The sequence below is a fragment of the Vibrio methylphosphonaticus genome (assembly GCF_023634655.1).
GTDB lineage: Bacteria > Pseudomonadota > Gammaproteobacteria > Enterobacterales > Vibrionaceae > Vibrio > Vibrio methylphosphonaticus.
Window position 1 is genome coordinate 115,344 of record NZ_JAMKMS010000005.1, and the last position, 208,974, is coordinate 324,317.

Sequence of the window (208,974 nt, forward strand, 5' to 3'; positions counted from 1 at the left end):
GCATCTTGTCCTGTCCAAACTCGACCTTGCGCGACGTTGTCTACACCATCAACGGTCATATCGCGGTTATTCGCGACCAAAGTGATGAAGCGTTTATAGCCATTTTCAATGCCCATTTGGAATGCGGCAGACGCGCCTTCGGTTAACCCTGTTGTCACTCCGACACCAGAAAATGGCGATGTTCCTACGCCATCGGTATTGATACCGATGTTATTGAGTCCTTTTTCAAAGGTAGTAACAACACTAAATATACCAATAGAGCCGGTAATCGTTGTAGGTTGTGCAATGATTTTGTCGGCGCTCATTGAAATCCAATAACCACCAGAAGCGGCGAGACTAGACATAGAAACCACGACGGGTTTGCCTGCCTGTTGTAGCGCCTCGACTTCATTACGAATCACTTCTGAGGCAAAAGCGCTACCCCCAGGGCTATCCACTCGCAGCACAACCGATTTCACCGTGTCATCTTCTCGTGCTTGTTTTAGTAAGCCCGCAACAGTATCACCACCAATGGTTCCTCTAGGCTGTTCGCCATCCATAATGGTACCGCTAGCTACGACAACAGCAACGCTATCTTGTGGCGGTTGAACATCAAATGGAAGCGTCATTTGGTAGTCATAGTAGCCAATGGCATTAAAGCCGCCATCACCATCACTACCAAAAGCATCGATCATGGCTTGATTGACTTGCTGCTTTGTAGCCAGTTCGTCTACCAACCCGAGCTTTTTAGAAAGTGCGGCTAGATCACCATCGACTGATTTCAACTCGGCTAGGAAGGTATCCATAGTAGGAGTAAGTACATCCGTCGCCAGCTCTCTGTTGGTCGCGACATCGTCAACATACGCATCCCATAGCTGAGAAACCCAGCGAGTGGCTGACTCTTTTGCTGCCGCTGACATATCGTCACGTAAAAAAGGTTCTACGGCTGATTTGTAGGTTCCTACACGGAAAACATGTGTCGTCACATCGAGCTTTTCAAGTAAGGTCTTGTAGTACATAGAGTAAGCACTATAGCCTTTGATAAGCACTGCGCCATCGGGAGCTAGGTAAACTTTATCCGCATAACTGGCTAAGTAATACTGGCTCTGATTGTAAAAAGAACCGTATGCGAGCACAGGCTTACCCGTCGCCTTAAATTCATTAATAGCTTTAGCAATGTAGCGCAATTTAGTTAGGCTAGTTTCAGGCATATCGCGCAGAGAGAGAACCAGTCCAGTGACATGGTCATCCGTTGATGCATGTCGAATTGTGTCAACAATATCAAACAACACATTCTCTTTCGGCATGTCTTTGCCAAACAAGGAGCCCGTCACTGAGTCCATTGGGTTAACATAACTGCTTTGCTCAACGATTGGACCTGCAATGTTAAGCACTAACGCCGACTCTTTTTTTACCGGCGGTGTACTGGAATCAACTTGAGTAAAGCCGAAGTACAGCATCGCAATGACGGCAAAGAAGATCAGGTTCACAATCGCCAATCTGGTAAAGTTAATGACTTTCCAGATCCCCTTGAAGACTAAACCAATAAAGCGCACTATTTTTTTCATCATCTCTCCACATCACACGAGGTGAGTGTTTGTATCCCTAAATGTCTACTCTAAGTCTAGTGTTACGACCATGAATAAGCTGTATGAATATTGTAATTGTACGTGAATGTGACGACTTTCACCCAAACAAAACGCATCGTCATAAAAACTAAAGACTTATCATCATCGATGAAGTTCAAATAATCAAAAATTATTTTGCTTAATGTTGTAAAAATGTAAACGGTAGTTTGATTTATTAACGTCAGTGTAATAATCTGGTCAGACCACAATTATAAAAGCAAAGTGAAGTCTGCCATGTACCCAAATCTATTAAAACCGCTCGACTTAGGATTCACTCAACTGCGAAATCGCGTCTTGATGGGCTCAATGCACACAGGTCTCGAAGAGCACAAAGAAGGTTTGCAAAAGCTCGCCGCGTTCTATGAAGAGCGAGCCAAAGGTGGGGTTGGACTGATAGTTACGGGCGGGTTTTCACCGAATCTACGTGGTCGCCTTGCACCATTCGCGGCTGAATTTAGTAAGCCCAAGCATGCAAAAGCTCACAAAGTCGTGACAGAAGCGGTACATAAACATGGCGGCAAGATTGCGTTGCAAATTCTGCATGCAGGTCGCTATGGCTATCATCCTTTTACGCAAAGTGCCTCGAAAATCAAATCACCGATTTCTCCTTTTACACCAAGTGAAATCAGTAGTCGTCAAATCTGGAAAACCATTGATGCTTACGCTAACAGCGCTGCTCTGGCGCAAAGCGCTGGCTACGATGGTGTGGAGATTATGGGCTCTGAAGGCTATTTCATTAACCAGTTTATCTGTAAGCGGACGAATGTACGCTATGACGAGTGGGGTGGTAGTTATGAAAATCGCATCCGCTTAGCGGTAGAAGTGGTTAAGGCTGTACGAGCGGCAGTGGGTGAAGAATTTATTATCATTTTCCGCTTGTCGATGCTTGATTTGGTCGAACAAGGCAGTACGTTTGATGAAGTTATTCAGCTTGGAAAAGCGCTCGAAGAAGCTGGTGTCACCATTATTAATAGTGGTATTGGTTGGCATGAAGCAAAAGTGCCTACCATTGCGACACAGGTTCCAAGAGCCGCGTTTACTTGGGTGACGGAGAAAGTACGCCCTCACTTAAAAGTGCCTGTCATCACAACCAACCGTATAAATACGCCAGAAGAAGCGGAGCGTGTGCTGGCCGCAGGGCATGCTGATATGGTATCGATGGCGAGACCGTTTTTGGCGGATCCGAATTTTGTTAAAAAGGCTGAGCAGAACCAATCGCAGCTGATCAATACCTGTATTGGTTGTAATCAGGCTTGTTTGGACAATGCTTTTAAAGGGAAGCGCGCAACGTGTTTGGTCAACCCACAGGCGTGTTACGAAACCGAATTAGTGGTAGGCAATGCGCCTACTTCAAAAAACATTGCGGTTGTGGGCGCAGGTCCTGCAGGCCTTGCTTGCGCCACAATGTTGGCAGAAAAAGGACATTCCGTTGATTTGTTTGAAAAGAGTGACCGTATTGGCGGGCAGTTCCGCTTAGCGATGCAGATACCAGGCAAAGAGGAGTTCCGTGAAACCATTCGTTATTTTGCTAACCGAATAGAGCAAACCGGGGTGAAATTGCATTTAGAAACGGAAGCCAACGCTGATTTACTCAAAGAATATGACGAAGTGGTCATGGCTTCTGGGGTGAAACCGAGAATGCCAAAAATGGAAGGTATTGATCATCCTGAAAAAGTCATTGATTACCAAACTCTGATTCGCGACAAAGTCTACGCGGGTGAAAATGTGGCGATTATGGGCGCTGGTGGTATTGGTGTTGATATCGCTTCAATGTTGACAGAGCCAGTCGGTCACACTTTAGATGATTGGTTGCATGAATGGGGAGTAGACACTCAAGTTGAACACCCTGGCGGCTTGTATCCTTTCCCCGACACCGTATCTGACATCAATGTTTGGGTTATGCAGCGTAAACCTGGTCGAGTGGGTAAAGGACCAGGAAAAACAACGGGTTGGATCCATAAGAAAACTCTCGAGAAGCGTGGTGTAAACCTACTAGCAAGTGTCGCTTATGAAAAAATTGACGATGAAGGGCTACACATTACCGTCAAAGGTGAAAACAAGCTGATTCCAGCAGATAAAATCATTGTATGTGCCGGTCAAGAGTCGGTTAAACCCTTTGAAGAACAGTGGCCTGACTTTGGTGATAAGCTTCATGTGATTGGTGGTGCCGATTATGCGGGTGAATTGGACGCCGTACGAGCCATCCGTCAAGGGGTAGAACTGGCAGCGAAACTGTAACGTTCGAGTATGTGATAATCGTTATCAATAGTGATGTTAACTCGTTGACTATTTGTTATTATTAATCGATATGAAATGAATAACATTATCATCAAGGATGTCTTATGGACGCTTTAGAATTGCTGCTTAACCGACGCTCGATTGCTCGATTGAGCGATCCGGCTCCAGAAGGAGCGGCATTAGAGAACATCATCAAAGCGGGGCTTAGAGCTCCGGATCATGGCGGGCTAACCCCTTGGCGTTTTGTTCTTGCTCAAGGAGACAGTCGGGCCAAGTTGGCGAAGATTTTAGAAGACGCCGCAGTGAAGGCTGGTCGTGAAAATGCAGTGATTGAGAAGGCGAAAACCGCCCCTTTTCGCGCTCCGCTTGTTATTACTGTTATTGCCAATGTCACGGAACATGAGAAAGTCCCGGCTTTTGAACAACACCTTTCTGCTGGTTGTGCAGTACAAGCCATGCAGATGGCTGCAGTAGCACAGGGGTTTCAAGCATTTTGGCGTTCAGGAAAGTGGATGTTTGACGATCATGTTCGACAAGCATTCAATGTTAAAGGGCAGGACCAGATTGTTGGGTTTCTTTATGTCGGCACACCTGGTTGCACGCCAATGAAAACCCCAGAACGTGACCTTTCCAAGTTCGTTGAGTTTCTTTAACTGTCTATCTATACAGTTTTTCTTGATTAATAAAGGTAAGCTTAGTTAAGCTTACCTTTTCTTTTACCAGTATATTTCTTATGACACGTCTATTTATTGCAGAGAAACCCAGTTTAGGTCGCGCAATTGCAGCGGCTTTGCCTAATCCCCAGAAAAAAGGCGAGGGCTTTATTCAGTGCGGTAATGGTGACGTAGTAACGTGGTGTATCGGGCACCTACTCGAACAAGTCGAGCCAGATGTTTACGACGACCGATACAAAAAATGGAATATGCTCGACCTGCCTATTATTCCTGAGCAATGGCAATTGCGGCCAAGAAAGTCAGCCGCCAAACAACTCGCCGTGGTTAAAAAACTGGTCAAGCAAGCGGATTCATTAGTTAATGCCGGTGACCCAGATCGAGAAGGGCAATTGCTTGTTGATGAGGTGATCGATTACTGCAAGGTTAGCAAAGCGAAAAAAGCGGATGCGCAGAGACTATTGATTAGTGATTTGAACTTACCTGCGGTTAAAAAAGCCATTGGCGCTATGCGCATGAATAAAGAGTTTGTGCCGCTGTCGGTGTCAGCGTTAGCGCGTTCGAGAGCTGACTGGCTGTATGGGATGAATATGTCTCGAGCGTATACTTTGCTTGGCCAAAAAGCAGGCTATCAAGGCGTCTTGTCTGTAGGACGTGTGCAAACGCCAGTATTAGGGCTGGTGGTTCGCCGGGATGACGAAATTGCTAACTTTATCCCTAAAGACTACTTTACTCTGCATGCATTAATCCCTTTTCAAGACAGCCAAGACTCGTTTGATATTCGCGCTCGCTGGAAACCAAGTGAAGCGTGTAAGCCATGGCAGGATGAAGAAGGGCGGGTATTGAACCGTAAATTGGTCGAAAATGTCGCTAATCGTATCCAAGGCCAACCAGCAAAAGTGGTGAAGTCTGAACACAAATCAACTAAGCAAAATGCACCGTTACCCTTTTCCTTATCAGCATTACAAATTGATGCGGCAAAACGTTATAACATGAGTGCGCAACAAGTGTTGGATGTCTGCCAGGCGTTGTATGAAAAACACAAATTGATCACCTACCCACGTTCTGATTGTCGCTACTTACCTACCGATCATTTCTACCAAGCTAACGATGTGTTGGCTGCAATTAAAAACAACAGCAAAGCTTACGCCAGCAGTGTCGATGGCGCGGACAGCAGTCGAAAGTCCAAGGCATGGAATAACAGTAAAGTCGATGCCCACCATGCCATCATTCCGACGCCGAAAAAGACGAGCAGTGTGCTTTCCAGTTATGAAGAAAACGTTTATGGCTTGATTGCCCGTCAGTATGTGATGCAATTTTATCCGCCAGCCGTTTATGCAGAAGCGATGCTTGAGTTTGATATTCAAGGCGGTCATTTTGTTTCCAAAGGAAAGCGCCTTCAAGAACCTGGGTGGAGAGTGTTACTCGGCAAGCAATCGGATGACAAAGAAGACGGCGTCGATGCGGTGCCACCACTGCCGGTTGGAACAGAACTTATCTGCAGAGAAGGGCAAATCTTAGAGAAAAAAACTGAACCACCTAGGCACTTTACTGAGGCCACTTTGTTGCAAGCGATGACAGGAATCGGCCGGTTTGTTGTGGATCCTTCTTTGAAGAAAATTCTTAAAGAAACCGATGGTATCGGCACGGAAGCAACAAGAGCCGGTATTTTAGATACGCTATTCAAAAGGCAGTTACTCAAAAGGGAAGGGAAGTCAGTCCTCGGTTCTCCTGCTGGTAGAGGGTTGGTGTATGCCCTACCTGATGAGTCAACTTACCCTGATATGACCGCACATTGGGAACACCAGTTACAAGGCATGGCAGAGAGAACGCATTCCTATTCGCCGTTTATGTCCGGCTTAACGGAAAAAATGGATCAGTTGATGCAGCGTGTGAAAGAAGGGCCAGTGCCAGAGTCACTAAGAAATCTACCTAAAGTCGAAAGGCCCGCTTATAAGAAGCGCCGTAAAGCGACCACGAGAAAAAAAGCGAAGTAACGGTATGACTTCGCTTATTGCTCCGTTATTTGTAGGGTGACCTAAAACTATTTGAATCACAGTGTGAAGGTTATCAAGGCTATCAAGGTTATCAAGGTTACCAAGGTAACGGGTTACCATCAAAGTTGAGAAATCGCCCAGAGTCAGTGGTTTGTGCCGATTGAATAACAGAAAACAGCCCTTGAGCGGAGGTTTGCGTTGAAATCAGAGCATTGGGCCCGCCCATCGCAGTTTGCACCCAACCGGGATGCAGTGCCAATACGGTAAACCCCTGACTGACTAGGTCGTTGCTTAGGCTTTTGACTACCGAATTGAGCGCTGCTTTTGATGAGCGATAGATATAGCCACCACCTGACGTATTTTCCGTCATGCTGCCCACTTTGGATGATAAACAGATGATTTTTTTAACCGAAGAGGCTTGCAGCTTAGGATAGAGCAACTCGACTAGTCTAAGAGGCGCGATGGTGTTGACTTCAAGAACGCGACGCCATTCCTCGGGGTCAGTATGCCCAAGTCCAACTTTGTTTGTTGTGTCTTTTTTGGGACCATAATAGCCGGCATTGTTGATGACGATATCTATCGTAGGGAGTCCATCAGCAAAGGTGGCTACATCGTTGTATTGAGTGACATCTAACCGATGCAGTTGTAAGCTTTGTTGCTCTTGCGCAAGGTGCAATAACTCTTGTGATGTGGATTCGGAACGATAGGTGGCGTGTACTTGGTAGCCTTGTGCGACAAATTGCTTGGTCAGCGCCAAGCCTATCCCTCTATTTGCACCTGTAATGAGTACGGTTTTCATCTGCTTCTCCTAGCGTTAAGATATGACTATTACTTTGTAGCTAACTAACGATGCCGAACATGCCAGTTCCTTTAATTTATCATCATATCTATTCTGACTTACCACTACCAGAAGGGCATCGATATCCAATTAATAAGTATCGCTTGTTATACCAAGAGATTGAATCGTGTTATTTACGAGAAGACGCCTCATCCTTTGAGTTATTCGAGCCAATAGCGCTCAATGCAAGCCAGTTAATTAAAGTGCATTGCCCTGTTTACGTTGACGCATTATTGCAGGGAACGCTTCCAGCGGCAAAAATGCGCCGTATTGGCTTTCCATGGAGTCAGGCTTTGATTGACCGTACCTTAACGTCGGCTGGTGGAACATGCTTAACGGTTGAAAAAGCATTGGAGTACGGTGTCGCGATTCATCTTAGTGGCGGATATCATCATGCACACTATGATTATGGAAGCGGTTTTTGCTTAGTCAACGACCTAGCGTTAGCAGCCCAGCATGCATTAAACGCTGGAGCAGAAAAAGTACTGATTATTGATAGTGATGTCCATCATGGAGACGGCACGGCGACGCTGATGGCAGATAACGCACAGGTCGTGACCTTGTCTTTTCACTGTGAGAAAAACTTCCCAGCACGTAAGCCAGCCTCTGATTTAGATGTCCCTTTGATAAAGGGTCTTGGTGATCAGGCATTTTTAGCGACCTTTGGAGAAGTCGTCGACCTAGCATTGCGACTGCATAATCCAGATTTTATTATTTACGATGCGGGTGTTGATATTCATATTGATGATGAGCTTGGGTATTTGAGTGTCACAACAGAAGGTATTGCGAAACGTGATGAGTGGTTACTAACTCGTTGCCTAGAAGCGCATATCCCCGTTGCCTGTGTGATTGGGGGTGGCTACCGCAGCCAACATAGCGACTTAATTCCAATTCATATGAATCTAATCAATGCGGCTAAAAGCATTTGGGGACACAAGGGATGAAACATCGTATTCGCGCAGCAGGCATTGCCATCAACAAAAATAAAGTTCTATTGCTCCGAGTAAAAGATCCTTATTCAGGCGAATATTGGATACCGCCAGGAGGTGGTCTGGAAAGCACGGATCAAAGCAGTAAGCATGCCCTCATTAGAGAGTATAAAGAAGAAACAGGGTTGGATGTCGATGTAGGTGAGTTGCTTTTCATCCGAGAGTTTCTTGAAACCTCACGTGATACTTATCATGTTGAGTTGTTTTATCAGATTCGCCGTTGGGAGGGTGAGTTGAGTTTATCAAACTTAGATGGTCTCAATGACCAGTCTTATATCCATGTGGTTGAATGGGTGCCGTTGTCTAAGCTAGCGTCGTTGAAAACCTTCCCAAATGATATACATGAGAAAATTTTGCCCATGATTGAACAACAGCTTCATTCTTATCACCTTGGCAGTTTTGTTCAAGGGTGTGATGATGGAGTGAATCGACTGGATTAAGTGAGAAGAGGGCGCTATTATGCTTCGCTTCATAATATAGACGAGTACCGCTGCGATGAACCGTAAGAAAAAGATCAACCAAATACATAAAGCTAGAATGAAAAAAGCCAACGCAAAGAAGCATACTAGCAATAAGCCTCGTTATATTTCTAAAGCTGACCGCGCAAAAATGGAAGCGGAACAAGCAGCACTAGACGCAGCGCAAGCTGAAGGCTCTCAAGTGCAAGGAACAACGGAACAAGGCGTGACTGCTGTTGAACAGGATAGTACGGCTGAGTCATAACGAACAATGCGTTACCCTGCTAGTAGGCTTTATGATGATGCCTATAGCCTGCTTACTGCTTACTGCTTACTGCTTACTGCTTCCGCTAACTGAGTGTCATTTAGCTTGTGGGGCAGCCCCGACTAATTCTGTAGTTGTTAGCAGTCAATCTCTTTTGTTTCAACCTCGTCAATACTAGCGCATTATTGCTCAGCTCTATGCTGAGCAATAAATATCGAGGCCTCTTCTATGAGTTCGGTTACGTCCGCTGCTTTAGTTTCTTAACGGCTTACAAAAAGCCGCTTTTCTTTGTCGGCATCCATCTGTACTAAGGTTATGAACATAACGAGCGGTATGGACGAACACGTTATCAAAAGTAATGACTTTGGTGTTTGCACTCTGTGTGGAGATTAACGCATCAGGAAGGCGATAATAAGTGGGGCTAACCGATCTAAGTAGGGCTAACCTATCATTGATGGATGAGAGGTAGGAACGAATACTGGCCAACAAGTATGAAGCGAACTGGGGGACAAAAAGAGATGACCCTGAGACAACTTCATCGCAATGGACGGTGTGGTAGGCATTAAACGGTTGTATCTGGCAGAGGCTGTTTTGATTGTTTTACGGTGAGTTGTCTAAATTAAAAATACGCCAGAAAGCAAAAAGCCCGCTGAATTTCAGCGGGCTTTTCTAATGTGGCGGAGGGATAGGGATTTGAACCCAATCGCTCGGAGCTTAATCTTTGTAAGCCTTTGTTTTATCAGGGTAATTCACGTCTTTAACTGCAAATCTTAAAACGTATGGGATAGTCACCTGACTGACTATGAGTCTTACATTTGTATCACTTTAAGTCAAGTTTTCTGTTTGAAATTTAAGCTGCAAGGTTGATGTTAAATCTGGGACCGTGAATACTAGTAGAGTATGTACAACAGGGAGGTTGATGATGGGAATCGGGGGTGATATTACTTCTGAGCAGCGCTCAACAGCACTTAAGGCGGGTTTGAGAATTCTAGATAAGTGGCAATTCAGTGACATTGAGAAGCTACGTTGCTAGATCTGGATTATAATCGAGATGATAGTGACGTTAGTGAAGATACACTTGAGAGAATCAGCTATATCCTCGGTATTCACAAAGCGTTACGGCAGACTTTTGGAAGTGATGAAACTATCTATAATTGGATACGTAAACCCAATACTCATCCAACTTTGTCTAATGCTTCGGCTATTGAGTACATGTGGCAGGGGGGGTTGAGTTATCAAAGGTTGCTAGGATTATTATCGGCTATAGCGTACAGTGAAGTAACACCAGATACTACATATAAAAGCCACCAGAAGAATGGTGGCTTTTTAGACTTACATTAAACTATTATTTTGGAAATTTTGAAAGTTCTTCAGTTAAAGCTTTATATAGATTTTCTGAAGCTTGTTTAGCTGAAAAATCGACATCAGATTTATAATCACTATACTCAGCATTACCTTCCGATTTGATAAGTTTAGACCAAACCACTTCTTTCTTTTCGTTCAATGCTTCCATCTTTAACGTAATAGAAAATTTTGTAGGAGGCCAATGTAAGGCGCTACTAGAATATGAAGTTGTTTCGATAGTTGGTGTGAATATATATCTTATATTCGCTAGGTCTTTATCATTATCTAGAGATTTTATATAACTTACATCTGCGAAATGCAAAGACAAAGCGCTGTAAATAACAGAGTTAAGATCTTTATATGGGCTGTAGGTGACAGAATCACCTCCACCAGCAGGCGATGTAACTACAGTTTCCCTTTTTTCTGTAGATAGGTAATAAGCTACAGGCTCATCGCTTTGTATAAATTCTTTGGTTTCATGGTTTATAATTTCAATGTCACCATAATCAGGAGTTAGGTTTATATTGTGAGAGCAGCCTGACATTATAACTGTGATGCAAAATATTGATATTATTGATGTAAGTCTCATTTGTTTTTTCCATTACCAAATAACAACGGGAATTCTGGGTGGGTTATGATCTTTGTTATTAGTTCTTGAACTGTTGGCGCAAAAGCCTTTGGCATGTTATCACCACACGCTAGTCCACCAACGAAACTTGCGTTGTAATTGCGCTTATGAACTACAGAGAAAGAATCACCATTACTATTTGAAATCGTCATATCAAATAACCAATATGCAGAGGAGCCAATTGATGAAGAAGCATCTGTTCTGTTCAAGTGACCGTGAATTACCACATCAGACTCTTTATCATACATGTTTGCTATCTTCAGTTCTTTCACCAAGGAATTTTGGATGTATTCTTCGAACATCTCTTTTTTAGGAGTTTCAACATTATTAGCAGCTCGACAGTAAATACCATATTCTTTATTAGTTGAAGTAAATTCTTTAACGTCAAATTTAATATTTATTTTTTTTAATGTTTGAGTATTTTCAAGATCTGGTTGATAAGTTTGAACAGGAACAGCACACCCTGTTAATAGAAGTGTAGAAGTAACTAAGCCTAAGATAAGTGAATTTTTAAACATTTGTATTGTCCTTAAATGGTGCAGGTATATTGCAAGGGGATAATGAAAGTGTCTCGAATGTCGATATGGCTAGCCCGTGATTAGGTGTAATACAAGCAGTCATATCGAAGACGGTTTATATTTTAGAAGTAATACTCGGCTCCTAGCGTAGCCATAAATGATGAGTCATTTATGTCAATATCTCCATATGTGGTTTTAATTGGAGTCCACACTCTGTACTGTACATCGACACCTGCACTTATTTTAAAGCTATCTGTAACATAGTATCCTAAACCAGCGCCGACTTTACCACCAATTGCTGTTGCGCTGCTATCAGAATAACCTGTAACGCTCATGGTGCCAACTCCCAGGCTACCTCTAATATATGGAGCTAGCCCATTGCTGAATGGAAATTCTTTATTGTAGCCTAAGCTTAAGTAATGAAGAGGGTTATTGTTAACGTCGTATATTCCGATATCAAAATTTTCATTCTGATATGCTATAAACCATTGACCATTGTTACTCTTGTTAAAACCCAAACGTAAGCCAAAAGCATTGCTGTTATTAGATTCAGTGTATGATTGGCCACCTAATTCTCTTGTGAAGGAGTTTGAGCTATTAATATAGTCTATAGCTAATGACATTTTATTATTAGACGTATCTTCACTCTCTGAAGCATAAGCACCAAGTGAACAAAATAATGTAGCGAGTATAATTTTTTTCATTTAAATCCGTTTTATAATTTTTAGTTGATGTTTTCATCAGCGGGAAATTATGAACTAAACCAGATGTTCAGTATAATATGACAAAAAAATCAAAACGACCCCATTTATCTGACGGGCGAATGTTTTGGTGGTAAATAATTGAAAAATAGTCTTAACCCCTTTTTGTTTGTGGCTAATCATGTTGAAATTATTTGGTTAAAATACACATATTTGTGACGTACTTCACGGTTGGTTGTTATAGCTAAGGGGAAATAGCAAATTTGTTCCGCTGATATTTTCTATACTAAGGAACATGCCCCCTGTGTCGTGCTAGTGAACAAATGATATGGCAAATATTCGACCCTAGGCATCATCGTGATACCAAGGCAAACGCACAATCAGTAGGAAGCACCTCAGTTGTAAGATAGACCCGTAGCAAATCCTTATTGAACACTGTTAGTATATATTTAGGAAGTTTTGACAATATTAGCTTTAGCTTTGGTTGTGTGACTTTAGGTGCTGAAGATGTAGGTTTATATCGGTTCCGACACGTTTAATGAGATGGTTGGTGGCGAGAATAAACATACCTACTTTAAGTATTGATGCCCTGCATTGTTAGCGCGATACGTTGGAAAAAGTTGCAGAGAAAAAGGCTCACGTGGTTGTTCAAGTGAAGAACAACCAGCCTAAACTAAGGGCGGCTGTTGTGGATCAATTTCAAGCTGTCTTTGATGCAGGAAAAGAGAAGATAGTTAGTGAAATCAAAGATAAGCACCATGTTCGCATCGAAGAACGATACGTATTCCAGTTAAAGGCCAAGTTACCTAAAGAGCTTGCTGATAAGTCGCCGACGGTATGAAGCATCATCGCGGTGGAACGGCATCGAGTGATCAATGGAAAAGGCAGCGTAGAGACGTCATACTACATAAGGTCTATGTCGCCGAATCACAAAATGTTAGGCCACTATATTCGTCAGTACTGGCGTATTGAAAACAGCCAGAATTACGTTTTAGATGTTGTTTTTAAAGAAGATAGCTCACGGATCACGTTAGATGGCGCAGTAGAAAACATAGCGTTGTTTAGACGCTTTGTGATGAACATGCTGAAACAGTGTGATTGTGGTGCGCCAAGCCAAAAAGTGAAGTTGAAGAAAGCGGGTTGGAACGACGATTACAGGGCTCGAGTCTTCTTTGGGTTATAAGTTAATCAAAGTGTGCTCGCGCCCTGATACTCATCCAACATTGTCAGGGACTCCAGCCATAGATTTCATGAAGCATCGGGGCAACTGTGGATTATCGACGGTGATGAATCTTGCTGTCGATTTCTCATCTTAGAGTTGTGATAAGAGTGACGTAATTCCTCATTAATTAGACCCAAGATGGGGTAAAGTCCAAGCCGAAATCTATGGTAGCGTAGCCTGAGAGAAGAAATCAAACTCCTGAGTCTTAGAAATAATTCAACTGTTAAGGGTTTCTAACTCTAGTTTTTGACCTACGGTAGTTGGTTATCAATACAACTAACATTCAGTTAACGCGGGGGCGTGTAAAAATTAACGTGTCGTGTGAGTGAACGGTATACAAGCAAGTTTTAATAGTGATTAGCGTCACAATTTGACTTGTGCTTAACAAAAAAATACCAGCGTAATTCTAATCAATTACACAAAAAGACAAGCATAATCAGATGGTTTGAGTTTATTCATAGCTTTGGTGGATGTGTTGCTTGGTGTTATTTCCTGTCCTTAATTGTTATTGGGGGAGTTATATTGTTATAGTGTCAAATATCAGAATGCTTTAAATAAAATGCAAGAAGTGGAGCTAGGGTTTATTAGCTTGGATCTTTGATGTAGAAACTATTGAGCTTTTAAGCTTCATTAACGCACTGGTAAATTGATGAGCAAAGTATGCAACCGACACTACACTACTCACAAGCATCTGAAAATATTTTATTTAATTATTAAGTTTAAGGATAATCTTAACATGAACTATAAACTCGCTATTGCTGCGCTGTCTATTGCTGTGTCTTCAGGGTGCTCAAGTATCGTTTCTGAATCTCAATATCCTGTTTCTATCGATTCTAGTCCATCAGGTGCTAGCTATGAAATAACAAATGAAGATGGTTTAATTGTACATAGTGGTACAACGCCTTCTTCAACAACATTGAAAGCAGGCTCAGGATTTTTTGACGGCGAGACATATACGATTAAAATCATTAAAAAGGGCTATTATGATAAGTCCTATACAGTAGATAGTTCAGTGGATGGTTGGTACTTCGGTAATATATTATTTGGAGGTATTATTGGAATGTTAATTGTTGACCCAGCTACTGGGGCCATGTTTAGCTTACCTGAATCTATAATGATTGATATGAACTCTGACGATTCAATTAATGATGATAAAGAACTTAAGATTACATCAATTAATGAGTTAACTGATGAGCAAAAGAAAAAGTTAGTTAGGCTTTAATTGGTTAACCTACCAATGTTGCTGGCTAGTATATTGCATTGATTTTTGATTGTAATTAAAATGTAGCCTGTTCAGGCCGCTCTATAATATCTTATAGCTTGAAAGCCTAGTTATTATTGGTGAATGCTCGATAAAGTGTAGTGGCTCAATGTTATTAGCCACTACATTAACTTTGGAGCAGGCTAGTGATCTAAACTCCTATCACGTCGGTTAGGTTGCTCATGGTTAGCCTGCTCCAACGCAGCATCCACGATCTGCCTGAAAGAATGATGCATGTCGCTTGATAGCTTCTCTGCAATAGCGTCAGTAAAGCGTCTGGCTGAGCTGTCAAACTTCTTATCCTTAGCTAACATTAGCATATAAGCATCTACAATCATTGAAACAGCGATGCGATTACTATCTTCATTCATCATTCTTAACTCGCGCTCTCGTTTCTCTAGTTGATGCTCTACATGCTCGAGTTCATCTTTTCTTTGTTCCAAGCCTCTGTCGATGCTCAAATACTGGTTAGCCAAGTATTCTGTATCGCGTCTAAGTTCCTCGATTTCTTGTTCTTTACCTTGAAGCTCAGAGTGCTTTTCGCGGAGTTGCTCTTCAAAGTGGAGTATGTTGTTTATCACATCATCCATACTGTAGTGGGTCAGTAAATTTGGCCACACAATTAGATAAGGAAAAGTAAGTCAAATATCGCTTTGGTGAAGTGTGTGTCAAATCAGTTGAAACTAGCAATGGGGCAATTTAGAGCTTGGCTAACTAGCGGGGTAGTGCATACTGGCTTTAACCAAAGTCAGTATGCACCGCACTTCAATCTCTGTTATTTCGTTTACTGAGTTGCTGTACATGCTTTTGGGGTCGTATTCGGTTGAGAGTGCGATCCAAAGTGCTTTTTGGTGTGCTGGCGGTGCGCGTCTCAGAGTCGATTAACTTCTTAGTTAGTTTCATTTTCAGTTCTGGTTTAGAAACTAAGATGTCAAAAGCTCTAGCAAGTTTGAGATAGATGTGTCGCTGTCTTTCTGCAATGTTTTCAGCATGCTCAAGCGATGCTCCAACTTCTTGATTTGCTGTCGAGTGGATACGGATACTTCGTTTGATGTCGTCGATAGTTGTTCTAAGGTTTGTATTGAGTCTCGGTATTCCTTTTGAATCAATTGATGGGTCTGAACGATATCTGTCAATATTGTCTTTCGTTCTTTCTGATATTCCGCTGTGATTTGTTTGATCATGTTGAGGTAGTATTCGTTCTGTGCTTTCACTAAGCCAAGCAATTGCTCGTTCGAAATCTGCTGATCTTTCGTCAATGTAGTGAGTTCTTTTGCTAACTGTTTCTCTATGTGATTCATATTGTTTTTCTTTTTTTAGTAAATGAATAAGGTCTTTAATGAGTTTTAGCTGTCTATCGTGTTGTGATTTCTGTGCTTCGAGTGCAATTTGTTCAGCGATAAACTTTCTTCGTTCCAACTGAATCACCATGTCCCATCCCGTTAGGTTTTTATTAAATTCAGGCATGCTTGTGAAGTCATTGCATGATTGACTAACTTGGATAGATGGGCGTTTAGCTGAGAGAGTTTTCGGCTCCAACGAATCATGTGTATTTAAGTCTTTTTGAGGCTGTGAATGCTCTAAGCTGTATCTGTTTTTGTTGTACGATGCTCTTTTTGCAATCGCTTTGTTCAACTTTTCTTTCAGCTCTAGTAGCCGAACCTCCTTGCTTTTAATCGGCTCTTGCGACTGACTCAATGATTCCTTCGAAGTGAAGCCCCGAGTGAAAACAAAGCCTTTCAAGCGCAAGTTCTTTTTATCCTTAAAGTGAACACGCAGAAAATTGTCAGACTCGCTTATATGAGTGATACCAAATGCATGTTTCACCTTTTCATGACTTAGTGCTTCTACTATTTGAAAGCGACTATTTATTCGATTGTTACAAACCATATCCGTAACCCAGTTATTGATTTTTTGTTTTAGTTTGTAACGCTTCTGAACCTTAGACCCGTCCAGCGTAAGTCGCCTGTGTATTGCATCCAGCGGACTAGCTAAATCGTGCTTTAGGTTTAAGTAGTCACGAAGCAAGTTAAAGTCACTCTCATGACCTGGCGGAGCTGGATTAAAAGACAACCCCGTACCAAGGTGGATTCGTGGTATTAGAAAGTGATTTTCAATGTTGCCTTGATGCGTGTGACGAACCCAATCAATAAGCCTCTGATCCTTTGGAAAACCTGCAAAGCACAGTTCTTCAAACAGCTCTCGCCATTCAGCTTCTACTTCAGGATTAGTTTGCAGCTTTTCTGTGTCTTCTAAAGCATGAGCAATAACACCACTAACGTACTTGTGCTTGTGTTGATTATGCTCAATTGCATATTCCACCGCTTTTCGGTTCCCGTTGATTGATTCTGGTAGCGGTTCTCTGCGTTTCCCCTTTTGTTGTTGAAGAATGTAGTTAGCTTCCCACTCTGTCTGTATGTCATGTGTCTCTTTGGCTAACTTTAGCAATTGGTATGCATCACTGTATTCTTTCTTTTGTTCATCCGTGAGGCTGCACAGAGAACCATACAAGTAGTTTGTAGCCGCTTGTGGGTCTACTTGACCAGCACCGCTGGTTTTAAAAATGGAAATTACTGCCATACTTCGACCACTAATGGATCAACATGTGCAACACGGTATTTATAGTCAACTTCGGGACTAGCAAGAATATTCATTACTCGCAGGTCATGCTGTTCAAAGGCTTTGTTGAGCTGATTCAGTTCGAGTAAAACTTGAATGGTCTCTGCACCAGACTTATGCGTGTTACACCATCGCACGGTTTGATTAAGCAGTGAGTTAAAGCGTACACGTTCATTGATGACATCAAGCATTTCCTTTCTTGTTTGTTCTGCAAATGGAACGATAATTTTAGTTTTATGCAGTGATTCAGAAGTGATTTGAGAGACCGTTTTCCCAGCTTGCTCTGCTTTGTGTTTCCAAGTTTTTTTATCTAAAAGCGTGCAGTTCATCTCGATACGAGTGTTCTTTGCCTCACAGTAATGGTGATAGAGAGCATCCACTTCCGCTGGCTTGAGTTTCGTCTCTTTCTTCATGCGGGTTTTGGTAATTTTAATATTGTGTTTAATACAGTAATCAAGCTTTACTTCAAAAATAGAAGTGAGCTTTGAGTTGCTAAGATAGTGATCTTCTATCTGTTTTTTCTTGTATTTCTTGGTCATAGTTTTGCCTATTAAAATAGATCTGATTATGTGTAGGGGAGGTTGTTTCGGGGTTTGGGCACAGCCCAAGCGTTTCTAAGCAGCCGCTTAGCTCCCCAGTCCGATGAAGAATTCATACGGGACTGGGGTAACCTTGCTCTTTTGTTTTGCTTGTCAATTTCTATTGAGAATTAATCTTTCAAAAACTCTTCGTCAATGAAGTCATCGTATGGGTAACCGTCACTTCCATTATTGAGCGCAATAGCTTCTCGTTTTTGAAACTTTGTAATGACGTCCAATAATCGTCTGTTTTCATCGGTTAAACGTTTCTTATCTTCTTCGAGTGACTCATTGTATTTACCAAGCATTTCATTACGTGACTTCGTGTTAGCTAACTCGCTGTTTATGAGAAGCAACGACTTTAGCTCACTTTGAGACGAATCGTATTTGTCACGTAGCTCAGAATAAACTTGCTCGACACGAGCAAGTTCGGTTTCTAGTGCTTTATATTGATTTCGGTAGTACTCGATGTCTTCTGCGTGCCTTTGTAGTTCATCAACCAATTCAGCCAGTTCTTCATTTTCTTTATCCAACATAGAAATTTGATGCAGAGACTCTCGTGTGCGTATGTCCACCAAGTTCTGTACCTCAGTATCAAACGCTTGCCAAACCAGCATCATTTCGTTTTCTAGTGCAGTATTTACTCGTCGCTCTGCGTCAACAAACCAAGTCGACTTATCGCGTATAATAGGAAGTGGTCTAGTTGCTTGAACCAACAGTTTAAATGCGATGCGTACTCGTTTGAAATCGCCACCAATCAAAGCTTGGAGCGCTTTAGCAGATTTTGGTGCCTTTTCTGGGTCTTTAAATGCACGAGCATATTCTTCTATCGTTTTGCCTTTTTCGATAGAGCAGCCACAATTTTCAAGTTCAAGCATCCAATTGTCTTTCAGTGATTTTGCCAAACTTCCTTCCTGCCCCGTCGGGGCAGGAAGTGAGGTAGGGCGGGGAGGAGTAACATCCATGACCACTACTCCTTGTCCAATGTTTGTGAGATAACTTGGATTATTTGCTCTCTGTGCTCTTCACTTTCTGTGCTTCGGGCTAGATTAAGCATTGTCTTGATAAACTCTTTGTCAATAGCATTTACCGATCTGGTCTTAGCTTGAACTATCTCCTGAGGGACCTTAATAGTGTTTTCGTCACTTAACTTGAAGAGGTCGGAAATTGTGTTTTCTGCTTTCTTTTGTTCTTTTTTTAAACTGACTTTATTGCGCTTTGCGTAGTGTTGCTCAACGATGCTTACATCTTTGTGTCCCAGTAAATCAGCAATCCAAGCGACACTAGTGCCATTGTTATAATGAATCGATGCACAACTGTGACGCAATTGGTTTGGGCCGCGATGAGGGACATCGGCTTTGGCCAAAAATTTGGTGAAAAACTGCTTCGCGAACTGTTTTGAGTTTACCCATGGTCGGCCTGTTCGATCATTGATAAAGATGAACCTGCGTTTGTCTTTCCGCACAGTGATATTGTCTCGCTCTACGATATCTATTGAGATAGGTGCTTTCATACCAGTGATTGGTTGTAAACGTCTTAGAATCTTCGCAGCTTCTGAAGATAACTCTATCATTCGGGTTGATTCTTTTGTCTTCGTAACTTTGTACTGATTGATCGGCTTAGCTAAATCAACAAAGAGTCGGCATTTCTCAACGGCTTCCTCGACATAAAACTCAACGTTCTCCCATGTTGAACAAATAAGTTCGCTGATACGTAGCGCTGTCAAAAGACCAAAAACAGTCATGTCCTTTGATACCTGACCATCGGTTTCAGTTAAGAGCAGCTTTCTCACTTCTTCTTCATTGAGAGGATGCGGCTCTTCATTGACTATCTTTAGATTTTTAAATGATTGCATGAGGTCGTATTTTTGGTGACCTGATGTTCGTGCTTTCGAGCAAATCGCTCGCAGTATTGTGTAACAGCTGTTTATGACTTTCGCTCTACAACCCGCCTTTAGTAGAGTTGTCCTGAGAATTTCAATATCTTCTATGCAAAGTTCATCAATGGATTTTGTACCAAGCTGTCGAATGATGTGCCTGGCATGTGTTTTCATGCCAACGAAGGTGGATTCAGCTAAGATCGGCTCTTTGGTGCTTAATTCATGACAAACTGCTCTAGCAACTGAAGATTGCTCGTAGTCATCAACATTAAGAGATACATCGGAAGATCGCGTGCCTTTGCGCTTTTTCGCAGTTCTGGCTTTTAACTTTCTTCGTTTTTGTGGGGCTTGCTTTGTTTCTTGTTTGTCAGACTTCATATCATCGACCTTTAAAGTTTAAGGCCATCAAAATAAGTTGCTCTTCTTGCGGAGCGTACATTCTGTACTAGTTATTATTATTTTTGAATGGTCATTAGTGAATGTGCTTATATAAAACCACAGACCAAAGGTGATCGCAAGTGTATGATATTTATAGCTTTGTTGACTTTTGGTGGTGTTGATATCTAATGGCTCGGGTATATTTTCAGTGTGTATATTTTAGTCGATTTAAGTGTCTGATTTATAAGAACTAGCTAGAATAGGCAGAAATTACTCAGTGATTAATAAATTTTGAAGAAAAATCAATTTCTGAGGAGAAATTGTGATGTATGTCTCGTTGTTTTATCGTTTTTCAAGACTTTAGCAAGGAGAAGTTCTTCAGAAACTGACGTTGAGATTGATGATTTGTGAAGTTCCATCTCTGTGTTTAAGACCTCATATCCTAAATCAAAAATGCCCCGAGATGAGTCAGAGTCGGATTAAACCTAGTATTAAGTCCAGCAATATGACGTACTTTCCCTCATGCTTAATAACTTAATTGTAATGAACAAACATTGAAACCCTCAGCTCTTTAATATTATCTAGCTCATGATGTAAATTGAGCCCATGAGAACTGTGATTTTGACGAATTTAGAATAGTCTGCTTATCTTATGTAGTTACAAAAGTAACAACAATAAGGCTTAATTAAGGAAAAATCATGAATTCTAATAAGTTACTAACAATATTGTCCTTGGCTATTCTTGCTGGTTGTCAGTCGACAACAGCAGAAACCCCACTTACAGCTAGTTTGTGTACAACAGGCGATACCTCCTCAACGGGGCTAAACGAAGCTACGTTTGACAAAGCAGTATTGGATTGTGGTGGGTATGAAATATTCACTGACGATATGATAATTGATCAACAGCTTGTTTTCTCATTTAGTAATGGCAAAAAACAACGTGAGTTGGTTCTTATGGAAAACGGCACAGGTAAATACACAAAGTTGGAAAAGGGAACTACTGAAGCTATTCGTTGGAAGCTTGAAGATAGTGGTAATTTGCGTTTAGAATTTGAAGATGGCTACCAATGGGCTTGGAGACTCCTTGAACAAGAGGGGGCACAAATGGCGGTGAAGTCTTATGGTTACACTTCTGATGGTAATCATCACGATATTTTATCTATGGTTGTTACAAACAAGACGGAAATAAATGTGACTAAAGAGTAGGTTATATTCCAATTGCTTTTTACTTATATTGGCAAATATACACTAATAAAGGGGCGAACTTTCTTTTTCCCCCTTTAAATTATCTAGTTAATAAGCTTCCCCATTGCTCTTCTCCAGTGACACTGGAAACTCAAATAAGCGAGTTGCCGTACCTCAGTTAATTCATGCTCTACTAAATTAGAGAAAACGTAACTCGGAATTGTCCAGATCCTTGCTGGCGGGGCACTGAACTCAGAATTGCCCCAAACTTAGTTACGATGGGTAAATTTCCCCTTCATCAAAGCTGAACTTGATTTACTTTTACTCATGCCAATAAAGTTTCAAAAGAATAAGAGAACACCTAACGATGCATTCAGGATATATAGGGGAGAGTAATGCTAAGTCAATATTGAATTGATTAACTTCGTTGTTGTAATACTGAATCTTGAATTTTATCAAGCCGATCCAATGTTGGAGCCTCTCCATATAGTGTGAGAGGTTCCACTATTTCTGCTTTATAGACTTGGTAGTCATAGTCAGTAACTCTCCTCCCATGAAGAAGGACTACAACACCGACATGAGCATCACCAACTTGGACAGTCATTGTGTAAGGAGCCACAACTTCTTGTTCAGTTATATACTTATCGCTGTATGGCTCTTTTCGTGCTTTAAAGCGAATAGCTTCAACTTTGTTTTGGATGATAGCCGCTAGGCCATTTAACGCATGCCGACTATTATAAAGATCATCTAACGTAGTAAGTGAATTACCGTCAATTTCAAAGCTATTTTTAAGAACTTTAATGGATTCGACGACGCATAATGTGTCTGCAAATGGGTGATTAATTGCAACTTCAGCGCTAATTGTTCTTTTCTCTTTCTTGAGTTCAGTATCAAGAAAGAGTGTCTTATCTTTGTTTTCTTGAGAGAAAAGAGTAAAAAATCGTAATGCTTCATCTAGTGGTACTTCTTTTTCTGTTGTGAAATGCAATAGACTGTCAAACTGGTTTTCAGATACATTAACTAACTCTATGGAAAAAAGCTCTGTTCTGAAGTAGAGCGAATTTATACTAGTAGTTAATTGTGGCATCTTTACAAATTGACCATCAAAGATAAGAGCAGGAGAGTATTCACGTGTTTTGAAGCGCAATTGGCATTCGTCAATGATATTAGGAAGCACTTCAATTTTGGCTACATCTGATTTCTTTTCAACTATTGCACCGTTTGGTAAGTCAAAGCGGTTATCTTTCAAGATAGTATTCTTAATCTCAACTTGTGAGGATAATCCAACAGCTGCTTCAAAGAAGTGTTGAGCCACTTGTTCCGTAGAGGCTTCGAATTGAAAAATAAAGCCATTAGCTCCATACCCAACGGTTTCTGTTAATTCGTCTTTATTTTTCTGGTATTCAGCCATACCATCAGGAACTAAGCTGATAATTCGTTCACGTAACGCAATACCATCATCTGAGTTCAGTTTGTGTTCTTCACCATATCTAATCCATAGCTTGATTTTGTGTAATGGTTCAGGATTGTCTTTAATATGCTCTTCACGAATTCGCTTAAGAACTCGTGAAATGATATTTTTATCTATGTGGACGAGATAGGAGTTGTCAAGCGTGGGGGCTTCTTTACCTTTGAATTCGTAGAACAGTATAAAAGCGGGGGAGGTATAATCAACGAGTCTTTTTAATGCTGACAACTTGATTCGAACGCCACCATCTTCACGGAACGTTGACTTAACTTGAATCTTGCATTCTATTGGCTTTGGCTGCTTATCTTTAGGTTTATCGGACTTGAGGTAAGGGAACTCAATAAGATGATCCCAACCCATTTTATCTTCGTGGAGTGATTCGTTTGATGTTAGTCTTGCTGCATCACACCACTCGGTTAGTTTAGTTTCACCCAAGTTTCCGATATTCACATCACCTTCTTCGAACTCGTAGTCAGCCATTATTATTCTCCGATCCTAGTCAGATATTCATTCTACGCCTAATTATATGATTTGTTTATTGAAAAAATCATCCATAAGCTACCTTATTGTTGATTAATTTGATCTTCCCAAGCCATAGCCTTAAACCAGTAATTATGCCATTCTTGTAATCAACCATAATTTGTTACGGTTTATATACACTCATCAACTAACTTCTTGCTCTGGCCTGGTGGTGAGTTACCCGTCTGGGTCGGGTCTTGATTCTTAGCCTTCATCTTACTTTTTCTAATCGAACTAACTAAGCCACAGCATTCCCTCTAAGTGATTTTTGTCCACAAGTGTGCTGAGACTTTTGACTGCTGTTCACTACAAACCTAGTTAGTTATGATTTGAGTAGCCTTATCTTATCAGTCAGCTCGTCCGTTACGCCCGCACCGTACCTACTAGATAAATATCTATCACGATAGTCAGCTAGCAGTTCATCACCAGAAAAGTCGCCACAAACCCACCAATGTGAGACGCTCAAAGCATGCGCGTGCGCTCTTAAATGACGAACAGGGTGGGAGTCATCAAGACGCGAGCTACGACTCGTTGTTGAGTCAGGAGCGAGAATGTTGCTATCAAAAACCTTGTTCTCGACAAGCCAACCACGCGTGTACTTACTTAATGTTGGGTATAGCATCAAATTGGCTTCTTCTGCCGCTTTAGCAAGCTTGTGCGCAGATTCAATGTCTATTGAATCTGATTTTGAGCGAAGCAGACTAAAGACATCGATGTAAAGTATTCTCATGCAAACTCCTCATAGTTTCAGGGGATGAGGTGGGGACTAATTTGACGCCCACCTCGTGGTGCGTGGATTGAGTGTCAGAGTTTCATCACTTTCAAAAGTTCGCGATTAGCTCCGTTTCCGTGTTTCATTGAAAAGTCGCCTAGTTTAAGAATTTTAGTCGATGAACGAGAACAATAATCGCACTCAGGGATATCATCAATCAAGCAGACAGAAATCGGAGTTTGCTGAGTAAGTTGAGACGCGAAGATCTTTACTTCGACATTTAGACTGCAATGTTCCGTTTCTGCGGTTAGTGTGTTCGTCTCGGAATCAAACGTCATCGACTTATACCGCCCAAATCTCGAAAGGATTATGTAAGCGGCCATTTCGGTGGCATCCTTGGGAAGTAGAAGGCTCGTTCCACATTTGAAAATGATCGATCTGGCGGAGTGCCCTCCAAGTTCCACTTCAAAGTCTGAACTGAGCATCAATCCACTCATATGATTAGTTCTTATTTCTTCAACGAAGTGTTGGTAAATGAAGTAAGGCAGTTTGATAGGGGCTTCATACTGAAGCCCGTTATCTACTATCCAGTTTTGAAGCGTATAGTCCCCGAGATTTAAGAGCGATTTAAAGTGACTGATGCCGCCTAAAATGCGTTGTATGCTCTTATAGCTGTAACCAAGGTTTTCAAAGTCAGGGTCTGTGAGATAAGGTGATTCATGAAGCAACTGAATTGAAGTGTCGATTAAGCCGATTTCCGACTCTGTAACTCCTCTTTTTAAAAACTGTTGCATGTCGATACTATCTCGATACGACGAACCTTCGAGCAGCGCAGTTATGATATCCATACGCATTTGGTCAGTTAACTTAATCATGAGATACCTCCACTTTCAGATCAAACTTAGCTACAGCTTCAAGAAGTCGATTAACTTTTAACTTCTTACCGTACCGTCCAAATGTCATGTTAGGGTTGGTATGTCCAACAAGTTCAGCGACGACATGTTCCGCTTCGTCTGCAACTTTCAGTTGATCAATGAAGGTATGACGTAGTCCATAAGCGGTCGGTCGTTGTCCTGGCTTCATACCAATTTCAGTTTGTACTCGACCAAATTGAGTTCGATATGTCTTTGTCCAGTCTTTATCGGCGGACAGTGGGTTATATCGAAAGAGAGGGCGGTTGATACGCTTACTTCGACTACGAACAAACGCAATGAAGTCCTCGCGAATATGCGGATGAATAGGGATATAGCGAACAGCATGGGAGTTTTTTAGATGTTGATATTCCGACTTATCATTGACGTGCAGACACAAGATTCCTTCAATCTCAGTAATATCATTCGTATAGAACTGACACGCTTCTCCTGTCCGCAGTCCATGATAAAGCTGGAGACGAGTAACCCATTGAAAGTCGATTGATTGACTAAGAAAAGCCTTGCTAGTTAAAATCTTCCTAAGTTCTGATTCAGTCCATCGATCCCGCTCGGTGCTAGCGTGTCGCTTAGCTCTAAACTTGGGTGAGACTTTATCTGCTGGGTTATGAGATATGTAGTCCATCTGATACAGCCACCCGAAAAACTGCGTCGTTGAAGCAAAGTAGTCTTTGTTTGTCTTCATTGAGCGCTTTTCACTGTGAAGCTGAGTTACATATTGCATGAATGTAGCTGACGTAATGTAGATAGTGTTATTACTGTGAGCAAAAGACAGGAAATGAGATATGCGCTGTTCGAGTTGATGTACAGTCAGCGCTCTGACGTTCTCTACACGCTTTGATGCTAAGAACTCTCTGAGCAAGCTCTCTACACTGTAGAGCGATATGGGATGCTGGTCAGACGGGGGATAAGGTTCTAACGTATGAAAATCGATATGATCGAGTTCTGGGAAGTCAGAATACCCAGAAGTTTTTTGCTCTTGAATGGAAAACTCAGTCTGTTGATTTTCATCATAGTTATTGCGTATCGATCTGACTTGCTCTCGTAGCGCGAAGGTAAAAGTTTTTGCGCTGGGTACAGTGCTTTTAGATGCTGTATGGAAAGCTGCTCGGATGCACTGAGCAATCTCGAAGTTACGCTCGATTGCTAATTGTCTATTTCGAGTGAGTAAACTGAATTTGAAATCGTATGGATAGCCATGAGAGCGAAGCTTTTTCGGAGCGCAGATGCGGGTTTGATATACGCCATTGGGCGCTTTTTGTAAGTACATTGTCTCACCTCTCTGTGGGATAGGTGATTTGCAGTACGATAGATACGAAAAAGCCCTTGTAAAACAAGGGCTTAATGCGTAAAGAATAGTGGCGGAGGGATAGGGATTTGAACCCTAGAAGGGCTATTAACCCTTGCCGGTTTTCAAGACCGGTGCTTTCGACCACTCAGCCATCCCTCCGTTGTTGCTGCGTATATTAATGTGCATCTTACTCTTTGTAAACCCTTTTTAATTCAAAAAATACCAATTAATCATCGTTGGGTTAAGAAGTGAGCTGAGATGTCTATTACTTATACAAAAGTATCTAAAAACCCCAAGTATTACTACTTGGGGTTAAATAATGGTCGGATATACTGGATTCGAACCAGTGACCCCCACTCCCCCAGAGTGGTGCGCTACCAAGCTGCGCTAATATCCGATGGGAGTAATTTAAACGATCAGTTATACGATGGTCAATACTGTTTTATACATAAACCGTTGTTTTACTGACTTTTAGAGTAGAAACGTTGTAGCTCGGTAAACCCTTGCATCAGTATTGGTAAGCGAGGGTTTTTATCGTCTAGTTTCTGATAATCTTGATTATAAAGGCTGTAATTGCCAAATTTGTCGACGACCGTGGTTTCCTTAGCGGTGATCAACGCCAGTTCTCTGGTATCTCCGGCAATGATCCACTTGCGCTTTCTTTCATCAAACAGGTTACGTCCACTACTGTAGTTCTTAGCATTAGTGGAAACACCGCTTAAATCCTGCATGATGGTCACAGGGACATCAAGATGGCTAGTCATGTGAGTGTAATCAGCGGCTAGCTTTCCAGGCCAGTGTATGACTAAAGGCACTTTCAATTGATACTGGCTGTAATTGGTATTTGATCCCCAACTGCGGCTTTTCGTTTCGTTAAACTCAGTGCCATGGTTGGAAGTGAGAACTACAATGGTATTGTCCAACAACTTTTGGTCGACCAGTGTTTGCAGTATTTTGCCAAATTCAAAGTCAGCGGCAGTTGCTGCGGCCGAATACGCGGCAATAAACTGCTGTTCAGGCGACAGGTTTGCTTTCACAGGTTGATAATTGTCAAAGCTATCAACCGTGGTCAGTTCTATATAACTAAACCAGGGTTCACTTCCATCATTAATGAGGGATTGCTGCCATTGTTCAATGGCGGCATTATCGTTAATAGGGGTTTCTGAGGCGGTGCCATCGGCATTCTTAGAGAGATCGCCCCAAGGGTAGTTCCTAAAAATGGTATCGCGATAAAGGTCATCTTCGAAGTTGTCGCCGCTAAAAAGCTTGAACGCATACCCTTGCTTTCGAAGGGTCGACAAAAATAACGGAGCCGTGCCTTGCGATTTAATGCTACTCGCATAGCTGGTTGGAATACCATACATCAGGCCAAATACACCAAAATCATCGTTACTTGAACTGTAATGATTCAAGAAATTTTGGTTATTGAGTGAAAAACCATAACTGACAGGCATTACTTGCGGTGACAGCATGTCACTTCGTAAATTATTGATACTGACGAACAGTACATTGAGGTTTTCAGAGCGACGATTGAACTCAATTTCAGACAGCGGGTAAGAGACGAGATCGACAGCGCCTTCGTTGTCTTTTAATTTCTGTAAGTACTCTTCACGATCAAGCAGACCGTGTTTCTCCATAAATGACTTGGCGGTCATAGGATAAGAAAGTGGGAAATTTGCTTTTTGCACAGTAATCGGGTTGTAAAAATAGGCATCAGCCCAAATGAAAATCAGATGACTGGAAATAAAACATAGGAAAAATAGCGCCGAAATAGGGCGACCTACATGAGTATGCGAGAGCTTCCTCTGTTTGCGCCATACCCATTCTGAAAGCGCAAGTTGGGCGAGAAAAATAGGCGGTAAAACAATGAAGAGGTGCTGCAAGTCACTGCTTACAGGGCTACTTTCATCCCCAAACAACAGTTCCCAAACCACAGGGGACAAGTGTAAATTGATCGTTTGATAAGCTTGCGTATCAATGAGCAAAACGGTTAAGCCGAATGTGGCAAAACAAACGGAAATTAATCGGAACAGTTTTCGAGACGGAATAACAAAAGTTAGCGGGAATAGTATGAGCAAATAGAGCGCAAATACTAGAAAGCCAAAGTGCCCAATCCATGAGGTCAGAAGATAAATCTGACCAAATAGAGTGTCCGGCCACGGAGACGCAGAAATATAGCGAGTACCTACTAGCATCGCTGCAATGATATTGAAGAACGCGAACCAGTGTCCCCAACCTACGAGTCGGGAGACGCGCTCACCGTATGAATTTCCGCTATCTACCATTTGCCGTTATTAATTCCGTGCCTAAATTAGTATTGTTCTTACGCTTCTACCGAAGAAATCAAAGCTTTAGAGAATTTTTCCGCAATTGCAGCTCGTTGTGAAGGCGCAACATCGTTATTTAAGACATTGGTTGCGATATTTCCTGCAATCATTAATGAAAGTTCGGCGCCAGCGCCGTGTTTGTCAAGAACTGCTGCGATTTCGGTTAAAATTTGTTCTACTTGTTGGTCGGTGTATTTCGATGTAATTGGCATAAAGACTCTGCTAATGATAATGAAAGCGGCTTATGATACCCTACAATGCATCACAAACGAACCAGCAACGATAATAATTTCACTATGAGTTTGAACCTATCTAACGTTATTTTACACCAGTTAGCGATAAATGAGCAGGAAGAGCTAACTGTTCACTATCGCGATGAGCTACTTCCTAATGATAGCTCAACGGAAAACCTTGTGGCTGAGCTGCATCGTGTCTTTAATGCAAAGGCGGGGAAGGGCTTTGGTGCATTCAAAAATGATAGTGATTTTCAGGTATGGCTAAACGAGCTAAAAAATGGTGAAAAAGATTTTTATACGTTCTCTCAAGACAGTGCGCAACGTCTAAAAACCGAGCTTGCCAAGTACCCATTTGCCGATGCGGGCACGCTAGTAATGGCGCAATATCAATCGCTTGCCACAGAGTATTTGTTCATTGGATTATTGCCGTCGTATAGCAGTTTGCAAATAACCGAAGGTTTGAACATCGGTGCTATCGATTATCTAGATATCGGTAAGATGGATATCGTTGCTCGTATTGATTTGACTAGTTACGACGTCGATAAAAACTCCAATCGTTATTTGACGTACATTAAGGGTCGTGTTGGTCGTAAGGTCGCTGATTTCTTCTTGGATTTCTTGCAGGCTGAAGTTGGATTAGATACCAAACAGCAAAATACAATTTTGATGCAAGCGGTGGAAGACTTTTGCGCTGACGCGCAACTTGATAAAGAAGAGACCGTTAGTTACAAAAAACAGGTGTATGAGTACTGTAACGATCAGCTAAAAGCGGGTGATGAGGTACAGGTTCGAGAATTGTCGGGAGAGCTCCCTGCCAATGAAGGTTCTTCATTTCTTGATTACACGCAAGAGCAAGGTTATGAATTGGAAGAGAGTTTTCCAGCCGACCGCTCAACCGTGCGTAAGCTAACTAAGTTCGTTGGTGCGGGCGGTGGCTTGAATCTCAGTTTTGACAGCCTTTTATTAGGTGAGCGTGTTTTTTATGACCCAGAAACAGATACGTTAACAATCAAAGGCACACCACCTAATCTGCGAGATCAGTTGAGTCGTAATCGTTAACGTTCTAACATTGTTTGTATTAAGCGTTACTGTTAGGTAACGCTTTTATTATTCGTCATACCAAGGAAGGGCTGTCGTTGTTGAACTACCGTAAGTCTTTATTTCGTTGCACTATTTTTACTATATTGGCGTGGGCTGTTATCGTTGCGACCGTCCTACAAGGATCGTTTAAAGAAGAACAAGCAACAAAACTAGTTGATGAAATTTCAATTAGCATCGATAAACTCCGTCAAGTCCTATTTATTTCCCAACCCTATCGCGCCAAAGTGACCCAGCAGATTGAGCTAGACCTACAGCTTATTCATGCTCAGACCATGCAGTTAAAAGGCGTTGTTCAGTCTGGTATGTCAACCGACCTTACCCATACTGTTTATCTTCTAGAGCGTTTTGTTGAACAGGCACAGCAGCTTTCTCATGACGAGACCCGCTTACAACAATTTGTCCATAATATTAGCGTGGGATTACCAAACCTGACGGCAAGCGGGCAAGTTCTGAGTAATGAGTTGTCGTCTATTGTGTTAGAAACCTTGTTTAATGATTCACTTGAAGCTCGTCAAGTTTATCTCAAGCTGGAGAGCATTCAGAGAGCGGCTTACCAGCTACCCCCCCAAGATAAGCAAGCCCTGTTATTACTGAACTCTCAAGCGTCAGTGCTGCTGGGTAAAACGGCGAATACTGCATTTTTGCTCGATCGTGTTGTCAACCATCCAGTCCTTGCTGAACTAGCGAAGCAAAGACAGCAATCTGAGATGTACTTAGGACGGCAATTAGTGAATTTGTCTATTGTGAGTTTGGCAGCTTTATTTATTTTAGCGGTGATTAGCGCAAGGATGGTTAGGGTTAAAAAGCGAGACTTACTAAGCATGCGTTTGAGCAGGCAAAAGACAAGTGAGCCGCACTTGCAAGCAAAGGTGACCAAAACGCTTTCAACTGACAACGTCGAACCCAAAGGTAGCTCTTGTCGCACAGAGAATGCATTTGAGATTGAGCAAGCCCCATCTAGGGATGTTGATAACGAGCAGGCAGTCGAGGACGTTCTTGATGTGGTGAAAAATCCACGGATGCCATCAAAAAAACCGACGTCATCTAAAGACATTGGGGGTGTCCCCATTATTAACTTTGACACGATGTTAAGTACTTTAGATGGCGATAAAGAGTCAGTATTGATGCTTCTTGAAGTGTTTATTAATGAACACCGAGATGATGTAGAACGATTACAGAATTTGCTCGAGCAGGATATTCAGTCTGCAACTCGAATAGCTCATACCTTAAAAGGCGTCTCCGGGAGCATCTACGCGGAGGCATTGCATCAAGTCTCTACTGAGGTGGAGAAAAAACTAAAACAAGTGGAAGTGGTCCCAAGTGAGCTCATTGAAACACTTAGAGAAAAGCTGAGTAGTGCTGTCGAGTCAGCCGAAGCTTACATTAAACGGGAACAATCCTAAGATTGTCGTCGCAACACACAAAAAATCGGTGATAAATATCAATAGCTAACGTGAATCTTACGGTACTAGGTTATAATTAATTCTCTATCTAAATGTGTTTTTATTGTTGAGGTTGATTCATGGGCATTGTGCGGTTTATTCGCAATGTAGGGCTTTATGTCACGCTTATTTTACTCGCTGGTTGCTCACTGTTAGAGGTGAAGCTAGACAGTCAGACGACACCTTTAACTAAGCAAGAGCTTAATATGAGGCTGATGACTCGAGAGTACAGTCGTGAGTTTTTCACTCAAGTAGAAACAACCGCCGATACGCTAGCCACTCTGTATCCTGAGTCTGACGTGATCAACCAGTCTTATATTTTACTTTGGAAAATACACGCAGAAGAAGGATTGCAGCAGGCTGCATTTCAAGTGTCGCCAACCGCAGGCTTGATCGATTCTTGGGTGTTTACCACACAAATGGCACATTTTTTTACCGATGGTGAAGGTCAATCGCTTTTTGCTAGTCAAGATGCCATGACCGCTTCACAAGCGTTAAGCCAAAGTATTGATCAGCTAGCTCAATCATTGTTTAAGGGCGAGGCCTATCAAAGCAGTAAAACGTTTGTCGATAAATTTGCCCGCTTACACCCCTTTGAAACCCTGTCTTTTGCCAGAACGCCAGCGTACCGAGATTGGCTAAAAGCCCAAGGTATTGACGAAAGTGAAGTCGCATCAACGTTAGGTACCATGCCTGAAGCTCTCGCGGATGTGTCAGACAGGCTGGCACTGATGTCTGAGCAAACACCGAAACTTATGACATGGAAAGCTCAGCTCATTGCCCTGAACAGCAATGTGAGCGGAAATGACATTCGTGGAGCGTTGCAAAGCTTTCAGATGAGCGCCGACGCTTTTCAAGACTTTGTGAACAACAACCCTGAGTACATGCAAGATCTTGCGCAGAAGATGGCGATTGAGCTCCAGCCTCTATTGAATGATTTTGATGCTAAGACTCAAGATAAGTTAACGCAATTAAGTGCGGAGCGTCAGGCACTGGATGTGATGGTCGCTCGAGAAAGAGACGAGCTCATAAAAATGGTCGAGCGTGAGCGTAAAGCGCTCGAGGTACTGGTGAATACAGAACGTCGCTTGTTTGCCGAAGACTTAGATAAAATCTCCCAAGACGTGGTTGCGCTTGCGGTGGATAAGCTAATTCAACTCATTAAGAGCACGATCATCTACTTCATCTTGTTCATATTCGTCATTTTCTTCGCGCCATTAGGTTTAGGTTACTTCTTAGGCAAAAAAGTACAACAGAAGAAAAACAACAGTTTAGAGTCTTAAGTGCAGAGCCGCCTGGCGGCTCATGCGTTGATACTCTGTTTTGCTGATATGGCAGTGTTTTGTGTAAAATCACCATTAAACTGGTTGGGTTTGTTAAAAAATTACTCGGATATTGGAAATTGCGCTTGTTTTCTTGTCTCGAAAATTTTATAGATGGGGGAAGCATTTTAAATATCACATGGAGAGTAATTGGATGAGAGTTGGTTTAGTCGGTTGGCGTGGCATGGTTGGGTCGGTATTGATGCAACGCATGGTCGAAGAAAAAGACTTTGATGTAATCGAACCCGTATTTTACAGCACTTCTCAAATTGGTATCCCTGCGCCTAATTTTGGTAAAGATGCGGGACTACTTCAAGATGCCTTCAATATTGATAGCCTCAAGCAGCTAGACGCTATCATTACCTGCCAAGGTGGCAGCTACACTGAAAAAGTATACCCTGCGCTTAAGCAAGCGGGTTGGAAGGGCTACTGGATAGACGCCGCTTCAACGCTTCGCATGGAGAGTGACTCTATTATCACTCTAGATCCAGTTAACTTGACACAAATTCAAGAAGGCATCCACAAAGGTTTAAATACCTTCGTTGGTGGTAACTGCACGGTAAGCCTAATGTTACTGGGTCTTGGTGGCCTGTTTGAGAAAGGACTGGTTGAGTGGACCAGTGCCATGACTTATCAAGCGGCTTCTGGCGCTGGCGCAAAGAACATGCGTGAGCTGATTGGCCAAATGGGTGTGGTGAATGACGCGGTGACTTCAGAACTGGCAAACCCTGCGAGTTCAATTCTAGATATTGATCGTAAAGTTGCTGACACTATCCGTTCTTCTTCTTTCCCAACCGAACAGTTTGGTGTGCCACTTGCTGGTTCATTAATTCCATGGATTGATGTGAAACGCGAAAATGGACAAAGTAAAGAAGAATGGAAAGCCGGTGTTGAAGCGAACAAAATCTTAGGTTTTCAAGATAACCCTGTCGCGATCGATGGCACGTGTGTAAGGATAGGCGCGATGCGCTGTCACGCACAAGCCCTGACGATTAAACTCAAGCAAGATGTCCCAATGGATGAAATTGAAGAGATTATCGCGACTCATAATGATTGGGTTAAAGTCATTCCTAACGAGCGCGATATTACGGCTCAAGAGCTAACGCCGGCAAAAGTAACAGGAACGATGGCTATCCCTGTTGGTCGTCTTCGTAAAATGGCAATGGGTAACGATTTCTTAAACGCTTTCACAGTGGGTGATCAACTGTTGTGGGGTGCTGCTGAGCCTCTAAGACGTACGCTGCGTATCATTTTGTCGCAACGATAATTTCCTTGCTACACACTACTCATAGATTAAAAGCGCCGTAAGGCGCTTTTTTTATGGTCATTATTTAAAAAGAAACGCTGTCAATTACTCGTCAGGGTTGATGATCCTTTTCTCGGGCTCGGCAAGTTCACTGCCGCAATGTTTGCAGTACAGTGCGTCACTTTCATGACCCGAATGGGAACAGTTAGGGCATTTAACGAGATTTCTATGTGCATGCATTTCGTTATTAAGCTCCGCGGTAATAATGCCAGTTGGAACGGCGAGAATCGAATAGCCGAGCAGCATGGTGAGTGATGCAATGGCTTTACCTAATGGGGTGGCGGGCACTAAATCGCCATAACCGACAGTAGTGATAGTCACAATAGCCCAATAGATACTTTGCGGTATGCTAGTAAAACCGTTTTCAGGTCCTTCAATGACGAAAATCAACGATCCAAAAATGGTGACCAGGATGGCGACACAGCTAAAAAAGACCAATATCTTTCGTTTCGCCATCAAAAGAGAACGCAATAAGATATTGGAATCTTTGAGGTAGCGAACCAGCTTCAGGACTCTGAAAATTCGCATCACACGAAGTAAACGCAGTACGCCCATGAAGGAAGCGCTTGGGAATAGTAACGCAAGATACGTAGGTAATATTGACAGGAGGTCAACCACACCATAAAAGCTTTTGGCATAAGCTTTGGGTTTCGGGGAACAATAGAGTCTTAGTAGGTACTCAATCGTAAAAAGTGCAGTGAAGGCATACTCTAGTTTTTCTAATGTTTCTCCCCACTCTACCGCGACATTAGGAAGGGAGTGCACGACTAGTACGGTAAGAGACATCAAAATAGCGATGATCAGTGCGACATCAAATGCCCAACCCGCTTTAGTGTGCGTACCAAATATGATGATGTAAAGCTTATGTTTGAATCTATGGTCGGTCATTAGCAATGTAACAGGCTGAAAAGATTACCTACTATTATATACCGCTCTAACGATAAAAGGTATTTGGCTCACTAATCAGACGCGATTAGCGAGCCACCTCAATCATGCTAACCCAGGGAATAGGGCGCGCAGCCCGTTTGCCATGAACTCAATGCCGAGTGCGCCAAGGATAAGACCCATGATACGAGTAATGACGTTGATACCCGTTTGTCCTAAGAAACGAACAATCAAAGGCGCTGAACGAAACAATAACCATGAACACAGTGCAAATAGTGCAATGGTAATAATAATGCCTATCGTCTCTAACATGTTGGGATAGCGAGATCCATAAACAATCGTCGAGCTAATGGCACCAGGGCCCGCCATCAATGGCATCGCCAGTGGCACCACGCCAATTTGCTCTTTACTAATATATTCTGACTTTTCTTGTTTGTTCTGCTTATCTTCGCCTAATTTTCCCGACATCATCGAAAATGCAATGCTAAGTAATAACAGACCGCCAGCGACTCGAAATGAATCTAATGAAATGCTGAACATGTCCAGTAGTACTTGCCCTGCAAGCAGGGAAACAATGAGGATAATCGCGACAGCAATATTTGCCGTTGCGGCGGTTTTATTTTTCTCCTCCGGGGACATGTGTCCTGATAGAGAGACGAAAATAGGCATGATGCCAACAGGGTTAACCGCAGCAACCAGACCAAGGAAAAACTGTAAGTAGATAGCAAATTCGATGTTATTCATGTGGATGTTCTTCGAGGAAAGAGGTTTAAACCTAGCGCTTGACTCAGCACCAACTCAGCACGCGCTAATGTACGTCAACCACGGCTTTTTGGCGAATGAAAAATACTAACGGATCGCATAAAAAAAATGCCAAGAGTCGCATTCATTTTTCTTACGTATAAGTTATGACGGATTATGAAGAGTTATGTCTATTTTTATGGGGGCAGATAAAGAAAGTGTGCGCGAAGTGTTAACAGATACTCAGATTTTAATAAAACTCTAATATCTTATGGATGAGTTGCCTTGTGTGTATATACTATTTGTAGCACGGATTCGGTGGTTTACTTGATGAAATCGTACGAAAATGAAACTTTTTTACATTTTTATGAAGATTTTTTTAAAAAACTGTTTGATTGCTACTTTTTTAATCGCTCTGTTTTTAGGGTTTTATTTGTTTAAAAACAGTAAGTTACTGGCTATTACACTTAATGGTTACTACTAAGTGGGTAAATTACTTTTCAGAACTGATCTGAGTCAATTTTTTTCACGTCGCGAAATATTATACTCAGCCATGAAAGCAATTTACTAAGTAGAGTTGAACTGCCAATGGGTAATTCATTAGTTTGAGCAGCTAACTTACTAAAAAGTTTTTAGTTTTTTATTTTTTATTTTTAGGAGATTCATTATGCCTGTAACTAATTTAGCGGAACTAGATGCTCTAGTAGCACGTGTTGAAGCCGCGCAAAAAGAGTTCGCAACTTACTCTCAAGAGAAAGTTGATGCGATCTTTCGTGCTGCATCATTAGCGGCGAACCAAGCGCGTATCCCGCTAGCGCAACAAGCTGTAGCAGAGTCTGGCATGGGTATTGTTGAAGACAAAGTAATTAAAAACCACTTTGCCTCTGAGTTTATCTACAACAAGTACAAAGATGAAAAGACGTGTGGCATTCTTGAAGAAAACGAAGAATTCGGCACAATGACTATCGCTGAACCTGTTGGCATCATCTGTGGTATCGTTCCAACAACGAACCCAACGTCAACAGCAATCTTCAAATCTCTTATCTCTTTGAAGACTCGTAACGGCATCATCTTCTCACCACACCCACGCGCTAAAAACTCAACGAACGACGCAGCAAAACTTGTTCTTGATGCAGCAGTAGCGGCAGGCGCACCAAAAGACATCATTGGTTGGATCGACCAACCTTCTGTTGAGCTTTCTAATGCGCTAATGAAGCACGATGGTATTGCACTTATCCTTGCTACTGGTGGTCCAGGCATGGTTAAAGCTGCTTACTCTTCTGGTAAGCCAGCAATCGGTGTTGGTGCTGGTAACGTTCCTGTTGTTATCGACGAAACAGCTGATATCAAGCGTGCTGTTGCTTCTGTTCTTATGTCTAAGACATTTGATAACGGTGTAGTTTGTGCTTCTGAGCAAGCTGTTATCGTTATGGACGAAGTCTATGACGAAGTGAAAGAGCGTTTTGCTACTCACAAAGCTCACGTATTAAGCAAAGCAGATGCAGACAAAGTTCGTAAAGTCTTGCTCATCGACGGTAACCTAAACGCGAAAATCGTAGGTCAACCTGCAACGGCTATCGCTGAAATGGCTGGTGTTAAAGTGCCTGCAGATACTAAGATTCTTGTGGGTGAAGGCATTGGCGAAGTATCTTACGATGACGAATTCGCTCATGAAAAACTGTCTCCAACTCTAGGTATGTTCCGTGCGTCTTCTTTCGAGAACGCAGTTGAGCAAGCCGTAACAATGGTAGAAATTGGCGGTATCGGCCACACATCTGGTCTTTATACTAACCAAGACACTAACGCAGACCGTATTCGTTACTTCGGTGACAAGATGAAGACTGCACGTATTCTTGTAAACATCCCAACGACTCACGGCGGTATCGGTGACCTTTACAACTTTAACGTCGCGCCTTCTCTGACTCTTGGTTGTGGTTCATGGGGTGGTAACTCTATCTCTGAGAACGTAGGTCCTAAGCACCTTATCAACAAGAAAACTGTAGCGAAGCGAGCTGAAAATATGTTGTGGCACAAACTACCTAAGTCAATCTACTTCCGTCGTGGTAGCCTTCCAATCGCAATGAGCGATCTAGAAGGTAAGAAGCGTGCATTCCTAGTGACTGACCGTTTCCTATTTAACAACGGCTACGCAGATGAAATCGTTAAGCTACTTAAAGCTCAAGGCATTGAAGTTCAAACTTTCTTTGATGTAGAAGCGGATCCAACACTGTCTGTTGTTGAGAAAGGTGCTGAAGCAATGAAGAGCTTCCAACCTGACGTTATCCTAGCACTAGGTGGCGGTTCTCCAATGGATGCGGCGAAGATCATGTGGGTAATGTACGAGCACCCAGAAACTCACTTCGAAGAGCTAGCAATGCGCTTTATGGACATCCGTAAACGTATCTACAAGTTCCCTAAAATGGGTGAGAAAGCTGAACTAGTATGTATCACAACAACATCTGGTACAGGTTCTGAAGTAACGCCATTTGCCGTTGTAACTGACGACAAAACAGGTGCTAAGTACCCGCTAGCGGACTACGAGCTAACGCCAAACATGGCTATCGTTGATGCCAACCTAGTGATGAACATGCCTAAGTCTCTAACAGCATTTGGTGGTTACGATGCAGTGACTCACGCTCTAGAAGCTTACGTTTCTGTTCTAGCGAACGAATACTCAGATGGTCAAGCGCTTCAAGCACTTAAGATGCTTAAAGAGTACCTACCATCAAGCTACGCAAACGGCGCAGCAGACCCAATCGCTCGTGAGAAAGTACACAACGCGGCAACTATCGCTGGTATCGCGTTTGCGAATGCTTTCCTAGGTGTGTGTCACTCAATGGCTCACAAAGTGGGTGCAGAGTTCCACGTACCACACGGTCTTGCTAACGCGCTGCTTATCTCAAACGTTGTACGTTACAACGCGAACGATAACCCAACGAAGCAAACAGCATTCTCTCAGTACGCAAGCCCACAAGCTCGTCGTCGTTACGCTGAAGTTGCCGACCACCTAGGTCTAAGCCAAGTTGGTGACCGTACTGCTCAGAAGATTGAACGTCTACTAGCATGGTTGGAAGAACTGAAAATTGCTCTAGATATCCCGCTATCAATCCAAGCTGCTGGTGTTCCAGAAGCGGATTTCCTAGCGAAACTGGATCAACTGTCTGTTGAAGCGTTCGATGACCAATGTACAGGTGCTAACCCACGTTACCCACTAATCAGTGAGTTGAAAGAAGTACTAACGGCTTCTTACTACGGTAAAGCATTTGTTGAAGGCGAAACATTCGAAGGTACGACTGTTATTAAGAAAACAGAAGACCAGCCTGCAGCTAAACCTGCGGCAAAAGCGAAAAAGCAAAAAGCTTAATTTCGAACGTAGTTTTCGCTAGCACGGATACTGCATCAAAATAAGCAAGATCGGGAAAAGATTAAGCCCCCTCTTCGAAAGAAGAGGGGGCTTTTTTATCAATGGAAGGCGTCTTTTAAATACGACAGCCTTGATACTACTACCTTGATACTATTGCCTTGGTACTATTGCCACATTACTCTACTGGTTAGGCCTCTGTACTGACAACTCGGCCGCTGAAGTAATCATTGGTGACTATGTATTCTGTTGTACGGGTCAGCTCGTCTTGTATCTCCGCCCAATGCCCGGAAATATTAAAGTTGTGGCTCTTCATGGGAATGACGCCACCAACGCGCACATTATGAGGTTCAAGTTCTTTCGCCCAGCTTTTAGTAAATCCAGACACCATGGACATAGTATTGTCTAAATCACTTAGGTTTTGATTAGGTTCTTGAGCGACGACATTCACAATGACGCCAGACTGTCCCTGAGACATTCTTTCCGCGGCAACTTGCCCAAACATGAATAAACTGGATGCCAGTAACGAGAACTGCGTAATGAACTGCCGCCCTGAAAGGGTATCGGTTAAAGATTGCCTCGGTAGTGAAAGCCAATGATTGACGAGTACATCAGGTACTTGCCCCGATTTTTGTTCAACCACATCAAATAGACATTCGATACTAGGTATAGAAATGTCACTAATTTGAATCTTTTCGACTTGATGCGTCATATCTTTGCAGCGGGCATAGGTGTTTTGCAGTTTGGAAGCATTAGTGTCACACAAAAAGACACGGGCTCCTAAACGAGCAAAATGGATCGCTAACATGGCGCCTAGCGTAGTTCCAGCAGAGGTAATCAGCACTACCGAGTCTTTGATTATCATAGAATCTCCGAAAATTGGTTTCGGGCAACCTAAAAAGGCTACGTCAGTGATGTAATAACTTGGTATACAAACTGTGCATTAGTTGTGAATATCGTCAAGATTTTCTATATGCATGAAGATTGATTTGGTTAAATTTGCAGCAAATCACATTGCGTAGTGCATGAATGTTGATTGTTGCAGCCAATAATCGTATTCACTAAGACTTTACAGGCGAACGGAGATTTGATCTTTACGGTAGGCGGTAGAGAGCTTGTTATAAAGTACATCGACTTGCTGAGGATTAGGCTTACCATTGCCTAGTTGTCTTCGAGTGTGCCCAGATAGGTTTTGATAGACGTCTTCTGACAAACCCTGGGTATGTGTTGGTTGAAAGCTTAGGGGCTCTGGAGAGCTATAATGGTGAAGTTTAGCACTGGCGAGACCGCCTTGATGAAATTGATGTGCAATGGCCGCTGAGTTGTCATAGTCATCTAGGCTCCCTGTTAGCTTTTGTGCAGTAGGGACATCAAATCTTTTCTTCAATAGCGCTTCATCAGTGGTGGAAGAGTCAATCTCTTCCATAACGGATGTTTCTCGAGAGTCACTGCTCAGCATAGAAAGTAACAAGGCAAAATCTGCACGTCTACCTTGGACCACAGCACGGCTAAGTGATGTACCACATTGTAGTTCGTTGATTAAGTGTGCTTTGTCTAACGTATGAATTTGCATAGTATCCTCGATGGTCAATAGAGTTATCGGCAAGTCGAGGGTTCACTTTAGTGCTTTCTTGCGCAAGTGAGTGTTTTCTTACGTGAATACAAAAAAAGCCTGCGTGAGCAGGCTTAATATCTTTAGTCGTATAGTATTAGCGGTTAATACTACTCACTATCGATGTCAGATTATTGAGCTAGGTTCTTCTCAACGAAAGACCAGTTTACCAGAGCCCAGAAACCATTCATGTAATCAGGACGCACATTGCGGTAGTCGATGTAGTAAGCGTGCTCCCACAAGTCAACCGTCAATAGAGGTGTTACGCCGTCTTCAGTAAGCGGTGTAGCAGCGTTAGATGTATTAACGATATCTAGTGTGCCATCTGCTTTTTTCACTAACCATGTCCATGAAGAACCGAAGTTGTTGATCGCTGAATCAGTGAACTTTGCTTTGAATTCTTCAAAAGAACCGAACGCAGCATTGATTGCGTCTGCAACAGCGCCAGTTGGTTCGCCACCTGCATTTGGAGCAAGACAGTGCCAGTAGAATGTGTGGTTCCAGATCTGTGCAGCGTTGTTGAAGATACCGCCAGTAGATGTCTTAACAACTTCTTCTAGTGTTTTGCCTTCAAACTCAGTACCAGGAACAAGGCCGTTAAGCTTAACAACGTAAGTGTTGTGGTGCTTACCGTAGTGATATTCCAGAGTCTCTTCTGAGATATGTGGTTGTAGCGCGTCTTTCGCGTACGGTAGTGCTGGTAGTTCGAATGCCATTGCTCGCTTCTCCATTGAGTGAAATAAGGGGCTAACCCTATGATTGCTTCCAATTTATTTTATATATGAGTCAATGTGTTGACTGACTGTTGGTTATTTTAGCAAGTTTTTACTTTATTAAAAGAGTTATGTCCGATTTTCTTGCATTGCATTTGTGTCTGCCAGATACCCAACGCACCTTTAATACCAAAACGAGCTTGATAACGTCACGAATTGTGAACGTCATTATAACCTTATAATTATTGTGCTTTTTATTCTGCGCCGATTCGCTAGAATGTGAACACATCCGCAGTACTAGTATTTCGAGGAAGCAATGGAAACTATCGATAAAATCAAACAGCAAATTGAAGAAAACACGATCCTTCTTTACATGAAGGGCTCGCCAAAACTACCAAGCTGTGGTTTTTCTTCACAAGCATCACAAGCACTAATGGGCTGTGGTGAGAAGTTTGCATATGTTGATATTCTACAAAACCCAGATATTCGCGCAGAATTGCCAAGCTATGCACAATGGCCGACTTTCCCACAATTATGGGTTGAAGGTGAGCTGATTGGTGGCTGTGACATCATCATGGAAATGTTCCAGAAAGGTGAACTTCAACCTTTGATCAAAGAAGCAGCAGCACGCAACGCTGGTGAAGCAGAATAATCTGTTTTTTGTCTTAAGCGTAATATGTTTAAGGTAATATGTTTAAGATAAATAGTAAAAAGGCTTGGTTATTGACCAAGCCTTTTTTATGACATTTATTTCTATTGAATATGGCGCCCTCTATCGTTAGAGCACACCACACATAGTATCTTTACAGCACCATTGCCGCAATCCATCCAAAGATGATAAGTGGAATGTTGTAGTGAATAAATGTAGGGACAACCGTTTCCCAAATATGCTCATGCTGACCATCAGCATTTAGACCAGACGTTGGACCCAACGTTGAGTCAGAGGCTGGCGAGCCTGCATCACCGAGTGCTGCAGCGGTGCCGACAAGCGCTACGGTTGCCATTGGTGAAAAGCCAAATGCGAGTGCCAATGGAACATAAATTGTGGCGAGGATTGGAATGGTTGAGAATGAAGAACCAATACCCATAGTGACGAGTAGTCCCACAATGAGCATCAGAAGTGCAGCGAGTGGTTTATTATCACCAATACTCGTTGATAACGCCTCGACCAGAGACTCCACGCCACCGGTTTGCTTCATCACTGCAGCAAAGCCTGCCGCAGCAATCATAATAAAGCCGATCATTGCCATCATGTGAACGCCTTTTGTAAACACGTCGTGTGTCTCTTTCCAAGCAATCACACCACCAAAGGTAAACACCATGAAGCCAGCAAGCGCACCAATAATCATTGAGCCAGAGGTAAGCTGTACGGCGAGTGCCATGACAATACCAACTAACGCAACATAGATGTTTTTCTTGTTAATATGAGTCGGTTCTGGGTCAACATGAGTCAGTTCAGTCTCTTGATATTGGCGAGGCTTACGATAGCTAAAGAATACTGCGGCAAGCAAACCAGTCATCATGCCAACGGCAGGAAGAACCATCGCCATCGGAACTTGAGCGGCAGTGATTGACTCAAGTCCATTGTCGTGCAAATTCTTTAAAAGAATATTGTTTAAAAAGATGCCACCAAAGCCAACAGGTAGGATCATGTATGGCGTGACCAGTCCAAAAGTTAACACACAAGCCACTAAGCGGCGGTCAAGTTTCATTTTAGCAAACACGCCCAATAGAGGTGGAATCAAAATTGGAATGAAGGCGATGTGTACAGGGACGATATTTTGCGATGACACGGTTACCAAAATAAGGGCAATGAGGACCGCATACTTTAAGCCAGTAGCGGAAGCCGCATTTTCTTTACCATGGATTCTTTTGATGACGCTTTGCGCCAATAGATCAGTTACCCCTGATTTTGAGATAGCAACAGCAAAGGTACCAAGCATGGCGTAGCTAAGTGCGATAGTGGCACCGCCACCTAAACCGCCTTCAAATGCGCTGACAGCGTCAGTGAGTGACATACCAGAAACGACACCGCCAACAATGGCACTAAAGGTCAACGCAACGACAACGTTGACGCGCATTAGTGCTAGCAGCAGCATGATGCAAACGGAAATAACAACAGGATTCATATTAAGCTCTAAAAGTTGTGTTTGTATTATTGTGAATCATCGTCAGTGAGTGGCCAGCCACCTAGGGCTTTCCACTTATTAACGATCCGGCAAAATAGCTCAGCGGTTTTCTGAGTATCGTAGAGTGCCGAATGGGCTTCTTTATTATCGAATTCCATCCCTGCTGTTTTACAAGCTTTTGCCAAAACGGTTTGGCCGAAGGCAAGACCGCTTAGAGTAGCGGTATCAAACGTTGCAAAAGGATGGAATGGGACACGTTTCAATTTTGAACGTTCATTCGCAGCACTGACAAAACTATGGTCGAAGTTAGCATTGTGCGCGACCATGATGGCACGGCTACAATCATGCTGCTTCTGTTCTTTACGAATGACTTTGTAGATTTCTTTTAGCGCTTCTTGCTCTGAAACAGCACCTCGAAGTGGGCTAAAAGGGTCACGAATACCAATAAAGTCTAACGCTTCTTTTTCTAGATTGGCGCCTTCGAATGGTTCAATGTGATAGTGCAAAACACTCGCAGGGACAAGATCCCCGGCATCGTCCATTTTTAATGTGATGGCACAGATTTCGAGTAAAGCATCGGTCTTGGCGTTAAATCCAGCCGTCTCTACATCGACAACTACAGGAAAATAGCCACGGAATCGCTTTTTTAAGGTGAGAGCTTCGTTTTCTACAGTCATTTTAGATTTATCAATGGTGACGAAGGTTGCATTATTGCAGATTCTTCGCCTATAACATACCTGCTACTGCATTTAATTTAGCCAATATTAGTGACTATTTATTGAATCTATTCGTCAACTGTCATGCTAACGCTCATTATGTATATTTAGTTAGTGCTAATGTGCGCATATCAAGACGATAAAAATGTGTTGATTGTACGGAAACCAACCAGCGTTTGTTACTTAGGCGTAGTACCAATGAAACTGGCTAGATTTTTGCAAAGTAAACTGGAGTTAGAATTAATAGACAAGATAGCGGCAATCACATGCCGCTGTGTTGTAAGAGTCGAGTTATTTATCTTTATGAAATTAAAAGCCTTATTCACCTTGCCATTGTTATCTTGCTTGCTGGCGCCTCAGGTTGAAGCGGCAATCGAAAAGCGCTACGTGGCCACGCCGACTCAATCTCAATGGGAAATGGTGATGAACACCCCACTGGAATGCCAGTTGGTGCACCCGATCCCTAATTTTGGAGACGCGCAGTTCACCGCTAAAGCGGGTAAGAAAATGAATCTCGACTTTGAACTCAAAATGTTACGTTCAATGGGACAAACCCGAAATGTTAGCTTGGTTTCTCTGCCACCACCATGGCGCCCAGGTGATAGCGCAGATCGAATTTCTAATTTGCAGTTTTTCCGACAGTTTAATGGCTATGTGGGTGGGCAAGCCGCGTGGAGTTTACTTAGCGAACTAGAGAAAGGGCGCTATCCGACGTTTAGTTATCAAGACTGGCAAAGCCGCGATGAACGTATCGAAGTGTCATTGTCCTCCGTGCTGTTTCAAGCTAAGTACAATGTATTTAGTGACTGTATCGCCAACCTATTGCCGTATAGTTTCGAAGATATCTCGTTTACGATCCTGCATTATGATGCCAATAGTGAGCAGCTAAACAAAACATCTCAACACCGGTTGCAACAAATTGCTGAATACGTTCGATATAACCAAAACATCGATTTGGTTCTAGTGTCTACGTATACGGACGCATCGGAAACAAAGAGTGAGAGTCAGAGTTTGTCGGACAAGCGTGCCACAATACTGCAAGATTATTTCCAGTCGCTTGGCTTACCCAAGGACCGAATCCAAGTTCAAGGTTATGGTAAACGCCGCCCAATTGCCGATAATTCATCGCCAATTGGTAAAGCAAAAAACCAGCGAGTCGTCATTTCTTTTGGCCGAACGAACGTCTAATCGTCGCTGTTTCGCGCAGTGAATTGTATGTGATGTACAGTATGGAAAAAAGAAGGCGCACTGAGAAGTGCGCCTTTTTGTTAATAGTTGATAGCTAACAGCTTAAAGATCAGAGCGGCTAAGTTAATTAACCTTCTAAGCCAGCACTTGCTTGCTTGTTTTGAATAAGCTCAATCATGTAGCCATCAGGATCTTTTACAAATGCGATCTGAGTTGTGCCACCCTTGACCGGCCCTGGCTCACGAGTGACATTGCCACCTGCTGCTTTAATGGCATCACACGTTGAATAGATATCATCGACACCAATGGCAATGTGTCCATAAGCAGAGCCTAGATCGTACTCAGTCACACCCCAGTTGTAAGTGAGCTCAATAACTGCACCTTCTGATTCATCACCAAAGCCTAAAAATGCGAGTGTGTATTTATACTCGGTATTTTCATTTTTACGCAGTAGATTCATTCCGATCACATCGCTGTAGAATGAAATAGATTTATCCAGATCTCCCACGCGTAGCATGGTATGTAAAATACGACCGTTTGACATGACATTGCTCCTTAATTGTCTTTGCATAGCCAATACTCGTGTGTATAAACACGGTGACGAGTAATATTGCTTGGCCTATACGTCGGTTTTTTCTTTAAACTCACATAAATCTTCGATGATGCAGCTGCCGCAACGTGGCTTTCTAGCTACACAGGTATAGCGACCGTGTAGAATTAACCAGTGGTGAACGTCTAGTTTGAATTCTTTCGGTACGACTTTTAATAGTTTGGTTTCGACGTCATCAACCGTCTTGCCCATCGCTAACTTGGTGCGATTCGATACGCGGTAAATATGGGTATCAACGGCGATAGTAGGCCAGCCGAAAGCGGTGTTGAGTACCACGTTAGCCGTTTTTCGCCCAACCCCCGGTAGAGCTTCTAGGGCTTCTCGGTTTTCAGGAACCACACTGCCGTGCTGTTCAATCAATATGCGGCAGGTTTTAATGACGTTTTCAGCTTTTGAATTAAATAAGCCAATCGTCTTTATGTACTCTTTTACGCCGTCGACACCTAAAGCCAAGATCGCTTCTGGTGTATTGGCGATAGGGTAGAGCTTGTCTGTTGCTTTATTGACGCTGACGTCGGTGGCTTGTGCTGACAGAAGCACTGCAATCAATAACTCAAATGGACTACTCCAGTTGAGTTCTGTTTCAGGTTTAGGGTTATTCTCTCGAAGCCTTTCTAGGATTTCTCTTCTTTTTATATTGTTCATGACTTGCTAACTTTTTCTTCCGGTGAATAAACGCTCTGTGCTATCTATATTTTGAATTATACATATGTTTTGAATCATACATATACGCTGAATTATATCTATAGTCTTTACAATAATGCCCCAAAACTGGGGCATTATTAGGCGCGATTAATTGGTGACTCTTGCTCGTTCAATCGTTGGCTTTTCTTGTGTCGGTTGACGCATTGCTATTTTACGATCGATGACGTTTTTAAGGGCAATGAGAAAACCAACGCCGATGAAGGCGCCCGGTGGAAGCAGGGCGAGCAAGAATTGGCTATCGAATTGGAATAGTTGAATTCGAAGCGCTAACGCCCAGTCACCCAGTAGTAAGTCGGCGCCGTCAAACAAGGTACCATTACCTATAATTTCGCGCATTGCGCCTAAAACAACAAGAACAGCTGTCATGCCGAGCCCCATCCATAACCCATCGAGCGCAGCTGGCAGTACTTCATTTTTTGACGCAAAAGCTTCGGCGCGCCCAATGATGATGCAATTGGTTACGATCAACGGGATAAAGATACCAAGAGACAAATACAAGCCATACGCATAGGCATTCATGAGGAGTTGCACACAGGTAACGAGCGCCGCGATAATCATGACAAAAACAGGGATTCTGACTTCTTTTGGTACGTAATCACGGATGAGCGAGACAGTGACGTTAGAGCCGACCAGTACCGCAAGTGTAGCCAGTCCTAAACCAAGCGCGTTAGTGATGGTCGAAGAGACCGCTAGTAAGGGACAGAGTCCTAGCAGTTGAACTAAAGCCGGGTTGTTATCCCATAAGCCATTTTTGGCGAGTTGTTTTGATGTGCTCATGATTCACCTCCACAGTTTAGTGGTTGCTTTAATAGACGCGCTTGGTTGGAATGGACAAAACTGACAGTGTTTTTTATCGCTTTGACCACCGCTCGTGGCGTAATCGTCGCACCGGTAAAGGAATCAAATTGTCCGCCATCTTTACGTACAGCCCACTCGGACTCATTATCTTGGGTGACTTGCTTTCCAGCGAAACCCAATATCCAATCAGTGATTCTTAAATCAATTTTATCACCAAGTCCTGGGGTTTCTTGATGCGCCAAGACTCGAGAACCCAAAATGATCCCGTTAGTATCAACGCCAACAATAATACGAATGGCACCATTATAGCCGTCCGGCGCGACGCTTTCGATGGCCATTGCGGTAGGGACACCTGCTTTGGTCGCGATATAAAGTGGCTGAGCTGCGTCACTACCAAGCAAGGGATCGCTTACTAGCGTACAAGAAGCATAGAGCTCGTTGTCGTGAAGATCATGTGGAATAACCTCATTTAACGTTGCCTGCAATTGCGCTCGCTCTTGCGCTAAGATTTGATCTTTTGTGAGATATTGCGTCAATGCGACGACACCGGTAGAGGCGCAAGCGAAGATTGCAAGTATTAGCCCATTTTTACGAATCGAATTTAACATAGTCATTAATGTCCGTAAGTTCTAGGTTTGGTGTAGTAATCAATCAGCGGCACGCACATGTTGGCAAGAAGTACCGCGAATGCGACGCCATCTGGAAAACCACCCCAAGTACGTATCACAAAGACCATCATGCCAATAAAAGCACCGAATATTAATCTTCCCTTGACCGTCGTAGACGCTGAAACTGGATCCGTGGCAATAAAAAATGCCCCAAGCATTGTTGCGCCGGATAATAAGTGCAGTAACGGTGAGGCGGATTCACCCGGAAAGACCAGAGCAAATAAGCCACTAATTATTACCAATGCACCGAGGAAGGCAACGGGGATGTGCCATTGAATAATGCGTAGCTTAAGCAGCACAAGCCCGCCAGCCAGATACGCCAGGTTCACCCACTCCCAACCGATCCCCCCTAAGCCAGAAAAGATCGGTTGCTGAAAAATTTCCGTCGCGGTGTACCCATTTTTGAAGCCAGTTTTTAATGCATCCAGTGGCGTTGCCATTGTAATGCCATCAATCCCAGTTCTAATTTGTTGTAGTGAGTAGCCGTCTACATCAAAGCCGGTAAAGATCAGCGAAAACGTATCTAGGAAGGTGATTGATTCTCCACTTAGCGAGAGGGGGGTAATCCAGCTGGTCATTTCGACGGGAAATGAAATAAGCAATACGACATAAGCGACCATCGCAGGATTAAATGGGTTTTGTCCCAATCCGCCATAAAGGTGCTTCGCGATTACAATAGCAAAAATTAAACCGATAACGACCACCCACCATGGTGACATTGGCGGGATTGCAATCGCTAATAACCACGCAGTGACGAAAGCACTGTAATCGGTAAGCGCTCGTTTTGGAGAGCGTTTACGAAGTAGCATTACCAATGCTTCAAGCGTTAAGCCAACGAAAAGGGCTAAACACAGTTGGATGATAGTACCCCAGCCAAAGAAGTAGCTTTGGGTCAGTAAGCCTGGTAACGCACAAAGTGCCACGCCTTTCATTAGGTCGGGGGTACGTTTGCGATTGTGCGCATGTGGAGAGCTAGCAATAAAGAACGCCACTAGTTGTTCTCCTTATCTTGTTGTTCATTTTTAATCTTACGTGCTTTTGCACGAGCAATTGCAGCGGCAACAGCGGCTTTTTTAGGGTCACTGCTAACGGCTTCTGCGTTGTCAGGATCTGGCAGCGTCTCGTTTGGCGCGATTGGTTCTATGGTCTTTTCAGCTTGCTGCGCTTTACGCGCTTTAGCGCGAGCAATGGCAGCGGCGACGGCGGCTTTTTTAGGGTCACTGCTAACGGCTTCTGCGTTGTCAGAATCTGGCAGCGTCTCGTTTGGCGTGACAGGCTCGACAGTCTTTTCCGTTTGCTGCGCTTTACGCGCTTTGGCGCGAGCAATGGCAGCGGCGACAGCGGCTTTTTTAGGGTCACTGCTAACGGCTTCTGCGTTGTCATGATCTGGCAGCGTCTCGTTAGGCGTGACAGGCTCGACGGTCTTTTCAGCTTGCTGCGCTTTACGCGCTTTAGCGCGAGCAATGGCAGCGGCGACAGCGGCTTTTTTAGGATCACTGCTAACGGCTTCTGCGTTGTCAGAATCTGGTAGCGTCTCGTTAGGCGTGACAGGCTCGACGGTCTTTTCAGCTTGCTGCGCTTTACGCGCTTTAGCGCGAGCAATGGCAGCGGCGACGGCGGCTTTTTTAGGATCACTGCTAACGGCTTCTACGTTGTCAGAATCTGGCAGCGTCTCGTTTGGCGTGACAGGCTCGACGGTCTTTTCAGATTGCTGCGCTTTACGCGCTTTAGCGCGAGCAATGGCAGCGGCGACGGCGGCTTTTTTCGGATCACTGTCAGTGACCTCAGACGGTGCTTTTTCAGCTGCGCTGTCACTTTGAGTTGTCTTGCGTGCTTTTGCACGAGCAATAGCGGCTGCCACTGCGGCCTTTTTGGGATCTGTGCTGGTGGTTTGTTCTGATAGTGACGGCTTTGTTTCAGTGTCAGATGCCTGTTGCGCCTTACGGGCTTTTGCTCGTGCAATAGCATCCGCAACAGCTGATTTTTTATCATCGGATTGTGGCGCATTATCGGCTTCAGATTGGTTTGCTTTTCGCTCACGCGCGAGGCGTTTACGCTCCTCTCTTAACTTCGCCATTTCACGGTTATCTGGCTCTGCGGTATCAGAAGCCTTTGCGGCTGCTTGCTTGGCTTTAGCGCGAGCAATTGCTGCCGCTACGGCAGGTTTTACTTCGTCGTTTTTAGGCTGAGCTTTTTGTGCTTTTACTCTTGCAATTGCTGCGGCAACCGCATCATCACCACTTGAGGTCGCCATTTGTTTACGACGATCATCGGCAGCTTTCTTAAAGCGATTTTCTCGTTCTGCTTTATCTCGCTCCAAGCGAGCTTTTCGTTCTTCAAACCGCACTCTTGCTCGCTCTGCGGCTTCGGCTTCTTTAGCTCGAGTTCGAATCTCGGCTTTTGCTTGGCGGTAGTATTGAACCAGTGGGATTTCACTTGGACAGACAAAGGCACACGCGCCGCATTCAATACAGTCTTTGAGGTTAAGCTCTTCACATTTATCGAACTCTTGTGATTTTGCATACCATTGTAACTGTTGCGGTAACAGTGAGGCTGGGCAGGCTTCCGCACATTGGCTGCAACGTATACACGCCATTTCATCTTGGCGTGGGTCAATCTCTCGAGAGGTTGGCGCTAAGATACAGTTCGATGTTTTGGTTACCGGTACACTTGCGTGCGGAAGAGTGAATCCCATCATGGGCCCCCCCATAATCAAACGCGGGGCTTTTTTGTCGGCTTTATAGCCAAATTCGTCGAGCAGCGCTTGTACCGGTGTGCCGATTCTAACCCAAACATTTTTGGGTTGTTTAAAGGCTTTTCCGGTCAGAGTCACTACGCGCTCCAACAGAGGCTCCCCATCGCAGATAGCGCGCTTAATCGCGTACGCTGAGCCAATATTCTGCACCAAAAGGCCAATATCTGCTGGTATACCACCAACCGGAACTTCGAGATTGGTCAGTATTTTAATTAATTGTTTTTCGCCACCGGATGGGTATTTTGTTGGGATCACGCGAATGACGATATCATCACTTTTAGCGGCAACTTCTAGCGCTTTAATCGCATCCGGTTTGTTGTCCTCAATGCCAATGATAGTCAGTTTCGGCTTTAAAATATGCTTGAGGATTCGGATGCCTTCAATCACATCCTCAGCATAGTCTTGCATGAGTCGGTCATCGGCGGTGATATAAGGTTCACACTCGGCGGCGTTTAAAATCAGTATGTCAGTTCTTTGTAAGCCGGATTGAATTTTCTTTGCTGTGGGAAAGCCTGCTCCCCCCATGCCAGAGATGCCCGCCTGGCGGAGTGTTTCAATAAGTTGCTCAGGCTGCGATGAGTGATAGTCGGCAGTCGGCGCACGCTCAATCCACTGATCTTGGCCATCGGGTTGAATGATGACGCATAAATCAGTCAATCCAGAAGGGTGGGCAATGGTTCTAGGTTCTATTGCAATCACTTCACCTGATGTCGGCGCGTGTACAGGCAGCATAAACGCCGCATTCACTTCACTCAGTGGTTGACCTTTCAAGACCTGACTGCCTACTTCAACGAGCAAGTCGCCGGGTTTACCGATGTGCTGCTTAATTGGAATAACCAATTCAGCGGGGATTGCCGCTCGAGAGATGGCCTGCTGGTTGGATTGCTTTTTATTTTCAGCTGGATGGACTCCACCAGGGAAGTCCCATAATGAGCCAGATTGAATTTGTTCAATTAGTGACAACATACCCTACCTACTGCTTATTTGGCTGAGTGTTTGGAGCGGTGACATTAACCACCGGAATAGCATTTAATTGCCATTTCCAAGAGTCGACGGTGGTTTGGACAGGAATCATTTCAATACAATCCGTTGGGCAAGGTGCAACACACAGGTCACATCCAGTACATTCATCCTTGATCACGGTATGCAGCGCCTTTGTGCCACCAACAATGGCATCAACCGGACAGGCTTGAATACATTTAGTGCAGCCAATGCACATGTCTTCATGGATAAATGCGACTTTTTTCAGTGATTTTTCATCGTCGTGAGCAGAGCTTTCAGCTTCAACACCCATTAAATCGGCGAGTTTTTCAATCGTCGCTTGACCACCCGGAGGGCACTTATTGATAGCATCGCCGTTGGCGATAGCTTCGGCATAAGGCTTACATCCTGGGTAGCCACATTGTCCACATTGCGTTTGCGGCAAAATGGCATCTATTTGTTCCACAATAGGGTCGGCTTCCACTTTGAATTTGATGGAGGCGAAGCCAAGGATTGCACCAAAAAAAGCGGCGAGAACGACAATTGCCGTTACTGCAATAATTATCGCTGTCATTACAGTTTCACCAAGCCAGTAAAGCCCATAAAGGCAAGAGACATAAGCCCAGCTGTGATCATAGCGATGGATGCGCCTTTAAACGGGGCGGGTACATCGGCCGCGGTGATGCGTTCACGCATGGAGGCAAACAGAATGAGTACTAATGAAAAACCGACGGCCGCACCAAAACCATAAATAATGGATTCCATGAAGTTATGGTTTTCATTAATGTTGAGCAATGCAACACCCAATACGGCACAGTTGGTCGTAATCAGCGGTAGGAAGATACCTAATAGGCGATACAAAGTAGGACTGGTTTTGTGGACGACCATTTCAGTAAATTGCACAACAACGGCAATGACGAGAATAAAACTCATGGTTCTCAGGTATTGGATACCGAGAGGAATGAGTATGTAAGTTTCGACAAGGTACGCACACACAGACGCCAAGGTAAGGACGAATGTCGTCGCCAACCCCATGCCGATTGCGGTTTCCAGTTTTTTTGATACACCCATGAATGGGCATAAGCCAAGAAATTTTACCAGTACAAAGTTATTGACGAGGACAGTGCCCACAAGCAATAGGAAATATTCGGTCATAATAGTAAGTGTAAAGAGCTCCGATCTGGTTATTATCGTGCTTTGTGTAGCTAATAACAACCAATGAAAGATAAGGTTTTATTGGATTGTCGTAAATTTATTGCTTTCTAGCCTATTTATTGGGTTGCTAGGCAGCATTGTGCGCTTCTTGCAGGCAAAATGAGTGATGCATAGATTTAGCGCTGTAGGTTAGTTTTACGCAAGTTTGCCCGCGTTAGATGTGAAGAAGGGGCCAAGTAGTCAAATTGATGACAGCCAGAACGAAAAAAGCCGCATCCAATGATGCGGCTTTTCGAATTTGGCTCCCCCTGCAAGACTTGAACTTGCGACATACGGATTAACAGTCCGCCGTTCTACCAACTGAACTAAGGGGGAATTGCTTTAGCGCGGCGAATATTAGCGATAGCGAGGTTTTGAGTCAATGGTTTTTTTAAAAAAACAAAAACAAAATATTCTCAGAAATATCTTTACTTTCGTGGATGCCTTATCCGGCAAGAGGTGTTTTTAGTTATCCACCAAAATTGTGGATAAGGGTGTTAATTGTCCGGTACAAAAGTCATCAACTGATAGAAATGAAAACAAGCCATGTGAATAACTTTCAAAGAGGGTGTTCTAAGTTAATGATTTTATTGTTTGTTATTAGGTATTGAAAATAATTGAGAGAGTTGAATTATTCTCATAGTTGAGAGTGTTACGAGAATTTGGGGACAAACCGTGGATGAAATTTATTATCAATACACGGGAGCTTGGCACGAAAGGGCGATTAATATACCTAAATTTTCTGATAAAAGCGAGCAAAGAGTTGCAAAAGTAGCAGAGTAACAGCGACAATATGAGCGAGATAAACAAAGGACTCGGTATCATGGCAAAACTCTTCGAACTTGTTTCAGACTATCAGCCCTCAGGCGATCAGCCTGCTGCCATTGAGCAGCTATTGGAAGGGCTTGATTCTGGTCTCGCGCATCAAACCTTGTTAGGGGTTACGGGGTCGGGTAAGACGTTTACTTTGGCGAACGTTGTTGCAACGGCTCAGCGACCGGCCATCATTCTTGCTCCAAATAAAACACTGGCAGCGCAATTATATGGGGAGATGAAAGCATTTTTCCCGAATAACGCTGTAGAGTACTTTGTTTCTTACTACGATTATTACCAACCTGAAGCGTACGTACCGACAACGGACACGTTTATCGAGAAGGACTCTTCCGTTAACGCGCATATTGAACAGATGCGTTTGTCCGCAACGAAAGCCTTACTCGAACGTAAAGATGCCATTATTGTCGCGTCAGTCTCTGCAATTTATGGTCTGGGTGATCCGCAGTCGTATTTAAAAATGATGCTACATGTGACCAGAGGTGATGTGTTGGATCAGCGAGACATTATCCGTCGTCTTGCTGAACTGCAGTACTCTCGCAACGATGTGGCATTTGAACGTGGTCAGTTCCGTGTTCGTGGTGAAGTCATTGATGTATTCCCTGCTGAATCTGATCAAGAAGCCGTTCGAATTGAAATGTTCGATGATGAGATAGACTGCATTAGTCTCTTTGACCCACTAACGGGCGTCGTCGTTCAGCGTGACCTTGCTCGCTATACTATTTATCCCAAAACTCACTACGTAACGCCAAGAGAGCGGATTTTAGAAGCGATCGAAGATATCAAAGTAGAGCTGAAGTCCCGTCAGGCTTACTTAATGGACAATAATAAATTACTTGAAGAGCAGCGGATTTCCCAGCGCACTCAGTTCGATCTTGAGATGATGAATGAGTTAGGTTTTTGCTCGGGTATTGAAAACTATTCACGCTATTTGAGTGGTCGTAGTGAAGGTGAGCCGCCCCCAACGCTATTTGATTATTTACCAGCGGATGGCTTACTGATCATCGACGAATCGCACGTGACGGTTCCGCAAATCGGGGCGATGTATAAAGGCGACCGTTCTCGCAAAGAAACGCTCGTGGAATACGGCTTTCGTTTACCGTCGGCGTTGGATAACCGCCCGATGAAATTTGATGAATTTGAAATGCTCGCGCCACAAACGATCTATGTTTCTGCCACGCCCGGCAATTATGAAATGGAAAAATCAGTGGGAGCCGTGGCGGATCAAGTGGTTCGTCCTACTGGCTTGTTAGATCCAGAATTAGAAGTGAGACCTGTGGCGACACAAGTGGATGATCTTCTATCGGAAGTCAAAATACGAGCGGCGAAAGATGAGCGAGTGTTGGTGACGACGTTAACGAAACGTATGGCGGAAGATTTAACCGAATATTTGAGTGAGCATGGCGTGCGTGTTCGTTATTTACATTCCGATATTGATACCGTGGAGCGTGTTGAGATTATCCGCGATCTTCGTTTGGGTGTGTTTGATGTTCTGGTTGGCATCAACTTGTTGCGAGAAGGTCTTGATATGCCAGAAGTCTCGTTGGTTGCGATTTTAGATGCCGATAAAGAAGGCTTCCTTCGTTCTGAACGTTCGTTAATTCAGACTATTGGTCGTGCTGCAAGGCACTTGGAAGGGCGTGCTATTTTGTACGCCGATAAGATCACTAAGTCGATGGAAAAAGCGATGGGCGAAACCAGTCGACGTCGTGAAAAGCAGCATGCCTACAATGAACTTAATGGACTGGTTCCAATGGCATTGAAAAGAAATGTTAAGGATATTATGGAGCTGGGCAGCGCGACGAAAGCCCGTAATAAACAGCCGTCTAAGCAAGTGCCACTATCAAAGGTAGCAGAGCCATCCCAGACTTATGTCGCGATGTCTTCTCAAGATATAGAGAAGAAAATCCTGACACTAGAAGCAGAGATGTATCGTCATGCTCAGAACCTTGAATTTGAGCAGGCAGCCCAAAAACGCGATGAAATAGAAAAACTTAGAGCACATTTCATTGCCAACAGTTAACAAAGCTCATCATCTTTGTTAATTCGCTCAAAGATTGGGCATTGAAGTATTTAGCTCTGATTGGAATGAGCATAGATTGGAATGAACATAGATTGGAATTAGCATTAGACGTGTGCTGAATGTGCCCTCGTCTTTCACAATATTAGTTAGGAATTATGCAGCAGATTATTAGTGAGCCAAAATCTCGTTATCTCTTAATGGTAGAAGATACCGCTTCCGTTGCCGCGCTCTATCGCTCATACCTAACTCCGCTAGGTATTGATATCAATATTGTCGGCAATGGACGAGACGCGATTCACAGCCTAGCTCACCGCACCCCTGATTTAATACTGCTAGACTTGCGTTTGCCAGATATGACAGGAATGGATGTACTCGATGCCGTTCGCGAAGTGAACCCTAATGTACCGGTTATTTTCATGACGGCTCATGGTTCTATCGATATTGCCGTAGACGCGATGCAGCATGGCGCGCAAGACTTCTTAATTAAACCTTGTGAAGCAGACCGCTTGCGTGTCACGGTGAATAACGCGATTCGTAAAGCGTCAAAAATGCGCGATGAGCTTAATGAGACGGGTAGCCCCAGTTATCAAGGTTTCATTGGTAGTAGCCAGACAATGCAGGCGGTGTATCGCACCATCGATTCGGCCGCGACCAGTAAAGCCAGTATTTTCATCACCGGTGAAAGTGGTACCGGCAAAGAAGTGTGCGCGGAAGCGATTCACGCTGCGAGTCGACGCGGCGATAAACCATTCATTGCGATTAACTGTGCTGCCATCCCTAAAGACCTGATTGAAAGTGAGTTATTTGGTCACGTGAAAGGTGCGTTTACGGGAGCGGCTACCGATCGACAAGGTGCGGCAGAACTGGCCGACGGTGGCACGTTATTTCTTGATGAACTGTGTGAAATGGATTTAGAACTGCAGACGAAATTGCTGCGTTTTATTCAAACCGGTACCTTTCAAAAAGTAGGGTCGTCACGAATGAAAAAAGTCGACGTCCGTTTTGTGTCTGCGACGAACCGAGATCCTTGGAAGGAAGTAGAAGAAGGGCGTTTTCGTGAAGATCTGTATTACCGCTTATATGTGATACCGCTGCACTTGCCACCGCTTCGGGAGCGAGGCGAAGATGTGATTGAAATTGCCTATTCACTACTCGGGTTCATGTCACACGAGGAAGGAAAGAGTTTTGTCCGTTTTTCTCAGGATGTCATTGATCGGTTTATTCAATATGAGTGGCCGGGCAACGTGAGACAGTTACAAAATGTTCTACGTAACGTGGTGGTACTTAATCAAGGCAAAGAGATTTTATTAGGTATGCTTCCGCCGCCGCTCAATATTCCCGTTGAAGCGAAGGTTGTGACCATTGAGCCAGCGGCTAACACGGCTTTTCGACCGCAAGACATTGTCCCACTTCATCAAAGTGAACGAGCGATCATTGAACAAGCGATCGAAGCTTGTGACGGTAATATCCCTATTGCCGCGAGGTATTTAAGTGTTAGCCCGTCTACCATTTATAGAAAAATCCAAGCATGGACTGCCAGTGAGAAAAATGCATGAATTATATGAATCACGATACAGTAACAAAATTAGGCTCTGAGATTGGAATGGACAATTTACCTATTTTACTGGGTATTTTTACCGGGGAGCTCGTGACCTATCAAGACCAGTTAACCGCGGGGACACTGAGTGAAAAAGTCGAGTGCATGAAAGAAATCTCCCATGCATTAAAAAGCAGTGCGGCCAGTTTTGGTGCTGAGGCGTTATGTGATTTTGCGCTTGCGGTTGACAGTGATGCAAAGGGAGAAGGACTGCAGAACGACCAAAATCGTGTTGATGCGATGCTTAGTCACTTGCACGCAACGCATGAGCAATACGTCGAATTTTTAAACGGTTTGGATTGAATCGAGAATACCTTAGGCTGAATTGAGAATACTTTAGGCTGAACTGAGAATAAACCTAGGGGGTCGGTACCTAGGTTTGTTGCCATTAATTACAAGCTAACCATCATGATTTTACTTTGATGAAAGTAGTGAGGTGATGACGTGTTTAAGTTTTTCACGGTCATGGCGCCAATCTCGATTCGGCGAAGCAAGCGGCCGTGTGATGCATGGCCAGTCATCCATTAGCTCCGGATGTGCTTCTTCACCAAGAATAATATCTAGTTTGCGCCCTTGTAATGCGCGTTCGCACCATTCTAGTTTTTGCTTCAGCGTCATTCTTCCTGCCGGTCCGTATTCAGGTGACAGGTTCTCAACAAAAACAATTTTGGCGTGCTTGTTTTGATTCATTGCCTTGCTAATGTCTGCCAGCAGTAGCGGAGGCATAATGCTGGTTAGAAAGCTGCCTGGGCCAAGAATAATGCAATCTGCTGCCAATATAGCTTCTACCGCTTCTCTTGTTGCGGGCACGATAGGGTCTAAATCTAAGCGTTGTAAATCTTGCTCCATTTCGTCGACGGAGGTTTCACCAGTGACCCAGCTGCCTTCGACCGAGAGCGCAGTAAGATCAGAAGGGTGTTCAGACATTGGAATAATATTCACGTCTACATTAAGCATACTGCGGATCAAATCGATGGCCTCTAAAGGGCGAACCGACAAGTTATCAAGTGCCGTGAGCATGAGGTTGCCAAGGTTGTGACCGTTTAGTTCTCCAGCGCCACGAAAGCGGTATTCAAACATCATGGAGCTAATCGAAGGCTCGGTGATCAATTGATTGATACAATTGCGAGTATCGCCCCAAGCGATTCCACCTTGGCAATCACGAATACGGCCCGTAGAGCCACCATTATCTGTCGTCGCAACAATCCCAGTTGCGTTTGACCCAAAATCAGCTAGAGCGGCCAACATACGCCCGAGCCCATGACCGCCGCCAACTGCTACGACTTTGTTTGATGAATATATGCTCATCTTATTCTTCTTTTATGATTTATTTTATCTATACAAGATAAGGGAATTTGTTCAACTGATATACTCAGCTACAATAAAAATGATGAATATGTAAGGTTTTTTTACATTAGAGCTAGAAAACCATACTGGAATTGAGTATTTTACTCGTAAAGCTGTCCTCGTGAAAATAGCGAAGATTGCCATAACTCCGAGCTCTACACGCTAAGTCTTCGCTGGTATAAGCCAAGATACGCCTTTAGAGCCAGTGACAAGTTGTCACCAGGGCAGGATTGGAAATGATTTTGCCTCCCGTATTTGGAAAGGTGTTCCGTGGCGCAACAATTTGAAGATAAATTCCATCGCAAGTTTTATTACTTGCGCTTGTCTGTTACCGATGTGTGTAACTTTAAATGCACTTATTGCCTGCCAGATGGCTATAAGCCGCCCGGTCAAAAACGACCGGCTTTTCTGACGCTTCCAGAAATCAAACGCGTAGTGACTGCGTTTGCTGACTGTGGCACGTCTAAAGTTAGGATCACTGGTGGTGAGCCTAGTTTAAGAAAAGACTTCCCTGAGATTATCGAGACCGTTGCTAATACCCCAGGTATTGTAAAGGTTGCGACGACGACGAATGGCTATCGAATGGCTAAACAGGTCGATCAGTGGCAAAGCGCCGGTTTAACGCATATCAATGTCAGTGTTGATAGTCTCGATCCTCGGATGTTTTATCAAATCACCGGTGAAAACAAGTTTACCGACGTGATGCATGGGATCGACCGCGCGCTTGAAATTGGTTACAACCAAGTCAAAGTCAACGTCGTATTGATGAAAGACCTTAATGCTAAAGAGCTTCCCGCCTTCCTTCGTTGGATCAAAGATCGTCCTATTCAATTACGATTCATTGAGCTGATGCAAACGGGTGAGATGGATGACTTGTTCCAAAAGCATCATGTATCTGGCGTCGACATCCGAAATCAACTTATCGCTAATGGCTGGATTTTAAAAGCCAGAAGTGAAAACGACGGTCCCGCACAAGTCTTTGTACATGCGGATTATCGTGGTGAGATTGGTTTGATCATGCCGTATGAAAAGAACTTTTGTGAAAGCTGCAATCGTCTTAGAGTCTCCGCCATGGGCAAGCTGCACTTGTGTTTGTTTGGCGAGCATGGTGTAGAGCTGCGAGATTTGTTGCAACAAGACACTCAAGAACAAGCATTGATCGAGCGTATTCAAGCGCAACTCCAAACTAAATCAGTGAGTCATTTCTTACAGGATGGAAATTCTGGAATGACACCTCACTTAGCTTCAATTGGCGGCTAGCGCTTAGCCGCTCCATAAATTACAAATAAATTTTGATAGGGTGAACAAATCATGGGTCACGCAGAAAGCAAATTTGTGCCTGCTAACATTGCAGTGTTAACCGTTTCTGATACACGTACAGAAGATAACGACACATCGGGACGCTATTTAGTTGAGAACTTGCAAGATGCAGGTCATACCCTTGCTGACAAGAAAATTGTTATTGATGATATTTACCAAATTCGAGCCATTGTTTCTCAGTGGATTGCCGATGAATCAGTACAGGCCGTGATGATTACAGGTGGTACGGGCTTTACGTCTCGCGATAGTACACCAGAAGCATTGGTACCGTTATTTGATAAGCAAGTGGAAGGCTTTGGTGAGCTATTCCGTCAAGTATCTTATGAAGAAATTGGCACCTCTACCATTCAATCTCGCGCCATTGCCGGTTTTGCTAACCACACGGTGATCTTTGCGATGCCAGGTTCAACGGGCGCTTGTCGCACGGGCTGGACGAAGATTATTAAGCAGCAGATGGACGCGAGTCATCGCCCTTGTAACTTTATGCCACACCTGAGTATCTAAGGGAGCAGGAATGTCAGAATTTACTCATATTAATGCCTCAGGCGAAGCCAATATGGTAGACGTCTCTGCCAAAGCAGAAACCGTGCGCGAAGCGCGTGCAGAAGCGTTTGTTCACATGGCACCAGACACACTAAAGATGATTACTTCGGGAAATCATCACAAAGGTGACGTGTTTGCGACCGCTCGTATTGCTGGTATTCAAGCGGCGAAGAAAACCTGGGATCTTATTCCTCTATGTCACCCTTTGCTTCTTTCTAAAGTAGAAGTACAGCTAGAAGCGATCGAAACGGAAAATAAAGTACGTATCGAGTCTGTGTGTAAGCTAGCGGGTAAAACAGGTGTAGAAATGGAAGCGCTGACGGCGGCGTCTGTAGCCGCTTTGACCATTTACGATATGTGTAAAGCAGTACAAAAAGACATGGTTATTGAAAACGTTCGTTTACTTGAAAAAACGGGCGGAAAATCAGGACACTTCAAGGTGGAATCATGATTAAAGTACTTTTTTTTGCACAGACTCGCGAGCTGATCGGTAAAGACAGTGTGGAGCTTGAAGGCGAGTTTATTACCATTGAAGATATTCGTGCTCACCTTGCTGCCCAGCAGGGTAAGTGGGAGTTAGCTCTTGAAAGTGGTAAGTTGCTTGCTGCACTTAATCAAAATATTGTCGCCCTAGATGAAAAAGTTCAAGACGGCGATGAAATTGCTTTCTTTCCTCCAGTAACGGGAGGCTAAGATGACTTTAAGAGTATCCGTTCAACACGAAGACTTTTCAGTCGGCGCTGAATACGATGCGTTAGCTGAAGGTACCGCGTCGGGTGCAATTGTCACATTTACTGGCAAAGTTCGCGATATGAATTTGGGCGATAATGTCACAGGTTTATCGCTAGAGCATTATCCGGGAATGACAGAGCGTTCGTTAGAAAAGATCTGTGATGACGCAGAAGCGCGTTGGATGCTGAATGGTATTCGTGTGATTCATCGTGTCGGTGATCTGGATGCAGGCGACCAAATTGTATTTGTTGGTGTGTCTAGTGCTCATCGTGGTTCGGCGTTTGAAGCGTGCGAATTCATAATGGATTACCTTAAAACCAAAGCGCCGTTTTGGAAGAAAGAACGAACCACTGAATCCACTCGTTGGGTTGAGTCTCGAGATTCCGACACCGAAGCTGCTGCGCGTTGGCAGGAAAAATAATCTCAATGAAAAGAGCATGTCGATGACATGCTCTTTTTTTATTACTCGATAGTGGCTAAATATTTGTCCACCACTTTCAACACACCAGCTTTGTCGTTGCTTGGTGCTATAAAGCGGCTCAGTTTCTTTATCTCTGGATGAGCGTTGTCCATAGCGTAAGAGTGGTAGCTCTCTTTTAACATTTCGACGTCATTGAAATAGTCACCGAAGCTCATCGTTTCCTCAAACTTAAATCCTAAATGCTGTTGTAAGAAGCGAATAGCAGCGCCTTTTGAGGCTTCTTTATTCATCACATCCAACCAAATTTTGGCACTCACGACCACTTGATACTCATCGCCAAAACGATCATTGATGGTGGGAAAGACATATTGCTCAGCGCCTTCAAAGTTACAGATAGCCACTTTGATAAAATCGTCTTCGACAGAGAGCAGGTCATCTACATATTCGCATCGATGGTAGTACTTACGGATCTCTTCAAGGGCTCTAGGGTCTTGCGTTTCAATATAGGCGGAATGCTTTCCGCACAGAACCATATAGGTGTTATCTAAAGCTCGGGTGGTTTTGATGATTGCTTTCGTCGCCGCGGTATCTAAGATGCAGCTGTAAAGCTCTTCATTATTGTGCATGACCAGCGTACCGTTCTCGGCAATAAAAATCAGTTCATCTTGAATACGAGAAAATATGTCTTTCAGGCTGTAGTACTGACGACCAGACGCGGGTGCAAAGTAAATCCCTTGCTCTTTAATACGTTCGTAGAGAGGGAAGAAATCCGGAGTCAGTTGGCCATTAGGGTCTAACAGGGTGCCATCCATGTCGGTTGCTATAAACTTGATTGTGCTGTGCATAGGATATCGCTTGTTCAAATGGTAAAAGACGTTTTCAGTATACGTAAATCCAGCCGGCGGGGAAGTAAATAACTAGAAACAAAGTGAAGAATCACTATATTGGTGCAACCGCTTGATGATAGGTCACGACATGTCGGGTTAACGCAGAGTGATTGTTGTTAATTTATTGATATATATTGAGTTTTAATTTTGGCAATATTCTTGCAATCACTTTGATACCTCTAAATAGAGACCTGACACTGAGTGTCTCACTAATAATAAGTTGGCGATGGTGCGTTCTCATTCATTCGAGGCGCACCTTTTTTCTATTGAGTGATGGGATATGTTGTGGCAGTGGACTGTTCTTAGATTACAATGGCTTCAGTCAGTACATATAAAAAGGATTAAGTTTGTCGATTATTAAAGAGTGTATTCGCACAGTTGGACGTGGGTCTCGTGGACGTGGTCCGTTAACTCAAGAACAAGCTAAGCAAGTGATGGAAGAATTTGTTGCTGGACAAATTGGCGATGATCAAATGGCAATGTTGATGATGCTCATCCGCGTGCGCGATGAAACCCCAGAGGAAATAGCGGGCTTCGTAGAAGGTATGAAGCCTCATTACTCAGAAATCAATGCTGATTTTGACTGGCCCTTGTATGCTGGCAAAAGAGTGGGGCAATCATCGGGGAAACCTTGGCATCTGATCGCGGCGAGCATTTTGGCTGAACATGGTGTGCGTGTGGTTTTGCATGGTGATTTAGATAAAGAAAGTGACCGATTACATGCAAAAGACTGTTTGAGCGAACTGAATATCTCTAAGGCACAAGATTTAGCGCAAGCGCAACAGCTTCTTGACCGCGATAATATTGCCTATTTACCGTTAAATCACTTCTGTCCAATTGCTAAAAAAATGTTGGATTGGAAGCATCGCTATGGTCTAAGAACACCAATCAATACCGTTATACGAGCACTTAATCCAGCGAATGCACCTTTTGGCATGCGAGGAAGTTTTCACCCAGGCTTCCAAGAACTTCATGCTAAAGTCGAGCACCTTCTCGCGCGACACGCGCCAGATAATAATGATTATCAACGAATGCTATCGTTTAAAGGTCAAGGTGGCGAAACGGAGTACAATCCGAAAGTGAGCCAAACCGTGTGGTGGGTTGAAGCCGATACGATTCATTCTGAATACGTTGAAGAGAGTATGGCTGAGTTAGCGCTTCCGCAACGTTGTCCACTGCAGACACCGCAAGAAGAAATGCAGTTGATGGCAAACACAGTTGTCTCCACATTGACCGCAGCGCTGTTTTCAATTTCAGGAAACTGGCAACAAGCGTCTGAGAAAGCGAAGCAGTACTGGAATGAGTATTGTCAGACGCCAAGCACTAGTTGTTAAGTAACAACCAGGCGCAGTCATTGACTGCGCCTGTTTTATTAAACCGCTATTAACCGGTTAAGACGTTGTCTTCGGGGTACTTCAATAGCGTTGGTTTTGGTCTTGCTAACATGTACGCTAGCGTTAATGGCCCGATACGACCAATGATCATCACAACAATCATAATCCACTTACCTTCAGTATTGAGCTGAGCGGTTAACCCTGCTGTTAGTCCCACGGTAGCGAATGCCGATATGGTTTCAAATAGCACTTGTTCAAACTTTGCTTGTTGGGTGACCATAAGTAAAAACATAGCGATGGTCAAAATAGCGCCGCTCACTACTATGATTGCCAAGGACTTAGTAACCGTTTGCCAACTAACTGTTTTATTAAAGATTTCCACATATTGCTTTTGTCTTAAGAATGCCCATGTAGCATAAAAAGCAACGGCAAATGTCGACACCTTGATTCCACCGCCTGTCGATGTGGAGCCTGCACCGATCAGCATCAAGATGATCATAATCAGTAGGGCGGGTTGTCCAAACTGCGCGATGTCGACACTATTAAAGCCAGCGGTACGAGCACTTGCCGACTGGAAGAAAGCCGAGAGCCACTGTCCACCAGGAGGTAAAGCGCCCAGGGTTGCAGGGTTGGTACGTTCCAGTAAAAAGAAAAATAGTGTGCCGCCCAATAACAAGATTGGTGTGGCAGTAAGCATAATTTTCGTATGCAGCCCGAGCCTAGAAAAGCCTTTTTTACCATTGATCGCAAGATCACTGACAACGGTAAAACCCAACCCACCGAATATGAATAATCCAGATAAAACGAGCAAGACAATCGGTTGTGAGGCGAAACTCATCATGCTGTCTGAGAACAAAGCAAAGCCGGCGTTATTGAACGCGGAAATGGCATGGAATATGGCGTAAAACACGCCTTGAGACCAGCCCATTTCGGGAATCCAACGTATCGCTAGGATGGCCGCGCCAATCGCTTCTGCAACCAAAGCAAAAATGATGATTTTCTTTACTAACCCTTTGATATTAACTCGACGATCTTGGCCAAGCGCCTCTTGAGCCAAGGCTTGCTGTTTCAGGCTTAACCTAACACCAAACATATAGAGTAAAACCGCTGAAAGCGTCATTTGCCCTAATCCACCAATTTGCATCAACAGCATCAGCAACACTTTCCCCGAAGTCGTGAAATGCTGACCGGTATCCACCACGCCAAGTCCTGTAACGCTGATAGCGGATGTCGCCGTAAAGAAAGCGTCGGTAAAGCTCAACCCGGTTACCGAAAATACGGGCAGTGTCAGCAATAAAGCCGAGGGCACTAACACTGCCATAAAGCTAGCCAGAATAAGGTAAGGTTCTGACGGTATCGCTGATTTCTTGTTGAGTTTAAGCGGATAAATCAGACCTTTTTGGAAGCGGCGGCTCATGACAATCTGATCTTTTCGTGTAAATCTTTTTCTGGGCCAGCAACAATAATCATGTCACCCATTTCTAATGTTTGGCTCATTTTGGGGCTGGCATCCAGTTCTGGCCCTCGTTTGAACCCAAGCACCTTAATGTTACTTGCTTGACAAACAGCGACATCAGCCAAGGTTTTACCCATGAGTTTGTTGCCAACAACGATTTCGGTTAACGCTAAGCCACTTCCCAGTTCATTGAAAGCAATCACTCGGTTATCGAGCATCCTCTGCGCCACTCGGATCCCCATATCTCTTTCAGGCATAATGATTTTATCCGCACCTATCTTTTGCAAGATTTTGTATTGGAATTTATCATTCGCCTTAACCCACACTTTTTTCACTTTGGCTTCTTTCAATACGAGCGTGGTCAGAATACTGGCATTAATGTCATTACCAATGGAAACCATCACCATGTCGAACTCGCTAAGTCTCAGCTCTTCAACGGTTTCTTCTATGGTGCAGTTGGCAATGATGCCTTGTGCAACGATCTTGGACACTTCCTTTACACGATCTTCATTGATGTCGATAGCAAGAACTTGAGCACCAGCTTCAGATAACGCTTTACAAATACTCATGCCAAAGCGCCCTAAACCAATGACGGCGTATTGTTTGGTCACTGCTTTCATATATCTACCTGCTTACTTTGTATTTATGCATTCGGAGCTTCACGCTAGGTGGCGATCGTTTTAAATATAGTATGAATTATCGGATAAAAATTTCAGTGTTATCTGATAATGACAACTGAGCACCTAAATATGCATCAAACGCTTAAAATGTAGACAGGTCAACGCGCTATTCGACTTGGCTAGGTTGTACGAGATCGGCTCTTCTCATAAATTGGCTTTCCAGATTGTCGTCGACTGGTTGCTCGAAAAGAGACGTCAGCCAGTCAAGGTCGTGCTCTTGTATCGTTGCTTTGACGATAAAGGCACGCTGCATGATATTGGCGCTTATCACGGCCTTTCGATGTTCGGAATCTGTGATACCGCTATCAAATGACAGTGTTTTGTTGTTGTCCATAACAATGGTGTTAGTGAGCTGAACGATCAGTGACATGGCATCACTTTTTGAAGCGATGCGATACAAGTAGCCAGATTCAACTTTCTGTTTTACCCAATAATCCATGTCACTGAGGTTTAACGGAGTGCGGCTGATGACCAGTGCTTCACACTGCTTTGACCAAGGTTTTATGGATACTGGCGTATGTTTGAACTCAGGTTGACCTGAGAAAGGGTCGGTATAAGGCGAAATGAGCTGGCATGCTTTCGCATTACTGGCTGTTGCGAAGTTCCAATGAATAGGAACAAAGGCTTGATTGGGAGTAATGCCAGAGTCTATCGTCACTCGCATATGAATGTTGGCGTGAGGGTTGGATAGCTCAGCGATATCTCCGGAATTGAGCCCCCACATGAGTGCCGTATCAGGGTGCAGGCTAACAAACGGTTCTGGGGTGTGGGAGGCAAGTTGGGGTGACAATCCAGTGCGGCTCATGGTGTGCCAATGGTCGCGCGTCCGGCCACTGTTAAGCAAAATAGGCCGTGTCGTATCGGTTGCTTGTTGTGGGGGTTGATATTCCGTGGCGATAAAGTGTGCTTTTTGGTTGGTCGTATAAAATTGATGTTGCTTGAACAGCCGTTGATTGACGACTTCGGTTTGTAACGCCAGCACAGGCCATTGTTGCGGAACCAGCGTGTTGTATCCTTTGTCATCTAATTGGGTTAAGCCCGTTAATGTCAGATCGCGCTGTTGACCGTTTTCATTATCTAAGGTCGTCATTCGAGCATATTCATTGAAAATTTGCCCCTCATGTAAGTAATCAAACGCGTCGGTAAAGCCCATTTTCATTGCCACTTGGCTCACTATCCACCAGTCGGGCTTTGCCATGCCAGGGCTAGGAAGTAATCGTCGCTGCCTCGAAATACGGCGCTCAGAGTTGCTGACTGTTCCCGATTTCTCGCTCCAGCCTTGCGCGGGTAAAAGTACATCGGCCAGTTGGGCGGTTTCGGTCTCTTTAATACAATCAGAGACCACCACAAATGGACACTTTTGTAGCGCCGATTTTATCTTTTCTGAGTTGGGCAGGCTCACCATAGGGTTGGTTGCCATGATCCAAACGGCTTTGATTTTTCCTTCTTCGATTGCGTCAAACAAATCGATGGCTTTAAGACCAGGTTTGGTGGCTAGGGTTGACGTTTGCCAAAACTCACTAATCAATGAGTGATGCATTGGATTATCAAACTCCATATGGCTCGCGAGTGTGTTCGCCAGTGCACCCACTTCTCTTCCTCCCATCGCATTGGGTTGCCCTGTGACAGAGAAGGGGCCCATTCCTGGCTGTCCTATTCTACCTGTAGCCAGATGGCAATTTAGAATGCTGTTAACTTTGTCAGAGCCACTCGTGGACTGATTAACACCTTGAGAGTAAATGGTGACGGTTTTATCGGTGTTGGCAAATAGGGCGTAAAACTCATCAAGTTGCGATTGAGTCAACCCGGTGATGGAATCAACATCGCCGATCTGCTTCGCTGCTGCTAGCGTGTTATCAAATCCTTGCGTATGGTGTTCGATGTAGTGAGTGTTGAGGTGTTCCGTTAGCGCGAGATGATTTAACAGGCCATTAAACAGCGCAACATCACTGCCAGAATCAATGGCGAGGTGCAGATCGGCAAGCTCACAAGTCGCGGTTTCACGAGGGTCAATAACCACCACTTTCATATTTGGGTTGTTCTGTTTGGCTGTCTTTAAGCGTTGAAATAGAACCGGATGACACCATGCCAAGTTAGAACCTGTAATGACGACCAAGTCAGCCAATTCGATATCTTCATAGACGACGGGGACAGTATCGCTGCCGAAAGCACGTTTATGGCCCACGACGCTCGAAGCCATGCATAACCGAGAATTACTATCGATATTACCGCTACCAATAAAGCCTTTCATGAGTTTGTTCGCGACATAATAGTCTTCAGTGAGCAGCTGACCTGAGACATAAAATGCGACGGACTCAGGACCATATTGTTCGATGGTCTTCTGAAACTGTTGAGCCACGAGCGACGTCGCCTCATCCCAAGTTTTAGACGTCTCCGTGACCGCGTCTAAGGTGCGCGTGCGATGAGTGGGTGACAAAAGGCGGCCGTCAGTAATGACCGTATCACCTAGCGCGATTCCTTTTGTACAAAGTTTGCCATAATTAGAAGGATGAGCCTTGTCCCCGCGTATCTCCAATCGTCCTTTAGACGTCGGTCGAGCCTCAATTCCGCATCCTACTCCGCAGTATGGGCAGGTTGATTTTATCCAGCCATCTTCATGCATACACATTCCCTCGTCGCTCAGCATTTATTTTATTATTGTTTAGAGAGGCAATTTCTACGCCATGTTGATTAAAAGCGCCAAAAATCAATATTTTAAAATTAACTTATTATTTATCAGGAACTTAGAGAGGCTACCACTAAAGTGGTAGTTGGTGTTTGTTGTGGCTATTGCGTGCGAAGAGTGGTTGTGTGCACTGTTTTGGTGGTAAATGCACTAAAAACGCTCAAAAAATGCAATCCGAGATTGTTTTTTGACTGATCGTTAATTCTTTTTATTTGATATATTTCATATTAACTATTTGTTTTTGATGGTTTTTTGTCTTTATTTTCCACCGTGTTTTTAGTGTTGGCACTGTCCTTGCTGTGTCATAGTCAGACAAGAAAGATAATGAGTCATTGAATGACCATGGAGCGCCATATGAAAGGAATCAGTCATCAAAGCAATGTGACGTTAATTGGAGCCGGCCCAGGAGATCCGGATCTGTTGACGATTAAAGCAATGAAAGCCATACAAGCTGCCGATACCATTATATTTGATAATTTGGTTAGCGAGCCCATTCGAGCATTATTCCCTAGCACCGCTACGTTAATTTTTGTTGGCAAGCAGAAAGGTTGCCACAGCGCTTCACAAGACGACATTAATCAAATTTTGTTAGAGCAAGCAAAAATAGGCGGTCGAATTTGCCGAGTTAAAGGCGGCGATTCATTTGTGTTCGGTCGTGGTGGTGAAGAAATGCTGTGGCTTAGCCAACATGGCGTAGACGTTGAAGTGATCCCTGGGATTACGGCGGCGTCCGGCTGCACGACCTATTCCCAGATTCCTCTCACCCACCGTGGTCTAGCGCAGGGCTGTACATTTATTACAGCGCATGCAGAGCGTGATCTAGAGGTGCATTGGGATGCGTTAGCCAAGTTGAACCAAACATTAGTGATTTATATGGGCTTGACCAAGACCCAATTAATATCCGCATCGCTAATTGAAGCAGGCATGGACTCAAATACGCCGGTGGCATTAATTGAAAAAGGCTGTTGCCCGGATCAGCGCACGCTTATTGGTACGTTGGATGAGTTGGATACGTTGAAACAGCGCCATAGCGTACAGTCTCCTGCTCTTATCGTAATTGGTCAGGTGGTGACTGTTGCTGAAAAAATGCAATGGTTAGCGCAACGCTCAATGAGCCCTGTATTGGATGAACCAGCAGTCGAAACTGAACTGCGAAGATTAAAACTGACAGCTTAATATTTTAAAAGGAATGAATTATGAGCAAGCAGAAGATTATCGTTGTTGGCAACGGAATGGTCGGTCACAAATTCATTGATTCGATAATTTCGTCTGGAACGGAAGAATATCAGGTCATCACATTTTCGGAAGAGCCAAGGCTGGCTTATGACCGCGTACAACTTACCAGCTACTTTGATGAAGACAAAGGGGCGAGTGATCTGGCACTAACGGACGCCAGTTACTATGAAGAAAATGGCATACAGTATGTATTAAATGACAAAGTGGTATCTCTGGATACAGACGGAAAAACAGTTGTCACGGAGAGTGGTCGACGTGAAGTGTATGACAAGCTGGTATTAGCGACAGGGTCATTTCCGTTCGTTCCCCCAATTCCAGGTAATGATCAGGCTCATTGTCATGTATATCGAACCATTGAAGACTTGGATGCTATCGAAGCCTCAAGTAAAACCGGCAAGAGCGGCGTTGTGATTGGCGGCGGGCTGTTAGGTTTAGAAGCAGCGAATGCGGTTAAAAACTTAGGTTTGGAAACACACGTCGTAGAATTTGCCCCTCGTTTAATGGCGGTGCAGTTGGACGATGGTGGTGGTGCATTGCTAAAGCGAAAGATTGAAAATCTTGGCGTGACTGTCCACACACAAAAAGCCACGACAGAGATTATTGCAGGCAGCGACTCGCGTTATCGAATGAACTTTGCTGATGGTACGCATCTGGAGACGGACGTCATTGTTTTCTCGGCGGGTATTCGTCCACAAGATGAATTGGCAAGGCAGTCAAATATCGCCATTGGTGAGCGTGGTGGCATTGTGATAGACAACAGCTGCCAGACCAATATCAAAGATGTCTATGCCGTAGGTGAATGTGCGTTATGGGATAATAAAATTTTTGGTTTAGTGGCTCCGGGCTACCAAATGGCAAAAGTAGCGGCGTCACAAATTTTGAGTGATGGTGAGTCGGATTCGTTATTTACTGGCGCGGACATGAGTACCAAGCTCAAGTTGTTGGGTGTCGATGTGGCAAGTATTGGCGAAGTGCACGGGCAAACACCGGGCGCGCAGTCTTACACGTACAATGACGAAATTGAACAAGTCTACAAACGCTTAATTGTCTCTGAAGATGGCAGCAAGATTGTTGGCGCAGTATTGGTTGGTGACGCAGATGCTTATGGAACACTGTTACAGCTTAAGCAAAATGATATGCCATTACCAGATAACCCATCTGTGCTGATTTTACCAAATGTGGCGGACGATAGCTCGACGGGATTAGGCGTAGATGCATTGCCAGACTCGGCCGTCATTTGTTCTTGTTTTGATGTCACCAAAGGGGACATCAAACAAGCGGTCGCCAGTGGTTGTAATACGATGGCTGCGCTTAAAGACACAACGAATGCATCGACTGGCTGTGGCGGCTGTTCTGCCCTTGCCAAACAAGTCTTAGATAGTGAACTACTGAACCTAGGCGTAGAAGTTAACAATGATATTTGTGAGCATTTTGCCTATTCGCGTCAAGAGCTGAGCGACATCGTTCGAGTTAACCAAATCAAGACTTTTGATGATTTACTCGAAACTCACGGCAGCGGGTTAGGATGTGAAATCTGTAAACCGACAGTGGGTTCTATTTTGGCTTCATTCTGGAATGACTACATTTTGGAAGAGCAACATATGGAGCTGCAAGACACTAACGATATCTATCTCGGCAACATGCAAAAAGATGGTACCTATTCGGTGGTCCCGCGCATCGCTGGTGGTGAAATCACGCCAGAGAAATTGATTGTCTTAGGGCAGGTTGCACAGGACTTCGATTTGTATACCAAGATAACGGGTGGTCAGCGAGTCGATTTGTTTGGAGCGCAATTGAACGAGCTACCGTTGATTTGGAAGCGATTAGTCGATGCCGGTTTCGAAACGGGTCATGCCTATGGAAAATCCGTTCGAACAGTGAAATCTTGTGTAGGCAGCACTTGGTGTCGATATGGGGTGGCCGACAGTGTTGGTTTAGCCATTGACATTGAGAATCGATACAAGGGCTTACGTTCTCCGCATAAGCTTAAGTTTGCAGTCTCAGGCTGTACCCGAGAGTGCGCAGAAGCTCAATCAAAAGATATTGGTGTGATTGCCTCAGATAAAGGTTGGAACTTGTATGTGTGCGGCAACGGAGGGATGCGCCCTCGTCATGCTGACTTATTGGCAACAGACCTCGATGAAGAGACCTTGATACGCTACATCGATCGAGTACTTATGTTCTATATTCGCACCGCGGATCGTCTGCAACGTACTTCCGTCTGGTTAGAAAATTTAGAAGGTGGCATCGATTATCTCAAGCAAGTTATCGTCGACGATAAACTTGACCTTGCCGATGAGCTTGAAGCGGATATGGCAACCAATGTCGGGAAATATCAATGTGAATGGAAAACGACCCTCGAAAATCCAGAGAAGCTTAAACGATTCCAGCACTTTGTGAATACTGACGAGCTAGATAGCAATCTTCAGTTCGTTAATATTCGTCAGCAACGATTCCCAACTAATAATAAGAAACAAGCGCTCATTCTAGAGCAGCGTATTGATGTCGTGGAAGTGTAACCAACGCATTGATATCAGAAGAGATAAAGATTTTAATCGTTAAGGAGAAGACTATGAGTCAGTGGTTAACGGTCTGTTCAACAGATGACTTAGTTCCGCACACCGGGGTGTGCGCTAAGGTAGAAGATAGACAAGTGGCGATTTTTTATTGCCAGCGTAGTGATGAACTGTATGCGCTTTGTAATTACGATCCTTTTGGTCACGCCTATGTGATGTCTAGAGGCATTATGGGTTCATTTGATGGGCAACCTTGTGTGGCATCACCTCTCTATAAGCAGCACTTTAATTTGCAGACCGGCGTCTGTATTGAAGAGCCCGCGGTTAAACTCACACGATTTGATGTGAGAGTGAGCGGTAGCCAGGTTCAATTGAAGTTACCCATGGCTGCTTGAATGGCTAACAGCAGCTTAAAGACTTAAAGCAGCTTAAATGACTTATAGCGGTTACATGGATTAATAGCGGTTTACATGAGTTATAGCGGTTTACAGTTTTATGGCTGCTTAAGTTATTGATAGCTGATTAAATTAGTCGTGTGACATGGTCGGTTTTTGAGTAAGGAACTCTGGTTGGCTCGTAGACCAGTTAAAAAGGATTTTATTATGGAAAGTACTAAGTTCAATCTGTTTTCATTTTCAGGAAAGATGAAAACGCTCCATCTGAGTTGGATGGCCTTCTTTATCACCTTTGTGGTGTGGTTTAACTTTGCACCATTACTGCAAATGGTAAAAACGTCCCTTGGACTATCAACGGAAGAAATAAAGACGTTGCTGATTTTAAACGTCGCGCTGACCATTCCGGCTAGGGTGGTTATTGGTATGCTGACGGACAAATATGGACCAAGGCTGGTTTACTCCGCCTTGCTGGCGGTGTGTTCTATACCGTGTTTTGTCTTCGCGCTGTCAGATTCGTTTATTCAAGCCGCGATAGCACGTTTCTTGCTGGGCTTTATTGGCGCAGGCTTTGTAATTGGCATCCGTTTGGTTTCTGAGTGGTTCCCTCATGATGAGTTGGGTACTGCGGAAGGTATCTATGGTGGTTGGGGTAATTTTGGTTCCGCCGCCGCTGCGTTTACACTTCCAACACTTGCCTTGATGTTTGGTGGTGAAGATGGCTGGCGCTACGCTGTGGCGATCACTGGCTTGATGAGTCTATTGTTCTCGTTTGTTTTTTATCGCAGTGTGCAAGACACACCGAAAGGCTCAACTTACTTTAGACCTAAGCACTTAACGGCGATGGAAGTGACGTCAAAAGGCGATTTCTTCTTCTTGTTGATTATGAAGATCCCGATGTATGCGGCACTTGCCTTGCTTGCGTGGAAATTGTCACCATCAAACATCGGTATGCTGAGTGAAACCTTAGTGAACGCGTTCTACCTTGGCTTATTTGCACTGTATGTGTACGAAGTCTCTCAAGTGTGGAAAGTGAATAAGTCTATATTTTCCAAACCAGTGCCAGAGATGCACCAGTACAAGTTTAAACAAGTTGCCGTTTTGAATGTACTTTACTTTGCTACATTTGGCTCAGAGCTTGCCGTAGTCTCTATGCTACCGTTATTTTTCTCGGAAACGTTTGAGTTAACCCCTGTTCTTGCGGGTATGGTCGCGTCGGCTTATGCCTTCATGAATTTGATGTCTCGACCCGGTGGTGGTTGGATTTCGGACAAGTTTGGTCGTAAATCAACGTTGCTTATCCTTACCGCAGGACTCGCTGCTGGTTACTTCATGATGGGTCAGGTCAACAGCGAATGGCCACTATGGGTAGCGGTTTGCGCGGCGATGGCATGTTCGTTCTTTGTTCAGGCGGGGGAAGGGGCGGTATTTGCTACAGTGCCACTTATTAAACGTCGCATGACTGGACAGATAGCAGGTATGACTGGAGCCTACGGTAACGTCGGCGCAGTGGTTTATCTAACGGTATTGTCATTTGTTGATTACCAGACATTCTTCTATGTGATTGCAGGCACCGCCGTTCTTGGTTTTGTCACGCTTATGTTTATGGAAGAGCCAAATGGACAAATTGCAGAAGTCAATGAGGACGGCAGTGTAACACTGATTAATGTTTCTCATTAATACACATCGGGAGAGAGGGGATTGGCTTATCAATTCTTGAAATAATGCCCTCTCGTTCAAAGGCCTCGCTAGCACGAGGCTTTTGTTCATAATGCAATTTTATCATCCTATCCAAGCAAGGATTGAGCTAGGGTGGGGTAATGATGGAGAATCCCGATATGGAAAATAAAAAGTCACTATTACTTCGTTATGGTGGCGCATCTTTGACAGGGATACGGGCAGAAAATCAAGATGCCTTTGTCGTTCGCCATCCTAGTGAAAAATCAGAGCAAGAACTTAAGGGAAGCATTGCCTGTATTGCAGACGGTGTGAGCTGCAGTGATCACGGGCAAAAAGCCAGTCATACCAGTGTGATGCAATTTGTGTCTGACTATTATGCGACACCAGACAGCTGGAGCGTGCAGCATTGTGCCAGCCAAGTGCTGAAATCACTGAATGCTTGGTTGTATGAATCGGGCGCGAAAGAGGCGCTTCGTCATAATGGGTTAGTGACCACATTTAGTAGTGCAATCTTTAAGTCCAATACCGCCCATATTTTTCATGTCGGTGATAGTCGAGTTTATCTATTTCGAGCTGGCGTATTGCGCTTGCTTACTCGTGATCATCAAAGAATGAATGGTGGGAAAGGCGCCTATTTGACCCGTGCTTTGGGCATGGACACTGCGCTTGAAGTTGACTACCAAACAATAGAGCTACGTACGGGTGATCAGTTCTTGTTCACAACCGATGGTGTGCATGATGTACTTGATGACACCGCTCTTTGTAAGGCGATGCAAGAGACGAAGGTGGTTTCCGGTGCTGAGACGGATTTTGAACTTCGGGCTAATCAATTGTGTCAGCAAGCGATTAAGGCGGGTGGTCAAGACAACGCGACGTGTTTATTGGTGTCGGTGGAGGCGCTGCCGCAATTGACATTTTTCGAGTTTCAACAACAGACCCTTAACCGCGTCATACCACCTGCACTTAAGGTGAATAACCGTATCGACGGTTATCGAGTGACAAGAGTGATGCACTCTGGCAGTCGCAGTCATGTTTATGAAGTGATAGAAGAAAGTACCCAGCAACGTTATGTGCTTAAAGCCCCTTCACAACATTATGCCGATGATACTGATACGCTCGTGTATTTTAGCAATGAATATTGGGTGGGAAGTCGGGTGAATAATCATCGTATTATGAGAATTCATCCGCAGGCTGAGTCTTCTCCTTATCTCTATCACCTTTGTGAGTGGATAGACGGAATAACACTACGACAGTGGATGTATGACAATCCTCAGCCAACGCTGCAACAAGTTAGAACGATAATTGACGAACTGATTAAAGCGGTTCGGGTATTACAACGCCTTGATATGGTTCATCGAGATCTCAAGCCTGAAAACGTAATGATAAATGCGGATGGAGCGGTAAAAATCATTGATCTAGGGGCTGTATCCGTTAAAGGGTTGGAAGAAAGCCAGACAAGTACACGCATTGAAAATCCTCTGGGCGCAGCGAATTACATTGCCCCAGAATACTTATCTGGAGAACCGGCAACGACGGTGTCGGATCTGTTTTCCGTGGGAGTGATCAGTTACGAGATGCTTTGTGGGGCACTACCATATAAAGAGGTGACGGCGCTGTCAGTGCAGCAAGCCAGGCATCAAAAATGGCAATATCGAAGCATGGGCGAATTGAGAGAAGACGTACCATTATGGTTTGAGCTGGCAATACAGAAAGCTTGCCATCCACAACCGACCTCTCGCTACCAAGTGCTTGGAGAATTTGTCACCGATATTACCTTACCAAATACCATGCTTTTGAAAGGCGCGGAATCCAGACCATTAATGAAAAAAAGTCCGGTACTCTTTTGGAAAGGCATTGCGGTACTGTTTGCCCTTATTGCCTTTGTTGAGCTGTTGATTCTGCTGAAAGAATAGCGGATTACGCTTACATGGTAGAGCGGACTAATTAGCAAGGAGAAACGACAAAGCCAGGACGAGCTAATTAGCAAGGACGAGCTAATGATTAGCGCAAGTTAACTAGGCGCACGGGTAAGCATCGTTTGTTATTTAACCCGCATTAGCTGATGTTGAGTTTGACCAAAATTGAATACAAGAACTTGAGAACGTTTCATGCCCTCTACTTGTTCCAGCATCGTGGAGGTGTACCCTTTACGTTTCATCCACGCTAAGGAGGTATCGAAGCCGTCTTCATTGACCACGTACGACTGATCTTTTAATAACGATTCCGATACGTGAACCACCCAAATTCGAGAGCGATATTCAACGGCATCGGCGAGTACAGCGAGTATTTTCTTAAACAATGACAATAATCCTAAGGGTAAAACAGGGAAACAGCGTTGAGATTGTTACAAATTTCTTAAAGGGAAGATAGGCAAAGCTGACGTTTTCGTCTTACGCTTAGTAAAAAGGAGCGGAATTGAGTGAGACCTGATAGGTATTGTCTATGGATAAAATCACTCGTTCCAATTTAGCAAAATTAAATAATTAGACGACAATGAAAATAACGAAGTAAGTTGTTGGGGATAAGGAGAACATCATGGAATCTTTAAAAGTAAGAGATTATATGACTCAAAGAGCAATTACGTTTACCGTTGATATGCCATTGAGTGCGGCTTTAGATAAGGTGATGGAATCAAAGCACTTAGGTGGTCCCGTTATTGATGAAAATGAAAAAGTTATTGGCTTTATTTCAGAGCAGGATCTACTAGAAAAATTGGTGAAAGTGACATACCACTGTCAAGATACCCACACGGTTGGGGATTGTATGTATAAAGAAGTGCTATCAGTAACCCCTGAAATGTCGATCATTGAACTGGCTGATATGATGAAAGTTGGGAAGCCTAAAGTGTACCCGGTTATCGACAACGGGCGTTTAGTTGGCATGATTTCACGTCGAGATGTGTTGCAGGCGATTGGTAAAAACTTGAAGGCTTGCTTTAAAAATCCGGTATAGCGCGTCTCGTCGTCTAAGCGATGATAAGTATTGAGTAGGCGCGAAAGCGCCTTATTTTTTGGTCACGAGATACAAAGGATTGTCATGACAGAGCCATCAGCAAAGTTTCTTGAAGGATCAACCATGCGTCACATCCTCGTGATGTCGGGTGCCGGCTCTATTGGCTTAATGTCGTTATTCGTCGTTGATCTTCTCGATATGCTTTTTATCAGCATGTTAGGTCAAGTTGAGCTAGCGGCTGCGGTTGGTTTTGCTGGAACATTAACGTTTTTTGCCACCTCTGTTTCTATTGGTACGTCTATCGCGATGGGCGCACTCATGTCGAAAGCGATTGGTGCCAAAGATACTGCGTTTGCTAAACAAATAGGCAGCAGTGTCTTGGTGATTGCTTTCGTCATTAGTGCCATTATTACCGCGATCATGTGTGCGTATATTCCTGAGCTGCTCACCGCAATAGGCGCTGAAGGTCGTGCCCACGAACGAGCAGAAGCGTACCTTTGGATTATCATGCCAAGTAGCCCATTGATTGCACTAGGTATGGCAAGTGGCGCAGGTCTGCGCGCCGCCGGTGATGCTAAGCGCTCCATGTGGGCAACGCTCTATGGCGGTATCGTCAATGCTATCTTAGACCCGTTATTTATCTTTGGTTTTGGCTGGAACGTTGAAGGCGCCGCCATTGCATCTGTGATTGCGCGCTTTACGGTATTTTATTTCTCTTTCATGCCTTTATTACAAGTGCATAAACTACTTTCCGCGCCGCGAATCAATCAAGTAATCAAAAATAGCCGAGTCATATTAGCGATCGCGTTACCCGCGATCATTGCCAACACCGCAACGCCCATAGGCAATGCCATTGTGACCACCTCTATCGCCCAATTTGGTGAAGACTTTGTCGCGGGTTATGCAGTAATTGGCCGCCTTACACCGGTTTGTTTTGCGGTTATTTTTGCTTTGTCTGGTGCGGTAGGGCCCATTATCGGACAAAATTTTGGGGCGCTTAGGATTGACCGAGTAGAAGAAACCTTGCGCAACTCATTGATTGTGACTACCACCTATACGATAGTCGTTTGCCTTATTCTTTATCTTGTCAAAGATTACGTCATCTCCGCTTTCTCTTTGACGGGGGATGCGGCTCTAATTGTGGTGACATTTGCCACTTATGTCGCCATCACGTTTATTTTTAATGGTGCGTTATTTGTGGCGAATACTTCGTTTAATAACCTTGGTCGACCACTCTATTCAACGGCGTTGAATCTGGGGAAAGCGACGGCAGGCACTTTACCGTTTGTTTATTTAGGGGCTCATTGGTTTGGCGCATTGGGCGTTCTCTATGGACAAGCCATTGGTAACATCGTATTCGGCGTGCTGGGGTTGATTGTTCTTAAGTATCACATTGTGGAGCTGCGAAGAACGGGGCAATGCCAACAAAACAAAGACCCGAGTTTGACCAGTGTAAACTCCCAGCCTTTCTGTACTCATGATGCGGTGTTAATTGAAGATGTGGCGAAAAACAAACCAGGAACGTCACCTGTTTCGATGACCGACTAATTAATCCTTGACCTTGGAGTTAACTCCAAGGTGTAGACTTGCATTAACAGATACAGGTTTATGTTAATCAAGGAGAACCTCATGTGTAATAAACATGATGCGTGCCGTACTCAAAAAATCAATGCTATTCGCCCTGTGGGGACAAGTTGTAGCGCGCCGACTATCGCGGCGATTTCATCGACTGAAGAAACCTCATCAAGTTGTTGCTCGACACAAGGAGAGTGCAGCGCTAGTGAACCAGAGGAACCCCTTGTTAGTGGAGAAAGCCTAGAAACAAACGCGTCTATGCATTCTTGGAAAGTGATTGGCATGGATTGCCCATCTTGTGCTCGTAAGGTCGAAACGGCGATGAGTAAAATTCCAGGTGTTGTGAGCGCCAAGGTCCTTTTTGCTACCGAGAAGCTGGTGGTTCGAGTCAATGACCCAGCGTTGGTGTCAGAAGTTGAATCTGCGGTACTGAAAGTCGGTTTTACATTACAGTCACTCAATGGCAGTTCATCATCCCATACCGCTCAACAACCGATGCCATCAGGCTGGCGTAAAACCGTATCAGAAAATGCCCATATTTTAGCCATTTCAGCCGGAATGCTCATTGCGGCGTTAAGTCGTTCTTCTTTTCCTCAATTGAGTGAATGGCTGTTTGTTCTCACCTGTTTACTAGGGTTAATACCCATTACTAAGAAAGCGTTTCAGTTAGCAAAGTCGGGCACGCCCTTTGCGATTGAAACACTCATGAGTGTAGCTGCAATTGGGGCACTTTATTTGGGAGAAACCGTTGAAGCTGGCATGGTCTTGTTACTGTTCTTGATTGGCGAACGCCTTGAATCCTTTGCAGCATCGAAAGCAAGAAGTGGCGTTCAAGCCTTAATGTCGTTAGTGCCTGAAGATGCAACCGTGGTAATAGATGGGGTACGTTCGAAGAAAAGTGCCTCAGAGTTACAGCCTGGCGATATGATTGAAGTCGCCCCAGGTGACAGGTTGCCTGCAGATGGTGAATTGGTTTCGACCAGTGCTAGTTTCGATGAAAGTGCCTTGACTGGTGAGTCTTTGCCTGTTGAACGCCTGGTTGGCGACAATGTGATGGCTGGTGCGGTGCTGACTGACAAGGTGGTGATATTAAAAGTCACCTCGAAGCAAGGTGAAAATGCGATTGATCGAATCTTACACCTCATTGAAGAAGCGGAATCTCGTAAAGCGCCGATTGAACGATTTTTAGATAAGTTTAGCCGCTGGTATACACCGTTGATGATGTTAGTGTCTCTTGCTGTCATCATTACGCCACCGTTGTTGTTTGCCCAACCATGGGAGACATGGGTATACCGTGGATTGGCGCTGTTATTGATTGCCTGTCCATGTGCATTGGTCATTTCCACTCCTGCTGCTATTACCTCTGGTTTAGCCGCGGCAACACGACGTGGGGCGCTTATTAAAGGTGGCGCGGCGTTAGAGCAGTTGGGTAACGTGAAAGCTATCGCCTTTGATAAGACTGGCACGTTAACGTTAGGTCGACCTCATGTAACGGACATTATGCCATTAGCGGATTTTGATCAGGAGTACGTACTTCAGGTTAGCGCTGCGATTGAGTCGGGATCTCACCACCCTCTAGCAATATCTCTGGTTCGTTATGTGGAAGAACAAGGCATTTCTATCCCAGAAGCAACAGAAAAGAGGGCATTGGTCGGGATTGGAATCGAGGGAATTGTTGCGGGTCATCATTATGCATTACTTGCGCCAAGTAAAGTGGTATTTGAGCTAAAAGCTGAGACACTGGCGCACATTGCTTCGTTAGAAGACCAAGGTAAAACGGTCGTGGTATTAACCAATGAAGGGCGCGCCGTTGGTTTGATAGCGTGGCGAGATGAAGTGAGGGCAGACGCCGCAGAAGCCGTACAGAAACTGGCTAAACTGGGTATCAATACCATCATGTTAACCGGTGATAATGCGCGCAGTGCTCACGCGATTGCGACGCCGTTGGGCATGGACTATAAAGCAAGCTTGTTACCTGCTGACAAAGTGACGTATGTCAATGAGTTAGCCCAGCACCAAAGAGTGGCAATGGTTGGTGATGGTATTAATGACGCCCCAGCGATGAAAGCGGCGAATATTGGTATCGCGATGGGAGGGGGGACAGATGTCGCATTAGAAACTGCGGATGCTGCGCTCACTCACAATCGTTTAGCTGAACTTCCGGTGATGGTTGAGTTGTCTAGAGCCACGCTAAATAACATCAAACAGAATGTGACATTGGCGTTAGGGTTAAAAGCGGTGTTTTTAGTCACGACCTTACTTGGGATGACGGGCCTCTGGGTTGCGGTGCTTGCTGATAGTGGTGCGACTGCGATTGTCACCTTGAATGCTTTAAGGCTACTTAGACATAAATCTAAACTGGACTAAGCTAGAAAGATAATTAGGGGAATGCCTACTTCATCGTGAGGTGGGCGTTTAATTTTTATGCTAATTATTGGGCCATCTTAATAAAAGTGTGATGCCAATCGGTTTTATGTGTAATTTTGTGCAATCACCTTTCTTGAAGTGTGATCTGTGAGCGGAAAGACTCACGGTTATCTTATAAGCTTGATCCCATAACTAAGAAATAAGAGGAACCACCCTATGTCCCAAGCTGTTTTCCATTTAGGCGTAAACCAAGACGATCTTCAAGGTGCAACATTAGCGATTATTCCTGGCGATCCAGCTCGCGTGCAAAAAATCGCTGAGTTAATGGATGAGCCTGAATTCTTGGCAAGCCAACGTGAGTACACGGTGTATCGTGCTAAGTTAGACGGTAAAACGGTGGTCGTATGTTCTACTGGTATCGGTGGCCCTTCGACTTCTATTGCGGTTGAAGAATTGGCGCAACTCGGCGTGCGTACTTTCCTTCGCGTAGGGACAACGGGCGCGATTCAACCAGATGTGAATGTGGGTGATATGATCGTCACAACAGGGTCGGTTCGTCTTGATGGCGCAAGCTTACATTTTGCCCCAATGGAATTCCCAGCAGTTGCTGATTTTGATGTAGCTACAGCAATGAAGCAAGCGGCTATCGAAGCGGGCTCTGCTGTTCATACTGGCGTAACGGCTTCAAGTGATACCTTCTATCCTGGTCAAGAGCGCTATGATACGTTCTCTGGACGTGTTGTTCGTCGTTTCCAAGGCTCTATGGATGAATGGCAACAAATGGGTGTGCTTAACTTTGAAATGGAATCGGCAACCTTGTTGACCATGTGCGCAAGTTCGGGTCTGAAAGCCGGGTGTGTGGCAGGTGTGATCATCAACCGTACCCAAAAAGAAACGCCGGACCATGACACCCTGAAGAAAGCAGAAACGCGTTCAATTAAGATCGTGGTTGAAGCGGCGCGTAAGCTGATTTAGCACGTTATCTAAATCGCAGATTCTAATGAAGAACCTCCGTTATGGAGGTTTTTTTTTGGTTGGGAATAGGTTTTTGGGGGTTGGAAATAGTAGGTATAAAAAAACCTCTCACCGAAGTGAGAGGTTTTGTTTTCTATCTAATAAAACTTATGCTTTAGCTGTTTTCTTTTTCTCGATCTCAGCTTTTGCTTTTACAAAACGCTCTGGAAGAATTTGCGTGGCAAATACGTCTTCAACGGTTTCAGCGCGTTTGATTAGCTCAGCTTCGCCGTCTTTAACGAGTACCGTTGCAGGACGTGGTAGAGAGTTGAACTGGCTAGCCTGAGACTCTGCGTAGTGACCCACATCCATGATAGCAAGTACGTCGTTTGGTACGAGTTTAGGCATACGTGCGCCACTTTCCCAGATTGATGGGATGCAGATAGGACCAGAGACTTCAGTCGTAAGCTCCACAAGTGGTTGAGTCATCTTGTTTGCAGGAAGTACTGGGTTCTTAGACTCTTGAGACTCAACTAGCGTTGCTAGGTAAGTAGAAGCATCAACCATGGTGTACGTGTAGTCCATCTCTTGGTCATCTTTAACTACGTAGACAGAAGTCAGTAGCGTACCGATGTTACCTGCGATGTAACGACCAGGCTCGAGCCACAGTTGTGGGATCTCGAAACCTTCTTTGTTGAACTCTTCTAACATACCTTCACATACGATCTTCGCGTAGTCTTCGATAGTGTTTGAGTTCATCATGTGCTCTTTACTACGACACTCTGGCTCACGCTCACGTGGCCAACCGCCGCCTAGGTCACATTGGAAAGGTTGAACGCCACATTCGCGAGAGATCTCCATGATGTCACGTGCGTATTGACGGTAAAGCGCATCCCAACCTTCTGGCTGCTTAGAGAAACGACCTAGGTGAGTGTGGAAACCGTAGAATTCAAATACGTCGATTTCTTTCACGCGGTTAACAATCTTCTTCGCTTCTTCTTTAAGAAGACCGAATTTGATCCATTTCATTGCGCCGATGAAGTTCGGGAACGGGTATGCGTCTGGTTCGAAGTCGTTAAAGAAATCTTCAGGGATTACTTTTAGACGAACCGCGATGCGAACTTTTTCAGCAGGCTTCACTTCGCGAGCGATGCGCTCAACGATTTCAATTTCTTCGTAAGAATCTAGGTGAACCGCGTAGCCGTATTCAATCGCTTTGCGGATAGCAAGCTCAGGCTTAACCGTACCGTTAAGAGCGATTGTTTTTGGATCCGCGCCCGCATAGTGCGTTGCTTCCACTTCACCAGGACCGAAACAGTCGCCGCCGACACCTTCTTCGTTACAGATAGCACGAACCGCGAAGTTAGTGTTTGATTTGATAGCAAACATCACGTTTACCGGCTTAGGCCAGTAGTTACCGAATGCGTTTTTAACACGACGTAGGTTGTTACGTAGCGTGTCTTCGCTCAGTACGAAAAGCGGGCTACCGTATTGCGCGATAAGGTCGGTTGCTTTACAGCCACCGATTAGCAGGTCGTCACCTTGAGTCGTTAGTTCGTCTGTAGGAGTAACAATGTTCTCTAGACGCTCTGCGTAGTTCATCGTTGCTTTGTGCTCTTCAAGCAATTGCTTTTGCTCATCAAGAACAGTGCTAAGGCGATTAACGCTTTCTTCTAGACGGTGTTGATATTTCATCTTCGACCCTTACTGGTAGTCAACTTTATATGTCATGAGATTCAGGCTGTTACGCCGAAAGCTCTTTATTGGTTTGTTGGAATTAAGTCTAGACAAAAGGAGAATTTAAGCATTTCACTGAGCGTCAATAAATCTTACGCTAAATCGTTAAATTTAGTTGCAAATAAGTATTGAGTTATTCACTGAGTGAATGTTTAGGTTGTTTGATACTGGGGTCGCGTTGATAAAACGAGAGTTCATCATAGGTGTTAGCGGTAATAAAGCGACAAAATAAGTAGTCATCGCGATAAATAAACCCATCAAGTTACTGGGTTGTTACTTTTGATTATAGGTAACTTACCACCAGTGTTATTAGTGTTACTGGATCTAAATATGTTTATTCAGTTTTGATAACTGATGACTCAGGTCGTTTAAATTCAATAATAATGTGACCTAAATAACGACACATAAGACTGATCAATGTTGATTTACCTGAATTATTACGGTTCAAGTGAAGTTACAGTAAATCGTTCAAAAAAATTGACTCTCAGTGAAGTTAAAACCGATATCAAGTGGGCTAAATTAATTCCATCCTTTGAAAGGAATAAAAACAAGCCGATATATTGCTCCACAGTATTAAGCGCTTTATTCCTGATAAGAATCTATCGAAATAGATAAATAGAGAGCTACATATTGAGCTCATCTATCTAATTAAAAGGTATCGCCCCTATGTACAATAAAGACTTCTTTATTAAGCAAGCTCAGAAATTCGGTAAAAAGCAACGCATGGTTGTTGCAGCAGCTCACGATGATGCAACATTAGATGCAGCAAATAACGCATTTAAAGAAGGTATGGCTGACGTCATCCTTGTTGGTGAGCGTGCGCTAATCAATGCCGCAGCTGAAAAAGCGAACGTTGACTTGGCTAATTTCGAAATCATTGAAGCTGACGGCCTTGAAGCAACGGCAGCAGCAGCTGTGACAGCAATTGCGGAAGGCAAAGGCGACTTACTAATGAAGGGTCTAATCGACACTTCAATCCTTCTAAAAGAAGTGCTTAAAAAGGAACACGGCCTACGTACTGGTAATGTTCTTAGCCACGCTGGCGTACTTTTCAAAGAAGGCGGCGATAGCTTCCACGTATTTACTGATGCGGCAATGAACATTGCTCCAACACTTGAGCAAAAGAAAGGCATCATTAAAAACGCAGTTCAACTAGCACACTCTGTTGGCATTGAAGAGCCAAAAGTTGCGAACCTATGTGCGAAAGAAAAGCCATACGACAAAATGCCAGCAACGATGGACGCCGCTGAACTTCAAAAGATGAACCAGAATGGTGAAATTGAAGGCTGTATCGTTTCAGGCCCTATCTCTCTAGATATCGCAGTATCTCAGTATGCAGCAAACCTAAAAGGTTGTACCGATGCGGTTGCTGGCCAAGCTGACATCCTAATGGTTCCAAACATCGAAGTAGGCAACGTATTTGCTAAAGCACTTCAGTACATGGCTGGCTTTAGCATGGCGGGTGTTCTACTTGGTGCTCGTATCCCAGTTGTTCTTGTTTCGCGTGCAGACGGCGAAGCTGAGAAAACCGTTTCTATCGCGCTTGCGTGTTCTGTTGCTGCTCTAAGCCAACAGAAAGAAGCTGCAGAAGTCTCTGCGTAATTACAAATAGAAAGTCACTAATTCAGGTTAACGAAGAAATGAAAATTCTAGCTATCAACCCAGGTTCTACCTCTACAAAAATCGGTGTTTTCGAAGGCACTACTGAGCTTTTCGAAAAAACGCTACGTCACAGCGCTGAAGAACTAGCGCCATTTGGTGCGGTTGTTGCACACCAAAAAGCGTTCCGTAAAGAAGCGATTTTAGCGGCGCTTGAAGAAGCTAGCGTTAAAGCATCTGAGCTTGCAGCTGTAGCATGTCGTGGTGGCGTACTTAAGCCAATCGCTGGTGGTACTTACAAAGTTGAAGATGCAGTAATCGCAGACCTTCTAGAAGCTCAAATCCAACATCCAGCGAGCCTAGCTGCGATCATTGGCAAAGAAATTGCTGACGAGAACGGTATCGACGCGTTCTTCACAGATGCGCCTGTTACTTACGAACTATCTGAACTTGCTTCTTTCTCTGGTCACAAAGCGATTAAACGTAAGGGTCGTTTCCACGCTCTTAACCAAAAAGCCATCGCTCGCCAGTTCGCTGAAGAGCAAGGTAAGAAGTACGAAGACGTAAACGTAATCGTATGTCACATGGGTGGCGGTATCACTGTTGGTGCTCACATGGGCGGCCAAACTGTTGATGTAAACGACGCAGTATCTGAAGGTCCTTTCACTCCAGAGCGTTGTGGCGACCTACCTACTCGCGAACTTATTGACCTTTGCTTCAGCGGCGAGTACTCGCACGCAGAGATGAAAGCATTCATCCAAGGTAAAGGCGGCGCATTTAGCTACACAGGTAGTATCGACATGCGTGAAATCGAAGAAAAAGCAGAAGCTGGCGACGCTGAGTTCAAGCTTGTGACTGACGCAATGGCTTATCAAGTCTCTAAGCAAATCGCTTCTATGGGTGCAGTGTTCGGTGGCGAAGCTATCGACGGTATCTTGCTAACTGGCGGTATTGCTTACAGCAAATACATCACGGCTGAAATTGCAAAACGCGTTTCATTCGTAGCTCCAGTTAAAACGTACCCAGGTGAAGTAGAGCTAGAAGCTCTTGTACTAGGTACGTTGCGCGTAGTGAACGGCGAAGAAGCTGCTCAAACTTACGCTTAATAAAAACTGACGCTTAATAAAAACTTACGCTTAATAAAATGGCGGCGCTTAATGAATGAGCGACGCCTAACTAAATAAAGATTAGAGCAGGCTCTAGTGCCTGCTCTGCGAAAGTGGACAACCACTTAATACTTTACAGAGGTAATAAACATGTCTTTTGATATCGATAATGCACAAGGTGTATTCACAACTGTTGAAGCTGCAATCGCTGCAACTCATAAAGCTCAAGTAGAATTCTACGCAACTTCAACTAAAGAAGGCCGTGAAGCAATCCTTACTGCTATGCGTGGCGCAGTTCTAGCTAAAGCTGAAGACTTCGCAAAAATGGTTCGTGAAGAAACTAAACTTGGCCGTGTTGAAGACAAAATTGCTAAGCACCAACTTACTGCTGCTAAAACTCCAGGTACTGAAGTTCTAGAAACTAAAGTATGGTCTGGCGACAACGGTATCTCTCTAGAAGAGCGTGCACCATACGGTGTTATCGGCGCAGTTACTCCTGTAACTAACCCTACTGAAACTATCGTTAACAACGCTATCTCTATGCTAGCATCTGGTAACGCAGTAACGTTCAACGTTCACCCATCTTCAAAAGTTGTTTCAGCTGTTATGATTGACATGCTAAACAAAACTATCGTTGAAGCAGGCGGCCCAGCTAACCTAATCACTATGGTTAAAGAGCCGACTCTAGAAACGCTTAACGAAATCGCTAAATCTCCACTAATCAACATGCTTGTTGGTACTGGTGGCCCAGGTCTAGTTAAAGCTATCCTACAATCTGGTAAGAAAGGCATCGGCGCTGGCGCTGGTAACCCACCAGTTATCGTAGACGCTTCTGCTAACCTAGACCTAGCGGCAGCTGGCGTATACGGCGGCGCATCTTTCGATAACAACCTACTTTGTATCGGTGAGAAAGAAGTATTCGTTGAAGACGCAGTAGCTGACGAGTTCCTAGCTAAGCTAGAAGCAACTGGCGCATACGTGCTTTCTGCTGAAGAAGCTGAGAAGCTAACAGCACAAATCCTTACTATGGACGAAATTGACGGTGCTAAGCCTTGTACTGCTCAAGAAATCGCTCGCGTATGGCACCCAGTTAAGCAACACGTAGGTCAAGACGCTGGTGAAATCCTTAAGTCTATCGGTGTTGAATCTGATACACGTCTAGCGGTAATGGTTGTTGAGAACGATCACCCACTAGTACACGTTGAGCAAATGATGCCAGTACTTCCAGTCGTTCGTTGTGCAAACATCGAAGAAGCGATTGAGCGTGCAGTAGCAGCAGAGCGTGGCAACAAGCACTCTTCTTGCATCTACTCTGGTAACATTGAGAACGTGACTAAGTTTGGTCGTGCAATCAACACCACTATCTTTGCTCACAACGGCCCAACACTTTCTGGTGTAGGTTACAACGCTGAAGGTACTTCAACGTTCACAATCGCAGGCCCTACTGGCGAAGGTATCACGAACGCACTGTCTTACACACGTGCACGTCGTTTTGCTATCGCTCAAGGCGGTCTACGCATCGTTTAATCAATTTACCCCGATTGATGACAACGAAAAAGCCGAAGCATTTTGCTTCGGCTTTTATCGTTTTAACAGGGAAAGAATGGGAAAGAGCGGTGCCTAATTCCTAGGTGGTGTAATCTAGAACAAATCGTATATGCCTTCTTCTATTCCGTCGATCAGTGATTGGCGTGTCTCCACGGTGTGATCATTGGGACGGGACATCTCGCCAAAACTTTCGAAATACATTCCGTTAGGGTGTTTCACCACGACTAAGTGCTCCTGCCTTAATTGATGCTTCACCAGTGTTTCTGGAATAATCGCCCAACCTAAGTTATCAACGACGGCTTCTAATACCTCTTGGTGGTTTGAAAAGCTAATTGTGCTACTTGAAATTGGTCTAAAGTCTTCGTGGATCTCTTCAAATAAATGCGACAAAACGATCTGGCGATGGGCACTAATGTCAGTAGACGTGACGTTATTTAATTGTGCTAATGCGTGTTTAGGAGAGCAGACCGCCATCATTCGAATTCGGTGCAACGAGCGAACTTTAATTTGTGGGTCATCACCAGAGCTAAAGACTAACCCGTAGCCAAGTTCAACATGTCCATCTTTTACTAATGTTGGAATATCGGCGCTTGACGCTTTTATTGCGGTTAGTGACAAATGAGGAAAGTTGTCCGATAGGGCAACGAGCTGCTGACGCCAAAAGGTAGAGGGTAGCGTGTCATCATAGGCAATACGTATTTTGTCGCTGTCCCCTTGACGAAACTGCTCCGCTTTTGAGTATAGGCTTTCTGCCATATTCAATATATTACGACAGTCGGGAAGTAAGGCTTGTCCTGCATCGTTGAGCACAAGCCTATTGCGAGTTCTTTCAAATAGCTCAACACCAAGCTCATCTTCTAGACTAGATAGAGCCATGCTTAGTGAAGTGCGGGTCTTGCTCATCATGGTGGCGACTTTGGTTAACGAGCCATGTTCGGCAGTTAATGCAAATACGCGCAGTTTAGTTAGGTTCATAAGGTAGGATCCAGCCTTCAATGTAGCGATATTCTGATCCGCTACTATTATTTTTATCATCTCTTTTTAGAGTATAGCAATGTTGGCACTGAGTGAAGCGTTATGTTGACAGTGGCGTCCGGACCCTATATCACTTTATAGGTAGAGTCATTATGATGAATTTGATTAATAAGCCTACCAATTGAATGGCTAATAATTTGGCTTTGATGATAACGATAAACGCCGGATTATAAGGTCAAATAACGAAATTGTTAAGCTTACTTATAAAGTGTAAAAAATGGATTTTTTTTGCGGTTTATTTTTGTCTATTCACATTACATAGTGATTTACCTACGAGGTCTGTAATATGTTGAAAAAACTTGGCTTAGAAGGCTGGTTCTCAGCGCATTTTGCTTATGGCATAGTTCAAATCGTATTTATACCAATGATGGTGCCGTCTTTTATTCTTGCTCGTACGGGGAGTGCGACTCAAGCCGGTCTTGCAATGGGGTTATTTGGGATTGCGGGGTTATTAGCGCCGTTAATTGGTTTAATGGCTGATAAATTTAAAGCACACCGACTGACACAGGCATTAGGCTTGATTGCTTATATGCTAGCTGGCGGTTGTTTTGTTATTGCTGGTGAAAACTTCACGCTAATGGCTGCTGGTTCTGTACTTTTTGGTGCAGGTTCAGCGATTATGCTGATGTTGAACCCGGTATTTATTACTTTTGCTGGTCACGATGCTAAAACAGAAGCCATGAAGCTGGGTCGTATGTCTCAGGTTCTGATTGTTGGCTCTTTACTCTCTGGTATCGGGCTTGCGGCAGTAACCGATGCAGGTTGGACTTACGAAGCACGCTTTATTGCTATGATTGTTGCGGTTGCTGTTCTTTTTGTTATCACAGTTGCGACCAATAAATCTGCAGCACAGCGTATTATTGATAATGCCGATGCGATGGCAGCGGAAGCAGCAAAAGAAGATGCGCCTAAAGTCAGCTTGTTTAAAGTGTTATTTTCAAACTTTGGTCTGTTCTTGGTTGCTGTTGGTATTCTGTGTGCGGGTCAGGGGGCTTTTCAGGCTCAATATCCAAACTTAATGGAAAATGGCTACGGTGTTGCACAATCTTTATCTGCGGCTACTTTGTCTGTTGCAGCGGTTCTAGGCTTGTTTGTTCTTGTATTGGCAGAGAAATTTGTTGCGAAATACGGCTCAATCAGCTTGTTTAAATTATGTGCTGTTATTTCTATCGCCGTTATTGCTGCGCTTTACTTTATTGCTGAAGCAGCCTTGGTATTACCATATCTAATTCCTCTTGCGTTGGTGCTTGTCTACCTGCAAGGCATTACTATTACCGACATGATTTCACCTGCTATCGCTGCGCGCTTAACACTGGTTGGTGGCGGTTATACTCAAGGTCTTATGATGTTCTTCATCTCATTAGGTTTTGGTCTAGGGAGTGTGGTAAGTGGCATTGCTGTTGATGGCTATGGCTGGTCGGCACTTCCACTGGCTATTTTGGGTCTGACTGTCATTTCTTATGTTTGTATCTTGATTGTTGCAAGCAAACAAAAGAAGCTACTGGTTAAAGACCAAGCGAGCAACCAAGCTACAGCTTAATAGCTCATGCATGATGGCTTAATGCTTAATGCGAGAAAAGCGTGGTCCTGACCACGCTTTTTTTGATCTCGAATAAGGTTAAAGCGCTATACTGAGTTAATAAGTCGTTTCGGATGTAGTGCTATAGCTAGCTGGTTGTTAACACTTGTTGTGCTGTGGTTGTGACTTATGTAGGTAACATACTAATCGTACTAGCGCGCTTCCCCCGTGTTACTTCTATGGATAATAAAGATAATTATAATCGCGATCATTTAGAAGATGGACCGCTTTTATAGTGGGTCTGAATTAGTATTGTTCGTCATTTTTGTTGTGCGGCTTATTCGCGGCTAATTGAAAGTGAACAATGACATTAGAGGTCGTAACATGTTGAAAAAACTCGGTCTAGAAGGGTGGTTTTCCGCTCACTTTGCATACGGTATTGTTCAAATCGTATTTATTCCCATGATGGTTCCATCATTTATTCTGGCCCGGACCGGTAGTGCGACTCAGGCTGGTCTTGCTATGGGCTTGTTTGGTCTAGCGGGTCTATTTGCTCCTCTTATCGGTATTCTTGCTGACAAATTTAAGGCACACCGTTTAGCGCAAGGTTTAGGTTTAGTTTCTTACCTACTTGCCGGTGCCGCATTCTTAGCCGCAGGTGATAACTTCGCATTTATGGCTGTGGGTTCGGTACTATTTGGTACAGGCTCTGCTATTTTGCTGATGCTTAACCCTGTGTTTATCACGTTTGCTGGCTACGATGAAAAAACGGAAGCCATGAAGTTAGGTCGAATGGCGCAAACGCTTATTTTTGGCTCTCTGATTTCTGGAGTCGCGTTGGCTGCCGTAACAGGCATGGGTTGGAGCTTTGAATTACGTTTCATTGCGATGATGGTTCTTGTTGCGGTATTGCTGGTTGTAACAATGATGAGCAACAAGCAAGCGGCTCAGCGTATCGTTGATAATGCGGAATTGGTTGCTCAACAAAATAGTGAAGATGATGCTGAAAAAGTTGGTTTCTCTAAAGTCCTATTTTCTAACTTTGGTCTGTTTTTATTAGCGGTTGGACTGCTATGTGCAGGTCAAGGTGCCTTCCAAGCTCAGTATCCGAACTTGATGGAAAATGCATACAGCGTTGCACAATCTATGTCGGCTGCGAACCTTTCAATTGCTTCTGTCCTTGGCTTGATTGTTTTGGTTGGTGCAGAAAAATACGTAACTAAGTTTGGGGCATTGAGCTTGTTCAAGCTTAGCTGTGTGGTATCGATTGTGGTAATCGCGGGTCTGTACTTTATTGCAGAAACAGGATTGTCTCTTGGCTTTATTATCCCACTAGGTCTTGTTTTGGTGTACTTACAAGGTATCACTGTGACGGATATGATTTCGCCAGCTATTGCTGCTCGTCTAACGTTTGTTGGTGGCGGATTTACCCAAGGGTTGATGATGTTCTTCATCTCACTTGGCTTTGGTTTAGGTAGTGTGGTAAGCGGTATTGCTATCGACGGCTGGGGCTGGTCGGCGTTACCTTTTGCGATACTTGCGCTTACGGTCGCCGCTTATGTTTGTATTCTTATCGTCGGCATCAAGCATAAAGCGACAGCAAAAGTAGAATCTTAAGGTAGCCTATTTAAGGCTTAGCCGAGAATAGATGCTTAAAAGTGAAAAAGCTTGGTGATATCACCAAGCTTTTTTTCATTTGAATCGATGACAATATTACGACAATGCCGTTTGTTCGTCTGCGCCACCTGCGCCTTTAAACCATAGGCTTAAATGGTGCTTAAGTGATTTGAGTTCGTCTGGTCCAATAAGTGCTAAACCAAGATCTTCAGCTCGCGTGATGTCGTTATGTCGTAATGGACGAAAGCTCACCAGCATGGCTCGCGCTTGCAACCCACCTAATAGATCCCGTAATGATTCAAGTTTATATAAAGTGTCATCGCCATCATCGCGCATGCCTTTGGTCTTACATTCAATGATGTGTAGTTTGTTATTGACCACTGAGGCGACATCAAGCTCATTACGAACTTCTCGCTCACCGAGCTGACGATAAACCTGAACGTTGAGCGAACGGTCTTGAATAGTTGGCATGTCGTCTTGAATCTGTTTTACAGTGCTGTGTACTAAGTTTTCAAGCCACTCTCCGTTAGAAAAACGTCTGGCATCTTCACTGATAAAAGTCAGTACACCATTATCATAAGAGGCGATCTCTAGGTCAACTAGGTCACTGATGAGCATGTTGAGTTCACGGTAGCCTTGTTGTTTATCAGAGAGCTCGACATCCAGTTTTTGTTCCTTTCGACATGTCGTTGCCAGGTAGTTCAGAGTTGCTAAGCCAGGACCTAACTCTAGCGCATTTCCCGCCCAGCGCTCACCAAGAGCATAAAGTTTTTTATCTAGCTGAGGTGGGATGTCGTATTCGGTGAACTCGCCGCGAGCACCAAATACAGTGAGGTAGTCTTTGATAGTGATATGATCTTGTACCTGCGCGTCTTCTGCGCCTTCAGGGTAGAGCCAACACATACGATCGCTACTTGGCTCGACAACAAAAATGGGCCAATGGTAGGTTCGAAATACTTCGTATACAGATAGAAGCCTGTGCCTTAGCCCACAACTGGCATTGAGTTTTACTTCGACATTTTTTTCTTTCAATGTCCTGGCGAGTCCAAGCACCGACTGCTTGATCGCAGAAGTGTTAGCAACACTCGGAATTTCGAAAAACTCAGAGGTGATTTCGCGCTGTTCTAATACGGAATGCAGTCGTTCAAACATGTCAAATTGCGACTTATCACCAATAAATATGATGTGTCGACTTACCGTTCTATCATCTAAAAGTGGGGTGACAAGACGGATAGGGTCTTGATCAATGATACCAACATGAACAGCCATAAAAATTCCTTCAACGTTTGGCTTGCTGAAGAAGTAGGAGAGAATGACACTTAAGTCATTAAAAAGTATAGCAAGCCATACTCAAGATATAACGTCGCTTGCTGTAAAAAACAAGGGCAGGCTTGTATGAAAGCCTGCCCTAGAACAATATTTAACGTATTTCTTACCTAAAACAGCGCGGTGTTAGTACCAAAAACCTTAAATGGTCATTAACCACCGATGCTGAGCGTAGGTTATCACTACAGTTTAAAGCGATGAACAAGTTCTCCTTGTTGGTTTGCAAGGCTTGTCAGGCTTTCACTGGTAGAGGCAATTTCTGACATGGCATGATAGCTTTCATCGGCAATATGGTTAATCTGTTCGATGTTTTGCGCAATATCTGCCGTGGTTTCACTTTGCTCCGCCGCCGCTTGAGAAATATGGGTGCTCATTTGGCTAATTTCTATAATCAGCGCCTGAATTTCTTCCATCGCACCATTAGCGCTTGAGGCTTGTTCAACAGACAGTTCCATATCTTGCATACAGCTTTCGATGACCTTTCCTGCGCTTTTTGAGCTACTTTGCAAGTTGCTGATCATCGTTTCAATCTCGCTGGTAGACTCAGTTGTTTTTTGTGCGAGCACTCTGACTTCATCTGCAACAACGGCAAAACCACGACCTTGTTCTCCTGCTCGCGCAGCCTCGATTGCGGCGTTGAGTGCGAGTAGGTTGGTCTGTTCGGCAATATTACGGATGACATCTAAAATACTGCCAATATGGCTGCTCATTTTTTGCAGTTCACCAACCGCTTCAACTGACTCGTTAAGTCTGACTTCAAGTTGATTAATGGTGCTGATGTTAGTACTCATAATTTGACGACCAGACTCCGACGCCGTTTCAACTTTGTGTACTTTTTCCAATGAGCTTTGTGCGCTGTTTGCCACTTCTTGTACCGAATGTGACATCTCTGTCATCGCGGTTGCAACGTTAGCGGTTTGTTGCCGTTGAGCGCTTAATTTACTTTGTGCATTGCTTGATGTGTTTTGGTTGTCACTTGCTGTCACGGTAAGGTTATCTGAGGCATCGTTCAATTTAACCAACACATTATGTAGGCTGTCCGCAAGAGTATTAATGTGATCGCCTAAACGACGAAACTCATTGTTGTACTTCACGTCGATACGTTGTGTCATGTCACCTTCCGTGAGGCTCTCAAGCGCTTTTAATGTGCTGTTGAGCGGTTGACGAACACTTTGCGCAATATGGTAGCCAATACCAATAGCGATGAGAGACACCAGTACACCAATGCCGATGGCTTTGAGAACGCCTTCATCGTATACCGTTCCTGCTTCTGACAACGAGTGGTTTAGGTTGGTGGTAGCGGTATCGGTAAAGCCATTAAGCGTGACCATTGCACTATCGACTTCCGAAGCAAGGTTTTCAATATTTTGATACAGCCCTGAGCGAGCAATCAGATAGTTATTGTGTTGGTCAAGTACGCCACCTTTTTTCCCCACATCGGTACTAAATTGTTCAACGGACTCATCAAAGACTTTTTTCAGTTCTGGCATTTGAGTTACGAGTCCGCGATAGGCGTAGTTGAGATGGGTGACTGCTTTGCGGTTTTTGTCCACGGCAGATTGGACAAATTCGGTATCATTGCTTGCTAGCGCATCGGACGTAATCAGTTCGGCGTCTTTTAATTTAATAAAGTAGCTTTTTGCCATGACTTTAACGGAGATACTTGAAACGTCGTCAACATACTCTTTCATGCCAACGGATAAATCGGAATGAAGTTTTTGGAAACGACGGGTTGATTGCTGAACTTGTTCCTGAGCGATAAACATCGATTGATAGTTATCCATCGCTTCTTGTGCTTCTTGTCCATAGCGAGTTTGTACTTCGCGTAACTCACCCACTCGCGTTTCTAGCTCGGGAACATTAGTGCTGGCTTGTGCAAGTTGGTCTAGTACTGTACCAAAGGCGTCCATTGATTCGGAAAATTCGCTACGTCGCATTGCCATGCGCTCTGTATTTTGTGTGGTGAGAAAGTCTTTGAACGACTTGTCAGCAGAGAGTAGCTGTACACTAGTTTGATTGGAAAGGGACACCAACGGCAAGGACGTATTGGATACGGTACCAAAATATTGATGTATTTGACTCATTCCATTGAGCATTATCGCGATCGTTATAACAAAAAGAACGACGATGAGTGTAAACCCAGCGTACATCCGTCTAACAACTGAACCTTGCATACCTGTTCCTTTTTAGTGTCTTGCAGCAATATAAAATAAACAACCTTGGACGCGTTACCCGATGTTCGGTTCTCGATTTAACAGGTACTTGTCTCTCTGACTCTTGATATTGTTATCGTTAGAAATAACAAAAACTGAAATATAAATTAGATGCGGTGCTACGTTTTATGACGCACATTGCAAAAATATAACAAAGTGTCACTTTGTTTACGTTTATTGAGGAATTTGGTTAATAAATTAGCAGGTTGGAAGCGAACGAAATACAGTAAAATCTATTCGCTATTGAATCGCTTAAAATTGTGATTCTAGCGCCCATAGTGCATACTTCGGTGTGACGGCAAAAATGATAAGCCGAAGCGGCATAAACAGTAATCAATTTGGAGCGTCTTCATGGCTGAAGAAACGATTTTTAGTAAAATAATTCGCAAAGAAATTCCGGCAGATGTTGTCTATCAAGATGACCTTGTCACAGCCTTTCGTGATATCAATCCTCGAGCTCCAAGTCATGTATTGATCATCCCCAATAAACTTATTCCAACGGTTAACGACATTGACGCTGACGACGAAGCAATGATGGGGCGTATGTTTACCGTTGCGAAAAAAATTGCACACGATGAAGGGATTGCCGAAGATGGCTACCGTCTTATCGTGAACTGTAATGCTCATGGTGGGCAAGAGGTTTATCATATTCACATGCATTTGGTCGGCGGTCGCCCGTTAGGTCCATTGCTACTGAGCTAACCCTTTTCGCCTAAAAGGTTGTGGTGCTTGTTATCTTAGCGATTAAGAAGACAAGCACTTGTTGAAATCTAAACTTCATTTGAACGTGTCTATGCTAAAACGTCGTGTTAAACACACTTTGGTTGTTCTCCTCTCTATTAGTCTCACTGCCTGCGCTGGTCTTAGTGCTGGTAATTTATTTAGCCACTACTCCCAGCAAAATACGGTGGTTTACCAATCGATAAAAGCCGGGCAATACCAAGATGCCCAAGCCGCGTTACCACAAGATATTGTCGCTGGCGATATTCTTGATAATTTTGAAAAAGGTCGCGTCGAGTTTCTAAATGAAGCGTATCCGCAAAGTAAGTCTGCCCTCGAAGTTAGCGACAAAGCTGTGCGTGTACAACAAGATAAGGCGCTTGTTTCGATTTCTGATGCTGCGACTAGTGTGGGTGCTTTAGCCGTTAATGATAATATTACTGAGTATGTGCCACCTGATTATGAGTTGGGTTTTTTGCATCTTTACTTGGGATTAAACTATATTCAAAAGAATGATTTAGAAGGCGCTTTAGTGGAAGTACGCCGTGCAAATCAAGTGCAAGAGCGTGCTAGGCAGTCAAGAGAAAAAGATCTGAGATCGGCTGAAAGCGAACTTAAAAGTAAGGGGTTATCGCCAAACCTTGGCTCCGTTCTTTCGCGTTATCCCGATGCAGGCAGTAAACTACAAGCCGTACAAAATGGCTATCTACTGTATCTTTCTGGTCTTTTATATGAAGCGTCGAATGACTTAAACGGCGCTTACATTGATTATACAAGGGCGTTAGCAGTTGCGCCGGATAATCAAGCGGTGGTTGACGCTGTGATGTGGGTAGCAAAGCGCGCAGGCAGAAATCAAGCATTAGCTAAACTGGAAAAACAGTACGGCAAACAAGCGTCCATTAAAAATGGCGAAGGTCGAATCGTAGTGCTTGAAGAGCGTGGCGTTGTAGCAGCAATGAGAGCTTGGAATTTGTCCTTGCCTGTTTATGACAGTCAAGGCAACACAGCAATATACAGTATTGCTTTGCCTCATTACGTTCCTACGGTGCGAACTAACTATTCGTCAATGAGTATTGATGGTCAAGCTCTTGATGGTGACCAATTAGTTGATGTTAACCTGATGGCTCAGCAGCAACTGACAGAAAATATGCCAAGCATCTTGTTGCGCCAAGCTTTGAGAGTGTATGCCAAAGATCAAATTCGTAAGAGTACGGCGAAAGATGACGATGTGGGTAATTTGTTGTTTAATGTATGGAATACGCTAACGGAGCAGCCCGATACACGAAGTTGGCAAACATTGCCAAGTACGGTGAATAGTCATAGTCGCTTTGTTAAAGCCGGATCGCATACCATGGTTATAGATGGGCAAGACTATACTTTTGATGTAAGAGATAAACAAACCACACTTGTTTGGGTGTCACGCCAAGGTGGAAATGCCACTATTTGGCATAAGCAATTAGGAAGGTTGTAATGAAAAAATGGCTATTAAGCATGGGTATTTTGCTGGTATTGGTAGGCTGCTCATCAAGTAAAACCGCAGGCATTAAAATCGAAGGGCAGACTCAAGCTGTGCTCTACGGCGATGAGGCTATGGGTAGCAAGTTTTCGATTGATGACATTTCAACGATTGATACCAACGGGCATGCTCGTGGTATCGTTAAGCTTGCCAATAAAACATCAACAGATCAGAACATTCAATATCGCTTTTACTGGTACGATGAACAAGGTTTAGAGGTCAATACGAAACAAGCACCTTGGAAGCAGGCAATCCTACGTGGTGATGAAACCATTACCCTTTCAGAGGTGTCTATTAATCCAAATGGTAAAGAATTTCGCGTGCAATTGCGCGGAGCAGATCAATAACGTAACCCTATTTCATTAACGGCTAGCTTGGTAACGGCTAGCTCAGAGACTAGTAGGTATGCGTTGAAAAAGTAGCAAGACTAAGGAAAAAACATGAAAAAAAGTATTATTGCTTTGTTGGGTTTAGCCGTGATTCTTGGCGGTTGTTCAAATAAAGTAAGCTATGGTGACTCACAGGCAACAGAAACAACAACGATTGATTTTGGTTCAACGGATCTGCAAAAGATTGCCGGTGATATGGTCGACAGCATGTTGATGTCCGGTTCCGTATCTGCAATCACAAGAGATTCACGTCCGATTGTTTTTGTTGAAAGAATTAAAAATAAAACGACTGAGCACATTGATACTGAATCGATTACTGACAGCATTAGCACTAAAATGTTGAATTCAGGTAAGTTCCGTTTTGTTGATATGGACCGCGTAGAGTCAGTTCGTGAACAACTGAACTTCCAAAACAATGACGAATTAGTCAACCAAAGCACGGCGATTCAATTTGGTAAGATGGTCGGCGCCCAATATATGCTTTACGGAAACTTAAGCAGTATCGTAAAAGAAGCAGGTAGCGACAAAGACGTTTACTACAAGATGACGATGCGTTTAATGGATCTGGAAACAGGTCTAATTGAATGGGCTGATGAAACTGAGATCCGTAAGCAAGAGTCACGATCGGTACTTGGCTTCTAGATCGCTCTCTTGTCGATGTTAGATTGGCAGCAGGCTTTGCAGCAACAGCCAGAGCTTGCGTATGCGCAACTCGTGCTTAATGAAGTGCCCTTAGGGGCACTTCGGCTTTCTGGCGGGTTAACCAACCGAACATGGAAGATAGCAACAAAAACGCATGGCTGGACGGTTTGGCGGGGTCATACGAAAATCAGTGCTGCATTTGATATCTGCCGAGTCAATGAACGGAACGTACTGCAGGCTGTACAAACATTGCTCCCCACCAGTGAAGTCCTTGGTAACAATGAGCACGGAGTGTTGTTGTCGTGGTTAGAGGGAATCCCTGTTTCCTGTACTGACTTGTCCGCAGAAAAGGTTATTTCGCTGTTAGCTCGTATTCACCGCTTTCGTGTTAATCGTATAAGTGGTGCTAGCGCAGGTATCCGTCGTTTTGATTACACGAACAAAGTCGATCACTACTGGGATCAACTCAATCCGAGTATCGAAAAGTCGCGTTACCAAGAGCTATACCTCAAGTTAAGGACCCCTCCAAAGCTTCATTGCAATCATAGTGCATTATGCCACTTTGATTTCGCTCACCATAACCTCATCCATTCTCATCATTCCATTGCTGTGATTGATTGGGAGTATGCGGCAATCGCAGACCCAAGGCTCGATCTCGTATTGACGCTTGATATGTTGAATATGGATTATCGCCAAGGTCTTAATATCTACTTGCAGATGTCGAATCTTACTGACCAGAACACGTTAATTGATAGTGAAGCATGGCTAATTGATAGTGAACCATGGCTAAATGATATGAATGCATGGTCTACGCATGCGCAAATGATGGCTATGCTTTGGTACGTGTTAGCCGCACAGCTCTGGGGTGATGACGACTTTTTAATCGACGCAGAGTCGATTTACCAACGATTATGCAGAAGTGATCACTGTTTGTAATTTCTCTTTTCTTAAACACGGGAAATTCACTTTTAAATTAGGGTGGAAGTGGTAGATTTAAGGAAAGCGTACCATTAAGGAATGATTGAGAGGTACTATGATTATTTATCTTCATGGCTATGATTCAAGTAGCCCGGGCAACCATGAAAAAGTGTTACAACTGCAATTTATCGATGATGACGTACGATTTGTTAACTACAGTACATTGCATCCTAAGCACGACATGCAGCACTTGCTTAAAGAAGTGCATAAGTTGGTTGAGCAGTCTGATGACAATGCGCCATTGATTTGCGGTGTCGGGCTGGGTGGTTTTTGGTCTGAGCGCATTGGTTTTTTATGTGGTATTAAGCAAGTTATTTTTAACCCTAATTTACGCCCAGAAATCAACATGCAAGGTCGTATAGACCGCCCAGAAGAATACGAAGATATTGCGACGAAATGTGTCGAAGAGTTCCGCACTAAAAACAGTGGTCAATGTTTAGTGATTCTTTCTAGAAATGACAGCATTCACGATAATCAGAAATCGGCTGATGAATTGCAAAGCTACTACGATGTGATTTGGGATGAAAACGAGCCACATAAGTTTAAGAAAATATCACAGCACTTACAGGCAATGAAGGCATTCAAAGCGTCTTAGTGCTCAGTAGCACATGATGTTTGACGATTATAAAGCAGCGTTCTTCGCTGCTTTTTTGTACCTATTGGGTGGATAAAAGCGACTAAATAGTTCGAAAATTGCTGACTAAGCCCGCATCGACACCTAACTGATTAATAACTCAGCGAATAGAGGCGGAATTGAAAAATAATTCCATTCAATAGTTGCGGACATTAATTTGCTCTATATAATAAATTCACTCTACATTTGTTGATAAATGTCAAAAAAAGTTTAGAGCAAGAAAAAAACTTGCCCAGAAAAACCCGTTCTGTTAAATCATTACCCCAAAACGTGAAGTGAAACGGCTGTTGTACCGAATTAGGGTCGCTGAAGACCGCGAGCAATTCGCTCATAATGAAAGAATTTTTAGTCGTTCGAGTGACTCGGGCGACTCACCCCATTTTTTCACTTTTTAGAGGATAGTCATTTTGACGAATATTGTTGTTGTAGGCGGAGGCGCTGGCGGATTAGAGCTTGCGACTAAATTAGGCCGCACACTTGGAAGAAAGCGACGAGCGAACATCACGTTAGTGGATCGTAAAGCAAGCCACTTATGGAAGCCGCTTTTACACGAAGTTGCAACTGGCTCACTCGATGAAGGAGTGGACGCATTGAGTTACCGTGCGCATGCAAAAAACCACCACTTTGACTTTCAAATGGGTAGTTTAAAAGCCATCGATCGTGAACAAAAGCGTATTGAGTTAGATGAGCTAAAAGACGAACATGGTGCGTTACTGATGCCGGCTCGTGAGATTGACTACGACATTTTAGTACTTGCGATTGGCTCTAAATCCAACGATTTCAATACGCCGGGTGTGCGTGATAACTGTATTTTCCTTGATAGCCCAGAGCAAGCACATCGTTTCCGTACGGAAATGAATAACGAATTCTTAAAGTTACATGCAAAGAATGGTCAAGGCACCGTTGATATTGCGATTGTCGGTGCGGGTGCAACGGGCGTTGAACTATCAGCAGAACTGCATAATGCCGTGAAAGAGCTACGTACATACGGTTTTGGTGATTTAGACTCGAGCAAACTTAATGTTAACCTTGTTGAAGCAGGCGAGCGTATTCTACCGGCCTTACCGCCTAGAATCTCATCAGCAGCTCACTCAGAACTAACCAAGCTTGGCGTGACCGTTCGTACTACAACCATGGTGACACAAGCTGATGAAACGGGTTTAACGACCAAAGACGGCGAGCATATCCCAGCGCAGATTATGGTTTGGGCTGCAGGCATCAAAGCACCAGACTTTATGAAAGACATAGCCGGTCTTGAAACAAACCGAATTAACCAGCTTGTGGTGAAAGATACTCTACAAACCACGCGCGACGACGACATCTTTGTGATCGGCGATTTAGCACAGTGTACTCAAGCTGACGGCTCATTTGTCCCACCTCGTGCGCAAGCTGCGCACCAAATGGCCAGTCACGCATTTAGTAACATTGTGGCTAAGCTTTCGAATCGTGAATTAAAAGCGTATCAGTATAGCGATCATGGTTCGTTAGTTTCTCTGAGTCGTTTCTCTACAGTGGGTAGCTTGATGGGGAACTTGACCAAAGGCTCTATGATGGTTGAAGGCCGTATCGCACGTGTGGTTTATATTTCATTGTATCGCATGCATCAGGTGGCGTTACATGGAGTGATCAAAACAAGTTTGATGATGTTAGTCGGTCGCATTAACCGCGTGCTTAGACCTAACCTCAAGCTACACTAAAATTGTCGCTGCGATTAAACTTGGCGTAGCATAGACTTATTGCGTGTTTATCCGTTGGATTTATCTACGTTAGACACGCAGTAACATGGCGATATCGATAAGGCAATCAGTGCACCAATGCATTGGCTGCCTTATTTTTTTGGCGGAATAATGGCGTAGACCTTACCTTGTTTTGGTTGACCGTTAAAAATAAATCGATTGTCGGCAAGGCATTCGTAAGTGGCGCCGACGCTTATCGCTAATGCCTGACTCGGCTCATTATTAGGGTCGCAGACAATTTCTAAGCGCGTCAGTAGTAAGCTGGAAAAGCTAAACTCTATCAGCGCTTCAAGCCCTTCCTTAGCGTACCCTTTAGCATGCGCACTATCTGCTATCCAGTAGCCTAAGCTACCCATATTAAAGGTATGGTAAAACTCGTTAAGAGCGACCATCCCTACAAATCTATCCGTTTCTCTTTCAAAAAGACCAAAACCAAAGGCATTGGCTTTTACCCAGTTCAGCCTAGTCGCGCCTATAAATTCGAGTGCTTCGTTATCACTAAATTCTGTATGACACCAGTCTATCCATTGATGCAGAGAAGGGGAGTGGCGAACGACGTTGGCAAACTCAGTGGCGTCAGCTAGGGTAAGTAAACGTAGGGCGAGACGAGGGGTATAGATGGCGTAGTTTGTGTTCATAAATTAGGTACGTCATAAATAATAAAAGGCCCAATTATTGGGCCTTTTTTTAGTTAATTGGCGACTCGTCTTACTTGAATAATCATACCCAAAAGTGGGTGATCCAAATAGTGAGTTTCGTTACTGCGCATGCGGCGTTTTTGATCAAGGCGATAGTCTTTCAAAAAGGTCTGCACTTCTGTTTGAACAGCAACGTCTTGTAAGTGACCAGCAATGACATTCGCATCATCAGCGTTGGCACCGTTTTGTTCAGTCGTCGACCCTGAGATAGCGTTAGTATCAACTGCAACCGCATCACTATCGAGTGTGCCAGATGCAGCCAAAGGATCGGTGTTTTGTGTCGGCGCAGTAATCACGACTTCTTTGCTGCTCGGTGCTTTTAAGTCAAGTTGCGTTTCCGCGTAGAGATAATGCTGAACATAGACTTGTAGTTTACCATCGAGCTCGTACAGAGGCTTATCAATCGCCACTTCTGTTACACCGTCCACCGGAGAAGAATGATTGTCGTCATTGCCTTTTTCTGTGCCATCAACATTAAAGGTTGAAGAATAGTCTTTACCAGCGCGGATATGGAATGTGGGAGCATAGGCTTTGCTTTGATCACCCTGGCGCCAAGCTTTATGGAAGAGCACGGAGTAACCCGCGTGCTTTTTAAGCTTTTCTACTTCGCCTGTTAGCTCATAAGCCGAATACGGCAACATTTTTACGCCCTTTGACCCACGATAATTGGCGTCACTCATTGCACCACTGCGTTTAAAGTCGATTTGTGCAATGTCATTAGGCCAAGATTCATTCACTTTTTCAGGATTCACGGCACGCTTGAAAATGATCACTTCAATATCAAATTGTCTCTGTGCCAGGCTCGGCATCGAGACTAATAGGAGCAGCAGTGGTATCAACTTTTTCATTCTTTCTCCATTGATTAACGCTATTGTTGCGTTTAATCACATTATATCAACTAATGTAGGGTGTTGCCGAGACAATTCATGGCTCGTTTGCACACACCCATTAGGCCTCTAGTGATTGACTTGTATATCAATCGAATCAGCGCGTTATAACTAGCGACTAGGGGCCCGATTTTTCTCAAATTCTTCCAACATATTATTTAGGAAATTTAGTCGTTTACGGCGATCCGTCAAGCTTTCTATGAATTTGAACTTGGTTGGCCCTTCCATGGCAAACTTATTGGGCTGTGCTTGCAGCAGTTTAACCAAGAAGGTCGGGTCTATGTCAGCATCAGGATAAAATTCAATGTAACCGCCTTTATCATGGGCTTCCAGTTTTCTGACTTTAAGTTCAGCGGCACGTAATTTCATTGCTGAGATCGCGAGAAGATGCTTGGCAGCGTCTGGCAGTAAGCCGAAACGATCGATCAGTTCGACTTTCAGTTCACTTAGCTCTTCATTATCAGACACGCTGGCGATACGTTTGTACATAGAAAGGCGCATGTTGACATCTGGAATGTAGTCATCAGGTAGTAGTGCCGGAATGCGAATTTCGACTTCGGTCTGCTCACGGAGTAAATCGTCCAGTGAAGGCTCTTTCCCTTCCTTTAAGGCTTCTACGGCTTGTTCAAGCATTTCCATGTATAGCGAGAAACCTACCGATTGAATTTGTCCGCTTTGTTCATCACCGAGAAGCTCACCTGCTCCTCGGATTTCTAAATCGTGGGTAGCAAGGGTAAAGCCTGCTCCCAAATCCTCTAACGATGCAATGGCATCTAGGCGTTTAATCGCGTCTTTGGTAACGGCTTTAGGGTGCGGTGTCAGTAAATACGCGTAGGCTTGGTGGTGGGAGCGTCCCACTCGGCCACGCAGTTGATGCAATTGAGCTAACCCCAGATTGTCTGCCCGATCCATGATGATGGTGTTGGCGGTAGGCACATCGATACCCGTTTCAATAATGGTCGTACATACCAGCACGTTAAAGCGCTGGTGGTAAAAATCGTTCATAATACGTTCGAGCTCACGCTCGCGCATTTGACCATGAGCAACAGTAATCCGTGCCTCAGGGATTAACTTGGCTAAATCTTCGGCAACTTTATCGATGGTTTCGACTTGGTTGTGGAGGAAATAGACCTGTCCGCCACGCATGATTTCACGTAAAGCCGCTTCACGAACGGTACTGTCATCCTTTTCTCGAACAAATGTCTTAATGGCTAAGCGTCGTGCTGGTGGTGTCGCGATAATAGACAGGTCACGCATGCCACTCATTGCCATATTGAGGGTTCTTGGAATAGGCGTTGCGGTTAAGGTAAGAATGTCGACATCGGCACGCATCGCTTTAACTTTTTCTTTTTGGCGTACCCCAAAGCGGTGTTCTTCATCGACGACTAACAGCCCAAGATCATTAAACTTAATGTCGTTCGACAGCAGTTTGTGTGTGCCGACTAGGATGTCAATTTTGCCTTCTTTGACCTCTTCAAGAATCACTTTCTGTTCTTTAGCCGTTTTGAATCGAGACAATACCTCAACACGAATGGGTTGGTTGGCAAAGCGGTCACGGAAGTTTTCAAAGTGTTGTTGGGCAAGCAGTGTCGTAGGCACTAATACGGCAACTTGTTTATTGTTGTCAGTACAGACAAACGCGGCGCGCATTGCCACTTCCGTTTTACCAAAGCCAACGTCACCACACACCAGTCTATCCATGGCTTTGGGCTGGCACATGTCAGACATCACGGCGTTAATCGCTTGGGCTTGGTCTTCGGTTTCCTCGAATGGGAAGCCCGCTTTAAATGTTGCGTATTGATCTCTATCGAGGCGGAACTTATAGCCTGGTTTCAATTCACGTTTGGCATAGACATCAAGGAGCTCAGCGGCGACGTCACGGACTCGTTCAGCTGCTTTGCGTCGCGCTTTTGTCCAAGCTTCGCCACCCAGTTTGTGAAGAGGTGCACTTTCTTCTGCTCCGCCAGAGTATCGTCCAATTAAGTTTAGTGACGCGACTGGCACATAGAGTTTAGCTTCATTTTGATACTCTAGAGTCACGTATTCAGTTTGAATACCGCCAGCTTCAAGCGTTTGTAGCCCAAGGTAGCGACCAATACCGTGATCAACGTGCACGACGGGCTGACCGGGTTTTAACTCGGCAAGATTACGTATGATGGTGTCACTGTTGACCGAGCGTTTTTCTTTTTTGCGGCGCTGAACAACGCGATCACCCAACATATCGCTTTCACACACTAAGGCGAATTGCTGACCTTGAACAAAACCGTACTCACAATGACCAATGACGAGGGTAAATTTGTCATTGCTGTCCAATGCGGACTGAAGGCTATCGTGCTCTTGAGGGCGCAGTTTGATGCGATGCAATAATTCGTTTAGGGCTTCTCGGCGTCCTTCTGACTCCACAGAAAAGACCACTTTACCCGCGTATTGCTCAGTAAATTGACGCACTTGCGCCATAGGTTCTTTTAACTGGTGCTGAACGCTAATGTCTGGCAGTGGCGTAATGTCTGCATTTTGGCGTCCCGCTTTGACGGTGATGGCGTCATGACAACAAAGTAGTTGAGGATACTGTTTAAGGTGCGAATAGAATTCGTCCTTTTGTTGCCATAATGAAATAGGCGGCAATAACGGGCGTAATGGATCGACCTTTCTCTGCTCATAGCGCTGCTCAACATCGACAAGGAAATGGTCGATAGAGGCGTCAATGTCTCCAACCATAATGAGTTGAGAGTCTTCATTGATGTAGTCAAATAGGGTCTCGGTATGATCAAAAAATAGCGGCTGCCAGTACTCTATACCAGCAGGCCAAACCCCTTTAGAAACTTGACTATAGACCGACTCTGGTTCTCTTCTTGCTTCAAATTGCTGACGCCACCTCACTCTGAACGCTTCAATTGCGTCTTTTGTGGTAGGGAACTCATGAGCGGGCAATAGGCGAATTTCATCGATATCATCAATGGAACGTTGATTCTCGGGATCAAAAGTGCGGATCGTATCGATCTCATCATCAAAGAAGTCTATTCGATATGGGGCGGAACTTCCCATTGGATAGAGGTCCAGAATCGATCCTCGGCTAGCGTACTCGCCGGGACCAAAGACTTGATCTACTTGACGGTAGCCAGAGCTTTCAAGCTGTATGCGGAGCTTCTGTAAAGAAAACAGATCGCCGACTTTGACCATCAGCGTGTACTGAAGTAGAAAGTCTCGTGGCGTTTGTCGTTGTAGCAATGTGCTTACAGGAACAATAGTGATACCTGCATTCTGTTGTGGCAGGGTATAAAGCTTGGCAATACGATCCGAAATAATATCTTGATGCGGAGAGAAATTGTCGTAAGGCAAGGTTTCCCAGTCGGGAAACACTCCAACACTTCCCGAGAAAAACTGCTCTATTTCGCCTTGTAACTTAATGGCGAGCTGAGGGTCGGGCACCACTAGTAGCGTATGGCTATTATGCGCTTGTGCATGTTCGCTGATCGCGAGGGCGAGAGACGCACCACGAAGATTACCGAGCGTTTTTTTGTCGCCAGCACCTGACGGCATGTTTAGGGGAAGTATAGGAGTCTTGGTCATAGTGATTAGCTTTTGTCTCGATCAAGTGAGCGCTGTCTTAAGAGTTTTTGTTGGTGGTACAATGCGGCTTTAATGAGCATGTCTTGATGCTCCTCAAGAATGCGAACGAACGTCAGAGTGATAGTGTAATCTGAATTTGAGCCTTCTGAGTCCGAAAGTTGTACGTCAGTGACTTCGCCGTAGCAATAAATGCCGGCGGGTGGAGCATCTAAAAAAAGTTTTATTATTACGAACTGCCCCATAGTGAGAGGGCTTTGGCTGCGGTAGACGATCTCTCCTGCGCCAAATCGAGTGGTGATCTGGCGGAAAGCAGGCTCATCTTGTTGAGCGATCATGTAATTAAGTAGCAGGTTGAGCTTGGTATTTTGTTGGTCTATGAGTTCAGCAACGTGTTTAAGGTTTTGCTGTTGCAGCTCATGTTTTGCTGCTTCTCTTTGCTGGTTGAGTTGGCTAAATTCACAAGAGGCCACAAACGGTGCAGGGATCTGTGCCAGATAACTGTCTAAATCGGGTAGTGCCGTGCCAATTTCCATCGGCTCTATATTGGCTCGAATTGCGCCGTTTACGGTAAAGAAGTCATTCTGTGACATAGGTAATCCCTGATTAATAGCCTTAATTATCTCTGTGTATCACCGAGTTATCAAGAAATTGCCCTATCAAATCGTTAAAAGTCTGTCATTTAAAACGAAAATCACATTCAGGGCTACAACCTCAGCGCGTTTCTCGTTACATTAGCCTTAGATTTCATTCTTTGGTTGTGTCTATGTTTCACCCATTACCCGTTTTTATCGGATTACGCTACTTACGAGGTCGGTCTGGCGATCGCTTTAGCCGCTTCGTGTCTTATATATCAACTGCCGGAATTACCATCGGTGTGCTGTCTTTGGTGACGGTGTTATCGGTAATGAATGGTTTTGAGGCGCAACTTAAGGGACGTATCTTAGGGGTACTCCCTCAGGCGGTTATCACCCATTCAAGTGGCACGATAACCTCAGAACAGGCACCGCCAGCCTTTCTTGGTGAATACCCAACGAGCCAGCCTCCCGTGCCAATTGTACGAAGTGAAGCTGTGGTTCAAAGCCATCAAGGGTTGGCGGCAGTAATGATGTTGGGCATTGAACCTGGAAGTAACGATCCTATTCGCCATCGAATGGTGAGTGGCAGTGTGAATCAACTGAAAGCCGGAGATTATCGAGTGTTGCTTGGCCATTCTTTGGCACGAGAGCTTGATGTAAAGGTCGGTGATAAAATTCGCTTGATGGTGACCAGCGCTAGTCAGTACACGCCATTAGGTCGGATCCCGAGTCAGCGGATGTTTACTATCGCTGGCTTGTATAGTACAGGTTCGGATATTGATAGTTCATTGGTCGTCACTCATATATCGGACGCGGCTAAACTTATGCGCTTTAAGCCGGGAGAAGCCAGTGGCTGGCGACTCTTTTTTCAAGACCCATTTGTTGTTTCCAGTTTAAGTCAAACAGATCTTCCTGAATCTTGGAATTGGAGCGATTGGCGTGAACAGCGCGGAGAGCTATTCCAAGCGGTCAAAATGGAAAAGAATATGATGGGGTTGATGCTCGGTTTGATTATTGCTGTCGCCGCTTTCAACATTATCTCAGCTTTGATTATGGTCGTCATGGAGAAACAAGCAGAGGTCGCCATTCTCAAAACACAAGGTATGTCAGATAGGCAAGTGCTTACGATTTTTATGGTGCAAGGCGCAAGTAGTGGCGCGATTGGCGCGGTCGTAGGGGGCATTTTAGGTGTGCTAATGGCGCAGAACCTAAACGCATTATTGGACGCTATGGGGGTGGCGTTGTTTAGCTTTGGCGGTCAGCTACCTATTATGATTAACCCGAACCAAATTATTATTGTTGTGGTGGGCGCAGTGCTACTAAGTCTGTTTGCCACTTTATTTCCTTCTTACCGCGCGTCGTCCGTAAAACCAGCTGAGGCTTTAAGATATGAGTAGTCCTTTAATCGCTTGCCAGAATATTCGCAAAACTTATCACGATGGGGCAGTAGATACCGAAGTCTTAAAAGGAGTCAGTTTTGAGATTGCAAAAGGGGAGCTCGTGTCTATTATTGGCTCATCTGGGTCGGGAAAGTCGACGCTGTTGCACGTGCTGGGCGCATTGGATGATGCTTCTCATGGGCAAGTGGAGTTCTTAGGCCAATCCTTATTAACGCTAAGTAGCAACCAACAAGCTAAAATCCGCAATCAGCATTTGGGTTTCGTTTATCAATTCCATCACCTATTAAGCGATTTTACGGCGTTAGAAAATGTGGCGATGCCGTTGCTTATTGGCGGCATGAATGTGAAACAAGCCAAAGCAGAAGCGCATGATTTATTAGAACGTGTTGGCTTAGGTCACCGTGTGACTCACCGTCCGTCTGAACTGTCTGGGGGGGAGAGACAACGTGTCGCGATTGCCCGTGCGCTGGTCAATAAACCATCACTGGTGCTAGCGGATGAACCAACGGGTAACTTAGACCATAAAACAGCGCTCGCTATTTATGACTTGATGCGTACATTGAATAAAGAGTACGGCACGGCCTTCTTAGTGGTGACTCATGATAATGAATTAGCGGAAAAGATGGATAAACAGCTTCACATGCAAGATGGTTTATTAATTGATATCGCGCAGAAGTAAGGAATAGACGTGTCATTATCCTTTTTTATTGGTAAACGGTTTAGCCAAGCAAAACAGCGCAATAGAATGGTCTCTTTTATTTCGATATCGTCAATTGTTGGCATTGCTGTCGGGGTTGCGGTGATTATTGTCGGCTTGTCTGCGATGAACGGTTTTGAAAGAGAACTCAAAAACCGAGTACTGTCCGTGATCTCTCACGGTGAATTTGAAGGCGTCAATCAACCGATTGAAGATTGGCAAAAGATGGTCGAGGTTTCAACTAAGCATGAACGCGTAGAAGCTGCGGCGCCTTATATTCGTGTCACGGCCCTCGTTGAAAAAGGCACCCAACTCAAAGCTGTCGAAGTTCGTGGGGTTGATCCTCAATTAGAGCAAACCGTGTCCTCATTACCGAGCTTTGTAAGCAAGGAAAGTTGGCAAGCGTTCCGTGCTGGAGAGCAGCAAGCCATTCTAGGCAAAGGGGTGGCGGAGGAAGTTAACGCGAAGGTAGGGGATTTTGTGACGTTAATGATCCCATCGACGAGTGATGCAACAAAAGTACAGTCACCGAGGCGGGTACGAGTAAAAGTGACGGGGTTACTTGAACTCAATGGTCAAATAGATCACAGCTTAGTGATAGTGCCGTTACAAGATGCTCAAAACTACGTAAGGATGGGGGATAAAGTTAGTGGTGTATCGATAAAAGTTGATGACGTGTTTGATGCTCCATTGATTGTCAGACAAGTAGGAAACGCTTTGTCTGAATATGTGTATTTACGAAGCTGGAAGCAAAAATACGGTTTTCTTTACCGTGATATCGAGCTAGTTCGCACCATTATGTACTTGGTCATGGTATTAGTTATCGGTGTCGCCTGTTTTAATATTGTTTCGACGCTGATGATGGCGGTAAAAGATCGTTCTGGTGAAATTGCGATTTTACGAACCATGGGCGCAACCGACAGTTTGATACGGAGAATTTTTATCTGGCAAGGCGTATTTTCTGGTGTGGTGGGGAGTATTGTCGGCGGATTGGCAGGGGCTTTGCTCGCGCTCAATCTAACACCAGTCGTCTCTGCGCTTGAGTCGCTTGTTGGGCATCAGTTTTTATCCGGTGATATCTATTTTGTTGACTTTTTACCTTCGCAGTTAGTGTGGAGCGATGTGGCACTGGTGTCCGGAACGGCTATTGCGTTGAGCCTTGTTGCGACTTGGTATCCCGCATCGAAAGCGAGTCAGTTGAATCCCGCGACGGTGCTAAGTGCTAAGTAGTCATAGCTAAACAGCTAAGATAATGGCTAATAAAAAAGGACCCTCGGGTCCTTTTTTGCTAACTGATGTACTTAACAGTTTCACGCTTTTGCTATTTGCCTCATAGGTTGTTACTGAGATCTTGCGTCCGTATCCATAACGCTCTAATTTAACCAACACATGATGCAATAATAAGTACGCTTGTAGGGCTAGCGTAATGAGCGTTGCTGCCAACTTCTGACGACGGAATAGCGCCATAAACCACGGATACCAAAATACCCAGCAATTGACGCGATCGCCGCACAAAGTAGACATCCTAATAGAAATGGAGGCCCTATGGTCGACATTTGCTCAGAAAGGTACTGCCAAGACAATTCAAAATGAAAAGGTTGCGTGGGTGTGCTTAAGCAAAACGCGCCAACTTTATAAGCGAAATAAAACAATACAGGCATAGTGACTGGGTTACTAATCCAGACCAGCGCGACCGATAAAGGCAGGTTAACACCGAATAGAATTGCAAGACCCGCCGCCATGATCATTTGGCTCGGTAGTGGAACGAAAGCCATAAACAAACCAACGGCAAACGCACCCGCTGCCGAACGGCGGTTTAAACACCATAGGTTGGGGTTATAGAGGACATTGCCGAATATTTTCAAAGCCTTTTGTCGCTTGATCACTTCGTGATTTGGCATGAAACGTTTGATGAACTTTCTTGGCATAGGGAAACATGACTCTCTTTACAAGCATCACTGTACCTTTGGTTTACACCCTAACTTTAATAAGTGCAACCTTTTGGCCTGTGATGCCGACTATCTATTGGTTGATGCCTATATCCTTAATCAGTTTCGCCTTGCTGATAAAGCGTCGATTTATATTGTTGACGGGATTCATCGCACTATCCGTGGCATTAATTCAAGGGAATCTTCTCAAGAGCCAAACGGAGGCGCTTTTTCGATTCGGCACCGATATTACCATAAAAGCGCGAGTTGACAGCTATTTTAAACAAATAAGTCAAGGTTATGAGGCGGACGTGACGGTTTTTAGCGTTAACGGTGAACCGATAAATCTGGTTTATAAACCGAAAATAAAACTGAAGTTATCCATGCCGGTAGACGTTGGGTCATGGGTGGTGGCACCCGTGAGATTAAAGCGCGTTATTGGTGTTAAGAACCGTGTTGGCTTTGACAAAGAAAAGTACTACTTTGCTCATGGTTTACTTGCGCAAGCACGGGTTCATGACTCAGCTCATACTATGGTGTTGAGTAAGCGTCACTGGAAGTCTTTCATTTATGATGGTATTTACCGTGCGACATCGACAAGTCGATATCAAGGTTATTATTTAGCGCTGATATTTGGTGACCGTTCTAAATTAACAAGCGTAGATTGGACTAACTTACGAGAAAGTGGTCTGTCGCATTTAATGGCAATATCAGGGCTTCACGTAGCCATTGTTTTTTCCATTGGGGTCTTTGCCGGTCGGGCCGTGGTCCTGTTGAGTGCTTTGCTATCTCGCCAAATCCGGCATTCAACTGGAAAGAAGCGATGGTTTGCCCAAATAGCGATGTTTATTGCTTCACAACCTTGGCTATCCGTTCTCAGCGGATTTGTTTTTGCTGGTTTCTATGGTGCGTTAGCCCATTTTCCTATCCCGACGGTCCGAGCACTGCTGATGCTCTTAATTCTCTATCTTATTTATTCTCGAAGCATTAAAGCGGACGCTGCCGCTATGTTGCTGCTTAGCGCAGGTCTTATCCTCACGGTATTACCATTTTCCTCGGCAAGTATGAGCTTTTGGTTGTCATATTATGCGGTGGGTGCATTAGTGGTACTGGCAGCTTATTTAAGACAGCCTCAGTATGTTGATGCAGGGAAGATACGCACGGGTTTGTTTTTTCATATCGGACTGGCGGTATTATTTTTACCATTGCTGATTATTGTGTTTAACGGCGCCTCAATGGGGAGTGCGTTATACAACCTTATCTTTGTACCTTGGTTTAGCATTATTGTTATGCCTGCGTTATTGGTGACGACGGTATTTAGTGTTGTGGCATCAATGATGGGCCTCGATGAATTTGGGCTCTATAGCATGGTGATGGACCCACTATTGTCCGTGGTGATTAAGGCCATGTCCTATTCCAGTTGGTTCTGGGTAGAATTAGAACCTCATTATGTACTGCCTATTTTATTTGTTATTGCAGCGGTTTTTTTCTGGCAATGGATGATGGTGCGTTGGGTATCCATCATTGCATTGGTTGCTCTGTTTTTATGGATAGAAGCAGAGAAAAATCATCATTTTCGAGTGGTTGTGTTGGATGTTGGTCATGGTCTGGCGGTCATTATTCAGCAAGGTGATGAAGCGGTGATTTATGATACAGGCATGGAAGTCGCTGGATTTAGTATCGCTCAGCGTTTAATTACCCCCACGCTTGCTCAGTTAGGGGTGAACTCATTAGAAGGTATTATTTTGAGTCATGCTGATAATGACCATGCTGGTGGCGCGGCGTATTTGCAACATCAATGGCAGCCTCTGTGGGTACGAAAATCTGATGCCAATGTAACTGAACTACCCTGTATTGCTGGAGAGCAATGGCGATGGAATGAGGTGACGTTTGAAGCGCTTTGGCCGCCTGAGCTGGTATCGCGTGCTTATAACCCACATTCTTGTGTTGTACTCATGACATACTCTCCGAAGGAACAATCTCATAAACACCAATTGCTATTGACTGGTGACATTGATCAGATTAGTGAAATATTGCTCGCTCGTCATCTCCCTTTACTGGATCTAGATGCGATGTTGGTTCCACATCATGGCAGTAAAACATCGTCTTCGAAATGGTTGCTTAATCGAATCAGGACAAAGCATGCTATTGCGTCGACACGTTTTGCTGGGCGATGGAATTTGCCTAATCCGGATGTGAAGGCTCGTTACTTAAATAATGGCGCAAAATGGTACGACACGGGTTCATCAGGACAGGTGAACCTGTCATTTAGTGCACAAGAAGTGAGCGCTTTCACTTTGAGAGGCGATAAGCTTGCCCCTTGGTATAGGCAGATGTTAAGAAGCGGAGTAGAATAAAAGAAAATTAAGATGAAAATGATTGAAGAATTATGTCACTAAATCAAGATGAAACAACACTGCAGACCTTTAAGCGTTTGTGGCTGTATATCCGTGAATATAAAACGGGATTGACGGTTGCCGTTATCGCTCTGGTCATCAATGCTGCGGCAGATACTTACATGCTTTCTTTGCTTAAACCACTTCTCGATGAAGGGTTTGGTGATGTTGAATCTAACTTTCTCAAAGTGTTACCGCTGATTATTGTAGGCATGATGTTGATACGGGGCTTGAGTGGTTTTGTATCGACGTACTGCTTAAGCTGGGTATCCGGCAATGTCGTCATGCAGTTACGTAGAAAGATCTTCAGTCATTTTATGCACATGCCGGTTTCCTTTTTCGATAAGGAATCAACGGGTGGGTTACTTTCACGTATTACTTATGACTCAGAACAAGTCGCAGGTGCAACGAGCCGCTCTTTGGTGAGTATTGTGCGAGAGGGCGCCAGTATTATTGGGCTGCTGTTCTTGATGTTCTGGAGCAGCTGGCAACTATCTTTAGTACTGATTGTCGTTGCCCCTGTTGTGGCCTGGGCTATTGGGTTTGTATCGAAGCGCTTTAGAAAAATCTCCCGTAGCATGCAAACCTCTATGGGAGAGATGACCACATCAGCAGAGCAAATGCTAAAAGGTCACAAAGTTGTCTTGACCTATGGTGGTCAAGAGGTGGAAGGCAAACGCTTTGATAGCATGAGTAACCAAATGCGTCAGCAGACCATGAAAATGGTGGCCGCTTCAGCGATTGCCAACCCCGTGATTCAAATGATCGCGTCGTTAGCTTTGGTGTCGGTATTGTATTTAGCAAGCTTTGATTCGGTACGCAGCGAGTTAACACCGGGTACGTTTACGGTTATCTTTTCCGCGATGTTCTCTTTGATGCGCCCACTAAAAGCGTTAACGGGTGTGACAGCGGAGTTTCAACGAGGTATGGCCGCCAGCCAAACGCTATTCGCGTTGATCGATCTCGATACAGAGAAAGACAATGGCACGACAGAATTGAAGGCCGTTAAAGGTGATATTCGCGTAAACGATATTACCTTCACCTATCAAGGTACCGAGAAGCCCGCGCTGCGTAATGTCAGCTTTGACTTGCCAGCAGGTAAAACCATTGCATTAGTGGGACGTTCAGGTTCAGGTAAAAGTACTATTGCTAATCTTTTCACCCGTTTTTACGATGTTGATAGCGGACACATCGCACTTGATGGCCACAAAATTGACGACATTAAGCTGACTAACTTGCGTCAACACTTTGCGCTTGTCTCGCAAAACGTGCACTTATTCAACGATACGATTGCGAATAATATTGCTTACGCGGCGCAAAGGAAATATAGCCGTGAAGAAATCGAACACGCAGCAAAACAAGCTCATGCTATGGAGTTTATTGATGGTTTAGAGCAGGGCTTAGATACCGTGATCGGTGAAAATGGTGCTAGCCTTTCTGGAGGTCAACGTCAACGAATCGCGATTGCGCGAGCGTTGCTCCGAGATGCGCCAGTGCTGATTTTAGACGAGGCGACGTCTGCCCTTGATACTGAATCTGAACGTGCGATTCAATCGGCTCTCGATGAATTGCAAAAGGACAAAACGGTATTAGTTATTGCTCATCGTCTTTCAACCATTGAAGAAGCAGATGAGATTCTGGTGGTCGACGAAGGCGAAATCATAGAGCGCGGTAATCACGCGACATTGATCGAGCATCAAGGCGCTTATGCTCAGTTACATCGTATTCAGTTTGGTGATCATTCGTGATTGAAAAACTGTGGTTCGAACGGCATCCGCTACGTTTTGTTTTTTGGTTGCTGTTATGGCCATTAAGCCAATTGTATGGGGCGATCACGGCGCGGAGAAGACGGGCTTACCGTCAAGGTAAGAAAGCGGTTTACCGTTCATCCTTACCTGTTATCGTGGTAGGCAATATTACTGCAGGCGGAAATGGTAAAACACCGATGGTGATCTGGCTGGTAGAACAGCTTGTGAAACTTGGTTTTAAACCAGGCGTCGTGTCTCGCGGTTATGGTGCCAAGTCCCCGCAATACCCTTTAAGTGTTGGTAAGCAAACGTCTACACAGCATTGTGGTGATGAACCAAAGTTGATTTTTGAACGCACAGGTGTGCCCGTTGTCGTTGACCCAATTCGCTCAAATGCCGTGCAAGAATTAGAAGCCTTGGGTGTGGATGTGGTTGTTACTGATGATGGTTTACAGCACTACGCCCTAGACAGGGCGTTTGAAATAGTGGTCGTTGATGGACAACGTCGTTTTGGTAATGAGGCACTATTGCCTTTAGGGCCCTTACGAGAGCCTCTGTCACGACTGCAAGACGTTGATTTGATAGTGACCAATGGTGGCGGTTCACAACAGCCGAATGAGAAAGTCTTTATCTTAGAGCCTACGTTGGCGGTCAATTTACAATCAGGAAAGAAAATGGCAGTGAATGAGTTGGGTACTTTAGCGGCGTTCGCCGGTATTGGACATCCACCAAGGTTCTTTGCTACGTTAAATCAATTGGGCGCGAACCTAACGAGAGAACAGGGGTTTGCTGACCATAAAGATTTTGATAAACAACAGCTTGTCGCACTAGGGCAAGGTGTTGATAACGTCATTATGACAGAAAAAGATGCAGTTAAATGTCGACACTTTGCTCATGATAATTGGTGGTACTTGCCCGTATCTGCAAATTTTAACGATCACGACAGCGAAGAAATACTGATAAAAATTAGAAAGGTTATAGAGAGTTATGGATCATAGACTTCTGGAAATTGTAGCGTGCCCTATTTGTAAAGGTAAGCTGACGTTCGATAAAGATAAGCAAGAACTGGTTTGTAAGTTAGACCGATTAGCGTACCCGATTAAGGAAGGCATTCCAGTGTTGTTAGAGCCAGAAGCACGAACAATGGCGATGGAAGAGGGGCGATAATGTCATTTACAGTCATTATTCCTGCGCGTTACGAGTCCTCACGATTACCAGGTAAGCCGTTAGCGGATATCGCAGGTAAGCCGATGATTCAGCATGTTTTCGAAAAAGCGATGCTATCCGGCGCCGAGCGAGTGATTATTGCCACCGATGACCAGCGCGTTGAGCTTGCTGCAAAAAGTTTTGGCGCTGAAGTCTGCATGACTTCTCCGACTCACGAGTCTGGGACAGAGCGTTTGGCTGAAGTGGTTGAATTAATGGCAATAGACCCAGAGCATATTGTAGTTAATGTGCAAGGGGATGAGCCGTTAATACCTGCAGAAATTATTGCGCAAGTCGCGAATAATTTGCAGCAAAGCACAGCACCAATGGCGACGCTAGGGGTTCGTATTGAGTCCGAACAAGAAGCATTCAATCCAAATGCGGTTAAGGTGGTCACCGATGAAAAGGGTTATGCGCTGTATTTTAGTCGCGCCACTATTCCGTGGGATCGCGACGCTTACGGCCAAGATCCAAAACAATCGCCGGCCCATCCACTACTCAGACACATTGGTATTTATGCCTATCGCGCCGGGTTTATTAATACTTATGTTTCTTGGGCGCCAAGTGTACTAGAGAAAGTGGAGTGTTTGGAGCAACTGAGAGTGCTTTGGTACGGTGAAAAAATTCATGTTGATGTGGCGTTGCAAGCGCCTCCGGCAGGGGTCGATACACCGGAGGATCTTGAGCATGTTCGTCAGTTAGTTTCTTCGCTAGCAGGGGATGACTCCAACTAATCGCTTATATAGTCACAGCGCTATGAGTTTCTTCACGATGCCGCCACTAATTAGCAGTTAATAGATAGTAGTTAGCATCAGGTCAGTTAACGGGTTAGTGCTGGGTGATCGGCGGCAAGTAGTTGCCATTCACCCGGTTGCAAATTATTCAGTGTAAACTGCCCCATAGAAGCGCGAATTAAGCGAAGTGTAGGGAAACCAATATTAGCCGTCATTCTACGAACTTGGCGGTTTCGCCCTTCAATTAAAGTAATCGAAAGCCATGTTGTCGGGATGTTCGCTCTAAACCTAACAGGTGGGTTACGGTCCCAGACGTCGGGTGCATCCATACGAGCCACTTTAGCGGGAAGTGTCGGTCCATCTTTAAGTGTCACGCCATCTCTTAGTTTTTGAATATCATCTTCTGACGGGTCCCCGTCAACCTGAACCCAATAGGTTTTTTCCGACTTCGAATTTGGTTGAGTTAAGCGAGCCTGCAAGATACCGTCGTTGGTTAAAATGAGTAATCCTTCACTGTCGCGATCAAGCCTACCTGCAGCATAAACATCTTTGATTGGGATAAAGTCAGCTAAGGTTTTTCTCCCGTCGCCATCAGTGAACTGACTGAGTGTATCAAAAGGCTTGTTAAAAATGATGACCTTTCGATCTGCAATAGACACTTTTGGTTTGACGTCTTCAGTTTTTCTACGACGCGATGGTCGACGATTAGAAGGGGTCGATTGCCCTGTAGACTGTTTGAAACGTGTTGATTTAGCCGAGGCACGTGACGTAGATGATTCACGTGTTGTTTTAAATGTCATGTTAACTACCCTGCAAAAATGTAAACAAACTGTGTGGTTTAGTTTTGTCTACCGCTGTTTTGAGCTATTATGACCGCGCTCAAAAACAGGATTAATGCACAAGATAATAGACTAATTGCTCATTTTTGTTTAATTATAGTTGCTCAGGATTTCGTTTAACTGCACTAAAAGCTTCTGATTGCTTATTTATGCGCCATATTGGGTGCAGTATGAAGCTTCTTGGTACAGTGACAACGTTTACGCTGCCTTTTTCGGTATGCGTTAATTGATAAGGGTAACCTTGCCCAATTAGAACGATAGGGAAATTTCATGCCTACAGAAAAGCCGACCATTATTTACACGATTACTGATGAAGCGCCAGCGCTTGCGACGTACTCACTACTACCGATTATTCAGTCATTCACAGCATCTTCTGGGATTGACGTTGAAACGAGAGACATCTCATTAGCAGGGCGCATTATTGCAAACTTCCCTGACTACTTGAAAGAAGAACAACGCATTGGCGATGCGCTGAGTGAGTTAGGTGAATTGGCGACAACGCCAGAAGCAAATATTATCAAATTGCCTAATATCTCGGCTTCTATTCCGCAATTAAAAGCGGCGATTCAAGAGCTACAAGCCAATGGCTATGCACTGCCAAATTACCCGGAAGAGCCAACCTCTGCCGAGCAAGAAGCGATTAAAGCAACCTACGACAAGATTAAAGGTAGTGCGGTAAACCCAGTACTTCGTGAAGGTAACTCAGACCGTCGCGCACCGTTATCAGTAAAGAATTACGCAAAGAAAAACCCACATTCAATGGGTGCATGGTCAAAAGATTCAAAATCTCATGTTGCGAGCATGGCAGATAAGGATTTCTTTGGTAGCGAAAAGTCAGTCACGATTAAGCAAGCAACGGATGTCAAAATCCAGTTCACCTCTGCTAACGGTGAAGTATCGGTTTTAAAAGAGAAAGTATCCTTACTCGCGGGTGAAATTATTGATGCCTCGGTATTAAATAAGAAGGCATTGGTTGCGTTTTTTGAAGAGCAAATTGCAGAAGCGAAACAGCAAGGCGTTTTACTGTCTCTGCATTTGAAAGCGACAATGATGAAGGTGTCGGATCCTGTTATCTTTGGTCACGCAGTTGAAGTGTATTACAAAGACGCATTTGCTAAACACGGTGCGTTATTCCATGAGCTAGGCGTGGATGTCCGAAATGGTATCGGTGATGTGTATGCGAAGATTGCTTCGCTATCAGCGACGCAAAAGGCAGAAATTGAAGCAGATTTAGCCGCGGCCTATGAGACGCAGCCACCGCTAGCGATGGTAGATTCTGACCGAGGTATCACTAACCTTCATGTACCGAGTGATATTATCGTTGATGCTTCTATGCCAGCAATGCTTCGCTCTTCTGGTCAAATGTGGGGGCCAGATGGTAAGCAGCAAGATACTAAGGCGCTTATCCCAGATCGCAGCTATGCAAGCATATATCAAGCGGTAATCGATTTCTGTAAAGAGAATGGAGCGTTTGACCCAACGACTATGGGTAGCGTGCCAAACGTTGGCTTGATGGCGCAAAAAGCAGAAGAGTACGGTTCGCACGACAAGACGTTTATTCTTGACGGTGCAGGTACGGTGGCTGTGGTTGACGCGCAAGGTCAAGTATTGATTGAGCAAACTGTGGAAGCTGGCGATATATTCCGTATGTGTCAGGTTAAAGATGCGCCGATTCAAGATTGGGTTAAGTTAGCGGTGACACGTGCACGTGCGACCGGTGTCCCTGCCGTATTTTGGTTGGACGAAGCTCGTGCCCACGACGCTGAGCTAATTAAAAAGGTAAACCAATACCTTCCAGACTACGATATGAATGGCCTTGATATCCGTATCCTTGCGCCTCTTGAAGCGACCATTTTCTCTCTTGACCGAATTAAGCTAGGACAAGATACCATTTCAGTAACGGGCAACGTGTTACGTGATTACCTAACAGATTTGTTCCCAATCTTGGAACTGGGTACGTCTGCGAAGATGTTGTCTATTGTGCCTCTAATGAATGGCGGTGGTTTATTTGAAACCGGAGCCGGTGGTTCTGCACCTAAACACGTTCAGCAGGTAGAAAAAGAAAACCACCTACGTTGGGACTCTTTAGGTGAATTCCTCGCGTTAGCGGCCTCTCTAGAGCATTTAAGCACAGTGACTGGTAACGAGCGTGCCAACATACTGGCTAAAGCGTTAGATCAAGCAACAGGCCAGTTCTTAGATATGAACAAGTCACCATCACGTAGGGTGGGTGAGTTGGACAACCGTGGTTCACATTACTATTTAGCGCTTTACTGGGCTCAAGCATTGGCACTGCAAACGGAAGATGCAGCGCTGGCGACTGAATTTGCGCCAATTGCTGAACAGTTGGCTTCTAATGAGAGTGTGATTGTTTCTGAGCTTAACGCCGCTCAAGGTGTTGTTGGCGAGTTAGGTGGGTATTACTTACTTAATGATGCATTGGTAGCGCCACTGATGCGCCCAAGCACAACGTTGAATGCTATCATTTCGTAACGATTCAAGTAGTTAGTGTTTATTAAAAAAGCGGTTCCTCTTCATGACAGGGGAACCGCTTTTTGTTTATAGAGGCAAGACTGCTCTCCTATTACGTGCTTTTTCTTTTCTCAGCGCCAGGAAAGCGAGATAGATAAAGTCACCTCAATTAGATGCTCGAATTGTAAGCCTCGCGCTTCGGACAAGTCGCCAGGATCTCTCGTCGTCCAGATTCTTTTACTTCCTCTAAAATGACATCAAAGCCCCAAAGTCGATAGAGGTGTTTCAGCACTTCGTCATACCCTTTATCTAATGGAATTCGATTGTGGGGGACATGCTGTAGGGTAAGTGAACGATCACCACGCACATCGACATTATAGACTTGGATGTTAGGCTCTAAGTTACTGAGGTTGTATTGCGCTGCTAACTTTTCGCGTATTTTGCGGTACCCCGATTCATCGTGTATCGCTGAGATTTCAATGAAGTTTTTTCTGTCATCATCAAGAATGGAGAACAGTTTAAACTCTCGCATTAATTTTGGTGATAGGTACTGGCTAATGAAACTTTCATCTTTAAAGTTGTGCATTGCAAAGTGTAAGGATTCAAGCCAATCACTGCCTGCCAAATCAGGGAACCATTCCTTGTCTTCGTCCGTTGGCTCTTCACAAATACGTTTTATGTCCCTAAACATGGCAAATCCAAGGGCATATGGATTGATGCCGCTAAAGTAAGGGCTGTTATAGGCAGGTTGTGCGACCACACTTGTGTGGCTATGCAGAAATTCTAAAATGAATTTGTCACTGACCAAACCCTCGTCATAAAGGTGATTGAGAATGGTGTAGTGCCAGAACGTAGCCCAGCCTTCATTCATGACCTGCGTCTGTTTCTGTGGGTAGAAGTATTGACTTACCTTTCTGACGATACGAACAATTTCACGTTGCCATGGTTCCAGTAATGGTGCATTTTTTTCAATAAAATAGAGGATGTTCTCCTGTGGCTCACTAGGGAAGAGAACCTTTTTCTCAGATTCCTTTTCACGGTTTTTAGGCACAGTTCGCCACAGTTCATTTACTTGAGACTGCAAGTACGCTTCACGTTGTTGTTGTCGAATGGTTTCTTCGGCCATCGATATTTTTTCCGGGCGCTTATAGCGATCAACACCAAAGTTCATTAGGGCGTGGCAAGAATCGAGCGTTCTCTCTACATCCTCAACCCCATATTTTTGCTCACATTCAGAAATGTAGTTCTTAGCAAATAGTAGATAGTCGATAATGGAACTGGCATCTGTCCAAGTTTGAAAAAGGTAGTTACCTTTAAAAAATGAATTATGACCGTAACACGCGTGTGCCATCACTAATGCCTGCATAGTGACTGAGTTTTCTTCCATTAAGTATGCGATACATGGGTCAGAGTTAATGACAATTTCATAGGCTAAGCCCATTTGACCATGTTTATAGCCCTGCTCGGTTTGTATGAACTTTTTACCGAATGACCAATGGTTGTAGTTGATAGGCATACCAATACTTGAGTAGGCATCCATCATTTGCTCAGACGTGATGACTTCTATTTGATTAGGGTAGGTATCAAGTTTATATAAAGCGGCGACGCGCTTGATCTCAGTATGATAGCGTTCGAGCAAATCAAACGTCCAATCCGGACCGTCTGGCAACACTTTTGATGATGTTTTAGCTTTAGTTGTCATAGACACATCTCCCTATGTTGTCTCTTTTTGAAACAATTCCCTAAACACTGGGAAGATATCTTCAACAGAGCGAATATTTTTCATTGCGAAGTTGTCGAAGTCATTTTCGAGTTTTTCGTATTCATGCCACAAGGTTTGATGCGTGCGGCGAGTGATCTCGATATAAGAGTAATACTGGCAGGCTGGCAGTAAACTATTGACCAGTAGCTCTTTACAGCGTGGCGAATCATCTGCCCAGTTGTCCCCGTCAGAGGCTTGAGCTGCATAGATATTCCACTGTTCGGTAGGAAAGCGCTCTTGTACGATTTGTTGCATGAGTTTGAGCGCACTTGAAACGATGGTGCCCCCCGTTTCTTGAGAATAGAAAAACTCATGCTCGTCGACTTCTTTCGCTTGCGTGTGGTGGCGAATGAACACGACTTCAACGTTTTCATAAGTGCGCGTCAGAAATAAGTAGAGCAACACATAGAAGCGTTTAGCAATGTCCTTTGTGGCTTGATCCATCGAACCTGAGACATCCATCAAACAGAACATGACAGCTTGGCTAGAGGGGATTGGGCGCTTCTCATAGTTTTTAAAGCGCAAATCGAAGGTATCAATGAAAGGAACACTTTCAATTTTCCTACGAAGTTGAGCGATCTCTTCTTTGATGCGGCGCTCTTCGATAGGCTGAGCTGGCTCGCTCATTTGAATGTTATCTAGTTGTTCGTTTAATTCGTTGATAAGGCGACGCTTACCCGCGGTCATTGCTGTGCGTCTTGCCAGAGACTGTTGCAAGGAGCGAACGATGGCAATGTTAGAAGGCATCCCAGCCGTTTGATAGCCTGCGCGGTGTGTTTTCCACTCCTTAATTTTGTTGATTTGATTCTTTTTAAGGTTAGGTAGCGCTAAGTCTTCAAAAAGAATGTCGAGGTATTCATCTTTGGATATTTGGAAGACGAACTCATCTTGCCCCTCACCATCTTGGCTTGCATCACCCTGTCCTGCGCCTCCGCCTTGTCCACCTTGTGGTGGGCGCTCTATTTTATCGCCGGTAATAAACTGGTCGTTTCCCGGATGAACACGCTCTTTTAAGCCGCCTTGACCTTGATGAAAGCTTGGCTCGTTGATATCTGTGTTAGGAATGGAGACATCTTCGCCTGTTTCAGTGTTGGTAATTGAGCGGCGGTTTACCGCGTCTGTGACGGACTCTTTGATTTTTTGTTTATGTCTGCGCAGGAATCGTTGTCGATTCACCGCACTTTTATTTTTACCATTTAGGCGTCTATCGATAAATTGCGACATGAATTTGTACTCCCTGTATTCCTCTCACCAAGCAGAACCCGAGCTTTAGCTCGGGGCTGCGTCATAGAGCTCGGTGTATTTAAGAGGACTTACGAACGCGCAAGTACCACTCAGATAGTAACCTTACTTGTTTCTCGGTGTAGCCTTTTTCCATCATGCGATTAACAAAATCATCGTGCTTACGTTGATCATCTGATGACGTTTTGGCGTTGAAAGAGATGACGGGAAGGAGTTCTTCGGTATTAGAGAACATTTTCTTCTCGATCACAGTGCGTAATTTTTCGTAACTGGTCCAAACTGGATTTGAGCCGTTATTATTTGCGCGTGCACGCAGAACAAAATTCACGATTTCGTTACGGAAGTCTTTCGGATTACTTATCCCAGCGGTCTTCTCAATTTTTTCAAGTTCTTCATTGAGAGAAGAGCGGTCAAATAATTGGCCCGTTTCAGGATCGCGATACTCTTGGTCCTGAATCCAGAAGTCTGCGTAGGTTACGTAGCGGTCAAAGATATTTTGTCCGTATTCCGAATAGGACTCCAAATAGGCCGTTTGAATTTCTTTTCCAATAAACTCGACGTAACGGGGAACTAGGTAACCTTTCAAGAACTCGAGGTATTTTTCTCCGACTTCTTGTGGGAATTGCTCTCGTTCGATTTGTTGTTCAATGACATAAAACAGGTGAACAGGGTTGGCCGCTACTTCTGTTTGATCGAAGTTAAATACACGCGATAGAATCTTAAATGCGAAACGTGTGGACAATCCTGACATGCCCTCATCCATACCAGCGTAGTCGCGGTATTCTTGGTAGCTTTTTGCCTTTGGATCCGTGTCTTTTAATGTTTCACCATCGTAAACGCGCATTTTAGAGAACAACGATGAGTTTTCAGGGTCTTTTAAGCGAGAAAGTACGCTAAATTGACCAAGTAGTTCAAGCGTGCTCGGAGAACATGGCGCTTTAGTGAGCTCGCTGTGTTCCAGAAGCTTCTGATAGATCTTCACTTCTTCAGATACTCTCAAGCAATACGGTACTTGAACGATATAAACCCTATCTAAAAACGCTTCATTGTTTTTGTTATTTCTAAACGTCTGCCACTCAGACTCATTGGAGTGAGCGAGAATCATCCCATCGAAAGGCAGTGCAGATAGTCCCTCTGTACCGTTATAGTTGCCTTCTTGAGTTGCGGTTAGCAAGGGGTGAAGCACCTTGATTGGTGCTTTGAACATTTCGACAAACTCCATAAGTCCTTGGTTTGCTCGACATAAAGCACCGGAATAGCTATAAGCGTCGGGGTCATCTTGCGAAAAATGTTCAAGCTGTCGAATATCGACTTTACCCACTAGTGAGGAGATGTCTTGGTTGTTCTCATCCCCTGGCTCAGTTTTGGCGATAGCGACTTGATCAAGGATAGAAGGGCGCACTTTGACCACTTTGAATTTGGTGATATCGCCACCGAAATCATGTAGGCGTTTGGCCGCCCATGGTGACATGATCGAGCGAATGTAGCGTTTTTCAATACCGTATTCGCTCTTTAATAGTTCGCCGTCTTCATTGACGTCAAACAGGCAAAATGGATGGTCATTCACCGGACTACGCTCACCATTTGCAGATAAAACATAGATCGGCATTTTTTGCATCAATGCTTTGAGTTTTTCTGCAAGTGAAGATTTACCGCCACCAACTGGACCGAGTAGGTAGAGGATTTGTTTACGTTCTTCTAAGCCTTGAGCAGCATGTTTAAGGTAAGAGACAATTTGCTCAATGGCATCTTCCATCCCATAAAAATCTTCAAACGTTTTGTAGCGTGATATGATCCTATTTGAAAACAGGCGACTTAAATGTGGATCTTGGGCGGTGTCGATGACTTCAGGCTCTCCAATTGCAAGCAATAGACGTTCAGCTGCGTTGGCATAAGCACTTTTGTCGTCTTTACATAGACCTAAGAATTCCTGGATTGATAGCTCTTCATCTTTTGCGGCTTCATAGCGCGATTGATAATGGTCGAAAATACTCATAGCTGATTCCCCTTAAACCTGCAAAACTGACCCATAACACATGATTAATGCGACTCCATGTCAATTTAAAGACTAGTAGGCTTTTCAGATTTTTGCTTTGCAATTATGTGTTTATTTGTAAATCCGCGATGATATTGGCAGCAAATGAATGAAAGTCTCAAGTTTGAACACAGGTCTTGATTGTGGGAATGAAAGCTAGGATCGGGGAACGTAAAATGCCCAGAAATAGGCTTTCTGGGCATTGAAGTGGTAGATTATATCATTTAAATATCGGGCTAAGCGTTGAAAATTTGTTTGAATTCAGCGCTAGATAAATGGTATTGACGAGGACAATTTTTCCACGTTACCAGCATGCGACGGTATTTTTCCAGCATCGGCATCTGGCTGTTAAAGTGGTGATCGGCTTTATCAAATTGTGGGTACAGCCCTTCAGAATCAACCAAAAAGCGAACGTAGTTTACAAGCTGCGCTTCGCTCGCGATATCGAACCCTAAGAACTGTAGGCGGCGTTGGTCAACCTCTTTACGCTCATTTTCTGCGAGCATTTTGTTTGACTCTTGCATCGCATGGTACATTTCCATGATATCGATGATTTCACGACATTCATCTTCAACTAAGCAACCGAACTCTTTGTCCATCTCACGCATTTGCAATGCATAACCACGTTCAACGATAGTTTGCAGTCTCTTGTACTTGTTCTCACTCTCAGGGCTTAGTTTTGCCATCAAGTAATATTGGTTTGATAAAATTAGACGTTGAGCATTAGTCATTTCCATCTTGGAGCCTCACTAGAATTTGTCTTTATTATAGGTGGTTAACGACAATAGTTGTCAGTTTAATCGCCACATTTGTATGATTGTTAGATTACCAGTTTCCCCCCAAAGAGGAACATGATCTGAGCACGTAATTGAGACAAAAAACGCGCTTTACGCGCGTTTTTATTGGATGTGGTAATGGGTTAGTACTTAACCACATCGGTGTATTGCAAAAGAATACTTTGGATATTATCCATGACTTCTTTTGACGGTGGCTGGGTACCTTCAAGCGGATAGTCATAGCCCAGCGCTTCCCACTTATGCGCGCCGAGTTTGTGATATGGCAATAACTCAACTTTTTCGATGTTATCCATATCTTTAATGAATTCACCTAATAGATGCGCCGCCTCTGGATCGTCAGTATAGCCAGGGACAACAACGTAGCGAATCCAAGTTTTTTGGTTGATTGTCTGTAAGTAACGAGCAAAATCCAGTGTGCGACGGTTGGAAACACCGATGAAGTCTTGGTGTATCTCGTCTTTCATGTGTTTGATGTCGAGCATGACAAGGTCGGTAGCCTCTAGGACTTCGTCAACTACGTCAGTGTGTTTACGAATATAACCGTTAGTATCTAAACAGGTATGAATGCCCTCTGCTTGTGCGGCTTTGAAAAAATCACGAACAAACTCAGGCTGTAACATCGCTTCGCCACCAGAGCAGGTAATGCCTCCGCCTGATGCATTCATAAAGTGACGGTATGATTTAGCTTCGGCAATCAACTCATCAACCGATACTTCTTTACCACCGTGTGTGTCCCATGTATCCCGATTATGGCAGTACATGCAGCGCATAAGACAGCCTTGTAAAAAGACAATGAAACGGATTCCCGGACCATCGACCGTGCCACAGGATTCGTATGAGTGAATGCGACCAGTAGTTGACATATGCTCTCTCTAATAACTATTTTTACCCGTTATTTTATTACAAAACCCACTCTCACAACAGAAAAACTGGCGATGACATTCATACTCTTGATTGATGAGTGGATCTGCTTGTTGCTCATTGAATAGATATGTTATAGCGTTGTTAATGAAAATGTCAGTTGTGGTCGCTGTTATCCAACAAGAACAAAATATTCAGGATTTACCAAGTGTTATACAGAGCACCACCTCAATAAACGGTTGCTGTAAGGGGAATAACATGGAAGTTGCTTTATCTCAAAAACAAAAAACGTCGCTCGCAATGCTGACTCTATGGGCGGGGTTTATTATCTTGGTGAGCTATATCTTTTATGCGCTTACTAGCTTAAACGACAAATATGACAGTCGCTCTGGCATGGAACGGGCGAGTACACATTTGGCGTCGACCCAAATTCTGCTACTCGATACGGTGAATAGGCGTGCCACTTTGACTGCGGAGGGTAGAGACGCGTTTCAAACGAGTCTAACGATGCTTGAACAAAGCGCGGATGTGGATAGAGAATTTTTACAGCGTCATGGGTTTACAACCCAAAATCAGGTCATGACGGACGCATTGACGCGTTTTATTCAAGATCTCACTCCGTGGATAACCTTAAAGTCAGAATTTGGTTTCTCTATGGATGACGGTTTACTTGGTCAGATGAACAATCACAACGTTAAGATTGACGCCGCGATTAAGGAAACAGGCATGGTAACGTTGACCGCAGACTTTCAAAAAGTCGTGACCAGCATGCAGGAATTTCTTATTCAAGCCAATGCGGATAATGAAAAAGGTTTCAAGCGAGCACTGGCTGGTTTTATTAATGCATCGAACGCTTATGCCATGTTGGAATTGTATGAAAAGGACGTTCAAGCACTTGAGCTTAGCTTTACACGCATTGTTGAATTGTCTTCACGCTTGAGTCAGTTGGAGGGGCAGCTAGGTATCGCTCAAGTCTCGACATTAACGGCTTTCTCAGATGCAGCCCAACTACTTGGTCAGCAAGCAACCCGTCTTGCCAATGAAGCGGATCAGGTATCGGGCATGACGCGCATGTCTGTCGGTATTGCTTGTGCGCTGCTTGCATTATTTACGACAGCGATCTTTCTTGCCTTAACGACCTCTTTATCTCGCTCACTTAAGCAAACATTATCCGCACTTAAACTTATTGAGCAGGGAGATCTAACCACTCGGTTGACGATTACTCGTAATCATCGCGACGAGTTCAACCAACTCAAAAAAGCCATCAATATTAGCTGTGATAATCTCGGCAACCTAGTGGAAGGCGTAAAAGATAATAGTCAGTCATTATCCGCGAGTTCGGAATTGCTCGACAGTAGTATCACGCAGCTTGGGCAACATCAATCTCAAGTGATGGAGCAAACCCAGCAGCTTGCATCGGCAACAGAAGAGGTGAGTGTCACAACTCAAGAAATTTCGGGCTCTTTAGAGTATGTTGCTTCGATTAGCCGATCATCGGCAGAGTCCGCTCAGGCTGGTGGCGAAGTGATTGTAGAAACGATTGCTTCTTTTGAGCAGGTGGCAAGCATACTGGACGAAGCGGCGGCACATATTGGTCAGTTAGAGCAGGCGTCACAAAAAATAGATTCAGTGATGGATATCATCAACGGCATCGCTGAGCAAACTAATTTATTGGCGCTCAATGCCGCTATTGAAGCGGCAAGGGCTGGTGAGCAAGGGCGAGGTTTTGCTGTCGTCGCAGACGAAGTCAGGAGCCTTGCGGTGAGAACCGTCCAAGCGATCGAAGACATCTCAGGCACCATCAATACCATGAAACGCGAAAGCTCGGAAGTCATTCAGTTTATCGCACAATCTGGGACGTCAATGAAGAACGGGCGAGAGCAAGGTAATCAAGCAAAAGCAGCACTTGAAGAGATCATGAATAAAGCGCAAGAGGCGAGCGCTCAGACTGAAGTGATTTTCTCGTCTGTAAAAGAGCTAGCTATAACATCTCAATCAATGGCAAGCAACATGTCACAGATTAGTGAGTCGATGGGTGAATTGGAGCAGAGCAATCAGCATCTTAAGCAAACCAGTGACTTGGTGGATAAACGTTCTACCGAGTTATATCAAGATTGTGAGCGCTTCAAGACAGGATAACTAAGGCGTATAACTAAGGCGTATAATTAAGCGTCATTGCTAAGCGTCATTGCCGTTATTGAAATAAAATGAACACGCACAACGTTGCGCGTGTTCATTTTTTTATTAGAAAAATGCGAATAGAGAAACCCCACCATTGCCATAAATCGATTTTTTCGCCTCTTTGTACTCGGCAGATTTGGAGGCAATAAAGGTACTAACTCCAACATATTGGTTATACCATGCTATGCCTAGCGTCGCCTCAGCCTGCCATGGTTGCAGCGTGACGTCGTACGCCTCACTAGGCTCTGGAATACCAGGCCGATTTCCCTGAATCGTCATATCGTTGAAACGATATCGTGCTTTTATACCAAAGTAGCTAAACCACCCCCGATTTGACGCGCCAATCATGCCAGCTTTAAACGGATTCTCAGAATGAATGTTGGCTGAGCCAAAGTTTCCACCTAAGTCAGTTCCCCAACGAAACATAGCACCTGTGGAAATGTCACTTCTAAAATTCCCTATATTGGCTTCTGTTACGTTGGATACCTCCCAAGAAGTCGAGCCAGTGGCAGGCGCTCGCTTTAAATTTAGGTGAGTCAGGTAACCAAGACTTGCCGCAAAACTATCTTCAATTTGATATTCCCAGCCCCTCGGCTCAGTGGAACCCACAATAGAGTGCACAAGTTGTTGAGCTTGATCGGCAAATGAACTTTCACCCGTTGCACCAACAGTGAGGTTAACGCGTTGCGCTTGCTGAGGATGAAGGCTGATGTAGTTTAATTCGGTGTGGAAATAACCCGCATAGGGGCGATCATTTGCAATGGGTTCTGTGGCATCAATATCTGATGGTGTCCACATTTTGTGTCCGAGTTGCACTTCAAATTTATCTAGCGATGATGCGCCCCAATAGCTAAGACTAAGCGGACGAAATAGAGAATACGGCGTAATGGCGCCACTGGTATAAGAGAGGAAAATACCATTAGTGTAATCTTCGTCGGTGCCAAAGACACCGTCGTTATCGATAGAAAATGAAACGGTTGAGCGTTCGGAGGAAAGCGCATGAGTGCTGACCAATAACGGAATGCTCGCAGTAAACAATACAAGAGGGATGGCTCTGAGGTACTTCATAATCGGTTACTCTCTTCAAATACGACGTGTAGAGATGTAATAAGTTAAGACGATAGTGACACGTTTGTGAAGGGGCGGTCAGTGATCACGTAGTGAAAACGTTATCAGTGACATGGACGAAATTGTAAATAATCCTTACTCAATGAGATTTCCCGCTCTTATCGAAGTTGAAATGACAGACATAAAAAAACCTCGCCGAAGCGAGGTTTTTATCTCAATCAGTATAACACTTGTCTATACGGGGTTTGCCGAACAGACAGGGACTGAGTTATAGAGATTCAGTGAACGTACGTGCGATTACGTCTGCTTGTTGCTCTTGTGTTAAAGAGTTAAAGCGAACGGCGTAACCAGATACACGAATAGTTAGCTGAGGGTATTTCTCAGGGTGCTTAACTGCGTCTTCTAGAGTACCGCGGTTAAGAACGTTCACGTTAAGGTGTTGACCACCTTCAATGCCAGCTTCGTGGTGGAAGTAACCATCCATTAGGCCTGCAAGGTTAGCACGTTGGCTGTCTTCTTCTTTACCTAGCGCATTAGGAACGATAGAGAAAGTGTAAGAGATACCATCTTGTGCGTCAGCGAACGGTAGTTTACCTACAGAAGTCAGTGAAGCTACCGCACCTTTTTCGTCACGACCGTGCATTGGGTTTGCACCAGGAGCGAAAGGAGCGCCAGCACGACGACCATCTGGAGTGTTACCCGTTTTCTTACCGTATACCACGTTTGAAGTGATAGTCAGGATAGACTGAGTAGGGATTGCATCGCGGTACATCTTAAGTGCACGGATTTTGCCCATGAATGTAGAAACCAGTTCACATGCGATGTCATCAACACGCGCATCATTGTTACCAAATTTAGGGTAATCGCCTTCGATTTCGAAGTCAGTTGCGATGCCGTCTTCGTCACGTACTGGCTTAACAGTAGCGTACTTGATAGCAGACAATGAATCAGCAGCAACAGAAAGACCTGCAATACCACATGCCATAGTACGACGAACGTCACGGTCATGTAGAGCCATTAGAGACGCTTCGTAGCTGTATTTATCGTGCATGAAGTGAATGCTGTTTAGCGCAGTCACGTATTGCTTAGCTAGCCAATCCATGAATGTGTCTAGGCGACCCATTACGTCATCGTAGTTCAGTACTTCGTCAGTGATCTTGTCGCCAACTGGACCAACTTGCATCTTAAGCTTCTCATCAACACCACCGTTGATTGCGTAAAGCATAGTTTTTGCAAGGTTAGCACGAGCGCCAAAGAACTGCATTTGCTTACCAACGATCATTGGTGATACACAACATGCGATTGCGTAGTCATCAGAATCTAGGTCAGGACGCATTAGGTCATCATTTTCGTACTGGATTGAAGAAGTATCGATAGATACTTTCGCACAGAACTTCTTGAAACCTACAGGCAGTTGCTCAGACCAAAGAACCGTGATGTTCGGCTCTGGCGAAGGACCCATTGTGTATAGGCTGTTTAGGAAACGGAAGTTAGTACGTGTCACTAGTGTACGACCGTCGATACCCATACCACCCATTGATTCTGTTGCCCAGATTGGGTCACCAGAGAACAACTCATCGTATTCAGGCGTACGTAGGAAACGAACCATACGTAGCTTCATTACGAAGTGGTCAATCATTTCTTGTGCTTCAACTTCTGTGATCTTACCAGCAGCGATATCACGCTCGATAAAGATATCTAGGAAAGATGAAGTACGACCAAGAGACATTGCCGCGCCGTTTTGTGATTTAACTGCAGCTAGGTAGCCGAAGTAAGTCCACTGAATCGCTTCTTGAGCAGTTTGAGCTGGCTCAGAGATATCGAAACCGTATTTTTCAGCCATAACTTTGATTTGGCCAAGTGCACGGTGTTGCTCAGAGATTTCTTCACGAAGTTGCATGGTTGCTGCAAGGTCTTCGCCGTTTTCGAAACGCTCTTGAAGAGAAGCAAATTGAGCTTGCTTATCTTTCATTAGGAAGTTGATACCGTAAAGTGCTACACGACGGTAATCACCGATGATACGACCACGACCGTATGCATCAGGAAGACCAGTCAGAACACCAGATTTACGACATTTCAGGATATCAGGTGTGTAGATATCGAAAACGCCAGCATTGTGCGTTTTACGGTATTCAGAGTAGATTTTTGAAACCATAGGGTCAAGAGTACGACCGTATGCTTTACAAGAACCTTCAACCATACGCACACCACCGTTAGGGATGATTGCACGCTTTAGTGGTGCTTCAGTTTGAAGACCAACGATAGTCTCTAGGTCTTGCTCAATGTAGCCTGCATCGTGTGCAGTGATGGTAGAAATAACAGAAGTATCGAAATCTACAGGTGCTTTAGTCGCGTTTTCCTGCTTGATACCTTCCATTACTTTAGCCCAAAGCTTGTTAGTTGCTTCAGTACCTTCAGAAACTAGGAAGTCTTCGTCACCTTCATAAGGTGCATAGTTCTTTTGGATGAAATCACGAACGTTTACTTCGTTTTGCCACTCACCTGCCGCAAAACCTTCCCAAGCTTTAGCAAATTGCTCTGCCATGACATACCTACCTTGTTAGTAGAAAAAACACGTACTGTTCTCTGATAATCGAGTGCTCTCCGAATGGGGAGCCAGTACACACATTAATAAAAATATTTATGGTCAATCATAGTACCAATTAATCATAAATATTGTTATTCATCAGGTTGAATTCAAGACTACACTAAAAATTTATTGTAAAACTTAAACTAAATCAATAAAACTTAAAAAAGTTTGATAAAAATTTGGGTAGTGACGCTCACTACCCAAATAAATCACTACATTTTTACAAGAATGCAGGGATTCCGTACTGACCTTCTAGCATACCGACAGCAAGCATTGCTACCAAACATACGACGAAGACGCCTACAGGGATCACGATTTTGTCTACAAAAGATAGACGAGATGCACGCTCTTTGTCACCTATTAGTCCATTATTATCTAGGAACATGGTCAGCGCCCAGGCTAGAACTGGGTTAGCAACGACGGCGGCAAAGATACAGATACCTGCAGCTTGTGAATCTTTGGTTTCTCTTACCATCTGCATACCCGCTTCAAGCAGTGGAAGGAATACACCGACCAACAACGCAACACGCATAACAGGAGGCCATACCGCAACGTCCATTGGGAAGCCAAGAATTGCCACAATGATACACAAAGAACCAAGTAGAATCGCACCTGCTGGAATAGGACGCTTAGCGATAGCGGCAGGGATCATATATGTACCCCAAGACGATGTGATGTTACCACCACCAACCGCAGTACCGACCATTTGACGAACAGAACACATAGTCATTGTGTCATCAACGTCCATAAGTACTTTTTCAGTCTTACGTGGGTAGTTTAGCTCTTGGAAGATACGGTGACCAAGGAAATCAGGAGACCACATCGCAACGGCTAGGATTGCAAATGGAAGAGATGCAATGAAGTGCTGCAGATTTGGAAGACCAAGCATCCAACCTTCAGTTTCGCTGCCCCACCAGTAAACAGGGTTTAGATTAGGAATACCCATTTCAGTTTCAAATGTTAGGTCAAAACCAGCACCTAGTCCAAGCGCAATCAGAAGTCCGGTAATGGCACAAACTGGGATTGCTAGCCAACGCATGTTGATTTTAGCAAGGTAAGCGTAGACGGCAATGTTGATACCCAATACCACAAGGCCTAAATAACCCATGCTACCTGCTTCAACCGTAGCAGATTGCAGACCAACCGCCCACTCTTGGATTGAACCAATCTGACTCATGGTTCCTGTAAAGCCCAAGAAAATGAGCAAGCCACCGGCGGTCCCTTGAGAGGTGAGGTTAACCAGTTTCGATCCCCCCTTAAAATAACTTAAGAGTAAACCAAACACACCAAGAAGGATTGCTAACGCAAGTGGGTGAGCGCCCGCAAGTGCGATTGAACCGATCAAAGGAATCATTGGGCCGTGGTTGCCGGCTAAGTTGGCTCTTGGATTGAAAAAGCCAGAAGCGAGAATACAAAACAGCAAGGCAGGGATAAGCATCTCTACACGAGCGACTTCGATGGCAAATTCTTTACCAAGGTTCACGTGGTCCCATGCTGCGGTTAAACCGTCAGCCCAAGACATCATTACCGCAGAATACATTGCGATAATACCAATAGTACCTGCCAAGGCAGGTACTAAATCTTCGAGCTCAAAGCGGAAATCACGGCCAGGAAGGTTTAATCCATAGCGGCGTGGCTTCATGATTTGAAGTTCGTGGTCTAGGTATTCAGAGCGGCTGGCAAACTCAGAAGCGGGACGATGAAGCTCTTGATAGCTTTTGGTCTCAATATCTGAATCAGAATGCGCTTTATTGACGGCGTCTGACATAGATTCCTCATTATAAAAAAGTTAGTCGTTTGGTGTTTTAGTCGTTTGGCTTGATAGAAGAATACATTCGCTGAATATGAAAATGGATACTTGCACGCGACTCGCGTGCTTAAGAATAGACGATATCCATTGGTAATAGGCGAATTATTCGTGCTATATCAATGGAGCTGAGTCTAGCAAGCAACGCTAACAGCTTGATTGATCTTGATCACTTTAAGAAATATTGTGAAAGAAAATTACAACCGATGTTGGAATTTGCGCACTTGGTTAACATTCACCGTAACTCACTTTCATTACTTAACAATATGAGTCAGGTTTACTAAGTCAAAGCTAAAACAAACTTTCTAAAATTTATTCATTTGGCACATTATTTGCTTTGTTTTCGGTAATAGATCGGCATGGCAGCGCTTTGCCGCACAAAAAATCAGCTAGGAAAGAATGATGAAGAAAAGAGTAATGTTGCCACTTGTTGCCGCGATTTCTACAGCAATGGTTGGGTGTGGCGGCGGAGGCGGCGGTGACAATAGTTCTCCGTCAACACCGAAAACGACTTTTACGTTTAACTTTCTAAAAGCCAAATCGGAATCAGCGACAACGAACTCACAATGTCGTGTCTACAAAGAATTTGAAGAGCAGGGTGAGGAAATGGTTCTTCATTATTATTCACTTGGCAATGCGTTGGACCAGAGCATTATTGCTTATTACTCTGATGAAAATGGAGTAAAGGTTGGAGAGTCAATTTACGCATCATCTGGTAAGTTAAGCATAGTGCTGGAAAGTATGCCGGACGATGGTTACGTCACGATTCAAGAGTTTAACGGTACCATTATTAACGCGACGACGTTGAGTAAGAACTTGTTATCAACAGATTCAAGTAGCTTACGTAGCGTCGATTTTTCTATTACTGGGAATACGCAAACAACAAATTGTATCTCCGGATCGAATGATGTTGAAACAAGCGTGAACAACCTTGAATACGACAACGCGCCGGACTCATCAGGGACCAAGGATTCAAATTATTATTTCGATTCCCAGCTTGAGACAGTGACGTTGACGAATCCAAAGCTTGGTAGCACGAATCTCGAAAAAATCGTCGCTGAAAAAACGATGATTACACAATACCGAACGAGCGATCGCACCCAACTTTTTCAGTATGGCTTCTCTGGTTGGAATAACGATGTGATGTCTTTTGCTGGAAGTCAAAAAACACCTGAATACAGCAACTACTCTCAAATTGATTTTCAGAATATCGACATCTCATTAATATATTCGGGTTTTCGGTATGCATTGGCAACGATCGACAAAAATGCTAGCTTTTATCACCCTCAACAAGCTAAGTCAGAAACTTGGGTATTTGATGTTCAAGGTGGAATAACCACGCCAAACTGGGAAAGTTCATTTAGTGATGCAATTAGCGATGAGGATTGGATATTGAAGGTTGACGACATTAACCTTTTTGATGCCTCAGGTGTTAATGATTCAAACCCTTCTGTATCATCAGGGCTTATCGACGTGTCAGCAAGTATTGGTGTATCGGACGAGAGTGGTATTCAACGAGTGACATATGAGCAGGGAACTACGGTAGGTACCACTCCTTATGTATTGAGACATACTTTGTATACTGAAATACGCCCTCAAGTTTTAGTACCTGAACTAGAATACGGTTCAATCCCTGGGGATGCATCTAAAGACCTAGTGGTTTCCAATAGCTCACAGTTCTATCAAAGTTACTTATTTACCGAAAACAGCAATGACGTCTCTATCGCGGAGTTCATGAGTCAATACAGCCACTCGGAATCCAAGATTGCAAAAGATGAAATTGGCGTATTAAAAAGCTTGGTTGAGATGAGAGATATCGAAAACAATATTTTGCAAACTAAAACGTTGATGTTGTTGAGGCCAAACAGCTAATTCCGACTTATTGTTACCACTACAAGCCCCTCATGTAAGGGGCTTTTTCCTTTCAATCTATGCGTTTTCAGTCTATCAGCTTGATAGGATTTCCTGACTCCTTTAAAGCGGTTGAATAAAACAACCTAATTCATAAGCGATCTCTTGAATCATTTTCAATGAAATGTAAAAAAGGTTGTTATATAGTGTTTTGACGTACGATTTAGTTAAATGACTGAAGTGGAACAATACATCCGGATTAGAGTTGTTTCTAGTCGGTGTGAAGCGACGGTGTTAAATCACATGAAAGTGAAGGTTTGAAGGTTAAAAGGGAACGATAACTCCGTTTTATGCCGTAGGGAGTAAGTGGTGCTAGCAAAAAGAATAATTCCTTGTTTGGATGTCCGTGATGGTCAGGTGGTAAAGGGCGTTCAGTTCCGAAACCATGAAGTAATTGGCGACATTGTTCCTCTTGCGGCGCGATATGCCGAAGAGGGGGCAGATGAGCTGGTGTTTTATGATATTACCGCCTCAAGTGACGGTCGTGTCGTGGACAAAAGCTGGGTAGCGCGAGTCGCTGAGGTGATTGATATCCCTTTTTGCGTAGCAGGCGGTATTAAATCTGCTGAAGATGCGGCGCGTATTTTAGAGTTTGGTGCAGACAAGGTATCAATCAACTCCCCAGCGTTGGCCAATCCAGAACTGATCACTGAACTTGCAGACAAGTTCGGCGTGCAGTGTATTGTCGTTGGTATTGACTCATATTTTGATAAAGAAACAGGGAAGTATCAGGTCTATCAGTTTACCGGTGACGAGTCTCGCACCAAAGCTACTCAATGGGAAACACGTGATTGGGTGCAAGAAGTTCAAAAGCGCGGTGCAGGTGAGATCGTCCTTAACATGATGAACCAAGATGGGGTTCGCAGTGGCTATGACATTACCCAGCTGAATATGGTGCGTGAAGTGTGCAAAGTACCACTGATCGCTTCAGGAGGCGCGGGTGCAATGGAGCACTTTGCTGAAGTCTATCAACAAACTAACGTGGATGGTGCGCTTGCCGCATCCGTTTTCCACAAACAAATTATTAATATTGGTGAGCTAAAACAGTATTTAGTTGGCCAAGGTGTGGAGATCCGATTATGAGCGAAACAACAGCCACGCTAAACGAGCGTATTGACTGGGAAAAAATCGACGGAATGGTGCCTGCAATTGTTCAGGATTTTCAGTCAAGTCAGGTATTGATGATGGGTTATATGAACCCAGCGGCATTAGATAAAACGCTACAAACACAACAGGTTACGTTTTTCTCGCGTACTAAGTCTCGTCTTTGGACGAAGGGTGAAACGTCGGGTAATGTATTACAGCTAAAATCGATTGCACTAGACTGCGATAATGACACGTTATTGGTAAAAGTTGACCCTATTGGGCCTACCTGTCATACTGGTACTACAACGTGCTTCGATGGCGACCAACAAGAAGAGTCACAAATGGTGTGGCTTCATCAACTTGAGCAACTGCTCGCTGATCGAAAAAATGCTGATCCCGGCACTTCTTACACCGCGAGCCTCTATGCTAGTGGCACCAAGCGCATGTCGCAGAAAGTTGGCGAAGAAGGCGTTGAAGTCGCGCTTGCGGCAACGTCGGGTGACAAGGCGGAGTTAGTCTGTGAATCTGCCGATTTAATTTATCACCTGATGGTTTTGCTTCAAGATCAAGGCCTATCAATGAACGAAGTGATTAATAAGTTGAAAGAGCGTCATAAATAAGTATCTTGACGTTGCAGACCCAAGTTGCAGAACCACGTTGATGGTCGCGTGATTACTCACAAGTTATAAACGCTGATAGGTTATAAACATTTAAAGGTTATAAACATTTATCGGTTAACAACAACGATAGATTGCAGGTACTGCACTGAGTGCTTGCACGAATGTCCAACCCCTATTTGTGTACAAACCCACTAAAAAGCCCTCTTTCGAGGGCTTTTTAGTGGGTCAACCTGCGTCTTATTCTGGTTTATCATCGATGGATGAAGAGCAGAACCTGTATCTTTAGACAGGAGGAGTGGCGTATATGTGTCTTCGACAAAATATTGTCTGCGCGTCTGTTGCGCTATTTCGCTATGTCACCGTCTACAGGAGTGACAGAACTAGCGTGATAGCCCTTGGGCCCTTCTTCTACTTCGTAGTTGACTTGTTGTCCTGCTTTAAGGGTTCGGTACCCGTCCATGTGAATTGTAGAATAGTGTGCAAATATATCGTTGTCGCCGCCTTCTGGACAAATGAATCCAAATCCCTTGGCATTGTTAAACCATTTTACTGTACCTGTAGCCATGCTATACATCCCTCATGCATTTTACTGAAGTCATTCGAAGACACGGTTCACCACTTCACCGTCGACGCTTCTTTTCAGCGACCAAACTCTTTTTCTCGTCTACGCGTTTTGCTCTAGGCGGAAATAAACCACTGTAAGCCTTTTCCTATAAGCAAAATTAAGGCGAGATAAACTTGTTAAAATTTAGTCACTAAATAACCACTTTAGTCAATCATTAAACTTAGTCAATAAGAATGTCGTATAAATAACCACATATTCTAAACATATGCACTTTGGTTTTAACAATCTCGCAAACAGGTTCTTTTGTTTAGGTTTTGATGCTGTATTCTTAATAGAGGAGGAATTGTTTTTGCTACTTGGCTCATATGTGACACACATTAATAGCATTGTTTTGTTTGCAGCGATACAATTGGTGCATTAGTCTCTAATATAGAGATGCTTTTCGAGTGTAAGCATAAAATGCCTCAATGACATTAGGTAGTTTGGCTTTATACAGTCTTTTGAATATTAACGAAAACTCTCAAACATTCTGGCCATGAGTAAAAATTTTGAATGGGTGACTCCAGACTCAGACTTACTGGAGAAAGAAAAAACTAAGGTTAAGCCACCGGGAATGTACCATGTTGTATTGAACAATGATGATTACACACCGATGGACTTTGTTGTAGAAATCTTGGAACGCTTTTTTTCACTCAACGAAGATCAAGCGACACAAGTGATGTTACAAGTGCACTATGACGGTAAAGCGGTCTGTGGAACGTATACATCCGAAGTCGCTGAGACGAAAGTTGCTCAAGTGACCATGTATTCAAGGGAAAATGAACATCCACTTTTGTGTACCATGGAAAAAGCCTAATTTTCGAATGAATGGCAGCTGTCATTCCTTAGGAGGTACTTATGCTTAACAAAGAATTAGAATCGAGTCTCAACGGCGCATTTGCTCGTGCTCGTGATAAAAGACATGAATTCATGACCGTAGAGCATCTCCTTTTAGCTTTGTTGGAAAATGACTCGGCTAAAGAGGCTTTAACGGCTTGCAGCGCTAACCTCGATACCTTGCGCGAAGAGCTTGACGCATTCATTGATCAAACAACGCCGCTTATTCCTGATAATGACGATACACGTGAAACTCAACCAACGTTGAGTTTTCAAAGAGTATTGCAGCGCGCTGTCTTCCACGTCCAATCTTCTGGACGCAGCGAAGTAACAGGGGCAAATGTATTAGTCGCCATTTTTAGTGAGCAAGAATCTCATGCCGCTTATTTATTGAAGAAAAATGATATTAGTCGCCTAGACATCGTCAACTTCATCTCTCACGGCATTACCAAAAACTCGGGTTCGTCAGACAATGAACCTTCAAGCGGTTCATTAGGGGGCGGAAGCGAACCTGTTGAAGATGCAAGCGGAGAAGACCGCTTAGAAAGTTTTGCAACGAATTTGAATCAGGTGGCAAAAGCCGGAGACATCGACCCGCTTATCGGCCGTGATAAAGAGTTAGAGCGTACGATCCAAGTTCTGTGTCGTCGCCGTAAAAATAACCCATTGCTTGTCGGTGAGGCCGGCGTGGGTAAAACTGCCATCGCAGAAGGTCTAGCGTGGCGCATTGTTGAAGGCTCAGTGCCGGATGTAATAGAAAACTGCGTGATCTATTCGCTTGATATCGGTTCATTATTGGCGGGCACGAAATACCGTGGAGACTTTGAAAAGCGTTTTAAAGCGATTTTGAAACAGCTTGAAAAAGAAGACGACGCGATTCTCTTTATCGACGAAATTCACACGATTATTGGAGCTGGTGCCGCTTCAGGTGGCCAAGTTGACGCGGCGAACTTAATTAAGCCGTTACTGAGTAGTGGTAAGTTGCGTTGTATTGGGTCAACCACATACCAAGAGTACAGCAATATTTTTGATAAAGAGCGTGCCTTATCACGTCGTTTCCAAAAAATTGATGTTGTTGAGCCTTCTTTAGACGACACCACGAAAATTCTTATTGGTTTGAAACCCAAGTATGAAGCGCATCACGAAGTTCGTTATACCAACAAGGCGCTTCGTGCCGCAGTAGAGCTTTCTGCTAAATACATCAACGAACGTCACTTACCCGATAAAGCTATTGATGTTATCGATGAGGCTGGAGCGCGAAGCCGACTTGTTCCTGCGAGCCGTCGTAAGAAAACCGTTGGTGTTGCTGATATAGAGTCGATGGTTGCTAAGATGGCACGCATCCCTGAAAAGTCCGTATCATCGTCAGACAAAGATATTCTGCAGAATCTTGATGAAAAAATGAAGATGCTGGTATTTGGTCAAGATAAAGCGATCGATGTGCTGTCAGAAGCGATTAAGATGACGCGAGCGGGATTGGGGAATGACGAGCGACCTGTCGGTTCGTTCTTGTTCGCTGGACCAACTGGTGTTGGTAAGACGGAAGTCACCGTGCAGTTGTCGAAACTTCTGGGCATTGAATTACTAAGATTTGATATGTCTGAATACGGTGAACGCCACTCTGTGAGTCGCTTAATTGGTGCGCCTCCGGGTTACGTAGGCTACGATCAAGGCGGGTTGTTGACTGATGCGGTAATCAAGCATCCACATTCTGTTGTCTTACTTGATGAGATTGAAAAAGCACACCCAGATATCTTCAATCTGCTATTGCAGGTGATGGATAATGGTACGTTGACTGATAACAATGGTCGTAAAGCCGACTTCCGCAATGTCATCTTGGTCATGACCAGTAATGCTGGTGTTTCTGAAACTGAGAAGAAATCCATTGGTTTGATTCAGCAAGATCACAAACCAGATGCGATGGGAGCTATCAAACGCGTCTTTACACCAGAGTTCCGAAATCGTCTTGACGGTATTATCTGGTTCAATAGCTTGGATGATACAGTGATTCACCAAGTGGTTGATAAGTTCATTGTTGAGCTTCAAGCGCAATTAGATTCTCGAGGCGTCTCTTTAGAAGTCTCCGCAGAAGCTCGTGATTGGCTTGCAGTGAAAGGTTATGATAAGACAATGGGCGCACGTCCTATGGGGCGTGTTGTGCAGGATAAGCTGAAGAAACCACTAGCAAATGAATTGCTCTTTGGTTCACTGGTTGATGGTGGTACGGTTAAGGTTGACTTGAAAGATGACGACCTAACTTTCGAGTATATTGGCCTGAAAGAAGAAGTACTTCATTAGTCTTAAGATGCTGAGTTTTCCTGATAAAGGATGAAACAGTAGTGATAAAGCGTGCGATTTCTCGCACGCTTTTTTATTGCCTATAGCTGGCGGTTAGTCGCCAGTGATGATTGTTTAATGAAGATAAACTTAGCTGCGGCTCTTAAGGCATATAAATCTCATTGTCCTGTTTATGTCCATACTAAGAGGCGGTATCGAGTCCTGCTAGCGAAAAGTTACTGGTACCTTTAGGGGGGATGGGGATAACGCTTGATAGGGGCTTCTACGATGGACGTCAAATGGTAGTGAAGGTTCTGTCGAACAGTTGAATAGTTGCCATCTCGGCGGTTATAAAATGGGTTGGGTCTACCGTTCTGATAATTGCCTTCAGCTGAAGCAGTGATGGGCGTGGGTAATGGTGACAATATATTGCTACTACCGTGCAAGAACACCGTCGTTGTGACAACTGCTGGGAGCTTTTAGCTAGCTTCGCAGCTGATGTTAGGGTTTTTTCAACCGATGGTGAATGCGTAATAACGCAGATGAACAGTATGCTTTGATGTCACTATTAACGAATTATATCCACAAAAAACGGAGCCTAGGCTCCGTTTTTTTTTGTGTTCGGTTAAACGTAGAGATTAACGAGCACGGAAGACGATGCGACCTTTAGATAGGTCGTATGGAGTCATCTCTACAGTTACTTTGTCACCAGTAAGGATACGGATGTAGTTTTTACGCATCTTACCAGAGATGTGGGCTGTAACTACGTGACCGTTTTCTAGTTCAACACGGAACATTGTGTTTGGTAGAGTATCAAGAACAGTGCCTTGTAGCTCAATTACGTCTTCTTTAGCCATTGAATCCTCTTTCGAAATGTGGCGCTTTTAACGGTCTGCATTGTGCCGTTAAAATCTTTATAAGTAAAGTTGTCGCGTATTCTACCCTTGCCACCGCTGATTTACTAGCCTTTGATGACGTTGGAAGCGTGTTTTATAGTTCATCGCAGAGCATTGGTCGATCTGATAGCCTAAATATAACCACTGTTTGTTGTAAAGTTGGCAATATTGCGCTTGAAAAAGTATTGCCAGTGTTCCCAAAGACAAGGGGACGTCTGGATCAAAAAAAGTGTAAAACGCACTGGCGCTATTTTCTAAAATATCAGTAATGGCGATGCCAACAAGTGTCTCTCCATCATAGATATGAAGAAAGTGCATGGTCATCCAACCACATTTTGCAAAATCAAAGAACTGCTCCTTTTTAGGAGGGTACATACTGCCTGTTGTATGACGAGCATTGATATATTTGGCATAAAGCTCAAACCATCCGTCATCGAGCTCGGTCTTGATGCTCCACGAGAGATGTGTCGATTTTGATAAAATGCGCTTTTGACTACGAGTGGCTTTAAATTCGGGGATCGCAATTCTTAGCGCCTGGCATGACTGACAATGATCGCACTGTGGCTTATAAATAACGTCGCCGCTGCGGCGAAAGCCATTCGCAAGGAGCATCTCAAAGTGCGCTTCGTCATGGCAGTACTTTTCAAGAACAATGGCAACACGCTCTTCTTGTTCTTTGATATAGCTGCATGGCTGATTGGTGGTTAAACCAATCCGAATTTGTTGTGAGGCCATGTTCATCCGTTGATCACCTTGGGTATACGTAGGGTAATGTCCTGTTGCGCGTAACAATCCTTAAGCATGGACGCTTCTCTGCGTTGATGCAAACTATCAATAAACTCTTCGCGAGTTAACTCTATCGCGCCCAGTGACGCCAAGTGAGGGTTCATCACCTGACAATCAATAAGTGTTCCACCGTGTTCGACGAAATGCTGGCAAAAATACCATAACGCAATTTTTGATGCGTTAGGTTGTAGAGAAAACATGGATTCGCCACAGAACACCGTACCAATCGACAATCCGTACAGTCCCCCTATTAATGTATCCTCTTGCCATACTTCGACAGATTGGCAATGCCCTTGTTCTGATAGAGCAATGTAAGCATCACACATGTCTTGATTGAGCCAAGTTTCTTGTGCAGGACGCGTACTCGAGCAATATTTGATGACTTGATCCGTTGCCCTATTCAGCGTTACACGGTATTGCGCTTTATTTTGGTACTTTCTCAAGCTTCGAGAAGGCTTAAACAATTCAGGGATAAACACTGCTCTTGGAGCAGGGCTCCACCAGAGCAGGGGTTCATTAGGACCAAACCAAGGAAAAATGCCATGATGATAGCCGTTTAAAATTCTTTCAGGGTTCAGATCGCCACCAAAAGCGAGTAGCCCGTTAGGATCGTCTAGAGCCTCAAAAGGTGAGGGGAAATCAAAGCAAGTGTTGCTGAGTTCAGGTAAATAAATAGTCATGATAATTAGCTTAGCCATTCTTGAGTTCATTATACGCTAATTAGGTATGAATATGCCGATTGAATCAGTACTAGTTAACTAGTACTGATTGCGCAAAAGACAAGCAAAACTCACGGATAAAAGCTGGTGTTTGAGTAATAATTTGGTTAGGCTGCTTTTACGAAGAATAGTAATGGTATTCGTTGTAGGACAGTGGATGCCAGTAAAGGATTAGATTCAAATAATGGAAAGCTTAACACTCCAACCCATCAAAAAAGTCTCCGGAACGGTTAACCTTCCAGGTTCTAAAAGTGTCTCAAATCGTGCGCTACTTCTAGCCGCTTTAGCACAAGGGACAACAACGCTCACCAATCTTCTTGATAGCGATGATATTAAGCATATGTTGAATGCTTTAACAGCGTTAGGCGTGAGCTATAACCTGTCAGAAGATAAAAAGCAGTGCGTAGTGCAAGGATTAGGTCGTCCTTTTTCAGTTGATCAAATGACAGAGTTGTTCTTGGGGAATGCAGGAACGGCAATGCGTCCTTTGGCAGCAGCACTATGCCTTGGTCAAGGTGAGTATGTCCTGACTGGCGAGCCAAGAATGAAAGAGCGTCCAATCGGTCACCTTGTTGATGCGCTCGCACAAGCGGGTGCCAAGGTCGAATACCTTGAAAACGTCAATTACCCACCTCTGAAAATTTATGGCACAGGTTTAGAAGGCGGAAAAGTCACCATCGATGGTTCTATTTCTAGCCAATTTTTGACAGCGTTTTTAATGTCAGCACCGTTTGCTAAATCTGATGTGACCATTGAAATCGTGGGTGATTTAGTCTCGAAACCATACATTGATATCACGCTTCATATCATGAAACAGTTTGGTGTCGTGGTTGAAAATGACAACTACCAGACCTTTATTATCCGCTGTGGGCAGCAGTACCAATCGCCAGGCCAATTTTTAGTTGAAGGTGATGCTTCATCTGCTTCATATTTCCTTGCTGCGGCTGCAATCAAGGGCGGGGAAATCAAGGTTACGGGTATTGGTAAAAACAGCATACAAGGTGATATTCACTTTGCTGATGCGCTAGAAAAAATGGGAGCGGAAATAGAGTGGGGTGATGACTACATCACATGCCGAAAAGGTGAATTGGTTGGCATAGATATGGATTACAATCATATTCCAGATGCCGCCATGACCATCGCGACTACCGCTTTATTTGCCAAGGGAAAAACCGTTATACGCAATGTCTATAACTGGCGCGTTAAAGAAACGGACCGTTTGGCCGCCATGGCGACAGAGCTCAAAAAAGTGGGTGCAAAAGTTGAAGAAGGGGAAGACTACATTATTGTCGAACCGGTGTCGGAATTAACGCATGCTGAGATTGATACTTATGATGATCATCGAATGGCAATGTGTTTCTCGCTTGTTGCACTAAGCGATACACCTGTGACCATTAATGACCCTAAATGTACGTCAAAAACATTCCCAGATTATTTTGACAAGCTGGCAGAATTAAGCCAATAGTGGATGAATAGCTAAACAAGCGCCCGTTGAAGGGCGCTTGTTTTTTATACGTTAAAGGTCGACTCGTGCTAATGAATATTTTTAGCGTAGTCTTTTAGTTCAGCGTGAATTCTTTAGAAAGATGATGGGCAAGATACTTAAACATGTTAAATACTGCTGTGGTATTCGCCGTCGGTAAACCTTGATCGTCGAGAAAATAATTTCCTTTAAAAACGAGCACTTCATCTTTTTCATCTACACTGTCTGCACGCATACCTTCTAAATAGTCGTCATGCTCTTGGATTATTTGGTTTGCAATTAGCAATAAATCAAACTCGGAAATACGTTGTTTTTCTGACATATAAACGCTCTCAATCATTAGGCAATTTCCGATAGTGTATGGACGCGCCGCGGGTTTGCAAGTGCTAAGTTGTTGCCCATGATGGCAGACGTTTTGTGATAAGAAACAAATTTTGGTTATCAACGCTAGGCACAACAAGGGTTTGACGTTTACTATGGCGGCTTTGTTTTAATGGGCGAACTGAGTTAGATCGGACATTTGTCGAGCGATTAGAGTGTAATTGCAAAAAAACAGGTTGATCTTCTTTTGTTCTCGCTCAATAGTAAAAAGAAGCATAAATTTCGAACATCGTGCGATTAACACTCGCAATGTGATATAGGACGTTAGTGTCATTATGGGAAAGTCACTGGTTATAGTGGAGTCACCCGCAAAGGCTAAAACCATCAACAAATACCTGGGTAAAGACTTCGTTGTGAAGTCGAGTGTGGGTCACGTACGTGATTTACCAACAGCAGGTCAAAGTACTGGTAAAAAAGCAGCGGCAGTCTCGACCAAAGGTTTAAGTGTTGAAGAAAAAGCACGAATTAAAAAAGCAAAAGACCAAAAAGCACTGATTAAAAAGATGGGTATTGACCCATACAGCGACTGGGATGCTAATTATCAGATCTTACCTGGCAAAGAAAAAGTCGTTGCAGAATTACAAAAATTAGCGAAAGACGCCGATTACGTCTATCTCGCAACCGATTTGGACCGCGAGGGAGAAGCTATCGCATGGCACCTTCGTGAGATCATCGGCGGCGATGAAGAGCGATATAAGCGAGTTGTCTTTAACGAGATCACTAAAAATGCTATCCAGCAAGCCTTTGAGGCACCTGGAGAGCTAAACATGGATGGCGTTAACGCCCAGCAGGCGCGTCGTTTCCTCGATCGTGTCGTTGGCTTTATGGTATCGCCTCTACTGTGGAAGAAAGTCGCACGTGGCTTGTCTGCAGGACGTGTACAATCGGTTGCTGTTAAGTTACTAGTAGAGCGAGAGCGTGAAATCAACGCGTTTATTCCAGAAGAATTCTGGGACATTCATGCTGATACTAAAACGACCAACAAAACAGATTTTAGACTGCTCGTTGCCCAGAAGGGTGGCAAAGCGTTTAAACCGACGAACGAAACGGAAGCAAGCTCAGCGACTTCCATTCTCGCGAATGCCACATATGAAGTGTGCAAGCGTGAAGATAGACCAACGCAGAGTAAGCCATCAGCACCTTACATCACATCAACACTGCAGCAAGCGGCGAGTACTCGTCTAGGCTACGGTGTTAAAAAGACGATGATGCTAGCACAGCGTCTTTATGAAGGTGGTTACATCACCTATATGCGTACCGACTCTACGAACTTAAGTTCGGAAGCGGTAGAGACATTGCGAAGCTATATTGATAGTGAATTTGGCGGTGAATATCTGCCAGAAAACCCACTGCGTTATGGTAGCAAAGAGGGTGCACAAGAAGCGCACGAAGCGATTCGACCTTCTGACGTTACGGTTAAAGTTGATGACTTGCAAGGCATGGAAGCGGACGCTCATAAGCTGTACTCATTGATTTGGAATCAATTTGTTGCGTGTCAAATGACGCCTGCTAAATACGATTCAACGACAGTAAGCGTTAAAGCAGACGACTTCACGCTAAAAGCAAAAGGTCGCATTCTTAAGTTTGACGGTTGGACTCGCGTTCAACGCCCTATGGGCAAAAACGAAGATGCAATTTTGCCTGCAGTGCAAGTTGGCGATAAATTGGATTTGGTGGCGCTGGATCCAAAGCAGCACTTTACTAAACCGCCAGCACGCTTTACTGAGGCTGCGCTTGTTAAGGAACTAGAGAAGAAGGGCATCGGTCGACCGTCGACGTATGCTTCTATCATTTCGACAATCCAAGACCGTGGTTATGTGAAAGTAGAGCAACGTCGTTTTTATGCTGAAAAAATGGGCGAGATCGTAACAGACCGTCTTAATTACAGTTTTGACGACCTAATGAACTATGACTTCACCGCTCGTATGGAGCAAAAGCTCGATCAAATCGCGGAAGGTGAAACAAACTGGAAAGGCGTGCTTAACGACTTCTTCAACGAATTTACAACGGATCTTGAAAAGGCCGAACTCGATGAAGAAATAGGTGGTATGAAGCCTAACCATATCGTTGAAACGAATATTGAATGTCCTACCTGTTCTCGAACCATGGGTATTCGTACGGCATCAACGGGTGTATTCTTAGGTTGTTCTGGTTATGCGTTGCCTCCTAAAGAGCGGTGCAAAACCACCATTAACCTTGGTGATGAAGAAGGTATAATCAACGTCTTAGAAGAGGATGTTGAAACGGCCGCTTTACGTGCCAAAAAACGTTGTCCAATCTGCGAAACGGCAATGGACGCGTATCTTATTGATGATAAGCGCAAACTTCATGTTTGTGGTAATAACCCGAACTGTGAAGGCTACGTTGTTGAGCACGGCGAGTTTAAAGTTAAAGGTTACGACGGCCCTACGGTTGAATGTGATAAGTGTGGCTCTGAAATGGTGCTAAAAAATGGCCGTTTTGGGAAATATATGGGTTGTACTAACGAGGAGTGTAAGAATACTCGTAAGATTCTTAAGAATGGTGAAATAGCACCACCGAAAGAAGACCCGGTTCACTTCCCTGAATTGCCTTGCGAAAACTCAGATGCATATTTCGTACTTCGTGACGGTGCGTCAGGTCTGTTTATGGCCGCGAGCAACTTCCCTAAATCGCGAGAAACACGCGCACCATTAGTGAGCGAGCTTGCAAAATATAAAGAGCGAATTTCACCTAAGTTCCATTATTTAGCTGATGCACCAGTAGAAGATCCAGATGGTCGCCCTACAGTGGTTCGTTTTAGCCGCAAGACCAAAGAGAACTATGTACGTTCAGAAGTAGAAGGTAAGCCTTCAGGCTGGACGGGTATGTTTGTCGATGGTAAATGGGAAATTACTGATAAGCGTAAAAAACCAAAGAAATAACTCTCAACTTGTTTCATCAAAAACAGCGCCTAATTGGCGCTGTTTTTTTTGCCCTATATTCCCTAGTTTTTTGTCGGTCTTAGTCTCTGCTGAAGCGGCGTACAAAACGGTAGTAATGCGGCAGCGGTCACTATTGGTGACCTGTAAGGTGATCATTATGTTAACTAAATATGTTGTAATTGTATCTCGTGATTTGAAAACTGTGAGTTGTTCCAAGAGTTACAATGCAATACCGCACAATGTCCCATACTGTGATCTTACAAGTTGTAATCTTTTTTCAACACGATAATTTAAACGAAAACCATGCGTAGATAGTGGTTGAAAAACACTCAGTTAGCACGGCTGACTTAGAGTGAAATATTTTATATACGATATTCAACGTTTGATTGTCTGATGTGAACATCGACATCGTCATCCGTTAATAATGAAGTCAGGCTCCCCCCACAATATGACAGCCTGACGATAATGACAAAGTAGTAAAAACGGAGAATATAATGGCTGGTGTACTAGGAATGATCCTTGCTGGTGGTGAAGGGTCTCGCCTTCGTCCTTTGACTGATTCGCGCAGTAAGCCTGCAGTGCCTTTTGGAGGAAGTTATCGTCTTATCGATTTCGCTCTAAGTAATTTTATTAATGCCGACTTAATGCGTGTTTATGTACTGACACAGTTTAAATCGCAGTCGTTGTATCAACACATGAGAAAAGGTTGGAACCTAACGGGTATTACCGATCGATTTATTGACCCGATTCCAGCGCAAATGCGTGATGGTAAACGTTGGTACGAAGGTACAGCGGACGCGATTTATCAAAATGTCAGCTTCATCGAGTTAGCAAACCCTGAACACGTTTGTATTTTTGGTTCGGACCACATATACAAAATGGATATTCGTCAAATGCTCGACTTCCACAAGCACAGTGAATCTAAACTAACGGTGTCAGCTTTGCGTATGCCTTTAGCGGAAGCATCTGAGTTTGGCGTTATTGAAGTAGATGAAAACGGTAAGATGATTGGCTTTGAAGAAAAGCCAGCAAACCCTAAATCGATTCCGGGTCATCCAGATATGGCGTTGGTATCAATGGGTAACTATATCTTTGAAGCTAAGAGCCTATACCACGAACTCCGTATTGATGCAGAGAATGAAGCATCAAGTCATGACTTTGGTAAGGATATTATCCCTAAAATGTTCCCAGAAGGGGACGTTTATGTGTACGATTTTTCAACCAATAAGATTACCGGCGAAAAAGACACCACGTACTGGCGTGATGTAGGTACGATTGATTCTTACTGGGCTGCGCACATGGACTTGCTACAAGAGGATGCTCAGTTCTCATTGTATAACCGTACATGGCCTTTACATACCTATTACCCGCCTTTACCGCCAGCAACGTTTGTTGATGCTGAGCATGAAAAAATCAAAATTACCGACAGCTTAATCGCTGGGGGTAGTTATGTTCGAGGCTCATCTATTTACCGCTCTGTTCTTGGTTTTAGAAGTAATATTGCCGCTGGTTCTACGGTTAGCGAATCTGTTATCCTAGGTGACGTTAAAATTGGCGCGGGATGTACGATCAAGCGCACCATTATTGACAAAAATGTAGAAATTGCCCCTGGAACAGTGATCGGTGAAGATTTAGAGTTAGACGCAAAGCGTTTTCATGTTTCTCCAGGTGGCGTAGTGGTCATCAAAAAAGGGACAAAAGTTGGATTCTAAAATGAGACACATAGATGTATGGTTTCCAGTTTCAGAAGCTCAAGGACTTGTAAAAAGTGGAGGCTTGGCAGACGTTGCTAAGGCTCTGCCTAAAGCATTGCAAGAGCTCGGAAAATCGGTAGCGATTACATTACCTGGCTACCAAACCTTACCGAATAAACACGATTACGAGTGTGTTCTCTCAACAGAGCTAGAACACTGGCCACATACGGCTTACCAAGTTAAAAAAACCGAACTTGACGGTGTTGATGTTTACGTGATCGAATGTGATAAATACTTCGACCGTCCTGAACTTTATGCTGAGCATAACCGCGCGTATGCCGATAACGGCGAGCGGTTTGGTTTTTTTGCGGCCGCTAGCTTAGACGTATTACCGAAACTTGGTATCAAACCCGCCGTGGTACATGCGAATGACTGGCATACGAGTCTAGTACCGTTTTTGCTAAAAACTCGCTACGGCGATGATGATCGTTTCCGTGATGTGAAATCCGTTCTTACCGTTCACAATGCAATCTTTAAGGGTATTTTCTCTTATAGCCAGCTTGAAATCATCCCTGAGTTGAACCTGTCAGGAATGGAATTCTTACAGTATGGTGAAGGCTGGGTGAGCATGTTGCGAGCAGGTATTGCGTTCGCTGATAAGATTAATGCTGTTAGCCCTAACTATGCAGCAGAGCTAGTGACACCGCTAGGCTCACATGGCTTGGTGGATGATTTTGTTCATCGTGCAAAAGATCTTCACGGTATCGTTAACGGTTGTGATTATTCTGAATGGGACCCGCGAAACGACGAGTTTTTGCCAGAGCGTTATGAGGCCAAGCTTTCTAGTATGTTAAAAGGAAAGCTAGCGTCTAAAACATTGTTGCAACAAGAGCTGAATCTACCTCAAGTTGATACGCCAATGGTCGGCATGGTTTGTCGTCTAACTCATCAAAAAGGTTTTCATTACATTCTGCCAATTTTAGAGAAGTTTCTAAAAAATGATGTGCAAATGGTCATTATAGGAACGGGCGAATCTCAGATTGCCGCCCATCTACGTGATGTCGCATTAGCCTATCCGGACAAATTGGCATTTGTTGAGGCTTACAGCAACCGTTTTGCTCACTTGGTAGAAGCAGGATCAGAGTTCTTCTTGATGCCATCAGAGTTTGAAGCTTGTGGTCTTAACCAGCTTTATAGCATGGCTTACGGCACGTTGCCGATTATTCGTAAAGTGGGCGGATTAAAAGACACGGTTATTGATTTTGATGATAATCCGTCAGAAGCCACTGGCTTTGGCTTCGATGAACCTTGCCATGATGCATTGCTGATCACGTTGCAAAGAGCGTTATTGTTCTATTTGCAGCAACCTGAAGAGATGCATAAGATGCAATTGCGTGCAATGGGACGTGATTTCAGTTGGCTTGAGTCAGCAAAGGATTACAGCAAAATGTATGATATTGCCTTGAATCAAAACTAATTATTACCATTGCTTAAATGTAAAAGGCGACGTTATGTCGCCTTTTTTAATGATAAAAATCGATGATAAGTTAACACTTAGAAATGATTTTAAATGAAAAAACGTGGACTTTTTACCAGTATTTACAAGAATTGTGGTAACGTAACGCACACTAATATTACCCTTTAAGAGCCTATGTCTGAGAATCTACTTTTTCATAAAACGTATCTGCATCCCACCAGTAAAGAGTGGGTAGTGTTTGTGCATGGCGCCGGGGGAAGTTCGTCAATTTGGTTTAAACAAATTCGAGCTTACAGAGAGCATTTTAACCTTCTATTTGTTGATCTTAGAGGCCATGGTAAATCAAATCAATTGATCAAAGGGATCATGGCGAGCGGTTATACGTTTAAAAGCGTAACGGTTGATATTTTAAAAGTACTGGATCATCTTAAAATCCAATCTGCGCATTTTGTTGGTATGTCACTAGGTACGATTATTGTTCGAAATATCGCGGAGTTATCGGCGCATCGAGTTCGTTCTATGGTGCTGGGAGGCGCTGTAACGCGTTTTAACACGCGTTCTCAGTTGTTGGTAAACATCGGGAACTGGAGTAAGCACATTATCCCGTATATGTGGTTATATCGCCTGTTTGCCTATATCGTGATGCCACAGCGCGGCCAAAAAGAGTCCCGTCATATGTTTGTCCGTGAAGCCAAAAAGTTATGCCAAAAAGAATTTAAGCGCTGGTATACCTTAACCACGGAAGTGAATCCGCTGAATCGTTACTTCAAAGACAAAGAATTGCCAATCCCTACGCTCTACCTAATGGGGGATAAAGATTATATGTTCATTCACCCGGTTAAAGAGATGGTGGCAGAACATAAGTCGAGTCGCTTGCTCGAAATCGCAGATTGCGGGCATGTTTGTAATGTAGAAAAGCCCGACGAGTTTAATAAGCATTCCATTGCTTTCATTCAATCTGTTGGTTAACGTTTGCCCTGCTAGGTGCTAGGTGCTAGGTGCTAGGTGCTAGGTGCTAGGTGCTAGGTGCTAGGTGCTAGGTGCTAGGTGCTGACAATTCCAACAAGACCCAAACTGAGCTTCATTAACTTCATGACAGGCTTGGCAAATCCAGCTTGATCCTGTGTGTTGGTCCGCTTGTTGCTGTAAGACATTAATAATAGCTTTAGCCTGAGATTCTTGAGTGAGATCCCTTAACCAAATAAAAGGTAGGGAGCTTTCATCAAACGGGACTTCACCTCTTAATCCAAAAACACCCTCACCCCTCACTTCGCATTGAATACCTTCAGCATCAAGCTGCTGCTGAATGATGTGTGTTTCAGTGGGGTTATTGCCTACATAAATCTTCATTTCGTCTCCACTTGCGGCGTTTTGTTAAATTTGGCCATGACCCATTTAGCGATAAGTGGAAATAGTCCTAATAATGCAAATGAAGCAAGAACGGTCGGTGACACTATTCCAGACAAACTGTCGATATTGGCAAGTTGCGTACCTGCATTTAGATATACAGCAGTACCTGGTAGCATTCCAAGTTGGCTAACTAAGTAGTACTTGGAGACGCGAATAGGAGTTAAGCCCATGAGTAGGTTGATTAAAAAGAATGGAAATACTGGGATTAGTCTTAAGGAAAAAAGGTAGAAAGCACCATCCTTCTCAACACCATCATTGATCGTCGTCAGTTTTGACCCAAATTGTCGTTGAACCCAATCGCGCAATAGAAAGCGGCTGCTCAGAAAAGCCAGCGTGGCACCAATGGTACTTGCAAAGGAAACAAGTAAAAGGCTAGTCCAAAACCCAAATAATGCTGCGCCTAACAGCGTCACAACCGCAGCGCCAGGAACTGAAAATGCTGTGATAGCAATATATAGGAAGAAATAGGTGAGGGCAGCCGTGACAAAATTTGCATCAATGTAACTGGCGAGCTCAGCTTGTTGTGCCTTGGCGTTTTCTAATGTTAAGTACTGACCAAATTGCGATCCTAAGAATAGAATAATAGCAACGAAGGCTAACCCTAATAGTAGTTTTTTACTCATAACTTACTCCATGTAAACAATGCATCTTTTAGTATAAGACAGGAGTAGGGAAAATTTACTTTCAAAGACTTATAAAAAAATCAGCCTTAAGCTGATTTTTGTTATAAGTCTAATAATGCTAGTTGATGTGGTTAGCGAGTTCATCTCGTTTTGCTTGTGGGATAACAGACCAATGCGTGCCGTTAATGGCGCCTTCTAACGCCCACAATAGCTCTAGGCCAACAGCAGATGAGTGCGTTTTTTGAATCGCTTTGAACGCTTCTACCGAGCCGTGTTCTTGCAGTGAATTCACTGATTCGATTCCCGCTTTTTTGAGCATACGTTCGGTGGCAAGGCGAAGGTTCGGGAGATCTTTTAACCGGTCAGGTTTGGTGTCAGACTGTTTGACTTTTTCATCCTTGGCGAAATCCAAAGCCGCACGGGCGTATGACAATATAGTGTCAGTATCATCCCAGCAATCTTCAGGAAGTGCGAAGTACTTCGTCACAACAGGGAAACCACGTTTTTTATACACGTACGGAGTAAAGCCTAGCTGTTTAAAAGACGCGACTGTTTTGGGGTTAGTTCGGATGTGTAGCTTGTCGTTCACTGCTAATGCAAACATTGTTTCGTCAACAAAGATCCCAAATCCACCGAACATGGAGCGAGATTTTACTTTTCCTAGTTGAGCGAACAATTGCATTGAATTTACTAATACTGGATTGTTCATGCTTATCTTTTCTCGGTGTTATTGATTGTGTCACCAAAATCAGGTCCGAGAGTGTAGCAAACAGGTGTCAGATTCTTGTTAAGAGAATAACAAGATTTAATACCTTTGCCATCGGTAACCCCGCTACCTACCAAGTTTGGTTTAGGCCGGAGGCTTTGCGTCCCACCCTTTCAGATGGTTTGCCCTGTGCGTGACTTAAGTAGCATAAAGAAAAAAACCATTAACCTGCATGGGTTATTGATTGAAGTGTGATATTGCTTCAAAAATTAGAGGGGGATTTGTGCGTATGGGGTAGCACAAAGTCACAATACAGATTGAAATTTATGGGAAGAAGATCAAAAAAAAACGCCCGATAGGGCGTCTTTGTCATTATTTTGTCAATTCTTTGACAGAGCTGCGTTCGATTATTTCTGGGTGCATCTCGAATATGCGCTTGTCGTGACCTTTATCTTTGATTCGTTCTAATAGAATCTCGAAAGCATTTTTACCCACACGACGCTTGGGTTGGTGGATGGTGGTTAATGGTGGTGAAAAGTATTCTGCAAGCTCAATGTTGTCATAACCGATAACAGAGATATCCTCAGGAACATTCAAGCCAAGCTGTTGTAAACGACTCATCAAGCCTAGCGCCATGGTATCATTGAAGCAGAAAATGGCACTTGGACGGTCTTCCATCGCGGCGATTCGATTCGCTGCGATGACGGCCGTATCGCATTCGAAGTTGCCTTCAAAAATACGGTCTTCTTTCATGTTCAACCCGGCTTCTGTTAGCGCGCGCTGATAACCAACAATACGTTCTTGGCAAACCGCTTTTTCTAGGTGACCGCTCAAGCAGGCAATATCAGTATGACCTTTCTCGATAAGGTATTTGGTTGCTAGGTAGCCACCTTCTTCCGAATTATCGATGATCTTATCTGCTTGCGAGCTTTCTGGTCCCCAGTCCATAATCACTTTAGGGATATCAGAATGGCGGTCAAGCATCGTGAGAAGTTCTTCAGTTAGGTCTGAACACATCACTAAGATGCCATCTACTCGCTTTTCTGCCAGCATGCGAATGTAGTCGCGTTGCTTCTCATACACGCCACCGGTATTACACAGTATCAAGGTATAACCTTGTCGGTAGCAATAGCTCTCAACGCCATCAATTACTTCAGAGAAAAAGAGGTTGGTTGATTGGGTGACCAACATACCAATGGTTTTCGTTGAGTTGCACTTTAAGCTTCTTGCTACCGCACTTGGCGCGTAATTGAGTTCTTCAACGGCCGCATTTACTTTTTCTTGTGTGGCCTCGGCAACAAAACGCGTTTTGTTGATGACGTGAGATACGGTGGTAGTAGAAACACCAGCTAGACGAGCGACGTCTTTAATTGTTGCCATAGCTTTATCCTGTTAGTAACGGCTTTGGTGCTTTTAATGGCACAAAAGTCGTTGCGATCATGAAGCATTATTTACGAAAAATAAGCACTGTGTTGTAACGAATGCGTACCGGACACAAATAGATTTTGTGAAATGGAGGTTTCCAATAAGTACAACTAAGTGGAAACCACATCGTACTAGAGCTTGGCTTTCGCATTTTAAACGGCGAATTGTAGTCGTACTGACAGACCCTAGCAATGTCTGAACCGACAATTTTGTCTATAAAAGCCAAATTTATGTTTGGCTTGTTCATTATCGTGGTTCTAGCGAGCAGTGACTGTGGTTACTCGACACGTAAGTATGTGAGGTCTAGCTGACAAAATGCTACGAGCAGGTGCGCAACTGACGCATAAAAACCGAATTCATCGAATTCTTTGCATCGGACTTCAAACTTAGGTAACCACGTCATTAAATGTTGATCAATAAAGTCTGCTTGTTCAAGCAAAGCGCTATTAATGTGTGCCTCAGATTCAAGTTCATTAGAACGAATGATGAGGTTGCCCAGAAAATCCAATTCAATCGCTAAATGGTCAGCAGGCTCATTCAGATTTTCGGACACACCGATATTATGCTGCTTGAGGAGCGCCGCCATATCATGTGCTGGTTTATCGTTAAGCAAACCTGATTCTCCGATGTACATTGATGCGTATGGGAGCGAACCATGTTTATCGGTTTTCAAGAACAAATCACAAAAATCAGCAGAGAGCTCAAGCTGAGCATCGTCGCGCGTTTGTAAGCGATTGAGTGCATCGATAAGATTGCCGATAGAAGTCGTCAAAGACGCATTCTCTCCAAGTCCAGCAAGGAAAGAGCGAATCTCTACACTGTGATACTTTTCTAGCTCTTCTTGTGTTAGCTCTTTAGCAAATAAGCTAGATAGCCACCAATAAATTTCTGCACGTTGTTCGTTAAATGCTTTGATTTCTTGCATTTTATCTTCTCCAAAAGTCTTACCTTTATTTTAGCCAATAAAAATGAACAGCAGTAAGCCAATTGATGAAAAATTATAGGGAATTGTGAAGATAAATGAATGGTGAGCACTGGCAGCGGAGTCTACGCGATTTTGTTCCCATTGCGAGTGATTCACTCTGGTTGCATATTATTAGCAAGAATAGTTCTTGTCTTGAATCAAAAAAAACACGACTTTCGACAAATTGCGTTAATGTTGGCTAGAATTGTGACTAATTATGAATAGAATGACCTCGGTCCTAACAAATTTAAGAAACGGTGCCTATGAGTTATCACGTATTAGTAGTTGAAGATGATGTCGTTACACGTAGCAAGTTGTCTGGTTACTTTGAGAGTGAAGGCTATTTGGTGAGTGAGGCAGAAAGCGGTGAAGAAATGCGCCAAGTGCTGCAGTCATCCAGTGTTGACCTCATTATGCTCGATATTAATCTCCCCGGTGAAGATGGGCTTATGCTGACGCGTGAGCTACGTAGTCAGTCTGACATAGGGATTATCCTGGTGACAGGACGAACTGACAGCATTGATAAAATTGTCGGTTTAGAGATGGGAGCCGATGATTATGTGACAAAGCCGTTTGAGTTAAGAGAGCTGCTGGTTCGAGTTAAAAACTTACTGTGGCGAATTTCTCAAGCAAGAAAGCCACCACAAGAGCCACAAAGCACAGGAAGTGAACATGTCGTACATTTTGGTGAGTGGTTGTTTGATAAACAGCGACGTTCTTTGACGTGTAATGGCGAGCCAGTAAAACTGACAAAGGCGGAATATGAGCTTTTGGTCGCTTTATCTACGTACCCGAATCAGGTGTTAAGTCGAGAACGTATCCTTAATATGATAAGTCACCGCGTAGATGCTCCAAATGATCGCACTATCGATGTGTTGATTCGCCGTATGCGAACGAAAATGGAAATGGATCCTAAGAACCCACAGATTTTCATTACTGTTCATGGGGAAGGTTACATGTTTGCAGGTGATTAGGCGTTGCAGGTTGTGATGTGTAGCCGGTGTTTAAGTGTGATAGATGAATGGTAATTGGCCTTTCTTCACGACTTTCTATTTGTTAGCCCAGATGTTGTATGTCGTCTGGGCTTTTTAATGCGAGTAATCTAGCTCAATTATGCAATTGATAGGCAACATTAGGAGTGTTTTTGTTAAATGACTCGTAACCATGCTAGGGGACTGAGCATCGATTTATTTATTGGCTTTTGAGTGGGCTAGCTTGAATACGTTGTTAGGGAAAATCTCTTCACCTAAGTAAATGTGAAAAGATAAAACTAGCACAAACAGCTTAACAATAGATAACTAAACAATTGTGGTTAACTAAACAATAGATAAGCGGTGGTTAAACCAAAAAGACCTCATTGGTATGATGAGGTCTTTTTTAATATTACTCAGGATATAGCCGCGGATTATTTGTCGTTGGCTTGTTCCGCTTTAGGCGCATCATCGCCTTTAGACGCATTATTTATTTCAGACGCATTGTCTATTTCTGACGTTCTATTTATACCAGTGCCATTATCTGTATCAGAGACCACTTGGTCTTCAGCAATAAGAGAGTCATCCGATTCTAATAGGGTGGCATCGGCGGAGGTTGTCCCTTCGTTCGCAGCCCAATCACGAAGGCGCTGCCACGTTAGCCCCATCGTTTCATGCCAATAGCGTTCCGTTTGCTCAAGATATTGCGCTTTTGGCGTGTACTTTTGCCAAGCCTGCTCGATATTTTTCTGCGCTAAGAAATTTGTGGGGGCAGGGTAGGGAATTAAGCCTGCGGATTCAAATTCATACATCGCACGTTGCATGTGACTAGCGGAGGTGACAAGAACCATTTTTCTGTTTTTTACAAATGATGTAGCCTGTCTTGCCTCTTCCCATGTGTCCTTGGCGGTTTCAAGTAAAATAATATCCGGCTTAGATACGCCTAGCGCCAATGCTACCTTTGCCATCATACGAGCTTGACTTACATCAGTGCCACCATTGTAGCCAGATAATATCAGCTTCGCGCCCGGGTACATGCGCATCACGCGGATACCTTCGCTAAGGCGAACTAATGCGGTTCGGCTAAGCTCAGAGGTTGGCGGGAGATCGCTGTCAACCACATGACCACTGCCCAGCACCATGACATAGTCAATCGTCTCGTTTACGGGTAAGAAAGGTTTGTACTGGCGCTCTAATGGCATCAGTAAGCGGCTAGACAGAGGCTGGAAGGCGATGAGAAAAATCCCACACAGTGATACAAGAATAACCATGCATCCGATTCTGCGTCTAGCAGTAAACATAATAAGTGCTAGCCCCAAAAAACCTAAGATCAGCATAGCTGGCAAAGGCATTAGCAGGGATGACACGATTTTTTTCAGCTCAAACATAAACTAATAGTCCGAAAAAACACCACTTAACGCTAAAAAAGAGGCTTGCCCCTTTATTCCTGTCACTTATATGACAGAATAGCAGTCCGATTGGCTATCTTAACTCAATAAACTGTGATGCAAGACCGTAATTTCGACGATATCGCCCACAAATTTGCAAAAAATATTTACGGCTCAGAGAAGGGTGAAATCCGCCAAACTATTGTTTGGGAAGACTTAACTCAAGCTCTTGCCGTACTGGATGATACTAGAAAAACACTAGAAATATTAGATGCAGGTGGCGGATTGGGACAAGTTTCCCAAAGGATCGCAGCAAGAGGGCATAACGTCACACTTTGTGACCTCTCTTCAGAGATGCTCAAGCTGGCGAAATCTGACGTTGAAAAAAAGGGACTAATTTCGCAATATCGCTGGATCCATAGCGCGATTCAACAAATTGATGACCATTTGCAGCAACCTGTTGATTTGGCGTTGTTCCACGCCGTTATGGAGTGGCTGGCTGACCCTAAATTCGCATTAGAAACGGTACTAAAAACCATCAAGCCAGGTGGTATCGCATCGATAATGTTTTATAACCATCATGGGTTGGTGTTTAAGAATGTCATTTGTGGCAATATTCCGCATGTACTTAATGGAATGCCGTATCGTAAAAGATTCAAGCTTCAGCCCCAGCAGGGGCTCAAGCCAGAAGAGGTGTATCAGTGGATTGAAGAAGCCGGGTTTGAGATACAAGGAAAATCCGGTATTCGTTCATTCAGTGATTACATCGGCAATATGGAATATATGGGAGACTACACAGCTGAAGAAGTTCTGAAATTGGAACAACAGCTGTGCCGCCAAGAGCCCTATCTCTCAATGGGTCGATACATTCACGTATGGGCACAAAAAAAGAAGAACAGGAAAGATAATGAGTGAGAACACTCTGCCTGCTGGAGAGCAACCTATCGACGAACTTGTCGGATGGGTGAAACAGCATGACTTTTCATTAAACCTGTCAACAGAACGGTTGGCATTTCTCATTTCTATTGCAGTTCTGAGTAATGAAAGATTTGATGAAGAGCTGGGCGAAGGCGAACTGCACGACGCATTCAAGATCGTAACCCAGCAATTTGATGAAACAGGCGACGCCTCCGCGTTTCGAGCCAATAACGCGATCAACGAACTTGTAAAACAGAAGCTCATGAGCCGATTTACCAGTGAAGTGACCGATGGTGCGAGTATCTATCGCTTAAGCCCATTGGCGATTGGCATTACGGATTACTACGTTAGGCACCGAGAGTTTTCAAAACTACGCTTATCGATTCAGCTGTCTATGGTGGCTGATGAAATGGCGAAAGCGATCGTTGCGGCGAGAGACGGTGGAACAGTTGGACATTGGCGTAAGAACGTCTTTGGCGTACTCAAGTACTCGGTGGGTGAGATCTTCGATCAAATCGATCTGAACCAGCGTGTGATGGACGAGCAGCAACAACTGGTGAAACAACAGATTGCCGAGCTACTCAACAAAGATTGGCGTGAAGCGATCAACAACTGTGAGTCCTTACTGTCAGAAACGTCGGCGAACTTACGCGAGCTACAAGATACCTTGCAAGCCGCCGGTGATGAATTACAAACTCAGATCCTCGATATACAAGAAATTGTTTACGGTGATGATGAGCTCGAATTTGTTGGTGAAGCGTTATTTGGACTGCAGATGAAGCTGGATCGCATCATCAGTTGGGGTCAGCAAGCTATCGATCTTTGGATTGGTTATGACCGCCATGTCCACAAATTCATACGTACTGCCATTGATATGGACCAAAACCGCGCCTTTAGCCAAAGGCTGCGCCAGTCGGTCACTGACTACTTTGATGCGCCTTGGTATTTAACTTACGCCGATGCCGAGAAGTTATCGGACTTACGGGATGACGCCTTGGTTCTTCGCAACGAAGAAGTGACGGGGGCTGTACCACTGGACGTAGAGTATGAAGAATTCGAGCAAGTGAATGATGAACTTGCCGAGCGCATTGCAGACATGCTTAAAGCGCATAAAGAGCGTGGAGCGGCGATCGACTTAGGGCGCGTCCTACGCGATTATCTAAGCGCGCATCCTCAAACTCATCATTTTGATTTAGCAAGAATTGTTGTCGACCAAGCAGTCAGGTTGGGCTATTCCCAGTCTGACTACTCAGCCATCCAACCCGATTGGCAAGCGATTAACGATTTTGGCGCAAAGGTACAAGCAAATGTCATCGACAAATATTGACGAATACATGCCAGAAAAGCTGGCAAAAGCAATTACAAATCCGCTGTTTCCAGCACTGGATAGTGCACTTCGTGCTGGCCGCCATATCTCTTCTGAAGATTTGGATAACCATGCGCTACTTTGTGATTATGAAGTGGAACTGGCTTCATTTTATCAACGCTATAACACCGAACTGGTTAAAGCTGCGGAAGGTTTCTTTTACCTGCGACCACGTTCAACCACGTTAATCGGACGTAGCGTACTATCTGAGCTCGATATGTTAGTGGGTAAGGTTCTGTGTTTTCTCTACCTTAGCCCAGAGCGCTTGGCGCATGAAGGTATTTTTACTAATCAAGAACTCTACGAAGAGCTGCTGTCCTTAGCGGATGAATCTAAGCTGATGCGTTTAGTGACTAACCGCGCAACAGGCTCTGATCTCGATAAAGAAAAGCTATTTGATAAGGTAAAAACTTCACTACGTAGACTACGTCGTTTAGGTATGACCATCTCGATTGGAGATACCGGTAAATTTCGCATCAGCGAAGCAGTATTCCGCTTTGGGGCGGACGTAAGACTTGGCGATGATATGCGCGATGCACAACTGCGTTTGATACGAGATGGTGAAGCGGTGGTTGCTCATGTTAAAGAACCAGAACAACAAAGCTTAATTCTGACTGAAGAAACTTCAACAGAAGAACAACCAACAAGCACTGAAACAGAGCAAGGACAAGACGAGGCAAACCTATGATTGCAAGAGGTAAGTATCAATCAATGACCATGATCAACTGGAACGGCTTCTTTGCGCGTACCTTTGATATTGATGGTCTAGTAACCACCTTGTCTGGCGGTAACGGTGCCGGTAAATCGACAGCAATGGCGTCGTTTATCACGGCATTGATCCCCGATCAGAGCCTACTACACTTTAGAAACACCACGGAAGCGGGTAGCTCACAAGCCTCTCGTGATAAAGGGCTTTACGGTAAGTTGCAGCCGGGTACTTGTTACTCGGCGCTTGACGTCGTTAACTCCCGTAATCAACGCATTTTGTTTGTGGTTAAATTGCAACAAGTTGCCGGTCGCGACAAGAAAGTCGACATTAAGCCTTTCATTATTCAAGGCTTGCCGAGCCACGTTAAACCGACAGACGTCTTAATTGAAAACGTATCAGACAATCACGCCCGTGTTCGTCAGATCAACGAAGTTAAAGATGTCATTGGCGATATGGAAGGGGTGCAATTCAAAGCCTTCAGCTCGATTGTTGAATACCATTCACAGATGTTTGAATTTGGTGTGTTACCAAAGAAACTTCGTAATAACAGCGATCGTTCTAAATTCTACCGTTTGATCGAAGCGTCATTATACGGGGGTATCTCAAGTGCCATTACCCGTTCACTACGTGACTATTTACTGCCGCAAAATGGCGGGGTGAAAAAAGCCTTCCAAGATATGGAGTCGGCGCTGCGTGAAAACCGCATGACGTTGGAAGCGATCAAAACCACACAAGCGGATCGTGATCTGTTCAAGCACTTGATCACCGAGTCAACCAATTACGTTGCCGCGGATTACATGCGCCATGCCAACGAAAGACGCAATAAGCTAGAGCAGACGTTAGCGTTGCGTGGAGAGCTGTTTGGTTCTCGTCAGAGCCTAATATCACAAAATGATCTGCTTAATAATGTTCAGCAATCACTGTCCATGTTGATGGAAAGTGAAGCGGGTCTAGAGCAAGATCATCAAGCCGCGCAAGATCACTTGCAGTTGGTGCAAAATGCCCTTCGCCAACAAGAAAAGATTGCCCGTTACCAAGACGATTTAGAAGAGCTCAATGAGCGTTTAGAAGAACAAGTCATGGTGGTTGAAGAAGCGCAAGAGCGTAAATTCATTGCTGAAGAGCAGGCATCTCAATCTGAAGAAGAAGTGGATAGCCTTAAAACGCAACTGGCTGACTATCAACAGGCGCTGGATGTACAACAAACGCGAACGCTTCAGTATCAACAAGCGGTACAAGCATTAGAAAAAGCGCGTCAGTTGGTAGGCAGCAACGATCTTGATGAAGGTAACGCCGCAACACAACTTAACCGCCTTAAAACGGAAGAAGCGACAAGCACGACTAAATTGCTGGAGCTTAAACACCGAGTAGACATGTCTTCGGCAGCAGCAAAGCAGTTTGAACTGGCGCTATCACTAGTGAAAAAGGTGGTCGGTGACGTTAGTCGTGACCAGGCATCTAGCGTGGCGAAAGCGCTACTTAATAACGCACAGACATACCAACAAGGTCTGAAAGATGAAACTCAGTTGCGCGCTCAATTTCGTGATGTAGAACAATCATTGCAGCGACAACAGCAAGCGCAACAACTGCGTACTGACATAGAGCAGCAAGGCATCCAAATCAGCACTGAAATGGATATTGAACTTGAAGCGGAAAGTCAGCGTGAACGCGTGCTTGAAACAGAGCTTAAGCTAGAAACGCTAAAAGAGCAGCAACGCGATGTTAAACAGCAGGCACAAGGCCATCATGCTGAAATCGCTCGATTAGAAGCTCATGCACCACAATGGATTCGCTCATTTAACGCCTTAGAAGCGTTGCGTGAACAGTCGGCACTTGAGCTGGTGGACCGTGCGGATGTCATCGCCTCCATGCAACATATCAACGAGTCTGAACGCCAAACGGCGGCGACAAGAGATACGTTAGCAGTCAAACGTGATGAACTAGAGCGTGAAATTGAGCGCCTAGCTTCGCCTGGTGGTTCTAATGATCCGCGCTTGAAAGGGTTAGCCGATACATTGGGCGGCGTATTGTTGTCTGAGATCTACGATGACATCACGTTAGACGATGCCCCGTATTTCAGTGCCATGTATGGCCCAGCTCGTCACGCCATTGTCGTGTCAAACCTTGACGGTATCAAAGAGAAGCTGGTTGAGCTTGATGACTGCCCAGAAGATTTATACATCATTGAGGGCGACATCGATGCGTTTGATGACAGTACCTTCGATGCCGATGAACTCGGTGGCGCAGTATGCGTTCAGTTAAACGAGCGTCAGTTGCGTTACTCACGTTTCCCGACGATTCCGTTGTTTGGTCGAGCCGCTCGTGAGCAACGTTTAGAGCTACTTCGAGATCAAAAAGAAGACACCGTCGAGCAACACGCGAAGGCGGCGTTTGATGCGCAAAAACTGCAACGCTTGTACCAAGCTTTTAACGCCTTTGTTGCAGAACACATGCAGTTGGCTTTTGACGCGGATCCCGAGCAAGCGATTGCTCGATCTCGAGAGCAATTGAGTGTATGTAATCGCCAGATCAATGATTTTAAACAACAAGAGCAGCAGGTTGCTTCTTTGTTTAAACAAGCGAAACAGACGGTAGTTTTATTAGACCGCCTGATGATGTCGGCGAGCATTTTGTTTGATGAGACTCTGACCGAGCGATTTGACGCATTACGTACACGTATTGAAGAGTTAAATACCGCTAAGCAGTTTATTTCGGCGCACGGTCAAACCGTGACGCAGTTAAGCAATGTTGTGACTGCGTTAGAAAGCGACCCTGAGCAATTTGAAGCGTTGGAAAGTGAATATCAATCGCTGGATAGCGCGCTACAGTCATTAAAAGGGCAAATTTTTGCTGTGGCTGATTTGGCCGAACGCCGTCCGCACTTTGCTTATGCAGATTCTGTCGAAATGCTCAGTAAAAGCAGCGAGCTAAGCGAGCAATTAAAAACGAAGTTGGTTCAAGCTGAAGATGCTCGCCGTCGTTTACGTGATGGTTTAAAACAAGCTCAAGAGCAATCAAACCAGTACAACCAAGTCATGGCATCGCTTAAGAGTTCGTATCAAGCGAAATTAGAGACGGTTCAAGAGTTTAAGATTGAACTGCAAGACTACGGGGTGGTGGCCGATGAAACGGCCTTTGAGCGTGCAGAGAAGCGTCGTGATGAGCTGCACTTAGCATTGCAAACATCTCGTACTCGTAAGAGCGAATACGAGAAAACCATCACCGCAACAGAATTAGAGATGAAAGGGCTCGCTAAGCGCCTGAAAAAAGCGCAAAAAGAATACGTTGAATTGCGTACTTATGTGGTGGCGGCGAAAGCGGGTTGGTGCAGTGTCCTTCGTTTAGCAAAAGAAAATGATGTCGAGCGTCGCTTACATCGTCGTGAGCTGGCTTATTTAAGCGCTAATGAATTGCGTTCCATGTCGGATAAATCATTAGGGGCGCTGCGTTTAGCCGTTGCCGACAATGAGAACCTTCGTGATGCACTTCGGTTATCGGAAGACAACACCAAGCCTGAACGTAAGGTATTGTTCTATATTGCCGTATACCAACACCTTCGTGAGCGTATTCGCCAAGATATTATTCGTACCGATGATCCGGTTGAAGCAATCGAAGAAATGGAAGTGGAGCTGGCTCGTTTGACAGAAGAACTTACGCAGCGTGAAAACCGCCTTGCATTAAGTTCGGAATCGGTTTCAAGCATCATTAAAAAGACCATTCAACGTGAGCAAAACCGAATTCGTATGCTCAACCAAGGGCTGTCTAACATCCACTTTGGGCAGGTGAAAGGCGTGCGTCTTAACGTTAAGGTTCGTGAAAGCCATGAGCAGCTTCTTGAAGCGCTGACTCGTGAGCATTCTGATCTCTTTGAAACCATGCGCTATACCTTCTCTGAAGCGATGGCAAAATTGTTCCAGCGTGTTAATCCGCATATTGATATGGGGCAACGCTCGCCGCAAGTTCTTGGTGAAGAGTTACTCGATTACCGTAACTACTTAGAGCTTAGTGTTGAAGTGAACCGTGGTTCTGATGGCTGGTTACAAGCGGAGTCTGGTGCATTATCAACCGGTGAAGCAATCGGTACTGGTCAATCTATATTATTGATGGTGGTTCAGAGCTGGGAAGAAGAATCAAGACGATTACGCAGCAAAGACATTGTGCCATGTCGCCTACTGTTCTTAGACGAAGCGGCGCGTTTGGATGCGAAGTCCATTGCGACCTTATTCGAGCTATGTGATCGCCAAGGAATGCAGTTGCTCATTGCTGCGCCAGAAAACATCAGTCCAGAGAAAGGCACCACGTATAAGCTTGTACGTAAAGTGTTTAAAGACCACGAGCATGTGCATGTAGTGGGTCTACGAGGTTTTGGTGATGTTCAGCGAACCGAGAAAATTGAAGCTTTAGAAGAGCAGATGTTAGGGTAATATCAAATCGACTAGCAATAACAGGCGTGGCACTTTTGGTGTCACGCCTTTTTTGTTTGTTACAGTTCAGCGCCATAAATATCAAAGGTGAAGTACTTGGCCGCAATCTTATCGTAGGTACCGTTTGCACGGATAGTCGTGATAGCTTGGCTAAACTTATCCGCCAGTTCTTGATCTTTGAGTCGAAGCGCGAGCGCAGTGCCTTCGCCAATATAGGCTTTATCTGTGACGGCGCTCCCTTTAAACTCAAAAGTTGCCCCTTCGGGCTTCTCTAGCAGAGCCAGCGCTAGTTGATCCGAATTACCGAAAGTCGCATCAAGACGACCATTTTGTAGATCTAAGTAAACTTCGTCTTGGCCTGAATATCGTTTTATTTCCGCTACATCTGCATAGTGATCGGTTACATAACGGTCATGAATCGTCCCTTGTTGAACGCCGATGGTCTTTCCAGTCAGCCCTGCTTTATCAATAGAAAATGATGCTTTTTTGGCTGCAACAAAGCGTGCTGGTGTTTGATAGTATTTATCGGTAAACAGGACTTTCTGTTTTCGCTCTTCGGTTATTCTCATTGAAGCCATAATGACATCAGACTTACGCGAAAGTAGGCTTGGAATTAGGGCATCCCAACTTTGCGAGACCCAAGTACAGTTGAGTTTAGCTTCTTGACACAATGCCTCGGCGATGTCGATATCGAAACCGACGGGCGTCCCTTCGTTGTTTTTATAATTGAAAGGCGGGTAGGTAAAATCTGAAGCAAGGCGGATTTCTTTCGCTTGTATGCTGCTGCAAAAGATGGCGGTGATGCAAGCAAGACCGAGTGTAAGTTTTTTCATTGGAACGTCCTTTTATTTAGTATTCACTGTATTGCTTTTGGAGTAATTCGTCAGTGCTTCAATGACCTCAATCATACTTTCTTTGCTACCAATAGTAATTCGGACGCACTGCGATAAAGAGGGTTCATGGGTTTGATTTCTTGCCACAATGCCATTGTCTAGCAGTACAGCAAATAGGTCGGTGTCTGGTGCTATTTTCAATAACACAAAGTTGGTTGCCGAAGCGTAACTATGTTCAATAAAGTCAAATGTCTTTAACATTTCTCGAAACCATTCTCGCGTCTCTATTAGGGAACGAGTTGCTTGGTGCATGGTTTCAAGTCCTTTCTCCGACAAAGCTTCAAGCACGATATTTGCTGAACAATCGGGCATTGGATACGGTGGGACCAGTTTTGTGACATAACTCATGACCTCATCACTTGCCAAGATAAATCCGCACCTAACTGCAGCTAAGCCAAAAGCTTTCGATAGCGTGCGAATAACAACAAGGTGTGGGTACTGTTCAATTAAATCGACAATCGAAGACTGAAGCTCAAATTCTATATAGGCCTCATCAACAACGACCAAAGCTGAGTCTTGGGTTCCTTCAAGTACGGATAGGATGTCGTTTCTTGGAATTAGGTTACCCGTTGGATTATTTGGCGAGCATAGAAAAACAATATTGGCATGCTTCGCTTGAGTAATGATGGCGTCGACATCCAGATTGAAGTCAGCCTGTAACGGTACGTCAAGCGTGTTGATCGCTAATGAGTCGGCGCAAAACTCATACATAGCGTAAGTTGGGGAGCAGATTACAATCTGGTCTTGTCCTGGTTTGCAAAACGTACGGATCAGTAAATCAATTGCTTCATCTGCACCACGTACGGCGAGTGTGGAAGCCTGAGTATTCGCGTAGCGTTGATAGGCGCTAGCAACGTCATGAGGCAAAAAATCCGGGTATCGGTTGTAGTTAGCATCAACTGAACTTGAGTGTAAAGGTTGTTCTAGTTCATTGGCATTTAACCAAATTCGACCACTCCCACCAATTCGTCTTGCAGACTGGTATGGTATTAGTTTTTTTACTGCCTCGGGCACAAGTTTTGCTACAAGTTCTATCAACGTATTTCCCTTTACTTAACTATTCAATCATTATGAGTGACTAAAAAATTGTTAAAGCACTCCAACATGGAATTTTTATTCGCTTATTATTTACTTGCTATTAGTTAAACAAAATATTCTTGAAATAAGAATCGAAATAAAGACATACTAGCCATGATAAAAATTCATAACTAATCTTTGAGCAAACGATGAAAAAAGCCCTTCCAGCTACAAAAACACTGCAGTCCTTTTTGGCAACGGCAGCCCATCTCAATTTCACTCATGCAGCTCATGAAATGAACTTGACTCAAGGTGCAATCAGTCGTCAGATACAGTCCCTTGAAACGTATATTGGAGGGGAGCTTTTTTTTCGCCATGCCAGAGGGTTAACGTTGACACCGAAAGGAGAGCGCCTAGTTCCATTGATTCAAGAGTCCATCCATCATCTACAAGCTTCTTTAGAGCAAGTCTCAGATTCGCCATCAAAGGTACGTTTAAATGCACCAAGCTGTATTACGTCTTGGCTACTGCCACGGTTAATGGCATTTCAACAAGCACATCCTGATATTGATGTGGAGCTTACTTCCACCATAAAACATAGTTATGAACCGAGTTTTGAAACCTTTGATGCGGTTATCGTCTATGGGCGCGCACCCAAGCAAGGGGCGTTCATCAGTCAGTTATTATTTGAAGAGAGGCTGGCACCAATTTGTCGTCCGGATAAAATTAGAGCACAAGACAGAGTTAACGGTGATAGTTATGAGCTCAAGCCAGAGCGGCTGAGTGCTTACACATGGCTTCATGCGAATACACAACAAAGTGACTGGAAATTATGGCTAAATCACATTAAACGAAAGCAGATGCTCAATACGTCCAATCAGCACTTTGCTACCTTGGATCAGGCGATGAATGCGGCATTGCAAGGTTTTGGTATTGCTATTGGTGACATTACACTTGCAGCCCAAGACCTAGAGCTTGCTCGAGTGGTACAAGTTAGTGAAGATGTTGTGTTTTCTGGTAGTGGATACCATTTGATTCAGCCTAAAAATCGCCAGTCTACGTCTTTGTCAATATTGTTGAAATGGCTCAGTGAATAAAGTTCGAACACGTTGCTAAGCGGGATTTTCTAGAAAGCTATTTTGGCTTGTTTATCGTCGTGTTCTGGATGGTCGCACACGGTTCGATCTAATGACCTCATTGGTACTTTGCACAAATAAAAAACGGTGAGTATGAACTCACCGTTGTTGTTAGCTTTGGTTTTTTAGGCCGAGTCTGTTAGGCCTAATTTGTTAGTCGTTATGGTGACCAAACATTTTCGCTGCATACTCAACACGCTCTTCAGGTGTTGGGTATTCAAACGGGTTTGGTGTCCCAAGTGACTCGATATGCTGCAGGCGGGGCAGTAAACCGCATCCGTTAGCAATCTGAATCGCAAGGCCAGGACGAGCATTAAGCTCTAGCACCATCGGACCTTCTTCGCGGTCAAGTACCATGTCAGTACCCATGTAACCCAGCGTTGTCATCTCATAGGCGCTGGAGGCAAGAGTGAGCAAGCGCTTCCAGTGAGGTACCACCAATGTTGCCAGTTCTTTGCCGGTATCAGGATGCAACGTGACAGGTTGGTCATATTGCACCGCACGAACCGCTTTACCTGTTGCGATATCAATGCCCACACCTACCGCACCTTGGTGCAAGTTGGCTTTTCCGTCAGACATCGAGGTAGAGAGTCGCATCATGGCCATAACAGGGTAGCCTTGGAATACAATGATTCGTACATCAGGCACCCCTTCATAGCTGAAGCCATCAAAGCAATCATCAAACTTGATAAGGTTTTCAACGACGGCTACGTCGTTTTTACCACCAAGAGAGAACAAACCGGCAAGGGCATTACTGATATGGCGCTCTACGTCAACTTCGTTAATTGTTGCACCAGATGGCTTAGTATAGACGCCGTCTTTGTGCTCGGTAACAACCAATATGCCTTTACCGCCACTGCCTTGAGCTGGCTTTATAACAAAGCCAGGCCATTCTTTCACCATCTTGTGAATTCGTTTTACTTCAGCCTGGCTGTGAATAACACCGATAAGGGCTGGCGTTGTCGCACCGGCTTTTTCAGCGATAATTTTTGTTTGCAGCTTATCATCAACCAGTGGGTACTTAGAGCGGTCATTATACTTACTAATGTAACTATGATTGCGCTTGTTCATTCCCATGATGCCACGTTCACGTAGCTTGAACGGACTGGTAATCTTATTTAACATAGATTAGTCCTCCGTTAGAGGTTTGAATCGACGCAGTTCTGTTAGGCGGTAACCTGTGTACGTACCAACTAATAGAATAGTGCCTAGTATAACCAGTTGTAGACCGATAAAGTTGAAAGTCAGGTGCTGGATGTATGGGTTAGTCATGGCCAGATAAACCATAACGGCTGTAAGCAATGAACCACCGCCTTGAAGTACGACTTCTTTCGCCCCTTCTTCTTCCCACAAAATAGACATACGTTCGATTGTCCAAGAAAGGATAATCATAGGGAAGAACGTAATCGATAGACCTTCGGTAAGACCAATCTTGAAAGCAACGACTGTGAAGACCGAAATAATTAAGATTACGGTGATGATAACCGCCGATATTCGGGCAACGAGCAGCAAGTTAAGTTTGGATAAGTAGCTTCGGATAACCAAGCCAGTACCGACAATCAGTAAGAAGCCCACAATACCTGTGACCAGTTGTGTTTGTACAAATGCGACCGCAATCAACACTGGCATAAAGGTGCCCGATGTTTTCAAGCCAATGAGTACTCGCAAGAAAACAACAATCAGTGCACCAATCGGAATAAGCATGATGGTCTTAAACATCGCTTGCTCTTCCAGTGGTAGGCTGTGAATTGAGAAGTTAAGTAAATTGTCAGAATCAACCTTACTATCGGTTGCTTCTCGAGCGCTGACTTCCTGAGCAATCATCGTAAAGTGTACTTTACTGTCTTTTCCGCCCACAACATCAAGAAGTGAAACGTTAGACTCATCCCAGACAAGAAGGTTTTTCTTCTTTTCACCTTCAGTGGCTTCCGGTGCAAAAATCTGCCATTTATCACCATCCCAAACTTGAATCATTTGTTGGATGGATTGACGACGACGGCCATCTTCTAGTTCAATGACACCGACAACTTTACTTGGGATCTCAGCGTAAGCGAGTAATTTTGCCGCCGCTTGAGTTTTGTTCATGGTATTGAGAATGAGCGCAGAGTTTTGACTGTCTACGTCATTGAGGGTTTTGATGAGCTCACGGGTAAAGGTGATATTGTCCGATGAGCGACCATTCGCTCGCTCAATAAGTGCGGTTGCCGCAGCTTCTTCTGGGCCATCAAACGTTGGGACAACGATGTCGCCCGTAGGTGGTTCTGAGTTTGCTACGGCTTGGTCATCGACGAGAAATTGAGTTTTGTAATAAATGGTTTGTGGTCCATGAGCTTCACGAATAGACCATTCAGCTCGTCGACCTGCATCGGTATCAACGTAAGAGATGCCATAACCAGGAGAAGAGGCGGACTCACTAATGAGTGTAAAGCCTTCTTGAGTGTATGGTGCTGCTAAGGAAACTTTAGCGGGTTTACCCGTCGCGTTAAACTCTACTCGGGATTCAATATCCCAAACTTGACGAGCTTCGCCTGGCGTCCAAGGTACACCGTAAGTTTCATGCCTAAGGACACTAAGTGCTATACCGATTGCGATCAGTACACCCACTGATAGAAAAAATGGAATACGTGAAGTCATAAACAACCTTATTATTGTAATTTACTTTCCCTGAAGTGTTATTCAAAAGAGATTCATTCGTTAGAAGAAAGTATATATTGCTGACTAACGTCAACTAAAGCAATATCTTTGATGAATTCCCTTCCTAGTAATATAGGGTGGGTCATTTGCGAGCGATCTGCCAGTGTAAATTGCGCTTTTTCATGGATATTTCCAACACGGATCCACAATTCAATCACTGCTCGACGTTCTGCCTTTTCATTCGTAGATTGACGAATTTTAACATAACGAATAACAGGTGCTTCAATCCAACGCTTTTCTTGTTTTTCCGCTTTGTCATCGAGTAGGTGGAATTTTACCCACTGCTTTCCGTCGCGTTCAAAAATTTGAATGTCGGTAGCATTCAGAGAAGAGGTGACAGCACCCGTATCAACGCGAGCATCGAATCGGCGATTTAGGATATCAAGGTCAACTTTTTCGACCGAACCTAGGAGGACCGGCTTTGATGAATTCACAGTGGGGGTTGGGGGAGCTTGTTTTGTAGGCTCAGCCAACTTTTCTACGGCGGAATCTTGGTTGCTTTGCAGTGTCTCAATGCGTTCAGTTAGCGCGATTACTTCAGATTCAAGGCTATCAATGTAGTCGCTTTGATTACTTAGCTGCAAATCCAAATTTGTAAGGCGATTATCAAGGTGTTGTTCGGAAGTCTTAATCGCATTTAAGGTACTTTGGTGAAGTTCTTGGTGATTAACAGTAGAGCAGCCTGCGAGAAGAGTAATGGCGGCAAGCGGTACCAAGCGTTTGTACATCTTAAATCCTAAACAGTAAGTGGTAAAGTAAGGTGAGTTGAGGCGGATTTTAACGCATCGTATAGGGAGTGCGATACTCCCTATTGTCAGAGCTACGTCAGACTTATAAGTCTTTGGTAAATATCATAAGAAATGACAACCTAAGTGAATTTAATTACTCGGATTGTTGGCGACGAGGACGGCTCTACGTGGTGCAGGGTAACCTTCAATAGTCTTCGTTGGATCGTTAGGATCCAGATAATCAGGTAACGAGTTGTGCGTCATCCAATCGGTAGTACGCTGTTCACCCACGGACGTCACGTTTTCATCCACGATACGAACATTTTCAAAGCCCACTTTCTCTAGCCATACTTTTAGTGCTAGCGCAGATGGGAAGAAGTACACGTTACGCATCTGTGCATAGCGGTCAAAGGGCACGAGTACCGCATTCTCATCGCCATCAATTACGAGCGTCTCGAGGATGAGTTCGCCACCCGGAACCAATTGATTCTTTAGTTGAATTAGGTGATCAAGCGGAGAGCGTCGATGATAAAGCACGCCCATGCTAAATACGGTATCAAAGGCTTCAAGTTCAGGCAGTTGTTCAATCCCGAGTGGTAACAAGTGCGCTCTTTGATCGTCGCCCATTAGCTTGCGGATTGCTTCAAATTGGACCAGAAAGAGGTGCGATGGGTCGATACCGACACAAAGGCGTGCCCCTTCGCCCAGCATGCGCCACATATGATAGCCATTACCACAGCCAACATCTAAGACAGAGCGATCTTTTAGTGGTGTGATGTGAGGTAAGACTCGATCCCATTTCCAATCTGAGCGCCACTCAGTGTCAATGTGAATATCATGGACGGTGTAAGGGCCTTTACGCCAAGGGTGAAAGGTGCGAAGCAAACTTTCGAGCTTCTTCATTTCGCCTATTGGCAGTGCCTCTGCATTGGAAAGTGTGACGCTGGTTTTTAGATCGATGTTGTCTGGCGTGCCCGCTTGAATTTTAGCCAGTGCTCGTAGCCAACGATCAAAGTCGCCATGCTGTGCATTTTGCCAGTCCGTCAATTGTTGTGGAAGTACCGTTAGCCATGGTTGTAAACGCGTGTCTTGGGCAATGAGTTGATAAAAATTTGCAAAGTTAAACATGGGACTCTCGATATATTGACTTATTTAATGGCGAACATAGAACCAAAATTGAAACACTGGAACCAGACTTCAGAGCTACTAAAACCAATGTCATTAAAGCGTTGTTTATGCGTGGCGATGGAATCTGGGCGCATCACGTTTTCAATCGCGCTTCGCTTTTGACTGATTTCGAGTTCGCTATAACCGTTCGCTCGTTTGAAATCATGGTGAAGATCGATCAATAACTCATGTGCGGTGTCATCTTCAAAGATGTACTTTTCCGATAAAATTAAAATGCCACCAGGGCGCAAGCCAGCATAGATCTTTTCTAGCAGGATCTGTCTGTCTTCTGGCGACAAAAACTGCAAAGTAAAGTTGAGCACCACCACCGAAGCGTTTTTAATTTCGATGTTGCGGATATCGGCTTCGATAACATCGACAGGGGTATCGGAGCGATAGGCGTTAATATGCAACTTACAGCGTTCAACCATGGCTGACGAGTTGTCGACAGCAATAATTTTGCAGCCTTCTTGTTGAATATGACGACGCATAGAAAGCGTTGCAGCGCCAAGAGAGCAACCGAGGTCGTAGACAACAGAATGAGGTTTAGCGAAACGCTCCGCCAACATACCGATAGCGGAAATGATATTGCTATAGCCCGGTACTGAACGCTGAATCATGTCTGGGAAGACTTCTGCCACCCTTTCATCAAACGTAAAGTCGCCAATTTTCGCGATGGGGGCAGAGAACATCGTATCTTTGTTTTCCATGTCGTCTCTCTCATTCTGTAGACGTAATAAAAAGGCGCGCATTTTACGCTATTCAGGTTTGCTTGTCATTATGTGAAGCGATTCTTTACATACTGTCGTCACAAGCGATAGCAGTCTGTTGCCGTCAACGATAAAAGGCACACCTGTGAAGGTTTAAAACATCGTAATCTGCTGTTCATCCGCTTTGGGTGGAAAGGATGGTAAAGCAGGTAAGGATATCGGCTGATTGACGGCATCGACTTGCCTTATATGCTGTTGTAACTGAGCATACAATTGGACCGCCAGCTCTGGTGCGTACTGATTATCAGGCGTATGAATCATTAAATAAGGTTGTTTGCCTTGGGCAATCCATTCTGGCAATTTGTTCAGCCAAGGTCTGAAAAATTCATTGTTGGCTTCAAGTTCTGGATGACCAATAAAGCGGATCATCGGGTGCTGCCCTGTAGAAATGGCATGAACGGGTACTTTAGGCTTATTACTGTGAGCCTCTATTACCGCTGGTGAATCGGGTTTAGCCGCAAATACCGGGCGGCTGTCCATGATGATTCGATCAATACCATGCTCCAGTAGCCACTGGTTAAGTGCTTTCTCATGCGGACCTTTTTGAAAAAAGGCAGGGTGGCGTACCTCCACACCTAACGGCATATCTTTAGGGAAATACTGGCAAAATGATTGCAGAGCGGGGAGATCGTTAGGGCCAAAGCGGCGTGGAAGCTGAATGGTCAGCATCCCCAGTTTTTCCCTGAGCGGTGACATTGTAGCTAAAAAGCTATGGAGCGGCGTTTGGCAATGCTTGAGTTGTTGCTCGTGGGTAATGGATTTCGGCAATTTGAACGTAAAGCGAAAGTGCTCGGGTGTTGCTTTATCCCAATTATTAACCGTGTTGTCGCTTGGTGTGGCATAGAATGTCGTGTTGCCTTCTACGGTATGGAATACTGACGCATAGCGCTCAAGGCGTTGGCTCGATTTGGTGCCAGAACCATAAAACGAATGAAGCCAATCATTATGTGACCACATTGTGAGGCCTAACCGTAAACTTAGCTCACTCATATTACCTTCTACTGCGCTTTTGTTGATATTTTGTCCGTTTAACTAATCAGAGTAAGTCTGACGGCAATTAAACACAATAAAACTGTCAAATTAGGTCGATTTTAGACGATTTTCCGAGTATAAATGAACCTTTAATTTTGTATGTGGGTATCGTGGTTGTTTCCATCACCGCTTCTCGTACAATTTGATTTTAATTAATAATTGGAAATTGGGAAATTCATTATGCGTAGCCATTACTGTGGTCACCTGAACAAGTCCCTTGCAGGACAAACTGTAGATTTGTGCGGCTGGGTTAATCGTCGCCGTGATTTAGGCGGTCTTATCTTTATTGATATGCGAGATCGTGAAGGTATCGTTCAGGTAGTTGTCGATCCAGATATGGCGGATGTGTTCGAATTGGCCAGCCAACTTCGTAACGAATTCTGCATCAAGCTTACGGGCGAAGTTCGCGTTCGTCCAGACAGCCAAGTGAATAAAGACATGGCAACGGGTGAAGTTGAAATTTTGGCGTCTGGCCTAGAGATCATCAACCGTTCTGACGTGCTACCTCTTGATTTCAACCAAACGAATACTGAAGAACAGCGTCTTAAGTACCGTTATATCGATCTTCGTCGCCCAGAGATGAGTGACCGTATTAAGTTACGTGCTAAGGCATCAAGTTTTGTTCGTCGCTTCCTAGATGAAAATGGTTTCCTTGATATCGAAACACCCGTACTGACCAAAGCGACGCCAGAAGGCGCACGTGATTACCTAGTACCAAGCCGTGTTCACAAAGGATCATTTTACGCGCTGCCTCAATCACCACAGTTGTTCAAACAGCTGCTAATGATGTCTGGTTTTGACCGTTACTACCAAATCGTTAAGTGCTTCCGTGATGAAGATTTGCGTGCTGACCGTCAACCTGAATTTACTCAAATCGATATCGAAACTTCATTCATGTCGGCTGAGCAAGTTCGCGAGACAACAGAAAAAATGGTTCGCGACATGTGGCAAGAGCTGCTAAACGTTGACCTAGGCGATTTCCCTATCATGCCATTCTCTGAAGCGATTCGTCGTTTTGGCTCAGATAAGCCTGATCTACGTAACCCGCTTGAGCTTGTTGATATTGCAGACCTAGTAAAAGACGTTGAATTTAAAGTCTTCTCTGGTCCAGCCAATGACGAAAAAGGCCGTGTTGCGGTTATCCGTGTACCAGGTGGCGCATCACTAACTCGTAAGCTAATTGATGGTTACGGTGAGTTTGTTGGCATCTACGGCGCGAAAGGTCTAGCTTGGATGAAAGTGAACGATCGTGCTGCAGGCGCAGAAGGTGTTCAATCACCAGTGGCTAAATTCCTAAGCGAAGATGTAATCAACGGTATTCTAGAGCGCACAGGCGCAGAGTCTGGTGACATCATCTTATTTGGCGCAGACAAAGCAAACATTGTGGCAGAAGCAATGGGTGCACTACGTCTTAAGCTGGGTAAAGATCTAGAGCTAACCGACAACGCCGCATGGAAACCACTTTGGGTTATCGATTTCCCAATGTTTGAAGAAGATGATGAAGGTAACCTGCACGCGATGCACCACCCATTCACATCACCTCTAGGGATGACTGCGGAAGAGCTAAAAGCAAACCCAGCAGCGGCAACCTCAAATGCCTACGACATGGTTATCAACGGCTACGAAGTGGGTGGCGGTTCTGTCCGTATTCACAATGCAGACATGCAGTCAGCGGTATTTGGTATCCTAGGCATTGATGACGTTGAGCAACGTGAGAAATTTGGTTTCTTACTTGACGCTCTGAAGTACGGTACACCACCGCATGCAGGTCTTGCATTCGGTCTAGACCGTCTAGTGATGTTACTATGTGGAACAGAAAACATCCGTGATGTGATTGCTTTCCCTAAAACAACCGCAGCGGCGTGTCTATTAACAGACGCACCTAGCCTTGCTAACCCAGCATCGCTAGATGAACTTGCGATTGCGGTTAAAGCAGCAAAGAAAGACGCAGAATAGAAAAGTGCTAGTCACGCTGGAGAATACATACGACAGCGTGACACACTTTTGATGAACGTGAATAATAAATCCCGCTAAGGCGGGATTTTTTTTATCTAATTTAGGTATAGTAAAACGATTAGGTATAGTGAAACGACCAGGTTTAGTGAAACGGCTTGGTATCGCTAAACGGTTAGGTAGAGTGAAAGAATTAACGATAGGAAAAGACTTGGGTATAGAGAAGTATAGCCAAGGGTGTACGACGCTTTTCGCGTTTAGGCTATTGAATAGAAACCAAATAAATAGAACTCAAAGGATTCCTCATGGCAGGTCATAGTAAATGGGCAAATATACGTCATCGTAAAGCGGCGCAAGATTCTAAGCGTGGCAAAATTTTCACCAAGTTGATCCGAGAAATCGTCGTTGCGGCGAAAGAAGGGGGAGCTGAGCCTGAAAATAACCCTCGCTTAAGAGCGGCAATTGACAAAGCGTTGTCTAATAACATGACGCGAGATACGGTAAACCGAGCCGTGAGCCGAGGAGCGGGCGGGGAAGGTGATGAAAACATGGAAACCGTCATCTATGAAGGCTATGGCCCTGCGGGAACCGCGGTGATGGTGGAATGTATGACTGATAATCGTAACCGAACAGTTTCTGGTGTCCGACATGCATTTTCAAAATCCGGGGGGAATTTGGGAACGGATGGCAGTGTCAGCTATTTGTTTGAGAAAAAAGGTGTGATTTCCTACTCCTCAGGACTGGATGAAGATGAAGTGATGGAAGTGGCACTTGAAAGTGGTGCAGATGATATTGAAACTCACGATGATGGCGCGATTGATGTCTACACCACGCCAGCGGAGTTTGGTCAGGTTAAAGATGCGCTAGACTCAGCAGGCTTAACTTCTGTGAATGCCGAAGTGACGCTGGTTCCGTCAACAAAAGCGGAACTAGATATTGATTCAGCGCCTAAATTGTTGCGTTTGATCGACGTATTAGAAGATCTTGACGATGTGCAAGAAGTGTATCACAACGGTGATATTTCAGATGAAGTAGCGGCAGCATTGTAATTTATGTCAATTATTCTTGGTATCGACCCAGGTTCACGTATTACGGGTTATGGAGTGATTCGGCAGCAAGGCCGACACTTGTATTATCTTGGCAGTGGTTGTATTCGAATGTCCGAAAAAGAGCTGCCCGGACGTTTAAAGCAAATTTATGCCGGAGTAAGTGAAATTATTACTCAGTTCCAACCCGATGTTTTTGCCATTGAACAGGTCTTTATGTCAAAGAATGCCGATTCAGCGCTTAAACTGGGGCAGGCAAGAGGCAGCGCAATAGTGGCAGCCGTTAATCACGATTTACCGGTTCACGAATACGCGGCTCGACTCATTAAGCAAGCGGTGACGGGATCTGGTGGTGCAGACAAGGTTCAAGTCCAGCACATGGTAATGAGCATGTTAAAATTAGCAGCCAAGCCACAAGCCGATGCCGCGGATGCGTTGGGTGTGGCCATTTGTCATGCCAACACCAACAAAACACTGATTGCCTTAGCGGGCAAAGCCACGGGAGCAAAACGAGGACGTTATCGCTAACCAAGGCATGATCGTTTGCGGCAGTAATCACGTCAGTGATAGTGACAAGTTTAACGATAGCTAGTCCACAGTTTCGCTGCAAATCAGAAAAAGCCATTGTTAAATTATTGTTAACTTCTATAATTGGTCCGATGAGTCAAGTCAAAGGACCAAATAACAATGAAAAACAACGTCATATGGCATTATTTTATTTTAGATTCTGAGCGCTTACCGCATATTCAACTTAGAAAAGCAGAGATTACCGCGGTGTTTGCCATCGTTGCACTGATTGTTGGCTTGTATAGCGCGATTAAATGGCATGGCAATGGTCATGCCGCATTGTTTGCCACCTCTGTTGTATTGATTCTTCTTGAGTGTGTGTCGTTAGCGTTACTTCGCTGGACGCACGGTATCACCATCGCGTTGAACATTGGCTTTCTCGGTATGACCGGCCATGCACTTAACATCATTTATCAAAGTGGTGGCATTGTTGACTCTACCCAAGCATTTTGGGCACCGTTGCTGATTGTTGCCTTTTACTTATCGGCATCGCGCATCATGGCATTGACGTGGAGCGTCGGGATTGTCCTTATCGCCGGTACGTTTACCTACCTTCACACCAGTGGTTATGCTTTCCCGCAAATACAGCTGTCTGCTAATAAGCAGAATATAGAAATCTGGTCTGGGATGATTTTACCCTTGTTGGTGATTTGTTTTGCTCAGAGCTTTACCTCCAAACAGAAAGAAAGCGCGATTGCGCGCGCAGAGAGAGCTCTACAAAACAGCGAGCGACAAGGAGAAAAAGCCACCCAAGGGCAAGCAAAGCTAGATGCGACTTTTGTCGTCGTTAATGAAAGTGTCGAGGAACTTGATGGGGTGATTCATCATGTCAACACCCAATCGTCGCAACTTAAAGACAATGTACAATCGCTTGGGCTAAATAGTGCCTCGCAAGCTAGCGCAGCAGAGGAAATGAGCCAACAGTTAGAACAGCTCTCAGCCTTTACGCAGGACTCTGTCGTGTTCATGTCACAAGTGATGCAACAAACTGAGGCGATAAAAGCGCAAGCGGAAAGCAGCAGTGAAATGCTTAATGCTTCAACGCAAGCAATCACTAATATCGATAATAGTAACCAAAAAGTGGTCTCAGTGATGGAGCTGATCACTACCGTGGCGGATCAAACCAATCTACTCGCGCTCAATGCGGCTATTGAGGCGGCGAGAGCGGGGGAGCATGGTCGCGGATTTGCGGTGGTTGCCGAGCAAGTTAGGGAGCTGTCTTCAAAAACAAGCAACTCGGTAGAAGAAATCCGCGCCTTGATTGGTGATAGCCAGCGTGAAATTAATTCCGGTCAACAAACGATCCAAACGACAGTGACGGAGCTGAGTCAAATGATTCAGCAGGTACAAGTAGTCTCAACGGAAATCAGTGATTTGAGTCAGCTAGTCAGTCAGCAGAATCAGGCCATCGGCGAATTGGATCAAGCGAGCAGTGACGTCGCTCACTCAGTGGCAGACAGTAAGTCGGTTGCGGATGATATTCAAATTATCACAGAGCAGCTAAATCAGCAGATCAACGAAGGTACAGAATTGTCGGAGCGTTTGCGTACAGTGCTTGCTTAAGCACCAGCTGAGCGCGGTGAATTGCTCATTTACTCGTCTCTAAAATAACTGGATACCCATCCAGTTATTCTATATCCTAAGTCCTATTACAAATAGCATGAGAAATTAAACTGTGATAGGACGATTACGCGGAATTCTAGTAGAAAAGCAGCCACCTGAGCTCTTGATTGAGGCTGGGGGCGTGGGCTATGAAATTCAAATGCCAATGAGCTGTTTTTATGAGTTACCAGAAGTCGGCGAAGAAGCCATCATTTATACACACTTTGTGGTTCGTGAGGATGCTCAGTTGTTATACGGTTTTAATTCTGTCAGTGAAAGAGCCCTATTTAGAGAAGTGATTAAAGCGAATGGCGTAGGCCCTAAGCTAGGTTTAGGTATTCTTTCTGGCATGTCAGCGAGTCAGTTTGTTTCTTGTGTTGAACGTGAAGATATTTCTACGTTAGTGAAACTTCCAGGGGTTGGTAAAAAGACTGCAGAACGCTTGGTCGTTGAAATGAAAGACCGCCTGAAAGGGTGGGGCGCAGGGGATCTCTTTACGCCTGCAACAGATGCAGCGCCAATTGACGGTGCGTCGTCGTTACGTTCTGCAAACAGTGCAGAAGATGAAGCGGTAGGTGCTTTACTTGCGCTGGGCTACAAATCTGCGCAAGCGACAAAAGTTGTCTCGCAAGTGGCAAAACCTGGAATGAGTAGTGAAGCGCTTATTCGTGATGCATTGCGTTCAATGGTGTAAGCTTAAAAGCGATTCAATAGAGATAAAAATATGATTGAAGCTGACCGCCTCATCGCCCCAGAAAATCCCGTTTTTAAAGACGAGGATGTCATCGATAGGGCAATTCGACCAAAAAAGTTAGCTGACTACGAAGGTCAGCAGCATGTTAGTGACCAAATGGAGATCTTCATTAAGGCGGCGCAGCTGCGAAATGAGCCACTTGATCACTTACTGATCTTTGGTCCTCCAGGTTTGGGTAAAACCACGCTCGCCAACATTGTTGCCAATGAGATGGAAGTGAGTATCCGCACAACGTCGGGTCCTGTGTTAGAAAAAGCCGGAGACTTGGCGGCATTATTGACCAACCTTGAAGAAAATGACGTGTTGTTTATCGATGAAATCCATCGATTGAGCCCAATGGTTGAAGAGATCTTGTACCCAGCGATGGAAGACTATCAACTGGATATCATGATTGGCGAAGGGCCTGCGGCGCGCTCGATTAAGATTGACCTCCCACCTTTTACTCTTATTGGCGCGACGACACGAGCGGGTTCTCTGACATCACCGTTACGAGACCGTTTTGGTATTGTGCAACGTCTCGAGTATTACAAAATTGCAGACTTGCAGCGTATCGTGCAAAGAAGTGCCGCTTGTCTTAACCTGTCGATGGAACCGGAAGGGGCGTTAGAAATAGCGCGTCGCGCACGTGGTACGCCGCGTATCGCAAACCGGTTGCTTCGCCGAGTTCGAGATTATGCAGAAGTTAAAGGTGACGGGCATATTTGTTCTGATATTGCCGATAAAGCGCTCAACATGCTCGATGTCGATCACCAAGGCTTCGACTATATGGACCGTAAGTTACTGCTTGCTATTATGGAGAAGTTCTCTGGGGGGCCAGTCGGTTTAGACAACCTCGCTGCGGCAATTGGTGAAGAAAAAGATACGATCGAAGATGTCATTGAGCCATATCTAATACAGCAAGGCTACTTGCAACGTACTCCACGTGGCAGAATTGCCTCAGATCGAGCCTATTTGCACTTTGGCGTCGATAAATCGTAACGGTTCTGAAGAAGAATACTCGATACCAACAAAATTATTTTCAGCTTTTGTTACTACCTATTAGCATGCAGTTCGTGTAGTACTGCATGCTAAAGTCACCCTATCCGTTTGCCCTCAATTATCACTATAAGCTATCTGTTTGGCCGTAACCCCTTACCACTAAAGGGTTGCTTCTGATTATGAGCGGATTTTTCTGCTCCCCAATCTCGTTACAAATGCCTACCTAAATTGATCTGTGTCATGGTGATTAAAGATCGTACAATCAACTCTTTGTCTTTATTGATGTAAATCAAAGCGCTTTAGTAAATAAACCTTTTGAAACTGATGTAATTTAGCAGTAATATTAGCACAAGCTATATTAGCGCAAGCTTAACAAATAACTAACCATTAAGGTACATATTCGCAACAAGGATGGTGCTAAGTGTCAACAAGTTTAATGTGAATTAAACAGTCGTCCTTGTCGCATAATATAAAACGTGTCTTTCAGCCGACACAAAAGGAGTTACCATGATAGATGTAGTGGAGCTGTCGCGATTGCAATTTGCACTCACGGCGATGTATCACTTCTTATTCGTTCCATTGACACTCGGTATGGCGTTTCTTCTCGCTATAATGGAGTCTCTTTATGTAATGACCGACAAGCAAATCTACAAGGACATGACCAAGTTCTGGGGTAAGCTATTCGGAATCAACTTTGCACTTGGTGTTGCCACCGGTCTAACCATGGAGTTCCAGTTTGGAACCAACTGGTCTTACTATTCTCACTATGTCGGGGATATCTTCGGTGCCCCCCTCGCTATAGAAGCACTCGTTGCCTTTTTCCTAGAGTCCACTTTTGTCGGTCTTTTCTTCTTTGGCTGGGATAGGCTATCTAAACGTCAGCACTTAGCGGTAACTTGGCTTGTTGCGTTGGGTTCAAACTTTTCAGCATTGTGGATTTTGGTCGCTAACGGCTGGATGCAACACCCTGTTGGAGCAGAATTTAACTTCGAAACCATGCGTATGGAAATGGTGAGCTTCGCAGAAGTAGTTCTTAACCCAGTAGCGCAAGTGAAGTTTGTTCATACCGTCGCATCGGGCTATACCGCAGGCGCAATGTTTGTGCTTGGTATTAGCTCATACTACATGCTAAAAGGGCGTGACATGGCGTTTGCGCGTCGCTCTTTTGCCATCGCTGCTTCTTTTGGTATGGCTTCAATCATGTCTGTAATCGTACTGGGTGATGAATCTGGCTACGAGCTTGGTGACGTTCAAAAAGTGAAATTGGCTGCAATTGAAGCAGAATGGCACACGGAACCTGCCCCAGCAGCATTTACGCTCTTTGGTTTCCCTAACCAAGAAGAAATGCACACTGACTTTGCCATCAAAATTCCTTACGTGATGGGCATCATTGCTACCCGTTCAATCGACACGGAAGTAACAGGCTTACATGACCTACGTGAAGAGCACGTTGATCGTATTCGTACGGGTATGTACGCTTATGACCTACTGGAAAAACTTCGCGCCGGTGATCGCTCTGACGAAAACCTAGCCGCGTTTGATGAAGTGAAACAAGATCTGGGTTACGGCTTATTGCTTAAGCGCTATACCGACAATGTTGTTGATGCAACGGAAGATCAAATTCAAGCGGCAGCCGATGACTCTATCCCGACGGTTTGGCCACTATTCTGGTCGTTCCGTATCATGGTAGCGTGTGGCTTTATCATGCTATTCATCTTCGGCGCAGCGTTTGTTCAAACTTGCCGTCAAAAAATCAATCAGAAACCTTGGCTTCTTAAAGCGGCGCTATTTGGTATGCCACTGCCTTGGATCGCAATTGAAGCGGGTTGGTTTGTTGCTGAATACGGTCGTCAGCCATGGGCTGTTGGTGAAATACTGCCAACGCATGTTGCCGCTTCAGCACTGACCATGAGTCAGCTATGGACATCATTGTTCGCCATTATCGCGCTCTACACCGTGTTCTTAATTGCCGAAGTTTATCTAATGGTGAAGTTCGCTCGTAAAGGACCAAGTAGCTTAAAGACGGGTCGTTATCACTTCGAACAGAATGAAAATTCGGTTGAAGATAAAGTTAACCGTCAAGTAGAAGCGTAAGCAGGGAGAAAAAGAATGTTTGATTACGAAATCTTACGATTTATCTGGTGGGTATTAATTGGCGTGCTATTTGCTGGTTTTGCGATTACCGATGGTTTCGACATGGGTGTTGGTGCGCTAGTACCTGTGATCGGTAAAACGGATACACAGCGTCGTGTCATGATTAACTCCATTGCACCACACTGGGATGGTAACCAAGTTTGGTTAATTACCGCTGGTGGTGCACTGTTTGCGGCTTGGCCTCTTGTTTACGCCACGTCATTCTCAGGGTTCTACTTGGCAATGGTTCTAACGCTAGCGGCGTTATGGTTGCGCCCACTGGGCCTTGATTACCGCTCAAAAATTGAAGACCCACGCTGGCGTAACACTTGGGACATCGCGATCTCAATCAGTGGTTTCGTTCCACCGCTTATCTTCGGTGTGGCATTTGGTAACTTGCTGCAAGGGGTTCCGTTCCAACTTAATGACTTCATGATGTCTACTTATCATGGTTCGTTCTTTGGATTGCTTAACCCATTTGCGCTGCTTTGCGGACTGGTCAGTGTGTTTATGATCATTTTGCAAGGCTCGACATGGCTGCAAATGAAAACGACAGATGAAGTTCACATGAGAGCGCGTAATGTTGCTCAAATGATGGGTCTACTGGTTGTGGCCGCATTTGTTGCAGCAGGCTTCTGGATTCAAAGCATTGAAGGCTACGTCATTGTTAGTGCCATCGACACAGCCGCCGCGTCTAATCCTCTTAACAAAGAAGTGATTCGTGAAGCGGGTGCTTGGATGAACAACTTTGAAGCTTATCCTCTGCTTTGGATTGCTCCAGCATTGGGTGTTGTGATGCCACTGCTTGCTGTGCTTGCATCGCGTTTCGAAAAATGTGCATTGGCGTTTGTATCATCGAGCTTAGCGAACGGCGGTATCATCTTTACTGCTGGTTTTGCCATGTTCCCATTTGTTATGCCAAGCAGCCTAAACCCAAATCAAAGCCTGACAATGTGGGATTCAACATCAAGTGAATTGACGTTGAACCTGATGACAGGTGTTGCGTTTGTTATGGTGCCAGTGATTCTTAGCTATACAGCTTGGACTTACTACAAAATGTTTGGTCGTCTTGATGACAAGTTCATCGAAGAAAACAAAAACTCACTTTACTAAGGAGCACATAGAATGTGGTATTTTGCTTGGATTTTAGGTGTTCTTTTAGCGTGTGCTTTTGGCATCATCAACGCCTTGTGGTTAGAACACAGTGAAATGATGGATAAAGACAGTGAGTAGTCTCAACGAGCAGTTTACGAATGCACATAAGTGGCTAGATAAGACCTGGTTAAAGGCCATAGCATTGCTTATGGGTTTTGGGCATGTTGGGCTATTTATGTGGCGCCCAGACGCCTACGCTGAACAAATTGGTGGCTTCACGCCATTCCTTGGACTGGCTTTTGTCCTGTCCTTGTGTTCGAGTATGGTTTACGGGGTAGGGTTTAAGCCAAGACTTTGGGTTTGGCAAATTCTATTTAGCCCATACATCTCGTTAACTGTACTGAGTTACTTAACGGTAATGTACGTCTTCTAAAAATATAGCCCGAGCGATAGCTCGGGCTTTTTTATAAATGAACGCTTACTTCAATCGATAACGGTATGCTTCGCCATGAGAGACTTTCGAATGGCTGGGTTTTATGTTGTAAACGTAAGTGAAACGGCAAATCTACTCACAACTTCTTCAGTTAAGTGTAAATTTTCGTACTTTATTCAAAAATTATTGTCAGCAGTAATAACAATCCTATCTTCTTACGTTATATTAAGGGACTTACGCTATGTTAGGGCGTTGTTGTTTCTAGGAAATTATTAGTTTGATTGACTTACCTTCTTATTTTGAGTTCCCTGTCACCGTGTATTATGAAGATACCGATGCTGGGGGCGTGGTTTACCATTCCAATTACCTTAAGTTTTTTGAGCGAGCTCGGACTGAGTTACTTCGCAGTGTTGGAGTTAGCCAGAATCTGCTGTTAGCAGAACATACCGGCTTTGTTGTCCGTCATATGGACATTGACTTTGTGCAAGGGGCTCGATTGGATGCTCACCTAACGGTAAAAACCGCCGTTTCAGAATTTAAGCGTGCTTCATTAACCTTTCAACAAGAAATAGTCGACGCGGAAGGTGTGACATTCGCCAAAGCACTGGTTAAAGTGGCATGTATTGATAATGTGAAAATGAAGCCGAAGGGCATACCTTCGTCAATCTTATTGGAGTTAAAACGTGAACGCTGAAATTTCGTTTTTGGACCTTTTTCTACAAGCGAGTTTGCTTGTTAAGCTCGTCATGCTGATTTTGCTTGGCATGTCAGTGGTATCATGGGCAATGATCATCAAGCGCAGTAAAGTGTTGACTCAAGCAACCAAAGACTCGGATGCCTTTGAAGATCGTTTCTGGTCTGGCGCCGATCTGTCAGTGATCTACCAAGATGTGAAGAAGCGTAAAGATGAACTCTCAGGTACTGAAGAGATTTTCTATAGTGGCTTTACTGAATTCTTACGTCTACGTAAATCGAATGCCGATTCCCCTGCGTTTATCATGGAAGGGACAGGACGTTCAATGCGCGTTGCCGTTGCTCGTGAAGTGGATGATCTCGAAGTGAACCTACCATTCTTAGCAACGGTGGGCTCTATTAGTCCTTATATCGGCTTGTTTGGTACGGTATGGGGTATCATGCATGCCTTTATTGCGCTAGGTGAAGTGAAGCAAGCGACGCTCGCAATGGTCGCACCGGGTATTGCAGAAGCCTTGATTGCCACCGCGATGGGCCTATTTGCCGCGATTCCTGCGGTAATGGCGTATAACCGACTAAGCACTAAAGTGGGTAAGTTAGAACATAACTACGCCACATTCTCTGAAGAGTTTCACTCTATCCTGCACCGCCAAGCAATGGCCGGTAAGGAACAGTAATGGCAGGCTATCAACCTAAAAAAAGAAAACTGACCGCAGAGATAAACGTGGTGCCATACATCGATGTGATGTTGGTATTACTGATTATCTTTATGGTGACGTCACCTTTTGTCACGCAAGGGGTTGATGTTGAGCTACCGAAAACGTCGACCGCGAAGCCTGCTTCTGATTTGGCTGGAGACACTGAATCCAGTTTTATTATTGTTGAAGTCGATCGCGATGGGAATTTTGGACTGAGTGTGAACAACGAAGACGTTCAACGAGGGTTAAGCCTTCAAGACATTATTGTCCGAGTACGTGCCGAGCTTTCCATTAACCCTAACTCACCTGTAGCCGTGGGCGGTGATGCCGCCACACCCTATGCAGAAGTGGTTTTATTATTAGATGAATTGAGTCAGGCAGGGATACCAAAAGTTGGCCTACTGACCGATATCAGGGAATAGTCATCGCAGCAGTATGAAGAAGAATAATAAAAAGCAAGCCGCGCGCTACGGAAAGCCAATCACCATTTCTCTATTGGCGCACGTGGTATTGATTGTGGCTTTGCTCTGGGGCACGGATTTCACCATGAAAGAGGCTGAACCAACGAGTATGGTTCAGGCTGTTGTCATTGATCCTGCTCGCGTTCGTCAACAAGCGCAGGAAATTAGAAAACAGCGTGAAACCGCGGCGAAAAAAGAGCAAGACCGATTGGATAAACTGCGCCGAGAAAGTGAGCAACTAGAACGTAACCGCAAAGCAGAAGAAGAACGTATTCGTAAGCTTAAAGTGCAGCAAGCTAAAGAGGCTCAAGCGACACGAGAAGCAGAAAAACGTGCGAAACGAGAAAAAGAACGCGCGGCAAAAGCAGAGTCGGAACGCAAAACACAAGAAGCTGCAGTGCGTAAAGCCGAACAAGAGCGCTTAGCGAAAGAAGCGGCAATTGTAAAAGCTGAGCAAGAGCGTGTTGAGCGTGAAAAAGCGGCGAAGGCGGCACAAGAAAAAGCCCGTCTAGAAAAAGAAGCCGCTGAAAAGGCAGAGCGTCAGCGCATAGAGAAAGAACAAGCAGCGAAAGCGGCAGCAGAAAAAGCCCGCAAAGAGCAAGAGCGTTTGAAGCAGCTTGAGCGAGAAAGACAAGAGCAAGAAGCGGCGATGAACGATATCTTTGCTGGGTTGGAAAGTGAGTCGGAGCAAAATACCTCGGCTCGTTCTAACCACGTGACATCTGAACTTCAGAGGATGGGCGCGATCTATACCCAGCTGATTCAACAAAAACTGTTGCTAGAGGACAGTTTTCGGGGAAAGCAATGTCGAGTTAATTTACGGTTAATTCCAGCTGGCAATGGCGCGATTGCTGGTGAGGTAAAAGTACTCGATGGTGATAGCCGGTTGTGCGCAGCAACGAGACGAGCCATTACACAGGTGGGGACTTTCCCGCTGACAAAAGAAGCTGACGTAAACGCGAAATTAAAGAACATTAATTTGACTGTAGTTCCAGAGTAAAAGGAAGAGCTTGTGATTAAGCGAATATTAATAGGAATGGCATTACTGTTTAGCGTTACTACGCAAACCGCGAATGCTGCTTTAGAACTGGTCATTACTGACGGTATTGACTCAGCCCGCCCAATTGCCATTGTGCCATTTAAGTGGACTGGTGAGGAAAAACTGCCACAAGACGTTTCTGCGGTCATATCTTCAGACTTGCAGCGTAGTGGTAAATTTAGCCCGGTCGCTACCAGCAAAATGCCGCAAACGCCGTATGATGCAGCGGATATCGATTTTGAATCGTGGACACCCATTGGTGTGGATTCATTGCTGACGGGCACCATCACTAAAAAAGCCGATGGTAACTATGAAATTAGCTATCAGCTGGTGGATGTGGTTCGTGGCCAGTTAACGGGTGGTCAATCAAAAGCACTCAGCGATGATGGCCAATTGGTATTGTCTAACGACCATGTACTTTTTAAGAAAAAAGCCACGGTTCCCGCTAATCGCATGCGCGAGTATGCGCACCGAATCGCTGATTTGGTGTATGAAGAGCTGACTGGTGAACGCGGTGCATTCTTAACTCGTATCGCCTATGTGGTCGTGAATGACAAAGATCAGTATCCGTACCAAATGCGCATTGCCGACTATGATGGCTACAACGAAAAGCTTGTGCTTCGTTCAAAGCAGCCACTTATGTCTCCTGCGTGGTCACCAGATGGAAAGCGCCTCGCTTACGTGAGCTTCCAAAATGGCCAAGCGGAAATCTTCATCATGAATATCTACACAGGTAAACGTGAAAAGATTACGTCATTCCCTCGTCATAATGGTGCGCCAAGATTCTCCCCAGATGGAAAGTCTCTTGCAATCACCCTGTCAAAGACTGGGCAACTGCATGTATATACGCTAAATCTCGAAACAAGGAAATTACGCCAAATAACTAGTGGTCGGTCAAATAATACTGAACCGTACTGGAAACCAGATGGAAATTCCCTTATTTTTACGTCGGATAGGGGTGGTAACCCTCAGATTTATGAAGTAAATTTGTCTGACGGCAAAGCAAAACGAATCACATGGCAGGGTAGTCAGAACCTCGGTGGGCAGATCACCCCTGATGGTCGTTACCTAGTGATGGTTAATCGTTCTAATTCTGGATTTAATCTTGCAAAACAAGACTTAGAAACAGGATCGGTACAAATCCTCACGAAAACACTGCTGGATGAGTCACCAAGCATCGCACCGAATGGTGGCATGGTGATATATAGCTCTATCTATAACAAGACTAACGTTCTTTCAATGGTTTCTATTGATGGACGATTTAAAGCTAGACTACCGGCAACAAATGGGCGTGTTCGAGCGCCTGCATGGTCCCCGTTTTTGTAGCAACTAAAATTTTAGGTTAAGGAATAAACAATGCAACTAAACAAAGTTTTTAAGGGTTTGCTAATCGCACTACCAGTTCTTGCTATGACAGCTTGTAGCTCAAGCGACGACGCAGCTTCATCAACTGGCACAGAAACAACGAATCAACAACAAGAAACAACCGTTGTGACGCCAATTGATCAAAATGCACAACTTTCAGAGCAAGAAATGAAAGAGAAAGCGTTGCGTGAAAACCAAACTATTTACTTTGCGTTTGATAACTCAACGATCGCAGGTGACTACGAAGATATGCTTGCAGCACACGCAGCATACCTAAGCAAAGACGCAGCACTTAAAGTGACTATCGAAGGTCACGCTGACGAGCGCGGTACTCCTGAGTACAACATCGCACTAGGCGAGCGTCGTGCACAAGCTGTCGCTAAATACATTCAAGCACTGGGTGTTCAAGCGGATCAAATCTCTATCGTGAGCTACGGCGAAGAGAAACCATTAGTTCTAGGTCAGTCTGACGACGCTTACGCGAAAAACCGTCGCGCAGTTCTAGTTTACTAATTTAAACGGCCACAGAGGTATTTACCTTTATGACAAGTAACATTAAGCGAGCAGTTACGCTTACGTTACTAGCCGGCGCAGCGAGCTCAGTGCTCGCTGCGAAAGCACCGGTTACCGACTTGAGCACTGCAACATCATCTTCAGCGACGGTTGCGTCTGTTGCATCAGCACACGCGGCAACCAGCGAAACCGATATTCAACGTTTGGAGCGTTTGCTTCAAAACCGAAATCGAGTGCAGGCGCAAATGCAGCAGCAACTCGATGAAATGACACAAGAGATTTCCACGCTTCGCGGTGAACTGGAACGAAATAGCTACAATATGGACCAAATGGTTCAGCGCCAGCGAGAACTGTTTATCGAAATCGATAAACTCCGTTCCCAAGCTAGCGCGGCAGCGGTCGTACCAGCAGCGAAAGCAGCAGAATCAACCGGTAAGTTTAGTACCGATGTTGACGAGCAAACCGCTTATCAAAACGCGGTGGATCTGATTTTGAAAAAACGCGATTACGCGGGCGCGATTGCCGCTTTCAAACAGTTCCAAAAAGACTACCCTGAGTCTACGTTCGCACCCAATACTCATTACTGGCTTGGCCAACTGTATTTTGCGAAACGTCAAGATAGCGAAGCCGAAGCGAGCTTTAAAGCCGTACTGGCGTTTAAAGACTCTAATAAGCGAGCTGATGCCTTAGTGAAGTTAGGTGATTTAGCCAAACGTGGCAACAATGCCACACAAGCTAAACAGTACTACCAACAAGTTTTGGATGAGTATCCTGCGAGCTCTTCAGCTAAAGTAGCCAAGTCCAACTTAGAATAGACATGGCCTACGTTGGCACCACGACGTCAATGGGTGCCATGACAAGATAAAAAAGAGAGCTCAGCAGAGCTCTCTTTTTGCATCTATCTTAGAAATGCGTTGGACGCATTGTGAACTATCGAAGCCACCATTGATATTCATAGCATAACTTTGTCCTCTGGCGCAGATCCGTGTACAATACTCGGATTATTTGCAAGTAGCATAGAGCACCCGCTATGAGCCACATCTTAGACTCAATTGATACAATCTACCCATTCCCTCCAAAGCCTGTTGTATTGACGGACGAGGAGAAAGCACAGCATGTTGCAACAATCAAAGCCTTGTTGCAGGAAAAGGATGCTGTCCTTATTGCCCATTACTACACCGATCCTGAAATCCAAGCATTAGCTGAGGAAACCGGCGGATTTGTGGGTGACTCACTAGAGATGGCCAAGTTCGGCAATCGTCACTCAGCGTCTACGTTGATTATCGCTGGTGTTCGTTTCATGGGGGAATCTGCCAAGATCCTTACTCCAGAAAAACGCATACTAATGCCAACTTTAGAAGCGGAATGCTCGTTAGATTTAGGCTGTCCTGAAGACAAGTTCTCCGCGTTCTGTGATGCGCACCCAGACCACACAGTAGTGGTTTATGCTAATACCTCTGCTGCAGTAAAAGCGCGCGCAGATTGGGTCGTGACCTCAAGTATTGCGTTGGAAATTGTTGAGCACTTAGATGCTGAAGACAAACCTATCATTTGGGGACCAGACCGTCATTTAGGCTCTTATATCGCTAACCAAACCGGTGCCGATATGCTGTTGTGGCAAGGCGAGTGTATTGTTCACGATGAGTTTTCTTCAAAAGCATTAAAAGACATGAAGTCGGTCTACCCGGAAGCGGCCATTCTGGTGCACCCAGAATCGCCAGCAAGTGTGGTAGAACTCGCAGACTGCGTGGGCTCAACTAGCCAGTTGATTAAAGCGGCAAAAGCGCTACCAAACAAGCAACTTATTGTCGCGACTGACAAAGGCATCTTCTTTAAGATGCAACAGTTAGTGCCAGAGAAAGAGCTGATTGAAGCGCCAACTGCTGGTGCTGGCGCAACGTGTCGTAGTTGTGCGCATTGCCCTTGGATGGCGATGAATGGCTTAAGAGCCATTGAAAGTGCGCTAACTGAAGGTGGCGAAGAGCATGAAATTTTTGTTGATGAAGCCGTTCGAGTTAAATCATTGATTCCGCTTAACCGTATGCTTGATTTCGCTGAGCAACTACAAGTGCAAGTGAAAGGCAACGCATAGCCCTCCATCACTGGTTTGCGATCAGATTTTAAATAAACCAGCCATTTGGCTGGTTTTTTCGTATATGCTTATAATGATTTCAATCGTAACAGTCATGCTAACAACGGCGTTAACATGAGCGTTAGTAAGAGTGATGAGTTTACACGCGCTTTAGGTGAAAATTCGCTCGGTTATTGGTCGCTTCTCTACATAAGTAAGGAACACTGTGCTCATTTGGTTACAACTAAGAAAATGGTTTCATTCCCATCTGTTTGAACTCAGGCTGAGAAGCCTCGCTGCTCTGTTAGGGCTGTATGTGTTGCTGTCGTGGGTTCTACTTTGGTTAAGCGGAGAAACCGATCTCACCCTACCTATTTCTCAATTTATGTACTTTATGATCGTGACGGCCTCAACGGTAGGGTATGGCGATCTCTCGCCAAGCACCGAAGCGGGTCGCTGGGTCACAGTACTTTTTATTATTCCTGGTGGTCTTAGCTTGTTCGCGGCTTTACTCGGACGATTAGCAACATTTGGGCTTGATTATTGGCGTTCAGGACAACTCGGTAAAAGGACAGTAAAAGTGGATCAACACATTTTAATTTTAGGCTGGAATGGTCAGCGTACCATGCATCTAATTCGAATGCTTCAACACGAAGAAACGGGGCGCCGACCTATTGTGTTGTGTACTCGTTCCGATATAGAAAACCCGCTGCCGGGGGAAATCGAATTTGTTAAAGTGAACAGCTATACCGATGGTCGTGAGATGGAGAAAACCAACATCGAGCAGGCGAGCTGTATTTTGATAGATAACCCAGAAGACGACATTACTCTGTCTGCGGCGTTGTATTGTGCAAACCGCAACTCTACCGCCCATTTATTGGTGTACTTCAAAGATGAAGCGTTGAGTGAATTGCTGAGTCAACACTGCCCAAACTCGGAATGCATTCCAGCCGTTGGTGCAGAGATGCTGGCAAAAGCCGCTGTCGACCCAGGCTCAAGTGCTTTACACCAAGAACTGCTAAGTTCCACTCGGGGGATGACGCAGTATTCGACTCGTTATCCAGATAATGCCCAAGAAACCAACGTTGAAGTACTATTTCAATGGATGAAGCGAGACTATCAAGCAACGTTGATCGCTATAGATGACGGCGATGGAATTGCATTAAACCCAGATCTTACACAGCCGGTACACGCCGGTTGTAAGCTATTTTATATTGCCGATGAACGAATTGATGACTTTTCTTGGACGTCGATCTACTGAACGAAAGCCTCTGTTAGTTAACAGAGTTTTATCTCCCATTGTCTCCTATCCACTTTCAGAAGTGGACAGCGATGGGAACATCCAGTATACGTAGCCGTTATTTTCTTTGGTGTTCTTCTGTCGGGAAGCTACAATCTTGATGCAGGGCTCGAGTGATGCAGTGATGAAAGCGTCATGAAATACCATGGATAGGGGTCGAACACATTGCTCGACATCAATTGTCGTGGTCAATGTAAAAACCAAAAATATAACTTGATACAATTATCCATTCTGTTTATTATGCGCCCGTTTTTATTAATGAATGAACGTTCATTCATTGGCTTTCGGAATCATTAAATCTATGCGCGCACTTTCCTCGGTTGTCTTGGTTACTTTGCTTATTAGTACAGCTTCTGCTCAGGCAAATGAGACAATCGTTATTCCTTCTTATGCACAATTGGCCATCGATAAAGCGTCGATTGGGTTTGAACCGGATCTCGCAACAGCTGAAAAAACCGTCGAATCTTATGATCAAGCTGTCGCTCGTTTAAAGGACGAGCCAGATAGCGACCGCTTTAACGGTACCATCACCGATTTAAAATATGGCAAAAAGAATTACCAAGAAATTAATGGTATGCCGATGTTTAGCTTTTTGGGTGGTCCGGCTTATACACCAGAGCAAGGTCTGCTAGTCGCGGTGGGAGGATTATACTCATTCAAAACCAATCGCGAGCAAGAGCAGTTACAGCGTTCTAGTGTCTCAATGTTTGTCATTGGCAACTATGTTGATTCCGAAGTGGGTTACGGACTTCGCGCTAGGCACTCACTATTTTGGAACAACAACGACATCCAATTTCAAGGGACATTGAACGCGGGCACGCAAAGTGAACACTATTGGGGTGTTGGCTACGATAACGCAGAAGATTTTGAATTTGGCGATATCACTCAATACAAAGCAACCGTCACCAACTATGAAGGAACATTAACATTCCGCATTCATGATAATTGGTTTGCTGGTCCTGCGCTCAGAGTGAACTATTTTAACCCAACAACGGTGCCGGATTCTGCGTTGTTGGATGATAACTTTGAACAGTTTAAAGATAAACCGTTCACTTGGGGGGTCGGTGCCGCCCTACAATATGACAGCCGAGATGTGGCGGTGAATGCATGGCGTGGTTCGTTCTTTAAAACTGAAGCGCTAACGTATAGTGAAGCATTAGGTAGCCAAGCGGATTATCAGAAGTTAGATGTTGAGTATCGTTACTACTACAGCGTTCAAGAAGGTCGAGTGATCGCCCTGCTAAGCCAATATCAGCAGGCGTTTGGAGACGTGCCTTATTACGATATGCCTGAATTGGGCGGAGCGAATTCCATGCGTGGCTACTACCAAGGGCAATATCGCGATAGAGTGACAGCAGAAGTGACCGCTGAGTATCGCCATACTTTCCGTCGTCATGGCGGCGGCTTGTCCGCCCACGGAATGACATTGTGGAGTGGCGTCGGTGCAATCGGTAATTCCGCCGAAGATCTGAGCGGACACGCAATCCTTTCCTACGGGGTAGGGTATCGCTACGAACTACAGCCTAGAATGAATATCCGACTCGATCTAGGGATGGGTAAGCATGGCTCGGCATTTTACTTTAACTTCACAGAAGCCTTTTAACTTCACAGAAGCATCTTAACCACACGCAAGTTGTTCCTGACGAACTGGATCTAGCAAATTGCACCTAGCAATTTGCTAGTCATGATGTGGACACTTGTCGACGCTTAATTTTATGAGTCCCACCCATTTACGTAGCGAAAATTAAAGTGACGAATTGATGTGGAATCGAGTGAATAAAGCACTTCTTTAAGTCGGGTGCTCAGCGCTTCTTGCTACCAATAATCAACCCTATAACTGGAATACCAATTTTGATTAGATTACTAACCATTATAATATTGCTTTGCTCTGATACCGTACTCAATTCCGTTAATGCTGCAGGCAATGAATTAATAGAACAAGTCGAACGAGAGAAGAGCCAAGCGCATTGGAGCGGTTTGCCAATTTGGGGTGAGCAAGTACGTGAAATGGGTTATGAGCTACCAATCCCTGTGGGTTTTGGTGTTTATATGAACTCGCAAGATGTAGAGTACATTGCAACCGATGATTTTAAAATTGATGCGACGGGTGGCGTGTTAGGAGGCTTTGGTAAGCCAGCGCATTACGTAGTACCGGCCGATGATGTTGCTATCAAAGGTACCGATAAAAGTGTTCAACTTCGAGCCGATGCTTGGGTATTTCCCTTTCTAAATATTTATGGATTGGCGGGTTATACTGAAGGGAATAAAGAGATCAGTGCTGATTTATCAAACGCAACCCGCAATGGCAAACCATTTGGCGTTCCTGCCACAATTCCAATTAATATTGAATATCAAGCTTATAACCTTGGTATTGGTGCTGTTCTTGCCACTCAAATCGATGTCATTGACGGTATAAACCCGATTATTATCACAGCTGCGGGCGCCGTGACCAATGCTTGGACCACCACGACAGACAGTACTATTTTAACCAAGATTGGATCGTTACGAGTTGGGCAACGTTATGACGTGCCTTATGGCAAACTGGCACTGTTGTTGGGCTACCAGTATCAAAGTATTGAGCAAAACGTGACTGGTAGCTTAACCAACTTACAAGTGAGTGGGATTAACCTAGCAGATGAATTGCAGTTCGACGTAGATTTAAAAAGCAAAGAAACCTCTAACATGTCACTGGCAGCGGTGTATGATTTTGGCTATGAAAAAGAATGGAACTTGATGGCAGAATACAGCTTTCTTAATTGGAATCAGCTGATTGTGGCGGTTGGGTATAGATTCTAGGGGGCGCTTTCAGAGGGACACTTCTAGCAACGCAGCTCTCATAAATAATAAGCGCGCTGTATTTAGCGCGCTTATTCTAATTGATATCAGGACACTATTGCTGGTCGGCTAGCATCGCGCCTTTCTGCGTGATACCACACAGCATGATAGGCATGGCATTAAATATCTCTTCGAACTGCTCTAACCCTTCAATACCTTGCGCTTGAAGCGTGGTAATGGATGTTTCTGGATCAAATAGCATGCTTAGTGACAATAAAACACCACCTAAAAGTGCATTGTCTTCACTGTTTTCTGGCATCAATGTTTCCCAGTCATCACGTGCTAACTGCCACCCTTGTAATACGCCTTCACAGAAGTCTTTTGTTTGTTGAGACACAATCTCTGCTTCATCCAATTGGCAGCCTTCTGGCCAAACCCATTCGCCATCTAGCAGTGCTGGACGGTACGTATTCCACAATTCAATCACAGTATGCGCGTAGCTTTCTAGCTGCTCACCAGAGGTGAACGGTGCCACTTCTTCACCGCCCCATAAGAACGGCAACCATTCTTCTGGCGGTAAGGTGTGAGGAGCAGAAGCCATGGACGTAACAAAACCTTGAGTTTGCGCTTCGTTCAAAAGTTTTCCATCCAGTTCAGGAAGGGAAAGTATGTCTTTTAATGCCAAAATGATTTACCGTTAAGATGTAAATGATAGCTAATAGTAACAAGCTATCGGTTGATAAAGCTATAGATCAGTATCGTGATTGTCATTTTATTCGGTCACAATAGAACGGCCCATACATTGACCTCCTGCTTAAGAACAAAGGACTGTTTCGCTCATTATGTTGATCAGAAAATCTTTGAAGAAAAAAAGTATTGTTGCACTGACCATTTACCTCGCTATTTTTATTGCGGTTTTCGGTAGTATTACCTATTGGGTAGTGGAATCTCCAGTGAGAAAAAAACTCGAAGAAAACCTCGATATAAAAAATGAGTTCTTAGCGGCTCAGATGTCCGAACCTTTACATAGCTCGGTGGGCGTTTTAAAAAGTGTTGTTGGGCTTGGGCAAGCGATTCAAGGAAGGCAAGCGTTAGATGCAGCGCTTAGACAAATTTTCACGCTCAATGATGGCATAGTGATCAGTGGCGGATTATGGCCAGAACCGTTTTCTATTCACGCTGACGAACGTTTCTCCAGCCTGTTTTATAACCGAACGGCTGATGGGCAAGTCGACAAAATTGATTTATGGAATAACCCAGAAGCGGACGGTTATCACGTTGAACCATGGTATACATCGGTCTATGATCAGCCGGTTAATACCGTTGCATGGTCTGAAGTGTACATCGACCCTTATACCCATGTTCAAATGATCACCGCGTCGTCTCCTTATTATATCGATGGCGTATTTGCCGGTGTGGCGACAGTAGATTTATCTCTAAACAATCTCATTCGTTTTGTGGAACAAAAAGCCAAAGAGCAAGATCTCGGCATTGTGGTGCGTGATGCCAACCACCAAGTCATTACCGAATATAACTTTCGAGTGAGCCAAGATATCTACACGAGTCAACGTCGTTTTGGTGATTTCGATTGGCATTTGGAAGTCGTGAATGCTCGACGTCTTGTGGCCGACCAGGTATTTGACATCGTAATGGGGGTCGAGCGTGGGATAATACCGGTACTGTTAATTTGTGTCATGCTCGGCTATTACATGATTAATCAATACCTAATTAAGCCTATCGCAATTATCGCCAAAAAAGCTGATGCCTCACGTCAAGGCGGCAACATTGACATGCGTTATGACAGCCCAGATGAAATTCGTTACCTAATCGACTCTTTCAACCAAAAGACGGTCTATCTAGAGCAAGAGCGCATTAAGGCTCAAGCCTCGACGAAAGCTAAAACGGCATTTCTTGCCACGTTATCTCATGAAATCCGCACACCGATGAATGGCGTGTTGGGTACCGCTCAGTTATTACTTAAATCCGAGTTGACGATTGAACAGCGTAAACACCTAAAAACGCTCTATGATTCAGGTGAGCATATGATGACGTTGTTGAATGAAATACTCGATTATTCAAAAATCGAACAAGGGCATCTAGAGCTTGAGAAAAGTCCATTTCCGCTTAGCTCTATTATTGGCAGTATTCATAGTGTCTACCACACGTTATGCAATGAAAAAGGGCTGACCTTTAACATGCACGCTGAGGTGGATGAATCTCGATGGTATGAAGGTGACAAAGCGCGCTTAAGACAAGTGTTGTTTAACCTGCTTAATAATGCCGTTAAGTTCACGTCCGAAGGGCAGGTCGATGTGCACTTCAGTGAGGTTTTAAAGGGAGAAAAAAGGCAACTCAACATTCGAGTAAAAGATACTGGCATAGGCATTTCAAATCACGCGCAGTCACGCATATTTAAACCCTTCGAACAAGCCGAATCAAGCACGACCCGCCGATTTGGTGGGACGGGTTTAGGCTTGGCGATTGTAAGAGAAATTGTGGAATGTATGAATGGCGATATCGTCCTCACCAGCCAAGAAGGGCAGGGCTCGCAATTTGATATAACCTTGCAGTTGGATAGCTGTGAACCACAAGACTCAGCCATTCACGTTGAAAGAAAGCTCAACTACAGTGGATTGAATGTTCTGATAGTGGAGGACAATCGCACCAACACCATCATTATCGAGACGTTCATGCGTCGAAAAGGTTTTACCACCCACAGCGTCGAAAATGGTGAGCTAGCGCTATCAGCCATCACTGAACGCCAATATGACTTAGTGCTAATGGACAATCACATGCCAGTAATGGATGGTGTGAGTTCCATTGCTGAGATCCGAACCATGGCGAGTAAAGAAAAAGACATACTGATCTTTGGGTGTACCGCAGACGTGTTCAAAGAAACTCGTGAGCGCATGCTCGCCGCCGGGGCGGACTTTATTGTGGCAAAACCTATCGATGAGCGTGTATTAGATGACGCGCTTTACCAGTACGCTAGTAAGCTATTTCAATACCAAGGTGCGACGACTCATTCAACAGCCTCACCGTCTCCCACATTAAACTAAACGTCATCCGCTAGAGGGTGAACCTCTAGCGATGATTCCACGTTCAAACCTGCGCTTGCTGTTCCTTGTCGTCATATCGATAACCCTTCAGAAACTTAATTTGCGCGTGCCTAACAGTTAATCGCGAGATAACTTACATACATTGCAGCGCAAGCAACGTACTTTCTAGTGATTAAGTTACCAAACTGTAGAGCCAACTGCCTGATTGTAGGTCATAATTTGCCATTATGTAGTAAAATAACGTGATCTAGTGTATTAATCTGGCTAACCTCCAGTTATTGGTGATTAATTTACCATTCAATCTGAAATACGGAATGTAAAACTAATAAATTAGTGTTTTAATAGCGCGAATTGCTAGGCTGGTGTTTTTGTCTGGTTTATTAGTTTGGTTATGTCTAAATTTATTAGACAATTATTCTGTAGGAAAGAAGCGGTGAAACCTAAAGCTCCATTTTGTCTTCGCAACGCAGCAGCAGATACGTTTGCTATGGTTGTATTTTGTTTTGTGTCGGGCATGCTCATTGAGGTACTGGTGTCTGGTATGACGTTTGAACAATCGCTGGCGTCGCGTCTATTGTCTATTCCCGTTAATATTGCCATCGCCATGCCATACGGTTTATTTCGAGATTGGGCATTAAAGCAAGGTGCGAAAGTATCGAATTCAGGATTTATGAAAGCGACGGCAGATCTTATTGCTTATGTGGCATTCCAATCGCCAGTATATGCCGCTATTTTGCTCACGGTTGGCGCATCAACAGAGCAAATCATTACCGCTGTATCAAGTAATGCGTTGGTGTCTTGTGGAATGGGTGTGCTTTACGGCTACTTCTTAGATTATTGCCGACGTTGGTTCCGTGTACCGGGTTACCACCACAGCGCGTAATTGCCGAACATTTGATCGAATTAAACAGAAAGTAGGCAAACAATTAAAAAAGAGCGCATTTTTCCAAGTTTAGGGTTGACCATTACACGGATAATCATTAAATTAGCGCTCGTTGGCTAGCAAGGCTGACAAACAAAACGGTGAGTTGTCCGAGTGGCTGAAGGAGCACGCCTGGAAAGTGTGTGTACGGCAACGTACCGAGAGTTCGAATCTCTCACTCACCGCCACATTTAAGAAGAAAGACGTCCTTGGGCGTCTTTTTTTGTATCTAAATCATGGGCTTATCTCCTAATAACGTCCACAATCCTCAATGACATCCACGCATTTGATGTATAGCAAAATGTATAGTTAAATCATTTTGCCGGCATGCCATACACTTTTGAGTTAAAGAACGAATACAAACAGTATACTTTTCTTATCGTGACCTACGATCATTAAACGTCTGTTTTTATTAAGTTTAATGCTCAAAACTGTATACCCCTTCGAAGGGCTCTAACGGGTTCAAAAAAACTATACATTTTAGGATGAAATCGAGGGTTTTATGCGTTCAAAATTGACAGCTAAGCAGGTTGAGCAACTAACGGTAAGTAAGGGGCAAAGTATTCGCCGAATGAGTGATGGAGGTGGGCTGGTTCTCGTCATTCGAATGTCGGGGGCAAAATCTTGGGAATTCAGGTTTGTGAAGCCAAATGGACAGTCGTCAAACCTAGGGTTGGGCCGGTACCCTGAAATCACGCTTACTGAGGCGAGAAGACGAGCTGCCGAGTTTCGACGACTCAGAGCACTAGGTAAAGATCCATCGGTCGAACAACGCAAACGAAAGCTTGATATTAAACGCGAGGCACACAACACGGTACAGCAAATCGCAGAGTTATGGCTGGAGACTGCATCATCGCGTGTAGCACCCAAAACCGCAGCTGGTTTTCGTCAAAAGTTAAGTCTTCACGTCTATCCGAAACTGGGTCGTTTACCTATACAAGAAGTAAAAGCTTCGATGCTTATTGAGGCGATGAAATCTTTAGAGCGTGAAGGCAAGTTGGAGACGATTGGACGCACAATTGCATTGTTTCGTCGGGTTATGCAGTATGCGGTGAACCATGAGTATATAGATCATAATCCAATTGGATCTATGCGTGACGTTTTTCCCAAACCTCAGCGTCAAAATTTCGCTTGTGTCGATATCAAGGAATTACCCGATCTTCTATTGATGGTTGTCCAGTCGACTATGCGTCCAGCAAACAAACTTTTATTCGAATTCCAGTTGCATACCCTCACGCGTTCAAAAGAATCGACAGGGGCGCGTTGGGAGGAGATTTCGCTTGAAGAAAAAGTTTGGTACCTACCAGCAGAAAGAGCAAAAAACAGACTCATGCATAAAATCCCGTTGACTCCTGAAGTGGTGTCGATTTTAAGGGCTGCGAAACACCTAGGAAGAGGGAGTGAGTTTGTCTTTCCTGCGCGAAACAGTTTGAGACGGCAAGTTCATCCAGAAACGCTCAATGCGGCCTTTAAACGAATGGGACTAGGTGGAAAGATGACGTCACACGGGACACGCTCTCTGGGCAGCACAACGCTTTATGAGCGTACCGACTTCGATTCAATTGTGATTGAAGCGCTGCTCTCTCACACCGATAGAGATGGTATTCGGGATGCCTATAATAGAAATAAATTTTTTGAGAAAAGGAAGGTAGCGTTGGAGTGGTGGAGCAAGCACATTGTTTCACTAACGAAAGGACTGACGAGCTATTCCCTGATAGAAATTTAGTATTAGTCACACTCGCAAGAAGCGGTTGGCCAGAATAATCTGTACTAGCTTTCGGACCAACCCTTTTCCAACATCTTGTTTTATTCGCTAGAATCTTATTGACTGTTTTATAAGCCAACCTTCCACTTCACTTTGCAGCCATACCGAGGTTCTTTGCCCGATGGAAACTTGGCGAGGGAAAGCATTTTCAGATATTAAGGCGTAGATTTTTGAGCGTGATAAACCTGTAATGGCCTGGACTCCGTCCATCCTGATACATTGTTCTGACTGTATGTCCCCTAGATACGCGCCTTTATTTGGACGTCTATCAATTTTTGACAGTAACCAACCATTTATTTGTTCCGCATTATAGTATCGGCACTTGCCTAAAGCAGCGGATTGAATTGGGTTTGGTAGATCATCCCAGTTATCTAATGAATTTGAACTAACGGATAATTTCTGGGCTACTGTGGCTTTTTTGATTAGCATCTTACCTCAATGTAATTTTTTTCAAGGAAATTCTTTTCTTCCTGTCGCTCTAGAACGATCAGAATTAAAGAGGAACGTGTTTTCTGTGGAGAAAGAGTAAATATGCTGCAGCATAATTTAAAGTAAATATTCGTTTTTGTTCTAGTGTTGTCGAGACATACTCCAAAAGTGAAAAACATACATGTAGCACTAGTGACAAATTTGTCAGAACGTGTTTTGGATGCCTTTTATTTCTTACGTCCATTTCATTTGTTGTGGTATTGATTTAATGTATAACACTCTAAGTGCCGCAGAGTATTGTTTAGGGAATGGATACACTACGGCCTAGCGCCAATGAAGCCAATATAGGCTTCATTGGTTATGTAGTACTGCTTTACAGAAATGTTGTTAATTCGTTTTGAACGTAATAACTACATGTTTTCGCGCCAACTAAGTCTGAATATTGATTACCCCACCACTCCAGAATTCGTTTTCGATCATTAAAGAACGTTTTTCGGTTATACACTTTACGAATGGTGTTGTTGTCTGTGTGAGAGTGGATAGCTTCAATAATTAGCGTTTCTGCTGCTCCTAGCTGTTCATGCATTGTCGTTTCAGATATGGCTCTGGTTCCATGGCCAGTCATTTGACTCTTTAGACCAAGGTTACCAAATGCGTGGTTGAGCGTTGCTTTGCATCTCGGTTTGTCCCCTGTTTTTTTGTGAGGTGATGGAAAAACGTATTGGCTGTCATCGGCGAGTTGCTTTGCCAGTTTTAATGCTGTGATAGCCTGAGATGAAAGTGGAATCTCGTGTTGTAAACCGTTTTTGCATATCTCTTTCGGAAGCGTCCATACCCAGTTTACTTCACAAATATCAGCCCATTTCATCTTCACTGTTTCACAGCAGCGAGTACCCAATAGTAGCTGTAACTCAAACATCAATTTAACACTTAGCTTCAATTTCGAAGTGGCGACTAAGGTGATTAGCTCACCTAGTCCATTAACTTCAATACTGGCGTGTGGTGTAGAACGATGTAGACTGAATAAACTTTTCATGTTACTCAAGTCTAGAGGCTCACTATATGAAAACATGGCAGAGTAATCTAATACGCGTGTGATCATTGTAAAAAGCTTGTTTAATGTGGGTATCTGTCCCTTTTGATCAAAAGTGTCTAGAAATTCATAAATGTGCTTGCTGGTTACTAGTTTTATTGGGGTGCAACCTAGTGACGAGTCTAAAATGTGGCACCTGTATCGTTTCTCCATATCTAAATACGTCGACGTTTTTAGTCGCTTCTTTTGAATTAGCAACCACTGCCCCATGATCTCTTGGAAACTAGGCGTATCTTTCCCTCTTCGCTGCCTTACAAAATGCTTTGGTTCAATTCCTTTAGCTCTTGCTGCGTGTGTGTCTACAGTAAATAGTCGGCCCTCTTTCAAAGTTAAGTCGTTAGTGGAGCCTAGCCTTAAGTATGTCTCCTTTCCAGCAAGCGTTTTGATGCGTAACTCCCAATGTTTAGAACGCCTTCCTACTGCAAGGTACAATCCATTGCCATCGCATATTCGGATCATTTTGAAGCCCTCTGGAAGCTTTGCATTTTTTACTTCTGTGGCTGTTAATCTATGCTTCACTTGGCCTCCTTTTCGCTGTCTTGGGAAGGGAGGCTAAAGCAATGTTGAACTACGAGAAAGCTCCCAATGACGTCTGTGTAGAACCTAGACTTAAATTGGAGTATGAATTGCTATATAGATTCCAAAGTTACGTAGAGGGAAGTGGCACAAGGAAGATTGAGCCGCATTACTTCTCCCAAACCATGATTACATCACCACAGTAATCTCTTTGTTTTTAGGAAAAGATCTACGTAAAGCTTGAACTTGATGATAAGGAAGTGTTTCTTCGCCAACTTGAATATCGAATATAGCGACTAGATTAGTAATGATTCGGCGAGCAGAACTAAGGCAACCCCTATTTTTAAGGGCAACAATATTTGTCGGAGCATGGTTATACTGACTGCGATGTAGTCTAAAAGGCGTTTTTACCGAATCAGGCGGCGCAGTACCAACCAAACCCAACAGAAGCAATAATAGTAGCTAATGTTAGTAACCCCATATTGCTATTCACCCAAATCATAGTAGCTCCTTCTAATTGGTTGATATGAAATCATGCTGTATTTCAATGTCGAGTATAAGACAGGAATTCGTTGCAGCAAGACTAAAAATAAGACTGAAAAAGATAGTTTTGGCTAATAAAAAACAGCCTGCCGAAAGAGTGGAAGGCTGGCGTTAGGCCCCACAATATACCTAACAAAAACCGAGGTGTTCATGCTTCATCAATGGCCACTACTCAATTCAATGTGAAATGGCAAAAGTTTCAAATGTATCATGTTGAGTTGATTTACCTGTAAACGCAGGACATGCAACTGGTTCGGCAAAAGTAAACCTGAAATAGCATTAAACAGTTCGATGCACAACAAAACCTCCTCAACATCCATATCGCTAACGATAAGCAAGTCGACAAGCAACTCTCTTTCAATGGAGCACATGTCTACGACGCTGTTGATCCGCCTGTCCAACAATTTGACTTGAGACATAATTAGGACAATGTGTTTTTTGTAAAAGTTGTATGTGTCACTATCCCAAAGGTTGATTGTTTGTAGCATCGAAAGTGCGCTTAGAAGCTCATATTCCAACCATAACTCTGCGGTTGCATTTGTATTATCTAGTGTCATTGATTACCCCTCATTTTTTATTAATAGGTCAGGTTCGCGCGAGCCTTTGAACGGTTAGGTTTCTTTTTTGTTGACCATTTTGGGCTTAGGTACGTTTACATGGACTACAAGCGGATATGAGGCAAAGAAACGGACAAGGATATGATACTTTTCGAGTCTAGTTTTTTGAGATTCATGT

173 protein-coding genes, 4 tRNA genes, 2 pseudogenes and 2 riboswitches (1 of these 181 cut by a window edge) are annotated in these 208,974 nt (G+C 44.3%); of the genes and pseudogenes, 97 read left to right on the plus strand and 82 right to left on the minus strand.

Going from position 1 to position 208,974, the window contains the following annotated elements; all coding sequences use genetic code 11:
• On the minus strand, positions 1 to 1,547 hold the 5' portion of the coding sequence (sppA, locus tag M9196_RS07545) for a signal peptide peptidase SppA (protein WP_250616924.1). 304 nt of this gene lie to the left of the window's left edge; the window shows 1,547 of its 1,851 coding nt (coding positions 1-1,547); its start codon is at positions 1,545 to 1,547; its stop codon lies off the left edge, out of view.
• 294 nt (positions 1,548 to 1,841) lie between these two features.
• Here sppA and M9196_RS07550 point away from each other — a divergent pair, with 294 nt between their 5' ends.
• From M9196_RS07550 to M9196_RS07560, 3 genes are all read left to right on the plus strand, one after another.
• A complete protein-coding gene (locus M9196_RS07550; protein WP_250616925.1) occupies positions 1,842 to 3,845 on the plus strand; it encodes an NADPH-dependent 2,4-dienoyl-CoA reductase in 2,004 nt (667 codons plus the stop codon).
• Positions 3,846 to 3,949: 104 nt separating this feature from the next.
• Positions 3,950 to 4,498, plus strand: a complete 549-nt coding sequence (locus M9196_RS07555) for an NAD(P)H nitroreductase (RefSeq protein WP_250616926.1) — start codon at positions 3,950 to 3,952, stop codon at positions 4,496 to 4,498.
• Between the two features lie 80 nt (positions 4,499 to 4,578).
• Positions 4,579 to 6,513 carry a DNA topoisomerase III gene (locus M9196_RS07560; RefSeq protein ID WP_250616927.1) on the plus strand — a complete coding sequence of 645 codons (1,935 nt, stop codon included), beginning with the start codon at positions 4,579 to 4,581 and terminating at the stop codon, positions 6,511 to 6,513.
• 97 nt (positions 6,514 to 6,610) lie between these two features.
• On the opposite strand, the gene M9196_RS07565 is transcribed toward M9196_RS07560, so the two are convergent.
• Positions 6,611 to 7,312, minus strand: a complete 702-nt coding sequence (locus M9196_RS07565; protein WP_250616928.1) for an SDR family oxidoreductase — start codon at positions 7,310 to 7,312, stop codon at positions 6,611 to 6,613.
• A 59-nt stretch (positions 7,313 to 7,371) separates the two neighbouring features.
• On the opposite strand from M9196_RS07565, the gene M9196_RS07570 reads away from it, so the two are divergent.
• Genes M9196_RS07570 through M9196_RS07580 form a run of 3 tightly spaced genes read left to right on the plus strand, consistent with a single transcriptional unit; the run spans position 7,372 to position 9,063 of the window.
• Positions 7,372 to 8,295: a histone deacetylase family protein gene (locus M9196_RS07570; protein ID WP_250616929.1), complete on the plus strand. Its 924-nt coding sequence runs from the start codon at positions 7,372 to 7,374 to the stop codon at positions 8,293 to 8,295.
• Positions 8,292 to 8,780, plus strand: a complete 489-nt coding sequence (locus M9196_RS07575) for an NUDIX domain-containing protein (protein WP_250616930.1) — start codon at positions 8,292 to 8,294, stop codon at positions 8,778 to 8,780. The genes M9196_RS07570 and M9196_RS07575 overlap by 4 nt, the downstream gene beginning before the upstream one ends.
• Before the next feature lie 55 nt (positions 8,781 to 8,835).
• Positions 8,836 to 9,063 (plus strand): DUF2986 domain-containing protein, encoded by a 228-nt coding sequence (locus M9196_RS07580; RefSeq protein WP_250616931.1) that lies wholly within the window; start codon positions 8,836 to 8,838, stop codon positions 9,061 to 9,063.
• Positions 9,064 to 10,408: 1,345 nt separating this feature from the next.
• On the opposite strand, the gene M9196_RS07585 is transcribed toward M9196_RS07580, so the two are convergent.
• From M9196_RS07585 to M9196_RS07595, 3 genes are all read right to left on the minus strand, one after another.
• Positions 10,409 to 10,996 (minus strand): hypothetical protein, encoded by a 588-nt coding sequence (locus M9196_RS07585; protein ID WP_250616932.1) that lies wholly within the window; start codon positions 10,994 to 10,996, stop codon positions 10,409 to 10,411.
• The gene (locus tag M9196_RS07590; protein ID WP_250616933.1) at positions 10,993 to 11,553 is read right to left on the minus strand and encodes a hypothetical protein; all 561 of its coding nucleotides are present in this window, start codon (positions 11,551 to 11,553) and stop codon (positions 10,993 to 10,995) included. Before M9196_RS07590 ends, M9196_RS07585 begins: the two co-directional genes overlap by 4 nt.
• A 122-nt stretch (positions 11,554 to 11,675) precedes the next feature.
• Positions 11,676 to 12,257: an outer membrane beta-barrel protein gene (locus M9196_RS07595; RefSeq protein WP_250616934.1), complete on the minus strand. Its 582-nt coding sequence runs from the start codon at positions 12,255 to 12,257 to the stop codon at positions 11,676 to 11,678.
• Positions 12,258 to 12,828: 571 nt separating this feature from the next.
• Between M9196_RS07595 and M9196_RS07600 the strand changes: the two are divergent.
• Positions 12,829 to 13,437, plus strand: a pseudogene (locus M9196_RS07600) (ISAs1 family transposase); the annotation flags it as partial.
• Between the two features lie 775 nt (positions 13,438 to 14,212).
• Positions 14,213 to 14,698, plus strand: coding sequence for a hypothetical protein (locus M9196_RS07605; protein WP_250616935.1), 486 nt, complete (start codon positions 14,213 to 14,215; stop codon positions 14,696 to 14,698).
• Between the two features lie 182 nt (positions 14,699 to 14,880).
• On the opposite strand, the gene M9196_RS07610 is transcribed toward M9196_RS07605, so the two are convergent.
• The 5 genes from M9196_RS07610 to M9196_RS07630 all read right to left on the minus strand — a co-directional run bounded on the left by M9196_RS07610 (position 14,881) and on the right by M9196_RS07630 (position 20,191).
• On the minus strand, positions 14,881 to 15,327 hold the full coding sequence (locus M9196_RS07610) for a hypothetical protein (protein ID WP_250616936.1): 447 nt from the start codon (positions 15,325 to 15,327) through the stop codon (positions 14,881 to 14,883).
• A 175-nt stretch (positions 15,328 to 15,502) separates the two neighbouring features.
• Entirely contained in the window at positions 15,503 to 17,317 is a 1,815-nt protein-coding gene (locus tag M9196_RS07615) for a relaxase/mobilization nuclease domain-containing protein (RefSeq protein WP_250616937.1), read from the minus strand.
• Complete coding sequence (locus M9196_RS07620) at positions 17,308 to 17,895, minus strand: hypothetical protein (RefSeq protein ID WP_250616938.1); 588 nt, start codon at positions 17,893 to 17,895, stop codon at positions 17,308 to 17,310. Before M9196_RS07620 ends, M9196_RS07615 begins: the two co-directional genes overlap by 10 nt.
• A 170-nt stretch (positions 17,896 to 18,065) precedes the next feature.
• Positions 18,066 to 18,899: a hypothetical protein gene (locus M9196_RS07625; protein WP_250616939.1), complete on the minus strand. Its 834-nt coding sequence runs from the start codon at positions 18,897 to 18,899 to the stop codon at positions 18,066 to 18,068.
• 5 nt (positions 18,900 to 18,904) lie between these two features.
• Positions 18,905 to 20,191: a tyrosine-type recombinase/integrase gene (locus M9196_RS07630; RefSeq protein WP_250616940.1), complete on the minus strand. Its 1,287-nt coding sequence runs from the start codon at positions 20,189 to 20,191 to the stop codon at positions 18,905 to 18,907.
• A gap of 698 nt (positions 20,192 to 20,889) precedes the next feature.
• On the opposite strand from M9196_RS07630, the gene M9196_RS07635 reads away from it, so the two are divergent.
• Positions 20,890 to 21,396: a hypothetical protein gene (locus M9196_RS07635; RefSeq protein ID WP_250616941.1), complete on the plus strand. Its 507-nt coding sequence runs from the start codon at positions 20,890 to 20,892 to the stop codon at positions 21,394 to 21,396.
• A gap of 397 nt (positions 21,397 to 21,793) precedes the next feature.
• Here M9196_RS07635 and M9196_RS07640 read toward each other — a convergent pair whose 3' ends face one another.
• The 8 genes from M9196_RS07640 to M9196_RS07675 form a co-directional block, all read right to left on the minus strand.
• Positions 21,794 to 23,323, minus strand: coding sequence for a hypothetical protein (locus M9196_RS07640; RefSeq protein ID WP_250616942.1), 1,530 nt, complete (start codon positions 23,321 to 23,323; stop codon positions 21,794 to 21,796).
• 361 nt (positions 23,324 to 23,684) lie between these two features.
• The gene (locus M9196_RS07645) at positions 23,685 to 24,092 is read right to left on the minus strand and encodes a hypothetical protein (RefSeq protein WP_250616943.1); all 408 of its coding nucleotides are present in this window, start codon (positions 24,090 to 24,092) and stop codon (positions 23,685 to 23,687) included.
• Positions 24,093 to 24,166: 74 nt separating this feature from the next.
• Positions 24,167 to 24,949 carry a hypothetical protein gene (locus M9196_RS07650; RefSeq protein WP_250616944.1) on the minus strand — a complete coding sequence of 261 codons (783 nt, stop codon included), beginning with the start codon at positions 24,947 to 24,949 and terminating at the stop codon, positions 24,167 to 24,169.
• Entirely contained in the window at positions 24,942 to 26,273 is a 1,332-nt protein-coding gene (locus M9196_RS07655; protein ID WP_250616945.1) for a site-specific integrase, read from the minus strand. The genes M9196_RS07650 and M9196_RS07655 overlap by 8 nt, the downstream gene beginning before the upstream one ends.
• 89 nt (positions 26,274 to 26,362) lie before the next feature.
• Positions 26,363 to 26,453: transfer RNA gene (locus M9196_RS07660), tRNA-Ser, on the minus strand.
• A gap of 161 nt (positions 26,454 to 26,614) precedes the next feature.
• Positions 26,615 to 26,691 (minus strand) — tRNA-Pro (locus M9196_RS07665).
• A gap of 64 nt (positions 26,692 to 26,755) precedes the next feature.
• Complete coding sequence (locus M9196_RS07670; RefSeq protein ID WP_250616946.1) at positions 26,756 to 28,579, minus strand: DUF3413 domain-containing protein; 1,824 nt, start codon at positions 28,577 to 28,579, stop codon at positions 26,756 to 26,758.
• Positions 28,580 to 28,617: 38 nt separating this feature from the next.
• Entirely contained in the window at positions 28,618 to 28,833 is a 216-nt protein-coding gene (locus M9196_RS07675) for a YejL family protein (RefSeq protein ID WP_250616947.1), read from the minus strand.
• A gap of 84 nt (positions 28,834 to 28,917) precedes the next feature.
• Between M9196_RS07675 and yejK the strand changes: the two genes are divergently transcribed.
• From yejK to asd, 4 genes are all read left to right on the plus strand, one after another.
• Positions 28,918 to 29,916 (plus strand): nucleoid-associated protein YejK, encoded by a 999-nt coding sequence (gene yejK, locus M9196_RS07680; RefSeq protein WP_250616948.1) that lies wholly within the window; start codon positions 28,918 to 28,920, stop codon positions 29,914 to 29,916.
• Positions 29,917 to 29,993: 77 nt separating this feature from the next.
• Positions 29,994 to 31,361 carry an Hpt domain-containing protein gene (locus M9196_RS07685; RefSeq protein WP_250616949.1) on the plus strand — a complete coding sequence of 456 codons (1,368 nt, stop codon included), beginning with the start codon at positions 29,994 to 29,996 and terminating at the stop codon, positions 31,359 to 31,361.
• Positions 31,362 to 31,480: 119 nt separating this feature from the next.
• Positions 31,481 to 32,683, plus strand: coding sequence for a chemotaxis protein (locus M9196_RS07690; RefSeq protein WP_250616950.1), 1,203 nt, complete (start codon positions 31,481 to 31,483; stop codon positions 32,681 to 32,683).
• 193 nt (positions 32,684 to 32,876) lie between these two features.
• Positions 32,877 to 33,989, plus strand: coding sequence for an aspartate-semialdehyde dehydrogenase (gene asd, locus M9196_RS07695; protein WP_250616951.1), 1,113 nt, complete (start codon positions 32,877 to 32,879; stop codon positions 33,987 to 33,989).
• 84 nt (positions 33,990 to 34,073) lie between these two features.
• Here asd and M9196_RS07700 read toward each other — a convergent pair whose 3' ends face one another.
• Together M9196_RS07700 and M9196_RS07705 are read right to left on the minus strand one after the other, a co-directional pair.
• On the minus strand, positions 34,074 to 34,916 hold the full coding sequence (locus M9196_RS07700; RefSeq protein ID WP_250616952.1) for an ion transporter: 843 nt from the start codon (positions 34,914 to 34,916) through the stop codon (positions 34,074 to 34,076).
• A gap of 102 nt (positions 34,917 to 35,018) precedes the next feature.
• Positions 35,019 to 35,657 carry a YchE family NAAT transporter gene (locus M9196_RS07705; RefSeq protein WP_250616953.1) on the minus strand — a complete coding sequence of 213 codons (639 nt, stop codon included), beginning with the start codon at positions 35,655 to 35,657 and terminating at the stop codon, positions 35,019 to 35,021.
• A 664-nt stretch (positions 35,658 to 36,321) separates the two neighbouring features.
• Here M9196_RS07705 and adhE point away from each other — a divergent pair.
• Positions 36,322 to 39,018 (plus strand): bifunctional acetaldehyde-CoA/alcohol dehydrogenase, encoded by a 2,697-nt coding sequence (gene adhE / locus M9196_RS07710; protein WP_250616954.1) that lies wholly within the window; start codon positions 36,322 to 36,324, stop codon positions 39,016 to 39,018.
• A gap of 187 nt (positions 39,019 to 39,205) precedes the next feature.
• On the opposite strand, the gene M9196_RS07715 is transcribed toward adhE, so the two are convergent.
• The 3 genes from M9196_RS07715 to sodB all read right to left on the minus strand — a co-directional run bounded on the left by M9196_RS07715 (position 39,206) and on the right by sodB (position 41,343).
• Positions 39,206 to 39,880 (minus strand): SDR family oxidoreductase, encoded by a 675-nt coding sequence (locus M9196_RS07715; RefSeq protein WP_250616955.1) that lies wholly within the window; start codon positions 39,878 to 39,880, stop codon positions 39,206 to 39,208.
• Between the two features lie 204 nt (positions 39,881 to 40,084).
• Complete coding sequence (locus M9196_RS07720) at positions 40,085 to 40,588, minus strand: VC2046/SO_2500 family protein (RefSeq protein ID WP_250616956.1); 504 nt, start codon at positions 40,586 to 40,588, stop codon at positions 40,085 to 40,087.
• A 170-nt stretch (positions 40,589 to 40,758) separates the two neighbouring features.
• Entirely contained in the window at positions 40,759 to 41,343 is a 585-nt protein-coding gene (gene sodB / locus M9196_RS07725; protein WP_250616957.1) for a superoxide dismutase [Fe], read from the minus strand.
• Between the two features lie 313 nt (positions 41,344 to 41,656).
• Between sodB and M9196_RS07730 the strand changes: the two genes are divergently transcribed.
• Entirely contained in the window at positions 41,657 to 41,992 is a 336-nt protein-coding gene (locus tag M9196_RS07730; RefSeq protein ID WP_250616958.1) for a Grx4 family monothiol glutaredoxin, read from the plus strand.
• Positions 41,993 to 42,143: 151 nt separating this feature from the next.
• Here the strand turns inward: M9196_RS07730 and M9196_RS07735 are convergent, their stop codons facing one another.
• Both M9196_RS07735 and rnt read right to left on the minus strand, forming a co-directional pair.
• On the minus strand, positions 42,144 to 43,469 hold the full coding sequence (locus M9196_RS07735) for a Na+/H+ antiporter family protein (protein ID WP_250616959.1): 1,326 nt from the start codon (positions 43,467 to 43,469) through the stop codon (positions 42,144 to 42,146).
• 26 nt (positions 43,470 to 43,495) lie between these two features.
• The gene (gene rnt, locus M9196_RS07740) at positions 43,496 to 44,146 is read right to left on the minus strand and encodes a ribonuclease T (RefSeq protein ID WP_250616960.1); all 651 of its coding nucleotides are present in this window, start codon (positions 44,144 to 44,146) and stop codon (positions 43,496 to 43,498) included.
• Positions 44,147 to 44,488: 342 nt separating this feature from the next.
• Here rnt and motY point away from each other — a divergent pair, with 342 nt between their 5' ends.
• On the plus strand, positions 44,489 to 45,373 hold the full coding sequence (gene motY / locus M9196_RS07745; RefSeq protein ID WP_250617091.1) for a flagellar protein MotY: 885 nt from the start codon (positions 44,489 to 44,491) through the stop codon (positions 45,371 to 45,373).
• Positions 45,374 to 45,500: 127 nt separating this feature from the next.
• On the opposite strand, the gene gloA is transcribed toward motY, so the two are convergent.
• The 9 genes from gloA to M9196_RS07790 form a co-directional block, all read right to left on the minus strand.
• Positions 45,501 to 45,917, minus strand: a complete 417-nt coding sequence (gene gloA, locus M9196_RS07750) for a lactoylglutathione lyase (RefSeq protein WP_250616961.1) — start codon at positions 45,915 to 45,917, stop codon at positions 45,501 to 45,503.
• A gap of 75 nt (positions 45,918 to 45,992) precedes the next feature.
• Positions 45,993 to 46,628: an endonuclease III gene (gene nth, locus M9196_RS07755; protein WP_250616962.1), complete on the minus strand. Its 636-nt coding sequence runs from the start codon at positions 46,626 to 46,628 to the stop codon at positions 45,993 to 45,995.
• 147 nt (positions 46,629 to 46,775) lie between these two features.
• Positions 46,776 to 47,465, minus strand: coding sequence for an electron transport complex subunit E (locus M9196_RS07760; protein WP_250616963.1), 690 nt, complete (start codon positions 47,463 to 47,465; stop codon positions 46,776 to 46,778).
• A complete protein-coding gene (rsxG, locus tag M9196_RS07765) occupies positions 47,462 to 48,094 on the minus strand; it encodes an electron transport complex subunit RsxG (RefSeq protein WP_250617092.1) in 633 nt (210 codons plus the stop codon). Before rsxG ends, M9196_RS07760 begins: the two co-directional genes overlap by 4 nt.
• A gap of 5 nt (positions 48,095 to 48,099) precedes the next feature.
• Positions 48,100 to 49,146, minus strand: a complete 1,047-nt coding sequence (gene rsxD, locus M9196_RS07770) for an electron transport complex subunit RsxD (RefSeq protein WP_250616964.1) — start codon at positions 49,144 to 49,146, stop codon at positions 48,100 to 48,102.
• Positions 49,146 to 51,875 carry an electron transport complex subunit RsxC gene (gene rsxC, locus M9196_RS07775; protein WP_250616965.1) on the minus strand — a complete coding sequence of 910 codons (2,730 nt, stop codon included), beginning with the start codon at positions 51,873 to 51,875 and terminating at the stop codon, positions 49,146 to 49,148. Before rsxC ends, rsxD begins: the two co-directional genes overlap by 1 nt.
• Before the next feature lie 7 nt (positions 51,876 to 51,882).
• A complete protein-coding gene (rsxB, locus tag M9196_RS07780) occupies positions 51,883 to 52,464 on the minus strand; it encodes an electron transport complex subunit RsxB (RefSeq protein WP_250616966.1) in 582 nt (193 codons plus the stop codon).
• Positions 52,464 to 53,045, minus strand: a complete 582-nt coding sequence (gene rsxA / locus M9196_RS07785; protein WP_250616967.1) for an electron transport complex subunit RsxA — start codon at positions 53,043 to 53,045, stop codon at positions 52,464 to 52,466. Before rsxA ends, rsxB begins: the two co-directional genes overlap by 1 nt.
• Positions 53,046 to 53,344: 299 nt before the next feature.
• Positions 53,345 to 53,420 (minus strand) — tRNA-Asn (locus M9196_RS07790).
• A gap of 487 nt (positions 53,421 to 53,907) precedes the next feature.
• Here M9196_RS07790 and uvrB point away from each other — a divergent pair.
• The 3 genes from uvrB (at position 53,908) to M9196_RS07805 (ending at position 57,838) form a co-directional block, all read left to right on the plus strand.
• Complete coding sequence (gene uvrB / locus M9196_RS07795; RefSeq protein ID WP_250616968.1) at positions 53,908 to 55,938, plus strand: excinuclease ABC subunit UvrB; 2,031 nt, start codon at positions 53,908 to 53,910, stop codon at positions 55,936 to 55,938.
• Between the two features lie 155 nt (positions 55,939 to 56,093).
• A complete protein-coding gene (gene luxO, locus M9196_RS07800) occupies positions 56,094 to 57,494 on the plus strand; it encodes a quorum-sensing sigma-54 dependent transcriptional regulator LuxO (protein ID WP_250616969.1) in 1,401 nt (466 codons plus the stop codon).
• Entirely contained in the window at positions 57,491 to 57,838 is a 348-nt protein-coding gene (locus tag M9196_RS07805) for an Hpt domain-containing protein (protein ID WP_250616970.1), read from the plus strand. The genes luxO and M9196_RS07805 overlap by 4 nt, the downstream gene beginning before the upstream one ends.
• A 111-nt stretch (positions 57,839 to 57,949) precedes the next feature.
• Here M9196_RS07805 and yvcK read toward each other — a convergent pair whose 3' ends face one another.
• Positions 57,950 to 58,843, minus strand: coding sequence for a uridine diphosphate-N-acetylglucosamine-binding protein YvcK (gene yvcK / locus M9196_RS07810; RefSeq protein WP_250616971.1), 894 nt, complete (start codon positions 58,841 to 58,843; stop codon positions 57,950 to 57,952).
• A gap of 173 nt (positions 58,844 to 59,016) precedes the next feature.
• Positions 59,017 to 59,164, plus strand: a riboswitch (molybdenum cofactor riboswitch).
• Here yvcK and moaA point away from each other — a divergent pair.
• The 5 genes from moaA to moaE all read left to right on the plus strand — a co-directional run bounded on the left by moaA (position 59,153) and on the right by moaE (position 61,898).
• Positions 59,153 to 60,142: a GTP 3',8-cyclase MoaA gene (moaA, locus tag M9196_RS07815; protein WP_250616972.1), complete on the plus strand. Its 990-nt coding sequence runs from the start codon at positions 59,153 to 59,155 to the stop codon at positions 60,140 to 60,142. It overlaps the preceding riboswitch by 12 nt.
• A 51-nt stretch (positions 60,143 to 60,193) precedes the next feature.
• On the plus strand, positions 60,194 to 60,706 hold the full coding sequence (gene moaB / locus M9196_RS07820; protein ID WP_250616973.1) for a molybdenum cofactor biosynthesis protein B: 513 nt from the start codon (positions 60,194 to 60,196) through the stop codon (positions 60,704 to 60,706).
• Between the two features lie 10 nt (positions 60,707 to 60,716).
• Positions 60,717 to 61,196, plus strand: a complete 480-nt coding sequence (moaC, locus tag M9196_RS07825) for a cyclic pyranopterin monophosphate synthase MoaC (protein WP_250616974.1) — start codon at positions 60,717 to 60,719, stop codon at positions 61,194 to 61,196.
• Positions 61,193 to 61,438: a molybdopterin synthase sulfur carrier subunit gene (gene moaD, locus M9196_RS07830; RefSeq protein WP_250616975.1), complete on the plus strand. Its 246-nt coding sequence runs from the start codon at positions 61,193 to 61,195 to the stop codon at positions 61,436 to 61,438. Before moaC ends, moaD begins: the two co-directional genes overlap by 4 nt.
• A 1-nt stretch (position 61,439) precedes the next feature.
• Positions 61,440 to 61,898, plus strand: coding sequence for a molybdopterin synthase catalytic subunit MoaE (gene moaE / locus M9196_RS07835; protein WP_250616976.1), 459 nt, complete (start codon positions 61,440 to 61,442; stop codon positions 61,896 to 61,898).
• Positions 61,899 to 61,939: 41 nt separating this feature from the next.
• Here moaE and M9196_RS07840 read toward each other — a convergent pair whose 3' ends face one another.
• Entirely contained in the window at positions 61,940 to 62,743 is an 804-nt protein-coding gene (locus M9196_RS07840) for an HAD family hydrolase (RefSeq protein WP_250616977.1), read from the minus strand.
• A gap of 389 nt (positions 62,744 to 63,132) precedes the next feature.
• Here M9196_RS07840 and M9196_RS07845 point away from each other — a divergent pair, with 389 nt between their 5' ends.
• Complete coding sequence (locus tag M9196_RS07845) at positions 63,133 to 64,119, plus strand: glycosyl transferase family protein (protein ID WP_250616978.1); 987 nt, start codon at positions 63,133 to 63,135, stop codon at positions 64,117 to 64,119.
• 49 nt (positions 64,120 to 64,168) lie between these two features.
• Here the strand turns inward: M9196_RS07845 and M9196_RS07850 are convergent, their stop codons facing one another.
• From M9196_RS07850 to M9196_RS07860, 3 genes are all read right to left on the minus strand, one after another.
• Positions 64,169 to 65,536, minus strand: coding sequence for a TrkH family potassium uptake protein (locus tag M9196_RS07850; RefSeq protein ID WP_250616979.1), 1,368 nt, complete (start codon positions 65,534 to 65,536; stop codon positions 64,169 to 64,171).
• Positions 65,533 to 66,195, minus strand: coding sequence for a potassium channel family protein (locus M9196_RS07855; protein ID WP_250616980.1), 663 nt, complete (start codon positions 66,193 to 66,195; stop codon positions 65,533 to 65,535). Before M9196_RS07855 ends, M9196_RS07850 begins: the two co-directional genes overlap by 4 nt.
• A 166-nt stretch (positions 66,196 to 66,361) precedes the next feature.
• Positions 66,362 to 68,884, minus strand: coding sequence for a molybdopterin oxidoreductase family protein (locus tag M9196_RS07860; RefSeq protein WP_250616981.1), 2,523 nt, complete (start codon positions 68,882 to 68,884; stop codon positions 66,362 to 66,364).
• A 411-nt stretch (positions 68,885 to 69,295) separates the two neighbouring features.
• Here M9196_RS07860 and cobA point away from each other — a divergent pair, with 411 nt between their 5' ends.
• From cobA to M9196_RS07885, 5 genes are all read left to right on the plus strand, one after another.
• Entirely contained in the window at positions 69,296 to 70,117 is an 822-nt protein-coding gene (gene cobA / locus M9196_RS07865) for a uroporphyrinogen-III C-methyltransferase (protein WP_250616982.1), read from the plus strand.
• 20 nt (positions 70,118 to 70,137) lie between these two features.
• Positions 70,138 to 72,696 carry a nitrite reductase large subunit NirB gene (gene nirB, locus M9196_RS07870; protein ID WP_250616983.1) on the plus strand — a complete coding sequence of 853 codons (2,559 nt, stop codon included), beginning with the start codon at positions 70,138 to 70,140 and terminating at the stop codon, positions 72,694 to 72,696.
• A gap of 53 nt (positions 72,697 to 72,749) precedes the next feature.
• Entirely contained in the window at positions 72,750 to 73,088 is a 339-nt protein-coding gene (gene nirD, locus M9196_RS07875) for a nitrite reductase small subunit NirD (protein ID WP_250616984.1), read from the plus strand.
• Positions 73,089 to 73,295: 207 nt separating this feature from the next.
• Positions 73,296 to 74,765 (plus strand): NarK family nitrate/nitrite MFS transporter, encoded by a 1,470-nt coding sequence (locus M9196_RS07880; protein WP_250616985.1) that lies wholly within the window; start codon positions 73,296 to 73,298, stop codon positions 74,763 to 74,765.
• 143 nt (positions 74,766 to 74,908) lie between these two features.
• A complete protein-coding gene (locus M9196_RS07885; protein WP_250617093.1) occupies positions 74,909 to 76,678 on the plus strand; it encodes a bifunctional protein-serine/threonine kinase/phosphatase in 1,770 nt (589 codons plus the stop codon).
• Positions 76,679 to 76,806: 128 nt separating this feature from the next.
• Here M9196_RS07885 and M9196_RS07890 read toward each other — a convergent pair whose 3' ends face one another.
• On the minus strand, positions 76,807 to 77,064 hold the full coding sequence (locus tag M9196_RS07890; protein WP_250616986.1) for a hypothetical protein: 258 nt from the start codon (positions 77,062 to 77,064) through the stop codon (positions 76,807 to 76,809).
• A gap of 236 nt (positions 77,065 to 77,300) precedes the next feature.
• Between M9196_RS07890 and M9196_RS07895 the strand changes: the two genes are divergently transcribed.
• The 4 genes from M9196_RS07895 to udp all read left to right on the plus strand — a co-directional run bounded on the left by M9196_RS07895 (position 77,301) and on the right by udp (position 82,634).
• Positions 77,301 to 77,717, plus strand: a complete 417-nt coding sequence (locus tag M9196_RS07895) for a CBS domain-containing protein (RefSeq protein WP_250616987.1) — start codon at positions 77,301 to 77,303, stop codon at positions 77,715 to 77,717.
• An 84-nt stretch (positions 77,718 to 77,801) separates the two neighbouring features.
• Positions 77,802 to 79,265, plus strand: a complete 1,464-nt coding sequence (locus tag M9196_RS07900) for an MATE family efflux transporter (RefSeq protein WP_250616988.1) — start codon at positions 77,802 to 77,804, stop codon at positions 79,263 to 79,265.
• Positions 79,266 to 79,346: 81 nt separating this feature from the next.
• The gene (locus M9196_RS07905) at positions 79,347 to 81,659 is read left to right on the plus strand and encodes a zinc/cadmium/mercury/lead-transporting ATPase (protein ID WP_250616989.1); all 2,313 of its coding nucleotides are present in this window, start codon (positions 79,347 to 79,349) and stop codon (positions 81,657 to 81,659) included.
• Positions 81,660 to 81,875: 216 nt separating this feature from the next.
• On the plus strand, positions 81,876 to 82,634 hold the full coding sequence (gene udp, locus M9196_RS07910; protein ID WP_250616990.1) for a uridine phosphorylase: 759 nt from the start codon (positions 81,876 to 81,878) through the stop codon (positions 82,632 to 82,634).
• A gap of 147 nt (positions 82,635 to 82,781) precedes the next feature.
• Here udp and M9196_RS07915 read toward each other — a convergent pair whose 3' ends face one another.
• Positions 82,782 to 84,308 carry a diaminopimelate decarboxylase family protein gene (locus M9196_RS07915; protein ID WP_250616991.1) on the minus strand — a complete coding sequence of 509 codons (1,527 nt, stop codon included), beginning with the start codon at positions 84,306 to 84,308 and terminating at the stop codon, positions 82,782 to 82,784.
• A 708-nt stretch (positions 84,309 to 85,016) separates the two neighbouring features.
• On the opposite strand from M9196_RS07915, the gene M9196_RS07920 reads away from it, so the two are divergent.
• The 3 genes from M9196_RS07920 to M9196_RS07930 all read left to right on the plus strand — a co-directional run bounded on the left by M9196_RS07920 (position 85,017) and on the right by M9196_RS07930 (position 88,582).
• Positions 85,017 to 85,952: a bifunctional enoyl-CoA hydratase/phosphate acetyltransferase gene (locus M9196_RS07920; RefSeq protein ID WP_250616992.1), complete on the plus strand. Its 936-nt coding sequence runs from the start codon at positions 85,017 to 85,019 to the stop codon at positions 85,950 to 85,952.
• Between the two features lie 38 nt (positions 85,953 to 85,990).
• Positions 85,991 to 87,055, plus strand: a complete 1,065-nt coding sequence (gene buk, locus M9196_RS07925) for a butyrate kinase (protein WP_250616993.1) — start codon at positions 85,991 to 85,993, stop codon at positions 87,053 to 87,055.
• A 150-nt stretch (positions 87,056 to 87,205) separates the two neighbouring features.
• Entirely contained in the window at positions 87,206 to 88,582 is a 1,377-nt protein-coding gene (locus tag M9196_RS07930; protein WP_250616994.1) for an aldehyde dehydrogenase, read from the plus strand.
• A gap of 114 nt (positions 88,583 to 88,696) precedes the next feature.
• On the opposite strand, the gene M9196_RS07935 is transcribed toward M9196_RS07930, so the two are convergent.
• The gene (locus M9196_RS07935) at positions 88,697 to 89,578 is read right to left on the minus strand and encodes a LysR family transcriptional regulator (protein WP_250616995.1); all 882 of its coding nucleotides are present in this window, start codon (positions 89,576 to 89,578) and stop codon (positions 88,697 to 88,699) included.
• Positions 89,579 to 89,924: 346 nt separating this feature from the next.
• Between M9196_RS07935 and M9196_RS07940 the strand changes: the two genes are divergently transcribed.
• Both M9196_RS07940 and M9196_RS07945 read left to right on the plus strand, forming a co-directional pair.
• Positions 89,925 to 91,178 carry an MFS transporter gene (locus M9196_RS07940; protein ID WP_250616996.1) on the plus strand — a complete coding sequence of 418 codons (1,254 nt, stop codon included), beginning with the start codon at positions 89,925 to 89,927 and terminating at the stop codon, positions 91,176 to 91,178.
• Between the two features lie 363 nt (positions 91,179 to 91,541).
• A complete protein-coding gene (locus M9196_RS07945; protein ID WP_250616997.1) occupies positions 91,542 to 92,774 on the plus strand; it encodes an MFS transporter in 1,233 nt (410 codons plus the stop codon).
• Between the two features lie 96 nt (positions 92,775 to 92,870).
• Here the strand turns inward: M9196_RS07945 and M9196_RS07950 are convergent, their stop codons facing one another.
• Positions 92,871 to 94,043: a DUF1887 family protein gene (locus M9196_RS07950; RefSeq protein ID WP_250616998.1), complete on the minus strand. Its 1,173-nt coding sequence runs from the start codon at positions 94,041 to 94,043 to the stop codon at positions 92,871 to 92,873.
• Positions 94,044 to 94,282: 239 nt separating this feature from the next.
• On the minus strand, positions 94,283 to 96,274 hold the full coding sequence (locus M9196_RS07955; protein ID WP_250616999.1) for a methyl-accepting chemotaxis protein: 1,992 nt from the start codon (positions 96,272 to 96,274) through the stop codon (positions 94,283 to 94,285).
• A gap of 390 nt (positions 96,275 to 96,664) precedes the next feature.
• Here M9196_RS07955 and hinT point away from each other — a divergent pair, with 390 nt between their 5' ends.
• The 7 genes from hinT (at position 96,665) to M9196_RS07990 (ending at position 102,889) form a co-directional block, all read left to right on the plus strand.
• Positions 96,665 to 97,015: a purine nucleoside phosphoramidase gene (gene hinT / locus M9196_RS07960; protein ID WP_250617000.1), complete on the plus strand. Its 351-nt coding sequence runs from the start codon at positions 96,665 to 96,667 to the stop codon at positions 97,013 to 97,015.
• Between the two features lie 91 nt (positions 97,016 to 97,106).
• Positions 97,107 to 98,504 carry a COG3014 family protein gene (locus M9196_RS07965; protein ID WP_250617001.1) on the plus strand — a complete coding sequence of 466 codons (1,398 nt, stop codon included), beginning with the start codon at positions 97,107 to 97,109 and terminating at the stop codon, positions 98,502 to 98,504.
• Positions 98,504 to 98,896, plus strand: coding sequence for a YcfL family protein (locus M9196_RS07970; RefSeq protein ID WP_250617002.1), 393 nt, complete (start codon positions 98,504 to 98,506; stop codon positions 98,894 to 98,896). Before M9196_RS07965 ends, M9196_RS07970 begins: the two co-directional genes overlap by 1 nt.
• Before the next feature lie 93 nt (positions 98,897 to 98,989).
• Positions 98,990 to 99,580: a penicillin-binding protein activator LpoB gene (gene lpoB, locus M9196_RS07975; RefSeq protein WP_250617003.1), complete on the plus strand. Its 591-nt coding sequence runs from the start codon at positions 98,990 to 98,992 to the stop codon at positions 99,578 to 99,580.
• 15 nt (positions 99,581 to 99,595) lie between these two features.
• On the plus strand, positions 99,596 to 100,516 hold the full coding sequence (locus M9196_RS07980) for a phosphotransferase (protein ID WP_250617094.1): 921 nt from the start codon (positions 99,596 to 99,598) through the stop codon (positions 100,514 to 100,516).
• Between the two features lie 97 nt (positions 100,517 to 100,613).
• Complete coding sequence (gene ycfP, locus M9196_RS07985; RefSeq protein WP_250617004.1) at positions 100,614 to 101,153, plus strand: alpha/beta hydrolase YcfP; 540 nt, start codon at positions 100,614 to 100,616, stop codon at positions 101,151 to 101,153.
• A gap of 446 nt (positions 101,154 to 101,599) precedes the next feature.
• Positions 101,600 to 102,889 (plus strand): NAD(P)/FAD-dependent oxidoreductase, encoded by a 1,290-nt coding sequence (locus M9196_RS07990; protein WP_250617005.1) that lies wholly within the window; start codon positions 101,600 to 101,602, stop codon positions 102,887 to 102,889.
• 131 nt (positions 102,890 to 103,020) lie between these two features.
• On the opposite strand, the gene M9196_RS07995 is transcribed toward M9196_RS07990, so the two are convergent.
• The 4 genes from M9196_RS07995 to M9196_RS08010 form a co-directional block, all read right to left on the minus strand.
• Positions 103,021 to 103,566, minus strand: coding sequence for a GNAT family N-acetyltransferase (locus tag M9196_RS07995; protein ID WP_250617006.1), 546 nt, complete (start codon positions 103,564 to 103,566; stop codon positions 103,021 to 103,023).
• A 53-nt stretch (positions 103,567 to 103,619) separates the two neighbouring features.
• Complete coding sequence (locus tag M9196_RS08000; protein WP_250617007.1) at positions 103,620 to 104,474, minus strand: peptidoglycan binding protein CsiV; 855 nt, start codon at positions 104,472 to 104,474, stop codon at positions 103,620 to 103,622.
• 150 nt (positions 104,475 to 104,624) lie between these two features.
• The gene (gene mfd, locus M9196_RS08005) at positions 104,625 to 108,083 is read right to left on the minus strand and encodes a transcription-repair coupling factor (protein ID WP_250617008.1); all 3,459 of its coding nucleotides are present in this window, start codon (positions 108,081 to 108,083) and stop codon (positions 104,625 to 104,627) included.
• 5 nt (positions 108,084 to 108,088) lie between these two features.
• Positions 108,089 to 108,673, minus strand: a complete 585-nt coding sequence (locus M9196_RS08010) for a PilZ domain-containing protein (RefSeq protein ID WP_250617009.1) — start codon at positions 108,671 to 108,673, stop codon at positions 108,089 to 108,091.
• 173 nt (positions 108,674 to 108,846) lie between these two features.
• Between M9196_RS08010 and lolC the strand changes: the two genes are divergently transcribed.
• The 3 genes from lolC to lolE are packed head-to-tail and all read left to right on the plus strand — an operon-like array spanning position 108,847 to position 111,985.
• A complete protein-coding gene (lolC, locus tag M9196_RS08015) occupies positions 108,847 to 110,055 on the plus strand; it encodes a lipoprotein-releasing ABC transporter permease subunit LolC (RefSeq protein ID WP_250617010.1) in 1,209 nt (402 codons plus the stop codon).
• Positions 110,048 to 110,737 carry a lipoprotein-releasing ABC transporter ATP-binding protein LolD gene (lolD, locus tag M9196_RS08020; protein WP_250617011.1) on the plus strand — a complete coding sequence of 230 codons (690 nt, stop codon included), beginning with the start codon at positions 110,048 to 110,050 and terminating at the stop codon, positions 110,735 to 110,737. Before lolC ends, lolD begins: the two co-directional genes overlap by 8 nt.
• A 3-nt stretch (positions 110,738 to 110,740) precedes the next feature.
• A complete protein-coding gene (gene lolE, locus M9196_RS08025) occupies positions 110,741 to 111,985 on the plus strand; it encodes a lipoprotein-releasing ABC transporter permease subunit LolE (protein ID WP_250617095.1) in 1,245 nt (414 codons plus the stop codon).
• Positions 111,986 to 112,173: 188 nt separating this feature from the next.
• Here the strand turns inward: lolE and M9196_RS08030 are convergent, their stop codons facing one another.
• Positions 112,174 to 112,683 (minus strand): DUF2062 domain-containing protein, encoded by a 510-nt coding sequence (locus M9196_RS08030; protein WP_250617012.1) that lies wholly within the window; start codon positions 112,681 to 112,683, stop codon positions 112,174 to 112,176.
• A gap of 8 nt (positions 112,684 to 112,691) precedes the next feature.
• Between M9196_RS08030 and M9196_RS08035 the strand changes: the two genes are divergently transcribed.
• From M9196_RS08035 to kdsB, 5 genes are read left to right on the plus strand one after another with little or no spacing between them, the layout of a single operon-like run.
• Positions 112,692 to 115,040, plus strand: coding sequence for a DNA internalization-related competence protein ComEC/Rec2 (locus M9196_RS08035; protein WP_250617013.1), 2,349 nt, complete (start codon positions 112,692 to 112,694; stop codon positions 115,038 to 115,040).
• 32 nt (positions 115,041 to 115,072) lie between these two features.
• Positions 115,073 to 116,827, plus strand: a complete 1,755-nt coding sequence (gene msbA / locus M9196_RS08040) for a lipid A ABC transporter ATP-binding protein/permease MsbA (protein ID WP_250617014.1) — start codon at positions 115,073 to 115,075, stop codon at positions 116,825 to 116,827.
• Positions 116,824 to 117,825 carry a tetraacyldisaccharide 4'-kinase gene (gene lpxK / locus M9196_RS08045; RefSeq protein WP_250617015.1) on the plus strand — a complete coding sequence of 334 codons (1,002 nt, stop codon included), beginning with the start codon at positions 116,824 to 116,826 and terminating at the stop codon, positions 117,823 to 117,825. Before msbA ends, lpxK begins: the two co-directional genes overlap by 4 nt.
• On the plus strand, positions 117,815 to 117,994 hold the full coding sequence (locus M9196_RS08050; protein WP_250617016.1) for a Trm112 family protein: 180 nt from the start codon (positions 117,815 to 117,817) through the stop codon (positions 117,992 to 117,994). The genes lpxK and M9196_RS08050 overlap by 11 nt, the downstream gene beginning before the upstream one ends.
• On the plus strand, positions 117,994 to 118,767 hold the full coding sequence (gene kdsB / locus M9196_RS08055; RefSeq protein WP_250617017.1) for a 3-deoxy-manno-octulosonate cytidylyltransferase: 774 nt from the start codon (positions 117,994 to 117,996) through the stop codon (positions 118,765 to 118,767). The genes M9196_RS08050 and kdsB overlap by 1 nt, the downstream gene beginning before the upstream one ends.
• Positions 118,768 to 118,853: 86 nt before the next feature.
• Here kdsB and M9196_RS08060 read toward each other — a convergent pair whose 3' ends face one another.
• On the minus strand, positions 118,854 to 119,567 hold the full coding sequence (locus M9196_RS08060) for a pseudouridine synthase (protein ID WP_250617018.1): 714 nt from the start codon (positions 119,565 to 119,567) through the stop codon (positions 118,854 to 118,856).
• A 309-nt stretch (positions 119,568 to 119,876) separates the two neighbouring features.
• Between M9196_RS08060 and M9196_RS08065 the strand changes: the two genes are divergently transcribed.
• Positions 119,877 to 122,099: an NADP-dependent isocitrate dehydrogenase gene (locus tag M9196_RS08065; protein ID WP_250617019.1), complete on the plus strand. Its 2,223-nt coding sequence runs from the start codon at positions 119,877 to 119,879 to the stop codon at positions 122,097 to 122,099.
• A 148-nt stretch (positions 122,100 to 122,247) separates the two neighbouring features.
• On the opposite strand, the gene M9196_RS08070 is transcribed toward M9196_RS08065, so the two are convergent.
• From M9196_RS08070 to pflA, 5 genes are all read right to left on the minus strand, one after another.
• Positions 122,248 to 123,780, minus strand: coding sequence for a SpoVR family protein (locus M9196_RS08070; protein ID WP_250617020.1), 1,533 nt, complete (start codon positions 123,778 to 123,780; stop codon positions 122,248 to 122,250).
• A 12-nt stretch (positions 123,781 to 123,792) separates the two neighbouring features.
• Positions 123,793 to 125,064, minus strand: coding sequence for a YeaH/YhbH family protein (locus M9196_RS08075; protein WP_250617021.1), 1,272 nt, complete (start codon positions 125,062 to 125,064; stop codon positions 123,793 to 123,795).
• A 79-nt stretch (positions 125,065 to 125,143) separates the two neighbouring features.
• Positions 125,144 to 127,078 carry a PrkA family serine protein kinase gene (locus M9196_RS08080; protein ID WP_250617022.1) on the minus strand — a complete coding sequence of 645 codons (1,935 nt, stop codon included), beginning with the start codon at positions 127,076 to 127,078 and terminating at the stop codon, positions 125,144 to 125,146.
• A gap of 275 nt (positions 127,079 to 127,353) precedes the next feature.
• A complete protein-coding gene (locus M9196_RS08085; protein WP_250617023.1) occupies positions 127,354 to 127,854 on the minus strand; it encodes a YfbU family protein in 501 nt (166 codons plus the stop codon).
• Between the two features lie 182 nt (positions 127,855 to 128,036).
• Positions 128,037 to 128,777 carry a pyruvate formate lyase 1-activating protein gene (pflA, locus tag M9196_RS08090; RefSeq protein ID WP_250617024.1) on the minus strand — a complete coding sequence of 247 codons (741 nt, stop codon included), beginning with the start codon at positions 128,775 to 128,777 and terminating at the stop codon, positions 128,037 to 128,039.
• Positions 128,778 to 129,033: 256 nt separating this feature from the next.
• Here pflA and M9196_RS08095 point away from each other — a divergent pair, with 256 nt between their 5' ends.
• On the plus strand, positions 129,034 to 130,914 hold the full coding sequence (locus M9196_RS08095) for a methyl-accepting chemotaxis protein (RefSeq protein ID WP_250617025.1): 1,881 nt from the start codon (positions 129,034 to 129,036) through the stop codon (positions 130,912 to 130,914).
• A 105-nt stretch (positions 130,915 to 131,019) separates the two neighbouring features.
• Here the strand turns inward: M9196_RS08095 and M9196_RS08100 are convergent, their stop codons facing one another.
• The 3 genes from M9196_RS08100 to M9196_RS08110 form a co-directional block, all read right to left on the minus strand.
• A complete protein-coding gene (locus M9196_RS08100) occupies positions 131,020 to 132,024 on the minus strand; it encodes a lipid A deacylase LpxR family protein (RefSeq protein WP_250617026.1) in 1,005 nt (334 codons plus the stop codon).
• Between the two features lie 268 nt (positions 132,025 to 132,292).
• On the minus strand, positions 132,293 to 134,569 hold the full coding sequence (pflB, locus tag M9196_RS08105; protein WP_250617027.1) for a formate C-acetyltransferase: 2,277 nt from the start codon (positions 134,567 to 134,569) through the stop codon (positions 132,293 to 132,295).
• Between the two features lie 265 nt (positions 134,570 to 134,834).
• Positions 134,835 to 136,382: a DUF3360 family protein gene (locus M9196_RS08110; RefSeq protein WP_250617028.1), complete on the minus strand. Its 1,548-nt coding sequence runs from the start codon at positions 136,380 to 136,382 to the stop codon at positions 134,835 to 134,837.
• A 438-nt stretch (positions 136,383 to 136,820) separates the two neighbouring features.
• Here M9196_RS08110 and M9196_RS08115 point away from each other — a divergent pair, with 438 nt between their 5' ends.
• The 3 genes from M9196_RS08115 to hisIE all read left to right on the plus strand — a co-directional run bounded on the left by M9196_RS08115 (position 136,821) and on the right by hisIE (position 140,038).
• Positions 136,821 to 138,293 (plus strand): flagellar sheath protein A, encoded by a 1,473-nt coding sequence (locus M9196_RS08115; protein WP_250617029.1) that lies wholly within the window; start codon positions 136,821 to 136,823, stop codon positions 138,291 to 138,293.
• Positions 138,294 to 138,641: 348 nt separating this feature from the next.
• A complete protein-coding gene (hisF, locus tag M9196_RS08120) occupies positions 138,642 to 139,415 on the plus strand; it encodes an imidazole glycerol phosphate synthase subunit HisF (RefSeq protein WP_250617030.1) in 774 nt (257 codons plus the stop codon).
• Positions 139,412 to 140,038: a bifunctional phosphoribosyl-AMP cyclohydrolase/phosphoribosyl-ATP diphosphatase HisIE gene (hisIE, locus tag M9196_RS08125; protein ID WP_250617031.1), complete on the plus strand. Its 627-nt coding sequence runs from the start codon at positions 139,412 to 139,414 to the stop codon at positions 140,036 to 140,038. The genes hisF and hisIE overlap by 4 nt, the downstream gene beginning before the upstream one ends.
• Positions 140,039 to 140,381: 343 nt before the next feature.
• Here hisIE and cspD read toward each other — a convergent pair whose 3' ends face one another.
• Positions 140,382 to 140,603, minus strand: a complete 222-nt coding sequence (gene cspD / locus M9196_RS08130; protein WP_250617032.1) for a cold shock domain-containing protein CspD — start codon at positions 140,601 to 140,603, stop codon at positions 140,382 to 140,384.
• Between the two features lie 535 nt (positions 140,604 to 141,138).
• On the opposite strand from cspD, the gene clpS reads away from it, so the two are divergent.
• The gene (gene clpS / locus M9196_RS08135) at positions 141,139 to 141,459 is read left to right on the plus strand and encodes an ATP-dependent Clp protease adapter ClpS (RefSeq protein WP_102471392.1); all 321 of its coding nucleotides are present in this window, start codon (positions 141,139 to 141,141) and stop codon (positions 141,457 to 141,459) included.
• A 41-nt stretch (positions 141,460 to 141,500) separates the two neighbouring features.
• Positions 141,501 to 143,777: an ATP-dependent Clp protease ATP-binding subunit ClpA gene (gene clpA, locus M9196_RS08140; RefSeq protein ID WP_250617033.1), complete on the plus strand. Its 2,277-nt coding sequence runs from the start codon at positions 141,501 to 141,503 to the stop codon at positions 143,775 to 143,777.
• Between the two features lie 617 nt (positions 143,778 to 144,394).
• Here clpA and infA read toward each other — a convergent pair.
• The 3 genes from infA to aat form a co-directional block, all read right to left on the minus strand.
• Positions 144,395 to 144,613 carry a translation initiation factor IF-1 gene (gene infA, locus M9196_RS08145; RefSeq protein WP_005600159.1) on the minus strand — a complete coding sequence of 73 codons (219 nt, stop codon included), beginning with the start codon at positions 144,611 to 144,613 and terminating at the stop codon, positions 144,395 to 144,397.
• A gap of 81 nt (positions 144,614 to 144,694) precedes the next feature.
• On the minus strand, positions 144,695 to 145,393 hold the full coding sequence (locus M9196_RS08150; protein WP_250617034.1) for an arginyltransferase: 699 nt from the start codon (positions 145,391 to 145,393) through the stop codon (positions 144,695 to 144,697).
• Complete coding sequence (aat, locus tag M9196_RS08155; protein ID WP_250617096.1) at positions 145,390 to 146,118, minus strand: leucyl/phenylalanyl-tRNA--protein transferase; 729 nt, start codon at positions 146,116 to 146,118, stop codon at positions 145,390 to 145,392. Before aat ends, M9196_RS08150 begins: the two co-directional genes overlap by 4 nt.
• A gap of 223 nt (positions 146,119 to 146,341) precedes the next feature.
• Between aat and aroA the strand changes: the two genes are divergently transcribed.
• A complete protein-coding gene (gene aroA, locus M9196_RS08160; RefSeq protein WP_250617035.1) occupies positions 146,342 to 147,622 on the plus strand; it encodes a 3-phosphoshikimate 1-carboxyvinyltransferase in 1,281 nt (426 codons plus the stop codon).
• Between the two features lie 94 nt (positions 147,623 to 147,716).
• Here aroA and M9196_RS08165 read toward each other — a convergent pair whose 3' ends face one another.
• Positions 147,717 to 147,962: a YciN family protein gene (locus M9196_RS08165; RefSeq protein WP_250617036.1), complete on the minus strand. Its 246-nt coding sequence runs from the start codon at positions 147,960 to 147,962 to the stop codon at positions 147,717 to 147,719.
• 334 nt (positions 147,963 to 148,296) lie between these two features.
• On the opposite strand from M9196_RS08165, the gene topA reads away from it, so the two are divergent.
• Positions 148,297 to 150,924 carry a type I DNA topoisomerase gene (topA, locus tag M9196_RS08170; RefSeq protein ID WP_250617037.1) on the plus strand — a complete coding sequence of 876 codons (2,628 nt, stop codon included), beginning with the start codon at positions 148,297 to 148,299 and terminating at the stop codon, positions 150,922 to 150,924.
• Positions 150,925 to 150,927: 3 nt separating this feature from the next.
• Here the strand turns inward: topA and M9196_RS08175 are convergent, their stop codons facing one another.
• Positions 150,928 to 151,080: a hypothetical protein gene (locus tag M9196_RS08175; RefSeq protein ID WP_250617038.1), complete on the minus strand. Its 153-nt coding sequence runs from the start codon at positions 151,078 to 151,080 to the stop codon at positions 150,928 to 150,930.
• A gap of 320 nt (positions 151,081 to 151,400) precedes the next feature.
• On the opposite strand from M9196_RS08175, the pseudogene glgC reads away from it, so the two are divergent.
• The 3 genes and pseudogenes from glgC to M9196_RS08190 form a co-directional block, all read left to right on the plus strand.
• A pseudogene (glgC, locus tag M9196_RS08180) lies at positions 151,401 to 152,636 on the plus strand (glucose-1-phosphate adenylyltransferase); the annotation flags it as partial.
• A 1-nt stretch (position 152,637) separates the two neighbouring features.
• Complete coding sequence (glgA, locus tag M9196_RS08185) at positions 152,638 to 154,095, plus strand: glycogen synthase GlgA (RefSeq protein WP_250617040.1); 1,458 nt, start codon at positions 152,638 to 152,640, stop codon at positions 154,093 to 154,095.
• 174 nt (positions 154,096 to 154,269) lie between these two features.
• Positions 154,270 to 155,064, plus strand: coding sequence for an alpha/beta fold hydrolase (locus M9196_RS08190; protein ID WP_250617041.1), 795 nt, complete (start codon positions 154,270 to 154,272; stop codon positions 155,062 to 155,064).
• A gap of 60 nt (positions 155,065 to 155,124) precedes the next feature.
• Here the strand turns inward: M9196_RS08190 and M9196_RS08195 are convergent, their stop codons facing one another.
• From M9196_RS08195 to torD, 5 genes are all read right to left on the minus strand, one after another.
• Entirely contained in the window at positions 155,125 to 155,445 is a 321-nt protein-coding gene (locus M9196_RS08195; RefSeq protein WP_250617042.1) for a DUF2007 domain-containing protein, read from the minus strand.
• Positions 155,442 to 156,128, minus strand: coding sequence for a TVP38/TMEM64 family protein (locus M9196_RS08200; RefSeq protein ID WP_250617043.1), 687 nt, complete (start codon positions 156,126 to 156,128; stop codon positions 155,442 to 155,444). The genes M9196_RS08195 and M9196_RS08200 overlap by 4 nt, the downstream gene beginning before the upstream one ends.
• A 118-nt stretch (positions 156,129 to 156,246) precedes the next feature.
• Positions 156,247 to 156,837: a TfoX/Sxy family DNA transformation protein gene (locus M9196_RS08205; protein ID WP_250617044.1), complete on the minus strand. Its 591-nt coding sequence runs from the start codon at positions 156,835 to 156,837 to the stop codon at positions 156,247 to 156,249.
• A 110-nt stretch (positions 156,838 to 156,947) separates the two neighbouring features.
• A riboswitch (cyclic di-GMP riboswitch) is annotated at positions 156,948 to 157,031 on the minus strand.
• A 175-nt stretch (positions 157,032 to 157,206) separates the two neighbouring features.
• Positions 157,207 to 158,214, minus strand: coding sequence for an HTH-type transcriptional repressor PurR (gene purR / locus M9196_RS08210; protein WP_250617045.1), 1,008 nt, complete (start codon positions 158,212 to 158,214; stop codon positions 157,207 to 157,209).
• Between the two features lie 322 nt (positions 158,215 to 158,536).
• Positions 158,537 to 159,184, minus strand: a complete 648-nt coding sequence (gene torD / locus M9196_RS08215) for a molecular chaperone TorD (protein WP_250617046.1) — start codon at positions 159,182 to 159,184, stop codon at positions 158,537 to 158,539.
• A 302-nt stretch (positions 159,185 to 159,486) separates the two neighbouring features.
• Here torD and torR point away from each other — a divergent pair, with 302 nt between their 5' ends.
• Positions 159,487 to 160,197 carry a two-component system response regulator TorR gene (gene torR / locus M9196_RS08220; RefSeq protein WP_250617047.1) on the plus strand — a complete coding sequence of 237 codons (711 nt, stop codon included), beginning with the start codon at positions 159,487 to 159,489 and terminating at the stop codon, positions 160,195 to 160,197.
• Positions 160,198 to 160,628: 431 nt separating this feature from the next.
• Here torR and elyC read toward each other — a convergent pair whose 3' ends face one another.
• On the minus strand, positions 160,629 to 161,582 hold the full coding sequence (gene elyC, locus M9196_RS08225; protein WP_250617048.1) for an envelope biogenesis factor ElyC: 954 nt from the start codon (positions 161,580 to 161,582) through the stop codon (positions 160,629 to 160,631).
• Between the two features lie 114 nt (positions 161,583 to 161,696).
• On the opposite strand from elyC, the gene cmoM reads away from it, so the two are divergent.
• From cmoM to mukB, 4 genes are read left to right on the plus strand one after another with little or no spacing between them, the layout of a single operon-like run.
• Positions 161,697 to 162,497 (plus strand): tRNA uridine 5-oxyacetic acid(34) methyltransferase CmoM, encoded by an 801-nt coding sequence (gene cmoM / locus M9196_RS08230; RefSeq protein WP_250617049.1) that lies wholly within the window; start codon positions 161,697 to 161,699, stop codon positions 162,495 to 162,497.
• Positions 162,490 to 163,827 (plus strand): chromosome partition protein MukF, encoded by a 1,338-nt coding sequence (mukF, locus tag M9196_RS08235; RefSeq protein WP_250617050.1) that lies wholly within the window; start codon positions 162,490 to 162,492, stop codon positions 163,825 to 163,827. The genes cmoM and mukF overlap by 8 nt, the downstream gene beginning before the upstream one ends.
• Positions 163,808 to 164,554, plus strand: a complete 747-nt coding sequence (gene mukE, locus M9196_RS08240; RefSeq protein ID WP_250617051.1) for a chromosome partition protein MukE — start codon at positions 163,808 to 163,810, stop codon at positions 164,552 to 164,554. The genes mukF and mukE overlap by 20 nt, the downstream gene beginning before the upstream one ends.
• The gene (gene mukB, locus M9196_RS08245) at positions 164,551 to 168,999 is read left to right on the plus strand and encodes a chromosome partition protein MukB (protein WP_250617052.1); all 4,449 of its coding nucleotides are present in this window, start codon (positions 164,551 to 164,553) and stop codon (positions 168,997 to 168,999) included. Before mukE ends, mukB begins: the two co-directional genes overlap by 4 nt.
• Before the next feature lie 59 nt (positions 169,000 to 169,058).
• Here mukB and M9196_RS08250 read toward each other — a convergent pair whose 3' ends face one another.
• Both M9196_RS08250 and hisC read right to left on the minus strand, forming a co-directional pair.
• Complete coding sequence (locus M9196_RS08250; protein ID WP_250617053.1) at positions 169,059 to 169,832, minus strand: ABC transporter substrate-binding protein; 774 nt, start codon at positions 169,830 to 169,832, stop codon at positions 169,059 to 169,061.
• Positions 169,833 to 169,844: 12 nt separating this feature from the next.
• A complete protein-coding gene (hisC, locus tag M9196_RS08255; RefSeq protein WP_250617054.1) occupies positions 169,845 to 170,930 on the minus strand; it encodes a histidinol-phosphate transaminase in 1,086 nt (361 codons plus the stop codon).
• A gap of 188 nt (positions 170,931 to 171,118) precedes the next feature.
• On the opposite strand from hisC, the gene M9196_RS08260 reads away from it, so the two are divergent.
• Positions 171,119 to 172,006, plus strand: coding sequence for a LysR substrate-binding domain-containing protein (locus M9196_RS08260; protein WP_250617055.1), 888 nt, complete (start codon positions 171,119 to 171,121; stop codon positions 172,004 to 172,006).
• A gap of 192 nt (positions 172,007 to 172,198) precedes the next feature.
• On the opposite strand, the gene M9196_RS08265 is transcribed toward M9196_RS08260, so the two are convergent.
• From M9196_RS08265 to M9196_RS08290, 6 genes are all read right to left on the minus strand, one after another.
• Entirely contained in the window at positions 172,199 to 173,170 is a 972-nt protein-coding gene (locus M9196_RS08265; RefSeq protein ID WP_250617056.1) for an alpha-L-glutamate ligase-like protein, read from the minus strand.
• A gap of 3 nt (positions 173,171 to 173,173) precedes the next feature.
• A complete protein-coding gene (locus M9196_RS08270; protein ID WP_250617057.1) occupies positions 173,174 to 174,679 on the minus strand; it encodes an inactive transglutaminase family protein in 1,506 nt (501 codons plus the stop codon).
• Between the two features lie 53 nt (positions 174,680 to 174,732).
• Positions 174,733 to 175,467, minus strand: coding sequence for an ATP-dependent zinc protease family protein (locus tag M9196_RS08275; RefSeq protein WP_250617058.1), 735 nt, complete (start codon positions 175,465 to 175,467; stop codon positions 174,733 to 174,735).
• A 150-nt stretch (positions 175,468 to 175,617) separates the two neighbouring features.
• Positions 175,618 to 176,595 carry a tRNA 5-methoxyuridine(34)/uridine 5-oxyacetic acid(34) synthase CmoB gene (gene cmoB, locus M9196_RS08280; protein ID WP_250617059.1) on the minus strand — a complete coding sequence of 326 codons (978 nt, stop codon included), beginning with the start codon at positions 176,593 to 176,595 and terminating at the stop codon, positions 175,618 to 175,620.
• A 20-nt stretch (positions 176,596 to 176,615) separates the two neighbouring features.
• Entirely contained in the window at positions 176,616 to 177,344 is a 729-nt protein-coding gene (cmoA, locus tag M9196_RS08285; protein ID WP_250617060.1) for a carboxy-S-adenosyl-L-methionine synthase CmoA, read from the minus strand.
• Between the two features lie 153 nt (positions 177,345 to 177,497).
• Positions 177,498 to 178,394, minus strand: coding sequence for a DUF72 domain-containing protein (locus tag M9196_RS08290; protein ID WP_250617061.1), 897 nt, complete (start codon positions 178,392 to 178,394; stop codon positions 177,498 to 177,500).
• A 222-nt stretch (positions 178,395 to 178,616) separates the two neighbouring features.
• Between M9196_RS08290 and aspS the strand changes: the two genes are divergently transcribed.
• The 21 genes from aspS to M9196_RS08395 all read left to right on the plus strand — a co-directional run bounded on the left by aspS (position 178,617) and on the right by M9196_RS08395 (position 199,933).
• A complete protein-coding gene (gene aspS / locus M9196_RS08295; RefSeq protein ID WP_250617062.1) occupies positions 178,617 to 180,392 on the plus strand; it encodes an aspartate--tRNA ligase in 1,776 nt (591 codons plus the stop codon).
• A 302-nt stretch (positions 180,393 to 180,694) separates the two neighbouring features.
• Entirely contained in the window at positions 180,695 to 181,438 is a 744-nt protein-coding gene (locus M9196_RS08300) for a YebC/PmpR family DNA-binding transcriptional regulator (protein WP_250617063.1), read from the plus strand.
• A gap of 3 nt (positions 181,439 to 181,441) precedes the next feature.
• The gene (ruvC, locus tag M9196_RS08305; protein ID WP_250617064.1) at positions 181,442 to 181,963 is read left to right on the plus strand and encodes a crossover junction endodeoxyribonuclease RuvC; all 522 of its coding nucleotides are present in this window, start codon (positions 181,442 to 181,444) and stop codon (positions 181,961 to 181,963) included.
• Between the two features lie 159 nt (positions 181,964 to 182,122).
• Positions 182,123 to 183,565, plus strand: a complete 1,443-nt coding sequence (locus tag M9196_RS08310) for a methyl-accepting chemotaxis protein (RefSeq protein WP_250617065.1) — start codon at positions 182,123 to 182,125, stop codon at positions 183,563 to 183,565.
• 112 nt (positions 183,566 to 183,677) lie between these two features.
• Complete coding sequence (gene ruvA / locus M9196_RS08315) at positions 183,678 to 184,298, plus strand: Holliday junction branch migration protein RuvA (protein WP_250617066.1); 621 nt, start codon at positions 183,678 to 183,680, stop codon at positions 184,296 to 184,298.
• Between the two features lie 30 nt (positions 184,299 to 184,328).
• Entirely contained in the window at positions 184,329 to 185,336 is a 1,008-nt protein-coding gene (ruvB, locus tag M9196_RS08320) for a Holliday junction branch migration DNA helicase RuvB (RefSeq protein ID WP_250617067.1), read from the plus strand.
• A gap of 507 nt (positions 185,337 to 185,843) precedes the next feature.
• Positions 185,844 to 187,430 carry a cytochrome ubiquinol oxidase subunit I gene (gene cydA / locus M9196_RS08325; protein WP_250617068.1) on the plus strand — a complete coding sequence of 529 codons (1,587 nt, stop codon included), beginning with the start codon at positions 185,844 to 185,846 and terminating at the stop codon, positions 187,428 to 187,430.
• 15 nt (positions 187,431 to 187,445) lie between these two features.
• Positions 187,446 to 188,582: a cytochrome d ubiquinol oxidase subunit II gene (gene cydB, locus M9196_RS08330; protein WP_250617069.1), complete on the plus strand. Its 1,137-nt coding sequence runs from the start codon at positions 187,446 to 187,448 to the stop codon at positions 188,580 to 188,582.
• Between the two features lie 12 nt (positions 188,583 to 188,594).
• Positions 188,595 to 188,702: a cytochrome bd-I oxidase subunit CydX gene (gene cydX / locus M9196_RS08335; RefSeq protein WP_000270284.1), complete on the plus strand. Its 108-nt coding sequence runs from the start codon at positions 188,595 to 188,597 to the stop codon at positions 188,700 to 188,702.
• The gene (gene ybgE / locus M9196_RS08340; RefSeq protein ID WP_250617070.1) at positions 188,695 to 188,997 is read left to right on the plus strand and encodes a cyd operon protein YbgE; all 303 of its coding nucleotides are present in this window, start codon (positions 188,695 to 188,697) and stop codon (positions 188,995 to 188,997) included. The genes cydX and ybgE overlap by 8 nt, the downstream gene beginning before the upstream one ends.
• A gap of 277 nt (positions 188,998 to 189,274) precedes the next feature.
• Positions 189,275 to 189,691 (plus strand): tol-pal system-associated acyl-CoA thioesterase, encoded by a 417-nt coding sequence (ybgC, locus tag M9196_RS08345; RefSeq protein ID WP_279348259.1) that lies wholly within the window; start codon positions 189,275 to 189,277, stop codon positions 189,689 to 189,691.
• The gene (tolQ, locus tag M9196_RS08350; RefSeq protein ID WP_250617071.1) at positions 189,681 to 190,367 is read left to right on the plus strand and encodes a protein TolQ; all 687 of its coding nucleotides are present in this window, start codon (positions 189,681 to 189,683) and stop codon (positions 190,365 to 190,367) included. The genes ybgC and tolQ overlap by 11 nt, the downstream gene beginning before the upstream one ends.
• Positions 190,367 to 190,810, plus strand: coding sequence for a protein TolR (gene tolR, locus M9196_RS08355; RefSeq protein WP_250617072.1), 444 nt, complete (start codon positions 190,367 to 190,369; stop codon positions 190,808 to 190,810). The genes tolQ and tolR overlap by 1 nt, the downstream gene beginning before the upstream one ends.
• A gap of 13 nt (positions 190,811 to 190,823) precedes the next feature.
• Positions 190,824 to 191,849 carry a cell envelope integrity protein TolA gene (tolA, locus tag M9196_RS08360; RefSeq protein ID WP_250617073.1) on the plus strand — a complete coding sequence of 342 codons (1,026 nt, stop codon included), beginning with the start codon at positions 190,824 to 190,826 and terminating at the stop codon, positions 191,847 to 191,849.
• 36 nt (positions 191,850 to 191,885) lie between these two features.
• Entirely contained in the window at positions 191,886 to 193,214 is a 1,329-nt protein-coding gene (gene tolB, locus M9196_RS08365; protein ID WP_284677133.1) for a Tol-Pal system beta propeller repeat protein TolB, read from the plus strand.
• A gap of 30 nt (positions 193,215 to 193,244) precedes the next feature.
• Entirely contained in the window at positions 193,245 to 193,766 is a 522-nt protein-coding gene (gene pal / locus M9196_RS08370) for a peptidoglycan-associated lipoprotein Pal (RefSeq protein ID WP_250617075.1), read from the plus strand.
• 29 nt (positions 193,767 to 193,795) lie between these two features.
• Positions 193,796 to 194,581 (plus strand): tol-pal system protein YbgF, encoded by a 786-nt coding sequence (ybgF, locus tag M9196_RS08375; protein ID WP_250617076.1) that lies wholly within the window; start codon positions 193,796 to 193,798, stop codon positions 194,579 to 194,581.
• 215 nt (positions 194,582 to 194,796) lie between these two features.
• Positions 194,797 to 195,858 (plus strand): quinolinate synthase NadA, encoded by a 1,062-nt coding sequence (nadA, locus tag M9196_RS08380; RefSeq protein ID WP_250617077.1) that lies wholly within the window; start codon positions 194,797 to 194,799, stop codon positions 195,856 to 195,858.
• Positions 195,859 to 196,063: 205 nt separating this feature from the next.
• Positions 196,064 to 197,098: an ion channel gene (locus M9196_RS08385; RefSeq protein WP_250617078.1), complete on the plus strand. Its 1,035-nt coding sequence runs from the start codon at positions 196,064 to 196,066 to the stop codon at positions 197,096 to 197,098.
• Between the two features lie 340 nt (positions 197,099 to 197,438).
• Positions 197,439 to 198,740, plus strand: a complete 1,302-nt coding sequence (locus M9196_RS08390) for a BamA/TamA family outer membrane protein (RefSeq protein ID WP_250617079.1) — start codon at positions 197,439 to 197,441, stop codon at positions 198,738 to 198,740.
• A 248-nt stretch (positions 198,741 to 198,988) separates the two neighbouring features.
• Positions 198,989 to 199,933, plus strand: coding sequence for a hypothetical protein (locus M9196_RS08395; protein WP_250617080.1), 945 nt, complete (start codon positions 198,989 to 198,991; stop codon positions 199,931 to 199,933).
• Between the two features lie 94 nt (positions 199,934 to 200,027).
• Here M9196_RS08395 and M9196_RS08400 read toward each other — a convergent pair whose 3' ends face one another.
• Complete coding sequence (locus M9196_RS08400) at positions 200,028 to 200,597, minus strand: UPF0149 family protein (RefSeq protein ID WP_250617081.1); 570 nt, start codon at positions 200,595 to 200,597, stop codon at positions 200,028 to 200,030.
• Between the two features lie 157 nt (positions 200,598 to 200,754).
• On the opposite strand from M9196_RS08400, the gene M9196_RS08405 reads away from it, so the two are divergent.
• The 4 genes from M9196_RS08405 (at position 200,755) to M9196_RS08420 (ending at position 205,619) form a co-directional block, all read left to right on the plus strand.
• Positions 200,755 to 202,971 carry a hybrid sensor histidine kinase/response regulator gene (locus M9196_RS08405; RefSeq protein ID WP_250617082.1) on the plus strand — a complete coding sequence of 739 codons (2,217 nt, stop codon included), beginning with the start codon at positions 200,755 to 200,757 and terminating at the stop codon, positions 202,969 to 202,971.
• Positions 202,972 to 203,404: 433 nt separating this feature from the next.
• Positions 203,405 to 203,854 (plus strand): L-alanine exporter AlaE, encoded by a 450-nt coding sequence (locus M9196_RS08410; protein ID WP_250617083.1) that lies wholly within the window; start codon positions 203,405 to 203,407, stop codon positions 203,852 to 203,854.
• 139 nt (positions 203,855 to 203,993) lie between these two features.
• Positions 203,994 to 204,081: transfer RNA gene (locus tag M9196_RS08415), tRNA-Ser, on the plus strand.
• Positions 204,082 to 204,395: 314 nt separating this feature from the next.
• Positions 204,396 to 205,619 (plus strand): tyrosine-type recombinase/integrase, encoded by a 1,224-nt coding sequence (locus M9196_RS08420; protein WP_250617084.1) that lies wholly within the window; start codon positions 204,396 to 204,398, stop codon positions 205,617 to 205,619.
• Positions 205,620 to 205,706: 87 nt separating this feature from the next.
• On the opposite strand, the gene M9196_RS23615 is transcribed toward M9196_RS08420, so the two are convergent.
• From M9196_RS23615 to M9196_RS08435, 3 genes are all read right to left on the minus strand, one after another.
• Positions 205,707 to 206,087 (minus strand): helix-turn-helix transcriptional regulator, encoded by a 381-nt coding sequence (locus M9196_RS23615; protein WP_319946327.1) that lies wholly within the window; start codon positions 206,085 to 206,087, stop codon positions 205,707 to 205,709.
• 373 nt (positions 206,088 to 206,460) lie between these two features.
• Positions 206,461 to 207,699 carry a tyrosine-type recombinase/integrase gene (locus tag M9196_RS23620; protein ID WP_250617085.1) on the minus strand — a complete coding sequence of 413 codons (1,239 nt, stop codon included), beginning with the start codon at positions 207,697 to 207,699 and terminating at the stop codon, positions 206,461 to 206,463.
• Positions 207,700 to 208,397: 698 nt separating this feature from the next.
• A complete protein-coding gene (locus tag M9196_RS08435) occupies positions 208,398 to 208,796 on the minus strand; it encodes a hypothetical protein (protein WP_250617086.1) in 399 nt (132 codons plus the stop codon).
• Positions 208,797 to 208,974 lie beyond the last annotated feature (178 nt).

Bases quoted from the DNA above. Each gene is read 5' to 3' on its own strand.
- aat (WP_250617096.1), bottom strand. From the start codon at position 146,118: ATGACTATTTATTTACCTGAACTCAGCAACACTTGCTTTGATTTCCCC.
- torD (WP_250617046.1), bottom strand. From the start codon at position 159,184: ATGCAAGAAATCAAAGCATTTAACGAACAACGTGCAGAAATTTATTGG.
- M9196_RS08165 (WP_250617036.1), bottom strand. From the start codon at position 147,962: ATGTCAGAAAAACAACGTATTTCCGAGTTTGATTTATTGCTAATTGCA.
- pflB (WP_250617027.1), bottom strand. From the start codon at position 134,569: ATGGCAGAGCAATTTGCTAAAGCTTGGGAAGGTTTTGCGGCAGGTGAG.
- M9196_RS08275 (WP_250617058.1), bottom strand. From the start codon at position 175,467: ATGTACAAACGCTTGGTACCGCTTGCCGCCATTACTCTTCTCGCAGGC.
- M9196_RS07980 (WP_250617094.1), top strand. From the start codon at position 99,596: ATGTTAGATTGGCAGCAGGCTTTGCAGCAACAGCCAGAGCTTGCGTAT.
- rsxB (WP_250616966.1), bottom strand. From the start codon at position 52,464: ATGACAGCGATAATTATTGCAGTAACGGCAATTGTCGTTCTCGCCGCT.
- M9196_RS07965 (WP_250617001.1), top strand. From the start codon at position 97,107: ATGCTAAAACGTCGTGTTAAACACACTTTGGTTGTTCTCCTCTCTATT.
- M9196_RS07970 (WP_250617002.1), top strand. From the start codon at position 98,504: ATGAAAAAATGGCTATTAAGCATGGGTATTTTGCTGGTATTGGTAGGC.
- motY (WP_250617091.1), top strand. From the start codon at position 44,489: ATGAAATTAAAAGCCTTATTCACCTTGCCATTGTTATCTTGCTTGCTG.
- luxO (WP_250616969.1), top strand. From the start codon at position 56,094: ATGCAGCAGATTATTAGTGAGCCAAAATCTCGTTATCTCTTAATGGTA.
- lolC (WP_250617010.1), top strand. From the start codon at position 108,847: ATGTTTCACCCATTACCCGTTTTTATCGGATTACGCTACTTACGAGGT.
- cmoA (WP_250617060.1), bottom strand. From the start codon at position 177,344: ATGGAAAACAAAGATACGATGTTCTCTGCCCCCATCGCGAAAATTGGC.
- M9196_RS07610 (WP_250616936.1), bottom strand. From the start codon at position 15,327: ATGGATGATGTGATAAACAACATACTCCACTTTGAAGAGCAACTCCGC.
- tolR (WP_250617072.1), top strand. From the start codon at position 190,367: ATGGCAGGCTATCAACCTAAAAAAAGAAAACTGACCGCAGAGATAAAC.
- M9196_RS07560 (WP_250616927.1), top strand. From the start codon at position 4,579: ATGACACGTCTATTTATTGCAGAGAAACCCAGTTTAGGTCGCGCAATT.
- M9196_RS07595 (WP_250616934.1), bottom strand. From the start codon at position 12,257: ATGAAAAAAATTATACTCGCTACATTATTTTGTTCACTTGGTGCTTAT.
- mukE (WP_250617051.1), top strand. From the start codon at position 163,808: ATGTCATCGACAAATATTGACGAATACATGCCAGAAAAGCTGGCAAAA.
- M9196_RS07880 (WP_250616985.1), top strand. From the start codon at position 73,296: ATGGAAAGTACTAAGTTCAATCTGTTTTCATTTTCAGGAAAGATGAAA.
- tolA (WP_250617073.1), top strand. From the start codon at position 190,824: ATGAAGAAGAATAATAAAAAGCAAGCCGCGCGCTACGGAAAGCCAATC.
- M9196_RS07915 (WP_250616991.1), bottom strand. From the start codon at position 84,308: ATGAAATATCAACACCGTCTAGAAGAAAGCGTTAATCGCCTTAGCACT.
- M9196_RS07840 (WP_250616977.1), bottom strand. From the start codon at position 62,743: ATGCACAGCACAATCAAGTTTATAGCAACCGACATGGATGGCACCCTG.
- nirD (WP_250616984.1), top strand. From the start codon at position 72,750: ATGAGTCAGTGGTTAACGGTCTGTTCAACAGATGACTTAGTTCCGCAC.
- M9196_RS07585 (WP_250616932.1), bottom strand. From the start codon at position 10,996: ATGAGACTTACATCAATAATATCAATATTTTGCATCACAGTTATAATG.
- yejK (WP_250616948.1), top strand. From the start codon at position 28,918: ATGAGTTTGAACCTATCTAACGTTATTTTACACCAGTTAGCGATAAAT.
- nth (WP_250616962.1), bottom strand. From the start codon at position 46,628: ATGAACAATATAAAAAGAAGAGAAATCCTAGAAAGGCTTCGAGAGAAT.
- mfd (WP_250617008.1), bottom strand. From the start codon at position 108,083: ATGACCAAGACTCCTATACTTCCCCTAAACATGCCGTCAGGTGCTGGC.
- M9196_RS07625 (WP_250616939.1), bottom strand. From the start codon at position 18,899: ATGGATGTTACTCCTCCCCGCCCTACCTCACTTCCTGCCCCGACGGGG.
- moaB (WP_250616973.1), top strand. From the start codon at position 60,194: ATGGGTCACGCAGAAAGCAAATTTGTGCCTGCTAACATTGCAGTGTTA.
- M9196_RS07630 (WP_250616940.1), bottom strand. From the start codon at position 20,191: ATGAAGTCTGACAAACAAGAAACAAAGCAAGCCCCACAAAAACGAAGA.
- pal (WP_250617075.1), top strand. From the start codon at position 193,245: ATGCAACTAAACAAAGTTTTTAAGGGTTTGCTAATCGCACTACCAGTT.
- M9196_RS07605 (WP_250616935.1), top strand. From the start codon at position 14,213: ATGAACTATAAACTCGCTATTGCTGCGCTGTCTATTGCTGTGTCTTCA.
- M9196_RS07940 (WP_250616996.1), top strand. From the start codon at position 89,925: ATGTTGAAAAAACTTGGCTTAGAAGGCTGGTTCTCAGCGCATTTTGCT.
- M9196_RS07700 (WP_250616952.1), bottom strand. From the start codon at position 34,916: ATGACCGACCATAGATTCAAACATAAGCTTTACATCATCATATTTGGT.
- cydA (WP_250617068.1), top strand. From the start codon at position 185,844: ATGATAGATGTAGTGGAGCTGTCGCGATTGCAATTTGCACTCACGGCG.
- M9196_RS08435 (WP_250617086.1), bottom strand. From the start codon at position 208,796: ATGACACTAGATAATACAAATGCAACCGCAGAGTTATGGTTGGAATAT.
- M9196_RS07945 (WP_250616997.1), top strand. From the start codon at position 91,542: ATGTTGAAAAAACTCGGTCTAGAAGGGTGGTTTTCCGCTCACTTTGCA.
- M9196_RS07650 (WP_250616944.1), bottom strand. From the start codon at position 24,949: ATGATTAAGTTAACTGACCAAATGCGTATGGATATCATAACTGCGCTG.
- pflA (WP_250617024.1), bottom strand. From the start codon at position 128,777: ATGTCAACTACTGGTCGCATTCACTCATACGAATCCTGTGGCACGGTC.
- M9196_RS07705 (WP_250616953.1), bottom strand. From the start codon at position 35,657: ATGAATAACATCGAATTTGCTATCTACTTACAGTTTTTCCTTGGTCTG.
- M9196_RS07895 (WP_250616987.1), top strand. From the start codon at position 77,301: ATGGAATCTTTAAAAGTAAGAGATTATATGACTCAAAGAGCAATTACG.
- mukB (WP_250617052.1), top strand. From the start codon at position 164,551: ATGATTGCAAGAGGTAAGTATCAATCAATGACCATGATCAACTGGAAC.
- M9196_RS07590 (WP_250616933.1), bottom strand. From the start codon at position 11,553: ATGTTTAAAAATTCACTTATCTTAGGCTTAGTTACTTCTACACTTCTA.
- rsxG (WP_250617092.1), bottom strand. From the start codon at position 48,094: ATGTTAAATTCGATTCGTAAAAATGGGCTAATACTTGCAATCTTCGCT.
- M9196_RS07860 (WP_250616981.1), bottom strand. From the start codon at position 68,884: ATGTGTATGCATGAAGATGGCTGGATAAAATCAACCTGCCCATACTGC.
- infA (WP_005600159.1), bottom strand. From the start codon at position 144,613: ATGGCTAAAGAAGACGTAATTGAGCTACAAGGCACTGTTCTTGATACT.
- M9196_RS08310 (WP_250617065.1), top strand. From the start codon at position 182,123: ATGAAAAACAACGTCATATGGCATTATTTTATTTTAGATTCTGAGCGC.
- hinT (WP_250617000.1), top strand. From the start codon at position 96,665: ATGGCTGAAGAAACGATTTTTAGTAAAATAATTCGCAAAGAAATTCCG.
- M9196_RS08190 (WP_250617041.1), top strand. From the start codon at position 154,270: ATGTCTGAGAATCTACTTTTTCATAAAACGTATCTGCATCCCACCAGT.
- msbA (WP_250617014.1), top strand. From the start codon at position 115,073: ATGTCACTAAATCAAGATGAAACAACACTGCAGACCTTTAAGCGTTTG.
- M9196_RS08250 (WP_250617053.1), bottom strand. From the start codon at position 169,832: ATGAAAAAACTTACACTCGGTCTTGCTTGCATCACCGCCATCTTTTGC.
- moaD (WP_250616975.1), top strand. From the start codon at position 61,193: ATGATTAAAGTACTTTTTTTTGCACAGACTCGCGAGCTGATCGGTAAA.
- M9196_RS07760 (WP_250616963.1), bottom strand. From the start codon at position 47,465: ATGAGCACATCAAAACAACTCGCCAAAAATGGCTTATGGGATAACAAC.
- M9196_RS08100 (WP_250617026.1), bottom strand. From the start codon at position 132,024: ATGAAGTACCTCAGAGCCATCCCTCTTGTATTGTTTACTGCGAGCATT.
- M9196_RS08110 (WP_250617028.1), bottom strand. From the start codon at position 136,382: ATGTCAGACGCCGTCAATAAAGCGCATTCTGATTCAGATATTGAGACC.
- tolB (WP_284677133.1), top strand. From the start codon at position 191,886: ATGGCATTACTGTTTAGCGTTACTACGCAAACCGCGAATGCTGCTTTA.
- M9196_RS08270 (WP_250617057.1), bottom strand. From the start codon at position 174,679: ATGACTTCACGTATTCCATTTTTTCTATCAGTGGGTGTACTGATCGCA.
- uvrB (WP_250616968.1), top strand. From the start codon at position 53,908: ATGGCAAAACTCTTCGAACTTGTTTCAGACTATCAGCCCTCAGGCGAT.
- M9196_RS07920 (WP_250616992.1), top strand. From the start codon at position 85,017: ATGTACAATAAAGACTTCTTTATTAAGCAAGCTCAGAAATTCGGTAAA.
- asd (WP_250616951.1), top strand. From the start codon at position 32,877: ATGAGAGTTGGTTTAGTCGGTTGGCGTGGCATGGTTGGGTCGGTATTG.
- aroA (WP_250617035.1), top strand. From the start codon at position 146,342: ATGGAAAGCTTAACACTCCAACCCATCAAAAAAGTCTCCGGAACGGTT.
- M9196_RS07950 (WP_250616998.1), bottom strand. From the start codon at position 94,043: ATGGCTGTTCATGTTGGTATCATTGATCAAGACCCTATCCGTCTTGTC.
- ruvB (WP_250617067.1), top strand. From the start codon at position 184,329: ATGATTGAAGCTGACCGCCTCATCGCCCCAGAAAATCCCGTTTTTAAA.
- nadA (WP_250617077.1), top strand. From the start codon at position 194,797: ATGAGCCACATCTTAGACTCAATTGATACAATCTACCCATTCCCTCCA.
- ybgF (WP_250617076.1), top strand. From the start codon at position 193,796: ATGACAAGTAACATTAAGCGAGCAGTTACGCTTACGTTACTAGCCGGC.
- M9196_RS07955 (WP_250616999.1), bottom strand. From the start codon at position 96,274: ATGCAAGGTTCAGTTGTTAGACGGATGTACGCTGGGTTTACACTCATC.
- M9196_RS08195 (WP_250617042.1), bottom strand. From the start codon at position 155,445: ATGAAGATTTATGTAGGCAATAACCCCACTGAAACACACATCATTCAG.
- M9196_RS07640 (WP_250616942.1), bottom strand. From the start codon at position 23,323: ATGGCTGACTACGAGTTCGAAGAAGGTGATGTGAATATCGGAAACTTG.
- M9196_RS08420 (WP_250617084.1), top strand. From the start codon at position 204,396: ATGCGTTCAAAATTGACAGCTAAGCAGGTTGAGCAACTAACGGTAAGT.
- cmoB (WP_250617059.1), bottom strand. From the start codon at position 176,595: ATGTTTAACTTTGCAAATTTTTATCAACTCATTGCCCAAGACACGCGT.
- M9196_RS08390 (WP_250617079.1), top strand. From the start codon at position 197,439: ATGCGCGCACTTTCCTCGGTTGTCTTGGTTACTTTGCTTATTAGTACA.
- M9196_RS07805 (WP_250616970.1), top strand. From the start codon at position 57,491: ATGAATTATATGAATCACGATACAGTAACAAAATTAGGCTCTGAGATT.
- udp (WP_250616990.1), top strand. From the start codon at position 81,876: ATGTCCCAAGCTGTTTTCCATTTAGGCGTAAACCAAGACGATCTTCAA.
- M9196_RS07580 (WP_250616931.1), top strand. From the start codon at position 8,836: ATGAACCGTAAGAAAAAGATCAACCAAATACATAAAGCTAGAATGAAA.
- topA (WP_250617037.1), top strand. From the start codon at position 148,297: ATGGGAAAGTCACTGGTTATAGTGGAGTCACCCGCAAAGGCTAAAACC.
- buk (WP_250616993.1), top strand. From the start codon at position 85,991: ATGAAAATTCTAGCTATCAACCCAGGTTCTACCTCTACAAAAATCGGT.
- M9196_RS07855 (WP_250616980.1), bottom strand. From the start codon at position 66,195: ATGAAAGCAGTGACCAAACAATACGCCGTCATTGGTTTAGGGCGCTTT.
- M9196_RS07675 (WP_250616947.1), bottom strand. From the start codon at position 28,833: ATGCCAATTACATCGAAATACACCGACCAACAAGTAGAACAAATTTTA.
- M9196_RS07715 (WP_250616955.1), bottom strand. From the start codon at position 39,880: ATGATAATCAAAGACTCGGTAGTGCTGATTACCTCTGCTGGAACTACG.
- M9196_RS08060 (WP_250617018.1), bottom strand. From the start codon at position 119,567: ATGACATTTAAAACAACACGTGAATCATCTACGTCACGTGCCTCGGCT.
- M9196_RS08050 (WP_250617016.1), top strand. From the start codon at position 117,815: ATGGATCATAGACTTCTGGAAATTGTAGCGTGCCCTATTTGTAAAGGT.
- M9196_RS07885 (WP_250617093.1), top strand. From the start codon at position 74,909: ATGGAGAATCCCGATATGGAAAATAAAAAGTCACTATTACTTCGTTAT.
- M9196_RS08265 (WP_250617056.1), bottom strand. From the start codon at position 173,170: ATGTTAAATAAGATTACCAGTCCGTTCAAGCTACGTGAACGTGGCATC.
- M9196_RS07850 (WP_250616979.1), bottom strand. From the start codon at position 65,536: ATGAGCCGCCGCTTCCAAAAAGGTCTGATTTATCCGCTTAAACTCAAC.
- M9196_RS08000 (WP_250617007.1), bottom strand. From the start codon at position 104,474: ATGAAAAAGTTGATACCACTGCTGCTCCTATTAGTCTCGATGCCGAGC.
- M9196_RS08085 (WP_250617023.1), bottom strand. From the start codon at position 127,854: ATGGAAATGACTAATGCTCAACGTCTAATTTTATCAAACCAATATTAC.
- M9196_RS07645 (WP_250616943.1), bottom strand. From the start codon at position 24,092: ATGAGAATACTTTACATCGATGTCTTTAGTCTGCTTCGCTCAAAATCA.
- M9196_RS08300 (WP_250617063.1), top strand. From the start codon at position 180,695: ATGGCAGGTCATAGTAAATGGGCAAATATACGTCATCGTAAAGCGGCG.
- M9196_RS08260 (WP_250617055.1), top strand. From the start codon at position 171,119: ATGAAAAAAGCCCTTCCAGCTACAAAAACACTGCAGTCCTTTTTGGCA.
- cspD (WP_250617032.1), bottom strand. From the start codon at position 140,603: ATGGCTACAGGTACAGTAAAATGGTTTAACAATGCCAAGGGATTTGGA.
- rnt (WP_250616960.1), bottom strand. From the start codon at position 44,146: ATGACTGTAGAAAACGAAGCTCTCACCTTAAAAAAGCGATTCCGTGGC.
- M9196_RS07730 (WP_250616958.1), top strand. From the start codon at position 41,657: ATGGAAACTATCGATAAAATCAAACAGCAAATTGAAGAAAACACGATC.
- M9196_RS08115 (WP_250617029.1), top strand. From the start codon at position 136,821: ATGATGAAGAAAAGAGTAATGTTGCCACTTGTTGCCGCGATTTCTACA.
- M9196_RS08200 (WP_250617043.1), bottom strand. From the start codon at position 156,128: ATGAGTAAAAAACTACTATTAGGGTTAGCCTTCGTTGCTATTATTCTA.
- M9196_RS07555 (WP_250616926.1), top strand. From the start codon at position 3,950: ATGGACGCTTTAGAATTGCTGCTTAACCGACGCTCGATTGCTCGATTG.
- cydX (WP_000270284.1), top strand. From the start codon at position 188,595: ATGTGGTATTTTGCTTGGATTTTAGGTGTTCTTTTAGCGTGTGCTTTT.
- cydB (WP_250617069.1), top strand. From the start codon at position 187,446: ATGTTTGATTACGAAATCTTACGATTTATCTGGTGGGTATTAATTGGC.
- M9196_RS08075 (WP_250617021.1), bottom strand. From the start codon at position 125,064: ATGTCGCAATTTATCGATAGACGCCTAAATGGTAAAAATAAAAGTGCG.
- M9196_RS07900 (WP_250616988.1), top strand. From the start codon at position 77,802: ATGACAGAGCCATCAGCAAAGTTTCTTGAAGGATCAACCATGCGTCAC.
- M9196_RS07995 (WP_250617006.1), bottom strand. From the start codon at position 103,566: ATGAACACAAACTACGCCATCTATACCCCTCGTCTCGCCCTACGTTTA.
- purR (WP_250617045.1), bottom strand. From the start codon at position 158,214: ATGGCAACAATTAAAGACGTCGCTCGTCTAGCTGGTGTTTCTACTACC.
- rsxA (WP_250616967.1), bottom strand. From the start codon at position 53,045: ATGACCGAATATTTCCTATTGCTTGTGGGCACTGTCCTCGTCAATAAC.
- lpoB (WP_250617003.1), top strand. From the start codon at position 98,990: ATGAAAAAAAGTATTATTGCTTTGTTGGGTTTAGCCGTGATTCTTGGC.
- nirB (WP_250616983.1), top strand. From the start codon at position 70,138: ATGAGCAAGCAGAAGATTATCGTTGTTGGCAACGGAATGGTCGGTCAC.
- kdsB (WP_250617017.1), top strand. From the start codon at position 117,994: ATGTCATTTACAGTCATTATTCCTGCGCGTTACGAGTCCTCACGATTA.
- clpA (WP_250617033.1), top strand. From the start codon at position 141,501: ATGCTTAACAAAGAATTAGAATCGAGTCTCAACGGCGCATTTGCTCGT.
- elyC (WP_250617048.1), bottom strand. From the start codon at position 161,582: ATGTTTGAGCTGAAAAAAATCGTGTCATCCCTGCTAATGCCTTTGCCA.
- M9196_RS07905 (WP_250616989.1), top strand. From the start codon at position 79,347: ATGTGTAATAAACATGATGCGTGCCGTACTCAAAAAATCAATGCTATT.
- M9196_RS07620 (WP_250616938.1), bottom strand. From the start codon at position 17,895: ATGACCAAGAAATACAAGAAAAAACAGATAGAAGATCACTATCTTAGC.
- M9196_RS07615 (WP_250616937.1), bottom strand. From the start codon at position 17,317: ATGGCAGTAATTTCCATTTTTAAAACCAGCGGTGCTGGTCAAGTAGAC.
- mukF (WP_250617050.1), top strand. From the start codon at position 162,490: ATGAGTGAGAACACTCTGCCTGCTGGAGAGCAACCTATCGACGAACTT.
- lolD (WP_250617011.1), top strand. From the start codon at position 110,048: ATGAGTAGTCCTTTAATCGCTTGCCAGAATATTCGCAAAACTTATCAC.
- M9196_RS07570 (WP_250616929.1), top strand. From the start codon at position 7,372: ATGCCAGTTCCTTTAATTTATCATCATATCTATTCTGACTTACCACTA.
- M9196_RS08030 (WP_250617012.1), bottom strand. From the start codon at position 112,683: ATGCCAAGAAAGTTCATCAAACGTTTCATGCCAAATCACGAAGTGATC.
- glgA (WP_250617040.1), top strand. From the start codon at position 152,638: ATGAGACACATAGATGTATGGTTTCCAGTTTCAGAAGCTCAAGGACTT.
- M9196_RS08035 (WP_250617013.1), top strand. From the start codon at position 112,692: ATGACTCTCTTTACAAGCATCACTGTACCTTTGGTTTACACCCTAACT.
- M9196_RS07550 (WP_250616925.1), top strand. From the start codon at position 1,842: ATGTACCCAAATCTATTAAAACCGCTCGACTTAGGATTCACTCAACTG.
- M9196_RS08080 (WP_250617022.1), bottom strand. From the start codon at position 127,078: ATGAGTATTTTCGACCATTATCAATCGCGCTATGAAGCCGCAAAAGAT.
- cobA (WP_250616982.1), top strand. From the start codon at position 69,296: ATGAAAGGAATCAGTCATCAAAGCAATGTGACGTTAATTGGAGCCGGC.
- M9196_RS08205 (WP_250617044.1), bottom strand. From the start codon at position 156,837: ATGAACAATCCAGTATTAGTAAATTCAATGCAATTGTTCGCTCAACTA.
- moaE (WP_250616976.1), top strand. From the start codon at position 61,440: ATGACTTTAAGAGTATCCGTTCAACACGAAGACTTTTCAGTCGGCGCT.
- clpS (WP_102471392.1), top strand. From the start codon at position 141,139: ATGAGTAAAAATTTTGAATGGGTGACTCCAGACTCAGACTTACTGGAG.
- M9196_RS07655 (WP_250616945.1), bottom strand. From the start codon at position 26,273: ATGTACTTACAAAAAGCGCCCAATGGCGTATATCAAACCCGCATCTGC.
- M9196_RS08095 (WP_250617025.1), top strand. From the start codon at position 129,034: ATGGAAGTTGCTTTATCTCAAAAACAAAAAACGTCGCTCGCAATGCTG.
- M9196_RS07575 (WP_250616930.1), top strand. From the start codon at position 8,292: ATGAAACATCGTATTCGCGCAGCAGGCATTGCCATCAACAAAAATAAA.
- ruvC (WP_250617064.1), top strand. From the start codon at position 181,442: ATGTCAATTATTCTTGGTATCGACCCAGGTTCACGTATTACGGGTTAT.
- sodB (WP_250616957.1), bottom strand. From the start codon at position 41,343: ATGGCATTCGAACTACCAGCACTACCGTACGCGAAAGACGCGCTACAA.
- hisIE (WP_250617031.1), top strand. From the start codon at position 139,412: ATGAGCGAAACAACAGCCACGCTAAACGAGCGTATTGACTGGGAAAAA.
- M9196_RS07935 (WP_250616995.1), bottom strand. From the start codon at position 89,578: ATGAACCTAACTAAACTGCGCGTATTTGCATTAACTGCCGAACATGGC.
- M9196_RS08290 (WP_250617061.1), bottom strand. From the start codon at position 178,394: ATGAGTGAGCTAAGTTTACGGTTAGGCCTCACAATGTGGTCACATAAT.
- M9196_RS07635 (WP_250616941.1), top strand. From the start codon at position 20,890: ATGAATTCTAATAAGTTACTAACAATATTGTCCTTGGCTATTCTTGCT.
- adhE (WP_250616954.1), top strand. From the start codon at position 36,322: ATGCCTGTAACTAATTTAGCGGAACTAGATGCTCTAGTAGCACGTGTT.
- M9196_RS07735 (WP_250616959.1), bottom strand. From the start codon at position 43,469: ATGAATCCTGTTGTTATTTCCGTTTGCATCATGCTGCTGCTAGCACTA.
- M9196_RS07930 (WP_250616994.1), top strand. From the start codon at position 87,206: ATGTCTTTTGATATCGATAATGCACAAGGTGTATTCACAACTGTTGAA.
- M9196_RS08405 (WP_250617082.1), top strand. From the start codon at position 200,755: ATGTTGATCAGAAAATCTTTGAAGAAAAAAAGTATTGTTGCACTGACC.
- M9196_RS07670 (WP_250616946.1), bottom strand. From the start codon at position 28,579: ATGGTAGATAGCGGAAATTCATACGGTGAGCGCGTCTCCCGACTCGTA.
- yvcK (WP_250616971.1), bottom strand. From the start codon at position 58,843: ATGAGCATATATTCATCAAACAAAGTCGTAGCAGTTGGCGGCGGTCAT.
- M9196_RS23615 (WP_319946327.1), bottom strand. From the start codon at position 206,087: ATGCTAATCAAAAAAGCCACAGTAGCCCAGAAATTATCCGTTAGTTCA.
- M9196_RS08175 (WP_250617038.1), bottom strand. From the start codon at position 151,080: ATGATCACCTTACAGGTCACCAATAGTGACCGCTGCCGCATTACTACC.
- M9196_RS07720 (WP_250616956.1), bottom strand. From the start codon at position 40,588: ATGCAAATTCATACGTTAGACAAAGCACACTTAATCAACGAACTACAA.
- aspS (WP_250617062.1), top strand. From the start codon at position 178,617: ATGCGTAGCCATTACTGTGGTCACCTGAACAAGTCCCTTGCAGGACAA.
- M9196_RS08010 (WP_250617009.1), bottom strand. From the start codon at position 108,673: ATGTCACAGAATGACTTCTTTACCGTAAACGGCGCAATTCGAGCCAAT.
- M9196_RS07565 (WP_250616928.1), bottom strand. From the start codon at position 7,312: ATGAAAACCGTACTCATTACAGGTGCAAATAGAGGGATAGGCTTGGCG.
- ycfP (WP_250617004.1), top strand. From the start codon at position 100,614: ATGATTATTTATCTTCATGGCTATGATTCAAGTAGCCCGGGCAACCAT.
- moaC (WP_250616974.1), top strand. From the start codon at position 60,717: ATGTCAGAATTTACTCATATTAATGCCTCAGGCGAAGCCAATATGGTA.
- gloA (WP_250616961.1), bottom strand. From the start codon at position 45,917: ATGTCAAACGGTCGTATTTTACATACCATGCTACGCGTGGGAGATCTG.
- M9196_RS07690 (WP_250616950.1), top strand. From the start codon at position 31,481: ATGGGCATTGTGCGGTTTATTCGCAATGTAGGGCTTTATGTCACGCTT.
- M9196_RS08065 (WP_250617019.1), top strand. From the start codon at position 119,877: ATGCCTACAGAAAAGCCGACCATTATTTACACGATTACTGATGAAGCG.
- M9196_RS08070 (WP_250617020.1), bottom strand. From the start codon at position 123,780: ATGACAACTAAAGCTAAAACATCATCAAAAGTGTTGCCAGACGGTCCG.
- M9196_RS08150 (WP_250617034.1), bottom strand. From the start codon at position 145,393: ATGAACATGGCCTCACAACAAATTCGGATTGGTTTAACCACCAATCAG.
- torR (WP_250617047.1), top strand. From the start codon at position 159,487: ATGAGTTATCACGTATTAGTAGTTGAAGATGATGTCGTTACACGTAGC.
- rsxC (WP_250616965.1), bottom strand. From the start codon at position 51,875: ATGTTGTCACTAATTGAACAAATTCAATCTGGCTCATTATGGGACTTC.